This window comes from Pseudobdellovibrionaceae bacterium, assembly GCA_023898385.1.
In the GTDB taxonomy this organism is placed as follows: domain Bacteria; phylum Bdellovibrionota; class Bdellovibrionia; order Bdellovibrionales; family UBA1609.
Map to the genome: position 1 here is coordinate 2,536,865 of CP060220.1, position 230,686 is coordinate 2,767,550.

General features: G+C 45.8%; 225 protein-coding genes, 2 tRNA genes and 1 other RNA gene. 130 read left to right on the plus strand and 98 right to left on the minus strand.

Features of this window, described 5'->3' with window-relative positions; translation table 11 throughout:
- Positions 1–163: 163 nt before the first annotated feature.
- From H6626_11555 to H6626_11565, 3 genes are read right to left on the minus strand one after another with little or no spacing between them, the layout of a single operon-like run.
- Entirely contained in the window at positions 164–913 is a 750-nt protein-coding gene (locus tag H6626_11555) for a succinate dehydrogenase/fumarate reductase iron-sulfur subunit (GenBank protein USN46830.1), read from the minus strand.
- Between the two features lie 11 nt (positions 914–924).
- On the minus strand, positions 925–2,853 hold the full coding sequence (locus H6626_11560; protein ID USN46831.1) for a fumarate reductase/succinate dehydrogenase flavoprotein subunit: 1,929 nt from the start codon (positions 2,851–2,853) through the stop codon (positions 925–927).
- Positions 2,854–2,865: 12 nt separating this feature from the next.
- Positions 2,866–3,531, minus strand: a complete 666-nt coding sequence (locus H6626_11565) for a succinate dehydrogenase cytochrome b subunit (protein USN46832.1) — start codon at positions 3,529–3,531, stop codon at positions 2,866–2,868.
- 245 nt (positions 3,532–3,776) lie between these two features.
- Here H6626_11565 and H6626_11570 point away from each other — a divergent pair, with 245 nt between their 5' ends.
- The 8 genes from H6626_11570 to H6626_11605 all read left to right on the plus strand — a co-directional run bounded on the left by H6626_11570 (position 3,777) and on the right by H6626_11605 (position 11,403).
- Entirely contained in the window at positions 3,777–4,553 is a 777-nt protein-coding gene (locus tag H6626_11570; GenBank protein USN46833.1) for an electron transfer flavoprotein subunit beta/FixA family protein, read from the plus strand.
- A gap of 11 nt (positions 4,554–4,564) precedes the next feature.
- Entirely contained in the window at positions 4,565–5,533 is a 969-nt protein-coding gene (locus tag H6626_11575; protein USN46834.1) for an electron transfer flavoprotein subunit alpha/FixB family protein, read from the plus strand.
- Positions 5,534–5,657: 124 nt separating this feature from the next.
- Positions 5,658–6,182, plus strand: coding sequence for a DUF374 domain-containing protein (locus tag H6626_11580; protein ID USN49016.1), 525 nt, complete (start codon positions 5,658–5,660; stop codon positions 6,180–6,182).
- Positions 6,183–6,237: 55 nt separating this feature from the next.
- On the plus strand, positions 6,238–7,140 hold the full coding sequence (locus tag H6626_11585) for a peptidylprolyl isomerase (protein USN46835.1): 903 nt from the start codon (positions 6,238–6,240) through the stop codon (positions 7,138–7,140).
- A 3-nt stretch (positions 7,141–7,143) separates the two neighbouring features.
- Entirely contained in the window at positions 7,144–8,103 is a 960-nt protein-coding gene (locus H6626_11590) for a peptidyl-prolyl cis-trans isomerase (protein USN46836.1), read from the plus strand.
- Positions 8,104–8,105: 2 nt separating this feature from the next.
- Positions 8,106–9,053: a peptidylprolyl isomerase gene (locus tag H6626_11595; GenBank protein ID USN46837.1), complete on the plus strand. Its 948-nt coding sequence runs from the start codon at positions 8,106–8,108 to the stop codon at positions 9,051–9,053.
- Positions 9,050–10,036 (plus strand): 4-hydroxythreonine-4-phosphate dehydrogenase PdxA, encoded by a 987-nt coding sequence (locus tag H6626_11600; GenBank protein ID USN46838.1) that lies wholly within the window; start codon positions 9,050–9,052, stop codon positions 10,034–10,036. Before H6626_11595 ends, H6626_11600 begins: the two co-directional genes overlap by 4 nt.
- 2 nt (positions 10,037–10,038) lie before the next feature.
- Positions 10,039–11,403, plus strand: coding sequence for a phosphomannomutase/phosphoglucomutase (locus H6626_11605; protein USN49017.1), 1,365 nt, complete (start codon positions 10,039–10,041; stop codon positions 11,401–11,403).
- Here H6626_11605 and H6626_11610 read toward each other — a convergent pair.
- From H6626_11610 to dnaA, 11 genes are all read right to left on the minus strand, one after another.
- Entirely contained in the window at positions 11,400–13,559 is a 2,160-nt protein-coding gene (locus H6626_11610) for a hypothetical protein (GenBank protein ID USN46839.1), read from the minus strand. The genes H6626_11605 and H6626_11610 overlap by 4 nt on opposite strands.
- A 203-nt stretch (positions 13,560–13,762) precedes the next feature.
- Positions 13,763–14,098, minus strand: a complete 336-nt coding sequence (locus H6626_11615) for an ATP synthase F0 subunit C (GenBank protein ID USN46840.1) — start codon at positions 14,096–14,098, stop codon at positions 13,763–13,765.
- Between the two features lie 18 nt (positions 14,099–14,116).
- Positions 14,117–14,803, minus strand: coding sequence for a F0F1 ATP synthase subunit A (atpB, locus tag H6626_11620; protein USN49018.1), 687 nt, complete (start codon positions 14,801–14,803; stop codon positions 14,117–14,119).
- An 11-nt stretch (positions 14,804–14,814) separates the two neighbouring features.
- On the minus strand, positions 14,815–15,018 hold the full coding sequence (locus tag H6626_11625; protein ID USN46841.1) for a hypothetical protein: 204 nt from the start codon (positions 15,016–15,018) through the stop codon (positions 14,815–14,817).
- 149 nt (positions 15,019–15,167) lie between these two features.
- Positions 15,168–15,407 carry a hypothetical protein gene (locus tag H6626_11630; protein USN46842.1) on the minus strand — a complete coding sequence of 80 codons (240 nt, stop codon included), beginning with the start codon at positions 15,405–15,407 and terminating at the stop codon, positions 15,168–15,170.
- Positions 15,408–15,419: 12 nt separating this feature from the next.
- On the minus strand, positions 15,420–16,244 hold the full coding sequence (locus H6626_11635; GenBank protein USN46843.1) for a tetratricopeptide repeat protein: 825 nt from the start codon (positions 16,242–16,244) through the stop codon (positions 15,420–15,422).
- The gene (gene gyrA / locus H6626_11640) at positions 16,225–18,663 is read right to left on the minus strand and encodes a DNA gyrase subunit A (GenBank protein USN49019.1); all 2,439 of its coding nucleotides are present in this window, start codon (positions 18,661–18,663) and stop codon (positions 16,225–16,227) included. Before gyrA ends, H6626_11635 begins: the two co-directional genes overlap by 20 nt.
- Before the next feature lie 26 nt (positions 18,664–18,689).
- Entirely contained in the window at positions 18,690–21,116 is a 2,427-nt protein-coding gene (gene gyrB, locus H6626_11645; GenBank protein ID USN49020.1) for a DNA topoisomerase (ATP-hydrolyzing) subunit B, read from the minus strand.
- A gap of 25 nt (positions 21,117–21,141) precedes the next feature.
- Positions 21,142–22,281 carry a DNA replication/repair protein RecF gene (locus H6626_11650; GenBank protein USN46844.1) on the minus strand — a complete coding sequence of 380 codons (1,140 nt, stop codon included), beginning with the start codon at positions 22,279–22,281 and terminating at the stop codon, positions 21,142–21,144.
- Complete coding sequence (gene dnaN / locus H6626_11655; GenBank protein ID USN46845.1) at positions 22,282–23,400, minus strand: DNA polymerase III subunit beta; 1,119 nt, start codon at positions 23,398–23,400, stop codon at positions 22,282–22,284.
- Positions 23,401–23,621: 221 nt separating this feature from the next.
- Positions 23,622–24,971 (minus strand): chromosomal replication initiator protein DnaA, encoded by a 1,350-nt coding sequence (dnaA, locus tag H6626_11660; GenBank protein USN49021.1) that lies wholly within the window; start codon positions 24,969–24,971, stop codon positions 23,622–23,624.
- A gap of 255 nt (positions 24,972–25,226) precedes the next feature.
- Here dnaA and rpmH point away from each other — a divergent pair, with 255 nt between their 5' ends.
- The 8 genes from rpmH to rsmG are packed head-to-tail and all read left to right on the plus strand — an operon-like array spanning position 25,227 to position 32,189.
- Positions 25,227–25,376: a 50S ribosomal protein L34 gene (rpmH, locus tag H6626_11665; protein ID USN46846.1), complete on the plus strand. Its 150-nt coding sequence runs from the start codon at positions 25,227–25,229 to the stop codon at positions 25,374–25,376.
- A complete protein-coding gene (gene rnpA / locus H6626_11670; GenBank protein ID USN46847.1) occupies positions 25,366–25,728 on the plus strand; it encodes a ribonuclease P protein component in 363 nt (120 codons plus the stop codon). Before rpmH ends, rnpA begins: the two co-directional genes overlap by 11 nt.
- Complete coding sequence (yidD, locus tag H6626_11675; protein USN49022.1) at positions 25,709–25,954, plus strand: membrane protein insertion efficiency factor YidD; 246 nt, start codon at positions 25,709–25,711, stop codon at positions 25,952–25,954. The genes rnpA and yidD overlap by 20 nt, the downstream gene beginning before the upstream one ends.
- Positions 25,951–27,582 carry a membrane protein insertase YidC gene (gene yidC, locus H6626_11680; protein ID USN46848.1) on the plus strand — a complete coding sequence of 544 codons (1,632 nt, stop codon included), beginning with the start codon at positions 25,951–25,953 and terminating at the stop codon, positions 27,580–27,582. Before yidD ends, yidC begins: the two co-directional genes overlap by 4 nt.
- A 23-nt stretch (positions 27,583–27,605) precedes the next feature.
- Positions 27,606–28,160: a hypothetical protein gene (locus H6626_11685; protein USN46849.1), complete on the plus strand. Its 555-nt coding sequence runs from the start codon at positions 27,606–27,608 to the stop codon at positions 28,158–28,160.
- Between the two features lie 12 nt (positions 28,161–28,172).
- Positions 28,173–29,609: a tRNA uridine-5-carboxymethylaminomethyl(34) synthesis GTPase MnmE gene (gene mnmE / locus H6626_11690; GenBank protein USN46850.1), complete on the plus strand. Its 1,437-nt coding sequence runs from the start codon at positions 28,173–28,175 to the stop codon at positions 29,607–29,609.
- A gap of 10 nt (positions 29,610–29,619) precedes the next feature.
- Positions 29,620–31,515 carry a tRNA uridine-5-carboxymethylaminomethyl(34) synthesis enzyme MnmG gene (gene mnmG / locus H6626_11695; protein USN46851.1) on the plus strand — a complete coding sequence of 632 codons (1,896 nt, stop codon included), beginning with the start codon at positions 29,620–29,622 and terminating at the stop codon, positions 31,513–31,515.
- Positions 31,512–32,189 (plus strand): 16S rRNA (guanine(527)-N(7))-methyltransferase RsmG, encoded by a 678-nt coding sequence (rsmG, locus tag H6626_11700; protein ID USN46852.1) that lies wholly within the window; start codon positions 31,512–31,514, stop codon positions 32,187–32,189. Before mnmG ends, rsmG begins: the two co-directional genes overlap by 4 nt.
- A 168-nt stretch (positions 32,190–32,357) precedes the next feature.
- On the opposite strand, the gene H6626_11705 is transcribed toward rsmG, so the two are convergent.
- Complete coding sequence (locus H6626_11705) at positions 32,358–32,894, minus strand: hypothetical protein (GenBank protein ID USN46853.1); 537 nt, start codon at positions 32,892–32,894, stop codon at positions 32,358–32,360.
- 393 nt (positions 32,895–33,287) lie between these two features.
- Here H6626_11705 and H6626_11710 point away from each other — a divergent pair, with 393 nt between their 5' ends.
- From H6626_11710 to atpC, 10 genes are all read left to right on the plus strand, one after another.
- Complete coding sequence (locus H6626_11710) at positions 33,288–34,145, plus strand: ParA family protein (protein USN46854.1); 858 nt, start codon at positions 33,288–33,290, stop codon at positions 34,143–34,145.
- Positions 34,138–35,151 carry a ParB/RepB/Spo0J family partition protein gene (locus H6626_11715; protein USN46855.1) on the plus strand — a complete coding sequence of 338 codons (1,014 nt, stop codon included), beginning with the start codon at positions 34,138–34,140 and terminating at the stop codon, positions 35,149–35,151. The genes H6626_11710 and H6626_11715 overlap by 8 nt, the downstream gene beginning before the upstream one ends.
- Positions 35,139–35,507: a polymer-forming cytoskeletal protein gene (locus H6626_11720; protein USN46856.1), complete on the plus strand. Its 369-nt coding sequence runs from the start codon at positions 35,139–35,141 to the stop codon at positions 35,505–35,507. Before H6626_11715 ends, H6626_11720 begins: the two co-directional genes overlap by 13 nt.
- 61 nt (positions 35,508–35,568) lie before the next feature.
- Complete coding sequence (locus tag H6626_11725) at positions 35,569–36,015, plus strand: ATP synthase F0 subunit B (protein USN46857.1); 447 nt, start codon at positions 35,569–35,571, stop codon at positions 36,013–36,015.
- 2 nt (positions 36,016–36,017) lie between these two features.
- On the plus strand, positions 36,018–36,581 hold the full coding sequence (locus H6626_11730; protein USN46858.1) for an ATP synthase F0 subunit B: 564 nt from the start codon (positions 36,018–36,020) through the stop codon (positions 36,579–36,581).
- Positions 36,578–37,126: an ATP synthase F1 subunit delta gene (gene atpH / locus H6626_11735; GenBank protein ID USN46859.1), complete on the plus strand. Its 549-nt coding sequence runs from the start codon at positions 36,578–36,580 to the stop codon at positions 37,124–37,126. Before H6626_11730 ends, atpH begins: the two co-directional genes overlap by 4 nt.
- A 2-nt stretch (positions 37,127–37,128) precedes the next feature.
- On the plus strand, positions 37,129–38,655 hold the full coding sequence (locus H6626_11740; GenBank protein ID USN46860.1) for a F0F1 ATP synthase subunit alpha: 1,527 nt from the start codon (positions 37,129–37,131) through the stop codon (positions 38,653–38,655).
- A gap of 9 nt (positions 38,656–38,664) precedes the next feature.
- Positions 38,665–39,537 carry an ATP synthase F1 subunit gamma gene (gene atpG, locus H6626_11745; GenBank protein USN46861.1) on the plus strand — a complete coding sequence of 291 codons (873 nt, stop codon included), beginning with the start codon at positions 38,665–38,667 and terminating at the stop codon, positions 39,535–39,537.
- 17 nt (positions 39,538–39,554) lie between these two features.
- Positions 39,555–40,955 (plus strand): F0F1 ATP synthase subunit beta, encoded by a 1,401-nt coding sequence (gene atpD, locus H6626_11750; protein USN46862.1) that lies wholly within the window; start codon positions 39,555–39,557, stop codon positions 40,953–40,955.
- Between the two features lie 13 nt (positions 40,956–40,968).
- Positions 40,969–41,370 (plus strand): ATP synthase F1 subunit epsilon, encoded by a 402-nt coding sequence (gene atpC / locus H6626_11755; GenBank protein USN46863.1) that lies wholly within the window; start codon positions 40,969–40,971, stop codon positions 41,368–41,370.
- Here atpC and nagZ read toward each other — a convergent pair.
- A complete protein-coding gene (gene nagZ, locus H6626_11760) occupies positions 41,367–42,932 on the minus strand; it encodes a beta-N-acetylhexosaminidase (protein ID USN46864.1) in 1,566 nt (521 codons plus the stop codon). The genes atpC and nagZ overlap by 4 nt on opposite strands.
- Positions 42,933–43,115: 183 nt before the next feature.
- Here nagZ and H6626_11765 point away from each other — a divergent pair, with 183 nt between their 5' ends.
- Positions 43,116–43,898: a hypothetical protein gene (locus tag H6626_11765; GenBank protein USN46865.1), complete on the plus strand. Its 783-nt coding sequence runs from the start codon at positions 43,116–43,118 to the stop codon at positions 43,896–43,898.
- A gap of 2 nt (positions 43,899–43,900) precedes the next feature.
- Here the strand turns inward: H6626_11765 and mfd are convergent, their stop codons facing one another.
- Positions 43,901–47,434, minus strand: a complete 3,534-nt coding sequence (gene mfd / locus H6626_11770) for a transcription-repair coupling factor (GenBank protein ID USN46866.1) — start codon at positions 47,432–47,434, stop codon at positions 43,901–43,903.
- Between the two features lie 444 nt (positions 47,435–47,878).
- On the opposite strand from mfd, the gene ndhC reads away from it, so the two are divergent.
- From ndhC to H6626_11805, 7 genes are read left to right on the plus strand one after another with little or no spacing between them, the layout of a single operon-like run.
- Positions 47,879–48,250, plus strand: a complete 372-nt coding sequence (gene ndhC, locus H6626_11775) for an NADH-quinone oxidoreductase subunit A (GenBank protein USN46867.1) — start codon at positions 47,879–47,881, stop codon at positions 48,248–48,250.
- Positions 48,251–48,253: 3 nt separating this feature from the next.
- Complete coding sequence (locus H6626_11780; protein ID USN46868.1) at positions 48,254–49,378, plus strand: NADH-quinone oxidoreductase subunit H; 1,125 nt, start codon at positions 48,254–48,256, stop codon at positions 49,376–49,378.
- Positions 49,379–49,388: 10 nt separating this feature from the next.
- Positions 49,389–49,925 (plus strand): NADH-quinone oxidoreductase subunit J, encoded by a 537-nt coding sequence (locus H6626_11785; protein USN46869.1) that lies wholly within the window; start codon positions 49,389–49,391, stop codon positions 49,923–49,925.
- The gene (gene nuoK / locus H6626_11790) at positions 49,912–50,238 is read left to right on the plus strand and encodes an NADH-quinone oxidoreductase subunit NuoK (protein ID USN46870.1); all 327 of its coding nucleotides are present in this window, start codon (positions 49,912–49,914) and stop codon (positions 50,236–50,238) included. Before H6626_11785 ends, nuoK begins: the two co-directional genes overlap by 14 nt.
- Before the next feature lie 26 nt (positions 50,239–50,264).
- The gene (nuoL, locus tag H6626_11795; protein USN49023.1) at positions 50,265–52,184 is read left to right on the plus strand and encodes an NADH-quinone oxidoreductase subunit L; all 1,920 of its coding nucleotides are present in this window, start codon (positions 50,265–50,267) and stop codon (positions 52,182–52,184) included.
- A 3-nt stretch (positions 52,185–52,187) separates the two neighbouring features.
- Positions 52,188–53,714 (plus strand): NADH-quinone oxidoreductase subunit M, encoded by a 1,527-nt coding sequence (locus H6626_11800; GenBank protein USN46871.1) that lies wholly within the window; start codon positions 52,188–52,190, stop codon positions 53,712–53,714.
- Complete coding sequence (locus H6626_11805) at positions 53,715–55,202, plus strand: NADH-quinone oxidoreductase subunit N (GenBank protein USN46872.1); 1,488 nt, start codon at positions 53,715–53,717, stop codon at positions 55,200–55,202. It abuts the gene before it with no gap.
- A gap of 2 nt (positions 55,203–55,204) precedes the next feature.
- Here H6626_11805 and H6626_11810 read toward each other — a convergent pair whose 3' ends face one another.
- Positions 55,205–56,413: a patatin-like phospholipase family protein gene (locus H6626_11810; protein USN46873.1), complete on the minus strand. Its 1,209-nt coding sequence runs from the start codon at positions 56,411–56,413 to the stop codon at positions 55,205–55,207.
- Positions 56,414–56,609: 196 nt separating this feature from the next.
- Between H6626_11810 and H6626_11815 the strand changes: the two genes are divergently transcribed.
- Positions 56,610–57,185: a hypothetical protein gene (locus H6626_11815; GenBank protein ID USN46874.1), complete on the plus strand. Its 576-nt coding sequence runs from the start codon at positions 56,610–56,612 to the stop codon at positions 57,183–57,185.
- Positions 57,186–57,201: 16 nt separating this feature from the next.
- Here H6626_11815 and lon (H6626_11820) read toward each other — a convergent pair whose 3' ends face one another.
- The 6 genes from lon (H6626_11820) to hemW form a co-directional block, all read right to left on the minus strand.
- Entirely contained in the window at positions 57,202–59,619 is a 2,418-nt protein-coding gene (gene lon, locus H6626_11820; GenBank protein USN46875.1) for an endopeptidase La, read from the minus strand.
- Positions 59,620–59,797: 178 nt separating this feature from the next.
- Positions 59,798–60,172, minus strand: coding sequence for a TraR/DksA C4-type zinc finger protein (locus H6626_11825; GenBank protein USN46876.1), 375 nt, complete (start codon positions 60,170–60,172; stop codon positions 59,798–59,800).
- A gap of 150 nt (positions 60,173–60,322) precedes the next feature.
- Positions 60,323–62,338 (minus strand): penicillin-binding protein activator, encoded by a 2,016-nt coding sequence (locus tag H6626_11830; GenBank protein USN46877.1) that lies wholly within the window; start codon positions 62,336–62,338, stop codon positions 60,323–60,325.
- Positions 62,335–63,315 (minus strand): DnaJ domain-containing protein, encoded by a 981-nt coding sequence (locus H6626_11835; protein USN46878.1) that lies wholly within the window; start codon positions 63,313–63,315, stop codon positions 62,335–62,337. The genes H6626_11830 and H6626_11835 overlap by 4 nt, the downstream gene beginning before the upstream one ends.
- Positions 63,316–63,327: 12 nt before the next feature.
- On the minus strand, positions 63,328–63,978 hold the full coding sequence (grpE, locus tag H6626_11840) for a nucleotide exchange factor GrpE (GenBank protein ID USN46879.1): 651 nt from the start codon (positions 63,976–63,978) through the stop codon (positions 63,328–63,330).
- 65 nt (positions 63,979–64,043) lie between these two features.
- The gene (hemW, locus tag H6626_11845; protein USN46880.1) at positions 64,044–65,204 is read right to left on the minus strand and encodes a radical SAM family heme chaperone HemW; all 1,161 of its coding nucleotides are present in this window, start codon (positions 65,202–65,204) and stop codon (positions 64,044–64,046) included.
- Between the two features lie 17 nt (positions 65,205–65,221).
- On the opposite strand from hemW, the gene H6626_11850 reads away from it, so the two are divergent.
- From H6626_11850 to tatC, 4 genes are all read left to right on the plus strand, one after another.
- Entirely contained in the window at positions 65,222–67,825 is a 2,604-nt protein-coding gene (locus tag H6626_11850; protein USN46881.1) for an insulinase family protein, read from the plus strand.
- 203 nt (positions 67,826–68,028) lie between these two features.
- The gene (locus H6626_11855; GenBank protein ID USN46882.1) at positions 68,029–68,655 is read left to right on the plus strand and encodes a hypothetical protein; all 627 of its coding nucleotides are present in this window, start codon (positions 68,029–68,031) and stop codon (positions 68,653–68,655) included.
- 11 nt (positions 68,656–68,666) lie between these two features.
- Complete coding sequence (locus tag H6626_11860) at positions 68,667–68,948, plus strand: twin-arginine translocase TatA/TatE family subunit (protein USN46883.1); 282 nt, start codon at positions 68,667–68,669, stop codon at positions 68,946–68,948.
- On the plus strand, positions 68,938–69,684 hold the full coding sequence (gene tatC, locus H6626_11865; GenBank protein ID USN46884.1) for a twin-arginine translocase subunit TatC: 747 nt from the start codon (positions 68,938–68,940) through the stop codon (positions 69,682–69,684). Before H6626_11860 ends, tatC begins: the two co-directional genes overlap by 11 nt.
- Here the strand turns inward: tatC and H6626_11870 are convergent.
- The 10 genes from H6626_11870 to deoC form a co-directional block, all read right to left on the minus strand.
- Positions 69,640–70,356, minus strand: coding sequence for a transglycosylase SLT domain-containing protein (locus H6626_11870; GenBank protein ID USN46885.1), 717 nt, complete (start codon positions 70,354–70,356; stop codon positions 69,640–69,642). The genes tatC and H6626_11870 overlap by 45 nt on opposite strands.
- A 288-nt stretch (positions 70,357–70,644) precedes the next feature.
- Positions 70,645–72,267: a methylmalonyl-CoA mutase gene (locus tag H6626_11875; GenBank protein USN46886.1), complete on the minus strand. Its 1,623-nt coding sequence runs from the start codon at positions 72,265–72,267 to the stop codon at positions 70,645–70,647.
- 4 nt (positions 72,268–72,271) lie between these two features.
- Positions 72,272–72,793 (minus strand): acetyl-CoA carboxylase biotin carboxyl carrier protein subunit, encoded by a 522-nt coding sequence (locus tag H6626_11880; GenBank protein USN46887.1) that lies wholly within the window; start codon positions 72,791–72,793, stop codon positions 72,272–72,274.
- A gap of 4 nt (positions 72,794–72,797) precedes the next feature.
- The gene (gene accC, locus H6626_11885; protein ID USN46888.1) at positions 72,798–74,294 is read right to left on the minus strand and encodes an acetyl-CoA carboxylase biotin carboxylase subunit; all 1,497 of its coding nucleotides are present in this window, start codon (positions 74,292–74,294) and stop codon (positions 72,798–72,800) included.
- A gap of 10 nt (positions 74,295–74,304) precedes the next feature.
- A complete protein-coding gene (locus H6626_11890; protein ID USN46889.1) occupies positions 74,305–75,876 on the minus strand; it encodes an acyl-CoA carboxylase subunit beta in 1,572 nt (523 codons plus the stop codon).
- Between the two features lie 21 nt (positions 75,877–75,897).
- Complete coding sequence (gene asnS / locus H6626_11895; protein USN46890.1) at positions 75,898–77,187, minus strand: asparagine--tRNA ligase; 1,290 nt, start codon at positions 77,185–77,187, stop codon at positions 75,898–75,900.
- Between the two features lie 158 nt (positions 77,188–77,345).
- Positions 77,346–78,620 carry a S8 family serine peptidase gene (locus H6626_11900; GenBank protein ID USN46891.1) on the minus strand — a complete coding sequence of 425 codons (1,275 nt, stop codon included), beginning with the start codon at positions 78,618–78,620 and terminating at the stop codon, positions 77,346–77,348.
- An 89-nt stretch (positions 78,621–78,709) separates the two neighbouring features.
- A complete protein-coding gene (locus H6626_11905) occupies positions 78,710–79,528 on the minus strand; it encodes a purine-nucleoside phosphorylase (protein ID USN46892.1) in 819 nt (272 codons plus the stop codon).
- 15 nt (positions 79,529–79,543) lie between these two features.
- On the minus strand, positions 79,544–80,866 hold the full coding sequence (locus tag H6626_11910; protein ID USN46893.1) for a thymidine phosphorylase: 1,323 nt from the start codon (positions 80,864–80,866) through the stop codon (positions 79,544–79,546).
- The gene (gene deoC, locus H6626_11915; protein USN46894.1) at positions 80,866–81,561 is read right to left on the minus strand and encodes a deoxyribose-phosphate aldolase; all 696 of its coding nucleotides are present in this window, start codon (positions 81,559–81,561) and stop codon (positions 80,866–80,868) included. Before deoC ends, H6626_11910 begins: the two co-directional genes overlap by 1 nt.
- 90 nt (positions 81,562–81,651) lie before the next feature.
- Here deoC and H6626_11920 point away from each other — a divergent pair, with 90 nt between their 5' ends.
- Positions 81,652–82,071, plus strand: coding sequence for a hypothetical protein (locus tag H6626_11920; GenBank protein USN46895.1), 420 nt, complete (start codon positions 81,652–81,654; stop codon positions 82,069–82,071).
- 48 nt (positions 82,072–82,119) lie between these two features.
- Here the strand turns inward: H6626_11920 and H6626_11925 are convergent, their stop codons facing one another.
- On the minus strand, positions 82,120–83,376 hold the full coding sequence (locus H6626_11925; GenBank protein USN46896.1) for a type IV pilus twitching motility protein PilT: 1,257 nt from the start codon (positions 83,374–83,376) through the stop codon (positions 82,120–82,122).
- 213 nt (positions 83,377–83,589) lie between these two features.
- Here H6626_11925 and H6626_11930 point away from each other — a divergent pair, with 213 nt between their 5' ends.
- The 12 genes from H6626_11930 (at position 83,590) to H6626_11985 (ending at position 94,906) form a co-directional block, all read left to right on the plus strand.
- Positions 83,590–85,140, plus strand: coding sequence for an Rne/Rng family ribonuclease (locus H6626_11930; protein USN46897.1), 1,551 nt, complete (start codon positions 83,590–83,592; stop codon positions 85,138–85,140).
- 152 nt (positions 85,141–85,292) lie between these two features.
- The gene (gene rplU, locus H6626_11935) at positions 85,293–85,862 is read left to right on the plus strand and encodes a 50S ribosomal protein L21 (GenBank protein USN46898.1); all 570 of its coding nucleotides are present in this window, start codon (positions 85,293–85,295) and stop codon (positions 85,860–85,862) included.
- A 22-nt stretch (positions 85,863–85,884) separates the two neighbouring features.
- Complete coding sequence (gene rpmA / locus H6626_11940) at positions 85,885–86,151, plus strand: 50S ribosomal protein L27 (GenBank protein USN46899.1); 267 nt, start codon at positions 85,885–85,887, stop codon at positions 86,149–86,151.
- A 45-nt stretch (positions 86,152–86,196) separates the two neighbouring features.
- Positions 86,197–87,228, plus strand: a complete 1,032-nt coding sequence (gene obgE / locus H6626_11945; protein USN46900.1) for a GTPase ObgE — start codon at positions 86,197–86,199, stop codon at positions 87,226–87,228.
- Positions 87,218–88,258, plus strand: a complete 1,041-nt coding sequence (gene nadD, locus H6626_11950) for a nicotinate (nicotinamide) nucleotide adenylyltransferase (GenBank protein USN46901.1) — start codon at positions 87,218–87,220, stop codon at positions 88,256–88,258. Before obgE ends, nadD begins: the two co-directional genes overlap by 11 nt.
- Positions 88,255–88,728: a 23S rRNA (pseudouridine(1915)-N(3))-methyltransferase RlmH gene (locus tag H6626_11955; protein ID USN46902.1), complete on the plus strand. Its 474-nt coding sequence runs from the start codon at positions 88,255–88,257 to the stop codon at positions 88,726–88,728. The genes nadD and H6626_11955 overlap by 4 nt, the downstream gene beginning before the upstream one ends.
- Before the next feature lie 392 nt (positions 88,729–89,120).
- Positions 89,121–89,588, plus strand: a complete 468-nt coding sequence (locus H6626_11960) for a hypothetical protein (protein USN46903.1) — start codon at positions 89,121–89,123, stop codon at positions 89,586–89,588.
- A 24-nt stretch (positions 89,589–89,612) separates the two neighbouring features.
- Positions 89,613–90,386, plus strand: a complete 774-nt coding sequence (locus tag H6626_11965; protein ID USN46904.1) for an outer membrane lipoprotein carrier protein LolA — start codon at positions 89,613–89,615, stop codon at positions 90,384–90,386.
- Between the two features lie 3 nt (positions 90,387–90,389).
- Complete coding sequence (gene rimO, locus H6626_11970) at positions 90,390–91,748, plus strand: 30S ribosomal protein S12 methylthiotransferase RimO (GenBank protein USN46905.1); 1,359 nt, start codon at positions 90,390–90,392, stop codon at positions 91,746–91,748.
- Between the two features lie 185 nt (positions 91,749–91,933).
- Positions 91,934–93,085, plus strand: coding sequence for a hypothetical protein (locus tag H6626_11975; protein USN46906.1), 1,152 nt, complete (start codon positions 91,934–91,936; stop codon positions 93,083–93,085).
- On the plus strand, positions 93,060–94,133 hold the full coding sequence (locus H6626_11980) for a hypothetical protein (GenBank protein USN46907.1): 1,074 nt from the start codon (positions 93,060–93,062) through the stop codon (positions 94,131–94,133). The genes H6626_11975 and H6626_11980 overlap by 26 nt, the downstream gene beginning before the upstream one ends.
- Positions 94,130–94,906 carry a hypothetical protein gene (locus H6626_11985; protein ID USN46908.1) on the plus strand — a complete coding sequence of 259 codons (777 nt, stop codon included), beginning with the start codon at positions 94,130–94,132 and terminating at the stop codon, positions 94,904–94,906. Before H6626_11980 ends, H6626_11985 begins: the two co-directional genes overlap by 4 nt.
- Positions 94,907–94,930: 24 nt before the next feature.
- Here H6626_11985 and H6626_11990 read toward each other — a convergent pair whose 3' ends face one another.
- On the minus strand, positions 94,931–96,547 hold the full coding sequence (locus H6626_11990) for a DUF839 domain-containing protein (GenBank protein USN49024.1): 1,617 nt from the start codon (positions 96,545–96,547) through the stop codon (positions 94,931–94,933).
- Positions 96,548–96,753: 206 nt separating this feature from the next.
- Here H6626_11990 and H6626_11995 point away from each other — a divergent pair, with 206 nt between their 5' ends.
- Both H6626_11995 and H6626_12000 read left to right on the plus strand, forming a co-directional pair.
- Positions 96,754–97,581 (plus strand): endonuclease/exonuclease/phosphatase family protein, encoded by an 828-nt coding sequence (locus H6626_11995; GenBank protein USN46909.1) that lies wholly within the window; start codon positions 96,754–96,756, stop codon positions 97,579–97,581.
- On the plus strand, positions 97,568–99,004 hold the full coding sequence (locus H6626_12000; protein ID USN46910.1) for a glycosyltransferase family 39 protein: 1,437 nt from the start codon (positions 97,568–97,570) through the stop codon (positions 99,002–99,004). The genes H6626_11995 and H6626_12000 overlap by 14 nt, the downstream gene beginning before the upstream one ends.
- Before the next feature lie 209 nt (positions 99,005–99,213).
- Here H6626_12000 and hpt read toward each other — a convergent pair whose 3' ends face one another.
- The 6 genes from hpt to H6626_12030 form a co-directional block, all read right to left on the minus strand.
- A complete protein-coding gene (gene hpt / locus H6626_12005; GenBank protein ID USN46911.1) occupies positions 99,214–99,729 on the minus strand; it encodes a hypoxanthine phosphoribosyltransferase in 516 nt (171 codons plus the stop codon).
- A 10-nt stretch (positions 99,730–99,739) separates the two neighbouring features.
- Positions 99,740–100,483, minus strand: coding sequence for a tetratricopeptide repeat protein (locus tag H6626_12010; protein ID USN46912.1), 744 nt, complete (start codon positions 100,481–100,483; stop codon positions 99,740–99,742).
- The gene (gene bamD / locus H6626_12015; GenBank protein USN46913.1) at positions 100,473–101,234 is read right to left on the minus strand and encodes an outer membrane protein assembly factor BamD; all 762 of its coding nucleotides are present in this window, start codon (positions 101,232–101,234) and stop codon (positions 100,473–100,475) included. The genes H6626_12010 and bamD overlap by 11 nt, the downstream gene beginning before the upstream one ends.
- Positions 101,235–101,302: 68 nt before the next feature.
- Positions 101,303–102,355, minus strand: coding sequence for an AI-2E family transporter (locus tag H6626_12020; GenBank protein USN46914.1), 1,053 nt, complete (start codon positions 102,353–102,355; stop codon positions 101,303–101,305).
- Positions 102,356–102,361: 6 nt separating this feature from the next.
- Positions 102,362–102,898 (minus strand): cyclic nucleotide-binding domain-containing protein, encoded by a 537-nt coding sequence (locus tag H6626_12025; GenBank protein USN46915.1) that lies wholly within the window; start codon positions 102,896–102,898, stop codon positions 102,362–102,364.
- On the minus strand, positions 102,892–103,671 hold the full coding sequence (locus tag H6626_12030) for an SH3 domain-containing protein (protein ID USN46916.1): 780 nt from the start codon (positions 103,669–103,671) through the stop codon (positions 102,892–102,894). The genes H6626_12025 and H6626_12030 overlap by 7 nt, the downstream gene beginning before the upstream one ends.
- 182 nt (positions 103,672–103,853) lie before the next feature.
- Here H6626_12030 and H6626_12035 point away from each other — a divergent pair, with 182 nt between their 5' ends.
- The 11 genes from H6626_12035 (at position 103,854) to H6626_12085 (ending at position 115,743) form a co-directional block, all read left to right on the plus strand.
- Positions 103,854–105,233 (plus strand): aminotransferase class III-fold pyridoxal phosphate-dependent enzyme, encoded by a 1,380-nt coding sequence (locus tag H6626_12035; protein ID USN46917.1) that lies wholly within the window; start codon positions 103,854–103,856, stop codon positions 105,231–105,233.
- On the plus strand, positions 105,230–106,573 hold the full coding sequence (locus tag H6626_12040; GenBank protein USN46918.1) for a M20/M25/M40 family metallo-hydrolase: 1,344 nt from the start codon (positions 105,230–105,232) through the stop codon (positions 106,571–106,573). Before H6626_12035 ends, H6626_12040 begins: the two co-directional genes overlap by 4 nt.
- On the plus strand, positions 106,570–107,592 hold the full coding sequence (locus H6626_12045; protein ID USN46919.1) for an arginine N-succinyltransferase: 1,023 nt from the start codon (positions 106,570–106,572) through the stop codon (positions 107,590–107,592). The genes H6626_12040 and H6626_12045 overlap by 4 nt, the downstream gene beginning before the upstream one ends.
- Positions 107,593–107,596: 4 nt before the next feature.
- A complete protein-coding gene (locus H6626_12050) occupies positions 107,597–109,114 on the plus strand; it encodes a succinylglutamate-semialdehyde dehydrogenase (GenBank protein USN46920.1) in 1,518 nt (505 codons plus the stop codon).
- 8 nt (positions 109,115–109,122) lie between these two features.
- Entirely contained in the window at positions 109,123–110,166 is a 1,044-nt protein-coding gene (gene mltG, locus H6626_12055; protein ID USN46921.1) for an endolytic transglycosylase MltG, read from the plus strand.
- A 45-nt stretch (positions 110,167–110,211) separates the two neighbouring features.
- The gene (locus tag H6626_12060) at positions 110,212–111,240 is read left to right on the plus strand and encodes a 6-phosphofructokinase (protein USN46922.1); all 1,029 of its coding nucleotides are present in this window, start codon (positions 110,212–110,214) and stop codon (positions 111,238–111,240) included.
- A gap of 10 nt (positions 111,241–111,250) precedes the next feature.
- Positions 111,251–111,604 carry a hypothetical protein gene (locus H6626_12065; protein USN46923.1) on the plus strand — a complete coding sequence of 118 codons (354 nt, stop codon included), beginning with the start codon at positions 111,251–111,253 and terminating at the stop codon, positions 111,602–111,604.
- A 16-nt stretch (positions 111,605–111,620) separates the two neighbouring features.
- Positions 111,621–112,373 (plus strand): alpha/beta fold hydrolase, encoded by a 753-nt coding sequence (locus H6626_12070; GenBank protein USN46924.1) that lies wholly within the window; start codon positions 111,621–111,623, stop codon positions 112,371–112,373.
- A 72-nt stretch (positions 112,374–112,445) separates the two neighbouring features.
- Positions 112,446–113,786, plus strand: a complete 1,341-nt coding sequence (locus H6626_12075) for a deoxyribodipyrimidine photo-lyase (GenBank protein USN46925.1) — start codon at positions 112,446–112,448, stop codon at positions 113,784–113,786.
- A gap of 76 nt (positions 113,787–113,862) precedes the next feature.
- Entirely contained in the window at positions 113,863–114,717 is an 855-nt protein-coding gene (locus H6626_12080; protein ID USN46926.1) for a class I SAM-dependent methyltransferase, read from the plus strand.
- A gap of 66 nt (positions 114,718–114,783) precedes the next feature.
- The gene (locus tag H6626_12085) at positions 114,784–115,743 is read left to right on the plus strand and encodes a hypothetical protein (GenBank protein USN46927.1); all 960 of its coding nucleotides are present in this window, start codon (positions 114,784–114,786) and stop codon (positions 115,741–115,743) included.
- Here the strand turns inward: H6626_12085 and H6626_12090 are convergent.
- From H6626_12090 to H6626_12105, 4 genes are all read right to left on the minus strand, one after another.
- Positions 115,727–116,953, minus strand: coding sequence for a hypothetical protein (locus H6626_12090; GenBank protein USN46928.1), 1,227 nt, complete (start codon positions 116,951–116,953; stop codon positions 115,727–115,729). The genes H6626_12085 and H6626_12090 overlap by 17 nt on opposite strands.
- The gene (locus H6626_12095; GenBank protein USN46929.1) at positions 116,950–117,744 is read right to left on the minus strand and encodes a DUF4423 domain-containing protein; all 795 of its coding nucleotides are present in this window, start codon (positions 117,742–117,744) and stop codon (positions 116,950–116,952) included. Before H6626_12095 ends, H6626_12090 begins: the two co-directional genes overlap by 4 nt.
- 73 nt (positions 117,745–117,817) lie before the next feature.
- Entirely contained in the window at positions 117,818–118,705 is an 888-nt protein-coding gene (locus tag H6626_12100) for a ThiF family adenylyltransferase (GenBank protein USN46930.1), read from the minus strand.
- 106 nt (positions 118,706–118,811) lie between these two features.
- Positions 118,812–119,813 carry a DUF4423 domain-containing protein gene (locus H6626_12105; GenBank protein USN46931.1) on the minus strand — a complete coding sequence of 334 codons (1,002 nt, stop codon included), beginning with the start codon at positions 119,811–119,813 and terminating at the stop codon, positions 118,812–118,814.
- A 70-nt stretch (positions 119,814–119,883) separates the two neighbouring features.
- Here H6626_12105 and H6626_12110 point away from each other — a divergent pair, with 70 nt between their 5' ends.
- On the plus strand, positions 119,884–120,801 hold the full coding sequence (locus tag H6626_12110) for a hypothetical protein (GenBank protein USN46932.1): 918 nt from the start codon (positions 119,884–119,886) through the stop codon (positions 120,799–120,801).
- On the opposite strand, the gene H6626_12115 is transcribed toward H6626_12110, so the two are convergent.
- The gene (locus H6626_12115; protein USN46933.1) at positions 120,794–121,189 is read right to left on the minus strand and encodes a PspC domain-containing protein; all 396 of its coding nucleotides are present in this window, start codon (positions 121,187–121,189) and stop codon (positions 120,794–120,796) included. The two genes, H6626_12110 and H6626_12115, sit on opposite strands and share 8 nt — an antisense overlap.
- Positions 121,190–121,191: 2 nt before the next feature.
- Positions 121,192–122,685, minus strand: a complete 1,494-nt coding sequence (rmuC, locus tag H6626_12120; protein ID USN46934.1) for a DNA recombination protein RmuC — start codon at positions 122,683–122,685, stop codon at positions 121,192–121,194.
- A gap of 181 nt (positions 122,686–122,866) precedes the next feature.
- Between rmuC and H6626_12125 the strand changes: the two genes are divergently transcribed.
- From H6626_12125 to groL, 3 genes are all read left to right on the plus strand, one after another.
- Positions 122,867–123,337: a hypothetical protein gene (locus tag H6626_12125; GenBank protein ID USN46935.1), complete on the plus strand. Its 471-nt coding sequence runs from the start codon at positions 122,867–122,869 to the stop codon at positions 123,335–123,337.
- Between the two features lie 177 nt (positions 123,338–123,514).
- A complete protein-coding gene (locus tag H6626_12130) occupies positions 123,515–123,802 on the plus strand; it encodes a co-chaperone GroES (GenBank protein ID USN49025.1) in 288 nt (95 codons plus the stop codon).
- 34 nt (positions 123,803–123,836) lie between these two features.
- Positions 123,837–125,489 (plus strand): chaperonin GroEL, encoded by a 1,653-nt coding sequence (gene groL, locus H6626_12135; protein ID USN46936.1) that lies wholly within the window; start codon positions 123,837–123,839, stop codon positions 125,487–125,489.
- 74 nt (positions 125,490–125,563) lie between these two features.
- On the opposite strand, the gene H6626_12140 is transcribed toward groL, so the two are convergent.
- Entirely contained in the window at positions 125,564–127,180 is a 1,617-nt protein-coding gene (locus H6626_12140; protein ID USN46937.1) for a hypothetical protein, read from the minus strand.
- 75 nt (positions 127,181–127,255) lie between these two features.
- Between H6626_12140 and H6626_12145 the strand changes: the two genes are divergently transcribed.
- Positions 127,256–128,302, plus strand: coding sequence for a hypothetical protein (locus H6626_12145; protein USN46938.1), 1,047 nt, complete (start codon positions 127,256–127,258; stop codon positions 128,300–128,302).
- Here H6626_12145 and H6626_12150 read toward each other — a convergent pair.
- The gene (locus H6626_12150) at positions 128,249–128,992 is read right to left on the minus strand and encodes a DedA family protein (protein ID USN46939.1); all 744 of its coding nucleotides are present in this window, start codon (positions 128,990–128,992) and stop codon (positions 128,249–128,251) included. The two genes, H6626_12145 and H6626_12150, sit on opposite strands and share 54 nt — an antisense overlap.
- 52 nt (positions 128,993–129,044) lie before the next feature.
- Between H6626_12150 and H6626_12155 the strand changes: the two genes are divergently transcribed.
- A complete protein-coding gene (locus tag H6626_12155) occupies positions 129,045–129,425 on the plus strand; it encodes a response regulator (GenBank protein USN46940.1) in 381 nt (126 codons plus the stop codon).
- Between the two features lie 3 nt (positions 129,426–129,428).
- The gene (locus H6626_12160) at positions 129,429–129,791 is read left to right on the plus strand and encodes a hypothetical protein (GenBank protein USN46941.1); all 363 of its coding nucleotides are present in this window, start codon (positions 129,429–129,431) and stop codon (positions 129,789–129,791) included.
- An 11-nt stretch (positions 129,792–129,802) separates the two neighbouring features.
- Here H6626_12160 and H6626_12165 read toward each other — a convergent pair whose 3' ends face one another.
- The 13 genes from H6626_12165 to H6626_12225 form a co-directional block, all read right to left on the minus strand.
- Positions 129,803–130,012, minus strand: coding sequence for a hypothetical protein (locus tag H6626_12165; GenBank protein USN46942.1), 210 nt, complete (start codon positions 130,010–130,012; stop codon positions 129,803–129,805).
- Positions 130,013–130,219: 207 nt separating this feature from the next.
- Positions 130,220–130,510 (minus strand): hypothetical protein, encoded by a 291-nt coding sequence (locus tag H6626_12170; GenBank protein USN46943.1) that lies wholly within the window; start codon positions 130,508–130,510, stop codon positions 130,220–130,222.
- A 12-nt stretch (positions 130,511–130,522) separates the two neighbouring features.
- Positions 130,523–132,235 carry an RHS repeat protein gene (locus H6626_12175; GenBank protein ID USN46944.1) on the minus strand — a complete coding sequence of 571 codons (1,713 nt, stop codon included), beginning with the start codon at positions 132,233–132,235 and terminating at the stop codon, positions 130,523–130,525.
- A 214-nt stretch (positions 132,236–132,449) separates the two neighbouring features.
- A complete protein-coding gene (locus H6626_12180; protein USN46945.1) occupies positions 132,450–133,328 on the minus strand; it encodes a type II secretion system F family protein in 879 nt (292 codons plus the stop codon).
- Positions 133,325–135,649 carry a Flp pilus assembly complex ATPase component TadA gene (tadA, locus tag H6626_12185; GenBank protein USN46946.1) on the minus strand — a complete coding sequence of 775 codons (2,325 nt, stop codon included), beginning with the start codon at positions 135,647–135,649 and terminating at the stop codon, positions 133,325–133,327. Before tadA ends, H6626_12180 begins: the two co-directional genes overlap by 4 nt.
- Before the next feature lie 46 nt (positions 135,650–135,695).
- Positions 135,696–137,216 (minus strand): BON domain-containing protein, encoded by a 1,521-nt coding sequence (locus tag H6626_12190; GenBank protein ID USN46947.1) that lies wholly within the window; start codon positions 137,214–137,216, stop codon positions 135,696–135,698.
- A 16-nt stretch (positions 137,217–137,232) separates the two neighbouring features.
- Complete coding sequence (gene cpaB, locus H6626_12195; GenBank protein ID USN46948.1) at positions 137,233–138,108, minus strand: Flp pilus assembly protein CpaB; 876 nt, start codon at positions 138,106–138,108, stop codon at positions 137,233–137,235.
- A 14-nt stretch (positions 138,109–138,122) separates the two neighbouring features.
- On the minus strand, positions 138,123–138,626 hold the full coding sequence (locus H6626_12200) for a hypothetical protein (GenBank protein USN46949.1): 504 nt from the start codon (positions 138,624–138,626) through the stop codon (positions 138,123–138,125).
- Between the two features lie 2 nt (positions 138,627–138,628).
- Positions 138,629–139,270, minus strand: coding sequence for a hypothetical protein (locus tag H6626_12205; GenBank protein ID USN46950.1), 642 nt, complete (start codon positions 139,268–139,270; stop codon positions 138,629–138,631).
- Complete coding sequence (locus H6626_12210; protein ID USN46951.1) at positions 139,270–139,518, minus strand: hypothetical protein; 249 nt, start codon at positions 139,516–139,518, stop codon at positions 139,270–139,272. Before H6626_12210 ends, H6626_12205 begins: the two co-directional genes overlap by 1 nt.
- Positions 139,515–140,024, minus strand: a complete 510-nt coding sequence (locus tag H6626_12215) for a prepilin peptidase (protein ID USN46952.1) — start codon at positions 140,022–140,024, stop codon at positions 139,515–139,517. Before H6626_12215 ends, H6626_12210 begins: the two co-directional genes overlap by 4 nt.
- Positions 140,021–140,218: a hypothetical protein gene (locus tag H6626_12220; protein USN46953.1), complete on the minus strand. Its 198-nt coding sequence runs from the start codon at positions 140,216–140,218 to the stop codon at positions 140,021–140,023. Before H6626_12220 ends, H6626_12215 begins: the two co-directional genes overlap by 4 nt.
- A gap of 28 nt (positions 140,219–140,246) precedes the next feature.
- The gene (locus tag H6626_12225) at positions 140,247–140,438 is read right to left on the minus strand and encodes a hypothetical protein (protein ID USN46954.1); all 192 of its coding nucleotides are present in this window, start codon (positions 140,436–140,438) and stop codon (positions 140,247–140,249) included.
- A 691-nt stretch (positions 140,439–141,129) separates the two neighbouring features.
- On the opposite strand from H6626_12225, the gene H6626_12230 reads away from it, so the two are divergent.
- From H6626_12230 to H6626_12240, 3 genes are all read left to right on the plus strand, one after another.
- Positions 141,130–141,921, plus strand: a complete 792-nt coding sequence (locus H6626_12230) for a hypothetical protein (protein ID USN46955.1) — start codon at positions 141,130–141,132, stop codon at positions 141,919–141,921.
- Positions 141,922–142,096: 175 nt separating this feature from the next.
- Positions 142,097–142,522, plus strand: a complete 426-nt coding sequence (locus H6626_12235) for a DUF2203 family protein (protein ID USN46956.1) — start codon at positions 142,097–142,099, stop codon at positions 142,520–142,522.
- Between the two features lie 57 nt (positions 142,523–142,579).
- The gene (locus tag H6626_12240; GenBank protein ID USN46957.1) at positions 142,580–144,205 is read left to right on the plus strand and encodes an NAD+ synthase; all 1,626 of its coding nucleotides are present in this window, start codon (positions 142,580–142,582) and stop codon (positions 144,203–144,205) included.
- A 5-nt stretch (positions 144,206–144,210) separates the two neighbouring features.
- On the opposite strand, the gene H6626_12245 is transcribed toward H6626_12240, so the two are convergent.
- Positions 144,211–144,819 carry a 3'-5' exonuclease gene (locus tag H6626_12245; GenBank protein USN46958.1) on the minus strand — a complete coding sequence of 203 codons (609 nt, stop codon included), beginning with the start codon at positions 144,817–144,819 and terminating at the stop codon, positions 144,211–144,213.
- Between the two features lie 56 nt (positions 144,820–144,875).
- Between H6626_12245 and H6626_12250 the strand changes: the two genes are divergently transcribed.
- Positions 144,876–145,148, plus strand: coding sequence for a (2Fe-2S)-binding protein (locus H6626_12250; GenBank protein ID USN49026.1), 273 nt, complete (start codon positions 144,876–144,878; stop codon positions 145,146–145,148).
- A gap of 41 nt (positions 145,149–145,189) precedes the next feature.
- Here H6626_12250 and H6626_12255 read toward each other — a convergent pair whose 3' ends face one another.
- The 8 genes from H6626_12255 to mdh all read right to left on the minus strand — a co-directional run bounded on the left by H6626_12255 (position 145,190) and on the right by mdh (position 152,909).
- Complete coding sequence (locus tag H6626_12255) at positions 145,190–146,407, minus strand: hypothetical protein (GenBank protein USN46959.1); 1,218 nt, start codon at positions 146,405–146,407, stop codon at positions 145,190–145,192.
- Positions 146,408–146,415: 8 nt separating this feature from the next.
- The gene (locus tag H6626_12260) at positions 146,416–147,444 is read right to left on the minus strand and encodes a helix-turn-helix domain-containing protein (protein ID USN46960.1); all 1,029 of its coding nucleotides are present in this window, start codon (positions 147,442–147,444) and stop codon (positions 146,416–146,418) included.
- 11 nt (positions 147,445–147,455) lie between these two features.
- Positions 147,456–148,211 (minus strand): tetratricopeptide repeat protein, encoded by a 756-nt coding sequence (locus H6626_12265; GenBank protein USN46961.1) that lies wholly within the window; start codon positions 148,209–148,211, stop codon positions 147,456–147,458.
- Between the two features lie 117 nt (positions 148,212–148,328).
- Positions 148,329–149,459 (minus strand): class I SAM-dependent RNA methyltransferase, encoded by a 1,131-nt coding sequence (locus H6626_12270; GenBank protein ID USN46962.1) that lies wholly within the window; start codon positions 149,457–149,459, stop codon positions 148,329–148,331.
- Entirely contained in the window at positions 149,460–149,885 is a 426-nt protein-coding gene (gene ndk / locus H6626_12275; GenBank protein ID USN46963.1) for a nucleoside-diphosphate kinase, read from the minus strand. It lies immediately after the preceding gene.
- Positions 149,886–149,914: 29 nt separating this feature from the next.
- The gene (gene sucD, locus H6626_12280) at positions 149,915–150,784 is read right to left on the minus strand and encodes a succinate--CoA ligase subunit alpha (protein USN46964.1); all 870 of its coding nucleotides are present in this window, start codon (positions 150,782–150,784) and stop codon (positions 149,915–149,917) included.
- Entirely contained in the window at positions 150,784–151,953 is a 1,170-nt protein-coding gene (gene sucC / locus H6626_12285; protein USN46965.1) for an ADP-forming succinate--CoA ligase subunit beta, read from the minus strand. The genes sucD and sucC overlap by 1 nt, the downstream gene beginning before the upstream one ends.
- Positions 151,954–151,964: 11 nt before the next feature.
- Complete coding sequence (gene mdh, locus H6626_12290; GenBank protein ID USN46966.1) at positions 151,965–152,909, minus strand: malate dehydrogenase; 945 nt, start codon at positions 152,907–152,909, stop codon at positions 151,965–151,967.
- A 169-nt stretch (positions 152,910–153,078) separates the two neighbouring features.
- Between mdh and H6626_12295 the strand changes: the two genes are divergently transcribed.
- The 6 genes from H6626_12295 to H6626_12320 are packed head-to-tail and all read left to right on the plus strand — an operon-like array spanning position 153,079 to position 157,538.
- Positions 153,079–153,828, plus strand: a complete 750-nt coding sequence (locus H6626_12295; GenBank protein ID USN49027.1) for an ATP-binding cassette domain-containing protein — start codon at positions 153,079–153,081, stop codon at positions 153,826–153,828.
- Positions 153,825–154,559: an ABC transporter ATP-binding protein gene (locus tag H6626_12300; GenBank protein ID USN46967.1), complete on the plus strand. Its 735-nt coding sequence runs from the start codon at positions 153,825–153,827 to the stop codon at positions 154,557–154,559. The genes H6626_12295 and H6626_12300 overlap by 4 nt, the downstream gene beginning before the upstream one ends.
- A 25-nt stretch (positions 154,560–154,584) precedes the next feature.
- Positions 154,585–155,328, plus strand: a complete 744-nt coding sequence (locus H6626_12305; protein ID USN49028.1) for an ABC transporter permease — start codon at positions 154,585–154,587, stop codon at positions 155,326–155,328.
- Positions 155,329–155,384: 56 nt separating this feature from the next.
- Positions 155,385–156,104, plus strand: a complete 720-nt coding sequence (locus H6626_12310; GenBank protein USN49029.1) for an ABC transporter permease — start codon at positions 155,385–155,387, stop codon at positions 156,102–156,104.
- A gap of 12 nt (positions 156,105–156,116) precedes the next feature.
- Entirely contained in the window at positions 156,117–156,890 is a 774-nt protein-coding gene (locus H6626_12315; GenBank protein USN46968.1) for an MCE family protein, read from the plus strand.
- A 33-nt stretch (positions 156,891–156,923) separates the two neighbouring features.
- The gene (locus tag H6626_12320) at positions 156,924–157,538 is read left to right on the plus strand and encodes a hypothetical protein (protein ID USN46969.1); all 615 of its coding nucleotides are present in this window, start codon (positions 156,924–156,926) and stop codon (positions 157,536–157,538) included.
- Between the two features lie 81 nt (positions 157,539–157,619).
- Here H6626_12320 and H6626_12325 read toward each other — a convergent pair whose 3' ends face one another.
- Entirely contained in the window at positions 157,620–157,829 is a 210-nt protein-coding gene (locus H6626_12325) for a hypothetical protein (protein USN46970.1), read from the minus strand.
- Positions 157,830–158,416: 587 nt separating this feature from the next.
- On the opposite strand from H6626_12325, the gene H6626_12330 reads away from it, so the two are divergent.
- From H6626_12330 to H6626_12380, 11 genes are all read left to right on the plus strand, one after another.
- The gene (locus tag H6626_12330; GenBank protein ID USN46971.1) at positions 158,417–158,716 is read left to right on the plus strand and encodes a hypothetical protein; all 300 of its coding nucleotides are present in this window, start codon (positions 158,417–158,419) and stop codon (positions 158,714–158,716) included.
- Entirely contained in the window at positions 158,704–159,135 is a 432-nt protein-coding gene (locus H6626_12335; protein USN46972.1) for a hypothetical protein, read from the plus strand. The genes H6626_12330 and H6626_12335 overlap by 13 nt, the downstream gene beginning before the upstream one ends.
- The gene (locus tag H6626_12340) at positions 159,135–159,530 is read left to right on the plus strand and encodes a hypothetical protein (GenBank protein USN46973.1); all 396 of its coding nucleotides are present in this window, start codon (positions 159,135–159,137) and stop codon (positions 159,528–159,530) included. Before H6626_12335 ends, H6626_12340 begins: the two co-directional genes overlap by 1 nt.
- 32 nt (positions 159,531–159,562) lie before the next feature.
- Entirely contained in the window at positions 159,563–160,636 is a 1,074-nt protein-coding gene (locus H6626_12345) for a serine/threonine protein kinase (protein ID USN46974.1), read from the plus strand.
- 251 nt (positions 160,637–160,887) lie between these two features.
- On the plus strand, positions 160,888–161,706 hold the full coding sequence (locus H6626_12350) for an undecaprenyl-diphosphate phosphatase (protein USN46975.1): 819 nt from the start codon (positions 160,888–160,890) through the stop codon (positions 161,704–161,706).
- 188 nt (positions 161,707–161,894) lie between these two features.
- Positions 161,895–162,104, plus strand: a complete 210-nt coding sequence (locus tag H6626_12355) for a hypothetical protein (GenBank protein USN46976.1) — start codon at positions 161,895–161,897, stop codon at positions 162,102–162,104.
- A gap of 2 nt (positions 162,105–162,106) precedes the next feature.
- Positions 162,107–163,264 (plus strand): cystathionine gamma-synthase, encoded by a 1,158-nt coding sequence (locus H6626_12360; protein USN46977.1) that lies wholly within the window; start codon positions 162,107–162,109, stop codon positions 163,262–163,264.
- Between the two features lie 74 nt (positions 163,265–163,338).
- Positions 163,339–163,414 (plus strand) — tRNA-Phe (locus H6626_12365).
- A gap of 346 nt (positions 163,415–163,760) precedes the next feature.
- Positions 163,761–164,771, plus strand: a complete 1,011-nt coding sequence (gene dusB, locus H6626_12370; protein USN46978.1) for a tRNA dihydrouridine synthase DusB — start codon at positions 163,761–163,763, stop codon at positions 164,769–164,771.
- 23 nt (positions 164,772–164,794) lie between these two features.
- Positions 164,795–165,709 (plus strand): ABC transporter ATP-binding protein, encoded by a 915-nt coding sequence (locus H6626_12375; GenBank protein USN46979.1) that lies wholly within the window; start codon positions 164,795–164,797, stop codon positions 165,707–165,709.
- Positions 165,710–165,718: 9 nt separating this feature from the next.
- Positions 165,719–166,528: an ABC transporter permease gene (locus H6626_12380; protein ID USN46980.1), complete on the plus strand. Its 810-nt coding sequence runs from the start codon at positions 165,719–165,721 to the stop codon at positions 166,526–166,528.
- A 4-nt stretch (positions 166,529–166,532) separates the two neighbouring features.
- On the opposite strand, the gene H6626_12385 is transcribed toward H6626_12380, so the two are convergent.
- Positions 166,533–167,531: an NAD-dependent epimerase/dehydratase family protein gene (locus H6626_12385; protein USN46981.1), complete on the minus strand. Its 999-nt coding sequence runs from the start codon at positions 167,529–167,531 to the stop codon at positions 166,533–166,535.
- Positions 167,532–167,638: 107 nt separating this feature from the next.
- On the opposite strand from H6626_12385, the gene H6626_12390 reads away from it, so the two are divergent.
- The 3 genes from H6626_12390 to H6626_12400 are packed head-to-tail and all read left to right on the plus strand — an operon-like array spanning position 167,639 to position 169,645.
- Positions 167,639–168,106, plus strand: a complete 468-nt coding sequence (locus H6626_12390; GenBank protein USN46982.1) for a cyclic nucleotide-binding domain-containing protein — start codon at positions 167,639–167,641, stop codon at positions 168,104–168,106.
- Positions 168,107–168,120: 14 nt separating this feature from the next.
- Positions 168,121–168,891 (plus strand): flagellar motor protein, encoded by a 771-nt coding sequence (locus H6626_12395; GenBank protein USN46983.1) that lies wholly within the window; start codon positions 168,121–168,123, stop codon positions 168,889–168,891.
- A 4-nt stretch (positions 168,892–168,895) separates the two neighbouring features.
- The gene (locus H6626_12400) at positions 168,896–169,645 is read left to right on the plus strand and encodes an OmpA family protein (GenBank protein ID USN46984.1); all 750 of its coding nucleotides are present in this window, start codon (positions 168,896–168,898) and stop codon (positions 169,643–169,645) included.
- Positions 169,646–169,652: 7 nt separating this feature from the next.
- Here H6626_12400 and H6626_12405 read toward each other — a convergent pair whose 3' ends face one another.
- From H6626_12405 to H6626_12435, 7 genes are all read right to left on the minus strand, one after another.
- The gene (locus tag H6626_12405) at positions 169,653–170,174 is read right to left on the minus strand and encodes a peptidylprolyl isomerase (protein USN49030.1); all 522 of its coding nucleotides are present in this window, start codon (positions 170,172–170,174) and stop codon (positions 169,653–169,655) included.
- Positions 170,175–170,591: 417 nt separating this feature from the next.
- Positions 170,592–173,069 carry a glutamine-synthetase adenylyltransferase gene (locus tag H6626_12410; protein USN46985.1) on the minus strand — a complete coding sequence of 826 codons (2,478 nt, stop codon included), beginning with the start codon at positions 173,067–173,069 and terminating at the stop codon, positions 170,592–170,594.
- Positions 173,048–174,433, minus strand: coding sequence for a PD40 domain-containing protein (locus tag H6626_12415; protein ID USN46986.1), 1,386 nt, complete (start codon positions 174,431–174,433; stop codon positions 173,048–173,050). The genes H6626_12410 and H6626_12415 overlap by 22 nt, the downstream gene beginning before the upstream one ends.
- 15 nt (positions 174,434–174,448) lie before the next feature.
- Positions 174,449–175,186 (minus strand): TonB family protein, encoded by a 738-nt coding sequence (locus H6626_12420; protein USN46987.1) that lies wholly within the window; start codon positions 175,184–175,186, stop codon positions 174,449–174,451.
- Positions 175,183–175,602 (minus strand): protein TolR, encoded by a 420-nt coding sequence (gene tolR, locus H6626_12425; GenBank protein USN46988.1) that lies wholly within the window; start codon positions 175,600–175,602, stop codon positions 175,183–175,185. Before tolR ends, H6626_12420 begins: the two co-directional genes overlap by 4 nt.
- A 39-nt stretch (positions 175,603–175,641) precedes the next feature.
- The gene (gene tolQ / locus H6626_12430) at positions 175,642–176,388 is read right to left on the minus strand and encodes a protein TolQ (protein ID USN49031.1); all 747 of its coding nucleotides are present in this window, start codon (positions 176,386–176,388) and stop codon (positions 175,642–175,644) included.
- Between the two features lie 66 nt (positions 176,389–176,454).
- Positions 176,455–177,357, minus strand: coding sequence for a hypothetical protein (locus H6626_12435; GenBank protein USN46989.1), 903 nt, complete (start codon positions 177,355–177,357; stop codon positions 176,455–176,457).
- A 212-nt stretch (positions 177,358–177,569) separates the two neighbouring features.
- On the opposite strand from H6626_12435, the gene H6626_12440 reads away from it, so the two are divergent.
- From H6626_12440 to H6626_12465, 6 genes are read left to right on the plus strand one after another with little or no spacing between them, the layout of a single operon-like run.
- Entirely contained in the window at positions 177,570–178,043 is a 474-nt protein-coding gene (locus H6626_12440; GenBank protein USN46990.1) for an Rrf2 family transcriptional regulator, read from the plus strand.
- A complete protein-coding gene (gene sufB, locus H6626_12445; GenBank protein ID USN46991.1) occupies positions 178,040–179,488 on the plus strand; it encodes a Fe-S cluster assembly protein SufB in 1,449 nt (482 codons plus the stop codon). The genes H6626_12440 and sufB overlap by 4 nt, the downstream gene beginning before the upstream one ends.
- Before the next feature lie 15 nt (positions 179,489–179,503).
- Positions 179,504–180,274, plus strand: coding sequence for a Fe-S cluster assembly ATPase SufC (gene sufC, locus H6626_12450; protein USN46992.1), 771 nt, complete (start codon positions 179,504–179,506; stop codon positions 180,272–180,274).
- Positions 180,275–180,288: 14 nt separating this feature from the next.
- Complete coding sequence (gene sufD / locus H6626_12455) at positions 180,289–181,584, plus strand: Fe-S cluster assembly protein SufD (protein ID USN46993.1); 1,296 nt, start codon at positions 180,289–180,291, stop codon at positions 181,582–181,584.
- Positions 181,584–182,807: a cysteine desulfurase gene (locus H6626_12460; protein USN46994.1), complete on the plus strand. Its 1,224-nt coding sequence runs from the start codon at positions 181,584–181,586 to the stop codon at positions 182,805–182,807. Before sufD ends, H6626_12460 begins: the two co-directional genes overlap by 1 nt.
- Positions 182,808–183,401, plus strand: a complete 594-nt coding sequence (locus H6626_12465; GenBank protein USN46995.1) for a NifU family protein — start codon at positions 182,808–182,810, stop codon at positions 183,399–183,401.
- Positions 183,402–183,412: 11 nt separating this feature from the next.
- Here the strand turns inward: H6626_12465 and H6626_12470 are convergent, their stop codons facing one another.
- Positions 183,413–183,985, minus strand: a complete 573-nt coding sequence (locus tag H6626_12470; GenBank protein USN46996.1) for a hypothetical protein — start codon at positions 183,983–183,985, stop codon at positions 183,413–183,415.
- Positions 183,964–185,826: a hypothetical protein gene (locus H6626_12475; protein ID USN46997.1), complete on the minus strand. Its 1,863-nt coding sequence runs from the start codon at positions 185,824–185,826 to the stop codon at positions 183,964–183,966. Before H6626_12475 ends, H6626_12470 begins: the two co-directional genes overlap by 22 nt.
- Before the next feature lie 167 nt (positions 185,827–185,993).
- On the opposite strand from H6626_12475, the gene H6626_12480 reads away from it, so the two are divergent.
- The 5 genes from H6626_12480 to H6626_12500 are packed head-to-tail and all read left to right on the plus strand — an operon-like array spanning position 185,994 to position 190,435.
- On the plus strand, positions 185,994–186,257 hold the full coding sequence (locus H6626_12480; protein USN46998.1) for a hypothetical protein: 264 nt from the start codon (positions 185,994–185,996) through the stop codon (positions 186,255–186,257).
- A gap of 13 nt (positions 186,258–186,270) precedes the next feature.
- Positions 186,271–186,930 carry a cell division ATP-binding protein FtsE gene (gene ftsE, locus H6626_12485; protein USN46999.1) on the plus strand — a complete coding sequence of 220 codons (660 nt, stop codon included), beginning with the start codon at positions 186,271–186,273 and terminating at the stop codon, positions 186,928–186,930.
- Positions 186,931–187,872, plus strand: coding sequence for an ABC transporter permease (locus H6626_12490; GenBank protein ID USN47000.1), 942 nt, complete (start codon positions 186,931–186,933; stop codon positions 187,870–187,872).
- Positions 187,806–189,065: a peptidoglycan DD-metalloendopeptidase family protein gene (locus H6626_12495; GenBank protein USN47001.1), complete on the plus strand. Its 1,260-nt coding sequence runs from the start codon at positions 187,806–187,808 to the stop codon at positions 189,063–189,065. Before H6626_12490 ends, H6626_12495 begins: the two co-directional genes overlap by 67 nt.
- An 11-nt stretch (positions 189,066–189,076) precedes the next feature.
- Positions 189,077–190,435, plus strand: coding sequence for a S41 family peptidase (locus H6626_12500; protein USN49032.1), 1,359 nt, complete (start codon positions 189,077–189,079; stop codon positions 190,433–190,435).
- 7 nt (positions 190,436–190,442) lie between these two features.
- Here H6626_12500 and H6626_12505 read toward each other — a convergent pair whose 3' ends face one another.
- Together H6626_12505 and tig are read right to left on the minus strand one after the other, a co-directional pair.
- Entirely contained in the window at positions 190,443–190,898 is a 456-nt protein-coding gene (locus tag H6626_12505) for a hypothetical protein (GenBank protein ID USN47002.1), read from the minus strand.
- Positions 190,899–190,932: 34 nt separating this feature from the next.
- The gene (gene tig / locus H6626_12510) at positions 190,933–192,240 is read right to left on the minus strand and encodes a trigger factor (protein ID USN47003.1); all 1,308 of its coding nucleotides are present in this window, start codon (positions 192,238–192,240) and stop codon (positions 190,933–190,935) included.
- A 96-nt stretch (positions 192,241–192,336) separates the two neighbouring features.
- Between tig and H6626_12515 the strand changes: the two genes are divergently transcribed.
- The 5 genes from H6626_12515 to gshA are packed head-to-tail and all read left to right on the plus strand — an operon-like array spanning position 192,337 to position 197,493.
- A complete protein-coding gene (locus H6626_12515; GenBank protein USN47004.1) occupies positions 192,337–193,254 on the plus strand; it encodes an arsenical pump-driving ATPase in 918 nt (305 codons plus the stop codon).
- Positions 193,247–194,341 (plus strand): ArsA family ATPase, encoded by a 1,095-nt coding sequence (locus H6626_12520; protein USN47005.1) that lies wholly within the window; start codon positions 193,247–193,249, stop codon positions 194,339–194,341. The genes H6626_12515 and H6626_12520 overlap by 8 nt, the downstream gene beginning before the upstream one ends.
- Positions 194,325–195,491: a hypothetical protein gene (locus H6626_12525; GenBank protein ID USN47006.1), complete on the plus strand. Its 1,167-nt coding sequence runs from the start codon at positions 194,325–194,327 to the stop codon at positions 195,489–195,491. Before H6626_12520 ends, H6626_12525 begins: the two co-directional genes overlap by 17 nt.
- Positions 195,488–196,234, plus strand: a complete 747-nt coding sequence (locus tag H6626_12530; protein ID USN47007.1) for an EI24 domain-containing protein — start codon at positions 195,488–195,490, stop codon at positions 196,232–196,234. The genes H6626_12525 and H6626_12530 overlap by 4 nt, the downstream gene beginning before the upstream one ends.
- Positions 196,235–196,245: 11 nt before the next feature.
- Positions 196,246–197,493, plus strand: coding sequence for a glutamate--cysteine ligase (gene gshA, locus H6626_12535; protein USN47008.1), 1,248 nt, complete (start codon positions 196,246–196,248; stop codon positions 197,491–197,493).
- Between the two features lie 8 nt (positions 197,494–197,501).
- On the opposite strand, the gene H6626_12540 is transcribed toward gshA, so the two are convergent.
- Together H6626_12540 and H6626_12545 are read right to left on the minus strand one after the other, a co-directional pair.
- Positions 197,502–198,164, minus strand: coding sequence for a hypothetical protein (locus H6626_12540; protein USN47009.1), 663 nt, complete (start codon positions 198,162–198,164; stop codon positions 197,502–197,504).
- Positions 198,165–198,271: 107 nt separating this feature from the next.
- Positions 198,272–199,810 (minus strand): leucyl aminopeptidase, encoded by a 1,539-nt coding sequence (locus tag H6626_12545; protein ID USN47010.1) that lies wholly within the window; start codon positions 199,808–199,810, stop codon positions 198,272–198,274.
- Between the two features lie 297 nt (positions 199,811–200,107).
- Between H6626_12545 and H6626_12550 the strand changes: the two genes are divergently transcribed.
- From H6626_12550 to H6626_12590, 9 genes are all read left to right on the plus strand, one after another.
- Positions 200,108–200,710 carry an ATP-dependent Clp protease proteolytic subunit gene (locus H6626_12550; GenBank protein USN49033.1) on the plus strand — a complete coding sequence of 201 codons (603 nt, stop codon included), beginning with the start codon at positions 200,108–200,110 and terminating at the stop codon, positions 200,708–200,710.
- 4 nt (positions 200,711–200,714) lie between these two features.
- Positions 200,715–202,007 carry an ATP-dependent Clp protease ATP-binding subunit ClpX gene (gene clpX, locus H6626_12555; protein ID USN47011.1) on the plus strand — a complete coding sequence of 431 codons (1,293 nt, stop codon included), beginning with the start codon at positions 200,715–200,717 and terminating at the stop codon, positions 202,005–202,007.
- A gap of 89 nt (positions 202,008–202,096) precedes the next feature.
- Positions 202,097–204,583 (plus strand): endopeptidase La, encoded by a 2,487-nt coding sequence (lon, locus tag H6626_12560; protein USN47012.1) that lies wholly within the window; start codon positions 202,097–202,099, stop codon positions 204,581–204,583.
- A gap of 535 nt (positions 204,584–205,118) precedes the next feature.
- A complete protein-coding gene (locus H6626_12565; GenBank protein ID USN49034.1) occupies positions 205,119–206,147 on the plus strand; it encodes a tetratricopeptide repeat protein in 1,029 nt (342 codons plus the stop codon).
- Between the two features lie 30 nt (positions 206,148–206,177).
- Positions 206,178–206,699, plus strand: a complete 522-nt coding sequence (locus H6626_12570) for a hypothetical protein (protein ID USN47013.1) — start codon at positions 206,178–206,180, stop codon at positions 206,697–206,699.
- Positions 206,700–206,762: 63 nt separating this feature from the next.
- Positions 206,763–206,838: transfer RNA gene (locus H6626_12575), tRNA-Val, on the plus strand.
- A gap of 486 nt (positions 206,839–207,324) precedes the next feature.
- Positions 207,325–207,750, plus strand: a complete 426-nt coding sequence (locus tag H6626_12580) for a hypothetical protein (GenBank protein ID USN47014.1) — start codon at positions 207,325–207,327, stop codon at positions 207,748–207,750.
- A 237-nt stretch (positions 207,751–207,987) separates the two neighbouring features.
- Positions 207,988–208,845 carry a ThiF family adenylyltransferase gene (locus tag H6626_12585; GenBank protein USN47015.1) on the plus strand — a complete coding sequence of 286 codons (858 nt, stop codon included), beginning with the start codon at positions 207,988–207,990 and terminating at the stop codon, positions 208,843–208,845.
- 28 nt (positions 208,846–208,873) lie between these two features.
- Positions 208,874–209,503: a hypothetical protein gene (locus tag H6626_12590; protein USN49035.1), complete on the plus strand. Its 630-nt coding sequence runs from the start codon at positions 208,874–208,876 to the stop codon at positions 209,501–209,503.
- Between the two features lie 27 nt (positions 209,504–209,530).
- Here H6626_12590 and H6626_12595 read toward each other — a convergent pair whose 3' ends face one another.
- On the minus strand, positions 209,531–209,914 hold the full coding sequence (locus H6626_12595) for a hypothetical protein (protein USN47016.1): 384 nt from the start codon (positions 209,912–209,914) through the stop codon (positions 209,531–209,533).
- Between the two features lie 604 nt (positions 209,915–210,518).
- Between H6626_12595 and H6626_12600 the strand changes: the two genes are divergently transcribed.
- Complete coding sequence (locus tag H6626_12600; GenBank protein ID USN47017.1) at positions 210,519–210,701, plus strand: hypothetical protein; 183 nt, start codon at positions 210,519–210,521, stop codon at positions 210,699–210,701.
- A 91-nt stretch (positions 210,702–210,792) separates the two neighbouring features.
- Here H6626_12600 and H6626_12605 read toward each other — a convergent pair whose 3' ends face one another.
- Together H6626_12605 and H6626_12610 are read right to left on the minus strand one after the other, a co-directional pair.
- Positions 210,793–211,200 carry a type II toxin-antitoxin system VapC family toxin gene (locus tag H6626_12605; GenBank protein USN47018.1) on the minus strand — a complete coding sequence of 136 codons (408 nt, stop codon included), beginning with the start codon at positions 211,198–211,200 and terminating at the stop codon, positions 210,793–210,795.
- Positions 211,197–211,439 (minus strand): type II toxin-antitoxin system prevent-host-death family antitoxin, encoded by a 243-nt coding sequence (locus H6626_12610; protein ID USN47019.1) that lies wholly within the window; start codon positions 211,437–211,439, stop codon positions 211,197–211,199. The genes H6626_12605 and H6626_12610 overlap by 4 nt, the downstream gene beginning before the upstream one ends.
- A gap of 276 nt (positions 211,440–211,715) precedes the next feature.
- On the opposite strand from H6626_12610, the gene H6626_12615 reads away from it, so the two are divergent.
- The 7 genes from H6626_12615 to H6626_12645 all read left to right on the plus strand — a co-directional run bounded on the left by H6626_12615 (position 211,716) and on the right by H6626_12645 (position 218,113).
- Entirely contained in the window at positions 211,716–212,006 is a 291-nt protein-coding gene (locus H6626_12615; protein USN47020.1) for a hypothetical protein, read from the plus strand.
- A complete protein-coding gene (locus tag H6626_12620) occupies positions 212,007–212,318 on the plus strand; it encodes a transcriptional regulator (protein USN47021.1) in 312 nt (103 codons plus the stop codon).
- Positions 212,319–212,613: 295 nt separating this feature from the next.
- Positions 212,614–213,747: an ATP-binding protein gene (locus H6626_12625; GenBank protein USN47022.1), complete on the plus strand. Its 1,134-nt coding sequence runs from the start codon at positions 212,614–212,616 to the stop codon at positions 213,745–213,747.
- Positions 213,748–214,083: 336 nt separating this feature from the next.
- Positions 214,084–215,592: a hypothetical protein gene (locus H6626_12630; protein USN47023.1), complete on the plus strand. Its 1,509-nt coding sequence runs from the start codon at positions 214,084–214,086 to the stop codon at positions 215,590–215,592.
- Positions 215,593–216,078: 486 nt separating this feature from the next.
- Positions 216,079–216,543, plus strand: a complete 465-nt coding sequence (locus H6626_12635; GenBank protein ID USN47024.1) for a helix-turn-helix domain-containing protein — start codon at positions 216,079–216,081, stop codon at positions 216,541–216,543.
- A 222-nt stretch (positions 216,544–216,765) separates the two neighbouring features.
- A complete protein-coding gene (locus H6626_12640) occupies positions 216,766–217,155 on the plus strand; it encodes a four helix bundle protein (GenBank protein USN47025.1) in 390 nt (129 codons plus the stop codon).
- Positions 217,115–218,113, plus strand: a complete 999-nt coding sequence (locus tag H6626_12645) for a hypothetical protein (GenBank protein ID USN47026.1) — start codon at positions 217,115–217,117, stop codon at positions 218,111–218,113. Before H6626_12640 ends, H6626_12645 begins: the two co-directional genes overlap by 41 nt.
- A gap of 432 nt (positions 218,114–218,545) precedes the next feature.
- On the opposite strand, the gene H6626_12650 is transcribed toward H6626_12645, so the two are convergent.
- From H6626_12650 to ffs, 5 genes are all read right to left on the minus strand, one after another.
- A complete protein-coding gene (locus H6626_12650; GenBank protein ID USN47027.1) occupies positions 218,546–219,136 on the minus strand; it encodes a gliding-motility protein MglA in 591 nt (196 codons plus the stop codon).
- Positions 219,136–219,753 carry a recombination protein RecR gene (gene recR / locus H6626_12655; protein USN49036.1) on the minus strand — a complete coding sequence of 206 codons (618 nt, stop codon included), beginning with the start codon at positions 219,751–219,753 and terminating at the stop codon, positions 219,136–219,138. Before recR ends, H6626_12650 begins: the two co-directional genes overlap by 1 nt.
- A 6-nt stretch (positions 219,754–219,759) precedes the next feature.
- Positions 219,760–220,083: a YbaB/EbfC family nucleoid-associated protein gene (locus H6626_12660; protein USN47028.1), complete on the minus strand. Its 324-nt coding sequence runs from the start codon at positions 220,081–220,083 to the stop codon at positions 219,760–219,762.
- A complete protein-coding gene (gene dnaX, locus H6626_12665) occupies positions 220,080–221,792 on the minus strand; it encodes a DNA polymerase III subunit gamma/tau (GenBank protein ID USN47029.1) in 1,713 nt (570 codons plus the stop codon). The genes H6626_12660 and dnaX overlap by 4 nt, the downstream gene beginning before the upstream one ends.
- Positions 221,793–221,812: 20 nt before the next feature.
- An RNA gene (ffs, locus tag H6626_12670) (signal recognition particle sRNA small type) lies at positions 221,813–221,911 on the minus strand.
- Positions 221,912–222,132: 221 nt separating this feature from the next.
- Here ffs and H6626_12675 point away from each other — a divergent pair.
- Entirely contained in the window at positions 222,133–223,155 is a 1,023-nt protein-coding gene (locus H6626_12675) for a tryptophan tryptophylquinone biosynthesis enzyme MauG (protein ID USN47030.1), read from the plus strand.
- 98 nt (positions 223,156–223,253) lie between these two features.
- Here the strand turns inward: H6626_12675 and H6626_12680 are convergent, their stop codons facing one another.
- The 3 genes from H6626_12680 to H6626_12690 all read right to left on the minus strand — a co-directional run bounded on the left by H6626_12680 (position 223,254) and on the right by H6626_12690 (position 230,534).
- Positions 223,254–225,626, minus strand: coding sequence for a fibronectin type III domain-containing protein (locus H6626_12680; GenBank protein ID USN47031.1), 2,373 nt, complete (start codon positions 225,624–225,626; stop codon positions 223,254–223,256).
- Positions 225,627–225,700: 74 nt separating this feature from the next.
- Positions 225,701–228,199, minus strand: coding sequence for a fibronectin type III domain-containing protein (locus H6626_12685; protein USN47032.1), 2,499 nt, complete (start codon positions 228,197–228,199; stop codon positions 225,701–225,703).
- Between the two features lie 133 nt (positions 228,200–228,332).
- Entirely contained in the window at positions 228,333–230,534 is a 2,202-nt protein-coding gene (locus H6626_12690; GenBank protein USN47033.1) for an Ig-like domain-containing protein, read from the minus strand.
- Positions 230,535–230,686 lie beyond the last annotated feature (152 nt).

Consider the following 230,686-nt stretch of genomic DNA (forward strand, 5'->3'; position numbering starts at 1 on the left):
CCAAAGGGGTTAGCCTGTTTTTTAAAATTTGTTTGGCTCGCCGGGCCAGAGACTTAGCAAATCCGGCAACGTTTTGTGGATATCCCTGTGGACAATGTACACAACTCACTAAATTTAGAGTTTTGCATGGCATTGGACACTAAATATAGGTTTAGTTACTCAACTAATCCCGGGCCTTCAACATGGCTGAGCGGAAATCTTTGTTCATCATGGCTATGTTTTCTAGGCTAATTTCCTTAGGACATGCTGCTGAACAAGCTCCTGTGTTAGTACAAGCTCCAAAACCCTCTTCATCCATTTGCAGAACCATGCTTCTGGCTCTAGCGTCTCGTTCAGCCTGACCTTGAGGAAGAAGACCTAAGTGAGCTAACTTTGCTGAAACAAACAGGCTGGCTGAAGCATTTTTACAAGCTGCAACACAAGCTCCACACCCGATACACGCCGCCGCTGCAAAAGAAAGATCAGCGTCTGATTTCGGCACAGGGATACAATTGGCATCTTGCGCATTTCCTGTATTTACCGAAATAAATCCACCAGCTTGAATGATTCGGTCAAAAGCTGATCGGTCCACCACCAAATCTCGTACCACTGGAAATGCTTTGGCTCGAAATGGCTCTACAGTTACAGAGTCCCCGTCTTTAAATCTCCGCATATGCAACTGACAAACCGTTGTTCCTCTATCCGGACCATGAGCACAACCATTTATCACGAGGCTACACGCCCCACAGATTCCTTCGCGACAGTCATGATCAAACTCAACTGGATCTTTACCTTGCTTGATCAGGTCTTCGTTCATCACGTCAAGCATTTCGAGGAAAGACATCTCTGGCGAAATATCTTTAGCCTCATAGTCCATAAACTCACCCTTTTTATCAGGACCTGTTTGCCGCCATACTTTGAGTTTAAGGTTCATAACTGTATTCCTTACTTGTAACTTCTTGTTGAAAGTTTCACGTATTCAAACTGCAATGATTCAACGTGTTTTCTCCAATCAATGGAGTTCCCGTTACTAGTCGCCTCCCAAGCCGATACATGACAAAATTTTTCGTCATCACGTTTTGCTTCATTTTCTGGCGTCTGATGCTCTTCTCTGAAATGTCCACCACAGGATTCTTCTCTATCTAGGCCGTCTTTGGCCATGAGCTCACCCAGCTCCAGAAAGTCGGCCACCCGTCCCGCCTTCTCCACTTCACTATTTTTGTAATTTTTGTCTCCAGCCACCTTAACGTCAGCCCAGAACTCTTCTCTTAAGTTATGAATATGGTTTGCGGCTTCTTTCAGACCCTGCGAACTACGAGACATTCCTACATGCTCCCACATGAGGCGACCCAAGCGCCGATGAAAATCATCCACTGATTGCTTTCCATCTACGGACAAAAGCTTGTCCAACCGTTCTTTCACTTGCGCACGACTGTCTTGAAAGGCTTTGTCTTCCGCAGTCACTTCGGGCAACTTGTGAGTCGCCAGGAAATTTCCTAATGTATAGGGAATAATAAAATAGCCATCGGCTAACCCTTGCATCAATGCCGATGCTCCTAGGCGGTTAGCACCATGATCGGAAAAGTTCGCCTCGCCCAAGGCGTGCAAACCAGGAATGGTCGTTTGCAAATTGTAATCCACCCATAAACCACCCATCGTGTAATGAACCGCTGGAAAAATACGCATGGGCACTTCATAGGGATTTTCACCGGCTATCTTTTCATACATTTGAAAAAGGTTGCCGTACTTTTCGCTAACGGCTTGTTTACCCAATCGCTGAATGGCATCTCTAAAATCAAGATACACCGCCATACCAGTTGGCCCTACTCCACGTCCCTCATCAGATCGAAACTTTGCCTGGCGGGAGGCGACGTCTCGTGGAACCAAATTTCCGAAACTGGGATAGATTCGCTCCAAGTAGTAATCGCGGTCTTCGTCAGGTATATCTTTGGGTGAACGTTTATCGTCTTTATTTTTGGGCACCCACACTCTGCCATCATTCCGCAAAGATTCAGACATCAAAGTGAGTTTTGACTGGTAATCTCCCGAGACGGGGATGCATGTGGGATGTATTTGAGTAAAACAGGGGTTGGCAAATAAGGCGCCCTTCTTATGACATCTCCATGCCGCCGTAGCATTACTATTCATTGCATTCGTAGATAGGAAAAAGACGTTGCCGTATCCACCTGTCGCTAATACAACGGCATCCGCTGGATAAGATTCAATTTCGCCATTAATCAAGTTTCTTACCGTAATACCACGGGCGACGCCGTCAACGAGAACCAAATCCAACATCTCTCGGCGAGGAAAAAGTTGCACTTTTCCTTTATTTACCTGGCGCATCAATGCCGAGTATGCCCCAATTAATAACTGTTGTCCTGTTTGCCCTCTTGCATAGAACGTTCGAGAAACCTGAGCCCCTCCAAAGGATCGATTATCAAGCATTCCACCATAGTCACGAGCAAATGGCACACCTTGCGCTACACACTGGTCGATAATGTGGTTAGATATTTGCGCCAATCGATAGACATTGGCTTCTCTGGCCCTAAAGTCGCCTCCTTTTACAGTATCGTAAAATAGTCGATAGATGGAATCGCCATCATTAGGATAATTTTTTGCAGCATTTATCCCGCCCTGAGCCGCAATTGAGTGAGCTCTTCTTGGTGAGTCGTGAATGCAAAAGCTTTGAACATTATATCCTAATTCGGCCAACGATGCCGCGGCCGATGCTCCGGCCAGCCCCGTTCCAACCACAGCTATGGTGTACTTCCGTTTGTTTGCCGGGTTTACAAGCTTTAAGTTAAAACGATGTTGGTCCCATTTTTCTTGAATAGGTCCATTTGGTATCCCTGCATCTAAACTGATATCTGCCATATCCCATTCACCTTATAAAAATAAAAACACATAAACTGGTTGCGAAACAAAAACACCCGCTACGACCACACCATACGCCCGACCAAATAACTCGATTTTGGGCGTATACTTAGGGTGATTAAACCCTAAAGTTTGAATGGCTGAACTCACGCCATGACTTAAATGAAAACCCAAAACAGCTACTGCCACCACGTAGCCAGCGACGTACAAGGGGCTTTGAAAAACTTCAATGACAAGGCGATATAGATCTCTAACAACTACACCCCCATATTCAGCCATGTAGTCCGGTCCTGACTTGCCAAACTTAAAGGTCAGCAAATGCCAAATCACGAAGACCAAGATAACCATTCCTTGGTGCCGCATCGTTTTTGTCACTTGACTAGTCGCCTTGTAGCCCGAGGCCTCTACCGCATAGCGTTGGTCGCGAGCTTTTACGTTCAAAAAACTTAAAGCCAATGCGAGCGCCAGGTGAACCAAAAATATGGCCAACAGCCCCGCTTCGATAACATAAATAAAGGGATTGGAGATGAGTTTATAACTATAGAGATTATATGCCTCTGGCCCAATGAAAATCAGCACGTTTCCTAAGGCATGGGCCAGTACAAACAAACTCAATCCAAGACCAGTTATGCCAACGACTTGTTTTCGACCAATCGTAGAACAGAAAAATCCTGACATTTTTTATATTCCTTGTTGCCGGCTAAAAGAGCATCACAATTGTTCGTACATTCAATGAGTTAAGGCAACTTTATTTTCAGTGAAGCGGCGTTGCAATCTCATCTGATCATGGCCCAAACTGCTGCTCGTGAATTTGCCTTTTAGTGAAGGTTTGTCTATAGTTCCGAAGGCCCATCGAGGCTTATGCGTCTTAGGCTGATGCTATTTTCGTAAATACAGCTGAGGAATCATTAAGGAGTCTACCCATGAAAATCATAGTGTGCGTAAAACAGGTGCCTGACACGGAAACCAAAATAAATTTGAGCAGCGACAGTCAATCCATCGACTCCTCGGGAATTAAGTGGATTATGAACCCTTACGACAAAAACGGTGTGGAAGAAGCCCTCACGCTTAAGGCGGCCCAGCCGGACAGCACGGTAGTGGCTGTTAGCGTTGGCCCGAAAGCCAGAGTCACTTCCACACTTCGCGAAGCGTTGGCCATGGGCGCTGATGAGGCCATTTTAATAGATGCGCCTGACACGATTGATGCGCACCAAACGGCTGAGATCCTGGCAAAAGTGATTTCGAGCGAAGGCAGTTGGGATCTGTGTTTTACCGGCCATCTGGCTATCGATGATAATGCTGCAAGTGTCAGCCAAATGGTGGCCGAGATTCTCAACGTCCCCCATACAACTGTGGTTTCAAAGTTCAACTTTGCTTCAGGATCCTGCACCGTCGAACGAGAGATCGAAGGTGGCGCCCGAGAAGTTGTGGAAATGCGTGGCCCATCAGTTGTCGCGGCCACTAAAAGTTTAAATAAACCTCGCTACACCAACCCCATGGGTATCATGAAAGCAAAGAAAAAGCCCTTGAAGGAAGTAACGCTCGGAGACCTGGGCCTTGAGGGCTCTGCGGCACGAGTGTTACATGAAAATTTTCAATTACCGGCAGACAAGCCGCCAGTAAAAATGATCGATGGTGATCCCTCTCAACAAGCTAAAATGTTGGTTCAACTGCTTCGCGAAGAAGCCAAAGTAATTTAAAGGAGTGTCCCGTGGCTAATGTCTTAGTATTTTGTGAAGTAGCAAATGGCCAACTTAAAAAAGGCTCTTTGGAGCTTTTGAGTGCCGCAAAAAATTGTGGTGGCCAAATTTCAGCTGCCGCCATTGGGCTGGCTGCAAATCAAGTTACAGCTGAAATGGGTAAATACGGCGCTAGCGCCGCCTTTGTCTGTACCGACGAAAAACTATCCCAATATAATCCTGAAGCCTATTCTCAAGTGTTGTCGAAAATTTTTGAACAATCCGGGGCCGACATGATGTTCGCATCGTCCACTGCAATGGCTCGAGATCTATTTCCGAGGGTAGCTGAAAAAGTGGCCGCTGGCATAGCTAGTGACTGTACAGAACTTTCATTTACGAACGGTCAAGTAAAAGTGCGCCGTCCCTTGTATGCCGGTAAATGCAGCGCCGAGGTGAAGTTCCAAAATTGTGACAAGCAAATTATTTTGATGCGCCCAAACCAACTGCCAGTAGGTGAAGGCAATGGCTCTGGTGAAATTAATGTCCAGTCTGTACCCTTTGAACCCAATGACTTAAAAACTTTGATTAAGGATATTGTTAAAGGCACTTCTGAAAAACTGGATCTCACGGAGGCCAATATTATCGTCTCTGGCGGCCGTGGCATGCAAAACTCTGGAAACTTCAAACTGTTGGAAGAGTTAGCCGACACCCTCGGGGCTACCGTGGGAGCCACTCGAGCTGTTTGTGATGAAGGATGGGTCCCCCACTCCATGCAAGTGGGTCAAACGGGAAAAACCGTAGCCCCCACTCTCTATATAGCTTGTGGTATTTATGGAGCCATTCAACATTTAGCTGGAATGAGCGGCAGCAAAGTCATTGTAGCCGTTAATACAGATCCTGATGCCCCCATATTTAAAAAAGCCACGTATGGTATTGTTGGTGATGCGCTCGAGGTTGTTCCGCAATTGACGGAAGAATTTAAAAACCTACTAAGCCAATAACGTGTTTAGAAAATACATTCTTCCAACAATCGTTTGGATTTTCTATTTTCTACTAAGCATCTCGTGGCGAAAGAAAGTGCATATGCATGAGGAGACTCTGCTGGCCTACCGGGATGGCAAACCGATTATACTTGCCCATTGGCACGGCGATGAATTGGCTTTACTTCACCTTGTTAAACCCTATCGTCTCGCCACCATGACTTCTACAAGCTCCGATGGCCACCTTATTGATTATGTCATTCGAAGACTCGGAGGAGCGACATCACGTGGATCTTCAACTCGAGGCGGAATATCTGCACTCAAGGGATTGGTTCGACTAGTGAAGAGTGGCCATATGGCTTCTATGGCAGTAGATGGACCGAAAGGACCCTACCATTTGGTTAAGCCCGGTGTTTTTGAACTGTCTCGACTAACGGGTGCTCATATTGTGTCGGTGGGCGTGGCCGTTTCCTCGGCCTTCAAGTTTGAAAAATCTTGGAACAAAACCTACTTGCCCCTTCCTTTTTCAAAAGTAAAAATCTACTTCGGCAAACCGTGGAGTGTTGTGTTGCGAAGTGATGATCCCAAAGCAGAAAAATGGGCTGGCATGTTGGCCCGTGATCTGGATGATGCAAACCAGCAAGCATCTAAAATCATTGCTGGACTATGAGGCCAATGCTAGCGTTTTTAAGGTAGCGTCATTTCATCATTTAAGAGGGTAAATCATGTTGCGAAAATTTGTTTCCTCAGTCCAACTATTTGTGCCGACAAAAAAATCTCAGCATTTTTTAACTGAATATTTTGGAAGAACCACCCCGATTACGGTTTTGGCCCTAGTCACAATCTTTTTCGCCAATACTAGCGTTCAAGCTCAAGTTGTGGCCAAGGTAAATGACAAAAACATCACTTTAAAAGAATTCAACGATAAGTACGAAGACATTCGAAATAAAGTGATAAATCCGCCCACCCCAAAAGAGTTTCTAGAAGATTTGGTGCGTTTTGAAGTGGGCGTTCAAGAAGCAGAGAAAAAAGGTATTCAAAATGACCCTCTCTTCAAACAGAAGATGAAAGAAGAGATGTACAAGCTACTCATTGAGAAAGCTATTGGCAAAGAGGTAGAAAAAATCAAAGTTTCCGAAAAGGAGATGCGCGAATACTACAAAGACAATCCGGAAGTTCGTACAAGCCACATCCTAATAGAAGTTGCTCCAGGCGCGACAAAGCAACAAAGAGAAACGGCAAAAAAGCGTGCTGAAGAAATTTATGCTGAAGTGAAGAAGAGCAAACGTCCCTTTGAAGAACTAGTGAAGCTTTACACGGATGATAGCTTAACAAAAGACTTTGGCGGAGACATTGGATTTCAGTCTCGAGTCACTCTTGTACCGACCTATTACGATGCTGCAATAGGAATGAAAAAAGATCAAATTAAGGGGCTCATCGAATCAAGATATGGGTTTCATATTATAAAACTCACAGATCGACGAAGCTATTCAAGTGCCAATAAACGGCAAATTCGTGCAGCTGTCTTTGATCAAAAACGAAAAAAGCTATTTGATCAGTATTTTTCACAATTAAAAAAGCAATACAAAATTAGTAAAAGCACTCAAAATTTGAAAAGTACAAACTAAACAATGATCCCCAAAAAAATGGCAGCACTCTGCTTGCTGCCCCTTTTTTTTCTGGTCGCGTGTAAACCTGGCGAGAAAAAGGCCACCGAGCGCATTGTAGTAAAAGTTAATGACACCACCTTAAATGCAAAAGATTTCGCCAATCGTTTGGCTAAAAAGCTAAGCGCCTATGATGCTCTTACAGCAAAGGATGCTGATACTATTTTGGCCACAAAAGAAAGCGTGGTTGACGAGTTTCTGCTCGAAGTGATCACTCGACGATACGCCCGGGAAAATGATATTTTTGTAAAAAAAGAAGATCTCGACGCAAAAATCAATTCCATTCGCCAAATTTATCCCGATGATTTGGCTTTTCGAAGGTCTTTGGCCGAAGAGGGTCTTGAGTTTAAAGACTGGAAGAATCAAATTGAATACTCCATTTTGGAGTCAAAGGTTGCAAACGCTATTAATCAATCCATAACTCCTCCGGCTGACGAGGAAATCAAGGCGTACTACGATAGGAATAAAGAGAACTACAGGCGCCCTGCGCAAGTTTACCTTCGCCAAGTAGTGACGGCCTCCGAGATTAACGCAAAGCGCATTGTGGAGGCACTTAAAAAAGGTAGAAGCATGACAGATCTGGCAAAAGAGTTTTCCATCACTCCCGAAGGTAAGTCGGGGGGAGAAATTGGTTGGATTGAGAAGGGCGCTTTTGAGTATTTTGATACCGCCTTTACTATGCGTGTGGGACAGAAAAGTGGCCCCATTAAGTCGCCTTTTGGGTATCACGTCTTTGTTGTTGAGAAGAGTAGGCACGAGCGCCTACTGGCATTGAGTGACGTAAAAGATCAAATAAGGGGCATTTTAATTGAACGTCGACAGCAAGCCGCTTACACCTCGTGGTTAGAGATGGAAATTCGGAAGACGAGAGTGTACAAAGATCAGGAGTTTTTGAATCATCTTCAGGTCGAAACACGGAGTTAACATTGAAGTTTTTTGTTTTTTTTATTTGTATTAATTTTTTACTCGTTCAACTGAGCTATGCAAAAATCGTCGAGCGAATCGTTGCAATAGTGAATCAAGAGATTATCACCTTATCGGACATTGAAGATTTTCAAAGCCGTCTCAAAAAAGGAGGGCTCGTTGACCAAGCACTATTGAAATCGGTTGATAAAAACAAGATATTGGCCAACAAAGAAGCCCTTGTTGAACAACTTATTAATGAACGCATAGTAGATTCTGAAATCAAAAGACTCGAGTTGACCGTACCCATCGAACGGGTGGAACAAGAAATTCGTAGCATTACGCGACGAAATGGAATCTCCCGAGACCAGCTAAAAACCAAACTTGAGCAAGAGGGGCTAAAATTCTCCGAGTATCAGGACTTTGTAAAATCAAGTCTAGAGCGAAGATCCCTCATTGAACGTGAAGTCTCGTCAAAAATAAAAATCTCTGACGAAGATGTGGCCAATTTTTATGTGCAAAACTCTACAAACAAAGACACATTGACTTTTAAATATACAATTTCACACATTCTCTTTAAACCTGATTCTCAAGGCGCAGAGCGAGCTGAAAAAGTCTCAAAAAAAATTCAATCCGGTGCGACTTTTGAATCTATGGCTTCTCAATTTAGTGAGGATCCAAATTTTTCACAAGGCGGCCTACTTGGGACCTTTGCGCTCAACGAACTGAGTAGTGAGTTTCAACAAGCCATTAAGCTTTTAGCTGAAAACGACGTCACTTCCGTGGTGAAATCTCCTATGGGTTTTCACATCATTAAAGTTAACAAAAAGGTCTTAGCGCCAGATCCTCATTTTGAATCGAATAAAGAGCAGTTACGGGAATCTCTCTTTGCCCAAGAGTTTGATAAGCAGTTCGCAAATTGGCTTGAACAGAAACGACAAGAATCCTTTATCCGTATCAATGAGCCATGACCTCTGCATCGTTAATTCGTTTATGTCTCACAACCGGAGATAAAGACGGGATCGGCCTAGAGGTCACAGCCAAAGCACTACAATCGATAGGACCTCAAAGTGGAGTTCAATTTTTTCTTTGGCGATCACCCGAATCAAACGTTCATGATTTAGATTTGATTGATTCTCGATTTGACCGTCTTACCGTAAACAGCTGGCCAGAAGCACTTTCAATTGATATGCCCTATGGCAACGGATTGGTGGATATCTGCTCAGACCTATCGCCTCCTGAATGGGTCGAAATCTCCGCCAAATCGGCTATGTTCGGACAAATCCACGGTATTGTCACCGCCCCCATGTCAAAAGTGACCATACAAGAATCTGGGTTCAAACAGATTGGCCACACCGAAATATTAGCAAAGGTCACCAAGTCAAAATTTCTATTTATGGCGTTTGTGGGCGACCAATTTAATGTGTTACTGGCCACCTCACATATTCCAATAAAAGACGTGGCTAAGGCATTAACATTCGAACAGCTGGAGGCTGCCCTAACCGCATCTAACACGTTGCGGAGCTGGTTACCGTCACCCAACAACCGTAAACCTCTGGCTGTGCTGGGCCTAAACCCTCATGCTGGGGAAAATGGAATTATCGGCGATGAAGAAAGTGTTATAAATTCTGTGATCAATGAATTCTTAAAGCGAAATATTCCTGTCGTTGGCCCTTTGGTGCCTGATGCCGCGTTTTTCAAACAGAATTGGACAAAGTATGCTGTTTTTGTTTGTCCCTATCACGATCAGGGCCTGATCCCATTCAAAATGATCCATGGACAAGAGTCTGGCGTGCATATTACCATGGGCTTACCTTTCGTGCGGACCAGTGTGGATCATGGTACAGCTAAAGATATTTTTGGTCTAAACAAAGCTGATTCTAGGTCTATGGCGTTAGCCATTCAATGGGCCATTGATTTGATTCATCGGCGAAAAACAGGAGCGACCCCATGAAAATGAATTCAGTAATTTTTCGCGAATACGACATTAGAGGCGTTGTAGACCAAGATTTTGATGTTGAATTTGCTACCTTGTTAGGACGCGCTCTGGTCACCCTAATCCACCAAGAGCTTGAAATATCGAAACCAACCCTAACTATAGGACATGATGCAAGAGTCTCGAGTCCCAGCATAGTCGATGCATTGGTTAAGGGCATTACTTCGAGCGGTGGTAATGTTTTAAGGCTGGGACTTGTCACTACTCCTATCTGTTATTTTTCCACTTTTACGTGGCCCAATGTCAACGGTGCCTTCATGGTCACCGGCAGTCACAATCCGCCTGAATATAATGGTTTTAAGATTTCAGTTGGGCCTTCAACGATCTTTGGAGAAAAAATTAAACGTCTCGAAACTATAATTAACAACGGTGAGTTCTTTGAAGGGCACGGTTCTGATGAGACCATCGATATTTTTCCGAGTTATTTGGCTAGATATCGACAGGAGTTTGGAGCCCTACCAAACACCAAGGTGGTGCTCGACTGTGGGAATGGAACTGCAGGCTGTGTGGCCCGAGACTTATTTGCTGCTGTAGGGCTCGATCCTATTATATTGTTTGAAGACCCAGATGGAACTTTTCCCAATCATCATCCCGACCCCACCGTCGAAGAGAATTTAGAAGACCTAAAAATGGCAGTAAAAGAGCACTCAGCAGTGGTCGGTATTGGATTTGATGGCGACACCGATCGAATTGGTGTTGTTGACGAAAATGGCAAAATGATTCTAGGCGATGAACTCATTGCTATTTGGAGCCGATATGTTTTAAAAGAAAATCCTGGTGCCAAAATTATTGGTGACGTCAAATGTTCAGACCGCCTATTTGCTGATATTGAACGCCATGGCGGAATACCCATTATGTGGAAAACTGGCCACAGTCTTGTAAAACAAAAAATAAAAGACGAAAAATCTCCGTTTGGTGGCGAGATGAGTGGACATGTGTTTTTTGCCGACCGAAACTACGGCTACGATGATGCTCTGTATGCGGGACTTCGACTTGTGGAGATCTTAGCAAAAACAGGCAAAAAAATGAGTGAACTTTTGTCTGATTTTCCACCAGCATTTAACACTCCTGAGCTTCGAATAGATACTACAGAAGAAAAAAAGCACCAAATCGTCGATAAGCTAATAGAAGTTTTTGGGGATAAGGGTGACGACTATACGGTTAACCGAATAGATGGCCTTAGAATTAGTTTTGAAAATGGTTGGGCGTTGGCTCGTCCGTCAAACACCCAGCCCGTGCTTGTTTTAAGGTTTGAATCTAATTCTGAAGACGGCCTAAACGATATAAAAAAGCGAATTTATGATATCGTAGACCCTATGCTCTAGGCTGCCGGGTCTTCCGTCTTTGATGACACCGTCTTTGCGAACAATATCCGCTTAATGAAAGCGGCCGTCATTTTATCTTTTTCAGTTTGAGAAAAGAGGAGTTCTTTTTCTGCGGTTTTTAGTTTTTCAACCTGCCGCTCATTTAAACTGTGCCCTTTGGTCACGTAGTGCAAAAGTTTGTTATTTGCTGACATGTATAAGAACAAATCACAAGGCACTTCTAAATTTGCATGCATATCCCTGTAAGAAAGTTCAGAGCGATCAACAAATATTGTGCTCGACTTGAAGCGCGGAAGTTCTTCGGAGCTTTTAAAGAAGGTGGCTAACACCTCTCCACGTTTATGCTTTTGTTTACAATGAAAATCTGTATTTAGTTTTGCCCATTCTTCAATTGGAAGATTTCCACAGCTTATCTCTACACCTTTAGACATTTTTCCTTGTGACAAAAATTTGTCTAACTCTTGTTTGATATTAACATCAAATTTTTTGAAAAGTTCGGTTTGGCTGTCCCCCTCTTCTGAGGTGGAGACCACGATAAACCCACTCAACTCTTCAGACAAAACGGAGATCACATAGACATCTGTGGCCACAACTAAGTGCTTTGTTTGCGAACTTGGTCGGTCAACGGCATTTTTTAATGCTGCCTCTATGGCCCCTTCTATCCCCGTTTTTTGTTGAGCCTCTGTCACCTTGAGGTCAGCAGCAGCCCTGGGGCTGGCCCCTTCCTGTTCACTATCTGACTCTAAATCCATTTGCATTGATCTTCCAGCCGAAGCCTCTTCGACAGAAGTTGTTTCTGTCGTGTCATCCATAATTTCAGACATCAGGCTTCTAAGATCCTCATCGGAATCTTTTTCGAGGCGAGGCGCCTGCAATGAGGCCACATCATGTTTCTGATTTTTGCCTGGCAGTGGATTAGACTTGCTGGATAGGATTGACGGTTCATTTCTCCCTTCGTCTATTTGTGTTCCCACTTTGTCGCCTGACGATTTAGATCTCGCTGATTCAATATTTGATATGACTCCAGGTTGAATGACGTCACTGCCTTTGTTATCTGCCTCTGGCAATCCAGTTGCCGGCGTGCCGGCTGTGCCTTGAGGCCCTTTTTGTACATAGGCTCCTTTGGTGACCGGGTCAGCTCCCTTCTGAACTATGGCTCCTTCTGTGTTTGACTCGGTGGGATTAGTCGTTAAATTGCCTTTTTGTTTTTTTGCACCTCGATTTAAAAGCAAATCGTTTGATTCGGTTTCGGATTCAACGATATTCAACCCAGACTTTTTTCGCTTTTTACCTTTTTGAACGATAGTGGCTGAACGATTACCGTAGCCTTTTGCTAAGCTGGAGCCCGCTTCGGGCATTGCAGAGCCTGGTTGCGTCAAGTGTGTTGCGTTTTTCTTGTCGTCCCCTTCTTCCGCAACTGATAGGGCCGTCATGTTTTGTTTTGAGGTGGGATTACCTGTGATAATCGTCGTTTTAGATTTTTTCTTTTTCTCCACCCCGACTACATTAGTGGGTGTTTTAATGGTTTCTGGATCATCATTGACCTGTTTAAGCACTTGATCGATTCGTTCTAAAATTCTTCGCTCCTTTTCCCGCTCGGCGGCCGATTTCTTTTTCGAAGCTCCAAGCCGCCGTTGACGTAGCGTGGGAATTGTCTCGTCACCCGAGGATGCATTTTGATGAGCCTCTGTCACCGGCACATCTGCCGGTGCAGCCTCTGTAACCTGTGGCGTTTCGAATCGTTCTTTGAGAATTTGAAGGATTTTTCGGTGAAGCGTTGGACCACTTATGGGGTTTAGAATTTTGTGGTCAGCCCGAGTTTTGTTGATTTTATCGACGGTTTGAATATCTAGAACCTCCCCAAAGGCCACGGTTTCTAGATTAAACGTTTGGGCCAAAAAGACTGGCAAAACGGCTAATTTAGGATTCGGATGATTGGCGCTGACCAACACATAATCATATTTGTCTTTTGCCAAATGTTTGATGGCTTGATCGATTCGATCAACAACATGAGTTGGCCACCCTCGTCGATTAAGAAAGTTTGAAACCACAGCCATACGACTCTTGTCTTTACAAATAATGAGCACCTTAACGATCATGTCGTCAACATTGACCGTTTCTTGGTTGGAAAATGAGTTGTTCGATGAATCTGTCATCTAACCCCTGTGACTGGCCCGTTCTTCAAAAGTTATTTTAGTCGTTCCAAAAAGTCTCTTTTGCACAAACATATATCGGCACTATTTTGAAAAAATATTAGGATTTATAGGGTGTTATCTGGAATTTGTGGTTTTTTTTGGGCAAAAAAAAGCCCATGAACCTCTTCGGCTCACAGGCTATTTTCTCGACTTTGGTCAATTTCTCAGATTTTACCAACAATCATAAATGCAATTACAAGCACATAAATGACCAGTGATTCAATAAGCGCTAGACCAACGATCATAGGCACAAACATAGATTTTTGAGCCTGTGGGTTACGGGCAATGCCGTCCATTGCAGCAGCACCGATTTTACCTTGACCCAATGCTCCGCCGATGGCTGCCATACCTAGGCCTATGCCGGCTGCGATGGCAAAAAGAGCTGAGTTACCCATAGTTTCCGCCAACAACTGGGCACTCTGAGATAGCTCCCCTTCAGCAGCAAATGCTGGCACTGATGCTAATAATGTTAAGAGGCTAAGTAGTTTGGCCTTTTTCATCTATTTCTCCCTTAGTGTTTAATGATCATGTGATATTGCTAAAGATACGTAAATCATCGTAAGCAACGTGAAAACAAATGCCTGCATAAAACAGACAAAAAGACCTAGGCAATAAAAAATGACCGGTAGACCATAGGGCACTAAATCAAGAAAGATCCCTAATACGGTATGGTCACCCATCATGTTACCCTGTAAGCGGAGTCCCAAGCTGGCGGGTCGCACAAAGTGAGAGATTAACTCGATGATCAACATTAATGGAGCCAACGGCAACAAGGGCCCCAAAAACTGCTTCAAATAGCCAATGCCATGTTCTTTAAAGCCATAATAGTTGTAGGCTAAAAATGCAAATAACCCCAACCCCAGAGTCGTATTGAGATTGTCTGTGGCCGGTGTCATTCCCGGAATTAGTCCCACGATATTGTTAAAGAGGAGAAAGAAAAACAAGGCGCCAAAGAGAGGTACAAACTTACGACCCTCTTCACCGATCACCATGTCTGTAAGGCCCACAATAAATTCAGTAAGAACCTCGAAAAAACCCTTCAGTGAAAATCGGTCTGCAGGCAGCACAGCCGTTTCGCCACCGCCTAGTGCCATTTTACCTAAAACACTCAAGCCCACCAAAACAGTGCCCGCACCCGCGGCCGTGGCCACGTGTATGTAGTCGTGGCCTACTTCTGGAATTAACTGGGTCCAATTAAAATGAATCATTCGCTAAACTACCAATTGAGTTGATTGTTTTGCCCGTTTTGCCAAATGGCAAACAACAGAACTGTCGGCAAAAGAGTCGAAACTCCCACAACAAACCACACACCATCAACCCAAGCTTTTGTGATGACAATGTAAATGATTGTACCGAAAATCGCGTACTTAAATACAATGACACTTACAGCTAAGGCAATTAGTTTTTTGGATAATATCAAGTGCCAAGCCCATGTTAAAAGGACAAGGCTCACTGTCACCAAAACTGCTCCCACTGCGGCAGACATTGATTGATGCGCCGCCTTAACGAATCCGATTCCTGTCACAACCAAAGCAGAAACCGCTATTTGGAGGAGAAACAGCTTCCCTATCAATTTGATCCCTTTGGTGAAGTGTCACTAGTCTGGTCATCATCGTCGTCCATAAACCGCTTTAGTAGTATTATAAGGTGGTAAAACCAACCTATCATACACGTAATCACCATTCCGCTTACGCCGTAACCAGGCCACCCAAAATGGCGATCAAGCACCTGTCCCACGTGCAAGCCTCCAATTATAACGGCTCCCAACTCAAAACCCATTCCGACGAAAACCAGTCCCTTGCTCTTCATTTTCCTCTCTTACTACTTGCGAAGACCTCGTGATCCAGGTTGATTGGATTTCCTCTCCCGCAGTCTTTTAATTTTAAAATCCAAAAGATCAGCTTCATTGGCAAACGGCTTAAACCCTTCTAAAAGGGCTATCGCCTTATCAAACTGACTTTTCTCCTCATAGCACACCACTAGATTCATTGGCACATTTTGCGCCCGAGCCTGCTCTGGATAATCTGCCATTAACTCTTCATATTTCACAATGGCCTTGTCCAATTCCTTGTTTGTGAAATGAATTGTTGCGAGCAATAATTTGCCAGTAAATTTTTGATCTTCTGACAGATTTTGTTTTAGTAAATTGAGCACTTCTACTTCTGCTTGATAGAACTTGCTCATGTAGAAATACGCTTTTGCTATGTTCATGCGGTAACCCACTTTGTTGCCAGGGTCTTCGCGAACAGCCAGTAACTTATTATATTCTATTATTGCTTGTTGATAGTCTGAGAGTTTTTCAAAATACAATGCCGCCAGATCTCTTTGAGCTTTTAATCTATCATCCTGATCAGTTGCGTTTAAAATCAAAAACTTCAGGTAACCAATTGATTTCTGGTAATCTTTTATTTCGTGCATGGACAAATGGGCCGCCAGTCGCCCGGCCTCTATCCCTAAAGAACTTTCTGGCGCCCGCTGAATTATGCGGTCGTAGTGTGACAACGCCTTTTCAAAGTCTTGTTCCTTCCTGGCTTTCTCGCCCCGTTCAAACTCATTTTTTAAAAATGAACCCTGACAGCCAACAATAAACAACAGACTGATTATGGCAAAGACGCTGTTCGTAAGACTACTCCTCTGCGCCTTCATCGTCCTCTTCATTAAACACAGCTACACCAGTGACATGCTCGCCTGGCTTCAAGTTAATGAGGCGAACACCTTGTGTGTTTCGTCCTACCGTAGAGATGTCTGAAGCCTTCATTCGGATGGCCTGTCCCTCATTGGTCGTCACTAAAACGTCGTCGGTCTCTTTCACCATTTTAGCACCAACTACTTCACCAACTTTGCTTGTGATTTTTTGGGTAATAATACCGACTCCACCTCGACTTTGCGTGCGATACTCAGACAACGGCGTTCTCTTTCCATAACCACCTTGAGTCACTATCAGAATCGTATCATCACATCCCTTGGGAACAGCCTCCATGCCAACTACTCGATCATCTTTACCTAAAGTGATTGCTTTAACACCACGAGCTGCTCGGCCCATAGATCTAACATCGCCTTGGTTGAATCGAATAGACATACCCTGACGGGTAGCAATAAAAATATCGCCCTGGTCTCCGCCTATTTTCGCATCCATTAGATTGTCATCAAGATCTATCGTTAAAGCTATCAAACCTGATGGGCGAGGTCGATTGAACGCGTCTAACCGAGTTCGCTTTATAATACCTTGTTCCGTTATCATGATTACATGAGAAGTATTGTCGAATTTTTCTACCGGCAAAAATGCCCGTATTTTCTCACCACTCGACGTATTTACCACATTGGCTATCGCTCGACCCTTGGAGATTCTACTTGCCAACGGAATTCGATGTACTTTCAGCCAGTATAATTTACCTCGATCAGAAATAGACAAAATCGTAGTCAACGTATCGGCCGCAAAAATTCGCCACACATAGTCTTCTTCTCGAGCGCCAGATCCTTTTACTCCTTTGCCTCCTCGTTTTTGCACACGATACTGGTCACGCGGAGTTCTTTTGATATATCCATTATTTGTAATGGAAACGATCACTTCTTCTCGAGAAATCAGGTCCTCGTCGTCCATCTCTTCGCTGTCTGATTCTATTTTCGTTCGTCTCGCATCAGAGTAGTTGGCCCGGATCTCCGTCAACTCCTGAGTAATGATTTTGTAAACCTCACGCACATCGGCCAAGACCATTTTGAGCCATTCAATCCGCTCAAGAATATCTTTAAGCTCGTTTAAAACCTTTTCTCGCTCAAGGCCCGTCAAGCGTTGCAACCGCATTTCCAAAATTGCCTGAGCTTGACGATCAGAAAAATCAAATTCCGTCATTAAGTTCTGTTTGGCAATCGGTGCTTCTTTTGATCCCTTGATAGTTTTAATGATAGCATCTATTTGATCGAGGGCCTTTTTTAACCCCTCCAAAATGTGAGCTCTAGCTTCTGCCTTTTTCAAATCAAAAATACATCGTCGAGTGACCACATCTTTACGATGTTCAATAAAGGCCTCTAGCATGGATTTTAAATCCCATGTTCGTGGCTGATTTCGAGAATCTAGTGCCAGCATAATAATACCAAAACTAGTTTGCATTTGAGTGTATTTATACAGGCGATTTAAAATGACCTGGGCATTCTCTCCCTTTTTCAAGAGAACTACTATTCTCATGCCTTCACGAGAAGATTCGTCTCTGATATCTGAGATTCCCTCAACTCGCTTGTCTTTCACAAGATTGGCCATACTCTCGATAAGCCGGGCTTTATTTACTTGGTAGGGAATTTCTGAGATGACAATCATCTCTCGATCTTTAACAGGCACGACTTCGCTGACGGCCCTCAATGTGATGACGCCTCTGCCCTTCTTGTATGCAGAGATAATTCCTTTTGTACCCGTGACTACGCCTGCCGTTGGAAAATCTGGGCCCGGTATAATTTCTATTAATTTATCGAGTTTAATGTCGGGATCTTCAATGATCGCCAAACACCCATCAATGACTTCACCTAGATTATGTGGCGGTATATTTGTAGCCATTCCCACCGCAATACCTGAGCTACCATTCACCAAAAGATTTGGAAATTTTGCCGGCAACATCAATGGTATCATCAACGAGTCGTCGTAGTTAGGTCCCCAAGCGACTGTCTCTTTTTCAATATCTTCCAAGAGTTCTTCAGCCATCTTAGTCATCCGAACTTCGGTATAACGTTGCGCCGCCGGCGAGTCGCCGTCTATAGAACCGAAGTTACCTTGACCATCTACCAAAGGATATCTCAACGAAAAATCTTGGGCCATTCGAACGATGGTATCGTAAACGGCCACATCTCCGTGGGGGTGATATTTACCAATCACATCCCCCACCACACGTGCTGATTTTTTATATGGTTTGTTGTGTACGTTATTTAAATCGTACATCGCATAGAGAACACGCCGATGAACTGGCTTTAAACCATCACGAACATCCGGTAGAGCTCGACCAACTATAACGCTCATCGAATACTGGAGATACGCTTCCCGCATCTCCTTGTTAATATCGACGTTCGTTATTCCACTCATTTCACCTGTTTCCATATTCAAACCTTTTATACATCCAGTTCGCCAGCCAACAAGGCGTTGTCTTCAATAAATTTCCTTCGTGGCTCTACCAAATCGCCCATCAACACACTAAAAGTTTCATCTGCTGACATAGCATCTTCAACCGTTACACGAAGCAGGCTTCGGTTTTCTGGATTTAGCGTTGTCTCCCACAACTGCTCAGGGTTCATCTCACCCAACCCCTTATATCGCTGTACGTAGATGCCTTTTTTACTCGATTCCATAATGTAATTGTAAAAATCCATGTAGGATGAATATTCCGTAGGATCTTCGCCCTCCATCGTCATTTTTATGGGCAGGGCAGCAACTTCATTTAGCGATGTCCATAATTTTTTTAATTCTTTCCACTCCGATGACTCAGAAAACGATTGAGTCACTACTGTTAAAAACTTGTGACCAAATTTGGTCGTAGTGATGTGGAGTTGAAAAGAGTCGTATTCTTCATCTTTTTTTACCTCATACTGAACACCTGATACGCCACACAAGGGATAGCGTTTGACCCATTCAGAAAAAGCTTTGGCAGATTTTTCAGCTTGGTCCTTGTTTTTCAGTAGGATGGATAAAGATTCTTCATAGCCCAGGTAGAACGTGAGCACTTCACTCTCAAATCGATTTGCCAGTGCCTTTCGAAGATCCTCCAGATACAGTATGTTACTTATAAATTTCTTTAGGTCTTCTTCTTTTGTACCTGGCTGCAAATTTTCTATTTGGATTTTTGATAAACTGAGATCTAGTAAGTAGCTCAACAAATTCTTTTCATCTTTAAGATAAACCTCATCTTTACCTCTTTTGGCCCTATACAGCGGTGGTTGAGCCACATACACATAGCCTCTTTCGATAATCTGTGGCATTTGCCGATAAAAAAATGTCAACAAAAGCGTTCGGATGTGTGATCCATCCACGTCCGCATCCGTCATGATAATAATCTTGTGATAACGAATCTTATCAGGATTAATATTGTCTTTTCCTATGCCCGTTCCTAGTGCGCTAATGATCGTTTTGATTTCTTCATTAGATAACATCTTGTCAAATCGCGCTTTTTCCACGTTTAGTATTTTACCTCTAAGTGGAAGAACAGCTTGTGTCCGACGATCTCGAGCCTGCTTTGCTGAACCACCAGCAGAATCTCCCTCGACCAAATACAATTCAGAAAGTGATGGGTCTCTTTCTTGGCAATCGGCCATTTTACCTGGAAGACTGCCACTATCTAAAGCCGTTTTTCTTCGAGTCATGTCTCGAGCTTTACGGGCTGCGATTCTCGCTCTCGCTGCATCCACACACTTGCCAATAATCTGTTTGGCTGGGCCTGGGTTTCTATCAAACCAATCTGCCAACTTTTCGTTTACTAGTGTTTCAACTACACTCTTAACCTCTGTATTCCCGAGTTTGGTCTTAGTTTGGCCTTCAAATTGAGGCTCTATGACTTTGACACTTACCACTGCGGCTAAACCCTCTCGTATATCATCGCCATCTAAATTGCTTTTTAGATCTTTAAGAAGGTTGTTATTCTGAGCGTATGAATTTGTCGTGCGAGTCAAAGCGGCACGAAACCCTACTAGATGAGTGCCGCCTTCTACTGTATTAATGTTGTTACAGTAGCTATAAACTGATTCAGAGAATGAGTCGTTCCACTGCATAGCGACCTCTGCCTCTACGCCGTCTTTTTCACCTTTGAAAAATACTACATCAGTATGCACCGTCTTTTTTGATTCATTCATGTGAGAGACGAATTCCACTATGCCTTTTGCATATTGAAAATCCTCTTTTTTCTCTGTTCTTTCATCAGTGAGAGATATGTGCAAACCCGCATTCAGAAAAGCTAACTCTCTAAACCTCTTCGACAGTGTGCTAAATTCAAATTTACAATTGGGATCTTTGAATATTTCTGTATCTGGTTTAAAAGTTGTTTTTGTTCCTGTTTTATCGGTGTCGCCTACTTTCTCTAAGGGCCCCATAGGAACACCCTGTTCATAAGATTGGCGATAAATGTGGCCGGCTCTTTTAACTTCCACGGTACAGCTACTAGATAGAGCATTGACCACAGAGGCTCCTACACCGTGTAAACCACCTGATACTTTGTATGTCTCACTGTCAAATTTGCCACCAGCATGCAATACAGTCATAACCACTTCTAGCGCTGACTTGCCATTGGCATGAGCATCGACCGGTATTCCCCGCCCATCGTCTTCAACTGTGATTGAACCATTTGCATGTATATTTACTTTTATGTGTTTACAGAATCCTGCTAAGGCTTCATCGATAGAGTTGTCCACCACCTCTGTTACTAGGTGGTGATATCCTCGCATTCCTGTGTCGCCTATATACATACCTGGACGCTTACGTACAGCTTCTAGGCCTTCTAGAACTTGAATTGATCCAGCATCATAACTTCTCTCTTGGCTTTTTTCAGTCACTACATTCTCCGACACTTTAAAACCCCTAAGATACTTGTTGAACTCTGCCGCTGTTCACTGAAAAGAGGGCGAGGTCGGTATCTTTAAAGTCTTCAGGCAAAGATAAATCTGTTGTAGTTAGAAATATTTGGGCCTTTATGCCTTGAAGAAACTTCACCAAATTGCCTCTCTTGTCCTGATCAAGCTCCGACAACACATCGTCTAACAGAAGCAATGGATAATCTTTGTAATGTCGGTAGTGATACATAACCTGCGCCATTTTGAAAGATAATACCAACGCCCTTTGCTGTCCTTGTGAGCAGAAAAATCGGGAATCTTCTTTGTCATACAAAAAGCTAATGTCGTGTTTGTGTGGGCCGACTAAGCTTAATCCAGCCTCTGCCTCTGCACGACTCAGTTGTTGTAAACGACTAATCAAAGCATCATAGACCTGATTTTCGTCCCAATCAATGGCGCTCTGTCCTGAAATCACATAATCCACAGACACATCCACTTCATTCAATCCAGAGATTGTTCTCATGGCGTTTTGCAAATCCGGCTGTATCGCACGCAAGGCCGATATTCGAGACCATGTGAGTTGACTCGCTAGAGGAAAATAAGTGCAGTTGATGCTGTCCAGCAAGGCGAGGCCTTCTCTTTGTTCTATAGAGCCTTGCTTAAGGTCTCTCAATAATCGATTTCGCTGGCGCAATATCCTTCGAAAATCAGAGAGCAGTTGGCTATTTTCGGGACTGTGCGTAATAAGCACTTCATCTATGAGTGTTCTTCGTTCGTCGGGACCTGACTTAATCGCTGCCAAGCTCTCCGGACAAAACAAGATCACCGGATTTTTTCGAATAAGAACGGCTGTTGAAACTTTCTTGCCATTGAGACTGATGGTTTTTGATGTGGGCGATATGTTTACTTCTGCCACTGATGACAGTTCACCCTGTTGCAAAGAAGCCTTTAATACAGCATGTACCGGGCCTATACAATCGCGGTCGACGAGTTTATCATTACGCCCAGGCCGAAAGGTCCCGCCCCGCCCCAAAAGGTATATAGCTTCTAATAAATTGGTTTTACCCTGTCCATTCGCGCCTATTAAAATATTTACGCGCTGATGAAAATCAACTGTTTGATCGCTATAATTGCGAAAATGACTGAGCCGTAAACGTTTTAACCACATCTAAATACGCATTGGCATAATCACACAAGTGTACTTGTTATCAGCAAGTGGCCTCATTACACCTGGGGATAGTTGGTCCTTCAGGTCTATAGTGACTTTATCGTCACTAATACTACCTAAAACCTCTAAAATATATTTGGCATTAAAACCAATTTTTAAGCCTCTACCATTGTAGGCTATTTCAATCTCTTCCTTGGCATCCCCAAGCTCCGGGTTATTAGAAGAAATCTCCATTTTTCCATTAGATAGGCTTAACGTTACGCCTTTTGATTTTTGATTAGACAATAAAGAAACTCTTCTCAATGAAGACATCAAAGCCTCTCTATCGACTTCCACATGTTCACTTAGATTATGTGGAATAAGCTGTTTATAATTGGGATATTTACCTTCAATAAGGCGAATCATTAAAACCGTCGAATCATGGCGGACGATGAGTTGTGCCCCTTCAATGGCCATCTCAAAAGTGCCGTCTACTGATTCCAGTAGTTTTCGAATTTCGGTTAGTCCTTTGCGGGGTATAATAACACCCTCAGCCGCCGAATCTGATGAGAGTACTGTTGATGATCTATCAACCAGACTTAATCGATGTCCATCCGTGGCCACCATCCGATAAACGGGACTGGTTTGATCTACACCTTTTTCAAAGTAAACGCCGTTTAAATGATATCGTGTTTCATCATTTGAGACGCTGTAAATGGTCTTTTCAATCATATCGCGAAGAACATTCGCTTCAATCTTCATAAACTCAGTCGTGCTATAAGTAGGGAAGACGGGGTATTCTTCAGGGCTAATGCCTACTATGTTGAACACTGATTTATGTTGCGTAATTTTAAGCCAGTTATTTTCTTGCTTCACCAACTGGACAGGACCGTCAGATAACTCCTTTACGATATCAAAAAGGCTTTTGGCGTTAACAGCGACTTTGCCCGGAGTCTGAACGATGGCATTGGCTTGGTCTGTCATACTCACTTCAAGATTTGTTGCAAAGACAGTGAGTTGGCCACTATGAGCATCTAAAAGCACGTTCACCAAAATAGGCATGGTGTTGCGTTTTTCAACAATATTTTGTGCCTTACCAATGAGGTTAAGGAGATCTTTTTTATCAATCTGTAATTTCATACTTTATGGCCCCCAATACACTATTACTTTCTTAATTAAATATAAGAAGTAGTAGTAGCAGTGTTGATTGTCGGTTTTTTCTCCTAAACGACTGAAAACATTAAAGTATCCCAGTGGATAACTCTCTGTAAAAAAATAAGCAAAAAAAATCTGATCTGTGGATTATTCCGTTTCCTCATGGGATTCACAAGCTTTTCCACAGAAATCTCCACAACAGTTATCTACACCCCTGTGATATTGTGGATTCTGGCCTCTATATCATTGAAATCCCTCTTTAAATCACTATTCGCAGCCAGTTGATCTTCAATCCGACGCAAAGCATTTATAACCGTAGTATGATCTTTACCACCAAAGGCTCGGCCAATATCGACGAGGGATTTATCGAGATATTTTTTTATCATATACATCGCCATTTGCCGTGCCGTAACAATAGGTTTAGTGCGGCTGCGCGCCTTTAAATCAGGCACTCTCACTTTAAAATGTTCTGCGGTGATCTTTTGAATTTCATCCACAGTGATAGTGTTCGTGTCATCATGGGTCGCCAATACGCGCTTTGCCAAATCCATATTGATGTTGAGTCCCTGCAACTCGGAGAACATTTTGACTTTGTTGAGGTTGCCTTCGAGCTCCCGAATGGAGCGTTTTGAAATTCGAGCGATATAACTGACCACATCAGGAGGAATGTTAATCCCTTTTCGTTCCGCCTTATATTTCAAAATAGCCACACGGGTTTCGATGTCAGGCATTTGAATATCTGCAATCAAGCCCCACTCCAGCCGAGTACGTATGCGATCTTCGAGTCCCACGATATCTTTAGGCATACGGTCGCTTGCCACCACCACCTGTTGACCCTTTTCAAAAAAATCGTTCAGGGTGTGAAAAAACTCCTCCTGCACGGCCTCACCGCGATTTAAGATCTGAATGTCATCCATTAGCAAGACATGGCACTTTTCTCGGTAGCGGAGGCGAAATTTATGCATCTCGCCACGCCGTATACTGCTGATGCACTCATTGAGGAATCGCTCGGCCGAACAATAGCAGATAGTAAGATCAGGGAACTTTTGTTTAACGTGGTTGCCCACAGCATTGAGAAGATGGGTTTTACCCATACCCGTCGGCCCACAAATAAACAGAGGATTGTAGCTGTCGGCCCCCGGGTTTTCGGCAATATTGAAGCAGGCAGCATGGGCGAATTCGTTGTTTCTTCCCACCACAAAAGTAGAAAAAGTGTAATCAATATTAAGGGCATCTCGTTGGGCAGAGCTGTTGGTCGGACAGCCCAACATTTGCCTGGACGCCTCATTAGAGGGCTCCAACGATAGTTGTTCTGGCTCTTCAGATTCTTGTTGGGGCAAAGCCGTATCGTCTCCGGTGACCACCAAATCAATTTGAAAGGGCTGTTTGACGAGGGCTGAGACCTCCGAGCTGATCAATGCTAAAAGGTTCTGCGAAATCCAGTACTTATGCAGTTCGGTGGGGACACCCAATCGAAAAACCAGTGAATCGTTGTTCGATTTCAATTCCAGTATGGAGGTGGGCTCAAACCAATATTGCAGTGGCTTGTTGTTCATGTTCTTTGAGCGGATGGTTTGTTTTACTTGAGACCAGGTAGATTTGCCGTCCAAAGGGCCCCCCAAAAGCGCCAGATGTAAATTTTATAGGAATAGAACTTAATGTGGATAAGTTCCAAGGTATCTAGCACGGGAAGATCCTGGTTGCAACGCCTTGACCGGTGGCCCCAAATGGGTTTAAGGTGCGGCCCTCGAATAGGCCTTACCGATAAAGACGTAACTACTTGTTTTTAGTCGTAAACTGGAGAATTTCTAATGAAAAGAACATATCAGCCAAGCAATAAAAGCCGAAAACGAACTCACGGTTTCCGCTCACGTATGCAAACAAAAGATGGACGTGATGTTTTAGCGCGGCGTCGCGCTAAAGGCCGAAAGCGAATAGCTGTTTCAATTAGTGGAAAATAAAAAGCCGATATCAATTAAAAGCCGTTCCGAGTTTTTAGAACTCAAAAAGAACGGCAAACACTTTTGCCCGACACCATGGCTACTTATTAACTACAGATCAAGGGATAACGGACATCTGAAGTTTGGGATGACTGTACCGAAGTATGTAGGAAATGCGGTGGTTAGAAATCGAATCAAGAGATGGTGCCGCGAGAGTGTAAAAAGGCAAGGCCCCTGTTATAGCCTGGATGTGAATTTTGTATTTCGAAAACGAGAAAAAGAGTTCTATCGAAGTCTCACTTCAAAGCAGATCTTTGAAGCCTGCGATAGGGCCTTTTCAAAATTGGAACGATATCATACGGAATCTAATTAGGCGCTCAGCGCTTGCTTTGATTCAATTTTATCGAGTGTATTTGTCCCCGATATTTGGTGGCAACTGCCGGTTTTATCCAAGCTGTTCTGAATATGCTGAAACAGCATTTAAATGCCAAAAGCCAAGTAAAGCATTCTACCTGGTCGCCCGTCGGCTGTCGAAATGTCATCCATTTGGTCCATATGGGTATGATCCTGTCCCAGAGAAGAAGGAAGCATTGAAATGAATCAACCGCAGAGTGGACAAAATTTTTTAGATAAAAATACAGTACTTGCTATAGCCATAGTGACAATGATCTGGGTGGGTTGGACCTACTATCAACAAAAAAAGTACCCTGATTATCACGCGCAAAAGGAAGCCACGAGCCAAAAAACCACAGAACAACAGGCAGAAAATGCGTCGGCTCCTAAGTCTGAATCGACAAAATCTGCAGCAGAATCGGGTTCTGTTGTGACGATGAATACAGGTGGTGGCGAATCTTTGGCGGCGGCTTCCGAAAAGACATTGAAATTTGATGACGAAAAATGGTCCTTTGTAGTCTCCTCTAAAGGAATGGGTCTCCGGGATATAGTATTAAAGCAGTATTCAGATCGCCACGGAAACCCAGTGAATGTGGGTGTTAATGACACCGAAAATTTGCCGTTTTCTACAAACATAATCGGACGAAATACCCCCATTGATTTTTCGATTGAACGAACAGAAAGCAACCAGTTTTCAGGTCGAGCCCTAGTGGGTGGAATGACCATAGTTAAGACGATGATAGTTCATTCTGATACCTTTACGTTGGAAAGTAAGGTGTCAGTGGAGTCGGCTCCTGAAACATTTTCGGGCGTCACGTTAGCTTTAAATAAACAACTTGAAGAACCGACAGAGTCTTCGTCACTGTTGCCGTCTTTTGAACGACAAGATTGGTATGTGGAATATGACGGCAGTCATGATCGGCAACATTTAGATTTTAAAAACGAAACAAATGAAAACTACTCCCGAGTTAATTTGGCATCAATGTCTTCTCAGTATTTTGCGCTGGCCGTTCTTGATAAGTCACAAATCTTGCCAGATTTAAAGGCGAAGGTCGACTTAGGGAGCAAAACGGTTAAGGGAACGTTGTTTTATAACAGGATCAACAAGACAGCGGCATTTGATCACGAGTATTTAGCTTTTGCCGGGCCAAAATCATTGAGGCTTCTAGAATCCATCGATGGGTCGATGGCCAACATGATAGATTTGGGTTGGTTTAGTTCAATTGGTATTTACATTTTGAAACTAATGAAATGGTTTTACTCTTTCATTGGTAATTGGGGACTTTCTATTATTTTACTTACAGTGGTTGTTCGTCTCTTAGTATTACCGGCGAACTTGATGTCCTATAAATCTATGAAAGGCATGCAAAAGATACAGCCCGAAATGAAAATGATCCGGGAAAAGTACAAGGACGACAAGCAAAAGTTGAATGAAGAAATGGTCAGGCTGATGAGAGAGGCCAAGGCCAATCCCTTAGGCGGTTGTTTGCCCATGTTGATCCAGTTTCCGGTGTTCATAGCTCTTTATCAGGTGTTAGGGCAAAGCATAGAGTTGTATCAAGCACCATTTGGTTTGTGGATTCATGATTTAAGTTTGAAGGACCCTTATTTTATTTTGCCCGTGATGATGGGCGTGACCATGTTTGTTCAACAGAAGATTACCCCAAGTACCATGGATCCCGCTCAGGCGAAAGTGATGTTGGTGTTGCCAGTGGTGTTTGCCTTTTTCATGGCAGGGTTACCTGCCGGGTTAACTTTGTATATTTTTGTAAGCGCTTTGTTTGGAGTATTTCAGCAAATGGTATTTATGCGGCCTGATAAGGTGAAGGCATAAAAAATAACAATAGGAGAAAATTGATGACAGGATTTTTCGGCAAGTTGTTCGGCGGAAAAAAAGAAGAGAAGTTGGAAAATAGCCCTGAAGGTGTGGTAGAAAACACCTTGGTGAGCATTTTGAATCTTTCTGGGTTAGAGCTATCCGTAGAAGTGGAAAAAGATGTGGACACTGGTGATATTTTTGTGGAGCTGTTCGGAGAGGATGAAGGTTTAGCCAAGGATCGAGAGGGCCAGTTGTTAGATGCCTTTCAACTTTATTTGCGTAGAGCCGTTCAACATCAGTTCCCAGATGATATTTTAAACATCAACGTGGATTGTGGTGGTTTTCGAGAAGAAGCGCGGCAGTCTCTACTTGAGTTGGCTGAAAAACTTAAAGACGTGGCCGTGGATAAGGGTAAGCCTGTGTACTTTCGTGCGTTGCCGCCTCGTGACCGAAAAGTGGTTCACCAATATTTAGCAGAAGATGGCCGAGTGAAGAGCCGTTCCGTGGGCGATGGTTTGTATAAAAAGATTAAGATTTATCCTATCAAAGGTCAAAGCAGCTTGGATGGAGCAACGGAGTCGGCTCATGCCTAAATGTCTTCGTAAATGTTTAATGTAGATAGAGATGCCGATACTGTTTGTGCGCTTTCTACTGCTCCAGGAATAGGTGGCATCGCCGTATTGCGAGTTTCTGGGGCAGGGGCATGGGATATGGTTCGTCCTTTGGCGTCGTCTTTGCCCTCATTGCCTGAGTCACACCGTGCTTATTATTGCGTAATCAGAGATCCAGAAAATAACGAACCTATTGATGAGGTTTTGGTCACCTATTTTGAAAAGGGTCGGTCTTTTACCGGTGAGCAAACAGTAGAGGTGTCATGTCATGGTGGGCAACAGGTCAGTCAAGATGTATTGACGCTAATACAGCGGCAAGGGGCTCGTTTGGCGGATCGAGGTGAATTCACTTACCGTGCTTTTATGAACGGGCGTATTGATCTCATGCAAGCGGAGGCGGTGCTGTCTTTGATTGAGAGCCAGAATCCGAAAGTGGCTCGTCTTTCTCTTCGACAGTTGCAAGGGGACCTGTCTCGCTCCATTGAGGAAGTAATAGAAAGCCTAACATGGGTGATGGCCCACCTAGAGGCAAATATAGATTTTGCCTCGGAAGATATTGAAGTCGCAGACGTAAGTGCATTGTTGTCTGGGGTGTGCCAAAGCCAATTAAAAGTGAGTGCCTTAGTAGAGTCTTATCGAGCCGGCCAGATAGTGAGAGATGGTTTGGTTGTCGCTCTTGTCGGGCCTCCTAATGTGGGAAAATCCAGTTTGCTAAATACACTTGTTGGATATGAAAGGGCTATTGTCACGCATTTGCCAGGTACCACTCGGGATACTGTCAGTGAAAGAGTTTCGATTGAGGGTGTGCCGATTCAGTTTGTAGACACTGCAGGCCTTCGAGAAACCGAAGACTTGGTTGAAAAAATAGGAATAGAAAAAACTCGCCAGGCGGTTGTTGATAGCGATGTGCTTTTGGCTGTTGTTGATTTGTCTGAACCTAACATCGTTGAATTACTGGGGGCGTTGGAATTAGCCATCGGTAAAGAGGTGGGTTTGATTTTCAATAAGTCAGATTTGCGTTCTGCTAAAGGGGGCCTGACGGCCAAGGCGGCTGTTGACAAAGTTTTTGGCAAGGAAATGAATTCGGCATTGAAGGCATGGTTAGATGAGATACCGGAAGATAGAATTTTTTTGGCGAGTGCAAAAAGTGGTGAGGGCATTAATGAAATAAAACAATTTTTGCATGGAATGTCTCACGCTGAACAAAGTGATGGTTCGGCTATAGTGTTACAAGCGCGACATCAAGAACAGCTCGTGATAGTGAACCAAGCCTTGGAGCGGGCAATAGATCTGTTGGAAAAAAACGCAAGCCCTGAGTTCGTGCTGGAAGAGTTAATGTTAGCATTGAGAAGTTTGAATGAGTTATTGGGCCGTCGCTTTGACGACGAAGTGATGGATCGTGTGTTTAACGAATTTTGTTTGGGAAAATAATAGAGTTATCATGAATATAAATGATGATAAAAATTTTGATGTGATCGTAGTAGGAGCTGGGCATGCCGGGATTGAGGCGGCATTGGCAGCGAGCCGCTTGGGTTGCCGTACACTGATGGTGACCAGTAATTTGGATCGTATCGGATACATGAGCTGTAATCCGTCCATTGGTGGCCTGGGAAAAGGGCATATGGTTCGGGAAATTGATGCCCTGGGTGGTGAGATGGCTCTTGCTGCCGATGCGACCTGCATCCAATTTAAAAGACTCAATGGGCGAAAGGGGCCGGCAGTACGAGGGTCTCGAGCACAATGTGATAAGGATTTATATAGTCAGCATATGAAAGATGTGCTGATTCAGGCTGATAATTTGAGAATATTCTCTGGTGAAGTTTCCTCCTTAATTTTGAAAAACAATCGGTGCGTTGGTGTTCGCACCAGAGACGGTTCTGAAATAATTGGGCGAGCTGTGGTGTTGGCCACGGGGACATTTATGCGAGCCGTGATGCATTTTGGTCTTCGAAAAGTAGATGGAGGTCGAATTGGTGACAAATCTACGATTGGCATATCTGACCAGTTAAGGGATTTTGGATTTAAGGTAACGAGATTAAAAACCGGGACCCCTCCCCGCCTGGCTGCAGATTCAATCAATTGGGGAAAATTAGAGCCGCAGTATGGGGATGCTCGATTTATCCCCTTTAGTTTTTTAAGCTCGAAGCATTTGAAGCTGCCACAGATTGCTTGTCACCTGACCTATACTAATGAGCAAACCCATGAAATCATTAGGAATAATTTAGACAAGTCACCCATGTTCTCTGGTGCTATTGAAGGAATTGGACCGCGATACTGTCCTAGTATTGAGGATAAGATCACCCGGTTTTCGGATCGAGATCGTCATCAAAGTTTTTTAGAGCCTGAGGGTTTAAATACGAACTCCATTTACTTGCAGGGGATTTCGACAAGTCTTCCCGAGGAAGTACAGCAACAGTTCCTAAAAACCATACCGGGCTTGGAAAACGTAAGGATGTTGAAACCTGGATATGCAGTGGAATATGATTTTATCGAACCCACTCAGATATGGCACAGTTTGGAGACGCGATTGATTGGTGGGTTATATTTAGCGGGTCAAATTAATGGGACCAGTGGATATGAAGAAGCCGCGGCTCAGGGTTTAATAGCTGGCGCCAATGCGGCTTTGGGTGTGAAAGATATGGGAGAGTTTGTACTGTCCCGAGACCAAGCCTATATTGGCGTTTTGATTGATGATTTAGTGACAAAGGGAACGAAAGAGCCCTATCGTATGATGACATCTCGGGCGGAGCATCGGTTGGTGTTGCGTGAGGATAATACGTTGGAGCGATTGGCCGAATTGGGACATAAGTCGGGATTATTGAGCCAAAACAGGTTTGTTGAAGCCGAAGAATTGATGAGTCGGCGGAGAAATTTATTGAGTGAGTTGCGGCAGCATCGGCTGGTTCCCAATCAGGAAATCCAGAGAAAATTAGCAGAAATCCCGACTGCCGTTTTGCAAAAACCTATTACTGCCGAGGAGTTGCTGCGACGCAACGAGATTTCGAGTTTTGACCTGGAAAAGTTCGGTATCGCAGTAGATTCTGATGATCGGGTTTATGAGGCCGTTGAGATAGAGGTGAAGTACTCTGGTTATATCAGCCGGCAAAATGAAATGGTGCAGCAGGCACGGAAATTAGAGTCTATGAGACTTCCACGAAGTTTGAATTATCGTCTGGTGCGAGGGCTATCTAGTGAAGAGGTGGAGAAGTTGGAATTGGTACGGCCAGAAACATTGGGACAGGCCCAGCGGATTAGTGGCGTGAACCCGTCGGCAGTACAGGCGTTGATGGTTTATATGAGAGGCGTACAGATTCAGCAAAAGCAGGTGGTTCAATGAGCGATAAAGAAGATGATGATTTGGATGTCCGCCCTGATGGCGTCGAATGGAGAATAGCCAGTTGGTTTCCTGATTTGCCAGATGAATTAGTTGGGCGGCTAAGGGTTTTTCAGGCCGAGTTGCTTCGGTTTAATGGAAGAATTAACTTGGTGTCCCCTCGGACAGAGGCTCAGTCAGACTTGATTCACTTTGCGGATAGCATTTTGGGTGGAAGAATAGTGTTAGAACACACTAAAAATGAAAGAATCTATGATATTGGGTCAGGAAATGGGTTTCCGGGGTTGGTAATGGCCCTTTTGGCACGGGAACGTCAGTTTGTATTGGTTGAGAAAGATGGTCGGAAGTCGGAGTTTCTGAGGCATATTGCTGGCCGAATGGAACTCAAAAATGTAGATATCCAAACAGTTCGGTTTGAAGAGCTTGCCCCGCAGTCCATTTCTTGTGCTGTTTCTAGGGGATTTGCCTCAGTTTCGAGGGCCGTGATGACGGCTCGCAGTTGTTGTTCCAAAGGTTGCGAGTATTTTCACTTCAAAAGCGAGAATTGGTCCACAGAAATAGCAGAAATGCCCAGTCAGCTTTGTGCATTTTGGGAGCCAAGTTTAGTAGGCACCTACACCCTACCCACCCGCACCACGCAAATGGCCATTGTTTTAACTAAAAAGTTAGTTGAATAGGCAGCGTTGGATAGTCAGAGTAGTCAAAAAAAGGTTGTTCCACGTGGAACAACTTTTTTTTCGGGGTGCAGACGACTCTGAGTAGTCAAATAGTAGCCGGATACTAGTCAAAACGAGGAAATTCAATGTAGACAAGGGTTGTGCTGCTTCAGTGACTACCCAGTAGCTCTAGTGGCTGGCGTTTTCTGTGGCAGTTTCCGACGGCGTTATCACTTTTGAGTAGTTGGGATTGTTTTGATGGAGCTTTGGGACACGCGTATTCCAGTTCCGTGAGGCATTTCGCAAAGCCATATTCGTCTTGTAGGCTTCATATTCTTTGGGATCTGGCCAAGCCTCTCCCTTTTTGAATGCAATTTTATAATTCCGTCGCCCCTCTACCCGCCTCCTATTTGTCCGGATGTCCAAATACCTATATTGTTGCTCCAGTTCTTGAATTTTAAGCTGGGACCGACGCACATCCTTTTGCAAGGTGATGCGATCGAGGCTACTCACCCCTTCTTTTTTAATTTCGGCCTCTAGAGTATCTAGGGTTTTGCGTTCAGCCTTGAGCGTAGATTCGACAGTTCGGAGGTCTTTCGTGAGGTCACGGTAGATGGGGTCCAGCTGTTCTGGATTAGAGTGTTCCCTTTTGCATCCGAGAAGACTTATGGCGAAAAGCAACATCATACTGACGCATAGGTTTTTAAAAGTTGATAGGTTCATCATTTCTCTGGACTCCCAAAGTTCCACGTGGAACAATCGGCATGTTTGGGGGAAAGCTTGAGTAAATTCATGAACTCATTGAGCAGTTACCAATTAAAACTAGACAATAATGCATCGAGTCTATTGTTGCGGTGCGCTACTAGCTTTTTCTGGATGACCCCAATTTGGCGTATTGGAGGGCATTGCGATAGAGGGTTTATTGGGTGCCAAGGCCTCAAGCCTCTATGGCAGAGCTGCAAATCAAAGGGTTGGTGAAATCGACCATTTCCAGCTTCAATTGGGGCGAGTGGAAATGGCCATTAAAAAAGAGAGACTATTAATAGACAAGACGAGGTCAAACTTGGAAAACCAAGTTGATAACAAACGGCGAAAGTAGGCATCAAGGAGAAGGGCATTATGGCTAGGACAATTTGTATCGCCAATCAAAAAGGCGGGGTGGGAAAAACAACCACATCGGTCAATTTGGCAGCAGCCTTGGCCACGGTTGGACGCAGAGTGCTAATTGTAGACATGGATCCGCAGGGCAATGCGTCAAGTGGTATTGGTATCAAGAGATATGATAATCAAGAGAACAATATTTACCATGTTTTAATAGGTGAAAAAAACTTAGGGGACGTTGTTCAGTCTACGGGCGTGGAGAACTTATATATAGCTCCCGCTAACCCCGACTTGGTGGGTGCAGAAATTGAACTGGTGGATATGCCACAAAGAGAATTTCGCCTACGCAGCGCCATTGCTTCTGTGAGTAGTCAGTTTGACTACGTACTCATCGATTGCCCACCTTCGCTCGGACTACTCACGGTCAATGCACTAAGTGCTGCAAACTCTTTCCTGGTACCGCTTCAGTGTGAATACTATGCTTTGGAGGGGCTTAGTCAGCTACTCAATACAGCGGGTTTGATTAAGCAAAATCTCAACCCTGAATTGAAGATTGAGGGCATAGTTTTGACTATGTTTGACAAGCGAAACAACCTTAGTCACCAGGTTGTCACGGAGATTCAAAACCATTTTGGAGACAAGGTATTTCACGCAATCATTCCCCGAAACGTGAGGTTGAGTGAGGCGCCGAGTCATGGACAATCTATTTTCTCCTATGATCCTAAAAGCATAGGGGCAAAGAAGTACATTGAGCTAGCCAAAGAGCTGGATATGCGAGTGAGAGGTGAGGCTGCAGAGGGTTTTCAGCAACAAGATGAGGAAAACTTCGTAGAAATTCCTGAAAAACCAGCCGGTGAGGGAGAGATCCATGTCTAACAATCAAGAGTCAGTTAAGAAGGCCCCCAAAAAGGCTGCACTTGGTCGGGGATTAGGAAGTTTACTTGGAGCACCCAGTGTTGAAGATGCTCCAAAGGCAAGCCCAGCAATGGATAAGGTGTCTTTTTCTGAGGCGAGGGAGCCTGCGTTGAGGCAGGGGATTTTAGAAAAACCCGTTTCGCCAGGGCCCAACGTGCCGGATCACCTTCGCATTTGGCATGTGCCCATTGAGAATATTTGCGGAAACAAAGATCAGCCGCGTAAACAATTTGTGGAAGAACACCTTGATGAGCTTGTGGCTTCCATTAAGGAAAAAGGAATTCTCCAACCCATTGTGGCTCGAAAAATCGAAAATGGTATGTTCGAGATCATTGCTGGAGAGCGTCGCTGGCGAGCAGCCCAGCGCAGCGGCTTAAAGGAAGTCCCTGTAATTATTAAGGATAGTGGAAACCAAGAGGCCTTAGAGCTGGCTCTGATAGAAAACATCCAGCGCCAAGATTTAAATCCCATTGAAGAAGCCGAAGCCTATTCCATGTTGATGACAGAGTATGATCTCACGCAACAGCAAGTGGCAGACAAGGTGGGCAAGGATCGTGCGACGGTAGCCAATCTTTTAAGATTGTTGAATCTGACACCGGAGGTGCGAGATTATATATCTGAGGGGCGGCTGTCCCTCGGCCTGGGAAAAGTCTTGCTGGCACTGACTGATCCTAAGAAGCAAAAAAAGGTGGCAAAAAAAGTCATAAAAAGTCAGTTAAGCGTTCGAGCCACTGAGAAATTGATTCAGCGTCTTAGGCAACAAACAGATTTTGAATCGGCCCTTAGCACTCAACCTCCGGCCCATGAAAAACTAGTGGAAAATCTCAAGGCTGAGTTGCAAAAAATCATGGGAACCAAAGTCACCATCGACTACAATGCAGGTAAGGGCAAGGTGGGTGTATATTTTTACTCCGATGATGAGTTAAACAACATTATAGATAAAATACGTGACGCATGGAAACATTGAAGTTGAATGGCGAGGCCGCCCGAGAAATTGAAGCCGGGCAGGTGACAGCACTTTTGGACCACGGAGCGTCTTTTGAGGGTCGATTGACCTTTGAAGGAACAGTCCGTATAGGCGGTAAGTTTAAGGGCGAGATCTTTACAAATGACACCCTTGTTATCAATCCTGGGGCCCGCATAGATGCCCAGATTGAAGCCGACACTGTTATTATCAGTGGAGTAGTGAAGGGAAACATTTTTGCACGACGTCGTGTTATCATGCATCCCCCGGCTGCATTCAAAGGCACGGTCACTTCGCCAAGTCTTCGAATTGACGAGGGCGTGGTGTTCGAAGGCGCCTCTTATATGCCTAAAAACTGATTGACCCTTTGCGCGGATAAGGGTACCCCCTTACCAAATTTTTGCGCAAGGAATCCTATCTATGCTTGCAAATTTGTTAGCATCTCTCGGCATTAATGCGACCACGGGAATACAATTTTTGATATTTGTCGTGGTGTACGTGTTTCTGAGCCAACTGCTGTTTAAGCCGTATTTTCAAGCCTATTTGGAAAGAAAAAGCCGAACAGTGGGAAGCCAAGACCAGGCTGAGCGTATCGTGGCCGCCACTGAAGAACTTGAAACTGTATATCAAGAAAAGGCCCGAAAATTTAGTGACAGCTACAAGCGAATCTATGATCAATCCCGTTCAGAGGCCTTGCATGAACACGACCGACTAGTAGCGGAGGCCAGGCTTCGTGCTAAAGCCATAGTAGAAGACACGCGCACAAAAGTAGCTCAAGAGGTGGAAAAAGCCCGGGTCGCAATGGCGGCCGAAGCTCCACAGGTGAGTCAGGCTATCGTAGCAAAACTCACAGGCAAGGAAATGTAGGCATGTTAGGCAAATCAATAAGCACGTATTTGGTGGTATTCTTATCCATAGTGGCGACGCCTGCCTGGGCTGCTTCAGCTCATATCCCTTTTTCTGAACTCATATTGCCACAGTTAGTTAACGTGGTACTGGTTATACTGGGCCTTACGTTTTTAACTAAAAAATTCATAGGCGAACATTTTAAAGCAAGACGAGAGCAGTTCACGACTCTTGTTAGAAGAGCGTCATCGGCTCTTGATGAAGCCAATTCTAAACAAAGAAAAGTGAAAGACCGATTGGCAAAGCTCGAGGAAAACGCAGGTCTTGATTTACAGCGAGTCCAAAGTGAAGCGGAAGAGCTAAAACGGCAAATTATAAATGATGCTAAAGATCTTGGGCTGCGATTAGAAACGGAAGCCCACCGGTCTGCACAATATGAAGTGGATAGGGCCATAGCCCATTTGAGAGAGGATCTTCTTGACCTTTCAGTATCTGAAGCAGAAGCCCAGTTAAAAAAAACCGTGGATGGCCCAGCACAAAAGCGTTTTCAAAGTGAATTTGTTGAAAAAATTCAGGTGGTTCAATGAGATATTCGGAAGTAGCGGCTCGTTACGCCACAGCATTGTTTGATCTGGCAACAGAAGACAACAAACAGGACCAATATTATTCAGATTTATTAGCTCTTAATAAGGTGTTTGTGGAAGATCAGCCAGTATATCAATTTATTACAAACCCACTGACTAAATCCACAGATAAGGAATCCGCTATTGCCAAGGCCCTGGAAAGTCAGACCTTGTCGCTGGCAGTGAAGTCATTTGTACTTTTGCTCGCTCGCAAAAATAGATTGGGTGCTTACTCCGAAATTATGGCTGCATTCCAGGCGAAAAATGATGAAGCCCATGGAGTCACTCGTGGCAGTGTAGAGAGCGCAGCGGTTCTAAATCCTGACGAGCGGGCCGAGGTTGAGCGGTTTGTATCTAAAGCAACGGGAAAAAGAGTGATTTTAACCTATAAAGAGAACTCCGATTTAATTGGGGGACTCATTGCTCGAGTGGGAAGTTATACTTTTGATGACACGTTAACGTCGCACTTGCACAGACTTAAAGACGAATTAAAGAGGAGAGCTCACTAGCTATGGAAATGTCTATTCGCGCCGATGAGATCAGTCGAGTATTAAAAGATCAAATCAAAAATTACACAAAATCTTTAGAAGTCAGTGAAACTGGTACAGTTCTTAGCGTTGGTGACGGTGTGGCTCGTATATACGGTCTAGAAAACGTCATGGCGGGTGAACTCGTAGAGTTTCCTAACGACGTCTTCGGAATGGTATTAAACCTAGAGCAGGACTCAGTGGGAGTAGTTATTCTTGGTGAAGACCGAGAAATCGTAGAGGGTGATACTGTCAAGCGCACCAAAAAAATTGTGCAGGTTCCTGTTGGCGAAGCACTTTTGGGCCGGGTGGTAAATCCATTGGGGCAACCCATCGACGGCAAAGGACCAATTGATGCAGAAGCCATTCGTGAGGTGGAGTTAAAGGCCCCGGGTATTATTGCTCGTCAGCCTGTGCATGAGCCACTTCAAACCGGCATTAAGGCGATTGACTCGATGATTCCCATAGGAAGAGGTCAGCGGGAACTTATCATTGGCGACCGTCAAACTGGAAAGACCGCGATTGCAATTGATACGATTATTAATCAAGCCGACCAAAATGTTCACTGTTTCTATGTGGCTATTGGTCAAAAGAAATCTACAGTGGCACAAGTTGTGGAAAGATTGAGACAAACGGGCGCACTGGAATATACCACGGTTATAGCAGCAACAGCCTCTGACTCCGCACCGCTTCAGTTTTTGGCCCCATTTGCCGGATGTGCCATGGCTGAATATTTTCGGGATTCAGGTCGACATGCATTAATAGTTTACGATGACTTAACAAAACAAGCTCAGGCCTACCGACAGATATCATTGTTGCTCCGTCGACCGCCAGGTCGAGAGGCTTATCCTGGAGACGTTTTTTATCTTCACTCGCGTTTGCTGGAGCGTGCAGCTAAGATGAGTGACGAGCAAGGGGCGGGTTCACTCACGGCTTTGCCAATCATCGAAACGCAAGCGGGTGATATTTCTGCCTACATTCCTACGAATGTGATTTCAATCACCGACGGACAGATCTTTCTAGAATCAGAATTGTTTTATAAAGGCATTCGTCCAGCGGTGAGTATGGGTAAGTCGGTATCACGGGTGGGTGGTGCTGCCCAAATTAAGGCCATGAAACAAGTAGCTGGTTCTCTTAAATTGGAGCTAGCCCAGTTTCGTGAACTAGAGGCCTTTGCTGCATTTGCATCCGATCTAGATGCGGCCACTCAAGCTCAATTGGCCAGAGGTCAGCGGCTAGTAGAGATTTTAAAGCAGCCTCAATACACACCTTACCGTGTGGAAAAGCAGATCGTACTAATTTTTGCGGCCACCCATGGGTACCTTGACGGAATATCAGTGTTTGATTCTAAGCGGTATGAAAGCGAGCTCCTTGATTTCATGGGTCAAAAATACAAGGGCGTTCTAGAATCTGTGGCAAAAGAAAAAAAGATCACCGAAGAAATAAGAAACTCCGTGCGAGAGGCATTGGATGAATTTAAGGCGATCTTTAAGTCCACAACAGCCCAATAAGGTTTAGGCATGGCGAATTTAAAAGATATTCGGCAACGCATCTCGAGTGTAAAAAACACCCAGCAAATCACTCGGGCTATGAAGATGGTATCGGCTGCTAAATTGAGACGGGCGCAGGAAAATATCCAACACATGCGGCCCTATGCTCAAAGCATATTGTCAGTTATTGCTGACGTGGCAGCCACCCATCGAATCAGCCATCCATTGCTCAGTCAAAGTAGCGAAAGTAAAAGAATACTTTTGGTGGTCATTAATAGCGATAGAGGCTTGTGTGGTGCCTTTAACAACTCAGTGAACCGCTATGTAGAAAACTGGCACAATAAGAATAAGGGTAAATACGACCAACTCGATTACATCTTTATCGGCAAAAGAGTGGCCGATTATTTTAAGAGGGAAGACCTCAACGCTGTGGATGTGATGCTGAATCTTGCAAAAGACATTTCGTATGTGAAAGCGGCACAGGTGGCTGAAAAATTGATGAAAGCCTACACCGGTGGTCAATACGATGAAATTCGATTTATTTACAACGAGTTTAAGTCGGCCATATCGCAGAATTTAGTCACAGAAACGCTTCTGCCTGTAGATGTGAGTCAGTCGACTTTTGCTGAAGCTGAGCATCAGTTTGCCACGGATTTGATTTTTGAACCGCAACCTGAAGCTATCATTGACGAACTGTTGCACAAGCATTTTGCTGTCCAGGTTTATCGGTGCATGAGTGAAAGTGTCGCCGCAGAACATGCCGCTCGAATGACGGCCATGGAGAACGCAACGAATAATGCTAAAGATATGATTTCAAAATTAACTCTGACTTATAACAAATTACGCCAGGCCGCGATCACTACAGAACTAATAGAGATCACGAGTGGTGCAGAGGCACTATAAAAAACGCAGGAGCAATAATGGCACAAGGTATAGTAAAACAAGTAATGGGTCCCGTAGTCGACGTGGAATTTACAGGTGGAGATGTTCCGCGAATTTTTAATGCGTTAAAGGTAACAAATCCATCTATTTCTAAGGAAGAAGGCAACTTGGTCTTAGAGGTGGCGCAACACTTAGGTGATCGAGTTGTACGCACGATCGCAATGGACTCCACAGATGGTTTAGTCAGAGGCTTGAAAGTGGAAGACACAGGAAACATGATCACAACTCCTGTGGGAAATGAAGTGCTTGGTCGGATTATGAACGTCACTGGACAGCCAGTGGATCAAGCGGGTGATATTACAGCTAAAGAATATTGGCCCATTCATAGATTGGCCCCCAAATTCGAAGATCAATCCACCGCTGCTGAAATGTTGATGACTGGAATTAAAGTGGTAGACCTTCTCGCCCCTTACGCTAAGGGTGGTAAAATTGGTTTATTCGGTGGTGCGGGTGTTGGTAAGACGGTTTTAATTCAAGAATTAATTCGGAACATTGCTACAGAACACGGTGGTTATTCCGTTTTTGCGGGTGTTGGAGAAAGAACCCGTGAAGGAAATGACCTGTTTCGCGAAATGACCGAATCGGGAGTTATTGAGAAAACAGCACTTGTGTTCGGACAAATGAACGAGCCACCTGGAGCCCGGGCGCGAGTGGCATTGACGGCCTTGACTCAAGCAGAATACTTCCGCGACCGAGAAGGACAAGACGTTCTTTTGTTCGTTGATAATATTTTCCGATTTACGCAAGCCGGTGCCGAGGTATCGGCTCTCTTGGGTCGGATTCCATCTGCCGTGGGATATCAGCCTACGCTTTCGACAGAAATGGGTACTTTGCAGGAGAGAATTACTTCCACAAACAAAGGGTCTATTACGTCAGTTCAGGCTGTTTACGTTCCTGCGGATGACTATACAGATCCAGCGCCGGCTACCACATTCACTCACTTGGATGCGACGACAAACCTCGACCGGGACATCGCTGCCTTAGGTATTTATCCAGCGGTGCATCCATTGACTTCAACATCACGTCTTCTTGATCCCCAGATTGTGGGTGAGGAGCATTACCAAACGGCTCGAGAACTTCAGTCTCTTCTTCAAAGATATCGAGAACTTCAAGATATTATTGCGATCTTGGGTATGGACGAGTTGAGTGAAGACGACAAACTAGTAGTTGCACGAGCCAGAAAAGCTCAGAAGTTCTTGTCGCAGCCGTTCTTTGTGGCGGAGCAATTTACCGGACTACCAGGTCGATATGTGGACATCAAAGATACGGTAAGAGGCTTCAGAGAAATTATTGATGGTAAACATGATAGCGTTCCTGAACAAGCCTTCTACTTGGTAGGTACGATTGAAGAAGCGTTAGAAAAGGCGAATAACCTATAAAGGTCGATTATTTATGTTTACATTGACGTTGGTCACGCCAGAAAAAAAATTGATCACGAATTTGGAAGTGGATGAGGTACTTGTTCCAGGCTTTCGAGGCGAACTCAATATTTTGCCTGGGCATGCCCCATTGATGACAACGCTCCATGCGGGAATTTTGCGATACCGAAAAAAGGGTGCTACGGACTTTGGGAAAGCTTCAATAAGTTGGGGCTATTGCGAAGTGAACCCGACGGGAATTAAAGTGTTGGCCGATACGGCTGAGCTGCCATCTGAAATTGATAAGCATCGAGCAGAAAAAGCGTTCAAAGAGGCGCAAGATCGATTGATGATGGCCAATATACCTGTGGAAGAGATGACGCGTCTCCAGCGAAAAATACAACGGGCGCAAGCTCGTTTGGAATTAATGGATTAGTCGGCAGCTAATGGTTTTTTATAGCTGATCTTTCGGACTTTTTTTTTCTGTTCCGCCGGCAATCGGTCGTTTTCGATCAGATAATTGGCAATCCATTGGCCCGTGCTATAATTTCGAGTATTTATATTTATCACGGCACGATAGTGCCGGGTGTTTTCCACCACCGCTGGATGGTATGAGTTGATCACGAAAATGCGGTTTTTAATTTCAGGATCAAGATTTTTTAGGATCCGAGCTGTTCCCACTCCCGTCACGTAAAAAATGCCAAGACTTTGTGGTTTTTTGTTTAAAAGAGATTCTAATCGGTTTTTTTGCCCTCTTTTTAAGGCTACGAATTCTACTGGGTTTGGAATTGATTTTTTAATAGACGTGTAAAATTGGTAATCCGCAGACATCACAACAAGTGGCACCAACGAATCGATACTATTTTCGTAGAAGGAATAACCTCGTAGAGACTTCTCCATATTTGCCACAGAGATTTCGTTGGTAACTAACTTTAAATCAGAGAGGTAGCGATTCATTTCGATTTTCAGCTGCTTAGGATTGATGCGGTCGGGAAGCTTTTTGTCGGACAGGCCCATTTTTAAGGCCACTATTCGCCGAACACTCTGATCAATTCGGGCCATGGGTAGGCGCCCAGCCTTTACGGCATCTACCACAGCAGACACAGCCGCCTTTTGATGCCGTGGCTGCCATGCCACCATAATCATGTCGCATCCGGCTTCAATGGCAGCAATAGCGCGCTCGCCAACACTCTGAATTTTTTCTGCCCCGGTCATTTCAATATCGTCAGTGATGATCAGGCCTTCATAGCCCATCTTTCCCCTTAGCGTTTGTTCTACTAGCACTTTGGAATAGGTGGCTGGCAGACCAGAAGGGTCAATGTTAGGAAAAGCCACGTGAGCAACCATTATTGCTGAAGGCAATTTTGTATTGGCTAAGTGAGCAAAGGGTACGAGGTCCGATTTTTCTAGCTCTTCCAGTCCAATGAGTTTTTTAGGCATAGTATGGTGACTGTCCTGAACGATGCCCCCGTGACCAGGAAAATGTTTAAGGGTGGGTATAATACCTGAGGCCTGCAGCCCGCGAGCAAAATTTTCGCCCATGACCTTCACCGCCTGTGGGTCGGGACCAAATGCACGGTTGCCAATGAAATTGTTGATAAAAGGATCTGATAGATCAACAACAGGGGCTAGATTCATATTAAAGCCCAAAGTGTCGAGGATTTTGCCGGTGAGCAGGCCCACTTTCTGCGTTAGTTCAGGGTTGTCAGCTTCACCCATAGCCAGCGCGCTGGGCGGAGCTGGACGTGATTTAATGCGAGTGACTGTGCCACCTTCTTGATCGACCATAATAAAAGCGGGAAGGCCAGTGGTGTCTATGGAGAGCTTCTGCAAGTCAAAATTTAGAGATGCGATTTGTTCAGGAGTCTTAATGTTCCGCTTAAAAGCTATAATTCCGCCTGGTTTATAGGATCTGAATTTGTTGCTGAACGTTCGGGACATTGTGGACCCGGCATAACCAAAAATAAAGAGTTGTCCCACTTTTTGTTCTAAGGACATTTTATTTATGGTGGAGTCAATGGACTGGACATTTGTCGAAGGGACAATCGGGGATCGTGAATAGGAAAACTCCGGGACGAAAAGCCCTAAACCGAGCAAGACTAAGGAAAGTTTTTTTAGCTCTAACCGCATTTTTATAAATTTACCACACAGGTTTTTAAAAATATTCAGTATAATTAAACTATGCACCTTTGTCCGGACACAAAACTGTTGATCAAAAGTCTCATAGTACTCGGAATTTTTTCTGTATCACTTGAGGTTTATTCGAAGGAATTTTCAGATAAAGAATTAATCGAACGTGGCCTCGTGGAATTAGAGCAAAAGCCGGTATCCATCAATTCAGAGACCAGAAAAATTGAGCTTTTTAAATACAGAGAAAGAAGAAAAAAGACAGGCGTAAGTTACGCTTTTGGTCTTAGCCAGTTTCAGCCCATCAACTACGAACCTGACTTTCTAACTCTAAGTTTTCAAGATCTCTATGGTGTGGGCACATCGAACATGGCCGAGTTTCAGATGTTCTTTAGAAGAAATTATAGTTTTGCCACAGCGGGTATAGAGTTGGGTTTTGGATTTTACCAACGAAAGTCGCAAGACCCTGATCCAGGTTATACCATAACCCTACAGCCAATGAGAGTTGGCGGCAGATTGGCCTTCGATACAGTGTGGCCCGAGCCCTACTTTGTGCCATATGTTGCGGCAGGGGGATATTTCGTGTTTTTCGGAGAAGAAGACGCCACGCGCGCGTTCAAAGGGGTTACACAAATGGCTCCTTATGCCACTTTGGGAATGGCGTTTCAGTTGGACTGGATGGACCCTATAGGTGGATTTAATTCTCATATAGAACACGGCATACAAAATACATTTTTGTATGTGGAGGGTCGGACTTTCATAGCTTCATCTGTGGCTCGCGATCCAGACTTCAGCACAGATATTCATCTAAATATGGGTCTAGATTTAGAGTACTAAGATCAACACAGTTTTGTGAGGTACTGCAGTTCTTCTAATACTCTTGGCCAAGTGATTTCGTTCATTCGAATTTTAAAACGACTATCGGGAGCTATTGAGTATTTTTTATTCTCGCGACTAGCAAGACGCACAACTTCATCTGTAGGCAATGGGGTAGCTTCTGTGAAGCTCAGTGCTATAGAATTTCTTCCAGCACTTAAATCTTTTATTCCTAAATCTCGGCACATTTTTCGAATCAACATGACACCAAACAGATTAATCACTGACTCCGGCGGTTTGCCAAATTGATCTCGCAACTCGTCTTCAATTCCATCCACGTCGTGGTCATCGTTAATTTCCGCCAATGCTTTGTAATAGGAGAGTCGAATTCTAATATCTGGAATGTAGCCATCTGGAATAAGGGCCGCAATTGGCAAATTAATCTCGGGTTCAACGGTATCCACAGTTGGCGCAAGGCCTTTTTTCTCTTGCACGGCCTCTTCGAGAAGCTCCAAATACAACTCATATCCTACGGCATTAATGTGCCCACTTTGCTGTCCGCCCAGTATGTCCCCTGCGCCTCTTAGTTCCAGATCGTATTGGGCAACTCTGATTCCGCTTCCCAACGCTGTATTTTCTTGAATTATTTTAAGGCGTTCTTGTGCCACAGGGTCCAAGCGTTTTTGAGGAGGGACTAAAAGATAACAATAGGCTCGATCTTTGCTGCGGCCAACACGTCCGCGAAGCTGGTACAATTGGCTTAACCCAAATTGTTGAGCGTCGTTGATAAACATAGTGTTGGCTCGGGGAATATCCATCCCCGATTCAATAATGGTTGTGCATACGAGTATATCGAGGTCATGATTGAAAAATTTTATCATTGTTTTTTCAAGTTGCCCCTCATTCATTTGGCCATGGGCAATAGCCATACGCACAGATGGGAGTATCTCACGCAATTCCGAAGCGATGGCATCAATGCTTTGCACTTTATTGTGCAAGAAAAATACTTGCCCACCTCGATCAAGCTCACTTTCTACGGCACGCTTAATTGTTTCTTTGTCGAATTTTGTAACAAATGTTCGAGTGGGTAACCGATCAACAGGAGGAGTGTTGATAATACTCAAGTCGCGAATACCGACAAGACTGAGATTGAGCGTGCGAGGTATGGGTGTTGCTGACAGTGCCAAAGTATCCACTTCCGTCTTGATCTGACGGATTCGTTCTTTGTGTTTAACACCAAACTTTTGTTCTTCATCTATAATGAGTAAGCCAAGGTCTTTAAACCCGATGTCTTTACTCAACAATCTATGAGTTCCAATAACAATATCAACTTTGCCAAGTTTCATATTGTCGATGGTCTTTTTTATGTCCACTCGATCGACAAACCGATTAAGAGCTTCAATGGTAACCGGCCAACCCCGGAAGCGGCGCTTAAAAGTTTCAAGGTGCTGAAAGGTTAAAATAGTGGTCGGCGCAATAACGGCCACTTGTCGTCCATCTTGTACCGCTTTGAAAGCCGCTCGCATCGCAATTTCAGTTTTGCCAAAACCCACGTCCCCGCAAACAAGTCTGTCCATGGGGGTGTCTTGAGTCATATCACCGAGGATGTCATCGATGACCTTAAGTTGGTCTTCGGTTTCTTCATAGGGAAACTGATTTTCAAACATCAAATAATCTTCATCGGGTACCGAAAATGAAGGGCGCTTTACTTGTGCACGCTTGGCGTAAAAATCCAATAGCTCTGCTGCCATATCACGAAGCTTGGCCTTCACCTTGGTTTTGGCTTTGGCCCAGCCAGTACCACCCAGTTTATCTACGAGCCGAGCAGATCCTGGGCCGGAGTACTTTTGAATTTGTCCCACACGGTAAACAGGCAAGTAGAGCTTATCGTTGTCTTTGTAGCTAAGGTGAATAAACTCAGCGTCGACGCCATTAATGGGCATTACGGTGAGGCCTTCGTAAATTCCGACCCCGTGCAGTTTATGTACGATCAGGTCTCCCACCTTTAAATCGCCAAAACTGAGAGCGTGTGTTCGTTGTGTGAGCGTGCCTTGTGATTTATATTGGCGACGATGACTTTTGTGTCCAAAAAAATCATCGTCTCGCAAAAATATAAGGTGGTCTTCAATAAACCGCTGACTGGCGGCGACTCCGCGAGGGATGATGTGAATCAGTTTTTCCTGTTGAAGTTGTTGTTGCTGCCATTCTTGCCAGAGATGCTCGTCGTCTTTCAAGATCTCCGGTTCAAAGCCGGCAGTTTCCAAGAGATGCTTAAGTCTCTGGCATTGATTAAGAGTATGAGATGTGACAAATACAGTTTGGGATTCTTGTTTCCAGCCCCGGATTTTTTCGCCAACAAACTCAGCAAGAGCACTTGAATTATGAGAGAAGCCCAAGCAGGCCTTTCGAAATTCGTCCATGCCCGCAGTTCGAAAATCAATCAGAGAAAGATCGGCATCCTGGGTGGGGCCATCCTGAATGTGAATTTTCATTAGGGAAATTTTCCGAGAATCGATAGGCATATCGATGGAATCAAAGGGAGCGAAGATTTTTTGATAGTCTACACAAATCGGAATAGAGTGAGGCTTATTGAACTCAGACTTGAGAGAGCCTAAAAGACTATCACTTTGGTGCTGCACTTCAATAGAGTCTAATAACCAAACATTAACGGGTTCTGAAAAATGATCTGTAGGGCTTTGTAGATTCGAATAAAAATAAGGAAGCAAAAAATCTACACCGTGAAAATATTGCTGTTGCAAGATTGACCGCTGTAGGTCTTTTATTTCATGTGGGTCAACATCGCGCCCCACGACACTGGCAGCAAACCCTTGGGCGACAGCTTGGACGTTTTCATCGGAAAAGATAGCTTCGCGAGGAGGAATGATAGTCAACGTCGGAGTCTCTTCAAGGCTTCTTTGTGTATCAGGATCAAAATATCTAAGAGAATCTACGTCATCGGCAAACAGTTCTATTCGAACGGGGTAGCGATGAGCGGGTGAAAAAACATCAATGATACCACCGCGAATACTAAACGTGCCAAGATCTTCGACCAACGGCACAGATCGATAGCCCAATTTCGACAAATGCAGAGAAAAATCATTAGGCAGGGTTTGGTTCTTCTTTAAAAAAATCCGATGATTGGCCAAGATTTTAAAGGGCAACGTTTTTTGCATGATTGACGATGCGGACGCCAAAAAGATTTGGCCTGGCCGGGCCGTTTGGGCGGCGTTGAGCCAACCCATTCGTTCGCCAATAATTTGAGCACTGGGATACAGACCCGAATACAGGTCCATATCAAATCCCGGCAAAATGTGAACTTGCAGGGTAGGGTCAAAAAACTCCAGAGCTTCCTGCAGTTTCAATAAGTCTTCGTCCAAGGAAACAACGGCAAGATTGGGGCGGGAGCGGACAACCTCGGATTGTTGGTCAGAAAGCAGGGCGGCCAAGGCGAACCAAGACTGTGTGCCCACCAATAGTGCATGTGCAACATCCCGCTTCGCAAATTCGCGGTCTAACTTTGAATGTGCCGTCAGCCTCAAGCCATTGACGTCGACCATGATCAAAAATCTCCGTGATTTCGGTAAAAGAAGGCCACAACAGAAGTCCCGGCCAAGGGGGGCGTGCATCCCCCAGCAGCACGGCCCGAGTGGCCGCATGTCGTCTTCGGATTGCGTCACTGCGTGCCGCAACCCGGATACGCCAAGCACATCGGGATGTGCTGCTGGGGGATGCACGCCCCCCTTGGCCGGGACTTCTGTTGTGGACCCCGTTGGGGACTAGACTTATGTTTTTAACTCGATGCATGCAAATTAATAACGCGGACCGCGCCGCATAATTTCAGGTGGGTGGCGGAAACATATCTCGTTGATTCCATTCTATTTTCTTGGTTTCTCTGAATCCCATTTGTATAAGAAGACTTACGTGTATTTTTGCCCATAAGTGCAGATCGGGGTGGTTTGCGCTTTTCATGTTTGTTTAGCAACGAGTTGGGAGCGTCTTCGATGATTTCATTGGTCCCCATAATAGTATTAACGGTCATAGTTACGGCATTTGGAATTTTGCTCGTCACTGTAGCAGCTAAGCTCGGCCCGAAATTGAAGCAATCAAAAGTTCAACTTTCATCCTATGAGTGTGGCATTGAAGAGCAACTTAGTGGCCATTCGAAAATGCCAGTGAAATTTTATCTAACAGCCATTTTATTTATTCTTTTCGATATCGAGATTATTTTTATGTATCCGTGGGCCGTAACCTATGGCGATTTTATTGCTGAGGGGCACGGCGTTTATGTTTTTGGGGCGATGGCGGTGTTTTTATTGATATTTATTTTTGGTCTCTTTTGGGAGATCAAGTCTAAAGCCTTAGAGTGGGAATAAGCTATGGGTGGCGATTTATTTGAGATTTCAGTGAATGTGATCAAGCTCGTGGCCATCTTTTTGTTGATGGTTCAGTTGGTGCCGTTGCTAGTGTGGGTGGAGCGCCGTGGATCGGCGTTTATTCAAAACCGGTTGGGGCCGAACCGCGTTGGGCCTTTGGGTTTAATGCAGTTGTTGGCAGATGCCGTTAAGTTTTTATTTAAAGAAGAGTTTGTTCCCGGAAAGGGCAGACAACTCATTTTTTACGCCGCACCCGTTATTGCCTTGGTACCGGGGGCATTGGCATTTTCGGCAATCCCTTTAGCTCCAGCTGTTGAGTGGGGGGAATACCGATTTCCCATTCAAGGATTTGAAATCGGCATTGGAATTGTTTTTGTTTTAGGGGCGTCGTCCTTGGCGGCTTATGGACTGCTCATGGCGGGTTGGGGATCTACCAACAAATATTCTTTGCTCGGAGCATTGCGAGCTTCTGCTCAAGTTATCAGCTATGAGTTGGCCTTGGGACTTTCTTTGGTGGGTGTGCTCCTTATTTATAACACATTTGATTTTTCAGAAATGATTGCGTTGCAGGCGGGTCCTCTCGCGTTTGAATTTATGTCAAAGCAAATCGTGATTAGTTGGTTGCCCAACTGGGGGATTTTCTATCAACCCTTGGGTGCCATATTATTTTTTGCCGCCACATTTGCAGAGACCAATCGTTTGCCATTTGATTTACCGGAGGCTGAAGCGGAGCTAGTGGCCGGCTACCATACCGAGTACGGCGGCCTTAAAATGTTGATGTTTTATATAGGCGAGTATGGACATATGCTTGTCTCGGCCGCATTGATGGCCACCCTTTATTTTGGTGGTTACCAAATTCCTGGTGTGGCGCCACAGCAAGTTGTGGACTATTTGGCAATGAATGGCTGGAGCCCAGATGCCGCTTCAGCCCTCAGCGCTTTGTTCCATCATTTGGTGTTATTGGTGAAGGTGCTGTTTTTTCTTTGGGTGTTTATTTGGGTGCGTTGGACACTGCCACGGTTTAGATATGACCAATTGATGGATCTTGGCTGGAAGAGCATGTTGCCGTGGGCACTTTTTAATACGGTGCTGACGGCCGTGGTCGTTCTTGTGGCGCGTTCTTTCTAACGGAGTAATTATGGATATTGGTAATTTAGTTTTCTATGGTCTGGCAGCACTCATTACATTGTTTTCTGTAATGGTATTGCTCGAATCAAATCCAATTATGTCGGCCTTATACTTAGCGCTGTCGATGGTTGGGTTGTCATTTTTGTTTTTCCAACTGCAGGCCTATTTTATTGCCGGCGTCCAGTTGGTTGTCTACGCAGGAGCAGTGATGGTCCTGTTTGTCATGGTGCTGATGTTATTTGATTTAAAAAATGAGGACAGCGCTTTCACCAAGGGCAAACTATCTGGCTTTTTGAAAATTTCTGCAGCGGGGTTGTTTGCAGGAATGGTTTTGGGAGCGGCCGTTCAAAGCGTTGAGCTATTTGACTTAGAGCCGATTCCTGCATCTACGGTGGCTCATCAGGTCGCCAGCACAAAGCAGCTCGGGATTTTGTTGTTTACAAAATATCTGCTAGCCTTTGAGGTTTTGGGCTTGCTGTTGCTGCTTATTGCAATTGGAGCGGTGGCATTGGCTCGAATGAAGGGAGGCACCCATGCCAAATCTTGAACTTGCAACGCAGGTCGGTCTGGTTCAGTACCTTTTGTTGTCGGCTGTGTTGTTTACTGTGGGAATGTTGACCGTTTTACTTCGACGAAATGTGATTGTGATGTTGATGGGGATAGAGTTGATGTTAAATGGCGTCAATTTGTCTTTCGTGGCCTTTAGTCACTTTTTGGGGGACATCAATGGCCAGGTGATGGTGTTTTTTGTGATGACTGTCGCAGCAGCTGAAGCCGGCGTGGGTTTGGCTTTGGCGGTAGCTATCTTTAAACAATTTAAAAAAATTGACATTAGAGATTTTGAACACCTGAAGGGCTAGAGGAAATTTTCATGCAAGAAAAACTGATGTTTGGCATTTTGATCTTGTCGCCCCTGGTGGGATTTTTAATCAACGGACTGCGATATAGGAGTGCGAATTATAAGTTGGCAGGGTCGGTGGCCACCGTAGCAGCGCTGATCTCTTTTGTCACAGCGGCATCGTTGGTATTAAAGCTTGTGGGTCTGCCAGGTGGCGAGCGCGTCCTTAAGGCAGACTATTTTAGCTGGATGGCTGTGGGACAGTTTGAAGCGCGGGCAGCGTTTTTATTGGATCAAATTAGCGCCATTATGGTTTTGGTCATTACTGGGGTAGGAGCTCTTATCCATCTTTTTAGCATTGGATATATGTCCCATGACGAAAGGCCCACTAAGTATTTCGCTTACCTCAACTTATTTTTGTTTAACATGTTGCTACTTGTGTTGGGCGACAACCTATTGGTGATGTTTGTAGGATGGGAGGGCGTTGGCCTTTGTTCCTACTTGCTTATTGGCTTCTGGTTCACAGACAAAGAGAAGGCCGCAGCGGGTATGAAGGCATTTATCACCAATAGAATAGGTGATGCTGGGTTTTTGCTAGGTATATTCTTGCTATTTATGACCTTTGGTACGGTTAATTTTGCAGAGCTTGCCGGTAGGATGCCGAGCGTAGCTGAGGCCCTGTGGACGGGGCCAATTACCATAGCCTGTTTGTTTTTATTTGTGGGTGCTGCCGGAAAGTCTGCTCAAATCCCTCTTTATGTGTGGCTGCCCGATGCGATGGCTGGCCCAACCCCGGTTTCTGCTTTAATTCATGCAGCTACAATGGTGACCGCGGGGGTGTACATGATTGTTCGAATGAACGGCGTGTTTATTATGGCCCCGAATGCGATGCTGGTAATTGCCATCATTGGAGCACTAACGGCGTTTTTTGCGGCGACCATAGGTATGACCCAATGGGATATTAAAAAAGTGTTGGCCTATTCGACGGTTTCTCAGTTGGGGTACATGTTTTTGGCTGTAGGTGTAGGTGCCTTTATGCCCGCGATGTTTCACCTTATGACCCATGCATTTTTTAAAGCTCTAATGTTTTTAGGGTCAGGTAGTGTGATTCATGCCATGCATGAAGAACAGGATATGCGAAAGATGGGTGGTTTACGTAAGAAAATGCCCATTACCTACTGGACGTTTATGGCGGGATGGGTGGCGATTATTGGTTTGCCGCCCTTTGCTGGTTTTTTTAGTAAAGATGAAATCCTTTGGTTTACCTACAGTAGCCAATACGGCAGCAAGATTTTATGGTTTGTTGGATTAGTCACTGCAGCCCTAACCGCGTTCTATATGACTCGTCTGATGGCGCTCGTGTTCTGGGGTAAAAGTCGAGTGCCTGAGGGAACAAAGCCGCACGAGTCGCCGCTTGTGATGACATTGCCACTAATTGTGCTGGCGATCTTATCTGTAGTTGGTGGATGGGTGGGAATTCCCCACGCGATTCTCCACTACTTGCCAGGACATATGCCGCATGTATTAGAAGAATGGCTCAAAACCAGTGTGGCACCCATTAGTCTTTTACACTCATCAGAGGCATTAGAATTTATTCTAATGGGAATCTCGGTATCCTTAGCGGCAGTATCAGCACTTTCGGCCTATTATCTTTATGTTTTATATCCTGAAAAACCAAAAGAACTCGTATCGCATTTTGGAAAGGTCCATCAGTGGGTTTCTAACAAATATTGGGTGGATGAATTTTACTTTGCTAGAATCATTAACCCAATAGTCGATTTGGGTAAAAACTTGTGGCTCTATATAGACGTGAATTTTGTAGACAAGCTCACTTACAGTGCGAGTGAATTGGTTAAGAGTTCGGCAACAGGATTGAAGTCGTTGCAAACTGGAAATATGCAGCAGTACGCCATGTTGGTTGCACTCGGCGTCGTGGCAACAATCATGTTTGTGTTTTTTGCGGGGTAATCCATGTTAACAAGTTTGATTTTTTTACCGGCAATATTGGCATTGATAGTATTAGTTTTGCCCAATGAAAAGCTGGTGCGTTGGGTGAGCCTTGTCGGTTCAGCAGGTGTTTTTGTCGCCAGTTTGGTCTTGTTAGGAACGTATGATCCGTCGACGGCGGCCATACAATTGGCTGAACGATATGAATGGATACCCTCAGTTGGAATCTCGTACTTTGTCGGGCTCGATGGAATCTCCATATGGCTGGTGCTTTTAACAACCTTTTTAACGCCATTGGTGGTGTTGGGTAGCTGGACGGGCATAACTAAACAAATCAGCGGTTTTCATGCGGCATTGTTGTTTCTTGAAACCACTATGATTGGAACATTTCTCGCGTTGGACGCGGTGGTGTTTTATGTGTTTTTCGAGGCAGCGTTGATTCCCATGTATTTTATGATTGGAATTTGGGGCGGCCCTCGGCGAATTTATGCCACAGTTAAGTTTTTCATCTATACTATGCTTGGCTCCCTCTTTATGTTGGTGTCCATTATCGCCATGATGTTTATGGTTGCTGAGCAGATGCCTGAAGTGGGGCTAAGTGCAGATCTGCTGCACTTTTATCAGCTTAAAATTCCCTTTGTTGGTGGGGAATTTTTTAGCACTCAAACACTACTATTTTTTGGATTCGCCTTGGCTTTCGCCATTAAAGTTCCGGTCTTTCCGTTTCATACGTGGCTGCCGGATGCCCACGTGGAGGCACCAACGCCAGGTTCAGTTATTCTAGCTGGAGTGATGCTGAAAATGGGTACCTATGGATTTTTACGGTTTGCTATACCGTTATTTCCGCAAGCCGTAGAGCATTGGTCATGGTTATTTCTTTTGATCGGTGCATTTGGCATTATTTATGGTGCGTTGGTGGCAATGGTTCAGCCAGACATGAAAAAGCTGGTGGCCTATTCATCGGTATCTCACATGGGTTACGTGATATTGGGAATGTTTGCGCTCAATGCTTATGGAATAACAGGTGGTTTATATCAAATGTTAAACCACGGCATCAGTACGGGTGCTCTGTTTCTGCTTGTCGGTATGATCTATGACAGAACCCATTCAAGGGAAATCAGTCGATACGGAGGATTAGCCGTAGCCGCTCCGATTTTTACCATACTGTTTATCATCGTCACTTTGTCGAGTATTGCGGTTCCCCTGACAAATGGGTTTGTCGGAGAGTATTTAATTTTGATGGGGACATTTATGGCCAGCAAACCCTACGCCATTTTAGCTGTTCTTGGGGTGGTGCTAGGTGCGGCGTACATGCTCTGGATGGTGAAGAGAGTCTTTTTTGGAGAAGCTGGTGAGTTGGTGAAGAAGTCAGGGGCTTCTTTAGATGTGAATTTGAGAGAGATCTTAGTGATGGCGCCATTGGTTTTAATGATTTTCTGGATGGGAGTCTATCCGAATCACTTTTTAGATATCACTAAATCGAGCGTGGATAATCTCGTTAAAAATCGTCACAATTATTCACTAGAGCTTAAAGTGGCGGAGGACAAGTAGATGGAATTTAGTTTTGGGCTTTCTGATTTGGTCTTGGTTTCTCCCTTAGTGGTTTTGTTTTTGCTGAGTATAGTGCCGCTGACGATAAAAGTGTTGGGTGGAAATCGTGAGCCAAACCCCAATATGACTTTGGTGTACGGGCTGGCGGGCGTTATAGGCGCGGCTATTTTTGTAGTTGCCAGTGCGCCACGGGTTTTATCTGAGTCTGTTACGGCTTTTAGTGGTTCGCTCGTCTTTGACGGGGTGGGAACTGTAGGATCTCTGGTGGTGCTGGCCTCTTTATTTTTGACGCTTCTGTACTCTCGAGAGAGCTATGCAATGTGTGACCATCAGTTTTCAGAAAAAGTTTTTCTGATGATGAATGCTGCTATTGGAATGTTGTTGTTGGCTTGGGCCAGCGACTTAATCATGGTGTTTATTAGTATAGAGCTGATGTCGCTCTGCCTTTACATCTTGATTGCTTTAAGCCAAGAAGAAAAGCTATCGAAAGAAGCTGCATTTAAATATTTTATTTTAGGTAGTTTTGCTTCAGCAATTTTCTTGTACGGTGTGGCCTTTATTTATGGAACGGTGGGCAGTGTGCAGCTGCCAGTGATCAGAACACAGGCTGTAGAGCTAATTTCATACAGTCGATTGTTTTTGATGGGGATGGTTCTGACCATTTTAGGTTTTTGTTTTAAGGTCGCTATTGCGCCCTTTCACTCATGGGCGCCAGATGTGTATGAAGGAGCGCCGACCACGTTGACGGGGTTTATGGCTACGTCAGTGAAGGTGGTAAGTTTTGTGGCGTTCCTCCGGCTAATTACTACAAATCCTTTGCAAGGTGTGAGGGCAGAAACTTTGGTTGATGCACTACAGTGGTTGGCGGCGATTACGATGATGGTGGGCAATATAGCTGCAGTGGTTCAGACCTCATTCAAAAGAATGTTGGCTTACTCGAGTGTGGCTCATTCTGGTTACATAATGGTGGCAATGATTGCAGCTGGAATTGGTGGATCAAGTGTGTTGGGCGCCACGGGAGTTATTTACTATGCAGTGGCATACACAATAATGACATTGGGTGCGTTTGGTGCCATTTCATTGTTTGAAACGAAATACGACAAAAGAGTAGTGATAGATGACATCAAAGGGTTGGCCTACCAGCGACCATGGACAGCTATTTTTATTACGATCTTTATGTTGAGTCTGGCGGGCATTCCTCCAACGATAGGGTTTTTCGGAAAGTTCTATATTTTTTCAGCCGCCGTGAAGCAGGGTCTTTATTGGTTAGCCTTCTGGGGAGTTTTAAGCTCAGTAATCAGTGTTTATTACTACCTGCGCCCAGTGGTGGTGATGTACATGAAAGAATCGGATGAAGTGAGCCTCAGACCGCAAAACGGACTCACTCAATTTTCTATCGCCTTTTCCGCAGCCCTTGTCTTAGTGGGAGGGTTGATCGTTGAGCCCGTATTTCAATACATCTACCGATCAGTTCAACAGTTGTTTTGAATCTAGTATCTTCGCAAAACCGTCATAGCGGATTTAAATCCTGTACGAACAATCTTCTGCAGGATTTTAGCATTTAAACTAAAGTGATCGGCGAAAAACATCTCGTAGTCTTGCGGGCTGGGATGAATGTATATGTAATCCACGTTGGGTTTAAATTTCGTTCGCGTGATTAATATATCCAGAAGTTTTTCGCGGTGCTTGTCTTCGATATCAATCTGTTTCAAATAGCCATCGACGGCATTAATCAGTTTACCCACTTCTTTTTTATACTTGATATGAGAATCGATTTTTTGCTGCACAAGCTGGTACAAGGCTTGGTTAAAGATAATGGGCATTCCATATTCATGCAAAGAACCCACCTCTTTGTTGTAGTGGTAGGGCTGAATGGAGTAGGAGGCGATGACCAAATCACACCCATGATCCGACGCAACGTGAGTAGAGAGAGTGTCACGTATTTCGCCATCAAAAAAGTGAATCTCTTTGCCCTTTTGATTTTCAATCCCCAGGGGCGCAAAAAAAGGTGGAAGACTCGCTGAGGCCGCAGCGGCCTGACTAATGCTGGCATAATTGGCGTACTTCACTTCGTCATTTCGGACCGTTTCGGGGAAACTTCCGAAGATTACCTTCCTAGAATGATTTAACTGTGTGGCGATGATGAACAGGTCTACCCCTAGAGAATCAAAGGAGTTTTCCCGAACAACATTCTCACGGAGGTATTTTTCAAGATTGCGAGCTGAAAACAGGCCATTGACCTTAAATGCTTGTTTTAACAAGGCTTCAAGCCCACCGCTGACAAAGGGTCTTTTTCTCACGAGGTTTTTTAAAAGTTTGCTTGGTTGCGCTGCATCTAGATTGAGTGCAAAAATATCGCGGTAGCTGATGGGCCGAAGATGACCCGGCGAGGACTCATGATTTCTGTTTTTAAATGGCCCACCCAGTCCTGCGCCCTGGGTGAACGCATCAACGATGGCATCAACGTTGTAGCCTGAGGCTAAGAAAGAAACAATAACCGAGCCGGCACTGGACCCGACGTAGGTCTTAAAAGTCATCGAATCGTAGGGGAAATTTTTCTCCACATTTTCCTTAGATCCCCCTGCGAATTCAAAACCCTTCTCTCGAAGGGCCATGCATACGCCAATGTGAAATGCAGCGGCTTTTACCCCTCCACCACTTAACACTAACCCCAGTCGCTTTTTATCCGCAATTCGCATAGGCAGGATATTAGAATAAGTTGACTACTGTGGCTAGGCAAAACCTGACTGGATATGAAGGGTTATCAGTGAATAGTCAGCTCCATTGACCATGAGTAGGCAGAGTTTGACCACCCAGTTCTAGACTAGCATCTCGTCTAGTCCCAACAAAAACTGGCTTTACAGCAAAGGTTCCTGTGGTAGAGTTGAGTAGTCAATGAAGGAGGCCTTAGACGTGGCAGAGGAGAAGTGGTTAAGTCTTACTGAGTATTCAAGTAGATACAAAGTGAGCGTATCCACATTGCGTAGGCGAATTAAGTCAGAAAAAATTGACTACGATTTGCGTGATGGAAAGTACTACCTGCAATCCAAGCCGCTGAAGTCCCTAAAGTTGACACGTGAGGCTAAGAGTGCTGCCCCGACAAGTAGCCATAGAGTATCCGCCGAAGCATTGACCCAATCAGTCAATGATATGGGCCCCTCCCGACCAATGACAGCAGACTTTGCTGCATCATTTGTTGAGGAGAGGGGCCAAGAACAAGCTCGGCCCGATACGACAATGTCAGCAACAGCAAGTGAGTTGTTGGCAGAGTTGAAGCGGGCCTACGCTTTGATTCTCCAAGAAAAAGAAGAGCAGATTTTGCAGCTCAAAGAAGAAGTGGCGGATCTAAAAACTCTGGTCCGCGTTCTTGAGGCCGAAAATGATCGGTTAAAAACGAATGTCACTGAAGCTGCACCCATTGATAGCTGGTTGGGGCAGCTGGGTGACCTAGATATTGAATCCAATACCTAGGTCGAAGATCATTTGATTAAGCAGCACCTTGAGCGACTCTTGGGAACTTGCCTTTTTTGCCACCTTTGGCGCCAGTAGACGGCTTTTTGATGGTTTTCTTGTCAAAGGCCACCGCAAAAACCTCATCTACATTTTCAACGTAAACAAAGTTTAATTCCTTTTTGAATTGTTCCGGTATTTCGTTCACATCTTTTTGATTGGCCAAAGGAACAATCACATTTTTAACACCGTGATTTAGGGCCGCCAGTGCCTTTTCTTTAATTCCGCCCACGGGTAAAACTCGGCCAGTCAGCGTCACTTCACCAGTCATTGCAAAATCCCGCTTTACTGGTGAATCAGTCATTAAGCTAATCAATGCTGTTGCCATGGTGATTCCCGCAGATGGACCATCTTTTGGAATGGCACCGGCAGGTAGGTGAATATGAACTTCCCAGTTTTCAAACCAATCTTCAGGAATATCAAGTTCAGAAGAATGGGCTCTAGCATAAGACATTGCCGCCTGAGCGGATTCTTTCATCACTTCGCCGAGCTGTCCTGTCAGCTTTAAACCACCCTTGCCTTTCATTTTCAGGGCTTCCACGTAAAGGATTTCTCCACCAGCTTGAGTCCATGCCAAGCCCGTTGTGATTCCCACACGATCGTCTTTCAGTTTTTCATCACGAAGAAATCGGGGGGCACCCAAAAATTCGACCACGCGGTCTTTATCTATGGTCACTTTTTCAGTGCGACCATCTACTACTCTTTTGGCAATTTTTCTGCAAATGGACCCTATTTCACGCTCAAGGTTTCGTAATCCCGCTTCTCGAGTATAGTGAGAAATTAGATAATGAAGGCCTTCATCTGTGAATTCAGCGTGTTCAGGCAAAATACCATTATTCTCAAGCTGTCGCTCTATAACATGCTTTTTTGAAATCAACAGTTTGTCGTTTTCCGTATAGCCAGAGATATTGATGAGCTCCATACGATCTCTGAGGGCGGCCGGAATATTATCAATAACGTTCGCAGTGGCGATAAAAAGTACATTACTTAGATCGAAATCAACATTTAGGTAGTTATCTCTAAATTTAGAGTTTTGCTCAGGATCAAGAACCTCGAGCATAGCAGCGCTTGGGTCACCGCGAAAATCTGAGCCCAATTTGTCGATCTCGTCGAGAACGATGACAGGGTTGTTTGACTTTGCTGCCTTTATTGACTGAATAACTTTACCTGGCATGGCACCAACGTAAGTTCTTCTGTGCCCTCGAATCTCAGCTTCGTCTTTCACGCCGCCTAGGGATAATCTTTGATAGGATCGACCCATGGCTTTGGCAATGCTTTTTCCTAAAGAGGTTTTACCAACGCCTGGAGGTCCAGCAAAACATAAAATCGGCCCGCGGAGGTTTTTCTTCTTTAGCTTGCGTACTGCTAAAAACTCAAGAATTCTGTCTTTTACTTTGTGAAGGTCATAGTGGTCTTCATTGAGAATATCTATGGCTCGACCGAGATCTAAATTGTCTTCACTTTTCACATTCCAGGGTAGGTCAACTAGCCAGTCAAGGTATGTGCGTACCATAGATGCTTCACTTGCATCAGGGTGCATTTTTTCTAAGCGGCTGAGCTGCTTGACGGCTTCTTTTTGAACTTCCTCGGGCATGCCCGCTTTCAAAATCTTATCACGCACTTCATCTATATCTTCGGTTTTTGAGTCATTATCTCCGAGCTCATTTTTTATGGCTCGCATTTGTTCGCGCAAGAAATATTCGCGTTGGCTTTTCGACATCTCGTCTTTTGCGGTATTTCTAATGCGTGCCTGCATTTGAAGAACTTCAAGCTCGTTAGCCAAGATATCATTGACTAGTGCCAGTCGTTGTTTCGGATCAAGCGTTTCAAGGACACGTTGGGCGTCAGGAACTTTTAACCCGAGATTGCTAGCGATAAGGTCTGCAAGCCGGCCTGGGTCCGATACGTCGTCTAATACTAAAAGGATATCTGGAGAAAGCATGCGACCAAGAGCAATTATTTTTTCAAGATGTTCTTTGGCATTTCGAATCATAGCCTCAACTTCAATCATAGAGGGCTGATTGGCAGAATCATCTATTTTGTCTATCGCTACTTCAAAGTTGGGTTCGGTTTTAGAAAAGTTTTTGATTTCACCTTTTGCAATGCCTTGAATAAATATTTTCACGCGCCCATCGTTGAGTTTTCGCATGCGCATGATCATTGCGATGGTGCCGACATTATAAATTGATTCAGGGGAAGGATTCTCTTCGGTGATTTCTCGTTGAGAAGCTAAAAAGATGAGCCGTTTTTTTGAAAGCGCTTCTTCTACAGCTCTTATGGACGATTCGCGTCCTACATAAAGTGAAAGAACCATATAGGGAAAAACCACGGTGTCACGAACGGGAAGTAGGGGTAGTGTTTCCGGTATATCAATGATCTTGTCGTCGAAACTCATATTGCCTCCGCTGCTACAGAAATCCAACACCAGCTGGTACTGATTTCTTAACAACTCTTCGGCAAAGAGACTGCGAGCTTTAATAAAAACTTCGTTTTAAAGGTCCTGAATTGTCCTTGATTATTGTTTTTCAGGTCCTAAGGCACCTAAGTGCGCTGAGTCAGGTGCTCCTGTCCGCCTAGCCAATGGTCGAAGCAAAACGTTTTTGCAACTGCTCACGAATTTCAGCCCCCTCTATACTTAGCCGAGTGGCTGGCAGGGCAAGAAGCCGTTCTACCTCTATGGGTTCTTCGGTTTCTTCGCAAATGCCGTAGGTTCCGGCAGCAATGCGGGCCAAGGCCGTTTCGATTTCGAGCAATTGGTGGCGCAGTCTTCGCTGGGCTGCAAGAAACTGATGCTCCTCTAACACCTGTACTGACAAATCGGCTTCATCTTTTCCGACATCGCGACCTTGAAAATTATGGCGATCAGCCTGGTATTGATTGAGTAATGTCTCTTTTTCGGTAATTAGCTTTTCTTTACACATTTCAATTACCCCAGATGTGAGTGTCATGTATCCCCCCTAACACGTCTAATTTGAATCTGGACTGGACCATTGATTGATGGCCCCCCATACGCCCAGGTGAGAATAGGACTTTTTAGCATTAAGAAATGGTTAAATTATTATTTACACCATTTCTAAGCGGCTGATTTAAATGGGGTTTTACTTGCTTTGCGCGGGATCGGTAGAGCGAGTGATTTGTCCCTCTTTCACTGTAAGGGCGAACAGAGGTCGGTCGAGCTCTCGGTTTGATTGAGCATTGATAGAACCCAGGGAGCCAGAAAACTTCTGCAAATTCATCAAATTCTCCCTCAAGTCAGACCGGGTAGTGACCCCGCCTGCGATAAGCTGTCTAAGGATAAGCCCGGCATCATACGCCTGTACTTCAAAAATTCCTGGGGCTGAGCCAAAATTCGCCTGAAAACTTGTGAAAAACCGAGATTGGCGAAACTCCTTATCCGAGTCCAGTAACCCATCCACAAACAGTGCGCCTTCAACCAGAGACTGGCCACGCTTTACCAGAGAGGGAGAATTCCACAAGTTTGTGCCCAAGAGTTTCACATTATTGACCTCTAATACTTTCAACATAGCCGCAATTTGGCCTACCGCCTTAGTGCCATCAGGTACAAACAAGGCATCGAAGTCTATTATTGGAGCTAGAAGTTCCTCAGGGGGCTCCATGCGTTGACTCATTCGTCCCGATTTTTGAAAACGGCTCAAATAACCAGGGCCGAGTTTTTCAACCCAATCAGAATAAAGAAGTCGATACTCATCAGCACGCTCTTCAATATAAAAGGTGCCCACCATCCGTTCAATGTATGTTCGAAAGTCTGTCTCTTTGGGTGGATAAGACTGGGCTGCTGTTATTTGTCCCCCTCTTGACAAGACTTCTTGCCAAAAAAGATTCGTGTACTCTACGCCATAGCTGTCATTTGGATAAAGTACCGCAAACTTTTTAATGTTATGTTGGTTCATGGCTGAACTCACCAACTCTCGAACCTGGGCCTGTGATGTTAATGCATTTCTAAAAATGTATTCACCCACATCAGTGAGGCCAGATTTTTGTGACAAAGCAATGTTGGGAACGCCCAGTTCATCGCATTTTGCGGCAACAGCAACAGATGTCTTAGTCAAGAGGCTACCTACAATAGCGATCACGTGATCCTCAGTCACTAGACGTTCAACCGCTCGTCTGGCTATGTCAGGGTTACTTTCGCTGTCAATCACTGCCAGTTTGAAGTCCGAGCGCTCTCTGCCGTAAACTCCGAGTCCTAACTGCAGGCCCTTAAGAGTTCGGTATCCCACATTGGCATGTCGTCCAGAAAGAGGTAGAATGGCACCAATAGTTCGAGGTTCCACTTTTCTACGAGCCTCGATTTGTGCAATCAATTCACCAGCCCGTCGACCGAGGTCTGATTCTGGACTGATCTCTACAAGAGTTTCGAAATAATTTCTGGCTCCCCGATAATCACGTTGCTCAAAGAGGGTCAATCCCACTTTATATATAGCGTAGGGTTGTACGGTCTTGAAATAGGAGTCATTGGCTACCACTTTCAATTCGTCATCATTGAGTTGTGACGATACAAAATCAGAAGCCCTGATTCGAAACGACTGCCTCGTTTTTTCAGCAGGCGCATTTTCAGCGATAAAAACCATTGATTTCAATGAATCAATGCGATCTCCCAATTGATTGGTTATTGTGTATTGCAGGAGGTGTAAGTCCAGGCGGAGGTCGAGGCCAATGTTCTTAAAGTCCAGTCCCTGATGGGTCACACTGAGGGCTTCATCATAGCGGCCCAATTTTGTCAGGCTTTTTGCGGCTCCAAGCAGCGCGTCGACTTCACGTGGGCTGAAAAATTGTGAGTTAACTACAGACATATAGGAGTTATAGGCCTGCGAGTAGTTGCCAGATTCGTAGTAGATATCCGCCATCTTGATGTGGGCATCATCGGCCAGGTCAGTTTCGGGATATTTTTCTACCAAGGTTTGCAGTCGATTCAATGCTTTTGTCTTTGCGCCTGCAGCGATATCGATTTCGATTTGCGAAAATTCCTTTTTTAAATTGGGAGGTGCGGCTTTGGGCTCGGATTTTCGTTGGAGGCTCGAACATGAAGTGGCCGAGAGGGCCACCAATACAACACTTGTGAAATAAAAAAATAGCCGATGCGGTCTTGTCATTTTCGAGCCTTTAATACTTTGTCCATTTTTTCTGAAAACTCTTGTACTAGTGGTGAATTTTTCGAAACACTGGACAGTTTTTTAATTAAATCCATCTGCTCGGGCGTTAAATCCTGAGGGACGTCGACTATGATTTTCACAAGCATATCACCTTGCGGAGACTTGCCCAGTGCAGGAAAGCCTTTGTTTTTTAGTCGGAAAGTCTGACCGGGCTGAGTGCGAGCAGGTATTTTCAATTTGGCTTTCCCGATCAATGTGGGGATCTCCACCTCTGTTCCCAAAATGGCATCAACAAATGAAATGGGAAGTTCCATAATTAAATCGTTGTCACGTCTTCTAAATATGGGGTGTTCAACAAGGTTTACGATAACAAAAAGATCACCATCGTCTCCGCCTTGAACGCCACTTTCGCCTTCTCCGCGCAGTTTCAGCCGTTGGCCGTGCCGGACGCCCGCGGGCACCGAAATTGAGAGAGAGGCCACGTCACTTTTATTATTTTTGTTTCGAACAAATCGGATCGGCTTTTCACAACCTGTAGCAGCTTCTTCATATGTAATTGTCAAAGTATAGCGAAGGTCTGCTCCTTTTTCTTTAATGGGTTCTCGGCGACGCCGGGAGGAAGAAAAAATGTCACCAAAAAATTCATTGAAAATATCCTGGGCCGATTCGGTCGTGGTGCCCCGCGCACCAAATCCACCAAAACCAAATGGACTAGCGCCACCAAAAGGGTCTTGTCCGCGGGCACCGGGTGCCTGTTGTCCGGCAAAGCCAAATTGGTCATACATTTGGCGTTTTTTTTCATTACTGAGCACGTCATAAGCTTCACTGACTTTTTTAAATTGGTCCTCAGCCGCCTTGTCGCCAGGGTTTTTATCAGGGTGATATAGAAGGGCCAATTTGCGATAGGCCTTTTTAATTTCGTCCTGCTTGGCCGTGCGAGTAAGTCCTAAAACTGAATAATAGTCCTGTTTAGACAAGCCAATATCCCCTTATTCGGATTCGTCCTCGGTGGGGTGACTACCTGCTGAAACTTCGGTGGCAACCACGACTTGAGCGGGGCGAATTAATTTGTTGTGCAACTGGTAGGCCTTTTTAATTTCTTGCGTGACGTGACCAGGTGGAAAAGATTTTGTGGGCTCGCTGCTCAATGCTTCATGCACGTTGGGGTCAAAAGGCTGTCCCTTGCTAGAAATAGCTTCCACGCCATGACGATCCAAAACGGAGCTCAGTTCAGAGGCGATCATTTCCATCCCCTGTTTAAAGCTTTCATAGTTTTCAGAATTCACTTCTGTAGTGAGGGCCCGATCAAAATTGTCCACCACTTCTAATAGGTCGACGACAAATCTTTCGGCACCATACTTAACGAGGTCGGAGCGCTCCTTAATGGCCTGCTTTCTGTAGTTATCAAAGTCAGCTCGCAAATAAAGGTATTCACCCTTTATTTTATTGAGCTGCTCGTTAAGTGCTTCTAAGTCGGAATTTTGGGAGCCGGCACGGTGTTTCTGCGCAGAGGCCTCTTGGGGCGCAGATTCGTCGCCGTTGTCATCTCCAACGATTTCAATGTCGTCTGGGGAGGCATCAAACAATTCATGACTTTTCGCATCATTTCGTTTGTTGCCGTTATTATTATTTCCGGTCACATGAATCTCCTAAAGACGCAATTGTACGTAGAAACATCCTAAATATGAAGCGAAAGAGCGCAAAGTCAAATAGCCATAACAATTTGAGAGAGCACTTGATTGTTAACCATCTCCCCCTGAGGTGTGAGCCGCCAATGGCCGCTGTCAGGCTTATAAATTACCAAACCCTCTTGTTGGAGCTGTTGAAGTTGTTGAAAAACAGGGTCGATAAGGGCTTGCGAAAATCGCCCGAGCAGAGTGGACTCCGCAATTCCGTGGCTGGTCCTTAGATGGGTATAACAGTAGTCGATGGCGGCCTCTCGCTCTGAAAGTTCCTCATATTGGTTTTCTGGCAAGCACATGTAACCCCATTCATCGATGTCACAGGAGATTTGAGCTTGGTAGCCGTGAAAGGTCGGAGGATTCCAAAAGCGGACACCATTGCCACTATGCGGCAAGTATGAGTGAGCACTTAGTCCAATGCCCCAGTAGGGCTGGTTAGTCCAATAGAGCCAATTGTGCCGTGACTGTTGTCCAGGTTTTGAAAAGTTTGAGATTTCATATTTATGCAAACCAATTTGGCCAAGGTGGGATTCGATCTCCGCAAACATCTGGATTTGGTGATCTTCTAGCGGCCGCCCTTTTGACATGGGATGTCCGCTGGGCACAGTCAGGCAATAGGTGCTTAGATGGGGTGGAGAAAACAAGGCCACTTCATTAAGATCAACTCGCAGATCTTCTAGACTTTGGCCCGGTAGCGCAAACAAAAGGTCAAAGGAAAAATTGAGATGGTTATCTGTCAATAATTGCAGGGTGTTGCGGGTGTCGTCAGCAGAATGAATGCGACCGCAGCTTTCTAACAAACGATCATTAAAGGATTGGGCGCCAACGCTGTATCGATTCACGCCTCCCTTTTTGTATATGTCCAGAGTTTCTTCGGTGATTGTCGCAGGGTTGATTTCAATAGTGATTTCAATTTCGTGGTCAAAACGAAAGCCCACATTGGCAAGTTCACTGACTATAGATAGAATGTATTCTGGCGGAAAAAGGCTGGGAGTTCCTCCGCCAAAATAAATGCTTGTCACAGTGGATTTGGGAATGCCCCCATGCCGGCTTCGAATCTCAGTGAGTATCCATTGGAGATATTGAGACATCGGGGGAGCTTGTTCCCTCGTGAAGGTGGCAAAGTCGCAATAGTGGCAGCGTTGCACACAGTATGGGATATGAACATAAATGCCAAAACTCATAGGGAGCTAATTAGACTATGGCGGTAAAATATCAATTAAAAAACGGTCTGACGGTGCTTCTTGTGGAGAGTCACAAATCCCCGGTGGTATCTGTACAAATGTGGGTGAAAACGGGTAGCGCTGACGAGCTCAAGGGCGAAGAGGGGATCAGTCACTTTATCGAACATCTGGTTTTTAAGGGCACGGAGAAGTATCAGGTGGGCCAAATCGCCCAGCAAGTGGAAGGGGCTGGAGGCGAACTCAATGCCTATACCTCTTTTGATCAAACCGTCTTTCACGTAACCATATCTAAACAATTTGTAGATACAGGATTAGATGTTATCAGCCAAATGATGGGTTTTCCGGCTTTTATAGAGTCTGAAATCGACAACGAGCGTGAGGTTGTGCTCGAGGAAATTAAGCGATCCAATGACAGTCCCCATCGTCAGGTGAGTCGAATGTTGTTTTCTACAATTTACAAAAAACACCCCTACGGTCTCCCAGTCATTGGTAAAGAATCAGTTATTAAAACGGTCAGCCGCAAGACCATGGTGAACTACTTTCACAGAAGGTACGTTCCAGAGAACATGACCTTGATCGTGGTGGGAGACTTCGACAACAAAGAAATGAAGCAGAAAGTAAAAGAAAATTTCGGTAGCTTCGTTTCTTATCCGCTCAAGAAAATAAAGAGAATAGCTGAGCCCAAACAGGATCGCCCAAGAATTCTAACTAAAAAAGGAGAATTCGAAGAGACTTTCTTACACATAGCTTGGCCCATCCCCAAGGGGACACATCAGGACATACCAGCACTTGATGTTTTAGCCATGATACTGGGGCAGGGGGACAGCTCAAGATTGATGCGTAAACTTCGTATTGAAAACCACCTCACAAACTACTGTACCTCAAGCACATACACCCCGATGGACCGTGGTTTTTTTGTAATTTCGTCTTCGCTCAATTTCGACAATCTCGCCGCCACTCTTGAAGAAATTGGCCAACAATTAAAACTAATATTAACGGACTCTGTAAATCAAGAAGAACTCCAAAAGGCGATCACCAATGTAGAGAGCGACCAATACTATGGAATGGAAACTGTAGATGGTATGGCCCAAATATTTGGAAGTTACGAGCACTTGTTTCAGGATTACAAGCAATTCAAAGATTTTATTCGTAATGTATCTTCTATTACCGAAAAAGATCTGCAAAAGGTGGCAAAAAAATACCTTCGCCCTGAAAGTCTCACTCTTATAGTCTCAACACCAAAAGACGAACTTAGAGCAAAAAAAGAGCTTACAGCTTTTTCGAAGAAATACATTGAAATATTTAATAGCGCCAAAAACTCAAAGCCACTTAAGCCTTTAAAGGTAAAAAAGCGACGAATTGCTTGGAAGATGGATCAATTTGAGCCCGTTGAGACTCGCAAGATAAAGTTGGATTCTGGTGGACAACTCGTGGTGAGGCGAGTGAAAGACACGCCAGTTGTAAGCCTTCGTTGTGGTTTCTTGGGCGGGATGCGTATAGAGAATGCTAGCGACAATGGTGTGAATGAGTTGCTTTCAAGAGTTTGGCCCGCAGGAGCAAATGGAATTAGTGAAACGGAGCTTCATCATAGGGTTGAAAGTTTAGCGGCACGTTTGAATGCCTTTTCGGGGCGGAACACAGCAGGCATGTATATGACTTCTCTCCGGCCAATGGCAGAGGAGGTGTTTGATCTGTTCTCCCAAACATTGTCGAGCCCACTGCTTTCTCCTGAAATTATAGAACGCGAAAAAATGTATATGTTGGAATACCTAAAAAACAGAAAAGATAATCCAGCCCAGCTGGCTATATTGGCCTTTTCTAAGGTTATGTTTGACGGGCATCCCTATAGCAGCGATCCCCATGGGCAAGAAGACACAATTCAAAATCTGAATGAAACAAGGCTGCGGCATCATCTAGAAAAAATGCGTTGTTCGAAAAACATGAACCTGGTGATCGTGGGAGATTTTGAGATTGATCCCTGGGTGGATCGACTTAACAAGTTAACTTCGAGCTTGCCCAAAGGATCTAGGCAGGAAAAGAGTTTCGTTTTTACCGGGCCGTCTAAGCCGATACATCTATTTGAATCCAGCAATAAAGAGCAGTCCCATATTATCATGGGCTATAAGGGCCTGACCTTTTCTGACCCTAACCGTTATATCTTAGAAGTATTGCAATCGATTTTGTCTGGGCAAGGAGGGCGCCTATTTATAGAACTTCGAGACAAGGCCTCATTGGCGTATAGTGTTTCGCCCTTGCGATTGGATGGCATAGATGCTGGTTATTTTGGAGCATACATCGGATGCTCTCCTGAAAAGGGAAAGAAGGCCCTTTCTATGATGCAAGCGGAGTTTGATAAACTTTGCCAACAGAAAGTTTCTGAGGAAGAAATTGATAGAGCAAAAAGGTATTTGATTGGTCGCCACGACATAGCGCTACAAAAGACCACTTCCGTGGGTTCATCTATTTTGTTCGATGATATCTATGGTTTGCCATACGATGAGACTTTCAGGTTCACAGAACGCATTGCCGATGTGACCGCATCTCAAATTCAGAAGTTGGCTCAGTCTATTTTTAGTCAACCGTCTGTTATAAGTGTAGTAGGCCCTGAAAATCCCATTTGATAGAAGGGCCGACTAATTTAAACGGTCACTTATGCCTCAAATAAGATAAAGGCATAGTTCTGTATCAAACCGAGACAATAAGGTCTGGATATTAGGTCCTTAGACGGGTCATAGTGACCATGGCCCAAGTTTTCCTGCTGTTTTTGTTAAAATAAAGTGGAGAAATGCCGTTGTTCTATTAGGACGCTGTTTGGGAGACTAAAATGACAAGCCGTGCAGGCCAACCGGGTGAATCTCAGCTGATGATTTCCACAAAAGAATTTTTTACGGAAATGGTGTCAGATGCCCTAGGCCACAGAAAAATTCAGACATATCCAATGGTCAAGCTGTACCTTGTGGATTTATTGGACTTTTATGTTCTCACTGAAAATCTTTATGATCGATCCGAAGCAGATAAAGATCGACAGCCTTCAACGTTGGCAGAGATGTATTTGACAGCAGCCAACTCGGAGTCCAACAAAAAACGTGAGCTTCTCAAGCGCTTGGGTGATACAGCACTATACGTCAGTGGGTTTTTCGGGGACTCTTTGCAGCGCAAATTAGTGGATATCGACTACTATGCCGAAATCGGTGGGTCGGCCTATGGGACCTTGGCCCACCACACACTAGAAGACAATTACGCCATGGTCTTTAAAGAATTTTCAAAGCGTTTTATGGATTACGTGGATGTTTTAACCTACATCAGCCAAAAAGCACTGGTCCAAAACAACAAAGACCTTTTAAGGCTGTACGATAGGTATCTCTTGACGGGATCTAAGCTCGCAGAAGAGCAGTTGCTGGAAAAAGGCCTGTTGCCCAGTGTGGACTTGAAAAAAACCTCGGACCAATAAATAATGAGACCATGTTTAACTTTGGTTTTGGGGAGCTATTAGTTCTCGCCGTTCTAGCATTGTTCGTTATTGGACCTGACCGTTTGCCTGAGGCGGCTCGCAAGCTCGCCAGCATTTTAAATGAATTCAAAAGGGCCACGGGTGATTTTTCAAAGCCCTTTGATGATTTCAAGAAAAACACCAATCAGTTAATTTCGAAGAGTCAGGCGGAAGTGCAGAACCAACTAGATCAGGTCACAAAGAACGAAACCTTAGACTCACCGTCAGATAGTGGAAGTGAAAATGAGTCGTGAGTCCCAGGATAAAGAACAAGGGTTGATAGAGCACCTGAGAGAACTCAAAGAATGTCTCAAGTGGGCCATGATTTTTATTTTGATTGGCTTTATCTTGTCATGGATTGTCAGCGATAAGCTCATTGATATTGTTCGAATGCCTATCGAACCCTACTTGCCCGAAGGGAAGGGGCTTAATTATTTAGGCGTGATAGATCCATTTATGGTGAGGATAAAATTATCGCTTTTATCGGGTATCATTATTAGTTCTCCTTTTTGGTTGCACCAGGTATGGAGATTTATAGCTCCCGCACTATACAAAGAAGAAAAACGGTACGCGTTGTTTTTTATATCATTTGGTACTCTGTTGTTTGTTTCGGGTGTGGCGTTTGTCTACTTTGTCGTTTACAGCCAGGCCTTTGGTTTTTTTATGAGCTTGATAGGCGCAAAAGATCAGGCGACCTTTGATATTATGAATTACATTTCTTTTGTGACCACTACCACATTGGTATTTGGGTTGGTGTTTGAGTTGCCATTGATTTTGACCATATTAGGGATAATGGGAGTGGTGGATCACAAATTTTTGTCAGAGAAGCGTCGCTACGCCATAGTGATATTGGCGGTGGCATCAGCAATGTTCACTCCGCCAGATGTAATAAGCATGGGCCTAATGATGATCCCCATGGTTTTTTTGTATGAAATGTCTGTGATACTAGTACGAATTTTTGGCCGCGATCCTGATAAACTGACGGTTTAAAGAGTGCAGCTGGTTAACATATGACCGAGCATTGTGAGCACCACAATATCCAACAGTATCAAGTGAAAATCCAGAGCGTACAAACTTTAGGCCCTTGCCTTTGCCACACAGATGAATAATGCCAACCACTTGTTGTTTCACTTGTTCGGGCAGCTCCATGTTAGAAAGTGGCAAAACTTCTCTAAGGCTTCGATTTAAGTAATTAGCCGCAAGCCGGATTGAGTGCTCAGGCCAAAGCCGACTATAAAACCAACTTGAGGGACACTGTGGAGATTGATCGCACCATTGTTTTGCCATTTCAAAAGTGCCATTAGTGAATTGAAAAAGACCAACAGCAGATGTGGCGGGCGCAAAGACCTGATCCCAATTAGAGCTCAATCGAAAAGTCCACCCGGGAGTAGCCAGTGGATTGCCATTACTTTCAATATGTGCCAACGAAGCCAAAAGCTCTGCAGAGATGGTTGGCGTTTCATAAGCGTGAAACTGATCTTTATAGGTGACCCAGGTTTGGTAGGGAGTCTTTGCCTGGCCAAGACCAACAAGGCTAAACACTTCCGCCGGTTTTTGCCAGACCTGATAAAAGCCGTTAGCAATAAATGCTAAGAATGAAGCCATCAGAAATATTCTGAACGTAGTGATTCGAAACCGGCGTTTAGATTTTTTAGAGTTCATTTTTTTCACAACTCCATATTACGGATCCAAAATTAGATTTCCTACTGGCCCCAAAAGAGAATCAGTCATTCGACCAGTGAATTGCCGAGAACCCTGCCAAAAGGCTAAGGCCAAGGGGGAGCGGTCCCGCGCGCAGGGCGTTCGCGTTGTGCATGGCGTATCCGGGTTGCGGCACCCGAAGGGTGACGCAATCCGAAGACGACATGCGGCCAAAAGCGCCAGCCCTGCGCGCGGGACCGCTCCCCCTTGGCCTTAGCCTTTTGGCAGGGACCCTGTTTAAAAGCAAGTCTAAATGGTGATTGTTTCTTTGAATCGCCCAAATACAGATCTGAGAGTGTCGCTCACTTCACCTAATGTCACATCAGCCTTTACTGCGTCTACAATGATTGGCATTAGGTTTTGGTCCGTTTGGGCCGATTTTTTTATCAGTTGTAAGTGTCGGTCAATTTCAGAGGGGTTTCTTTTGCCTTTGAAAACCCTTAACCGTTCAATTTGTTCGCGGACCACTTCTTCTGAAATTTTAAGAATTTCTGGCTCACTTTCAGACTGTTGAATAAAGCTATTCACTCCAACAATGATCTGATCTTTACTTTCTACGTCTTTTTGAAACTGATAAGCGGAATTTTGAATTTCATTTTGAATAAACCCACTTTCAATGCAAGAAACCACGCCCCCCATGGATTCAATTCGGTCGATATATTCTAGGGCTCTCTTTTCAAGTTCATTGGTCATATTTTCCACATAAAAAGATCCGGCAAGGGGATCAATAACATCGGCAACGCCCGACTCGAAGGCAATAATTTGTTGAGTTCTTAATGCAATGGTGGCGGCTTTCTCAGTGGGTAGCCCGAGAGCCTCGTCCATAGAGTTTGTGTGAAGACTTTGGGTTCCGCCCAATACGGCAGCGAGCGCTTGAGTTGTCACACGGGCAATATTGTTTTCTGGCTGCTGGGCAGTCAGGCTGACGCCGGCAGTCTGCGTGTGAAATCGCAGTGTCATGGCTTTTTCGTCAGTGGCACCGAAGCGGTCTTTCATAATGTGAGCCCACATTCTACGAGCGGCCCGAAACTTGGCGATTTCTTCGAAAAAATTATTGTGAACATTAAAAAAGAAACTCAAACGACGTCCGAACTTGTTCACGTCCAGACCCCGCTTCATAGCGGCTTCCACGTACGTGATTCCATTTGCCAAAGTAAAAGCTAATTCTTGAGCGGCGGTGGCCCCGGCTTCTCGAATATGGTAGCCAGAAATACTTATGGTGTTCCAACCCGGGACTTCTTTTGTGCAGTAGTCAAAAATATCAGTGATGATTCGCATGGATGGCTTTGGGGGATAAATGTACGTGCCGCGGGCGATATATTCCTTTAAAAGGTCATTTTGAATCGTCCCCCGTAGCTGGTCTTTGGATACGCCTTTTCTCTCAGCCACGGCAATATAGAAGGCAAGCAATATGGAAGCGGTGGAGTTGATTGTCATCGAGGTGGAGACCTGCTCGAGGGGAATATCCTTGAGCAGTATTTCCATGTCTTCAATGGAGCTGATGGCCACACCCACTTTGCCCACTTCGCCAGTGGCCATGATGTGATCCGAGTCATACCCCATCTGAGTGGGGAGATCGAAGGCCACACTGAGGCCTGTGGTCCCCTTTTTTAACAACATTCGATAGCGTTTATTACTTTCCGAGGCCGACCCAAAGCCAGCGTATTGTCGCATGGTCCATAGGCGACCCCGGTACATGGTTTCTTGAACTCCGCGGGTGTAGGGGAATAAACCAGGTTCACCAATTGACGTTACATAAGAAGAATCAGCGGTCCAATCTGCCGGCGTGTAGAAAGGCTTGAGATCAATGTGACTCGAGTTGGTAAATCTTTTCTTTCTGAGGCTTGATTTTTCTGCCGAATCTTTACTCATAAGATTACCTAAATGAAATTAGCAGAGCGCCGCCTTCAACGTTTTGGCCAGGCGATACATGAATTTTATCTATCACCAAGTCATGGCTTGCACGCATTTCGTTTTCCATTTTCATGGCTTCCATAATGAGTAAGGGCTCATCGGCTTTAACCTCTTGGCCTTCTTCAACAAAAACCTTCACGATTTTTCCAGGCATGCCAGAAGTGAGGTTATCTGACCCACCAAAATTAGCCCCGGCTTTTAAGCTTTCATGAAGAAGACGCTCTTCATTGTAAATCATAACAGTACGGAAAGAGCCCCGAGTGTAAACGGTATGGTCAAGCCCGTTATTAACCACATCTACAAGATAAGAACTGTTATTAAAAATAAAACTGATAGTTTGATCTAAGTATTGGTAATCCTGCTTAGAGATATCATAGTGAACCCAGTCATGGTTTTCAGGCTTAATGCCCACTTTCCAGGAGCTTTTGGTCTCATTAACAGTGATCTCGTACTTTTTATTATTGGTTTCGGCTTGAAAGTACATGTGTTCACACCCTTAGTTGTTGAAAGCGACTTAAGTTTTTCCAGCGGCTAGAGACTTTGTACTGGGAAACATCCTTGTGTCGGCTTTGATTGTAGGCCTCAATTGCAGCTGCAATGAGAAAGACATTTTCATCTACAAACATAAAAAGTTCTTTGTGTTTTTTGCCCTTCAGCTCATTGTCAATAAACTGAGTGGTGTAAGATCCATCTAAAAACATGGGATGAGCTAAAATGTTTTTGTGCAAGACGATGTTGCTTTTCACTCCGGTCAACATGAACTCAGCCAGGGCTTGTTGAAGTCGACGTATACATTCATTTCGATCGTGTCCCCAGGCAATCAACTTTGCAACCATCGGGTCATAATAAATTGGGACTTCATAGCCGGGATAGACGTAGCTATCCACTCGGACAAACGGACCCTGCGGCAAGCGGCAGCGGCGAATCTTTCCCGGACAAGGAGCAAAAGTTAATGGATCTTCTGTGCAGATTCGTAGTTCAATGGCGTGTCCATGTTTTTCGATGTCTTCTTGGGCGACAGACAGTGGCATTCCGGCGGCCACTCTCAACTGTTCGTGGACAAGATCAATGCCAGTAATAAGTTCGGTAATGGGATGCTCCACTTGCAGGCGAGTGTTCATCTCCATGAAAAAGTACTCCTTTGTGGCATTATCGAAAATAAACTCAATGGTTCCGGCGCCCACGTACTTCAGTGCTTTTGTGGCCTGCACAGCCACTTCGCCCATGGCCGCTCTGACCTCTTCGGGTACAGACACGCTGGGAGCTTCCTCAATGAGTTTTTGGTGGCGCCGCTGAACGGAGCATTCTCTTTCAAAAAGATGAACAGCGTTGCCGTGCTTATCGCCGAACACTTGAATTTCAATATGCTTAGGGTTGGTGATAAAGCGCTCTAAGAATACGCGATCGTCTTTAAAATAGTTGAGTCCTTCGCTTTGGCAGGCACGAAAGGCACTGGCAAGCTCTTTGGGCTCTTCAACCACTCGGATGCCTTTTCCGCCGCCGCCAGCGGAGGCCTTAAGAATAATCGGATATCCAATTCGTTCGGCCTCGGCTTTTGCCTCATCCACAGACTGGACAGCGTCGGATCCGGGCACAATTGGCACTCCAGCAGCACGCATAAATTCGCGCGCCCCCAACTTGTCGCCCATTTTTCTAATTTGTTCGGGCTCGGGACCAACAAATACGAGACCCTCGGCCTTCAAGCGCTTGGCGAAGTCTTCCACTTCACTGAGAAACCCATATCCCGGGTGAACCACTTCAGATCCGGAGGCCTTTGCCACCTCAATAATTTTATCAATGTTTAGATAGGATTCAGCTGAGGGTGCGGGCCCGATGTGGTAGGCCTCATCGGCCAACATCACATGCAAACTGTTTCGATCGGCGTCGCTATATACGGCTACGGTTTGAATACCAAGGGTTCGACAGGCCCGAATGACTCTTATGGCAATTTCGCCCCGGTTAGCTACCAATAATTTTTTAAACATCTCGCTCTCCCTATAACGGAATATTGCCGTGCTTTTTGGGCGGGTTAATGTCTTTTTTATTTTTTAACATCTCTAGAGAATCAATGATGCGTTTACGGGTCATTGCAGGCTCAATGACCTCGTCAATATAACCTAGTTCAGCAGCCACATAAGGGTTAGCAAACTGACTTTCATAGTTGTCAATGAGCCTTTTTCTTTCGGCCTCCACATCTTTAGCCGTGTTGATCTCGTTTCTAAAAATGATATTCACAGCGCCCTCCGCTCCCATCACGGCAATTTCGGCCGTGGGATAGGCGAGGTTGATATCGCCGCGGATATGCTTAGAAGACATCACATCATAGGCGCCGCCGTAGGCCTTGCGTGTGACGATTGTGATTTTTGGTACAGTGGCTTCAGCGTAGGCGTACAACAACTTAGCGCCATGGGTGATGATGCCGTTCCATTCCTGATCGGTGCCAGGTAAAAATCCTGGTACGTCTTCAAATGTAACTACAGGAATATTAAAAGCATCACAAAAGCGCACAAATCGAGCGCCCTTGATGCTGGCTTCAATGTTGAGGCAGCCAGCCAATACTTGCGGCTGGTTGGCGACAATGCCCACGCTTCGACCGTTAAAACGAGCAAAACCAATAATGATGTTTTGGGCATAGTGCTTTTGCACTTCCAAAAAGTAACCCTCATCAACCACTTTGCTAATCAGATCGTGCATGTCGTAAGGTTTTCTTGAGCTGTCAGGGATGAGGGAGTTAAGGGATTCCTCAATGCGGTCCGGTGGGTCCGAGCTCGGAATCACCGGAACATCATCCACATTGTTGCTGGGTAGGAAGCTCATTAGTTCTCGTATCATCAGCAGACAATGTCGGTCGTCTTCGGTGGCGAAGTGAGCCACTCCCGACTTAGCATTATGAGTGAGAGCACCGCCCAGCTCTTCTTTAGTCACTTCTTCATGGGTCACTGACTTAATTACATCGGGCCCAGTTACAAACATATAGCTGGTGTCTTTAACCATAAAAATAAAATCAGTAAGGCTTGGGCTGTAAACAGCGCCCCCTGCACATGGGCCCATGATAGCGCTGATTTGTGGCACCACACCCGACGAGGTGACATTGCGTAAAAAGATATCGGCATACCCCCCCAAAGATTCCACACCCTCTTGAATACGCGCTCCACCTGAGTCATTCAATCCGATAACCGGCGCGCCGTTTTTTAGGGCCATGTCCATAAGTTTACAAATTTTATTGGCTTGGGTGCGTGACATACTGCCGCCAAACACGGTGAAGTCTTGGCTATACACATAAACTAACTTGCCGTTAATTCTTCCATAGCCAGTGATAACGCCATCACCAGGAATTTTTTTATTGCCCATTCCAAAATTCTGACAGCGGTGGGTGACAAAACGATCTAGTTCCACAAAGCTGCCAGGATCTAGCAACACATCTAGTCGCTCACGAGCAGTGAGTCGGCCTCCCGCTTTTTGTTTTTCAACTCGATCTGCGCCACCACCTTCATAGACGGTCTCATTGCGTCGTTCAAAATCAATCAGTTTATCGGCGGTGGTTTTCAGAGTTTCAGTCTCACTCATTGCTTTTCTCCTAGAGGTGGGTCAGGGGTAGTTTCGTCCATAAAGTCTTGGAAATGGAATTGTCTCTCGAACATGGGACAAGCCACATATCCACGAAACCGTTCGCTCCAAACCAAGGCCAAAACCCGAGTGGGGGAAACTCCCATATCGTCTTAAATCCAAGAACCATTCAAAATCTTTTTGATTCAAACCATGCTCGGCAATTTTCTTTTCGAGCACATCAATGCGCTCTTCACGTTGGCCGCCGCCGATGATCTCGCCATAGCCTTCGGTGGCTAGAAGGTCACAACTTAAACTTAAGCTTGAATCTTCGGGATCCTCTTTCATGTAAAAGGCTTTGATCGCCGTTGGAAAGTGGTGCACAAAAACGGGCCGGTCGAACTTTGAACTAATGATGGTCTCATCTGTTCCGCCAAAGTCATCGCCAATGACGAAATCAGGATTTTCTTTTTTAATGATTTGAGCCGCTTCGTTATAGTGGACGCGCGGAAAGGGCGCCTTGATTTTTTCTAATGGCCCGAGGTCGCGTTCAAGTACCGCCAGTTCATCTTTTTTGTTTTTAATGGTCCGCTGGACGATATATTCTACAAATTGTTCAGCCAATTCCATGTTGTCATAAAGGTCGGCAAAAGCCACTTCTGGCTCCACCATCCAAAATTCAATGAGGTGTCGTCTGGTTTTAGATTTTTCTGCGCGAAAAGTGGGGCCAAAGCAATAAACCTTACCAAAGGCCGCAGAAGTGGCTTCCATATAAAGTTGTCCGCTTTGAGATAAAAAAGCCTTTTCGTCAAAATATTGGGTTTCAAATAAGGTGGAAGTGCCCTCACAAGAGCTGGGGGTAAAAATCGGCGCATCGGTCAGTGTGAAGCCGCGACCATCAAAAAAATCTCTAATAGCTGCCGATATTTCAGCGCGGACCCGCAAGATAGCGTGTTGTCGTTTTGATCTTAGCCATAAATGCCGATGGCTCATCAGAAAATCAACGCCATGTTCTTTTGGGCTAATGGGATACTCAGGTGAGGGGCCAATGATTTCAAGGCTCTCAGCGCCGAGTTCATATCCGCCGGGACTGCGCTTTTCTTCCCGAACAGTCCCAGTGACCCGCACGCTACATTCTTGAGAAAGCTCGGCAAATTTTTCGAAGGCTTCAGGGTCACATTCGCCACGAAAATAAACGCACTGACATAGTCCAGTACCGTCTCGTAACAATAAAAATTTAATCTTGCCCGAAGATCGGCTGTTGTAGACCCAACCCTTGAGTTCAACTTTTTGACCCACGTGTTTGCTTAAATCAGCTATATATTGATGCATTTTATTTTACCCATTCTTAATAAATCATTTTTCTAACATGCCCATATATAGATAATCACTTCAAAAAAGCCGTAATGGAGGGAAAAAACAGCGTTTTTGGGTATTCGCCGTTCAAAGAATTGTGCGCTGAAATAAAGCGCCGCATCAAAGCGGGGCTGTTAAGGCAAAAAGGATTCGGCGAGGGCTAAAGCTTCAGAAATATTGAGCGTGCCATGGGTTTGGTTGTGGTAATCGGGATCCATTTTGACAGAGGTCATCAAGATTTGTTTTACCTCTTTGGCCGAAAGGGAGGGTTTGAAGCTCCACAATAATGCTGCAGCGCCAGATACAAAAGGAGTAGCCATGCTCGTGCCGGTCAATGCCCGCACTCCTTGCTCGGGTACGGTGCTATAGATGGCAAAGCCAGGTGCAAAAAGGTGCACATTTCGGTCGCCATAATTGGAGTGGCGGGCCATGCCTCCGTATGAAGTGATGGATCCCACTGTGATTTGAGGCGCGAGATTGAACGAAGCGGGGTATTCTATATACTCGTCAATGTTTCTGCCCGGCTGGCCATTGCCCGCGGCGTTTATAAAAAGCACATCGTCGTTTTCAAGCTGACGAATTCTTTGCCCTAAAGTTGTTGAGCACGGTCCTCCGCCCCAACTGGCATTGATCACCTTGGCCCCCATTTTAACGGCATAATCGATAGCCAAGACCGCGTCAGCGGTGGTTCCGCCGGCAGGGCCAATAAAGTCGATGGGTAATAATGTGGCCTCTGGCGCCACACCCTGCACATGTTCAGTGGAAATTTCTGTATCGTTGTGGTGGGCCGCAATGATTCCCGCTACGTGAGTTCCGTGTGAGCTGGTGTCTTCGACTTCGCCGCTATCGCTGGTGAAATCATATCCAGCATAATCATCGATATATCCATTGTTATCGTCGTCAATCCCATTTTGCCTTTTATCAATCCCGTTGTCGTCTAAACCTGTTTCACCAGGATTAGAATAAATTTGGCCGGCCAGTTGATTGTGGGTTCTGTCGACTCCAGAATCTACGACAGCCACAATGACGCCTTCACCTTTGAAGCCACGTTTCCAAGCTTCACTGGCACCGGTGGTACGGGCTCCCCAGTTATCGATTTCTCCAGCGGTGAACGAATAGTCTTGTGTGTCTCCGGTTTCAATTTGTATCCGTTTGTGACTTTCAATATGCTCTATTCGATCTAGATTTGGACTTACAAAGTTATTAATAAACGACTGGCGATCTTCACCTTGCTCTACGGTAAGTTCTCCAGTTTTCCAAGAGACCAGATACTCATGTGGAATTGACTGTTCAAGGCAAGACTGAGATTCGAGGGGAAAGACTTCCTCGGTTTGGGTTTGTCCGCAGGCAGACAGAAAAATAATAACCGTAGCTATGAGAAAAAATTGAGATGTACGAGTGACTTCCATGCACCGACCGTCCTTTTAGAGAAGATCGGCAAATTGGGGGTTTGAGGTTAGAAAAACTAGACCATGATCGCGCGGGAATAGTCCTAGGCCTAGAGTTCAACAATGAGGCCCTTTAGAATGGTATTAAAGTCATTTTCTACGCGGCGGGCGACTTCTTTGACTTCATCATGGGTGATTTGTTGCTGACTTATTCCCGAGGCAAGATTTGTAATGCAACTTAAACCACAAATGCGCAATCCCGCATGGCGAGCCGCAATGGCTTCGGCCACAGTGCTCATTCCCACAGCTTGACCACCGATTTTTTGCAAATAACTCACCTCAGCGGGCGTTTCATAGGAGGGGCCCAAAACGCCACAGTACGTTCCTTCAAAGTATCGCAGACCATTGTTGCGCATAATTGTTGTCAGTTTTTCTGAAAGTTGTTTGTCGTAGACAGTGGACATGTCTGGAAAGCGTGGGCCAATGGCTTCAATGTTTGGGCCAAGAAGTGGGTTGGTTCCGGTGAGATTGATGTGATCCCTTATGATCATAAAATCGCCAGGCTGCATTTTAGGGTCGAGACCACCGGCGGCGTTAGTCAGAACTAGAATTTCAGCGCCCAGTTGTTTTAAAAGCCGGGTAGGGTACACCACTTGCCCGACGTCGTGTCCTTCATAGAGGTGAATTCGCCCCTGAAGAAGGGCAACAGGCACGCCGTTTAAGTGACCCAACACCATCTGTCCAGGGTGACCTTCCACGGTGGTCGGAAGCAGGTGAGGAATTTGAGAATAGGGAATTGCCGCTTCCACTTCAATGGTTTCTGCAAAAGCCGAAAGGCCCGATCCTAGTGTTACGGCCACTCTTGGACGAAAATTCACTTGTTCAAAGATGTACTCCGCAGATTTAGTTAACTGCTCAATTACGGTCATTGTTATACCCCCTGTTTATTGCAAAATATCAGATACAATTGGTGGAGCTGGCTCAGGCTTATCGCTCCAAATAATGCAGTCTTGCAGCTTTTTCATGGCCCCATTTATGTCGTCATTTTGGTTGGAGTGGACAAAAAATAAGGGAGTTCCTTTCTCTACTCTTTGGCCAATTCGGCTATTCACTTCGATACCTACTGCGGGGTCAATTTCGTCAGACGATTTGAGGCGGCCGGCCCCCAGTTGCACAGAAATATATCCAATGGATTCACAATCCATAGCTTTAATATACCCTTGCCGGGGGGCTTGAACTGGCCACTGGTGTTTGGCTTGTGGAAGTTGAATGGGCAAAGTAGCCCCTTGTCGTTGGCAAAGGGCTTCAAAAGCTTTAACTGCAAGGCCCGATTCTAATAATTCTGTACTTAAATTGTATCCCTCGACGGGTGAATCGCTGCGACCACCAAGGTAGAGGAGATGTCCCGACAATCTTAAACTAAGCTCCCGTGTGGTTTCGTAATAGTCTACACCATCGTGAACACATTGTTTGTTGGATAAAATATCCAGACACTCTTGGACTTCAAGAGAATTGCCAACAAATCGGCCAAGTGGCTGACTCATGTCACTCAGTACGGCTGTAACTCGAAGACCGTTTTTTTCGCCAGTCATTTTTAGAAGCTCGGCTAAGCTTCGAGCCTCATTTTTTGTTTTCATAAATGCGCCAGAGCCAAACTTAACGTCAAGTACCAAGCCGTTTAAGTCTTCCGCTAATTTTTTTGACATAATACTGGCACAGATTAATGGTAAGCTTTCCACCGTGGCCGTGACATCGCGAAGGGCATACAATTTTCGGTCAGCCGGGCAAAGTTCTTTTGTTTGTCCCATAATAGCTACGCGAAATTTATTTATATTTTTTTGAAACTGTTCAAGACTCATGTCTACTGAAAAACCGGGTATGCTGACCAGTTTATCAAGAGTTCCACCTGTGTGGCCAAGGCCTCGGCCGGCGACCATAGGCATGGCTAAGCCTTCAGCAGCCTCAATGATTCCAGCAATGATGAGTGAAGTTTTATCTCCGACCCCGCCGGTGCTGTGCTTATCGACTGTGGGCATTCCAAGTTGGGAAAAATCCATGGTCTTTCCAGAGTCTCGCATGATCCTGGTCAACCATGCGGTCTCAGAAAGATCCATGCCCTGAAAGCAAATGGCCATGGTTAACGCCGACATTTGATAGTCAGGAATGCTACCGGATGTGAAGCCATCAATCATGAAGCTAAGTTCATCATTTGAAAGAGACTGCCCTAAACGTTTTTTTTTGATGATTTGTGCAGGAATAAAGCTCATCAATAGTCTCCAGTAATTAGGGTTGTCGCTCCAACAATGGCGACGCTGTTGCTGGTGCCAAGTCGCGTGGCCCCAGCAGCAATCATAGCCGTAGCGGTGGCCAAGTCGCGAATTCCGCCACTGGCCTTGACCCCCATTTCAGGCCCAACGATAGTTCGCAAAAGGCGAATATCCTCCACGGTTGCGCCAGCGGGGCCATGAGCCGGGCGTGCAAATCCAGTTGATGTTTTGACGTACTGGGCACCAGCTTCTTTTGCCAGTTCACAGGCAAGGATCTTTTCTTGCTCGTTGAGTAGGGCTGTTTCTAAAATAACCTTCACCGGGCAACCTCTGGCTGCTGTGACGACGCCCTTTATATCCTCAAGAATAACGGAATCACGCTTATCTTTTAGAGCAGAAATATTGATCACCATATCCACTTCATTGGCGCCAGCGGCAAGGGCCTGCTCACATTCGGTGGCCTTTGTGGAGGTCAAATTTGCGCCCAGCGGAAAGCCGATGACGGTGCAAATCTTCACAGCACTTCCGCTAAGTTCAATCTTTGCCTGATCTATAAAAAAAGGATGAATGCACACAGAAAAAAAACCGTACTCCTTGGCTTCCGCGCACAACTTCTGGATTTCTTGGCTGGTGCAGTCAGCCCGTAGCAAAGTGTGATCAATTAATTGAGCCACCGAGCTTTGGTTTTGCAACATGTCATTAATCCTTGTTGGCCATGGGCTAATATCATTAGGTAATATATGATAATTTTAATCGCCCATGATCTTTGCAGCGAGGATTGCACTATGGCAAGGAATATAAAATCTCGGACATTAATATCAACAATACTTATAGCTATGTTGATATTTTCTGAAACCGCTTTAGCTCAGGCCAATCGGTCTGATGTTAAACCCTCTGGACCGCGCCAACAATTGGCAGTCATTATATTTTCTGGTCTTGGTGGGGCGGTTTTGGGATTAAGCACTTTGAGTTTCTACGGTCGGCCACAAGATCATCTTAACAACATTGCTATAGGTTTCGCTGTGGGCGTGATTGGTGGCACCATCTTTACCACCTACAGAACTGCGACACGGCCTTACTATGATTCTTATCGCACACCAAGTAGCTATGGATTTTGGCGAGACCTGCCCTCAAACAAAGAGGACTTGTCAAAAAGCCTGAGCCAAACTCTGCCGATGACGTTGTCTTATAACTGGACGTTTTAGCGAATAACATGTTTTGCCCGTAAAAAATCAATTGGGCACTGGCGCCAATCAACCGGCTTTTTTCTTGCCGAAACCCAGGTTTTTTAGCATGGAATTTCGATCAGCCGATGCGGAAACCGCACCAGGCAATGCAGACGTAGACGTGATCTTAAGTCCGCTTTCCTCATTGGGTTTTGGGCGTTGACTTGGACCTTGGGGCTTGGGTCCAGCTTTGTGTGCAGGCTTCTCAGCCCCCGTTCCATGGCCACCTTCGGCGTCTTCTTGTTTTGTTGTCAGTGAAGTTCCCAAAAAGTTATCCATGGCCTCTTTGGTGAGCTTACCTTCATCAACTAATCTTTTGAGTGCCGTCTGGAAGGTCTGCATGCCAGAAGCCGCACTGGTCTGCATAACCGACGGAATTTGAAAGGTTTTACCCTCACGAATCAGGTTGGCCACCGCAAAAGTATTTATCAAGATCTCAAGGGCAGCCACCCGACCGGGTTTGTCGGCTCGGGGGAACAGCGTTTGTGCGACCACGCCACGTAAACTTTCTGCCAGCATCACTCGCACCTGTGCCTGTTGGGCTTGCGGAAATGCATCGATAATACGATCGACAGTTTTAGCTGCACTATTTGTGTGAAGTGTTCCGAACACAAGGTGTCCTGTTTCTGCGGCCGTCATAGCTAAATGAATGGTTTCAAGGTCTCGAAGCTCACCCACAAGAATAATATCGGGATCTTCCCGCAGGGCCGCTTTCAGGGCGTTTGCAAAAGATTTTGTGTGACTGCTCACTTCCCGTTGATTCACCAAACTTTGGATGTTGGGGTGCACAAATTCAATGGGATCTTCAATGGTCATAATGTGTTCTTTGCGGGTGAGATTAATTTCATTGATGAGAGCCGCTAGCGTAGTTGATTTACCAGAGCCTGTGGGGCCAGTGACTAAGATGAGGCCCCGCGGAACATCAATTAGACGCAATAGCGTTTCAGGAAGACCAAGATCGGTGGCCGATTTGATATCTTCAGGAATCACACGAAAAACAGCGCCAAGTCCACGTCGTTGCATAAACACATTCACCCGAAAACGGCCAAGACCATTGATCGCATAGCTGCAATCTAACTCCCATTTTTCAATGAAGTTCTTTTTTTGTTTGTCGGTGAGAATTTCAAAGACCAGCTTTTGTACCTGTTCATTCGAGAGCTGAGGGTGATCAAGTTGCATCATCGAACCATGGATTCGCAAATAGGGTCGGGCTCCAGAGCTTAGGTGCATATCCGAAGCATTTTGCGCAACCATGATTTTAAACAGTTCATCAATTTCAGCCATGTCTTTGTCCTACCGGTTAGGGTCAAAAGCGCTAAGAACCACAGGCTTAGCTTGCTACTCTATCGGTGATTGAGCCCCTAAAGTTGAGTCCGGACGGAGAAAAAGTGCGGCTAAATTTCACAAGGACACATTGCGTAATTAAAGACAGTGTCTGGCCCTATGTAGGGCCATCGGGTACTTTAGGCTTCCACTTTTTGGAACGGGAGAACACTGTTGTCTACTGAAATCTTGATAAACGTACGTCCCAATCAGACGCGGGTGGCTTATGTCGAGGAGCGCACCTTAGTAGACTTCAAAGTGGAGAGAAAAACTCAACCCACCTTAGTGGGCTCCATCTACAAAGGCCGAGTCGTAAGGGTGTTACCGGGCATGCAGGCGGCCTTTGTGGACATAGGTCTGGATCGGGCCGCATTTTTGTATGTGGGAGACGTCAGAAGTGACAATGAGGCGCAAAAACATCTGGTCATGATGGAAGAAGAAGACCAGGAAAAAACCGAAGAGCCAATAGTTCTCGATCCCAGTGCTACGCAAGCCCCAGAGGCCGTCGCTGAAACACACATGCCGTTGATTCAAGACCTCCTTAAAGAGGGGCAAACTTTGATGGTTCAGGTGGCCAAGGATCCATTGGGAACAAAAGGCGCTAGAATAACCACTCATGTATCCTTGCCCGGCCGGCACCTCGTATATATGCCGACCCTATTGCATCTTGGAATTTCCCGGAGAATTGAAGACGAACAAGAACGTGAGCGACTAAGAAAACTGATTGAAAAAGCTAAGCCCAAAGGTGGTGTTATTGTCCGCACGGCAGGTGAAGGAGCCACTGCAGAATCATTGCAGTCCGATTTGGATTTTCTCCACTTGGTATGGAAGGGAATTCAACAGTCCTACAATAAGAGAAAAACTTTGGGACTCATTCATAGCGAGCTCGACGTTGAGTTAAGAGCTCTTCGGGATATGCTCAACGAATCCGTGGATCACGTGATTGTGGATGATCCTAAGGTGTATCGGAGCGTTCAAGGGTTTGTATCGCAGTTTATGCCGAATTTTAAAAAGAAAGTGCGTCTCTATAGGGATCCCGCGCCGCTCTTTGATATGTATGATATCGATCTCGAAGTTTCTCGCTCGATAGGGCGTCGAATTTGGTTAAAAAGCGGAGGATATTTAGTCATCGATGAGGCTGAGGCCCTGGTGGTGATTGATGTCAATACGGGCCGATATGTGGGTAAAAAAGATTTAGAAGACACTATTGTTACGACCAACGTAGAAGCCGCAAAAGAAGTGTGCCACCAGTTGAGAATTCGAAACTGCGGGGGAATTATCATTATTGATTTTATCGATATGCAAAAAGAAGTTCACCGGGAAAAGGTGTTAAGCGTATTGCGAGAAGAACTTGTAAATGACCGAGCCCGCACAGAAGTGGTGAACATGTCGGCATTGGGCCTTGTGGAAATGACCCGAAAGCGCATTCGTCCCAGCCTAGTCTCTCTTTTGTGTGATCCATGCCCTTATTGTGAAGGTAAGGGCTACATTAAGAAAAAGCCGACCATAGCCGATGAAATATTCAGAACTCTCGAGCGCGAAGAAGCCGTGCAAGCGGCCACGGGACCTTTAGTTGTAGGCTGTCATGCAGAAGTGGCCGACTGGGTGTATGAGGAGGAGCCGGCGAGCCTCGAGGAATTGGAGAAAAAGTTGGGACGGCCAGTGGCTTTTAAGGTTGAGCCGGGATTCCATCTGGAGCAATTTGAGCTAAAGTCATCAGAATGACGAAACATTGGCAAATTAAGGCCAGAAAAGGCCTGTGAGGCCATGAAATTAATGCAGTCACGGTATTCTATGCGCTGCGTTTGCATTGACAGGAGCTATTGCAGCGTGGCAGATATGACGGCCTTAGACGTGTGATCTTGGAGGTTTTTAGAATGTACGCCATTATTCGTACCGGCGGAAAGCAGTATCGGGTTAAAGCGGGCGATGTAGTTCGTGTTGAAAAGTTGCCGAAAGAGCTGGGTTCAGAGTTCGATCTAGATGAAATTTTAGTGGTTGGTGGGGACAAAACTTATGTTGGTCAACCCACGGTAACAGATGCCAAGGTGCGAGTGGTTGTAACCCAACAAGCCAAGGCTCCAAAAATCATCATTTTCAAAAAGAAGCGTCGACAAGGGTATCGCAAGATGCAGGGACATCGACAGCTTTATACAGAGCTTTTCATTAAGTCGATCACAAGCCCCGAAGGTCAAGTGAGCGAGGCGGGTTCCACAGCCAAAGTATATGATCCAGCGGCAAAACAGGCCCGTGACAACATGAAAGCAGAATCTAAGAAGGCAGAAAAAGCAGCGAGCCCCAAAAAGGTAGCAACGAAAAAAACAGCTACTAAAAAGAAAACGGCTAAGAAAGCAGCTAGCAAGACGAAAAAGAAAACTGCCGCAAAGAAAAAGGTAGCGAAGAAGAAGACGGCCAAAAAAGTGGCTAAGAAGAAGACAAGCAAATAATCGATTGAATTGAGAGGTTGTCATGGCATCGAAAAAAGCAGCGGGTAGTACGAAAAACGGTCGCGATAGTAAGAGTAAGCGCCTAGGCGTGAAGCGATTTGGTGGACAAGCTGTGCGCTCAGGAACCATCATCGTACGACAACGAGGCACGAAATTTCACCTTGGAAACAATGTAAAAATAGGTCGCGACCATACTATTTATTCAGTGATTGATGGTCGAGTGAAGTTTGAACGGGTAGACAAACGTAAGTTTCGCGTAAGTGTTTATCCGGAACAAGCTGTCGCTTAACGCCTAGTAGAGATCTCAGGGCGCCCTTTCGGGCGACCCTTCAAAATGAAATTTATAGACGAAGTAAAAATATTAGTGGCTTCTGGAAAAGGTGGGCCGGGTTGTGTGTCGTTCCGCAAGGAAGCCCTTGCGCCTCGTGGCGGTCCGGATGGGGGAGATGGGGGGCGCGGAGGTGATGTGATCTTCCGGGTGGACTCTCGACTGCACTCATTGTTGGACCTGCGTATTAAGCGAAAATATCAAGCCGGTAATGGTCGTCCCGGAATGGGGAGAAATTGCGATGGTCCTGACGGGGAAGACCTTATTATTAAGGTGCCGCCAGGCACAGTGGTTAAAGGTCCCGATGGAGACATACTTGTCGACCTCAGCGAGGAAGGTGACAGTATTTTTTTAAAAGGCGGCCTCGGCGGGCGTGGAAATACCTTTTATAAATCCAGTGTGAATCAAGCTCCCGGAGTTGCGCAAAAAGGTTTGCCCGGCGAAGAACGAGAGCTGCATCTAGAGTTGAAACTGTTGGCCGATGTGGGAATTATTGGATATCCCAACGCCGGAAAGTCCACACTCATTTCAAGAATCTCGGCAGCAAAACCCAAGGTGGCAGATTATCCGTTTACCACTCTGGTACCCAACCTCGGCGTGGTTAAGGTCGCTGAAGGCCGCAGTTTTGTTGTAGCTGATATACCGGGACTGATTCCAGGGGCTCACGAGGGCGTTGGCCTGGGTATTCAGTTTTTGCGGCACATTGAACGAACTCGTTTATTCTTGCACGTCATTGATGCCAGCGGATTTTCAGGTCGCGATCCTTATCAAGATTATTTCGATATCAATGCAGAATTGAAAGCCTACGATGAGATTCACGAGAGTGATCCGGCTTATAAGCCTCTTTATAAGAGAGAGCAGATCGTGGTGCTAAATAAGATTGATGCTGTTGATGCTAGCGTGTTGGCTGAGGTAGAGGGAAAATTTGCAACATATGGCGTACGGGTTCGGCCCATTTCGGCGGTGGCAGGAACTAACATAGAAGGTCTAGTCTATCAGTTGGGAGAAAAAGTGTTTGAGGGATCAGATGACAAATAAGGTTTTGCAACGAATAGGCCTTTTTGGTGGCACTTTTAACCCTCTACACAATGGACACGTTAACAGTATTGAAACGGTTTATGAAAAACTGAACCTCGATCACCTCTACGTCATTCCCGCGAGCCAAAGCCCATTGGGCGACAAAGTCGAGGGGCCGTCCCCGCTTCAGCGATTTGAGATGGTCAAGGTGGCATTTGAGAATAGCCCCATAAATCTCAGAGTTGAAGGTATTGAGATTGAACGCGGCGGGATCAGCTACACTATTGATACTGTAAAGTATTTTAAGGAAAAGCTTCCTGGAGCTGAGCTATATTTGATAGTGGGGTTAGATCAGTTTGAACACTTCGACCAGTGGTTTCAGTATGAGGAGCTTCTGGAAGAGGTGAACTTAGTTGTAGCCAGTCGGCCAGGGGCGGAGTTTCCCCAAGAGATCTCTGAGTATCCCAAGGGGCTTCAGGGCTTGGTGATGAGTCAAGAGGGATTAGAAGTCCCTTTGGCCACAGACAGGAGGATTATTTTTGTGCAGCTAGAAGATTTGGATGTTTCCGCCACTGAAATTCGTAAAAGCCTTCGATCGGGAGCGCGACAGGATCTGCCGATTCCTGAGCCTGTTCAACAATATATTGAGTCCAATCATCTTTATGAACCACTATCAAAAAAAATTGATGACTTTGAGCGCTTCACTAAAGTGTGCGCAGAGATTCTCTTTGAGAAAAACGCTAGAGGTGTTCTAGCTTTTGACGTGAGAAATCTGGTACAACCTTCCGAATTTACCATCGTGGCATCCGGGGCCAGCACCAGAAATACGTCGGCACTTGCGGAACACGTGGTCAGACAGGTGAAGACTCGATATGGTATCTTTCCACAGTCAATAGAGGGCCTAAAAGAAGGGCGATGGGTGGTTCTCGATTATGGGTCTTTGATAGTTCATTTGTTTTACGATTATGTAAGACAAGAGTATCGTCTTGAAGATTTGTGGCGAGAAGGCCGAGATATGAAGGTCAGCCAACCTGAGAATCGGGTTTTGTGAAGTTTCAATTTGTGACTCTCAAGAGCAGCCGAAATAAGTGGGCCGAAACGGCTGTTGCAGAATATGTTGATAAAATAGGCCACTTCGTTCCCATTGAATTGCATGAAATTAAATCCAAAAGTCTTTCGCGAGACAGCCAAGAAATAAAAAAGTCTCTGGAGGGTGAGGCTTTGCTGAGCCATCTCTTGGCCTCGGACTACGTGGTGATTTTCACTGAAGATGGCCACCTTGCCAAAGACTCAATTAAATTCTCTGAACGCGTGGTTCAAATTGTTGAAAGCGGCAAGTCACGGGCCGTCTTTATAGTAGGTGGCCCGTATGGGTTTTCTAAAGAGGTAAGGGCTAGGGCCAATTTGATGTTGAGCCTATCTTCCCTCACTATGAATCATTTTGTGGCTCAAATAGTGGCTCTCGAACAAATTTATCGCGCGCTGACTATTTGGAAAAATCGATCCTATCACAATGTTTAAGGCCATATTATTGAGGTGACCTACAGCTGGGATGAAGATGTTGCCTCATTTATGGCCGCCTTTATAACATAGCCCCGTTAGCGCCAACGGGAACTCATGGCGTGAGGCCTCTGGTATCGTTATTGCTCTCTAAATGGAGCATGTGCAGTGATCAAATTAATACCTCTCCATGTCCGAGCGTGTCCGGATACCAGAGAGCTATTCGGATCTTTGATGAGTGGATGCGCTCGTGTGCTCAATGTGGTCGGTTCTGGGGTGCTACGGATTTATTTTGCTGTGACTGTTGGGTCAAATTAGAAGGTCGATTGACCCGGGAAACTCAGGCCCTCTTCGCACCACCGGATTTAAATTGTCACAGACTACTTCTGTGGGTGCCCGGGGAGCTAGGGGTAGTGGGAAATCTAATTTATGCGCTTAAGGGTGGAGGGTTGGAGAGGGCGAATGCTCGTCTTGCCGAGCTTTTAAGTTGGCGCCTCAGTCAAGAAAACCCGGACCTACACAGGAAACAATTGGTCTTCGTCCCGTCACCCCCTCAAAAACGAGGAGAAAAAGATCACGCCTACAGCTTGGCTCGGGAACTCTCCCGGATTTGGGGGCAGCCCCTTTGGCCCGGTCTCATGCGGGTTTCGTCCTCTGGTCCTCAAAAAAAAGCTTCTCGTGTTCACAGGCAGAGAACGAAAATCGCCAGTGGCCTAGAAAGTGGCCAATCAGAGCTCTACAGGCTCAATCCGGATCAAATAATCTTTGTGGATGATGTATTGACCACGGGGAGCACCGCCCTGGCGGCTCAAAAGGTGCTGCCACCGGAAATTCCTTTTAGTGCCTGGGTCCTGGCAGAGCGTTCTCGCTTGCGGGTGTAGGCGCATTTTGCTACAACGCAACATATGATTTTAAGCCCACAGATTTGCCTATTTTTGACAGTTATTTCATTGAGTTCGTGTGCCTCGGCCACATTAAAAGAGGTCGAGGAAATACCACCCCCACTTGGTGCGAAAAAAGAGATCGTACCGACCAACGAGAAAGCTCCCGCGGAGGATGCTGCCGTCATGCCAGAAAGTGGGTTGCTACAGATCAAATCGGTTTTGGCCAAATACCACCAATCCAAATCTGTACAGATGGAGTTAAAAAAGCGGGTGTTTATGGCTCTCCTTGAGCGAGAAAATATTAGCGAGGGCCAGCTATCGTTTTCAAAGGGGCAGTTGCGTTTGAGAATTGATAAACCCCATCCATCAGAAGTTATCGTTGATAACAATAATATTTGGCTGGTTGACCAATTGCCAGAGGGTTCAAAGCCACCTATTCAAGTGGCCCGAGTGCGGGTGGATAAATTAAGTCCCCAGTCGCGAGCTAAATCACCACTAGCATTTATTTTTAGAGACTTAAAAGTATGGGATGAATTTAAGTTGGTGGGTGAAAAAGTGGCCGATGAAAAGATCACCTATTCGCTGAAGCCAATCCATCCAAAAGAATGGAGAAATGTGGCAAAACTGGCCATTCGATTGGATCAAAAGGGCAAGCAGGTATTAGCAGTGAGCTATTGGGATGATTTAGAAAATGAAACAAGTTGGGTGTTTCGAAAGGTGGATTTCGATGTGCCAGTGTCAAAAGATTTTTTTAAATACAGTCCACCAAAAGACATAACAATTATGGAGTATTAGTTCGTGGCTAAAACAGTTCACTTTGTAAGCTTAGGGTGTCCAAAAAATCTCGTTGATACTGAAATCATGCTAGGATCGTTGGCCAACGATGGATATCGGGTGGTGGAAAATCCCGAAGAAGCAGAAACGGTTATTGTAAATACCTGCGGGTTTATTGAAGACTCTAAAAGGGAATCCATTTCAAAAGTATTAGAGTTGAGTGAACTAAAAGGTGAAGGTCATCTAAAGAACCTCATTGTGGCGGGCTGTTTGGCTCAGCGATATCAAAAAGACCTGGTAGAGGGTCTACCTGAGGCCGACATATTTATTGGCTCTGGTGAATTTCAAAATATCAGTGCGATTTTGAAAGATAGGTCAAAAGGTGTAGAGTCTAAACAGTATTTTAACCGCCCCACATATCTCCAAGAAGATTCAACGCCTCGAATGAACTCCCAACCTCGTCACCGAGCTTATTTAAAGATCTCCGAGGGCTGCAAAAAGCGATGTGCATTTTGCGCCATTCCTCTGATACGAGGGAATTTGCAGTCGAGAACCGTAAAAAATAATCTAAGCGAAGCGAAGCTTTTGGTTGCAGGAGGCGTTAAAGAGCTCATAGTGATATCTCACGATTTTACTGATTATGGATGGGATCTTAGAAAAAAATCACAAACCGCCGAAAAAGAGTCCCCCCTTCAACTTTTGCGGGAATTGTCAGATGAGTCGGGTGCCCAATGGATTCGCGTGTTGTATCTTTACCCCGATGGAATCAACGAGGAATTGGTTAATCTTGTGCAAGCTCGAGATAATCTCTGCAATTATTTTGATATGCCTTTGCAGCATATCAATAATGAAATGTTGAAAAGCATGAACAGGCGAATGACGCGCGAGCAAGTGGAAGAAGCTATTTCGCTAATTCGCAAGAAAATACCGGATGCTGTTATTCGAACGCAGTTTATTGTGGGGTTTCCAGGTGAAACAGAAGAGCAGTTTCAGGAGCTTCTGGAGTTTGTGAAAGAGGCGGAATTTGATCGAGTAGGGTGTTTTAAGTTTTCACCTGAAGAAAATACGAAAGCCGCTGATATGGCTGACCAGGTTGACGAAGCGACTAAGCAACGGCGCCACGATGAACTGATGGCTTTGCAGCAACAGATTAGCCGTCAGAAACATCAAGATTTGGTGGGCAAAATTCTGCCGGTGATGGTTGAGGGATACAGCGACGAGACAGATCTGTTGCTGCAAGGACGAACTTCGCAACAGGCTCCAGATATCGACGGCGTCACCTATATCAATGACGGCACGGCGGATGTGGGAGATATAGTGATGGTTGAGATCACCGAGGCCCACGACTACGATCTTGTGGGGCGAATTGTTACCCCCAATTAGGTGTAAGCGTCTGCCCTATCTCGTGGCTGGTGGCCCAGATGGCCCTCAGGTTCGTTGGATCTGAGGCACAATCACACGGCAATTTCTACACGGCGAGCCCGGGCCCCTTTTCCTGTGGATGGCCCTGTGGTACGCCCAGACTGTTAACTCGAAATCTTTTCTGTGACTTCAAATTGGGGAGGGGCATGGGACACCTAAATCCGGCGATCTGGATCGCATTGTTTGTTTTTATTTTTTCATTTCAAGGACACGCCAAGCAAGACCTTGTTTCGCTTGAAGAGGCCGAAGATCTGGTCACCTGCATAGGCCAGAGGTGTGTTTACAGATTGATAAACCCAGCCAAGTTTTCCGCTAATGACCTAAGAGAGGCGGCCAACCAGGCGCTCACGGGTTTTCAACATCAGCGACTGGGCAGTGATGAAGGATGGGTGGGGCACGGAGCTGGAGTCGGAAAAGCAGAAGAGGTGGCTTTTTGGGTGCGAGACGCTGACCAGCGAAATTTGCTTAAACAAGTCATTGTGTCTTTGGATAAAACCTACAACTTGATAGAGCCCAAGCAGGTTCGCCTGACCACACAGGTGTATGTGGTTTCTGAAGAGGTTTTAAATGAGTTCGGCCTTGGCATTTCAGGTTACATTGGAGGGGCTGAGAAATTGGCCGATGGCTTTTTGCCCGTGGGTGATAAGGTAACAAGTTACCTCGGCGATGTGACCAGTAATTTGTTGCGATTAGTGTTTTCAGCCGCCTTTGAAAAAGATCGCGCCATGCGACTCGTGGATCGGCCAAAGATTTTTTACAGTGGAAAGTCTTTTACTATTGAAGATAAGACCACTTGGTATCGCGATGGAACAATTTCTACCGAGGTGGCTGAAGCCGGCTTTGAGTTATCGGGAGTGGTGTATGTGGACACTGCTGAGCCAGATAGAGTGGCCATTGATGGATTAAATATATCGGTGGGGTTACTTCCAACGACCGAAGAGACTGAGGGCAGTAAAACCGGAACAGGTGTTCGGCAACTTCGCATACCGAATGAGTATGAGGTGCTATGGAATAACCGACCACGCATACTTTACGATGCCATTGTCTACGCCAACTTTAATGATAGAAGTTTTGGCCTCTATACAGGATCGCGTAAAGGGGGCGAGCAGGCGCGAATACTCGTGATTATGACGGCTGAGGTTGACCCTGAGGATAAGGGTGAAATTCCTCATGAAACTAAACAGACCCCCGATGACGTTCGTCAGGACCTGGACCGAGACAACAGTGTTCATAAAAACAAAAACCAACAAGAAAAAGAAGAGGAACAAGGCTTTGATTTCTTTAAATACACTGGCTAAGCCTCTAAAAAGTGTATTGTTGTTGGGGTTTGTGTTGCTTGCTGGCCAACCTGGAGTGGCCAGTAGCCCTTCATCTAAGGTTGTGGAACGTGACTACCAAAAACTCGTCACACAGGTGGCGCGGCAGTTTTGGGGTGAGTTTGAAGGGGCTCTTTCGTTGCTCCCAAATAACTATGTTCCACGCATTCACGATGGCCAAATAGACTATCAATATCTTGGTAGTGAACAAGTGTGTCCAGAAATATCAGTGAAACAACCTGATGTGGTGGCTGCCGTTGAGTACAACGTATCCCAAGATAATGGCAAAAAGCGCATTAAGTTGTCGTACATTGGGTGCGATGGATCACCGTTTCTCTACGAAATCATTCAATTCAAAGAACCTTTGGCTCCGGAATTGTCATTGCCCAGTTTCGTTTTAGGGCAGCGGGATTTTGTAGCAACAAAAGAGCGGCCATGGGTGAGCGTACAATATATGGACGCAGCTGATCAGCTCGTGGGATCTGTAGAAAGTGCATTCCTTTCTAGAGAAATGAAAACCACATTTTATATTGTAGATCGTCCCATTGCCGAGTTGACCGCAAAGCCTCGACAGAACCTAATTGAGATTACTGCCTACAGCTATGATTTGGATTTCAAATTGGCTCGGCCCAAAGTGGCACTCCGCTCAAAATCGTCATTGTCTGCCAGTCCGGCTAACCTCGATGTGATTTTTGAAGGCGAAAATTTAAAACGTTTTGAATACCGGGGCACGGTCAGTCACGATCTGCCAGAGAAGTCTTTCAATCTGTATTTTGATTCTATGGTTTTGAAAGCAACAAGAAATACTTTGGGGGGATTGTTTGGTTTTATCGCTCAAAATCTACCGAAGACAGCGGTTTCGGTATCCGGTGGAGCCAATGAGCGATTCCTAAAAGAGTTAGTGGTCTTAGATCAACGGTTAAAGGTGGCCGGACCCGCAGATATAGACTTCGTGCAAACTCAGATCAAGAGCATGATTAACTCCATCAACACGGGCGAAATTGTTATTATCGATAAGAGAAAAAAATGAAGTGGCTCATTGGGTTTTTAGCAGCGCTGTTCACCTCATCGGCGTTATGCATAGAAAATCGGTTTTCTGATGTGGCGCCCAGCGCTCAGGAATTGTATGAGAAGACCATTGAGCCACTGGAAGAAGATTTTCGCGAATTTCGAGAAACATTTAAAATAGAAGAGCTATCTGATCGTTTTGCCGCGGGGACATTTGGCACAGGCTGTGGCGAAGAATACGGAATTGTGCAGGCGCACGGATATTGGGATCAAAATCGGGCTGTGGATGAACTGCTCATTTCTTGTGGGGTACATGATATTCAAGTTCGTCAACAGCGAGAAGGACAAGATCTTACATTGTGGACTCTCGATGAATGGCTGAATTTTTCTCACCTTCGTCTGGGTAAGTATTCTCATTACGAGTTAGCCATTAATGACGACGCCTTTGTTATAACTTACTCCCAGGTCGGTCAAAGTCAGGAATTGACAGTGGAAGCCACAGATCAAGAAATATTGGGTCATATGATCGTTGAGTTTAAACAAGTCGAGGCCAATTCGAGCAATCGCTTTTATAAAGTATCAGTGGATGGCGATGGAATGTATCTTGAACACCAAAGTACCAGTCGGGATTTTGGTTTTTTTGAGCATATGTTTTTTGCGAGCCATTTTACCTCGCCTATAGATCCAAAGATTTTTGGCTTATACGTTGAAGGCGGAGTGCTAAGCTACCTAGATTCTCGCGCCCAAAACTTGTTGGCTCCTTTTGTTGGGGCGAAGTCTTTGAACGAGCTTTGATTGCCTATGATCTTTTTAAATGATTTATGAGGTCATTAGCGCTTTCATCGCTGGCCCTGAAATAGTCACTACAGCCGGGCGTGGCAGAGAGGACTTTCCATGCGGCCAATGGCTAGATAACTTTTCTAGGCTAACACTTGATTTACCGGGGTGTTGCACGGAGAGAAACAGGGTTTCTCCATCACTGGAAAATGTAGGGCCTGTGAGCTCCGCATCTGTTGGCGCCGAAGCCAACTGAAACACATTGCCCGCATGGGGGCCAGACATTGGGATGTAAAACAAACCATTATTTTTAAAGGCTGCATAGGGCGACTTGCCCATCGCTTTTTCAGAAATGTCTGAAGTCATCCAGAGATTGCCCTTTTGATCAAAGGCCATGTTGTCGGGGCATGAAAACCCATTTTTTTCTCCACCCGCCAAAAAGGTTTCGGCCTTGAAAGTTAGCGAAAGTGGGTCGTTGTTGGATTCAACAATTTTTAATATGGAACCGTGATAATTAGATCTGCTCTTGTTGTTCGTTTGGGCGACGAAAATGTGTCCCGAGATGGGGTCAATCTCAACATCTTCTGGCCGATCTAGTGGTGTGCCGCCAAGCAAGTGGGCTGCTTCTCTACAGCGGACGAGAACTTCGGTTTGATCCTTGAATTTTTCTTGCAATAGACTTTGCTTTTTATAGTCCAAGGAAATCCATTTCCCGAGGTCAGTGTTTGCCACAAACAGTTCACCCTTTTCAAGGTTGTCGGGCTTTTCGGAAATGAATTTGTACAGGCACTGATCCATAGAATCGTCGGCAAGGTAAACAACACAACGACCGTCTTTAGCCAACTGGGTTGTGGCACACTCGTGGGCATAGCGGCCCATGCTAGTGAGTTTTTTAGCTTTGCCAGTTTTTGGATTGAATTCTACCACCCAGCCATAATGCTCTGGTGAGTGGTCGAAAAATTCAGACCAACCCAGACGAGAATCTTTGTTATGGGTTTTATTGCCCTTTTCGTCGTAGGTGTATTCACCATAAAAATCATGATAGTTCTCCTCACACGTGAGAACTGTCCCCCAGGGTGTCACTCCGCCAGCGCAGTTGGCCAACGTACCTATGGCTGTTTTTGATCCGCCGATGATTCGTTCGGAAACAATGTCAATGGGTGTTTGCCCCGACAGTCTTCGGTTTAGGGCATCACCATCGTCCACTGTCCACGGATGTTCAGAATCTTTTCGCCACACTCTGAAAATGCTTCCGCCAACAGCTTGTTGTTCTTTCTCTACTTGTTGTTTTGTGCGTGGCCCGCCTTTCACAAAACCACTTACAAACATTGGATCTACACTTTCATGGTTGGACCACAAATAGCCCTCATTGGGGTTGCCGCTAGCAGAGGGAAGAAAGGCTAAGTAATCGTTGTCATATCCAAAGGCATCGCCCGAAGTGTTTATCTTCTGTCCATATTCGATCAAGAGATTGTAGGTGAAGCCATCAGCTAAAACCAAGTCATCTTTGTCAGTGGGCGAAATAGGAGAAAATGGACCGTTCACTTTTGAGCTTGTCGGTGTGGTTAAACAACCAGTCAATGTGGATAGAGCGCTGGCACTTGAAACCACAGCTGCGCTGCGCCCCATAAAGTGTAAAAACTCTCTACGAGTGGCCATTGGCAAATGGTTCATAGGTGTACCCCCAAATTCATCGCGAGAATCAAAATTTTGCTGAGTAAATCATCTTAACGTGACCTAAAGCAGGGATGAAGATGCTGCCTGACTTATAGCCACTTTAATGAATACCCCCGCTAGGGCGCCAAGACAATTCCTGTCTGGCAAGCCACTTGCCGTCAGCAATTTTTACAGGTAACCATTTGCCAATGAGAAGTCCTTATTTTCGAATACGTTGGTTCATACTGCTTCTGATCTTTTGGCTGAGCTCGGCGGCATTTGGTCAGGCTCACAAGATCCTCACTTGGAATATTCTGTTAGATGGCGCCATCGACAAGTGGGTGAATCTGGATATACCGTTTTGGTATTTTCGAAAAGATGAGGCCCTAGATCTCATCCGAGCGCAAGACCCTGACTTGATGGGAGTTTTTGAACCATTGCCCTATCAACGAACATTTCTCGTTGAGAATTTGCCAGCCTACAAAAACGTGGACTTTGATTCGTTTACCGATGCGGTGCTTTTTTATAGAAGAGATCGTTACGAAGAACTTGAAAAAGGCCGCTTTTTTCTTTCTTCAAATCCGGAGCGGTCTTATAGCCTTGGTCTTGGTAACCACTTTCCGAGAATAGCCGTTTGGGTCAGGCTCAAAGATAAACAAACCGGTGAAAAGGTATTTTTGGCGGGCACCCATTTTGACGCAAAGACATCAGCTCGCAGAAAAATGGCACCTTTATTTTATCAAACAGTGAATCGGCTGGCCAAAGGAGATCCAATTATGGCCATTGGTGATTTTAATATTGCTCCAGATGACCAAGCATATGCTGTTTTGGCAAAGCAAGATTGGGTAGATACCTACAATATGTATTTCAAAGAGAAGTTAAATCGGTCTCACCCCACAAAAAAAGACCGACGCATTGATCACGTGCTATTGGGTGGCAAAAAGCTGTATAAGGTAAACTCGTGGAAGACAGTAGTGGCCGATAAGTTGTCGGATCATAATCCAGTCGTTGTGGTGCTTGAGCATGCAGGCCCCTAAGTGGTGCGTGCCCCTTTTTATAGTGGCGCTATTTGTTTTTTTCGTTGTTCGATTGGTGGTGGGGGCGAATGTTGGCCTATCCACGGATGAGGCCCACTATTACCTTTACGGCCAGCATTTAAGCTGGAGTTATTTTGATCACCCCCCTTTGGTGGGATGGATTCACTATTTATTTTCCTTTTTGCCTCATGCCGAATGGGCGGTGCGGCTGCCGGCGACATTGCTGTCGATAATGACAAGCTTATTTGTTTGGTACTATTTGAAACAAGAAAAGGTGCCTTGCGTGGGGAGGCTTTGGGGCCTTTTAGCGGTGAACGCTTCCTTTTTAATCAATATTTTAGGAGTAGCGTTGTTGCCTGATTCTTTGCTTGTGGCATTGATGTTTCCATTGATTTTTGCGCTGAGAAAAATTGAAAAATCTCCGCAGAACATCAGCGGCTGGTTTTCGACGGGATTCGTTCTCGGATTAATGGGCCTTAGTAAATACACGGCGATCTTGTTTGTCCCTGGTCTATTGGCTTACGTTCTGTTGCTGCGAAAAAAAGAACTTTTATTTAATTGGCGTTTATTTATAGCTCTGGCTCTAGCTCTGGGATTGGTCACTCCAGTGATTTATTGGAATGCCTCTAATGGGTGGGCCAGTTTTCTCTATCAATTGGAACATGTGGTGGGACGGGCTGGCGGCTGGAAGGCGGCATTGGCTTCTGTTGGGTTGCAGTTTGTTGGTTTTAGTCCGCCGCTATTTGTGTTTTCGATTTGGGGAATGAGTAAATCTATTGTTGCCAAGAATAGAAGCGAGCGGCTGATTGCCCTATTAGTGGCACCAGTGCTGCTGTTTTTCTTTTATTCGTCATTTACCGAGGTGGTTTTGCCCCATTGGCTTGCGCCAGCGTATCTATTGTTAATTTCCGGTTCTGTGGTTTATCTTTGGAAACCGGGACGTTTTAAAATGGCGGCTGTTTTCAAAGTGAGCGTAGTTATATCGCTAATTGTGAACGCCGCTATATTTTCGGAGCTCTATTGGAAGTGGAATCCCGGCAAAGAATACGCCTCTATTCATAGAGATATTTATGGATGGGATCAAATCATGGAGAAAGCCGCTGCGCTTGCGGGCTCGTCGGCGGTGGCCGTGGTCAACTGGTCGCAGGGAAGTCGGGCGCGCTTTTATTACTCAGGTGGAAGGGTATTTGTGCTGGACCAAAGGAAGGATCAGTTTGATTTTTGGGAGGGGGATAAGCCGGAAGGCGAGGACATTCTTGTGATTAGCAGTAAATTCTATCCCGCCAATTTTTCAAACGAGATTACCTGTGAGTCAGTCATGAAAGCGGGATGGCTGGACATTGAGCTAAGGGGCAAAAAAGTAAATCATGTGGATTACTTTTGGTGTTATCAGTTCTCGTCACAGCGATCGGCGTCGCCATAGACCTTTGATGGGGGCCAAGCGGTGTCACCTAACTCCTTGAAAATAAACATTAATTAATTGACAGCACTCGTCAATGGTCGCAGACTAAAAGTAGGGATCAGCATCGGGGGGAAATTCTATGTTTTCAGGTCAAATTGCAATGCTATTTGTATTTTCGGTGGTTATTTTTTTTATAGTTAACGTTATTGCCAACTGAGTGTTTCTGCAAATCACTGGGCGAAGTTAAAAATATCCTTGTAATTTCGCCCTACTTCTTCAGAGTCCATTCCATATCCTATGACGAATCGGTCATCGATGGTCCGGCCCGTGTAGTCTGGTTTCACAGGAAGTTCCCGCCGTGCAGGTTTATCGAGCAAAGTCACAATTTTTAAACTAGCAGGATCAGACAACAACAATCGATCAAACAAAAACTTCAGAGTACGACCCGCATCAATAATCTCTTCGATGATGAGAACATGTTGGCCTTTGATATTGGTGTTGATGTCTTTCAGAATGCGAACGCTCTCGCCCTTTGGAGAGGTTACGTGTACAAAGTCCACTTTGACGGGAAGGCTGATTTTTCGCATAAGGTCCGAAACAAACAAAAAAGAACCTTTCAGCGGGCAGATGAGGACCAGTTCTTTACCCTCATAGTCACGCTCAATATCCATGGCAAGTTCAGTAACCATTTCCTGAATTTCTTCAGCGGTAATAAAAGGGACCATTGAATCTTTGAATTGCGACATAGAAATTCCTTTAGATGAAGTTTTCGTTTTCAACGGCTAAGGAGGTGGTTTGCACCGAGTTGGCTAGCTGCAAGAAATCCTTAGCAGATGTATTATGAGGCTCTTTCTGAAGCACTTGTTCCCACTCTGATACAGCCTCTGGTACGCGATTTGAATCGTAGTAGACTTTTCCCAATTTTATGCGAATGGGCATAAACAAAGGGTGGTCTTTCTGCAATGCTTTTAGCAATTGGATGGCCTGGTCAGCGCATTCAGTTTTTAACAAAACTTCAACCACGTGTAGACCTATTTCTGGACGACCGTTTGAAAGGCGAAAAGCGGTTTGATATTGCTCAAGGGATTCATCAAACCGGTTGTAGCGAAAATACAGCTCTCCGAGTTCGTCATGTTTTAAGGCCAACTTATCATTTACATAGGGATCATCACTGCCTGATTGGCGCTCCAACATGATCTTAGCTTCATTAAAAACCTTTTGGCCCTCGTCGTAGCGACCAAGATCATTTAAAACAATACTCAATCCAACACTGGCATCGGTGAACGACGGGTCAATTTCTATAGCTCTTCGAAATGTTCGGATGGCCTTATTGAATTTGCCCTGATCGTAATAAATGGTTGCCAGCATGTGAAAAACTTCAGGACTCTTGTTGCTGCGAAGAATTAGTTGATTAAAAAGTGGTTCCGCTTTTTGGTAGTGGCCGTCGATGAACAAAGCCTTGGCTTCTTCAAACACTTCGTCGTCTGAACTAAAGGCCACGGGTCACCTCCTTCTTTGCGCGGGCGTATTCTGGAGAGTCGGGATATCGCTTTTTGAGCTCATCAAGGTATTTTTCAGTTTTGTCTTTTTGCTCAGTTTTAAATGCGCTAACCGTGGCTCCATAAAGAGCTTTAGCATCAAGCCCCAGGCCAGAGTACAACGTGAGCAATTGCTCGTATCGACTCAAGGCACTGTCATACTGGTCTCGAATGAAGTAAAAATCGGCAATGTATTTTTCTTTTTCAGCGAGCATCACGAGAGTTTTTTGCTTGTAGTCCTGTGCTTCTTTGGCCCACTGGGATTGGGCGTAAGACGACACCACTTCGTCAAAATACAGCATGGCACGACCAGCCAATGAGAGGTCGCGATCAATGGTGCTGGGGAGTTGTTTGAAAATACTAAGCCCTAATCGAAAAGTGACAAAATCTATTTGCTCGTGTTCAGGGTGAAATTCTTTAAATAAACGATAGGCACTTTCAGATTCAATAAAGGCCTCACGCTTAAAATGGATATCAGCCGTGGCTAATTCAGAAAGTGTGGCGAATCGGCTATACGGGTGTTTGTTCTTAACTTCAGCATATTGTATAAGCGCTTCTTCGTAGCGTTCGTCGCCTTCATATTTTTTTGCCAACTGGTAGGCGCCTTCGGCCGAGGCAACATCGATTTTTTCAGTGGACGAACAGCTGGGCAAAGCAACGATGCCTAAGAGTAAGAAAGCGATCGGGAATATTGCTAAGTTTAAGAATTTCATATGGGAGAGTCTACTTTCTGCCGCTGCAGGAAGTCAACTGTAGGCAAACGAGAGAAGGCATTTCGGAGCTAAGCGCGAAACTGAGTCAGATGGTTGTGAAGGGCTGTAAATGTCACTTTTAGGGCACTTGTTACCGGAATAGAAATCAACATACCTAGAACTCCGAGAAGCTGTGCTCCAATGATGATCACGACCACCACGGTAACGGGGTGAAGATCCACAATTTTTGCGACAACTAGGGGTATGATGAAAAAGATGTCGAGGAGTTGAGCAAAGGAGTAGACGGAAATCACAATAAGAAGGCCATATTCCATGTTCGAGTTAATTAAGGCCATGATCACAGCTGGAGCGGCTCCAATAAATGGGCCTAGATAGGGCACCAGATTGAGCAGCGCCGCAAAAGAGGCCAACAAAAACGCATAGGGAAAAGAAAAGGCGGCCAAACCGGCCCACACAGCCAATCCGACGATGCCTGCCTCAAGCAGCCTGGCCCTCACAAATTGCGCCATTTGGTCGTTGATCTGGTGGTGGAGATCTAAAACCAGTTCAAAAATGCTATTAGGAACCAGCGCCAAAACCTTTTTGGTAATGTTGCGCCCATCCTTTAAAAGAAAAAAGGCGAAAAATGGAGCCAACAAAATTGTTGTCAGCGAACGTGACAAAAAAGTAGGGAGATCATCAAAAAGCGATTTGGTCCAATCGATGATGAGGTTATTGGCTTTGTCACTGAGGCTGATCGTGGATCCGGTGATTTCAGTAAGTTTAGACTCCCAGTCAACCAAAAGTTCAATGGTGCCCTGTCTGTAGTTAGGAATTTCATGGCGAAAGGAACTCACTTGTTGCACCACAAATGGTGATACTCTTCCTACGCCAAGCCCCAAAACTGCACCTAAAACGCAATAGGTGATGGTCACTGCGTAAATTCTATGGATGCCTGCGCGCTCAAAGGCGTTCACTGCAGGAGAGAGCAAGTAGCTCAAAACAAAGGCAAGCACCGTTGAGAGTAAGATGTTCTCAACCACAAGCAATACGATCCCGAGCATCGCCAAGAAACCAAAAAACACAGTGAAACGAATAATTTTCGCTCGGCGCAATTGAGTTTTTTGAAAGTTTGAGCCCATAGCTTCCTAATTGTTTTTTAAGTTTTTTAACTCTCGTTTCAGCTCCGAAAAGCTTTCGGCGGTTTCGCGAAGCCGTCGCCCGAGCACTTCAGCTAGTCGGGTCACAATTTTTACGCCTGTGCGCGGATTTCGATCGATGATTTCATAGAGGTCCGGCTTAAAAAAACCAAGAAGAGTCACCTCATCTACTGCAGTGGCGGTAGCCGTTCGTCGGCTGTTTTTTTCAACCAGTGCGATTTCGCCAAAAAAATCACTCTGTGAGAGGCGAGTCACAAACACGCGATTGTTGGCATCACTTGAGTGGAGGTCTTCAACGGTCATGTTTACTGAGCCTTTTACGATGATGTACATTCCTACACCGGCCTCACCTTGAGAAAAGATCACTTCGCCAGGTCGGTAATTTCTGGCGTGAATGATTTCTTGAACGAACATGATTTCGCGAGGCGAGAGCGTCTCAAATAAGTAATTCGAAGATAAAACAGAGGCGATATCTTTTTTGCCCTGATCTTTTTTAAATATGTTGTCCCAAAGGAAATTTACCATGGATTCCGCCCTGAGGTGAGGAACAGTGTATCTCTCGGTACCCAACCTGTCATACCCCCAGGATAGGTCACTTGTGCCCAATCTCCTTGCGCGTGGCGAACGATCACCTCATAGCCAGAAGACAAATCAAAAAGCGCATTGCTATCGGCACTGGGATATGTACGAAGGGCGACAGAATCGGCAACCACGGTGGCTCGAGTCACATAAAAGTCATAAGTTTTTAAACCAATAAGACCCACGAACAAAACAAAGAAAATGGCTAGTAAAAAGCCAAGTGTGGGGAAGGGGGGCGAGGGTGCCTCGGCTAATACTGCTGTGCGCCGCCGGCCCCAATACTTAATGAGCAAAAATCCAGTAAGACCAAGAAATATTGCAGTGAGCGCAAATAAAACGTCAAAACTCAATCGCGATAGTATCTCGGATCGAAAGCGACTCAAGGGGCCACCGGCGTCGAAAGAGCCAGTTTTGCCTTGCTCGCGAAGAAACTGAAGTCCGCTTACTGTAGCACTGTGATAAGGATCAATATGAACGGCTTTACGCCACGCAGCAAGAGTTCTGCCGATATGTTCGAGCTTAAGTTCAGAAAGGCCTAAGTTATACAACACTTCAACGTTGTCTGGTGAAGATTCGTAGGCCTGCCAAAAAAGGTCCCGCGCTTTATCGAATTGATTTTCTTGAAACGCTCGAATGCCTTGTTGATAGACCTGTTGGGCCGATTCTTCGGCAAAGGCAAAAGCGCCCCCGAGCCCCATGCCAATCAAACATAAAGACAAAATCATCCTCATACAAAACAGTGTAGATATCCTGGTGGCATTTGTCTATGCGGATCAACGCTTTAACCGTTTCTAGGCGAGGGAGTTTAGTGCTCCTATGTCTATGGAAGCGAAGGGCTACAGAGTTGTCTTGTTAAAGGTGACGGAGTAAGCTCATGGGGTTTAACGAAGAGGTTTAAAATATGGCAAATCTATTGGGGCATCGTCTATCTCAATCAAAAGAAATTGAAATTCTCATTGATAAACTCGTCGGCGAAATTCAGGGGCTGAGTTCAGAGGTTCCTGCAACGCAGTCGCCTCGTGAGGATTGTGAAGAAAACAATAACTACTGGGTCGAAGAGGCCGGAAAAAACAGAGGGCGGGCGCTGTTCTACCCCTACATCGGAACCGGCATGGGACGGGGACCTTACGTAGAGTTGGAAGACGGGAGTGTAAAACTTGATTTGATCAATGGAATTGGAATTCATCTTTTGGGACATTCGCATCCTGAAGTGATTCGTGCCGCTTTGAGGGGTAGTTTGAGTGATATGTTGGTGCAGGGCAATCTCCAAGCGAATCGTGAATATGTGCTTTTGGCAAAAAAACTTGTGGAAATTGCCGGCAGAAAAAGTCGTTTAAAAAATGTCTGGCTTACGACCTCAGGCTCTATGGCCAATGAAAACGCACTGAAGGTTTGCCGACAAAAAACCAATGCGGCCCGTAAAATCATCGCAATGAAATCAGCTTTTGCCGGCCGAACGACGATGATGGCAGAGGTCACAGACAATCCAGGGTTTAAGCAAGGCCTGCCAGAGTATCACGAGGTTTTGCGAATACCTTTTTACGATAAGCACAATCCTAAGAGTTCAGAACAAGCACTCAATGAATTGAAAGATCACGTCTCGAAAAATGAAGGGGATGTGTGTTGTTTCACTTTTGAGCCAATGCAGGGTGAAGGTGGTTATAATGTAGCGCCACGACAGTATTTTATGCCGATGCTTGAATTTTGTCGGGCAAAGGGTATTCCGGTCTGGGTTGATGAAGTGCAAACCTTTTGTCGGACAGGCCAGTTCTTTGCCTTTGAAACCTTAGATTTTGGTGATTACGTGGATGTTTGCACGGTTGCCAAGACATTACAAAATGGAGCCACTTTGTGGACGGAAGAGTTTAACCCAAATCCAGGGTTGATCGCTGGAACGTTTGCCGGGTCGACCCCAACATTAAGTGTCGGTTTAAAAATATTAGAAATCTTGGACCAAGAGAATTATTTGGGGTCCACAGGAAAGATAGCCAAAATCCATAACGAATTTGTAGGTATGTTAAACCGTCTCAATGAGACCACCTGCGAGGGGCTTCTAAAAGATGCTGGTGGGTTGGGTTTAATGGTGGCGGTAACACCGCTTGACGGCTCTCGTGACAAAATGAATGAACTACTAAAAGTAATGTACAAGAATGGGTTGATGACTTTTGGCTGCGGACGAGGTCCTTTCCGTCTAAGATTTTTATTGCCGGCTGTGATGACCTCGGAAGATATTGCCTGCGCGGGTCGAATTATCGAGAAATCCATATTGGAGATGGCTTGAATCTGATAGAGTCTGCAAGGCAGCTAATAGCAACGGACAGTACGCCGTCACAGGGCACGGCCGATGTGGCGCGGCTGGCCGGTGAACTCTGCCGAGAAGTGGGCCTGGAAACAAGCTTTCACCCCGAACAAGTGGACGGCCGAGAAGAGGTCAACTTTTTGGCCTGGTCAAAGGCGTCGGGTTACAATGGTGGGCTGTTGTTGCAAACCCACCTGGACACTTCACCACCAGGTAACTTTGCCATGTGGGGAAAGACGGCGAATAATCCGTTTAATGCTAGCGTCCACGACGATACCATTTTTGGGCTCGGAGTAGCCGGCGCTAAGATGGATTTTTTGGCAAAGATCCTTGCTGTCAGTGAGTATGCCAATACAACGAAATTTTCCCGGCCCCTGGTGTTGTCGGGCACGTTTGGTCACTCTAATGGCATGATAGGAGTCAATCGATTGCTCCGTCGGAAGTTGGTTAATCCAGAAATGGCGCTAGTCGGGGAGCCCACAGAACTTCGACTGGTGGCAAAAGGATCCGGCACAGCGGTGTTAGAGCTTTCCATTCCCTTTTCAAAAGAAGAAAAAGATTACCATCGGCGGCATGACGTGATGGAAAGCAGTTCGACCCAAAGTAAAATTTTTGCCGGAAATGAAACGGCAAAGGGTTCGTCATCGCTTTCTGAGAATGCAATTTTAAAGATGTTGACCTATTTGGGGCATTTGCCATCGGGAATGGTGGTGATGGATCTGGACGGCGGCACCAGTGCTTTGGCGCAACCAGAATTTGCCGTACTCGAGCTGGATTTGGTGGATGGATTTAATGACACAATGATTGGAAAGCTAAACCGCATTCACAGAGCGCTCATGGAAATGGAACAAGATTTTAGTCGATATCAAAACGAAGGTGATCATGAGCGGCCCGTAATCAATGTGGGGCAAATCAAAACATATCCTGATGAAGTTCGAATTTCAGGTGCGTGTACGCTGCCGCCTACGGTGAGTGATGAGCAGTATCAAGTCTGGATGGAGCGGCTTCGACAATCTTGTGCTGAAGTGGGGTCGACATTAAGGGTGGTAGACTATTGTGCCGCGTTTTCTGCAGATGACAAAAGCCAGCTTGTTTCAGTGAGCCGACAAGTGATGCAAGACATGCAACTTGACCCCGGATTGAACATCACTTCGGCCCGGACCGAGGCTAGCTGGCTACAAAGGCGTGGAGTCAATTGTTTGGTTTTCGGTCCAGGTAAGGGAACGGGCAACGTGCATAGTCCCAATGAGAACGTGTCGATAGCTGAAGTGAAAAAAGCCTCTGAATTTTACAAGCGTGTGATAGAGCGGGTGTGTTTATGAGTTTTGTTGTTCGTCTAGCTAGAGAAAAAGATGCGCCAGCTTTGCTGGATTTAGCAAGGCAGTTTTCACTACTCAACTTGCCGGCCGACAAAAGATCTATTGCTGAAAAAATAGATAAGAGCCTGAAGTCCGAGCGGGGCCAATTGCCGAAAGAAAGATGCGAATACCTTTTTGTTGTTGAAGATAGTGACAGCCATCTTTTAGCGGGAAGCTCCCAGCTTAAGGCTAAAAACGGGTCGCCACAAATTCCTAACTACAGCTTTAGGGTCATCAAAAAAGAACTGTTTAGTAAGTCTCTTGGGGTGGGCTTTATCCACCAGATCTTAAGATTGAAAGCCGATGAAGACGGACCCACAGAGGTCGGGGGTCTCGTGGTGGATCGGGCATATCGAAGTCGCCCTGAAAAGGTGGGTAAGTTAGTCAGTTTAGCCCGCTTTAATTACATTGCTAGTTTTCGCGACCGATTTGAAAAACAGCTATTGGCACAAATGGCACCGCCGTTAACAGATGAGGGGCGCAGTGAATTTTGGGAAGCGCTTGGGAGAAGATTTACGGGGATGCCCTATAAGGAAGCGGACCGCTTAAGTCAGGCGGACAAAGAGTTTATCCGGTCGCTCTTTCCACAAGAAGATATTTACTTGTGTCTGCTGGATCCACGAGCGCGCCTAGTTATGGGACGGGTGGAGCCACAAACCCAGCCGGCTCTTCATCTGCTGGAGTCCATAGGGTTTCAGTATCTGAACGAAGTAGATCCATTTGATGGTGGACCGCAAATGGGCGTTGCAACCGAAGAGTGCACCTTAGTGGCATCGTCATTGCGCTGTCAGTATACAAAAGATTTAAGCGCAGACTTTTCTGGAAGTGCCATTGTCAGTATAGTTGATGAAGCGGGATATAGAGCCACGTCCACAGCCTACAAGGTTTTAGATAATCAGGTGGTATTGCCAGACCACGCCGTGAAGAGCCTTAAGATAGAAGCGAATATGAATGTGATGGTAACCCCAATTGAAAAAGGATAGTCCCATGGAAATCAGACCACCGATCGAATATCTCGGAGATTACATAGGCGGACAATTTATTAAGCCTGGTCGCCCTGATGGTGAGTGGACGAAAACGAGTCCCGCCAATTTGAAAGAAACAGTGATAGAACTTAGTTATGAATTTGATCATGTGGAAAAGGCGTGTGTTGCCGCTCGCGAAGCGTACAAGGATTGGTGCCATATCCCTGCAACCAAGCGCTTTGAATATTTACAGCGGCTAAAAGAAGTATACCTGTCTCACAAAGAGGAACTGGCAGAGGTGATTGCCCGTGAGACCGGCAAGCCCATGTGGGAAGCTCTCACAGAGGCCCAGGGAATGGCGGGCAAAATTGATATCACGATCAATCATTCAATGAAACTTGTGGCCGAAGAAAGAGTAGAGAATGCTTTACCGGGCGTAGATGGCTTTATTCGATTTAAACCCCGAGGCGTTATGGCTGTAGTTGGCCCGTTTAATTTTCCTGGGCACCTACCGAACGGTCATATCATTCCAGCTCTCGCAGCGGGCAACACGGTTGTTTTTAAACCTTCAGATAAAACGCCAGCCGTTGGGCAGCTGATGGCGGCTTATTTTGAAGAAGCGGGCTTCCCGCCTGGCGTGTTTAATTTGGTGCAAGGCCTTGGACCTTCGGGTAAGCGGCTTGTTGAGAGTGAAAATGTAGACGGGGTCTTGTTTACAGGGTCTTACGAAGTGGGTCTTAAAATTAAACAATCCACGATGACCCATTACTGGAAGATTTTAGCACTAGAAATGGGTGGCAAAAATTGCGCGGTGGTAATGGACGATGCGGATTTAGAAAAAGCCATCTACGAAAATATAGTGGGTGCCTATTTGACTTCGGGGCAGCGATGTTCATGTACGAGTAAAATAATATTGCACAAAAATATCTACGATAAATTTTTGGATGTATTTTACGCTACGGCTAAGAAGTTAACGATTGGTCACTGGTCAGAAAACCCTTTTATGGGCCCGTTGATAGACGCGGATTCCGTCGAAAAATACATACGGTTTCAAGAAATTGCAAAACGGGAAGGTGGTGAAAGCCTGATGCGCGGCAAGGCGCTTGAGCTGGACAGTCAGGGGCACTATGTCACACCGTCAATCACACTTGTGCCAAAGTGGGATAAAGCGTCTGTTTATCAAAAGAGTGAAATTTTTGGGCCAAATGTAGGAATTTACAAAGTAGACGACTTTGACCAGGCTCTTGAGATTAATAACGCCACCGGATTTGGTTTGGTATTGTCGGTTTTTTCAAAAAAACGCGCAGAATATGAACGAGCTCTCATTGATGCCCGCGTGGGGTTGGTGAATTGGAATCGAACTACAAACGGGGCAAGTTCTAGGTTACCGTTTGGAGGCATGGGTAAATCGGGCAATGATCGGCCGTCGGCTCATTTTGCAATCAACTACTGTACAGTTCCTGTGGCAAGCCTGGAGGACACCACAGAATTTGACGCTTCGAAAGTTTTTCCTGGAATTGATTACAGTTTTAGCGAATGATGAGTTTTATGCGTAAGGTATTTCTGGCCGTAGTACTTATATTGATTTTGTCGCTCGCCACTTTAACGTGGCAAGCATTCCAATTTTGGTACTCAAGTCCGAGCCAGGAATCTGAACGAGTCGTATTTGAAGTCCCACCGGGCGCAAGCTTTCGAAGAGTGGCAGAAGATCTTGAACACAAAGGGCTTGTCGGAAGTGCAAAAAAATTAACTATAATGGCTCGCTTGACTGGATTCACTACTAAAACTCGAATGGGTGAATATGCACTTGATCGCACCATGCGCCCGATCGAAATACTTGAAATCATCTCCTCTGGAAAAAGCATCGGATATTCTTTTACAGTGCCAGAGGGCACTAACATGTACGAAGTGGCTAGGTTATTAGCAGATCAGGGTCTTGGCGATGCCGACGAATTTCTTCGCCTTTGTCAGAGCAAGCCTCTGATTCGAGAATTGCTCAGGGAAGATTTGCCTAATCTCGAGGGCTACTTGTTTCCTGAAACCTATCAAATGACCAAGTTTACTGAAGAAGAAACTTTGGTGCGAACAATGGTACAGAATTTTTTAAAAGTTTATGAGGAGTTGCCCCACCGAGAAACGAGTTTGACCCGGCACCAAGTGGTCACCTTGGCCAGCGTTGTGGAAAAGGAAACGGGAGCTCCAGAGGAGCGGCCTTTGATAGCATCGGTGTTTCACAATCGATTAAAAAAATCCATGCGACTTCAAAGTGATCCGACCATTCTTTATGGGATATTGGCAGAAACGGGTGAAATGAAAAAAAATATCACGAAAAAAGATATTTTGACCTACAACAAATACAACACCTATCGGGTCAATGCGCTGCCCTTCGGACCGATTTCAAATCCTGGTCGAGCCGCCCTGGAGGCGACACTTCGACCGGCTACAAGTGAGTTTTTGTATTTTGTCAGCCGCAATGAAGGAACCCATGTGTTCACAAAAACTTATGAAGATCATCAGCGTATGGTGCGAAAGTTTCAATTAGACCCGTCAATGCGTGAAGGAAAATCCTGGCGTGATCGAACCGCCCAGTGAACTAAAATTGACATAGCAGTCGCAAGGCGGGGGAGGAGTATATTCATGCGAATTGGTTTAATGACCGGCGGTGGCGACGCTCCTGGACTCAATGGAATTATAGAGGCAGTAACAAAATCCGCAGTGGCAGATGGACATAGTGTGATTGGTATTTGTGACGGATTTGAAGGGGTGTTTGAGGGCCGAACTCGCGAGCTGACGCTAGATGATGTTGAAGGTCTCCACGCTATGGCAGGAACGTGGCTTGGCACTTCAAACAAGTGTGGCACAGAAGGACGTGAACAAGAGTTTCTCGAAAAATATCAGGCGCTGAAACTGGATGGCCTTATCGCGGCAGGAGGCGATGGAACGTTTAGGGGTCTTGATGCGTTTAAAAGTTCAATCCCTATTATTGGTGTACCAAAGACCATAGACAATGATCTGCCTGGAACTGAAGTTACGTTCGGGTACGACACGGCATGTTCGGTGGTGGCCGAAGCCGTCGATGCACTCAGAGCCACGGCCAATGCCCATCGGCGAATTATTTTTGTTGAGACTATGGGAAGAACAGCAGGATGGATTGCCTTGGGTGGGGGAATGGCTTCTTTCTCTGAAGTGGTTCTTATACCGGAGCGGCCATTTTCATACGGAAAGCTTGCGACACATATAACAGGCTATCTGCAAAGGGGGCGAAGGGGTTTGGTGTGTGTTGTTTCGGAGGGGGCCCATGCCGAAGGAGAATCTGTACACATTGCCCACCGAGTGGCCGGCAGCCCTGAACCTGAACGCCTTGGAGGAATAGCAGAATCATTGGCCCGATGGGTGGAAAAAGAAACCGGATATGAAGGTCGACACGTGGTTTTGGGGCATTTGCAGCGCAGCCATGCTCCGACCACCACCGATAGATTTTTAACACTGGCCATGGGAGTTGAGGTGGCCGCGATGATTGAGGAGAGAGCCTGGGGAAAAGCCGTGGTTTACCGCCAAGGACGGGTGATGCGAGCGCCGATTAGTGATGTTATCGGGCCGCCTCGCCTTATAGATCCGGAGCATCTATGGGTGAAGCGGTATTTAAAAACGGGTGGATTTATCTGAGGGAGGGTTTGTGAAAATATTTGTTTTATTGGTCTCATTGGCATTTTGCGGACATGAGGCTATGGCGAGTGCAGCACAGCTTTTTCGCTGCGAAGTGTACGGCGGAATTCCGACTCTGGTTACTGGTGAGATTGGGGGTCATGTTCGACTGCAAACCAATGCACTGGATATTGAATACTCTGGGGACGCTGTGCGGGCCAATTACCTCGACAAAACCGGCGAAAAAGGACGGTTTTTCGTTTCAATTGTCGATAATAGTGGATACGAGCTTCTTCAAATAGAAACAGATGGGCATTTTGGGTATTCCTCTGTGGCCATCGGCGATGTTTATATGAAAAATGCTATGAGTTATTGTTGGTATTAAAATTAGGATTGAAGCGATGGAATTGTTTTTTACAAAGCGTGGCCGGGGAGAACCCCTTGTCTTGTTGCATGGGCTTGGATCGAGTCACTTAGATTGGGAAGAGCAGCTCCCACTCCTCGAACAGCATTTTACTGTTTATGCTTTGGACTTCCGCGGCCATGGGCGATCGCCGCGGCCCGATGGCCCCTATTCAATACCCATGTTTGCTGAAGATGTAAAAGAACTGATGGGCCATGAAAAAATTGAATCCGCCATTTTTTTGGGGATATCAATGGGGGGCATGGTGGCCATGCAGTTGGCTGTGGACGAGCCCTCAAAGGTAAAAAAGTTGGTTTTAGTTAACACCACCCCCGAAGTGCTTATTCAATCAAAGAAACAAAAGTATTTGTTGTATAGTCGCTTGGCGATGATTCACTTGTTGGGTATTCGCGGGTTGGGTGAAATCGGAAGTCGAAAGTTGCTTCCTGGAAAACGTCTCCAATCGGCCCGAAAGAGACTTTGTCGTCGTTTTAAAAAAAATGACAAAGAGTCTTATCTTGCAGCCCTTAATGCCATCATAGGGTGGAGTGTTAAACATGATCTTTATAAAATTGTAGCGCCGACACTGGTCATTTCAGGAGATTTAGATTACACCACGCCTTCAGAAAAAAAAGAGTGGGTAGCTATGATACCTCAATCTGAGATGGTCATAATTGAAAACTCTCGCCATGTGAGTAACTATGACCAGCCAGAGGCCTTTAATAAGGCGTTGGCTCAATTTCTTTTTTGAATGTATTTAGACAATAGTTCGCCAGTGCCTGGGTAAAATAGACAACTATATCAATTGTGTTAGGTCATTAATATGAAAAAACGCTCTATTTGCTGGATACGCAGAGACTTAAGACTTGTTGATCATCGCGCCCTTCACGAAGCCTTATCGCAAAGCGAAGAGGTGGTGGTCCTTTTTGTATTCGATACACAAATTCTAAGTAAGCTTCACGATAAAAATGATCGCAGGGTGACGTTCATACATCAGTGCCTATCAGAATTAAACAGGGAGCTTGAGCAGAAGGGATCAAAATTGCTGGTGGCCCATGGCGATCCCGTGGAGGTTGTGCCACGGTTATCTAAACAACTCGGAGGAGTGGATGTATATACTAACCGGGACTATCAGTTCACGGCAAAAAGGCGTGATCACGAAGTAAAAGAAAGATTGCAGGCGCAAGGCAGTGATCTGCACCTTTTCAAGGATCAAGTGATCTTTGAAGGCCTTGAGGTGGCGACGGAAACGAAGACAGCCTATAAGGTCTTTACAGCATATAAAAATAAATGGCTTCGCAAACTTTCAAGAGAAGATTTTAAGGAATGGGTCGTTGAGCCTGGAAAGTTTGTGCCCGCTAAACTTTTGGATTCGCACATCAGGCCTTGGAGCCTCAAAGATATCGGGTTTGTCAGCAATCCGCCAATTATACCCGCTGGACGAGCTAGTGGATTAAAGCGGCTAGAAGCCTTCAAGCCAAATTTAAAACACTACAAAGAGACCAGAGATTTCCCGGCCTTAGCAGAAAACAGCACTTCGCGAATTTCGATGGACTTGCGTTTTGGCACACTTTCTGTGCGCGAGTTACTTCGATTTATAAATAGAAATCGATCTGGCGGGGCCGAGGTGTGGCTGTCAGAGCTAATCTGGCGTGATTTTTATTTTATGATTATCGATCAGTTTCCTCATGTGGAGCGAGGTTGTTTTAAATCCGAATACGACAAAATTAAATGGGTCGGCAAGGACGAACACTTTGTCGCCTGGTGTGAGGGAAAAACGGGGTTCCCGATCGTGGATGCAGCTATGCGTGAGTTCAATGCTACTGGGTGGATGCACAATCGGTTGCGGATGATTGTGGCGTCGTTCTTAGTAAAAGACTTGCTAGTGGACTGGCGTAAGGGTGAGAGATATTTTGCCCGGTATTTGCTTGATTATGACAAATCAGCGAACAATGGCAACTGGCAGTGGGCGGCATCAACGGGATGTGATGCTCAGCCCTATTTTAGAATTTTTAATCCATGGACACAGCAAAAGAAATTTGACCCTGACGGAGAATATGTCAGATCTGTACTTGGTGATATCACAGAATACATAGGTCCCATCGTTGATCATAAGGTTCAAAGAAACAGAGCCATTAAGATGTTTGAAGCTGTGAAGAAGTAGTAGCTCACCGAATTTCACCGAACGATATTTCGTATCTGGACTGTTAGAACCAAAAAATGTTTTCTAAAATCGACCTATGCCTAAGTTGAGTACAGTCCCAGTGATTTTGAGAGAGACATTTCAGTCAGAGTTTTTTGACCGGCAGCCTGAACCCGATCTCATTATGGACAACGTAGAAAATGTGAACGCCTTTGATGAGGCTGGCGAGGTGGGTGCTCTTCCCGCGATTTATGCCTATAATGCCGAAAAAGCCACAGCCACCATAAAACGAGCCAACACAGTTGTGGATTTGGGGTGTGGGTCGGGTGTTTTTCTGTCGCTGATGGCAGAGATCAATCCGAGCATTCAGTTTATAGGATTAGATCTGTCCAATCCCATGCTAGAAAAGGCCCGGGATAATTTAACTCGAAAGGGTCTTGAAAACGTACAGCTTAAAAAACAAGATTTTTCTGATTTATCTTGTTTCGAAGATCATTCTATTGACGCTGTAGTGAGCCTCCAGGCCTTTCACCACTTGCCTGATTTTGACCATTTAGAGAAGGTTTTTGCAGAGGTAAGTCGAGTGCTCAAGCCAGATGGAGCTGTGTATTTTCAAGATCTAATTCGTCTTAAACACAAATCCTCGGTTCTCCATTTTGCCTATTATGACAAGTCCACACCCGAAGCGACCAAGAAAGACGGAGAATATTCCATGTACGCCGCATTTCGGTTTGATGAGTATAAAGAACTTTCGAAAAAATACTTTGGTGAAAAGTTGGATGTATTTAAAACGGGTGGCGTGGGTCTCTATACAATTCTAAAGACGGCGGACCGCGGTTTTGGCGACCAGGAGAGGGGCCGGATCAAAAAATACATCAGCACGCTCTCACCGGAGACTAAGAAAATCTATCGGGATCTAAAGTTTTTTCATTGGCTAGGTGGCCTCAAATAGCCGATTCATTGAGAAAAAAATTCAGCGGCCTTGTTCTGGTGGCCGTGGACCCGTATGGTCATCGGCATGAGCTTTTCACGTTCATTTCTGTCTGCAATCATTATTCTTTTTAGTGCGATTGGGTTTGCTGTCCCATCCACAGGTGTGGTTCGCCCCACGTGGGGCGGGGCACAGTATGGATATGAGGCTACGTTAGAACAGCAATTGGATTATTTAGAACAATCCCTGCCTATTTGGCTTGTGGGCTGGGGCCTAAAAATGGTTAAGGGGTCGTTAAGTGTAGATTCAAGATTCGACATAAAAGGCGAGCCATTTCACCGGTATTACAATGACAGTGATGGGGCCGTTCATTTTTATCCCTTTGTGCTTCGTACGGCGTACTTTGTGGTGGCCAATACTAAGGGGCAAAAGCTGGGCGCGGCTATCTACTTTGTTGAGCAAGTGGGGTCACTCCGCCAGCCTCTGCGGTTGAATTCCACAGTTTTTGAATCAAAAATAAAAAAGTCTAATAGTCCAGTGCGCTGGGCCCTTGTGGGAGGGCTTTCAGAAAGTGACTTTGTCCTTGAGTTAGACCGAAGAAGCCTCCAGCTGATGCCTGCAGTTGATCTTCCCGTAAAGGGAGCGAGTTCAACCGCCAAAGTTCAGTATGTAAAAAAACAACTGCAGGATCTGTTGCCGCCTGAAGTGACGGTGGATTATCATTCACTTCATATAGACGACTATTATGATTTCAATATGGTGTTAGATTTCAAAACTCGCTTCGGACACAAGGTGATCTTTACAGCCAGAGATCTTGAAGGAAAATCATATGACGGGTGGGTAACCCTTTGGGAAAGCCATTCGAACCATCAATCGGGTTTAAGTCAATGTAACTCCACATTGCAGAGAGTTCCGTCAATAATAAATAATACTCAGGCCCAATTAGTTTTGAGTCGAGGATATCGAAATGGTGATCTTAGTCTAGAAGTTGAAGGGCGTGAAATTTTAAGCCCTAGCATGAATAACGGCCTTACCGGGGGTCAATAATTACCTTCCCGGCATCATTGAGTTGAATGATTTGTCCCCCCTTGAAAACCAAAAAGGATCCGGTCTCGGTGGGCAAACTCGTGTCGTCTACCAGTTGAAATGATTTTGGCTCACCATTTGGGTATAGCTGCAGATGATGGGTGATACGAATAAGACCGTAAGGCGAATGCCAGTGAGTCAGATTGATGCGGGCAAGATGAAGGTTGCCGCTTTCATAGAATTGAAGGTGCCCGGCGAGGTTGAGTTCCCATTGTTGCAGTTGAACTTGAATGGGAGAGTTGATCACTGCTAACTTTACGGATTGATTGGGGTGAAATTCAACTCTTTGAGGGGCAAGCTTAATAGAAAGCCCACTCCACCTGAACGTCGCGGGTTTTTCAAGAATCGTTATCGCCAAGTGGCCGTTGTCATGAAAGGTGACTTTATGTCGGAGCACAAGTGGATCAAAAAAGGACGGGTGATGATATAAACTGCCCTTCACAACGGGCCCGGTTTTTAAAAAATCGTCATTGTAGAACTCAATGGCCGCGTCTGGGCGAGGGTTAAGATCAACAAGGACATTTTGAATTTGTAGGGCAGTAAATTCAAGCTGCTGCATGAGGCCGACAAATTCCCGCAAAGGCATAGTCTCAAGGTTTTCAGAAGCCATTAGTGAAGACAACCAGCGCGCAGAAAGTGAGTTTTCTTGACCTTGACTTAAAGTATCCCGGTAAACCACCTCATGGAGGATCAGGCCCGCTTTTTGCGTGTTGTTAAGTTGCTGCCACCAATAGTTGTCAATAGTGTATCGTTTTTGTCGGGGAAGAAGCACCGAGGCCTGATTGATGATTTGTTGTATGCGACAGTTTTTTGGAAGTATGCTGTGTTGAGAATCGGGAATATCAACGAGATCCACATCATCTAAAAACTGAGCTTCAGTAAGAAAATCTTCAGCCCAATTTTCGTAACGTTGTGCATGCTCCGGCGCCAGGCGAGCCATCCGTTGGGTGGCAATGTCGATTTTTTCTCTGACCGAAACGTTTGAGTCACCCAAGTTCACGGTTTGTCCACGAAGTGTTTTTGCTTCATAGTGGTCGAGAACCTCAATGCGCTCCACTTCATTTTTGCTGTTTTCACACACCACAATATCGCCGCCATTGCCCACCAGTCGACCACCAGCCATAGTGGTGGTAGAAATTAGGCAAAAAGAGAGAACGACTGAAGCTCTCATATGTCCTCCTGAAGCCAGGGAAATAGCTGTAAAGAGAGAGTGTATACAGAATCTTTCTTTTCAGGTTGGGAAAACTTTTTGCAGAATTTCTTCATAAAATCGCTAACCATGGCTTTAGCTTCCGGGAGATCTTCACTGGCAAGAGCGAGAGTTAACGATTGGTTTTCGCGCCGATGCATAGGTTCATCCGCAAGGGACTGTTGTGCCATCATCAAAAGTTTATGATGAAAACTTCTAACGGCATCGTTAGGTTCAGGGTCTCCCACTTGCGAAAAATCTTCCGTGGCGCGCCATCTGTCGGGTGTGACTTCGAGTAGCCCCAGTCTTTGTAAACGCTGAACGATAATGAGGATGTCTTCTTCGGTGGCATGGAGCATCAGTGCGGCCGCTTTCACGGAAGGTTTAAAGTGTTCAATGTAGGTCAATTCAAGTAACGCAAAATGTATAGGGTCAGCAATAAGGGCAAATCGATCCCGTTCTAGGACACTAAAGGTAGCCCGTTTTCTGTAAGTGATCACGCGCTCAAGGGCTTGCTTTTTTGCCAGGTCGCTACGGGCATGTTCGGCTTCGACCAAATCACAAAAATAAGTTTTTAAGTCTTGGGATAATTTCAATTTGTCAGCGATTTGCTGGGCTCGTTGTCGAGACAGGCCATATCTCTTATTCAAGATGTCGTGAAGCTGCGAGGCGGGAACGCCAAGTTGTTTTGAAAACGCCCCCATGGTGTATCTGGCATTGCCCTGCCGGCGGCGTTTAAATTCAGCCTCGATAAAGTCTCTATAGGTTTCCACGAAATCCCCCAGTTCGCGGTACTATCATAGACACTCAATCTAAATGACGTCAAAGGGGCAGGTGGCTTCAGCCCTAGGCGAAACGTTTTTCTAGGGCGCGTAATTTTAACCGCTGCCGCCAACCCTTAGCACCAAAGGGCGCATGAATGATTTTTGAACGGTGCAGATAAAAATCAACATAGAAACCCTTGGGTGCCCACAAGATATTAGGGCGCTTAAGTAAGATCTTAAGGGCAAGGGATCCCAGGGCTGCGGCGGCCGCATCACATCCCACATTCAAAGAGGGGAGCCGCTTTTCATTAGAGTTTATGCCCTCATCGGCCACCAAGTAGGATTTTAGTAATATATCTACCGGTGTCAGAGTGGAGATAAAGCGCAGAATTTGTTGGTTTACCGTGAGGCCCTCACCTTTGAGGTCAAAAAAATCGCTAAAGATCGGCCCTGAGGGCGAGAAAGCCATAACAGAGGTCCCCATCCCAAAGGGTCCAGCCGTAATCATAGGAATACCAAGTTGGTGAGCTAAATCGTAAAGGTGAATTCGTATATCCATTGCGAACAGATCCAACGTATCAACGATCAGATCAACCCCCTCCAGAAACGCCTGTGAATTTTCAGGTGTGACTCCCTCAGGAAAGGTCTTGATTGTGCTGTTGGGGTTAATGCTTTTTGCCAGCTCTGTCATGGCCTCCACTTTTGATTGTCCAATAGTGTCACAACGAGCTCCCAGCTGCCTGTTAAAGTTGGAAAGTGAAAAGGTATCGAAATCTGCAATATGAAAGTGTTGAACTCCCAGTCTCAAAAAGTTGTGGAAATGGTGACCACCAACGCCTCCAAGCCCAGGCAAAGCAATTTTCACCCGAGAAAGGGTTTTTTGTTCTTCCGACGTGACCCAGCCGATATTGCGAGAGAAGGCCGTATCGTAATCAAAGTGTTGTGAGTTAGTTTGCGAAGTTGGATTCACGATGAACAATCTCCTTGCAGCGCTGTAGTCATCATTTTATCCCCTCTTTCATAACAGATACGTGATCATTTTCGAAATCTGAAAAACCATTTCAAAAACCAAAAATTCAGAGTTTCCACTCATCCAGATCAAAGTTGTGAATCAAAACAATTTGAACGTGTTCTTTTTTTTCGTCGTCGTCTTCGGCTATGATTTTGTGGAGTTCGCCGTAAAATTTAAAAATTTCTTGGCGAATTTTTTCTTGGGCGACTTTAGAAATGGGAAAAATTCGATAGGCCCAGCCCCGCCGTGAAGAGGGAACTCCGTCTGCGGTGTCAAACCGCTCAAGACATTTTTGGGTCCAATATCTAGCCAATTGAGCGGACTCTTCAATGGAATCTTCCATGTCCACGCGGCCGCGGCAGAGTTCGTACTTGCCATTTTTGAATTGAATAGATGCATTCGACTCTAGGAGTTGTAGTCCATCTATCACTTCGGTGGTTTCAACGTCGAGCGCATAAGCTAACCATTCATCGGAGTGGGTAGGTAATTTTTTATAGGCATCCAGGGTTAATAGGGCTTGCAGTGCCGAAAGCCACCCAATCGAGCCCTCTAGTTTTTTTTGTTTAAGGGTTGTGGCGCTCCAAGCTGAGTACTCTTCCGGGGTCCACTGTGGGCAAATAGATTTTAAAAAAAACGGCAGCTGTTGAGTATTACATCCAAGAAATTGCAGCACCTGGTAAAACTCAACAGTTTGATCTTCAAGAAGCAGTCGGCGCGCTTTGGCGGAGGACATATCCATGTAGCGCGCAAATTCATCAACACTCATGTTGGCAAACTTGGTTCGCAAACTATTGAGCACTTGTTGTCCGTCTAATGTTGAGTCCACTGAGAACGATAAGATTTTTTGCAATATGGCATCAATAGGTATGGTAAGGGCGCTGGCGATTTGAATAAATTCAGGCCATTTTAAGTTTTTGTATCCTGTTTCCCACTTGTGCCATCTCGGTGTGGTTGAATGGATAAGATTGTCCATTTGTTTTTGGGTACGTTCAGCGCGCCAGTGCCGAACCAGTTGGCGGCTAAGGCGTACAAAGTCGTCTGAGGATTTGGGCGCTGTATGACTCACGATCAAAGACCATATTCTTATTTTCGAGGGAAAACAAGGGAACCTTAAGTTGACGAAAATCGCGTAATCCATGAATAATAATTCCATGAATCAAAAGGGATTTTCTCTCATCCAGGGTCTCGTGGCCGTAGGCATTATGTCGCTTGTGGCGATGAGTGTTGCCGGCCTGTTCACTCAGATGGCGGCGAATCAAAAACGCAACAACATCATTTTCATGCTTCAAAATAAAAAATTAAACTTAGAGCAATCTCTAAGAGATGATCGGACATGGCAAAAAATTCTGGCACACGATAACAATCAAGGGCAATTGCAGTGTCTTAGAAAAATGCAAGACTGCATGGAAACAGCAAAAGAATTACCAGACCCTCCTGGTGAACTTATCCCTATAATTGTGGATGGGAGCAATCGTGTGTTAGTGGATAGCACCATCACAGGTAACAATATTGGTGGCATGACTTATCAAGGTACACTTTGCCATGAGTTTGTAGATAGAGACGTGTATTTTTCTGAGAATGGAAATGATCAATGCCCCTTGCGTCTAGAAGTGCGCTGGCGACCCATTTGCGATAAAGAGACAGATACTTCCTGTTTGAACCCACAGATACAAATTACTGGTTCCTATAAGCATTCGCCCTATCAGATGGGCAAGTTGAATCTCAATTTTGTGCAATATCAAATAGAAGTGGTGCGGCCCGGGGTGACGGCAGAGATGATCCAACAAGCCATGCAAAAATATGTCGAAGAAAAGTCTTCCGTACAGCAAGCGAGCCCCGGACTTTCGAGTTCGCCGCAGTTGCCATCAGAGACGGCATCAAATCAAACTCCTTCCATGACGGTGGATGATGCAAAAAAAATGTTAGAGTCAGATGCACTTAAAAAACAAGATCTACCGAAAGAATTCACAGAAGGAATGAATCGATTGCTAGAGGCGCAAAAACAACTTGAGCAATTACAAAAAGAGTTGAAGTCTCAACAAGAGGCTAATTAACGATCTTTTCGCCATTTTCGGTACGTGGCTCTGGCGGTAGCACAAAGTGTAAAACCAGATAAAGCAATGCGGCTCCGCCAAAGGAGAGGATCGCTAGAGTCAGGGCGCCCACTCGAATTAGGCCTAACTCCACATTGTACTGTCGAGCCAATCGAAGGCAGACGCCGAGAACTTTGGGCTGCTGTGATTCAGCAATCAAGTCTTCTCGAGGAAGGGCCATGGCCAAAACAAAATAGACCAAAACACCAGTAAAGGCAAAGAAGATACTGGCAAACCAAGCAATTCTAACCAGCGTGACGTCCACATCTAAAGCGCGAGCCACTCCGGCACAGACGCCAGCGATTTTTCCATCTTTAGCTCGCAACCACACAGGTTGAACGATACCCATAGCTAGACTCCTTCCGCAGCAGAAACCGCTTCATCAATATCAGAGGGTGGTTGAGTCGACAATACGTCGGCGGGAGAGCCCACATCAGCTGGATCTTGTTTCTTGAGGCCTTTACGCTTTTTTCGTTTTCGTTTTTTCTTACCAGAAGCGTTGAGCTCAACGGGAGTCTCGTCCGCCGCCGAGGTGACGGTGTCGTCAAGATCATCTTCAACCAAATCTTCGGGTTCAGCATTTACCGTGGCTGCCTCAAGAGCCAGGGCCTCACCACTGCGAATATTTAAATTCGTTGGCAAACTTTTTTTACTTTTGGCGCCAAGCTTTTCAAGTCGTTGGGCTTGCACTAAAACGCGGCTTTCTAATCGCGAAAGTCCCTTTTCGTATTCGTCGCGTGCTTTTTCAAGATGTTTTCCTATTCCCACATAGGCATCCATAAAATCACAAATTCTTTTGTGCAGCTCTTTACCGGCGTCTGAAATGCGTTCGGCGTTCTCCGCCAGTCGCTCTTCATTCCATCCAAAACGAATAACTTTCAGCAAGCCGATCAGTGTGGGAGGAGTGGCAATAAGAATTTTCTTTTCAATGGCATATTCCATTAACTCTGGATCAGCTTCTAGAGCCGCGTAAAGAAATGATTCGTTAGGAAGAAACATCACGGTAAAGTCTGGGGATTCTTTAAGCAAATCTGAGTAGGCCCGTGAAGATAGTTTTTTAATATGGTCTTTTACGTGGCGCCCATGGCGAGAGAGTTCTAGGTTTCTCTGTTCGTCTGTGTTGGCATCGAGATAGGCCATAAAGGCATCAATGGGTGTTTTGGCATCAACCACCACGAATCGGCCGCCGGGCATTCTGACGGTCATGTCAGGGATTATGCGATCGCCGTCATCGGTGTTTTGAGTGTCTTGAAAGACGACGTCGGAATACTCAGACATGCCTGCTAGTTCCACACAGTTTTTCAACTGCACCTCACCCCAGCGGCCTCGAACGTGCGGTCGCTTAAGGGCGTCTTTAAGGGCTCTAGTTTCTTCACTCAATAACCCGTTGATTTCAGCCACGCGCTTTATTTCTTGTTCCACCGAAGTGAAGGCCCGAACACGATTGGTTTCAATGTGCGTGACCTGTTCATGATATTTCTTGAGGGCCTCATTAAGCGGCTGAACAAGGTGATTGATCGCGGTTTGGCGTTTTTCAAGATCGCCCTTTGCCACTTGCACTTCTTGTTGCAACATGGTTTTTGCGAGATCCATAAATTGGCGATTGTTACCCTCTAAAGCGGATGCGGCTAAACTTTTAAACGTGTCGCTCAGTTGGGCCTTTGCGCTTTCGAAGGTTTTTCTCTCCGCATCGAGGGTCGACTTGGCGGCTTCCAGTTCGGCTTGAGTGCGGGCGAGATCAATTTTTATCTCGGTAAGAAGACGTTGATGACGTCGGTTAATGTACACAGCGGCCGTCAGGGCGAACAAAAACAAGACTAAAAATACCACGGAAATAGGATCCATCGAGTTCCCTTTGCTAGAGGATATCCGGTCAAATATGCCATAAAATGGCCCGAAAAGGCCAAATAAGGCCGCCAGATCGCGTTAAAACCTCCTGAGAGTAAAACAGAAGGGGGTGGATATGGCATAAGCCTTGAATATTAAAGGGGATGTGAACCTGTTTTATGTGGGAAGGTGATTCACAGTGTCTAGGTTGAAATTGCGAGTTGTAGCTTTGGTATTGGTCGTATTGGCTCCAGCGTTGGAGTGTGCGGCGGTGGAATCGACCCCGGTGTTGCCTGAAGAATCCGTGTCCGTCCCCTTACTTTTTTCTCAGTGGAAGCGAGATCAAGTGACCGAGGCCCACAACTATGCGGTTCGCGTTAGAAACCGCCTGCTCATTGCTGGGTCCCATGAGACGCGGGGCAGCCAAAGCCAAACGCTGGCAAGTTTGGAGCAAGAACTTGAGGCCGCCCAACAACGGCTGGCCATAGCTCAAGAGCTATCTCTTGATGACTACTTCGAAATTTATTTAAAACAATTCAAGAATGAGCCTCGGTCCCTGCAATTACTTGCAGAGCGCCTGCCGCCGGAAGAGGTTTTAAAGTTGCTCGCTCGCCTGTTGGACACCCCCATTCCCCAGCCGGAGCCTGAAAAAGTAGCCAACCGTCCATAGATCCATAGAAAACCCTCGTTTAACCCTGTAAACGTTTGAAAAGCCTAATAATTTTACTAAATTTCGGTAATTTCTCTGGGTTACCTTGACAGCAAATTAATAGCTTACATATTGGAGCGGTTTTGAATCGCTATTTTTTATTTGATGTCATTAATAGGAGGAATACTCATGGCAGAAATCAATGTACGTCCCCTTCACGACCGAATTCTTGTGCGTCGTATGGAAGAAGACGAAGTGACACCGGGCGGAATCATTATCCCTGAATCGGCAAAAGAAAAGCCTCAGCGGGGAGAAGTGGTCGCTGCAGGAAATGGCCGCGTTACTGAAGATGGCAAGACATTGCCACTAGAACTTAAGGCCGGGGACAAGGTTTTGTTTGGCAAATATGCTGGCACAGAACTTAAATTGGGTGAGCAAGAATATCTAATGATGCGCGAAGAAGATGTTCTTGGGGTATTAAACTAATTTTTTAAAACTTAAAGATAGAGAGGTCTTTAGAATGAGCAAAGAAATCCGATTCAGTGAAGATGCTCGCAATTCCATTTTGCGAGGAGTTAACACTTTAGCAAACGCTGTTAAAGTGACCCTAGGTCCAAAAGGACGTAACGTAGTTATTGAAAAATCTTTTGGTGCTCCATTGATCACTAAAGATGGCGTAACTGTGGCCAAGGAAATCGAGCTTGAAAACAAGTTTGAAAATATGGGCGCTCAGATGGTCAAAGAAGTGGCTAGCAAAACTAACGAAGATGCTGGTGACGGTACAACCACTGCCACAGTTTTGGCTCAAGCGATTTTTCGCGAAGGATCAAAAATCGTTTCGGCAGGACACAACCCCATGGAAATCAAGCGCGGTATTGATAAAGCTGTAGAGGTTGTTCGCACCGAACTTAGCAAGTTGGCAAGTCCTGTAAAGGGCCAACAGGAAGTGGCACAAATTGGTACCATTTCAGCCAACAATGATAAAGAAATTGGTGAGATGATTTCTCAAGCCATGGAAAAAGTGGGCAAAGAAGGCGTTATCACTATTGAAGAGAGCAAGACCGCTCAAACTGAACTGGATGTGGTTGAAGGGATGCAGTTTGATCGTGGATACCTGTCTCCTTATTTCATAACAAACGCTGAGCGAATGGAAGCCGTCCTTGATGATCCCTATGTTTTGATCCATGACAAAAAGATCAGCAACATGAAAGATCTTCTTTCTGTACTTGAGGGCGTGGCCAAGCAAAATCGTCAACTACTTATTATTGCTGAAGACGTTGATGGTGAAGCGTTGGCAACATTGGTGGTTAACAAGATTCGTGGAACATTGCAGGTTGCTGCAGTGAAGGCTCCTGGCTTTGGCGATCGCAGAAAAGCGATGCTTCAAGATATTGCCACACTAACTGGTGGAACAGTTATCAGTGAAGAAACTGGTCAACGACTTGATCAAGCCACTGTTGCGGATTTGGGTCAGGCCAAGCGTATTCTTATCGATAAAGACAATACCACGATTATTGATGGTGCTGGCGAAAAGGCAGCCATTGATGATCGCGTGAACCAAATTCGTGCTCAAGTCGAAGAAACTTCAAGCGATTACGATAAAGAAAAACTAAAAGAGCGGCTGGCAAAACTGGCCGGTGGTGTGGCTGTGATTCATGTGGGCGCTCCTTCTGAAGTAGAAATGAAAGAGAAAAAGGCTCGCGTGGAAGACGCGCTTAATGCCACTCGTGCGGCCGTTGAAGAAGGTATTGTTCCTGGTGGCGGTACAGCCCTTCTGCGAGCATCTCAAGGTATAGAGAAGTTGAAGTTGACCGAAGGCGAACAGTTTGGTGCTCGAATTGTGAAGCGCGCTTGTGAAGAGCCTCTTCGTCAGATTGCTGGCAATGCAGGCCTTGATGGCGCCATCGTTATCGATCGCGTATTGAGCAAAGGTGGCACTCACGGATTTAATGCTTTAACTGAAACATACGGTGATCTTGTTGAAGACGGCGTTATTGATCCAGTTAAAGTGGTTCGTTGTGCACTAGAGAATGCGGCTTCGGTTTCATCACTAATGCTCACAACTGAAACAATGATTGCTGAAAAGCCAAAAGACGATGCAGCCGGTGGAGGCCCAGATATGGGTGGCATGGGCGGCATGGGTGGTATGGGAGGCATGGGCGGCATGATGTAATCAGGCCAGAAGCTCATCCATTAAGCTCTAAAAAACCCCAGCTCATTTTGGCTGGGGTTTTTTTATGGCAAAAATCAAAACAGATAGTAAAGGCCTGCAGAAAAGGTGGTGTGCTTGCGGCTTGAAGAATTAGCACTGCCGCTCGAGAATTTAGTGGAATACAGTTCCATATCCAATGAGCCAACGGCTCTGAGGTTAAGAGCCACCCGCCTTTGGACAAACACACTGAAATTGTTAATTGTGTTATCGCTTTTTCCGCTCGAGCTGGGGCTTTCGCTCAGTTGCGGATTTAGCAAAAAGAAAAGTTCAGAACCGAGGCTCCACGAGTGGTCTTCGGCGATGGGATAGGTGCCACGCACGCCCGCTTTAAATCCGGTGTATTTAAGTGTGGTTAGTCCTGGTGGTTGTGATTCATCTACAGCTAAACGGTAAGAGGCGAATCCAGCAAGTAGCTCCACATTAGGCCCCCATACGCTCGGGCCCATACGAATTCTGTAGCCCCCCAAGAGTTCATGGGAGCTGAGTGAGTAGGAAAGTTCTCCGGGGTCACCCCCACTTCTTGGGTTGTCAGTGGAGATAATTCCCTGTCGTAGCCGTGCGTGCATAGTCCACTTGGGGGTGATCCAAAGTTCAGCTTCAATATTGGCACTCATATAATAGGGATCTTTTGCATCGTAACTGTCACCAGGGACGGTCATGCTGCCAGCAAAGTATCCTAAGCCCAGTCGTGCCCCCACTTGCCCAAAGGTGGGTGGTTTTTGAGGTAACCACGGCGAGGGGTCTTTGCCAAAGCTGATAGGGCCATCGGGCCGCGACTCAAGGGAGTGCTCGTTTTGAACCGCATCTGACAGCATTCGATCGTCTGGGTAGGCAACAAAGTCAATGCCCGCAATCTTTGTGTCTTTCTGGATGGCCCCGCTTTCTTTTTCGGTGACGATTTTACCAAAACTCAAGCTATCTTCTATTTTTAAGAGGCGAATTTTCCCGATAATTTCTTTTTCAGAGTTTATTACAAAATCAAATTTTGGATGGCGGTTGAGTTTTATCACTTGAACGGCAGATACCATCTGCCCCTCAATTACACCATCTTGTTTGCCAATATTAAGCGTGACTCGATTGTTGTGGCGACTTAACACAAGGCCCGTGTAAGGCAGTTTAGAAAGAGCCTTTTGCAACAATAACTCGGCTTGTTCGTTGAGATGTTTCACTTCAAAGCGCGGAAAGTTTTTTAAGGTCTCTTGGGCATAGAGTTTCTTGTCGCTAGCAAGAAATAGATCCAGCTTCATATTGATCCCATTGGGTCCTTTTGTGACACGCATGACAACAAAGGCGTCTGTTCCCAATCGTTCGCTCAGTGCCGCTACTCGTTGCGGATCTCGCTCAAGGTCTTCAGGGGCAACAATCGGCCCAATCGTGTCTATTGATTTAAGGTCCCAATGGTGATTGCTTTGTAAAAGCTTCGATAGGTGGTTTTCAATAGGACGCGCATAAATGCCTTGTAAGTTATCTGTGAGCGGCAATAGTGCTATGCTGTGCACAGTTACAATTCGATCCAATTCACCCGAATACGGGGTGATGCTTTCATCTAAAGTTTTTGCGCCCACAGCGGAGGCCAAGAAAATACAGACCAATGTCGAGGGGATCGCTGCAAAATGTAAAAATAGTCGTCCACGTTTTACTTTTATTTTCATAATGCAATTTTCCTATTTTCAAAAGGGTAGGTCAATTTCCTTAAAGTGATCATAGCCTATTGCCGATATGAAACTGTGACATTTTCAAATTACATTATTCATTTTCTAGTTGTGTTGAGTTTTTGGTTTTACGCTCTCGACTTTAGTGTGGCTCAGATGGACCCAACTTCAACACTTTTGCTTCGGCAAACCACTCGTGGGTCGTCAGAAGACGCTTTTGATACCAGTCGATATGAAATCGCGGATCCACCAGCAAGAGTGCAGCAACCACAGGAGCCGGTGAGAAAGCTGCAAACTCCTGAAGCAAAGAAGGAACAACCGGCTTCCACACAGAACGATGCGGGAGTGCCAATGCAGGAGCCGGCCGAGTCATCGCCATCTGCAGAATTAACTCCGCTTAGCCCCGAGCCTGCAATGAACTTGCTCGATCTCGCGGTGGCACCAACCTATATGTATCACCACGCACAAAGTAGCTATTGGTACCGTGATCATTTTTCGTCAGGCGCAGGGCTTTCGGTGGATCTCAGTGTGTGGGTGGCACCAGAAATGGCTTTATCTACAGGTCTTCTCACAAGCCTCGGGCACTCCACATCGGGCTCGGTGACGGGTGATCGCAACGTGGCCTTTCAGCACGATTGGTTTACTGCGGGCTTAAAGTTTCGCAATCTATATGGGCCAACGGCGGCCCCGATTTATCTACTATACGGCATTGAATACGCTGAGTATCGAGTGAGCGTGGACAAGACAGAGACGCAGAGAATCAGTTCCCATTCAACAGGGCCGCGGGTATTTTTTGAACTCAATAGGCCTCAGTCGGCGGGCGTATACAGTTCGGTGGGGGTTGAATTTCTGCCAAGCCTCCTGCACAAAGAAGAGGCTACAGCGCTAGATCTGCAATCGGGCACCAGCGTAAAGGCCTTTGCCGTGGGTTTGTGGTTGGGGCGAACCTACCAGCTGAACAGCGACCACCAGGTGTTTTGGAAGCTATCTCATAAAGCTGAAAATATCGTTTTTTCAGGAACCGCCAATACGGTAGACCCTATAAGTGGAGTGGCTCCAGAAAATGTGTCAGTCACCAATAGTTTCACTATGTTTCAGTTTGGCTTTGTTTGGGGAGACTGATCGCGACAGGGGCGCGGCAGCCTCGTCGCTCTCGCTTTCGGGTACATTCTTTGATTTTTTGACTCGCTTGTAAACTACGTACACTAAAATGAGGGCCACCACGACGCTAAAGATCACAATATTGAACTCTTTCGCCACATCTAATAAAGAATCAAGTGTGGTGGGGTCTGTTTTCAATTGATTGCCAAACCACCATCCCAGCATGATCCACACCGGCACACTGATGAGTGCGGCAAAGCCATCCAACATAAAAAATACGACGGGTCGCACTCCCAAAATACCAGACGTTAAAAAAAGCGGTGAACGCAATCCCGGTAAAAACCGAGCTGTAAAGCAAATGAAATGGGAGTTTCCCAAAACTTTTTCGCGAGCGAGTGCGATTCTTTTTTCGTTAAAGATAGATCGAAAAATCGGGAGCTTAAAAACTCGGTAACCCATTTTTCGACCCATATAAAAAAGGGTGGCATCACCAATCATGACTCCCACAAAGCACGACAAAAACGCACCGGTGAGGGAAATATTACCTAGCCCAGCCAAAAGGCCAGCTGTAATGAGGGTGATGTCTTCCGGGATCGGGATGCCAAAACCACAAATCAAAAGAACGCCAATAATGATGCTGTAGGCTGTGAACCCGCTAAAGCCCTGCATGAAAAGGATCAGTTTTAATGATAGGGTGGGCGTGGGTTCCATATGGTCCTATATCCAGTTGGGTCCGATGCGGAAAAACAGTATAATATCTTTCATGGGAATAAAACTTGTTATAGTCGATGACGCCCCGTTTATCCGAGAAGTGGTGCGAGGGGTGATAGCTGGCAGTGAAATAGAGTGTATAGGGGAAGCTGCGGATGGTGAAGCGGCGGTTCGAATCGTGTTAGAGAGAAAGCCCGATGTTGTTTTGATGGATCTCGTGTTACCGGTAAAAAGTGGAATAGAAGCGGTTGAAGAAATATTGTCGGTGGCTTCTGGAGTTCGCATCGTGGCGTGTAGTACGATGAATCAAGAAGCGATGGTTTTAAAGGCTCTGAGCGTGGGCTGTTGTGACTATATAAGTAAACCATTTGAGGCAAAACGACTGCTTCAAGTTATAAGGGGCTGCGCGGGCAAGCGCCCAGCGCAGAAATAGAATATGTTTGGGTTAATATCATTTTCAAAGAGTCTTGCCATAACACTGATCATTGTTTTTTTGCTGCAAATTCGGGTGGGGAATAGCACGCTCGAAGAAAAGGCAATGTTCTGGATTCATGATTCATACATTATGGCCCCGGTACAGAAGGCGGCAGAAGGCGCGGTATTGATGATTCGAGATTCGTGGAATGCGCTGACGAAAAACATCAACACCAAATATGCCGATTCGGTCAAGCGAGAAAACCAACCTGGATTTCGTGATGTGAAAATCCATTTCGACCGCAGCAAGGCCTATCTTGAGGAACAGGCCCGCAAGGCCGCTGAACAGCTTCAGGAAAACTCTGAAGGATCAGAAGAACTATAACTATAGGGCCACTATTTTCGGCCGCTGCCCTGATAGCTTTTTCTAACAGGCCTTTCTTCCTGAGAAGACTTGTTTACCAAAGCCGCCACCCGCCGTTGTTGCTTGTCTTTGTTTTGGCTGATCTTGCCTTTATCTAATGGGCAATAGGCATTCGCGCTAGCAAAAGCCGACGAAACAGAAAAAACAAAGGAGGCTGCCAATATCCATTTAATTGCTTTCATCTCGCCCTCCTTATAGGGAGATCTAAAGTTAATAGCATCTTTCAATTCATTATATAGCGAGATGTGTGCCAGGTTGGCGGCCTTGAAGCTCAAAAAAAACCAGTTAATTTAGCTAGTTACGATGCTGCCCCAGAATAGATCGTCTAATCTTTTGACAGCTGGGTGCCATATTTGCGAATTCAAGCAACTTGGCGGGGGGCTTTGGTGCTACTTGCCCGCGCCTTTTTCAGATTGGGCACCAGACTCTGGAGAAGCGCCATTCCCGCCATTCACTAATGCCGCAACATATGAATTTACATTTCTGGCACTTCGATTGATCGGTGGCGCACTGGTGCTATTAGATTGCTTAGATCCACACTCATAACAGTCAGCTGTGGCAGCAGTCTCTGAATCTGAATATTTAGTATCATTGGGGTCACTATTTACGTCTGAACCTGCCGAAAAAGCGGGTAAACCAAAAAGGCTTAAAGTGAGAAAAAAACATATTAAACGCATCATATTGTTCATCCTTTAAATTTGTAGGTCACCAGTGGCGGGAGCAATAACCTCAAGCAGGTTGTTAAATACGTTGGCCACCTGTGTGGCCACGGTTATGCCCTGTTCACTCTTGACGTTTTGAATCTTACCATTTTTATCATATTCAATACTGATACTGCCCAGGCCGGGGCGATCTACTAAGGCGGGCTTGCCAAAGCGCTCCTCATACATAATTGTTACTAGCTTACGAGCTTGGTCTTCAATTAGATTGATGCGACCTTTGCGATCATAGCCAATCTTAATTTTTTGTCCGCTCGAGTTGCTTGCAACCACAAGATTGCATTTTTTTGAATCATAAGCGAACTGAGTAGAAATTTCTTTCTGAAGCTTGCGCACAGGTGCCGAGGCTGTTTTTGATTTGCCACCGGCCTTGGCTTTGGATTCATAGACAAAGTACTTCGTTGAAACCTGTGACACTTTCGTGCATTTTGTTTCATATTTAAAGAACATCTCTCTCGAGGGTTCAGTCCGCACTTTAAGTAGACCGTTGTCGTAATATTGGTAGCGGGTTCGTTGGGCGTTCTTCAGCACAGAAGTAGGTTTGCCAAAAACATCGTGATAGTAGGTGTCAGTGACTTCACCATTATTGTCTGACTTGGCTCTGTGTAGATATCGACCGGTCCCGTCTGGCTTTTCGCGATACCAAAATTCATATGAACTTTTGTTGGTTACCTTTTTGCCGCAAGTTTTCACAACCAAAGATTTGTAGTAGTCTAAAGGCTCTTTTTCAGTATCTTTATATTCGTATTTTTCAACGCACTGGCTGCGATCCGTAAAACTCACCACCCAGTCTTTGTCCTTGTTGTATTTGATGTCTTTGAATGTTTTGTCGGGGAACGAAATTTTAGTTAAATTGTGGTGGTCGTCGTACTGATAAGAGTAGGTAGATCCCCAAGCATTAGTCATTCCGACCAGATCTTCCCCGTCATGCACATAGCTCACCTTAATGCCGTTGGGACCAACAATTGACTGAACCTTTTTTGCAGCACCAGCAAGTTTAAACGAAAGTTTATTTCCATTGTTGTCTACAACACTATCGATTAAACCCGATTTTGGGTCGCGGTTAATGTTTAGAAAATTTCCGTTGCGATCTTTCATTTGAATAAGTAGGCCGGCAGTATTGAATACTTCGAGAGTCCCGTCTGGCAAGTAGCGGTAGTATTTGCCTTTGCTAAATTTGATTTTCTCGTTTTCTCTTCCAAGGGCAATATACATGGTGCCAGGTTTCAGTTTCGAGCCGAGATTCAATTGGCGAACAAACTCTTCTCGAAGGAAAGTGTCAGTTTGAAGATCCTTTTCCAGTTTAGTAAAAAAAGAAGGCGTCATTTTGGGATTTCTTTTTTTCACTTCTTTAACAACTTCAGAAATGGTTTTTTTAACCTTATCTGGGTCAAAATCACGGGCCAAATAATCCACTTCCTGGCCACCACCACATTGGGTGACTTTAACGTTCCCTTCAGCTGTGGTTTCGAGCTTGGTCTCGAAATCAGAACACCACCCAAAACCAAACATGCCATTAAAAAGGGTACGGCTGTTGTAAGTTCGTTGAATTCGAAGATCATAACCTGAGTTAGGTACAATCAGATCCAACCAAGTATCAGAAAAATTCGCATTGCGCATATCCACAATGCCAAAAGCCACAGATGGCATCCATGCCAAAACCAAAAGCCCAAAAAGCTTCCTCATCAAACGCTCCTTGTGATGAAAATGCTACCCGCCTTCGAGAGTGAACAGAGGCCAGCGGGGAAAGTGTGGGGCGCCAGCACCTCACGATGTGCATGGCGTATCCGGGTTGCGGCACGCAAGCGACGCAATCCGAAGACGACATGCGGCCACTCGTGCCGTGCTGGCGCCCCACACTTTCCCCGCTGGCCTCTGTTCACTCTCGAAGGCGGGCGAACTACACTTTTATTGTAACAATTTTTTTCATTGCAACTCCACCAATAACTTGGAGAGCTAACATAATAAAGAGAGCAACCCATCCTAAAGGCTTAGTGAACAAGGGCATCACGTAAGCAGGATCAATTGCAAGAAATACAACTAACAATAGAAACGGGACTAAAGTAATAATAATTCCTTGTGTGACACCTTGAGCTGTCATGGCTTCGATTTTCTTTTCAACTTTTTGTCGCTCACGAACCGTGGTGTTAATGGTTTGAAAAGTTTCGGCGAGATTTCCGCCTGTTTCTTTAAGAATAATTACAGAAGTCACAAACATTTGCACATCTTGCCGGGGGATCCGGTCAGCCATTTCTACCAATGCTTCTTCAAGGGACATCCCCAGGCGAATTTTGTTCAGAACAAGTTTGAATTCTTGAGACAGGGGCCCTGAGAGATTGCCAACCACTCGCTCCATAGACTGAGTGATGCTTAAACCTGCACTCACACCGTTGGCCATAATGGTCATGCCATCCACCATTTGGTCGACCAGTCGATTGCATCGTTTTTGCCAAAGGTTATTGAGGTATGTTTTTGGAAGCTGGAGGCCCAGTAAAGTAATGGCGACAGCAAATATTAAGCCGGGCACAACATTGGGCCAAAGCAGTAGAAAAACCACCAGTCCCAGGCCAAACGAAAGCAGCAAAACTGTGATGGTGATTTTCTTTTTATCCACGTCGAGCATCATTCGATCCATAAGCTCCGTGATTTCTTCTCGCGTGCCGATGGTTCTCTTGTAGAAGAATCCTATAATCCGATCCGAGTAAAGATAGGATAAGATAAATACAACTATGGCAAAAGCCGGAATGACAAAAAACTCTTCGCTGAATAATGCGGTCACTTTTCGCCTCCGCTAGTGCCGTCGCCGGAGGCTTTTTTAAGAGGCTGAGGGCGAGGGCTAGAAGTGGTTGCGGTTTGTGTTCGTGGCCGCACAGGTGTGGGGCCAGCTTTTGAGCCCGCCGCTGGAGAATTAGGGTCACTGGCCCCGCCGTTTGATGTGAATAAGTCTCGAGGGACCATTATGCCTCGTTGCTCAAATTTTTCAATAAAGGTGGGAATACGTCCCATGGCCTGAAACTGCCCAACCACTTTTCGATTTTTATCAAAACCGGTTTCTTTAAATCGGAAGATCTCTTGCATGGTGACGGCCTCACCCTGCATGCCAACGATTTCCGTGATGCTGCTGATTTTACGGGAGCCGTCACTGAAACGCGTGATTTGTACGATAAGATTGACGGCACTAGCAATTTGCTCTCGAATGGCTCGAGCCGGGAGGTCCATTCCAGCCATTAAACAAAGTGTTTCAAGGCGCGAAATCGCTTCACGAGGGTTGTTAGAGTGAACTGTGGTCATTGATCCATCGTGGCCTGTATTCATCGCAGCTAGCATATCAAGGGCCGCACCATCGCGAGTTTCTCCCACCACGATGCGATCGGGACGCATTCGGAGAGAGTTTCTAATAAGGTCGCGAATTGAAATTTCTCCGGCCCCTTCCATGTTGGCTGGTCGGGTTTCTAGGCGAACCACGTGTTCTTGTTTCAACTGTAGTTCTGCGGCGTCTTCGACAGTGATGATTCGTTCATTGGTAGGTATAAATCCAGAAAGCACATTCAATAGGGTTGTTTTACCAGTACCTGTGCCGCCTGATATAATAATGTTCAAGCCTTGTTCCACGCAAATTCTCAAAAAATCAGCCATTCCTCGCGTCATTGATTTGAAACGATCTGTATAGTCCAAAATAGTTACCCGTTCAGATGGAAATTTTCGAATGGTAACGGCAGGTCCATCGATGGCCAGAGGTTCAATCACCGCATTCACTCGGCTTCCATCGGCCAGGCGAGCATCGACATAAGGAGTTTTCTCATCGATACGCCGACCTAAAGGAGTAACAATTCTCTCGATGACATTTTTAAGCTGCTGATTGGAAGTGAATGTCACGGGGCTTAATTGAATCTTACCACTTTTTTCAATGTAAATTTGTTTCGCGCCATTCACCATGATTTCTGTAACTCGAGCATCTTCCAGCAACTCTTCGAGCGGGCCAAGGCCCAAGGCTTCATCCAAAACTTGTTTGATCACCTGACCTCGCTCCTCGCGTGACAAGTGAGAGGCCATTCGGTCTGTGAGTTGCGACACCACACGTGTGGTTTTGTCACGCAGCTCTTTTTCTTTACTGGGGTCACCCTTGGAACTTGTAAGGTCTTTTTTTAGGTCCATTTCGCGAATGAGTTGATGGTGAATTTGCGCCTTTAATAGACTTGGGGCGTCCATTTCATTTTTTTGCCCTTTAGCCTGTGATCCCGATGGGGCGGTGCTGTCGAGAGCGGGCAGGTCTGAGGTGGATTGTGTGCCTCGAAGATTTTTTGGCCTAGAAGTGGTTTTTAATTTTTGTAACAAGCCGCCTGTCAGCCGGCGGGCGACATCGCGATACCCCTGCGCCATGGGGCTATTGGGGGTGGTTAACATAAAAGGAGCCGATCTTTGCAGCGAAGAGTACGCAGTGGCCTCATCGTTGGCAATGAGACCGATAATAGGGCGATTTAGACTTTGTGCAATTGAGTTGGGATTCAATGCATTTCTACCCATCTTATTGATCACCACTTGAACCATTTCGGCCGGCACGGTGGCGGTCACTAGGTCGTGTAGCATTTTTTTGGTTTGATTGACCACGAGAACTTCTGGAGTTGATACCAAGAGAATGACACTGGCATTTTCAATCGCGGCCATCTGCAAGTCCTGTAGGTCATTTCCGATATCGGCAATGATAAACTTAAAATGTTGGCTCACTGAATATAATTGTTTTTTAAACAACTCCGGGGATGCGGCAAGAGTTTGATCGGGAGTTTGCACGGCGCCCAGGTAAGACAATCCTGAGGAATGACCTGTTAGGAGCGAGCTGAGAGTTTGCGCCGTGAGGGAGGCCTTAAATTGAGTGAGGTCGTTCACGGTTTTGTTCGGTCTCACACCAAGAATGACGTTTTGGTCTCCACAGCTTCTTGCGTCGAGATCAATAAGTAACGTTTTCGACCGCATTTCTTGCATCAGAGTAATAGCAAGGTTAGCCGCAAAAACGCTTTTACCGACGCCACCTTTGCCGCCGGCCACTACAATGAGATGTGAGTTTTCGTGAATCGCCAAAACACCACTCCTTTGGTTACTCATCGGAATAGTGGAAAAAAATAATGAGTCTAAATTTTAGGCCGAGCCTTTAGTCGCGAATTCGAAACTTGCGCTTAATGCGGTCCGCACCGGCACTGGCCGAGCTCTTGATGATGGGAGTGACAAAGACCACAAACTGACTCTGGTTGCGGCGAAACGACTTAGAAGCATACAGTGAAAACAGCGGGTTGGCGCTGGTATTTTCAGGTAATCGGTTAAAGTCAGTGCCGCTTTCATTAGAAATCAATCCACCCACGGCTGCGCTCATACCACTTCGCACGACCACAGAGGTCTGAATTTCTCGACTATTAGTGAGGGGCCCCTTATTTGTAATACCAACTAAGCTTTTCACAGAAAAATTGAGGGCAAGGCTGACGCTGTCGGACCGAGATCCAATAATTGAAGGGGTCACTGTGGTGCGAATACCTGCATCTTCAAAACTTGTGGAGTTTTGTCCCTCAGAGGTCACTGTTTGGTACGGGATGCGTTGAACTGATTCGAGCTTTCCTTGTTTACCATCTTCTACAATTAGGCTTGAGCTTTGTAAAACGCGGGCGTGTCCGTGTTCTTTAGCCCAATTTAGCTTCGGAAGTAGATTTGAGATTGTACCAGTAATGCTAGAAACCACGCCGCCGGGTCCACGGTCTGTGAACTCAAGTTGGGTGTTATCGCCTATATCAGGAGTCCATTGAAAGCGAAAACCTTTGGTGTAGTCTTTTTTGAGCTCAACGTAATGCACGACAATTTGAATGATCTTATTGGGTGTCTGCTCGGGAGCCGGTTTTACCTGGATGAGATTTACAATGAGTTCACCACTTACTTGTTTAATCAGTTTATCCATTTCAGCCTGACGTACGACAACGTCAGGCATATACGTACGAGCAATCTTAAAGGCTCGCTCCACTTCTTCAGGGCTATTGGCCATACCTTCTAATAAAAATCGTCCGTTCACAGCCGAAACAGTGATCTCAGGATTACCAATTTTTCGTTCAATAAATTGTGCGATTTTATTTTGGGCAATCACGCTTAGAGTCACAAGAGACGCGGCCAGGTCACCATATTGTTTTACCACGCTATGGATGCGATCCATGTCTTTTGGCAATAAGACTTCGCCGTCAACGATGACCCGGTTATTGGCAATTTTAATTTTTACACCTTCAATTTCTGCAAGGAGCGCTCGAACTTCTCTGGCCACTTTTTGCAGATCCACCTTTTTCACATCCACCCGAATATCATAGATAACGGCGCCGGTGGTGGGATCTTTAATCAAGATGGTACCTACGCCGATCTTTTGGGGCACTAGCCGGAGGATTTTTCGGTTTGAATCAAACTGAAGTTTCAAAAGGTTTTTGTATGATCCGCCCTTGTTAAAACCGGCAGGGGCTAGGGGCACTCGAATATCACGATCAATGCCTACAAATAGAGAGACATACATCTTTTTTCGTTGGGCAGCTTCAGAAATAGTGGCCGGGCCGAACAAAAAGACCAAGCTCAACACGGCGAGGAGGGCCAATAGTGGTCCCCTGCGGGCATCGAGTGTGAAATAGTTTTTGCTCATCCAATTCGTCATTTCTTATCCAGTTATCCTATATATCTTTAAAAGGGCCCGATCGCCGAGTTTTCTTTTGTTGCGGCACAGGCTGCGGTGCCACTCGCGCCGGCTCTCGCACAGTTTCACGAACTTTTTGTGGGGCCACTTGTCCAAGTACAGTTTGCAAATCTGATGAAGGAATAGGGCGATCTGCGTGATCGCTGGGATGCCTAAGAGTTAAAAACAATGAACCTGGAGAGGTTGATAGTATGTAAATCAAATTCTGAGCTTGTACAGGTGAGGCTTCCACAGTGACCGAGTTAAACGAAAGATCATCTCGAATATTTCGAATATACTCATCTCGTCCTTGCTTTTCAAAAAGTCGGGGCAGTTCGTTGACCACGCGAACACCTGTGGCAAGAATAACCACATCTTGTAAAATAGTCTTTATTTCTCGGCGTTGGTTGGCACCCTTGCCGATATCAACGGCGGCCACCACGTCAACTCGGTCACCGGGCTTGATCAGTTTTGCGACGCCACGCATGTCATCAATTGGAATAGTGACGGCCCGTTTGGATGGGGCCACTTGCATGGCGAGTCCAGTAACGGGGCCTGGTTCCATAATTTTACTGCGCAAGATTTGTTCTCCAGCTTTAATGGGAGCCAATGCAACTAAACCAACAGCATCTTCGGGGTCGGCTAGATGTTCCGGCTCCAAGTAGCTCACGGGTTTACTCACAAGCTCCAACATGGAAACATCAATTGTTTGCATTTCATTGATATCAGCTTTTGCCACAACGACTTTTTTCTGAGCTCCAAATTTCTTTGTAAGTTCAGCACTTTTTTCTTGAGTGTAACTATAAAGAAGAAACACGGCAAAAATGGCGGAAAAAACCGATATCCATAATGTCCTCGTTTCGTTCTGATTCATACACTTACCCTTTTTTATTCACCACAATTTGCGGTGACACAAATGCCGTATCCCACCATCACCCACCCCGGGCTGACCTCGACAGCATTACCGCCATCTTTTCGGTAGGTTTCTTCAATTTCATAAATTCTTTCTGAATGATCTTTTGAAGTGCCCTTAATTTCTTTCTGAGAGCCTGGACCACGACCAAAGGCTAAGGGCCTCTCAGAGGCAAAAAAGTTTTGGTCATTACTTAGGTCGGCCTCCGACACCACAGCATGAAAGCGGTAACCTGTGGGTGCGTAGTTGAGCAGGTCACCCTGTCCTTGATCTCGAAAAAAGCTTACGTTGGTTCGATTTCGAAAGGTTTCAAAGGCGTAGGTTCGCGCCCCGATGGAATGCAAAATTGCGGTGTGAACAAAACCAAACAGACCAAGTCCATAGGTAATGAGAACAACGAAGACGACCACAAGAGGCAGGGCTTCAATAGTGGCAAGACCTTTTTGATTGTTGTGAACATGACAAGGGCGTTTAATCATTGTCAGCACCCGTTATCCGAAACAGGTTGATAACCCCGTCGGCTATATCGCCCGGCCTCTTTATAAGAGCCGCTGCCGATTTGTTGGATATGCTGCCAGCGCTGAGAATTAAAATAGTCACACTGTTTTTGCGTAACCTCCCGAGAAAGAAAGCTACCCACCTTAGTGGTAAAGCCGTCAGAATCATTGCTGTCGCCGGAGGTGGAGCCAAAAAACGGAATTTGAAAATCCAGGATGTGCGAGGTTAAAGTGATTTGGACGCCGTGAAACGCCTGTCTATCTGGCGGGCTGTGGTCTGTGTACTGCGAGGCTTCTTTTGCCGGTTCATCAATAATTTTTGCTTCTTTGCTAAGTGTGAACCACCCATTGTCTAGAACGCCGGAAAAAACACCATTGTTTCTGAGTTGGGCATACTTTCTTTGAGCATAGTCAAATTGGGACTCGTGATCCTTGTGAGAGCCCAAATAGCTTCGAGCTGTAGCAAAAGTCATATATTGAGCTATTTCTACTGTGGTGAGCGTGATTGCCAGTGAAAAAAGAATCACGGTTAAACCCAGTATCAGCGTCATGGCAAACAGGTAGTCAAGGGTGATAAAGCCCCGTTGTTTTTTGAGTTTAGAGGGTTTAAGAGTGGACCACTTCATTATGGTTTCACCGTTAAGTGTCTTGCATGTTGATTGGGGTGTTTATTGTAGCTGCGCGAGGGCGGCTCCCATACGCCATTTTCAATCATTCCAGAAAGAGCCAACCATGGGCCATTGACGAGTTGGGCAATCAATTGATTTTGGCGAAATGTTTGAGCAATAAAAAGCGTTAATCCAATGACTAAAACCATCATAAGTATAAGTTCAGTGGTCATTTGGCCCAGTTGATTTTTTTTGAGGGTCTTCATAGGCTGCCCCCGAACGGCCCAACTGCCAAATGCGTGAGCCACCCAAAAACCAAAGCCACGGTGAAGGGTATTTTGTGTAATGAAAGCTGTTTTCGGCTTTTATCAAAAGTGGCAATCTTGGCCGTGTTTTTTAAAAGTTGAATTAGGTCTTTTTGTAGAGTCACTCGAATTAAACCGAGAAGGGCGCCCCAAATAAAAGCATACATCAGTACCCACAAAACGGCTGTGGCATCCGTAGCGAGGGCAAAGGCGAAGATTAATTTTACATCACCGCCGCCGATCATGCGGGCTAGAAAAAGAGGTATGGTTAACCCGATAGCCACAGTCAGTGAAAGCAGGGCGGTTTGCAGGCCAGCCATCCCATTGAATAAACCGGCAGAGCCAATAGCAATAACAGCGGCCGACAGTGTCAGCCAGTTATGAACTTTTTTTGATCTGAGGTCATCCACCAGGCCCGCAATTAGAATCAGGCTCGGCAAAAGGTAAGACAAGACAGCGAGGCTCATCGTTGAACCTTCTCCCACCTGAGGCGCTGGCCATTGCGCAAAAAGCCGTGCCCCACGGAAATATTGCGTTCCATGCGCGCAGCTAAGCGGGGCGTGGCATTGCGAAAGGTTTCAATGGGTCCACTGTCACCAAAGAAAACCCCCAACATGATAAACGCATAAATAGATAATAAGAGTATAAACTCGGTACTCATAATAAGTGATTCCTGTAGGTATCAATACTTATTCGCCGAGTGAGACGCCGCCGATACCACCACTGAGTTCATCCACCTTCCCTTTGATGACGGTTTTAAGTTGCGGACCAAAAAAGATAACGATGCCAACAACTACAACTAAAAGCAGGATGTATTCCACCGCACCTTGGCCGGACTCATCATTCCAAAGTTGTTTTGCAAATTTTTTGAGATTCTTCATGACAATTCCCCTTTATTGTTTCCTTCTTTTCGGCCAGGTGCCGAAAAAAATTAATATTTACCCCTGAAAAATCACGCGCTGTGGGAATATGAAATCACGTTACAGATATTCGTTTTAACAACTTCAGTTTAACATAACTCATTGAAATAGAAGCACTATAAATTAATACCGTAAAAAACTTCGACAGTGATGGCTTTCTCCTTAAAGGACTTACGGCCTGGGTCCTGTAAAAATATTGGGCGCTTCGTTCTTCTCTTCTCATGAGGCTTTAAATTGGTTTTTCCACTGGGCAGGACCCATAAGGGGGGCATTGGTTTGCTGGCCAATATGTTAAGATAATTATTGAGAGCTCCGATGAGTGGTTTGTTCGGCTGCTGGCTCATAGATGGGAACATGGACGGGACACAGACTGGGCACAGACGAAGGCACAGAGACCAAGACGATTGGATGCGGATGCCTGCGTCTGCCTGGCGCTTTCGGCCGCATGTCGTCTTCGGATTGCGTCACTGGCGTGCCGCAACCCGGATACGCCATGCACGACGCGAACGGCAGACGCAGGCATCCGCATCCAATCGTCTTGGTCTCTGTGCCTTCGTCTGTGATCTGGGTTTTTCTTCTTTTTAGGAGATGGTGATTGGGTTTTCATAGGCGACATTTTAGACCATTGTCCTGCCAGGCTGGGCAGGGGGCGGTGGAGTACATTTTAATGTTGGTCATAGTGGTTTCCATCGTTATTGGTTTGATCTATCAATTTAATAAAGATTTTGAACGATATGCGAACGCCTTTTTCGGGGATTATCTCACTTGTTTGATTGCTATGGGAGAGTTGCCTTCCTTGGGTGGTGGAGGTGGCAGCGAATCGGCTTGCCTTGCTGAATTGCAGGCCTTTAATCAGGCGGGTCAGCAAATGGCTTCGCGTGGAGCGGGTGCTGGAAATAAATCTGGTGAAAACGCAGAGGGTGAAGAGGGTGACGGCGAGGGTGAAGAGGGTTCGGGTGGTGACTCTAAGGCCAACAAGCGAAGTGGTGGTGGTGCCACAGCTGGTGGTGGTGTACGCAGCCGTCGTCGGGGTAATCGTTTTCGCGCTGGAAATAAATGGAAAGATCAAGAGGTGGCCTCGCAGAAATCAGGTAAAGAAGAAAGTGCCACGGCCGGGTATGTAAATGTTAATTCTCCCACTTCGGGTGGTAATGCGGAGCCTTTACGTCAAAATCGCATGTTGATTTCTCGTGGTGGCGCCAGTGAAAAAGAAGAAAAAGAAGCCAAAAGAGCTAAGCCTTTGGTGAAAACAGAAGAAGCCAGAGGGCGAGGTCAACGAATCAAAATCAATAGAACACTCGCCAGTGACCAGAAAGATCTCGACGTGGAGGCTGAATTCACTCTGGGAGGTCTTGTGCGATTTTTGATCATCGTGGGGATACTCATTGCCTTGTTGATGTTTTTGGGTGGTCAAGCCCTTCAACTTTCTAAATCCATGGAATAGCAGGGAAAATTTTTTTGATGCTCGCCGACAAATGGCGCCACGCATCTTCAAAAGTTTTCAGAAGGACGTTAGTCGTTTATTTTTTGGCACGGGAAATATACAACTAAAATCTAATAGAAGCGTACTGATTTGGGGAAATCAGTTGGGTAGTGACGTCGTCGGCATAGGGGGGATAATGCTGGGGCCGCAGGTCGTAGAAATTTGCCGGCAAGGCAAAGTCAGCATTGATACAGCCAATGAACGGGTGGCTGTGATTTGGCGTTTTACTAAAACTCAAAGTCAACTCGTGGACAGGCTTATTGCTCAATTGGAGGCGGTTAATCACGACCAGCTGGATCGGGTCAACGAACTTGAGACAGAGATCAATGATCTTATTAATCGTTGGCACTCAAAAATACGTAAGTTGGGTGGTTGTCCCAAGGGTTTGTGGATGGCCGACTTCGACTCCGGAGATGGGTATTTCAGTTGGAAATTTCCGGAGCGTGAAATCCTCTATTGGCGGCCCTATGAAGACGGTTTCGCCGATCGAATGCCGGTCGAAAAGTGGTTGCGTCGCCGGAATCTCCAAGCCACAGCGTATGCGGCTTCGATTTTGCCGTAAAGTTTGCGCCTCTCTCATTTATCGCTTATAAGTTGGCCCTCACAAGGAGGGGCGTAAATGAGAGTAGCCCTCGCTCAAATGAATTCGACGTTAGGTGATTTTGCAGGCAACAGGGATAAGATGTTGTCGCTTTGTCACAAAGCGATTTTAGACGAATGCGATCTCATAGTATTTCCAGAAGCCAGTTTGTTTGGGTATCACCCGGTGGATCTTTTGGAGCGCCCGAGTATCGTTAAAGAACAGCTCAAAGAGCTGAAAGCCTTCCAGCAGAAAATGCCAAAAGGATTAGTGGCCCTCGTGGGGGCCATAACGATAAATCCGAAACAAGATGGTAAACCCTATTTCAACTCGGCTGTGCTAATGGAAAGAGGCAAGAAGCCGAAAGTTTTTGCCAAACAACTGTTGCCCACATACGACGTATTTGATGAAGGTCGGCACATTGAGCCGGGAGCACTAAAAAACAACATTTTTCGCTTTAAGGGTCACAAAGTTTTGGTGACTGTTTGTGAAGACATCTGGGCCTGGCCGCTCAAAAAGCATCACGGATCAAATTACGCAAAAAATCCAATTAAAGAAATGAGATCGCGGGACGTAGATCTTGTCATTAACCTTAGTGCCTCGCCGTTTACGGATAAGAAGCTAAAATCAAGACGATTTGTGACAAAGAAAACGGCAGAGCACCTGAAAGCACCGCTGATTTATGTAAATTTGGTGGGCGCACAGGATGAAATTATTTTTGATGGAGGCAGTTTTGTTACCGAGCCCAAGGGCGGGGTATCGTTGCAATTGCCCCGTTTTGAAGAAAGCTATGCTGTATACGATACAAAATTGAAGACTCAATCACACCTGCACAAGGTAGACTCCAATGTGAATGAACTTAGGCGCAAGGCCATCGTATTGGGAATCAAAGACTTTGCAGCAAAGGTGGGCCTACAAAAAGCACACCTCGGCCTTAGCGGTGGGATTGACTCGGCGGTAGTGGCCTGTTTAGCCGCCGAGGCTTTGGGCCCAGAAAATGTCACAGCAGTGGCAATGCCAGGCCCATATAGCACCGGTGAAAGCTTGCGTTTGGCAAAGGAGCTTGCCGACAATCTAAAGATGAAAATCTTTGAAGTGGGAATCGATCATTCATACAAGAACATTCTAGGAGATCTCAAGAATTGGATGCCCACAGATTCAATCACTGTGGCTCACGAGAACCTTCAGGCTCGACTTCGAATGGTGGTGTTGATGTCTTTTAGCAATGTGCACGGTAGCTTGTTGCTAAATACCAGTAACAAAAGTGAAATGGCTACGGGCTACTCGACGTTGTATGGGGATATGTCTGGTGGCTTATCGCCCATTGGTGATTTGCTAAAAACAGAAGTTTACGAGTTGGCACGGTATTACAATCAGTTGGGTTCTTTTATACCTGAATCGATCATATCGAGACCGCCATCAGCAGAGTTGCGACCCAACCAAACAGATCAGGATTCGCTTCCGCCTTATAGTGAACTAGACCCCGCAGTTGAAAAACTGGTGGAAAACTACCGATCACCGAAGTCGACTTTGGATCATCGCGTGTTGCAACTAATGATGAAAAGTGAATTCAAACGGTGGCAAGCACCGCCAATATTAAAAGTGTCCGATCATGCCTTTGGTCGGGGCCGACGTCTGCCGTTGGCCCATAAAGCCTGGTATTGATTCAATTACAAAAGGGCTAGTTGTTTAGGCTGAGGCTCTATTTGCGGAAATTTTAGCTCGGCCTTTCCGGTTAGCGCGATAAGATTTTCAAGGGGTGGCATGGCCCCGGGGCCACTTATTTTTTCTATGATTTTTAGGAAGAGTTGACCACAGTATGAGGCGTCTTCTTCGGCCCGGTGAAATTGGCCCGACGGAATCTTTAGATGCTGCACCAGTGTGCCTAACTTATAGTTCGGCAGCCCAGGAAACACCTTTTTGCTGATACTGTAGGTATCAATGATGGTCCCTTTGGGGGCTTTGGCTTCATACTTTTCAATGTCCGCAGTGAGAAACTGGTAATCAAACACAGCGTTGTGGGCAATGATTATTGAATTGTCACAAAATTCAGCAAACGGCTCAAGCAGGGTTTCTATTGTGGGTTTTCCCACAACCATGTCGTCAGTGATTCCGTTAACGGCAGAAGCGTCTTCTGGAATATGCATCTTTGGGTCTACCAACGTAGAAAACACAGCATCCACGCCACCCACATCAAAGCGGATAGCACCAATTTCTACAATTCGGTCGACGCCAGCCAAGGTGCCCGTAGTTTCCAAGTCAAAAGCTACAAATGTCATAGATTTTTTTTTACCGGACATCTATGCTTGGTTCAAGGATGAGTTTTTTGCCAACGATGACCTTTTTGCCCTGTGATAAGAGGGTATCTATAAAGCCTGGCCAAACCGTGCTCGATGTTGCGCTGAGTAATGGTGTGGAATTGGATCACTCCTGTGGTGGCATGGGAAGTTGTACCACCTGCCGTGTGTTTGTTGAATCACCACTGGAAAATTTGAGCGAAAGAACCGATTTGGAAAGGGAAAGAGCCGAAGAGCGTGGATTTCTAGAAAACGAACGGCTCGCCTGTCAACTTGAAGCCATGGATGAAATGGTGGTGCGCATCGATTAAAGGGTCTGCAAAAGGAGAACAGGCAACAAGAAGCCAGCGGTCTATTCTACATAAAATGGATTTGTGAATATCCACGGCACCCAGAGATTGTTATCTGGAAAAGGAAACAGAGGTCGAACCCTTACCTCCACCCTATAAGTGCCCGGGCTTTCTAGGGCATGTTCCCAAGTCGGATTTTTACTCGAAGCAATTCGTTCACCATTTCTAAAAAGTACTATCTCAAATGGCACAACAGGTTTGTCGGGCAGGCGAACAACCAACGCCATCGTTTTTTGAAAGTTAACTATGCTGCCAATGGGATACACATTTTCATTCTTGGCCTTGATCACAGCATTAAAACCTTTGGGATTGGCCAAAATATCCATGCTCATATAGAGCTGACCTTTTTCGATGGCCTGAACAATCTTCGCTCGATCATTTGCGGCATTTCCAGTGAGCTCAGATTTCAACAAAATGTGATTTTGAGCCATCCGAAAAATTGTTTCGTATTGAGGAAACTTAAGGTCATTGCCTAAAGATTGAATCCTCTGTTCAGCATCAGAACCCAAATATCCAGACATGTGCCGAGTTTTTGTAAGTCGATCCCAAATGGGAATTTCATTAAGTCCCGACCGTGAGAACAGTCGGGCAACAGCTAAATCAGAATGAAATGGATAGATCAATAGCGACCATAACAGAGAGCCTCTGGCGTGTTTCCACGTGTCTTGCCACACGCTTTTAAGATTCACAATTTCCATACCATCAAGACCGGGCGGATACGGGCCGGACCAAGCAAAACCGTCGATAGTTGGATGAGCTAACACAAAAAATCCCCGTTGAGCGCTTCTACTTTTTTGGCTCAACATATCAGCAAATAGAGCTTGAGATTGCCCAGGTCCAAGCAGGTGGTCGCGAGTGGTGGCATTAAGATTAAGCAGTCGCGAGTCTAAGTAGCTGTACTCACCATCTATAAAGACAAACAGTTTGTTGTGATACCCTTCAGCAGAGGTGTCGCGTTCAAACGCGTTAAAATCGGTAAGAAACAAAAAATCCAAGTCGGCTTCTTGGGCTGATTTAATAATATCGTCAACGCTTCCCGTGCCAGTGCTGGCATCGGAGTGCACATTAATGACTCCGCGGTAATCATAAAATCCAGGAGGGTCTGCGACCTCAAGCGAAGGTGCTATTATTCTAAAATCAGACTGACTGATAAAAAGCCCATAGACAACATAAGCCACGATGGCAAAAAAGAATGTGAAAATGATTTTTCTTCTGATCATCGTTTAATTTACATCGGCGTCTTGCTGTAGCCAGGAAATACCACTTTCAGTTGTTGTCCGAGCTTTCCAGGTACGCCTCGATCTTTCCCGTTATGGATAAGGTTCACGGCACCGCCATCACTAAAATCGATGGCGATTTTTTTATTGCCCTTAATGGCATGAACTTCCTCTGGCTTCAACTTGATGCGCTCAAGCGGTCCTCCATCCACACGGAACAAAATATTCACGTGATCAAGGGCTTGGATAATGACCTCTTGGGGGTTGATGGGGAGCTTCGTAATTTCTTCGGCCATAGCGGATTGACGTTCAGCTGCTGGTAGCGAGTCTGTTTTTTGTTCTACAATTTTTTCTTGGTTATTCAGATCAGAAGCCGCTGGTTTCTCTTCTGGAGTTTTTTCTGCAACCGGGGGTGGTTCCGGTGGGGGTGCCGGACTCGTTTCGTTTGAGACTTCTTTGGGCACTGTGACGTCAGTTTCTTTTTCTATGGGCAGATCTTGTTTAACCGGTTCCTTGGGTGTTTCGGCTTCAAGAGTTTGCTCTGAAAATTCTGCGGGGGCAGTGTCTTCTGGAGGAGCATTTTCTGTAATAGGATTCACGGAGGTTGGGGCGACTTGCCTTTCATTTTCGTACTTTTCTATGGTGTTTTTTATTCCGGCAATAATGAATATGAGTAAAATTACAGCTGCTGCGGCCAGGGCATTAGAAGCTTTGAGGCGACCCTGCAAAAAGGGAAGGCGCTCTAGCCAGGAAGGTTGGGGCGGAGGGGTCTCTTCGATTTGATGAGACGTCAAATGGTCATCCACGATACCCATTTCTTGGTTGAATTCGCTCATGATTTTGTCGGCATCGAGCTTGAGGTAAGTGGCATAGGTTCGAACAAACCCACGCAAAAAAGTAAGAGGTGGCATATCATCGGTAGCCCCCTCTTCCATGCGTTCAATGACTCGGGCACTGATTTTCGTTGCCATGGACACTTCACTAATAGAGATGCCCTGCTTTTTTCGTGTGCTTTTTAGGACTTGGCCCGTTTGCTTCATACGTTTGAAACCTATTTCATAAGCTCGATGATTCCTCGGGCTTGTTTTGAATAAATACCATCGGGTTGAGATTTCAGCAGTTCATTAAGGCGTGTGAGAGCTTCTTCTCGATTCCCAGATTGATAATAGCTAAGAGCACCATAGTACCGTGGCTCATCAAAGCGTGGATCTTTACATAAACTGACGCTGCGATCAAATGCCTGGGCCGCGGCCATGTATTGTTTTTCTTCATAAAGAGTGCGCCCGTAATAATTATAGCTGATACAATTTTGATCATTAATAGAAATGGCCTGTCGGATGGCTTCTTTGGCTTTTTCGAAATCTTGATTTTTAAAGTAGGCCATACCTAAATTGGACCAAGACCGATCAGGGAAAGCGTAGGTGAGGTCATTCACGCAGGTTTTTAACTCTTGTATGGCTTGTGGGTAGTCGCCTTGTTCAATCAGAATTCGGGCTAAATTGTTTCTTGCTTCAGTGTAGGCCGGATCGAGTTGTAAGGCTCGACGGGCATGGCGTTCGGCATCAACGAGTTTGTTTCGTACATAATAAGCCAGCGCCAAATTGTTTTGCACAAGCTTGTTGTCGGGATCTTGTTCGTGGGCGTTGAGCAGTTCTTTTAGAGCCAGAGGGTAATTGCCGTTGGCGAGATGAGCCGTTCCGATTTTTAGGTGAAGGTGGGCTCGCTCTTGGCGCTCCAACACCTGCTGTGAACCGCAACCGACCAAGTAACTAAATATGACTGATATCGCTCCGATTCTTGTCAACATACTAAAAAAACTAACAAATTTTTAATTGATGCGCAAAATCACTGACTGATGCGTTGAGTTAGTTTCGCGAAGGTGACCTCAAAACTCAGCGGCCATCAATCCCTTACTTAGGGCTGTCTAAATATGTTTGAGCAACACGATAGACTCAATGTGGTCGGACTGAGGAAACATATCTATGGGCTGAAGACGAACCACATTGTATAGAGATTTCAACTTACCTAAATCCCTCATAAGGGTGGACGGATTGCAGCTAACATAAATGATGATGGGCGGCTGCAATCGAAGCAACTCGTCCATCACTTGATTCTCGCAGCCCTGTCGGGGTGGGTCGAGCACCATCAACGCAGGACGGGGGTCTAGTGAGCCCAGAAAATCAGCTACATCGGCACATTCTAGGGTGGCCCGAGCCCCCAAAGAAGGGTCCATCCACTTACGTCCCATACTACAGCTAGTGTCGCTGAGCTCTACCCCGGTTACAGATATGTTGGGAAACGCCTTTGCCAGTGGCCAGGTGATGTTTCCAGCTCCGGCGTACAAATCAAAAATTTGTGAAAACTGATCAGAAGATTCCTGGGCCCACATCACTACGGTCTCGATGAGCTTTTCGTTCTGAGCTGCATTCACCTGGGCAAACAACAAGGTGCCTGGGTCTTTTTGTGTTTTTCGAATGTGGATTTTATTATCAAGCCCTCGGGCCACTTCAAAGCGTGTCATTTTGTCTTGGTTTTGAGTTTGAGATCGCACCTCGGGAAGGGCCTCAATAAGTGACTCTTCAGAAATCAAACAATCTTCTATGGGGATAAAGCTGTTGGTTCCGCGAGCATAGTAACCCACGAGGCCATTTACCGAGTGCAGTTGAATTCGGTTTCTGTACCTGAACTCGTTTGGCGACGGCAAAATGGGCAGTACAGTCAAGGTCTGGTCAGGTAAGTTTCTAGATACAAAATCGTTAATGATCTGCTGTTTTTGGAACAGTTGCTCAGAGTATTCAACGTGTTGAAGGGGACAGCCGCCACATTGATGGGCCACGGGACAAGGGGGTGTGCGTCGGTGCATCGAAGAAGAAATCACCTCAACAACCTTAGCTTCGGCAAAAGTTTTTTTGACAGTGGTGATGCGAGCTTTGACGGTTTCTTCAGGAGCTGCGCCCTCTACAAATACAACAAAGCCGCGGTGTTTGCTAACGCCGCGGCCCCCATTGTAGGATAGTTTTTCTACCCTCAACTCTAGTTCATCACCAACATTCATTTATTTGTTTACGAGTTCGCTTTTTTCAAAAAACAACGACAGTTCGCGCTCGGCACTGGCGGGGCTATCGCTACCGTGAACGGCATTTTCACCCACATTGTCGCCGTAGAGGGCTCGAATGGTTCCAGGCGCGGCATCTGCCGGATTCGTGGCGCCCATTATTTCGCGATTTTTACTAACGGCGTTTTCTCCATAAAGAGCCATCAGCATGACTGGTCCAGAAGTCATAAACTCAACAAGTTCGCCAAAAAATGGGCGTTCGCGATGTTCAGCATAGAACTCTTCACATTGACTTCGTTCTAGGCGAACGAGTTTAGCTGCCGCAATTTTAAGACCACTTTCTTCGAACTTATTGATAATGGCACCCATGGCGTTTTTCTTTACGGCATTGGGTTTAATAATACTAAAGGTCATTTCCGCAGACATGAATCTCTCCTAGTTATGCGCGTTTTTACTCAATTTAAACTGTCTTTCAGGGTTTTGCCGAGATCCGCCGGGCTGCGAGCAATTTTGCAACCAGCCGACTCCAGTGCCTCAAATTTTGCGGCGGCGGTTCCTTTGCCTCCGCTAATAATGGCCCCGGCATGACCCATTCGCTTTCCAGGAGGTGCCGTAGCACCGGCTATAAACGCTGTCACGGGTTTTTTAAATTCTCTTCTAATGTATTCAGCGGCATCCTCTTCGGCGGACCCACCAATTTCGCCAATCAGAATCACCGCTTCGGTGTCCGGGTCGGCATTATACAGTTCCAGTACATCAATGAAATTAGTTCCATTGACGGGATCTCCACCAATTCCCACGCAAGTGCTTTGTCCCAAGCCAAGCTGGCTCAATTGCCATACGGCTTCGTAAGTGAGTGTTCCAGAGCGCGAGAGAACACCTATCTTGCCGGGTTTATGAATATGGCCTGGCATAATACCGATTTTACATTGGCCGGGTGTAATCACGCCGGGGCAGTTAGGTCCTACCAGGCGAGATTTTTTGCCCTCCATAAACCGTTTTACTTTAACCATGTCGAGCACCGGGATTCCCTCAGTGATACAAACAATCAATCCAATTCCTGCATCAACAGCTTCCATGATGGCGTCAGCGGCAAATGGTGGCGGTACATAGATCACGCTAGCTGTGGCACCAGTTTTTTCTACACACTCTTCTACAGTGTTAAATACAGGCAAATTAATGTGTTGAGTGCCACCCTTGCCAGGAGTGACTCCACCCACCATATTGGTGCCGTAGGCCACAGCTTGTTCTGAGTGAAAAGTACCGTTGGCCCCAGTAAACCCTTGGCACATCACCTTTGTGTTTTTATCAATAAGAATAGACATTAGTGGCCTCCTTTAATGGCCGCGAGAACTTTTTCTGCAGCATCGGTGAGATCATCAGCGGGAGTTATATTCAAGCCACTCTCAGAGAGGAGCTTTTTGCCCAGTTCAACGTTGGTGCCCTCTAGGCGAACAACCAAGGGGAGCTCTAACCCGACTTCTTGGGTGGCCGCGATGACACCCTCGGCGATAATGTCGCATTTCATGATGCCGCCAAAAATGTTTACTAAGACGGCTTTCACGTTTGGATCTTTAAGAATGAGCTTAAAGGCCGCGGTGACTTTTTCTTTGTTGGCGCCTCCACCCACATCCAAAAAGTTGGCGGGCTCTCCGCCATGTAGCTTAATGATGTCCATGGTGGCCATGGCTAGTCCCGCTCCGTTCACCATGCAGCCCACATTGCCATCCAGTTTAATGAACGCCAAATCGTATTCGCTGGCTTCCACCTCGGCCGGATCCTCTTCAGTGAGATCACGATACTCCACAACTTTGGGTTGACGATAAAGTGCATTGGAGTCGAAATTCATTTTTGCATCGAGCGTGATTACATCGCCGTCTTTTGTTGTGACCAAGGGATTGATCTCAGCCAACGAGCAGTCGCTAGCGACAAAGGCATTGTAGAGAGAAATAAAACTATTCACTGCTTTATTCACAAGTTTGCCTTCCAGACCCACGGCAAAGGCAAGTTGTCGCGCTTGAAAGGGCATCAATCCGGTCACAGGATCCACTGTGACCCGATGGATTCGCTCAGGTGTCTTGGCAGCCACCTCTTCAATATCCATTCCGCCTTCGGAGCTTGCCATCATGGTGATCCTGCTGGTTTCACGGTCTAAAAGAGCGGCTACGTAGTATTCTTTTTCAATGGCACAGCCTTCTTCAATGAGTATTTTGTGAACCGTTTTACCCTCAGGCCCTGTTTGATGAGTGACCAAATTCATTCCCAAAATATTTTCAGCGTGTGTGCGAACCTCGTCCAATGATTTGGCCACTTTCACGCCACCACCTTTACCGCGACCACCGGCGTGGATTTGGGCTTTGACCACCCAAACGCTACCTCCGAGATTTTTTGCTGCTGATACGGCTTCATCTGCCGTCGTGGCTACTTGTCCTTTGAGGGTTGTCACCCCAAACTGGCGAAGAAGTTCTTTTGCTTGATACTCATGAATGTTCATTCTGTTGCCTCTTAATATTCAAGTTTACTTAGATCGGCCACTAAGCCTTTTACGGCCTCAATGGAGTTATTTAATCCAGCTTTTTCTTCTTCGTTGAGTTCGAGCTCTACAACCTCCTCAAGTCCGTTGCCTCCCAACTTACACAAGACGCCGACAAACAAGTCTTTGACGCCATATTCACCTTGTAAATAGGCCGCACAAGGCAGAATCCGCTTTTGGTCCTTTAGAATGGCTTCGGCCATTTGCACCGCGCTCGCTGAGGGAGCGTAATAAGCCGATCCCGTTTTTAATAGTCCAACAATTTCTGCTCCCCCTTTGCGGGTTCGGTCAACAATGGCATTGACCTTTTCTTCGCCCAACATTTCAAGCAGGGGAACGCCGCCCACAGAGCAATGTCTTGGCATAGGCACCATGGTATCGCCATGACCACCTAAAACAAAAGCCTGCACATCTTTAACACTGACATTTGCCGCTTCGGCCACAAACGAACGAAATCGAGCACCGTCGAGAACGCCGGCCATGCCGATGACTCGCTCTCTTGGAAACCCGAGAGTTTCTTTCGCAACAAAGGCCATCGCATCAAGGGGGTTGCTGACAATAATCACCACAGCGTTAGGCGAGAACTCGCGAATGCCCTCACATACAGTTTTCACAATTTTGGCGTTAGTGGCTAGCAGGTCATCACGACTCATACCCGGTTTTCTTGGTAGACCAGCTGTTACAATGACCACATCTGACCCTGCAGAGTCTGCATAACTAGCCGTGCCAGTCACTTTTGAGTCAAACCCCTCCACAGGTGAGGCTTCGAATAAATCAAGGGCCTTACCTTGCGCACTTCCCTCATTTATATCTAATAGAACCACATCACCCAATTCTTTAGCTGCTGCCCAGTGAGCGCATGTAGAGCCCACAAAACCAGCTCCCACAACCGTGATTTTCTTTCTTTTGTGAAGCATAAGCCCATCTACCTTTCTGTTAAACATTTGAAGAGGTGTCATTGTAGGTATGACAACCTTCAATGTCACCATTCAATGATTTGCTACATGCCACATTATTTGTCACAATATTCGCAGCGCATGTGATAGTAGTTCGTGAGTGAGTGGGGAATTGGGCGTGGCGTCAACGATGATTCAGCTTCAAGATGTGTCCATTAGTTTTTCTGGAGAGACCCTCCTGTCAGGGGTCAACCTGTCGGTGGCTCCAGGAGAAGTGTTGGTGCTTGTTGGCCCAAGCGGGCACGGCAAATCCGTGCTGTTAAAGTTGATGGCGGGGATTCTTAAACCTAGTTCGGGAAAGGTTTTTGTTGATGGTAAAGACATCAACGCCCTGCCGACCCGGGAGCACGAAGAGCTCGTCAAACGAATGGGCTTTCTATTTCAAAAAAATGCGCTGTTTGATTCCCTCACCTCGGGCGAAAATATTGCCTTCCCCATGCGTGAAACAACCAAGCGGACTGAAATTGAGATACAGGAAAAAATAGACTGGTTTTTACATAGAGTTGCAATACCTCACGCCAAAGATCTTTACCCGGATGAAATTAGTGGAGGAATGCAAAAGCGGTTGGGCATTGCGCGGGCCTTGGTATTGAATCCAGAGATCATATTTTACGACGATCCCACCGCCGGGCTTGATCCCATCACCAGCCGGATGATTATTGATTTGATTTTGGAACTACAAAAAGACAACAATTCTACTGTGGTGGCAGTGACCAATGATATGAACCGGGCCTATCAGATGGCCGACAAGATAGCGATGGTTGTGGATCGTGAGGTGATTGTCACGGGTTCGGTCAAGGATACTCAAGCGCATCTGGATCCACGGGTGAAGCAATTTATTCGTGGTGACCTCAATGGACCGCTCACGGAGAGCCCGTGATTGAGTTCAAAAATTTAGTCAAAAATTTTGGCAGCAAAAAGGTTCTGAAGGATATCTCGTTTTCAGTGCCAAAGGGCGAGGTGCTCTTTATCTTGGGAACCTCTGGGACCGGAAAATCAGTGCTACTGAAAACCTTGGTGGGTTTATTGCGTCCCACCAGTGGTGAAGTGTGGGTAGATGGCGAAGAGATCAGTCATATATCTGAGGAAGCTTATTTAGAAATTCGAAAGAAGTGCGGGATGGTGTTTCAGCACCCGGCCTTATTTGATTCCCTCACTGTTTTTGAGAACGTGGCTTTTGGGTTAAGGCGTCATTATAATTGGACTGAGGAGAAAATCCAAAAAAGAGTGCGAGAGTGCCTGGCACTTGTGCACCTTAAGGACGTAGAACATAGACTCCCTCAAGATATTTCCTATGGAATGCAAAAGCGGGTGAGTCTGGCTCGAACTGTCGCCGTTGGTCCGCAAGTGCTTCTCTATGACGAGCCCACAACGGGCCTCGATCCAGTGACGACAAATGCTGTTAATCAGTTGATTCTCGAGTTGTCTAAACAGCTCCAAGTTACATCGATGGTCGTCAGTCATGATATGCACTGTGCATTGGATATAGCTGATCGCATTATTGTTTTGGATCAAGGTCAAATTGTAGAAGAAGGAACTCCCGCAGAACTCCAAAAAAGCAATCAACCATTGGTGAAGGAGTTCTTATCTGAGGTGGTGGCCGGTGGTTAAAGGTCTGACAAATGTGGTGACCGATATGGGTGGTGGCCTACTTTTTTTGGGTGATGTTTTTAGGGTCGCCGTAAAAAAGCCACCGAGTCTTCATATCGTTTCTGAACAAATTTGGCGCGTGACAACCCAAAGCGTATCAACCACGGCCATGGCTGGTTTTTTTGTGGGGGCGATCTCCACGGTGCAATTCACTTTGCAGGTAAAGGAGTTTGGGGCGCTTGGATATTTGGGTGGTCTCTCAACAAGCGGCACCATCCGAGAGGTGGGGCCACTCTTGATTGCCTTTATGTTGAGTGGAAAGGTGGGTGCCTTTACTTCAGCGGAGTTGGGGACGATGCGGGTGACCGAACAGATTGATGCCATTCGGTGTCTGGGCGCCAATCCCCTTCAAGAAATCATCTTGCCACGTTTTTTGGGTATTATAGTTTCCAGCTTCTTTTTGCTCGCAGCTGGGTTGATGATGTCCATATTAGGTGGGCTATTGATGGGAATGGTTTTTTCAGGAATCAATCCCGATGAGTATTTGCGCCATATTCCGACCATTGTCACTTGGTCATCTATCGTGAGTGGGCTGTTTAAATGTTTTGTATTTGCTTTCGTTTTGGCTTCCATCTGTACTTATAAAGGATACACGACCACCGGCGGCGCCAAGGGTGTTGGGCGGTCGGTGGTGAACACGGCAGTGGCGACCATGGTCGGGATTGTTGTTGCAGATTGGCTGACTAGTTTTATGGGTGAAATTGCAATGAGGTTGTTTCTCGGGGAGTGACTTTGGTATCAGCGTTGGGAAATCACATCATCAATACTTTCTCTGCACTTGGAGAAATGGTGGACCTTGTCTCAAAGACAATAGCGTACACAGTCAGGCCCCCATATAGATTTAAAGATATAGTGCACCAATTGCATTTCGTCGCCGTTGAGAGCGCACCCATTGTGATACTCTGTGTGTGTTTTGCGGCAGTTGTGACTATTATTGAAGCCTCATTCCACATGAAAATGGTGGTTCAAAATGATGCCCTTGTGCCGGGTTTTGCAGCACTTTTAATCTTGCGTGAACTGGGTGCTGTTGTTGCCGCGTTACTTGTGACATCACGAGTCGGGGCTGGCTTGGCCGCAGAAGTGGGTTCGATGCAAATAACAGAACAAATTGATGCCTTGCGGATGTTGGGAATCAACCCCATTCGATTTTTGGTGGTGCCACGATTCGTAGCCTGTGTGCTTGGTGGCTTTGTTCTTTCCATATTGGCCAATCTTATTTGTCTCTATGCCGCCATGTTGGTGAGTCAATTTATGTTGGGTTACTCACCAGGTGGTTTTTTAATGGGAATGCGAGCCTTCGTTGATTTTAAAGATCTCGTTTTTGCCGTGATCAAGGGCACTGTATTTGGAGCGGTGATTCCATTGTTCAGCTGCTACTATGGGTTTCGATGTCAGTCTGGAGCTGAGGGTGTGGGCTTGGCCACCACCCGAAGTGTAGTCGCTACATCCGTGGCCATTATTGTTTTGGATTTTTTATTGGGTTGGTTGTTTTCATACTTTTACTAAGGAAGAGGAATAATGAAACCAGAAACGAAAGTAGGCTTACTTTTTATATTATCAATGATCTTGGTGGTGGTTTTTGGCTATTACCTGGGCGTGCTTAATCCCTTCTCTAATAGCAGAGACGTATATGTGGGTTTCAATTTTGCCGGCGGCATAGAGGTGGGCTCACCCGTTCGGGTCATGGGTGTTAAAGTGGGCAAGGTGAAGGCCGTGGATTTCATGCCGCAGATGAAGGTGGGCGGCGAGGAAGTTAAGCTTCGCGTCAAAATCTCTGTGGATCGCATGGCGTGGGAATCCGTACGGGAGGACAGTCAATTTTACATTAACTTGGCTGGCGTCATCGGCGAGAAATTCTTAGAAATTACACCAGGTTCCATTGAACAGCCGGCTCTTAAAGCGGGCGCTACGGTGCGCGGCGTCGATCCGCCAAGGATTGACCAATTGATTTCTCAAAGTTACGGATTGGCGGGCAAGATATTGGAGTTTGTTGAGACAAATGAAGGGTCAGTGATCGACACGATCAATACCCTTAATAAGTTGGTGGTCAATTTTGATCAACTGTTGAAGCAGTTGGAGTCTACCAGCAGTAAGGCAGATCTTATAAAGCTGCTACGCAATATGACGGTGCTTACCGATGACCTTGTGTATTTCACCGGTGAGCTTCGTGGTCCGGAGGGGCAGAAAACTTTGAAGCTCGTCAATCAGTTGATTTGGCGGCTAGATGAACTTGATGCGAAGGCCATCAAAAAGTTTCTGCAAGACGAGGGCATTAAAGCTAAATTATTTTAGCGCAAATGGGGCAATAGCGTAGGGGAGGTTAGTTTGATTAGGCGAGTTGTAGTTTCGATATCTATATGTATGGCGGTTTTTTCTTTAGCCAATGGGGCTAATGCGGCCATTTTAGTGGAAGAGGCGGGGCAATCGCTTTATTCAGCATCCGAAACAAAAATTTCTTCGGATGTCCTCGACTTTAGGTCCCATCGGCGGGTGGGATTTGGTTGGGCCGCAGCAGGAGCACTGGGGCTTTTGGGTTTGCAGTTGGAGTTGAACTTCACTCCAGATGTGAGTGTTGTTGGTGGATTCGGAATATCCCGCGGCTTTCAGGCGTTCTCATTTCAGGTAAAAAGAGTGTTAGCTGGAAAATGGTTTGCTCCTTATGTCGCTGGCGGATTTGCCCGCTGGTACAATGTGGGACACAACGGAGCCATGGTAGATTCTAGCCCCGACTTTCTTAGCCAAAGATTTTTATCTGAGACCGAGCGTCAGACGGGTCAGTTTGGTGAAAACATGATATTCCCATCGGCGGGTATTCAATATCTACAATTATCTGGTGATTGGGCCGGAGCTTCTTTGTATGCCGAGGTGATGATGATGATTGATATGGATGACTTTGTCGCCGCTCCCACAGCCGGTTTGGGAATGATGTACTACTTTTAACTGGATCGTATTCGTCGCAGTTTTGGGTAAAAAAAAACCCTCGGCAAAGCCGAGGGTTTTTTTGTCTTAAGTAGTAATAAATTACTTCTTACGACGAGCAGTTTTCTTAGCTGCTTTCTTGCGAGTGGCTTTTTTAGCAGCCTTCTTGCGAGTAGCTTTTTTAGCTGTTTTCTTTGCAGCTTTTTTGCGAGTAGCTTTTTTAGCTGTTTTCTTAGCTGCTTTTTTACGAGTAGCTTTCTTTGCAGTTGTAGTTGTCTTCTTAGCGGCTTTTTTTCTTTTCTTCGCTGCCATGTATATCCTCCTGGGATGTGTTCTTTGTTGTTTACCAAAGTTGGTTACATCTAAAAGTGTACCCACGTGACTCTATTCGTCAATCAAAAATATTTCTTTAGCTTTTTTTTTGCATGAAGGGTGTTTTGTGGAGGTGAACAGTGAGTTGGATAATTCTCATTCAAATTGTATCCGGATACTGTTTTTTTGTCCGAACATTAGACAATTTCGCACGAGAACTGGAAATTTCAGCAAGTATGCTGACAAAATTTGGCACTGCATATTCCGTATGGGTTATTTTAGGAGTCAAAATTTTGTCTTTATCATCTTCATCACTTGCATGTTGGATTCTGGTACCCACCCTCTTACCCTTTGTTATCAAGGCATTCCGAGTTTGGTGGTGGAAAAAAAACTTAGCTAAGCAGTTTTATTTATTCATCAATGAAATTGTTTTGAACATGCACTCGGGGATGTCTTTGCGGCAATCAATGCGGATGATTTTGCCACAAACGCACCCCAGATTTCGCAAAAGATTGGAAAAATTGACGGAATTTGTTGTTTTTTCGCCACACATTTCGCCAAAAACTTTTCTGCCCGAAGAGTGTGAATTGATCTCTGTACTAAAAAAAATAGATCAAGAGACTCATTCGGGACTTCAGCACATCGAAAATTACCGGAGAAAACTAAAAATCACTTTAGATTTTCGACATAGGTCCGGACAAATTTTGGGTCAAATTCGTCTTCAAGCCATCATCTTGAGTGTTTTGTATTCCATCTTGTTGGCCTATTCGATTCAGCAACGATCGTTTTTTGAATATTTGGAGCTCACTTTTCTATCCATTGGACTCTTCATGTTTGGTTTATTGTGGATATTTTGGGCAGGTCGGAGAATTAAATGGAAGATTTAGCGCCGCCACTGAAGTTCGTACTCGCTCTTCGCGTGGGCCTTGAGAGCGGAAACAGCGTGAGTTCCACGATTCAGAGATACACGAAGGCCCACCGAGATGACTTTTCTCAGGCGCTGGAGAGGATGTTGTTCGATAGGAACCGCGGTATTGAAAATCCGGATTGGATAAATTCAATGCCGAGTGTCTACCGGCGAGCGATTGTTCGATTGATCATCCGGGGACTGCACGGGCAGCCGATTCTCACTGAAGTTGCGGCCATTGAAGCGGAACTTGTTGCGGCCTGTGATATTGAAATTGAATCCACTTTGCAACGACTTCCCGTGATCACTTTGATTCCATTGTTGCTGATTCAGTTTCCAGCATTTTTGATCTTACTCATCGGCCCACTTCTGGGCCAACTCATTAAGGGGTTACAATAATGGATACATATAAAATTTCAATTTTCTTCGGTGCTGTGTTGTTGTTGGTTGGCTCGTTCACGCGGGCTGAAATCCCTGAAAAATCTGAAATTGATACCAATCAATTGGTTGCCATTCGTGCCCTACAGCAGGAGAAGCTCGCCAGCGAAGAGATTAAAATTTGGCAACGGGCCTGTAAAAATCAAAAAGACCTTGGGTTCCCCCCAACCTTTTGTTATGCGGCCCCAGAAGCCAATCATTACGAACTGGATCGACGGTGTATCGCTACAGCAAAAAAGCTGTCCTCTGAGAAACTGATCTATCGATTTTTGCAAGCACCCAAAGTCTCAGATTTGTGTCGGCGACATCTGGAGGCGCGGCGTAAGATTCTTGTGTACAAGAAATTATTGCCTTAATTTTTGGCAGTAATCTTGAAAGTAATAAGGTTATGAGAACGTCAATGGTTCCAGAGAAAATGCCTTATCAACTTGAAAAATGGCTCGGACAGGGCACGAGCGCTACTGTGTTTCTAGCTAGCCGAGTGGACGAGGTGTCCGGAGCGCGACAGCAGGTGGCCATCAAGTTTCTTAATTCCGAGAAGTTGGTCGAGGCATGGAGACAAGAGCTTCAAAGTTTGCAACAAGTGGATTCCCCCTATTGCCTCCGCTTGTTGGGATTTGAGCGCTTTTCCGGCAAGCCAGCAATCATCTTGGAATATGTAGAGGGATTAAGTCTTCGGCAATTGGCAGAATGGGGGCCCCTATCTGAGGATCTAATGGTAGAAATCATCGCTCAAGCTCAACAGGGGCTTAAAGACTTAAATCAAAGAGGACTTAATCACGGAGATTTGAGCCCCGCTAATATGATGATAAATACATCGGGGCAGGTGAAACTTTTAGATTTTGGATTGGCAAACAGTTCACCCCAAGGACGACAATTTACTCCACCCTTCGCGGCCCCTGAAGTTTTATATGGCGAACCTCACAACTTGTATGCCGACTATTTCAGCCTGGGCCTGGTTATGTCGTTTCTGGGTTTTTCTCAAAAAAAACTTACAGGATTGTTACACCCCGAGCCTCATCGGCGCACGGGTTTAGCCAGCGAATCTTGTCAGGAACTGCGTCAGGTCTTGGGAGAACTAGTAAAAAGTAGAATGCAGGAACTTGCAGACAGAGAAGCCAAAACCAAGGTCCAAGAACAGCAAAGATCTCATCCTTATTACGCCTTTGGAGTGCTTACATCTATTATATATATTTTTTTAGTTATGGTGCCGGGATCGCAGTCCTGGTCCATGGTCGTGCCTGGCGAAGGCCAGGCACGGCTTTCCGTATATACAAATGAATGGACCGAAGTCTATTTAGATGGCCAGCGTCTTGGTTACTCACCTATTAAAAACCTTGCCATCAAACCGGGTGCCCATCGTCTGAATTGGAATCGGAAAAATAACTCTGGCGAGTCTACGCTGACCATTTTGCCCGAAGAGAGTCTAGTTCTGGGCGATCAAGATTTTGTTGGTTTCTAGAATTATGTATTTAATCGAGGCGAAGTTTCACCTCTTTGACTAAGTCCTGGGGTCCACCTATTGTGAAGGCACGCTTCGAAGAAGCCAACCGCCGCGGGAGCCCACCTGCAAAAAGGCTCAGACATTCGTTCGGCAGCAGTGCTCGCTTTTAGCGAGCACTGCACCGATCCGAACTCGCTTTTTGCAGATGGGCTCCCGCGGCGGTTGGCTTCTTCGAAGCGTGCCTTTAGATTTTACTTTTGGAGTTGTTCTTGGATATTTTTCAGTCGATTTTTTTAGGGATCGTTCAGGGTCTTACTGAGTTTTTGCCCATTTCTAGTTCTGGGCACTTGGTAATTTTTCAAGAATTGCTAGGCGTGGAGCAGCACAGTATTGCTTTTGATGTAGCGGCTCATTTGGGGACCGTCTTGACGGTCATCACGCTCTATTTTGCAACTGTGCGCCAGATGCTTTGGGAGGTGATCACTTATCCTTCTCATCGACGGTTCACTCCTGGCATCAAGCTGATGTTATTGATCGTCGTGGGGAGTGTTCCAACAGCCATCATTGGTCTGAGTCTTAAGGATATGTTTGAGTCGTTGTTTTCTAATTTGTTGGCTGTGGGTATTTTTTTGACAATCACGGGTTTGATTTTGTTTTTAACTCGAAACAAGGCTCGCATTTCACGGCATATTGATGTGCATAGCCTCGAAGACGTAAAGGCCATGCACTACTGGCAGGCAGCACTTATTGGTGTGGCGCAAGGTATGGCTATCGCGCCTGGAATTAGTCGTTCGGGATCGACCATAGCAGCGGGCTTGGCACTGGGAATCGATCGAAAAACCACGGCGCTTTTTAGTTTTATGTTGTCATTGCCGGCAATTATGGGCGCTGGATTATTGCAGTTGCGTCATATTACCAGTTGGGATCACCAAGTGTTGTTGAGCTTAGGTGTGGGCTTTTTGACGGCCTATTTATCGGGTTTGATGGGCTTATGGGGAATTTTGTATTTTGTAAAAAAAGGCCGACTTGAATATTTTAGTTATTATCTTTGGGTTGTTGGGCCGGCAGTTATATTCTGGAGCCTATGAGCCACCAGCCGCCGCGCCGGAACCCATCTGAAAAAAGGCTCAGACATTCGTTCGGCAGCAGTGCTCGCTTTTAGCGAGCACTGCACCGATCCGAACTCGCTTTTTGCAGATGGATTCTGGCGCGGCGGCTGGCGGATCATGGGCATCCAAAGGGAATCCGATACCTTTTGGATGGGGAGGGGAAAGATATGGAAACTACAAAATCATGGAACTTGCAAAAAGAACAATTGGAAGTTCTCGAACAACTTGTTGAAGAGCTCATGAAAGACGAGCCCTGTGAGGATACGGTCAAGTCGTATATGGGTCAGACAGGGATTCCCTATACATCTGATCCCATTGAGCGTATTAACGTTGTGTTGAGAGCCTTGAATTTTTCAGAACCAGAGAGAGAAGTTTAGTTATGACTGATAGGGACAATCAAAGTTTAGGATTTGAGACCCGGGCCATTCATGCCGGTCAAAAACCAGATCCCACAACCGGCGCCATTATGACTCCCATTTATTTATCAAGCACATTTGTGCAGGAGTCACCCGGCCATCATACAGGATTTGAATACAGCCGCACCGGAAATCCCACTCGCACCGCTTATGAAGCATGTATTGCAAGCCTTGAAGGTGGACGATTTGGGTTTGCATTCGCTTCAGGTTGTGCCGCTTCAACAACAGTGATGCATATTCTTAAGGCCGGCGACCACGTGGTGGCCTGTGACGACATATATGGGGGAAGCTTTCGGCTTTTTGATAAAATCATTCGAAACAACGGCATCGATTTTAGTTTTGTGGACCTCACCGATGTAAACCAATTTGCCGCAGCCATTAAGCCTGAGACTCGTCTGGTTTGGATCGAGTCGCCGACAAATCCCATGTTAAAACTCATGGACATCAAAAAATTGTCGGAGATGGCGCACAAACACAATATTTTGGTGGCTGTTGATAATACATTTATGAGCCCCTATTTTCAAAAACCATTGAGCCTTGGGGCCGATATAGTGGTTCACTCGGCGACAAAGTTTATTAATGGACACAGCGATATAGTAGGCGGCGTGATTGTGACCGATCGTGATGATCTGGCCGAGAAAATCGCCTTTTTGAGTAATTCTATGGGACCGGTAGCGGCGACATTTGATTCTTATATGTGTTTGCGAAGTTTGAAAACTTTGGCTGTGCGGATGCGAGCGCATCAAGAAAATGCCATAGCCATAGCCCAATTTTTAGAGGGCCATCCCAAAATAGAAAAAGTCATTTACCCAGGACTGGCCAGTCATCCCCAACATGGTTTAGCTAAAGAGCAGATGTCAGGTTATGGGGGCATGATCAGTGCCTATTTAAAGGGAGGATTGTCAGAGGCACGAGCCTTTTTGGAAAAGGTAAAAATCTTCAGCTTGGCGGAGAGTTTAGGCGGAGTGGAGTCCCTTGTGGAGCACCCTGCGATTATGACCCACGCCAGTGTGCCCGCAGAAACTCGACGGGCCCTGGGCATTGCCGACAACTTTGTGCGATTGAGTGTGGGTATTGAGACCCAGGATGACCTGATAAAGGATCTTGAACAGGCACTATGACGCAGCTACTAAATGGCTATAAATTGACTTTTTAGCCAACGAGCGGGTAGAGATAGGCCTTTGCGAAAATTTATGGCTCGGTAGCTCAGTCGGTAGAGCAGAGGACTGAAAATCCTTGTGTCGGCGGTTCAATTCCGTCCCGAGCCACCAAAAATAAAAAAGCCCGAGTGGGCTTTTTTTATTTTTGATGGTTTGGCCGAAGCCAAACCATGATGGTCTCCGACCTTCTCCTCGCTTTGCTCGTCGTGCGGTCTCGACCACAAGCTGCATCAAAATGCTTTGCATTTTGCCGCAGTCTTGAAAGGTTCAATTCCGTCCCGAGCCACTCGTGATCTTTATACAGTACATTTTTTTGTTTGGGTCACTCAAAAAGCCCTTTGGGCTTTTTTTGTTTTTTTGGATTGAGTTTATTCCCTTTCATTTAACTTATGCCACTAGTGCGATGACGACCCCGGGGTTGAATTCTTGCGCAAAGTGTCGTAGTTGTTTCAGCCTTATGGATTTATTGGCTGAAGTTCGACGTAATCCTTTCTTGTTGGCTCCTATGGCTGGAATTACCGACTGTGCCTTTCGCAGTTTTATGCGGGAGATGGGCTGTGGTGCGGTGGTGACGGAGTTGGTGTCGGCAACGGGGTTGCAGTTTAACTCTGAGAAAACTCGAAAGCTGATGGCGTTTGCTGAAGACCAGCACCCCGTGGGGGTTCAGATTTTTGGTGATGATCCTTCTCACTTGGCAGAAGCCGCCATTCAGGTGGAGGCCGCCGGTGCTGATTTTGTGGATCTTAATTTTGGTTGCCCGGTTCCGAAAGTGGTGAAGAAGGGGGCTGGGGCTGCCACGTTAAAAGATCTCGTTCATATGCGAGAAATTCTTCGCGCTATTAAAAAGTCAGTATCCATTCCTGTCACCATTAAGATTCGCACTGGTTGGGATGAAAAAAGCAAAAATGCAATCGATGTGGCTCAGCTGGCTTTTGATGAAGGTATAACCTGGGTGGCAATTCATGGGCGGACGCGAGCAGCCGGTTACTCTGGGTTAGCTGATTGGGATTATATTTCAGAGGTAAAGGCAAAAAGCCCCCTTCCCATTATAGGAAACGGCGATATTCGGTCTGCCGAGCAGGCCTTAGAAAGATTAAATCAATCGGGGTGTGATGGCGTGATGATCGGGCGGGGTTGTCTAAAAAATCCGTGGGTCTTTAGAGAGGCTATGGACCTTTATCAAGAACGACCCAGTCAGTACGAGCGAGACTTTACTTGGCTTTTCGGCACTCTTCACCAGCAATTGTTGAAATACGCTGATGACCGCATTGTGCCACTGCAAATTAAAAAGTTAGCGGCTTGGTATTCTGCTGGCTATCCTGCATCTGCGCAGTTCCGAAAAGAGATTTTTCAGCAGAAGGATCAAAGTTCAGTTTTTTCTATGGTGACTGACTATTTTTCCACAATTGCACATCTTCCCGCACCCGACACAAGTGGTGAAGCGTTTTTAATGGGTGGACACGGCTGATTCTACAGGCGTAACCTATCATCATGAAAAATGTGATTGAGGCAAAGAATCTCACCAAATCTTTTGGACCCCATCGAGCCGTAAATGGTCTCAATTTAGAAATCCGAGAAGGTGAATGCTTTGGGTTGCTGGGGCCAAATGGTGCAGGAAAATCCTCAGCTATGCGGATGTTCTATTGCGTGTCGCCGATTACATCGGGAGAGCTTTACGTTCTGGGTTTGGACGTAAAAAGAACTCCAAAAAAAATCAAATCGTCTATCGGAGTAGTGCCACAAGAAGATGGGCTCGATCCCGATTTTAGCGTTTTAGATAATCTCCTCGTATTTTCTAGATATTTGGGGCTCGATCCGAAAAAAGCAAGAGTCAGAGCCAACGAACTACTGAGGCTCATGCACCTAGAAGACTATGCAGATCATCCTGTGGATCACCTCAGTGGAGGAATGCGCCGCAGGCTAACCATCGCAAGGGCGCTTCTGAATGAACCAAAGATGTTGTTTTTGGATGAGCCCACAACAGGGCTCGATCCTCAGGCACGCTACTGGATCTGGGAGTTTTTAAAGGATCTTCGTTCAAAGGGCACAAGCGTCCTCTTGACGACCCACTATATGGAAGAGGCAGAAACTCTTTGCGACCGCCTGGTGATTATGGACAAAGGCCGAGTGTTAGCGCAGGGGACGCCCCGGGATCTCATATTGGAACTTGTTGGCCACGAAGTGATTGAGTTTGAAATTCCCATAGTAGATCAAAATTACTATTTAAGTCAGCTCAAGGATAAATTCGCCTATCAGATATTAAATCAACGAGTGCGACTCTTTGTAAAAGGGGCAAAAGACAAACAAATGGCCCTTACAATTATCAATAGTGATAAGATTATTATTCGAAAATCTACTTTAGATGATGTGTTTTTAAAGCTAGCTGGACATGAACTCCGCAACTAGGAAAACGAAATGGTCTTAAAGAAAACTTTTCCTATCGTGTTTGATTTATTCACCTTTCCCGACTGGGGACGGGGAGTATTAAGCGTTTGGTGGAGAAATTTTCTCTATTTTCGGTATACTCTTTTAGTTTCTTTCTTTTGGATCATTATAGAACCTGTTCTTTATTTGGGCGCAATCGGCTACGGCATTGGCGTAATGGTGGAACGAGTAGACGGAATGCCTTATCTGCAGTTTTATGCACCAGCATTGATGGCTATTACGGGAATGTTTGTGGCTTATTTTGAAGGGACCTATGGAAGCTTTACTAAGCTAACGAGACAAAATACCTATGGTACGATTCTGCTTACGCCCATATCAGCACAAGAAATCGCATTGGGTGAAATACTGTGGGCCGCAAGTAAAGGATTTTTCAGCGTGATAGGAGTGACGCTTGTGATGGCTGCCATTGGACTTATAAAAACCTGGATGGTGATTCCGGCTCTGGCGATCAATGCCCTCGTCTGCTGGCTGTTTGGTGCATTTGGGGTACTAATGGCAGCGTACGCGAAAACCTATGATAGCTTTATTTATTCTCAGTCGGCAGCGATTGTACCCATGGCCTTATTCAGTGGCACCTACTTTCCACTCACTCAATTGCCCGTGGTGGCACAAAAAGCGGCCCTACTGTTGCCTCTCACACATGGGGTGGCGGCAAGTCGAGCCTTGATGTCAGGGGTGCCCACTCCATCGGTGGCGTTGAACGCGGCTGTGCTGATTACACTTACAGTTCTTGTTACAAATTGGGCTGTGGCACAAATGCAGCGGCGAATTGTATCGTAACAAATTAGCCATTCGATGAATTGAGAAGGCCGTTATTTTTCATCCAATCCACACTTTGTTTGATTGCATAGGCTGCCGGCTTGGGGTTAAATCCCAACTCGGCTTTAGCTTTACTGGCGTCAAACCAATGATACAGTGTGGAGGCCCAGGCATTTTCAGAGTTGATTGGCCCCTTTTTGTCCTTTTTTTCTAAATAGTCCCCATAGCGTCCTATGGCATGCACCAGCCAACCAGGTAGTTTAATTCGCGGCGGAGCCACCCCGGCTTCATGAGCTATGAGTCGAAAGACATCTTTAATAAGTAGGTTTTCGCCAGCCAAGATGTACCGTTCACCACTTCTGCCGAGATCTATTGAAGCTACAATGGCGTCAACAACATCTTCAACAGAGATGACGTTGACACCTCCAGGAGGATAAAATGGGAATTTCCCCTGAGCGACTTTGACTTGCACCTTGCGGCTGCCCTTTTTGGCATCTCCGGGTCCATAAATTGTTGAGGGGTTTAGGGCCACAGCCTGAATTCGATTTTTTCTCGCGGCCTCAAGAACAATCTCTTCAGCCTTTCTTTTTGTTTCAAAATAACCAAGATCAAGATGGCTTAAGTTATAATCAGAATTTTCATCGAGGGGAGCCTTTCCATCAAAGCTTGCACCCACAGCCACAACTGAACTTAAGTAAACAAGTTTTTTGACTCCATGTTTAGCACATGATTCCACAATATTATTTGTTCCCACTACATTTGCCAAAATCATGGCGGGCCTCATTGCGCGGGAGTAACCAACCAATCCTGCTAAATGGAAAACAAGATCTTGATTGGTCACAGCTTGGTCGACAGCTCCAGAATCAGATACGTCTCCAAGGGTGTGTTCAACCCGGAGGTTTTTTATTTCATCAAGATCACTGCGCTCTCGACGTAAGACTCGAACTTCATGACCTTCGTCCAGAAGTCTGCGAGTCAGCCACGATCCAACAAAACCCGTCGCTCCAGTGACTAACACTTTCATGGTCTAATTCCTTGGTTATTTGCGAAATCACTTCACATCTGCAGTTCAGTTGATAACATTTATTAATAGAAGTCGGAACGAAATTCATTCAGACCAAGAGGACCAATATGAGCACCAAAAAGATGCTACAAAACTTGTATCTATTCAAGGGGTTAGGCGAAGACCAGATGCAAAAGATTGATTCGATCGCCAACCTTGAAACTTTTGTTCCTGGTGACGATATTTTTGGACAAGGTGATCCCGCCACGGCTCTATATATGATTCAATTTGGAAGTGTTCGAATTCTTCAAAAAACTGCAGGTGGTGACAGTATCGAAGTGGCCTCGCTAGGTACCGGGTCTCATTTTGGCGAAATGGCGTTTCTTGACGGTGAGCCGCGATCAGCTTCGGCCACGCCCATTGAAAAATCAGATATCGTGGTTTTAGACTATGCCAAGCTTGATGAAGTATTGAGCGACGACTTTTCTATTGCTGTTCATTTTTATAAACAACTAGCCCACTTCTTGGCTGGTCGTTTAAGGATCACAACTAACGATTTGAGTTTTGCTAGAAGTCAAAACCTAAGTCACTTCTAGTCAACGGGTAGCCCATGGATATTTCAAGCTTCCTTGGTATCGCAGTCGCCCTTTTCGGAATAGTGGTGGGTAATGCCATAGAGGGGGGTCACTTTGGTTCCCTTATTCAATTTACTGCGTTTATTATTGTATTTGGTGGCACTCTAGGTGCCACTATGTTGGCCAACAGGGCGAGTGACCTAAAGCTAGGTTTGAAGCTCCTTGGCTGGGGATTTCGCGCTGATAACGATGAACTTCGCACAAGGGTGGCTGGTGAAATCGTTGATGTGGCAAACTTCGTTCGAAAAGAATCAATGCTGGCAGCCGAAGGGCGTGTGGGGAGCCTCACACATCCCTTCATGAGAAAAGTATTTAAACTGATGGTTGATGGGACAGAAGCGAATACCTTGCGTGATATTTTTGAAAAAGAAATGGAAACAGAAGAAGATCAGTGGATAGCTGGTGCAAAAGTTTGGATGGATGCCGGTGGGTATGCGCCAACCATAGGTATTCTTGGAGCCGTTTTAGGGTTGATTCATGTCATGGGTAATCTGACAAATACGTCAGAACTTGGTAAAGGAATTGCAGTTGCATTTGTAGCGACAATTTATGGGGTTGGATCTGCGAATTTACTATTTTTACCCATTGCCAATAAAATACAAAGAAAAGCCAAGGCTGAAACTCGCACCAAAGAAATGATCTTAGAAGGAGCTATCTCCATAGTTTCCGGTATGCACCCTCGCTTGATTCAAGAAAAAATGGATGGATTTCTTGAGACAGCAAGTCGATTGCCTTTGGTGAGATAAAAAAATGGCACGTCGTCGAAAAAAAACCGAAGACCACGAGAATCATGAGCGTTGGCTCGTATCATATGCCGATTTCATAACCTTGTTATTTGCGTTTTTCGTCGTGATGTATGCCATTTCTAGTCACGACTTGAAAAAGGCCGAGAGTTTTGAGCAATCTATTCGTGAACATCTGACAAAGTTTGGTGGTGGCCAGGGCAAAGCCGGAGGGTTAAATCGTTCCACAAAAGAAAGTTCTCCAGTTGAGCCACCCATTCCCCAACATCAAACACCGGGTGATATGCAGAAGGTGCAATTCAAAGTGGAGACCTACCTTGAAGAAAATATGTCGCCTGATGAGCTAGAGCGTGTCGTTAAGGACATTCGCTCAGACAACCTGGGTGTGCGCATATCCGTAGCAGCGGATGAAATTTTTCCTCAGGGCTCATACCGATTCAAATCGGATGCTGTTTCTACTTTGAACAAAATTGGCCGTCTGCTACACGATGCCGGCAAAAAAGTCATTGTTGAGGGTCACACAGACCTTATTGGTAAAAACAAAGATCTTATTCCAACGCCTTGGGAGTTATCGTCAATGCAGGCCACAACCGTTGCAAGATTTCTAATTAAGTTCCATGATATCAGTGGAAAAATGGTTTCTGCTGTGGCGTACGGCGATGAGCGGCCCCTTTTTCCGGATTCTGAAAATGAGGCCTATAGAGCTCGAAATCGGCGAATAGACTTTCTCGTGGTGACGGAGAGCTCACCACTCTAAGTCATATCTATTCGCGGATTATAGTGACTGATTTAATGACAACGTCTTCAGCGGGCTTGTCATTAATTCCTGTTTTCACAGAACCAATCTTTTTAACCACATCCATTCCCTCAACAATTTCGCCAAAAATGGAATAACCGGCTTTTGGCCTTTGTGCATCCAAGTGGGGGACGGCGCCTAAAGTAATAAAGAACTGGCTGCCATTCGTATTTGGTCCTCGATTGGCCATCGACAAAATGCCTTCTTTGTCATGCCGAAGGTTTGGGTGAAACTCGTCTTCAAAAGTATATCCCGGTCCGCCACGTCCTGTACCCATTGGGCATCCACCTTGGATCATAAAGCCATCAATAATTCGGTGGAACGTGAGGCCGTCATAGAATCGACGCTTTGTTGGTTTGTTGGTTTCAGGATCAGTAAACTCTTTTGTTCCTTCAGCTAATCCGACAAAGTTATCAACGGTTTTTGGGGCGCGTTTAAAATGAAGGCGGGCTTTAAATTGGCCCATACTGGTATCAAACAATGCAAACATACGCTTGGTCCTTTGTGTTTTCTGAGTTTTTTGTACAATTTTTGGAGAAGTTTTCTTGCTAGAATCTGTTTCGCCGGCGGCTTCTGATTTGGTGGAGGGCTCTGCAACCACGGGCGAAGTCTCTGGTTGAGTGAGCTTGCCTTCTTGTGCTCTTGCAAAACTAAACATCAAAAAAGCACTTAAATAAATAATCAGGGCCAGTCCCCATGGGTTCTTGCGGGAAAACATAGTTTTATCTCCTTAGAAGTCGTGCTGAGATAGCAAAAGTATCGAGGTCTCCACCTGGGGTCAAGAAAGGGACGGAGGGGATCAAAAAAAGTGGTATGACAGTCTTGAGGGAGACCCAGCCATTATACCGCCTTGCATCGAATGATTGGCCAAAACGGCTGCAAAATCAGTGGGGTTCCTGAGCTGTGATCAGCGCAGTGGAATCAGGATTTCTGCTGAGTGGACCAAGACGTCCCGCAGCTGATGAGAAATTTGATCCTGTGCGCCGTTAAGGTATTTGCATAAACGGATGTAACTCTCCGATGTCCAATTGATACGGCTGCCACTGGCCTGGGAGAAAATTTGATAAAGCTGTTCAATCAACCGCAAATAAGAATAGTGCTCGGCCAACTGTCGACCCTGCTTCTCGTCAAGACAATGACCCCCAACGAGAGCGTCAATCAGGGCGGTGACACTTCCCGATTTTAGTTTCTGCCCTGTTTTTAAGCAGGCAATCTGCACTGCAAACTCAATATCCACAATGCCGCCGGCTTCATATTTGAGATCAATGGAGTTTTCAGAGGAAGGTTTTAAGATTTTTTTTCTAATATCAGTAAGTTCCTCAAGTTCAGACTGATCGAGCCCGCGCTCCACACATAGGGTTCGAAGAGCGTTGTCTCGGCCAGATCCATCGAGCCGGCGGGCTCGCAAGTACGACTGTCGTTCCCAGGCGGCCGCCTTCTCCTTGATGTACTCTTCGAGATCTTTTTCCGGAACAAGCAGTGGTCCAGCGCTTCCGGATGGGCGCAACCGTAGGTCAATGGGATAGAGTTGGCCGCCCCGGTGAGGGTCAGTTAGGCGAGATATAAAACGTCTGGCAACTTTATTGTCGTCGTCGTTGGGGGCAGTTGGAGTGACAAAAACAAAATCAAGATCTGATTTTAATCCTAGTTCTCGACTGCCCCATTTTCCCAAACACAATATATCAACGCGAGCATCGGGAAAGTCTTCCTTTAGGCGTCCCAACAACAGGGAGCAGATCTCATCAGCGGCGGCCGTCATTTGCATAGAAAAAGAATTCAAATCTTTAGATTTTAACAGCTGGTTGGCGGCGATAATTTCGGTCAGCTTTTTTCTATCCGTTAATTCTTCAAGCAACTGTTCGAAATCAGAAGATAAAACATCCTGACGTCGGAGGATAAAACCATCTAAAATCTCGGGTCGAGAGGCCACCAGATGACCCAGGTAGGGCGAAGTACTAAACAATACACATAAATCACTCATGAGTGCGCGTTCTCGTAGCAAGAGAGTAAAAAATGAAGCCTTGGCCCGAGTGTTTTTAATAAAATCAATGAGGAGCTTAAGCCCCAAATTCAAGTCGACCCCGACATTCGCCAACTCTCCTATAAAATGATATAGAAGTTGCCGACGGATCTTCTCATCTCGTTGGCCAGAAGTGGACTTTGCAGTGAGTTGAATAAGCTTTGGCCAATCATTTTCGACCACAGTTTGATCAAAGCCCAATGACTTAAGCCATTGTTGTTGTGATTCGAGTGTAGTCGGTAGGGCCTCCCTGTCGATCTCGATTTTACCCAGTAACTCGCTCACCGTTGAGTCAACAAACTGCATTTTGTTGGCAACCTGTGTGGGAGTATTTTCTTCAATGATTTTGGGGTAGGGCACCTTAAGCGAGTGAGTTTGTCGGTCATTGATGCTCTGAATACCATTTTCAAGTTCACGCAGGTCCCAGTAATACTTAAGAAGTTTCCGCAATGTGTCCTCTGGCATAAGCTGATTTTCAATCAAACGGGCCACAGCCAAATCTGTTGACTGTAGTCGAAGCGTGGCGATTTTACCTCCGTGAATCACTTGTAAGGCGTGAATGAACAGCTCAATATCGCGGATACCGCCGACTCCCAGTTTGAGATTGAGTTGTCCTTGATTCTTGTTCTGCTGGTAATCTTGAATAAACCCGCGCAGGTGCTTAAGGTCATCAAACAAGGTGTAGTCTAGAAACCGACGATAGCAAAAGTCATCGGCCATGCTGCGAACCTCATCAAGCAACGGCTGTGGTCCGCATAAGGGACGGAGTCGAACAAGGGCCAGTCTTTCCCAAGTCGCACCTTGAGTCCAATAGTAATCTTCAAACTGGGACCGGGAAGACACAAGCGGGCCTAATTTTCCTCCGGGCCGGAGGTCTGCATCCACGCGCAAACAGAAGCCATAATTGTTGGTGTGGCTTAGCGATTGAATAATTTTTTGAACCAATGCGAGATCTTCACCAGAGGCTGGTTTGGCGCTAACAAACATCAGATCCACGTCCGAGGATAAATTCAGCTCGCACGCCCCAAGCTTTCCAACGGCAAAAATCCCAAGGTTTGTATTCTCCAAGCCGCCATTCTTTGTCCAGACTTGGTTGATTAAAGTGTCTGCAGCATGGCTCCAATATTGGCATACATCAGAAGCCGTTGCCGTTTTAAGTAAGGTGGCCATTGCGGCTCTCAGCCAATGATGATGCCGCTGCCATCTCAGTGAATACTCCCAACCCTCGTTGCACGGGTTATTCACGATGTTCAAATACCGATCTACGGCGGGGGAATACTGTCGAACCAGTAGGATCTGTTCCGCGGAGTATTCTTCAAGCGCTGGAATTTTCTCGCCAGACATTACTGTAAAAACGGCGACCACTTCGGCCGAAAGTACTCATTTTTGTCAAATGTAATGCGACGTTCGTTTGTACCATCTACGTTCACGATATAGATCTGGTATTTTCCTGTGCGATCGCTTGAAAACATAATATGGCGTCCATCAGGAGAAAAACTGGGGTCTTCGTTGTTGGCCCAACTTCCATTTGTCCTTCTGGCAGAGGTGAGGCGAGACAAACCGGTACCATCTTTCTTCATTACAAAAATATCAAAATGCCCTTTGTCTTGTCCGGCGAATGCGATCATCTTGCCATCCGGCGACCAGGCGGGGCTTGAGTTGTAAACACCAGCGAACGTGAGACGCTTCATCGTCGAGCCATCCGTATTCATGGTATAAATCATAGGCCGACCGCTTCGGGTCGATGAAAAGGCAATGCTACTGTTGTCCGCTGAAATAGCAGGCTCCATATTTAGCGCATTGTAAGGGCCGAAAGTGATCTGGGTGTAATTCTCACCGTCACCGGTCAAACGAAAGATATCGGGATTGCCCTTAAAGGTCATTGTCAGAAGCAAGTTGTTACCATCAGGTAAAAACGCAGCACCTGTATTGTTTCCTTTGCGAGTCGAAACCAGCCATCTTTTGCCGGTGGGGAGCTCGTAAGTCAGTAGGTCCCAGTTGCGGGTTTGGTTTCGACCGCGTTGTAATAGTGCGCTATAGGCGATCTTTTTTCCATCAGGTGACCAAGCGGGCGATGTGGCAATGGTGCGGTGGTCGGTGATTTTCCGCTCATTTTGGCCGTCCCAATCCATTACGTAGATTTCTTTGAAATGGCTGCCATCATTTCGTCGCGAGACCACCATTTGCGTGGTAAACATCCCCGGCTTATTGGTGAGTTTCTCTACTAGATCATTAGCAAAACTATGCGCCATCTTTCTGGCGGCAAAGATAGGTCCCTCGTAAGTCTTGCCGAACACCAATTTGGCTTGGGGGACGTAATAAACATAGATTTCGAGATTGAGCTTGTCTCCGATTACTTTGTATCCGCCTCGAATCAAAAACTCAGTGCCTATGGATTTCCAACTCTGAAAATCAAAACCGTTAGGCGCGCCCGGGGCAGGTCGCAAGCCGACTTTTGTGGTGTCTTCAAGATACGCATCTTGACTAATAAATGTGAAAAGCGATGAGACGCTCAAATCATTGCTAACCACATTGAACAAGGTCTGACCGGCACGAAGATGTTCGCTGTTTTTTTGACTGCCGTAGTACTGAAACGGCGGGAGTGCCACGAGGCTTTTTTTCACCTTGGCAGCGCCCACATCGATATAAATCTTATTTTGTGCAAGGCTCAAAGAGGATACAAAAACAAAAACCAATATGGCAGACACTTTAGATATTAAATTGAACATTAGGCTCTCCCTTTTTTATTCTGGAAAGTTTAAAACAAGCGCACCTTGTTGTAGGGCACCACGTAGTCGATCAGGCGGTGCCGGAAAAGGGGAGCTGGCTTCAATTGTACTTAAAACGATCTCATCAAATACTGAATTTCCTGACGAGATCAAAATTTGTTTGCCGGTGACATACCCTCGCTCATCCAAACTCACAGTGGCCTGGGCCTTTAGATCTGCATCGGCAAGCCATTGCGGGAGGTCCCAGTTTTCGCGGATTCGCACTTTTATCTGAGAATAGTAGTCATCAAACTGAATGCGAGTTAATCCGGTGAAGCTGTCGCCACTTGAAATAATATTACCGGCATAGGTCGGTGGGGGAGGCGAATTTTTAGGTTTCGATTCGAGGCTTTTGGCGATGTCATCAATGGCAGACTCGGTTTTCAGCTTTTTGATCGCCTCTTCGAGAGTTGATTGTTTAGATTTTTTATTATCAATTTTTTTCTTTGGTTTCGGGGTGTCTTTTGCTACGGGCTTAGCGAGGGGCTTTGGTTGGGGCTTGGCATTCACTTCTGGCTTCACATCGGGAGCCATTTTTTCAGGGAGTGCCACCATGTCCACACGAATAGCGTTTTGAATGATTAGATCTTTACTTGGAAACCAAAGTGTCTTTACCGTAAAAACTACAAAAAGCGCGAGGTGAAAACCGACGGACAGGACTATGAACTGCTGAAAGCGATCATCGAATGGAGAGTGTTGGCTGACAGCACTCAAAGTGACGACCCCTTCGGGAGCGTAACAAGTCCAATTTGTGAAATTCCAGCCGATTTGATTTCGCCCATGGCTTGGGCGACTATGCCGTAGCTGACACTTTTGTCGGCCTGGATGAATATTTCTTTGTTTTTTCTTGTCGCAAAAATGGCCTTCAACTTACTCGAGAGTTGAGGCATATCAATCTGGTTTTTCCCCACAAAGATTCGGCCATTTTTTTTAATTTCTAAAATAAAAGGCTCATCACTTGGCGATGTTCCTGTGGCCGCTGTTTCGGGGAGATCTACATCGATCCCCTGTTGCATCATGGGGGCAGTGACCATAAAAATAACAAGTAGAACTAACATCACATCAACAAATGGCGTGACGTTGATTTCACTCATTACCACTCGACTGCTTTTATTTGATGGTTGTGCCATGCCCATAGTGTAACTCTCCGCTCGGTTTTGCAGACTGGACTAGCGGTCTTTAAAGAAATTTCGCTTTGCCACGTTTAGAAAATCTGCGGCAAAATTATTTAGGTCCATTTCTTGTTTACGCAATTTACTGATGTAGTGATTGTATCCCACAGTGGCCGGAATCGCCGCAGCCAAGCCCACGGCTGTAGCGATAAGGGCTTCAGAAATCCCAGGTGCCACGACGGCAAGGCTTGCCATTTTCGTTGCACCAATTTTTTGAAAGGCCCCCATAATTCCCCAAACAGTGCCAAACAATCCAATAAAGGGCCCCGTGCTACCGGTGGTGGCTAAGATAGAAAGGCGAGACTCAAAGTTGGCAATCTCAAGGTCAATGGCTTTTCGCAAGGCCCGGTCCAAGTTGTCTATTCCAGAAAGCAAAGGAGCAGAAGACTCATCTCCATCGTCTTTTGATCGAGCCAATTTAGATCCGGCCATCTTTTGCAGTTCTTGATAGCCGGTTTTAAATACACTGGCCGCCGGACTCTGGGCATGATCCCCTACGGAACGATTGATGTCATCCAGAGAGGGCGCGCGCCAAAAAACATCAAAGAACGGTTCATTGGCATCTTCGGCGGCATCAAACTGCTTTTTCTTTAAAAAGATAATGGCCCAGCAGACCACTGACATGGTCACGAGGGTAATCAGCGTTAGCTGAACAATGGGGCTGGCAGACATAATAGCATGCCAAGCAGTTACGTTTACGGAAAGTGAAGCTTCATTTACGGTGTCGGCCCAGGCGTAGTTCATCATAGATTAAAAGGCTAATGCCAATTAAAGGATTATTCAATCCCTGTGGTTAATTGATGAATCTCATCATTTTACTGTATCTGCTTGACCGAGTTGTTCAGTGTGTTTTTGAACCTGGGCCAGGAGATCCTTAGTGGGGCGATCAGTCAAAATCCCTGACGCGTACTGAGCAAGGGGGCTAGATAGAAATTCTGGCCAAGAGGATGCCAAAAGCACAAGCTTAATCTGTCGTCTGTGGAGCTCCTTTGCCATATCCTCCGTAACAGCACCCACCGCGGTGACCTTTAGCGGTGAAATCACTAAATCTGGCCGCAACGACATAACTGATGTCATGTTCAACGCTGAAAACACACGGGCTTTCATCGTATTTGTTGGGTCAGAGGTGTACAGCCAACGAGGTTTTTTATCTTTAATGTAGGCAATGGGTTGGGGTCGGGGGCTGGTGATGACCACCCGGTCCTCAAGGCCGTGTTGATCAATCAAGGCCATCAACTGATCAAGAGCCACAGGAGAAAAGTCCTGAACATCAAGTACAAACACGGCTTGTGGTAACAGCAAAAACAGTTCTTCAGGAGTGGGATAGGCGCCTGTATCAGAATACAAAGGTGAGTTTCCAGGCACACCTGGACGTAGGTCGTGTAACTTCATTTGCCTCAAAGGTTGATTTTCATCAGTTCGTGCATCTGGATGGATGACCCAATGATTGTCGGCCGTCAGCCAAAGCCGGGCTTCTAGCCAGACCTTTGCCGAGACAGAATAGGCGTCCTGGAATGCGGCCAGTGTGTAAGGGGCATGTTTAGCACCGCTTCCGCCGGCAGCAATCACTAAGCTTTGTTGCTTAAGTAGGGGGTGGTCGAAGGCCGTGAACTCCTGCTGCAAACCCAGGTAGCGCAGGACAAATAGGGTCATGCCCCCCCAGAGAATGGCGATGGCACTAATCATCAAAAGGCGAACAACAGGACGAATCATGCTAGGCAACCTACTGATATCCTTGGCTTTTGTCTAGACAATAGGGTCGTCAATTTGATTTGATAAATAGGGTAAAAATTAACTTAATTAGGTTGAAATAAGGCCCATTTTCAGTTAATTTTCTTTTACGAATCTGGTATTCAAACCCAATTGTTTCAACCACTTGAAATGTAAAGTCAGGATTTAAGTATCAGATCACGGGTAGGTCGAAAATGAACCGGATTAATCGAAAAGTTGAATATGCACTAATGGCCCTCAAATTTATGAGTGGCAAATACGCGGGCCAGTTGACTACGGTCAAAGAAATCTGTGATGCCACCGGCAGTCCCTTTGATGCCACAGCGCGGGTCATGCAAGTCATGGTTCATCATAAATTGCTGCAATCAGAGCAGGGTGCCCACGGTGGATACTTATTGATTAAAGATCTCAACAAGGTCTCGTTTTTTGAGCTCGTAGAAATGATACTTGGACCGCTAGGAATCACAAAGTGTTTGCATTCGTCTGAGTGTGATCTCATTGAAACTTGTAATGTTTTGCCCACGGTATCAGTCCTTAATAATAGATTGGCTGAATTTTATAAAAGTCTGACTCTGGCGGAACTTTTACAACTTGACCAACGAGAGGTTAAATCTACACCTCAAGCAACAAATCAGGGGGAAGTGTTGGAGGAGGTTAAGCCTCAATGAGCGCCAAAACCCCGGGCGAAGCCGTAGACCGCGATTACAAATACGGATTTTATACTGATATTGAAGTGGATGAAGTTCCAAAGGGTCTGAGTGAAGAAATCATTCGAATGATTTCTGCAAAAAAACAAGAGCCCGAGTGGATGCTAAAGATCCGGCTCCGCGCCTTCGAGACGTGGAAAAAAATGACCGAACCCCAATGGGCACACGTGGATTATGAGCCCATAGATTATCAAGAGATTAGATACTACTCGGCACCCAAGAAAGAAAGCGATGACGGTGGTCCAAAGAGCTTAGATGATTTAGACCCTGAATTACTAAAAACATTTGAACGTTTGGGAATACCGCTGGCAGAACAAAAGAGAATCTCTGGCGTTGCGATAGATGTAGTATTTGATAGTGTATCTGTGGGCACCACACATCAAGAGGAGCTGGCAAAACACGGTGTGATTTTCTGCTCTATTTCGGAGGCCATTAAAGAGCATCCTGAGCTTGTGAAAAAATATCTAGGCTCAGTTGTACCCATGGCGGACAATTTCTTTTCAAGCTTAAACACGGCAGTATTTACTGACGGCTCGTTTTGCTACATTCCAAAAGGCGTTCGGTGCCCTATCGACCTATCTACATATTTTCGAATCAACGCTAAAGATACCGGGCAATTTGAGCGAACACTTGTCATTGCTGATGAGGGAAGTTTCGTAAATTACCTAGAGGGCTGTACGGCACCCATGCGCGATGAAAATCAGCTTCATGCGGCAGTGGTGGAGTTGGTCGCACTTGAGGGCGCTGAGATAAATTATTCTACTGTACAAAACTGGTATTCCGGAGACAAAGAGGGGCGCGGAGGCATTTATAATTTTGTTACCAAGCGGGGAAAATGCGCAGGCAAAAACTCTAAGATTTCTTGGACACAAGTGGAGTCTGGCTCAGCGATCACCTGGAAGTATCCCAGCGTTATCTTACAGGGCGACAACTCTGTGGGTGCCTTTTACTCAGTGGCGTTGACCCACGATAAAATGCAGGCAGACACTGGCACTAAGATGATTCATTTGGGGAAGAATACAAAAAGCACTATTATATCAAAGGGTATTTCAGCAGATCATTCTAGTAACGCCTACCGCGGACTCGTAAAAATAATGCCAAAGGCAGAAGGGGCTCGCAACTATTCCCAATGTGACTCCATGCTTGTAGGTGATCGTGCTAGCGCTCATACATATCCCTATCTTGAGGTGAAAAATAAATCGGCAATTATTGAACACGAGGCTTCGACTTCGCGGATCAGTGCGGATCAGTTGTTCTATCTGCAGTCAAGGGGTCTTGATACTGAACAATCGGTTGCCATGTTAGTTAATGGATTTTGCAAAGATGTATTTAAGCACTTACCACTCGAATTTTCAGTCGAGGCGGTGAAGCTTATTGAAATGAAACTAGAAAATAGTATTGGATAAAAGGTCACAGTTGTAATGTTAAAAATCAAAAATTTACACGCCGATATCGATGGATCTGAAGTGTTAAAGGGTTTGGGCTTAGAAATTAACCCGGGCGAAGTTCACGCCATTATGGGTCCTAATGGGTCTGGAAAAAGTACCCTGTCAAAAGTGCTGGCGGGTCATCCGGCCTATGAAGTAACTGCCGGAAGCGTGGAATATGAAATTAACTTTAAATACAAAAACTTGTTGGAAATGGCTCCAGACGAGAGAGCCAAAGAGGGCATTTTTTTGGCGTTTCAATATCCCGTAGAAGTTCCTGGAGTGAGCAATTTTTCATTTTTAAAATCGTCATTCAATGCGATTTGCAAACACCAAGGCGTTGCCGAAATGAGCGATTCTGAATTCAGGATGTTTGTTTATGAAAAGGCCAAGCTTGTTCAAATGGACCCTCACTTTTTAGATCGTTCAGTCAACGAAGGGTTTTCGGGGGGCGAGAAAAAACGAAATGAAATTCTGCAAATGGCGGTGCTAAATCCCCGATTATCGCTGCTCGACGAGATAGACTCTGGCTTAGATATTGATGCATTAAAAATTGTCGCTAATGGCGTAAATAAGCTTAGAACCAGCGACAACGCCGTATTGATGATCACTCATTATCAACGGCTTCTTAACTACATTGAACCCGATTTTGTTCATGTGTTGGCGGGTGGAAAAATAGTCGAATCGGGTGACAAATCGCTGGCTCTGAAGCTTGAAAAACAAGGGTATGATTGGATTGCAAGCCCTGCGGCCACAGTTCAATAAAGTTGGTGCCTGATATGCAATTGGTGAACTTTAGAGAAGCTAAATATCAACAAGCCGAACAGCAAGGGTGGCCTGGGCGAAAAGACGAGCAGTGGAAATACACTAATCTTAAGGGCCTACAGTCAGTGGATTTGAATTATCGTCTCAGTCCACCGGAAAAGTCAGACATAGAAGCTGTCCGAAAGCATGTTCAAGGCATGCGGCTCAAAGATGCCAACGCTGTGGTTTTTGTTAACGGAAAGTATGTGAGTGAGTTGAGTGCGCGATCGTCCAATGAACTTGAGATCTCAACATATCAGTCTTGGCTGGAAAATAAAAAAAATGAGCCGCGATTTATTCAGATTCAGTCCAAATTTGACAGAGTTAGCTTTAGAGAAAAACACCACAACATGTTTGTGGACTTAAACGCGGCGACTTTTCAAGACGGCGTAATGATTGAGGTGCGGCCCCATAAAGTAGTGAAAGGCCTCATCCAAGTGATGCATTTTTTCACGGGTTCATTGTCATCGGGAGTTGGCAGCCTGCGAACGATTGTTCCACGCCACACTTATCTTCTCGGCCGAGGCTCACAAGCGTGTGTAATGGAGCAATACTATTCTGTGGCCGAAGCCCCCTACTTTACCAATGCCGTGAGCGATATGGTGTTAGAAAGCGGATCTTCATTAGAATTTGTGAAGGCCCAACACAACAGTGTAAATAGTTACCATATTCATCAAGTCAGAGCCTTTTTGGGTCGGGACAGCCAGTTATATTCTTACGAATTGACTCTCCAAGGGGGAGTGACGCGAAATAATTTAAACGTGGCTTTAACAGAAGAAGGGGCCGGTGCCATGGTGAATGGTCTGTTTTTGGCCAAAGGCTCTGAACATGTAGACAACCATACGCTCTTGCATCACGACTGTGGCCACACTTCAAGTCACCAATTGTATAAGGGCGTTCTTTCTGGCACTTCTCGGGGCGTTTTCAATGGCAAAATTTTAATATCAGAAAATGCGCAAAAGGTGGATTCAAGTCAGTTGAGTAAAAATTTGTTGTTAAGTGGCGACGCCGAGATTGATGCAAAGCCAGAGTTAGAAGTATACGCCGATGACGTTAAAGCCAATCACGGCGCTACGGTGGGACAAATTGATGCCGAGCAATTGTTTTATTTAATGAGTCGCGGAATATCAAAACCAAATGCAATGACCATGTTAATGGAGGGGTTTGTCAAAGAATCAACGTCAAACCTGCAGACGACGTCTTTAAGAAAATTGGTAGACCAATTTGTCAAAAAAGGCTTTCAACAATTTACAGTGGGGACGACGGACTAATGGAAGACGCTACGACCATGTCGCAGATTAAAGAGATGTTCCCATTGGCTGTTCATGAGGTGAACGGGCAGCCGCTTGTTTACCTTGACAGTGCGGCAACCACCTTGAAGCCTGAAGTTGTCATAGATCGCATGGAGCAATTTTATCGTTACCAAACGGCCAATGTACATAGAGGCGCCCATTTTCTAAGTGATCGTGCCACAGAAATGTTTGAACAAGCTCGAAGTGCCATAGCGTCGTTTATTAATGCCAATTCATCGTCTGAGATCGTGTTCACTCGAGGAACAACAGAATCGATTAATTTGGTAGCCCAATCTTTTGGTCGGTCTCAGCTCAAGCCGGGTGACGAGATTATTCTCACCGAAATGGAGCACCATTCTAATATTGTGCCCTGGCAGTTAGTGGCAGAGGCTACTGGGGCGGTCATTAAAGTGATTCCTGTTGATGACAGCGGCGACTTGGTTTTGACGGAGTACGAAAAGCTTTTGTCGCGTCGGACGAAAATAGTATCAGTTGTGGTGTGTTCAAACAGCTTGGGCACTGTGAACCCAGTAAAGGCTATTATCGAGAAGGCCAAGACCGTGAACGCCACAGTCGTCTTAGATGCAGCCCAATCGATTTCTGCGTTGCCCACAGATGTGCAAGATCTAGATTGTGATTTTCTCGCCTTTTCAGGACACAAAATATTTGGTCCCTATGGCATTGGCGTGTTGTATGGCAAAGAGGAACTATTGAATCGCATGCCTCCCTATCAGGGTGGCGGTTCTATGATCGACACGGTGTCTTTTAAAAAGACGACATTTTTACAGGCGCCAACACGATTTGAGGCGGGAACTCCCAATATTTCAGGGGCCATCGGTTTGGGTACAGCCATTGAGTTTGTGAACTCAATAGGTCTTGGGCGAATTAAACAGCATGAAGAGGCCCTTCTCAGTTATGCTACAAAAAGAGTTTCAGAGATCCCAGGATTGTCTGTTATCGGGACGTCGCCATCAAAAGCAAATATACTGTCGTTTCTAATCGATGAAATACATCCTGCAGATGTGGCAAGTCTTCTGGACCAGCAGGGTGTGGCCGTTCGTTCTGGCCACCATTGCTGTCAGCCTTTGATGGAGAGGTTTAAAATTCGTGGGACCTTGCGGGCTTCATTTTCGGTGTATAACAACGCTTCTGATGTGGATGTTTTAGTGGCGGCACTGAAAAAGGCAAAGGAGTTTTTCTAGATGAAAGCAGTGAAGTTAACTCCAGATGAAGTTTTGATTCGTGCACAAGACACTCCAAATCCTTATGCCCTTAAGTTTGTGGTGAACTTTCCTCTAAAAACAGAGGGCAAGGCCACGTTTGTTTCTGTTTCTGAATGTGGCGATCTACCATTAGTGAGTTCGTTGTTCTCTATTCCAGGCGTGGTGCAGGTGTACCTGTTCGAAAACACATTGACGATCACGCATAGTGGAGAGCTTGACTCTGAATTAGTAAAAGATCACGTGGGCTCCGTATTGAGAAGTCGCGTGGGGGTTCACGATCCCGATTTTACGAGTCCCGATGAAAAGATTGCTGCTCCTATTCAACGCGATTACTCAGATCTTCCTGAGGAGAGGCGAATGATAGAAGAAATTCTTGATCGTACCATTCGCCCAGGTCTACAGGCCGACGGTGGAGATCTTGAAATTGTGAGTTTTGAAGATGACGAGCTGAAGATTCTTTATCAAGGTGCGTGCGGAGGGTGTCCTAGCGCGATGTCAGGCACTTTAGAAGCCATTCAAAATATACTACGTCATGAGATGGGAAATGACGCAATTAAGGTCGTCCCTATATAGAGAGCAAAACCTCACTTTGATTTTTCGAAAAGTTCAGCTTTTTGTTGGTTAATCTCTTCTTGGTCTCGAGTGTTAAACTGGGCAGATTGCCCCATGGTGATTTTGCCGATGTTGGCGGTCGCTTTGAGATGAATCTGAAAGTTTTCATCTTCATGGCTGACCACGGTAATTTCTAACTTTTCTGCTAAGCCTGACTTTAGATTTTTAAGGTCGACTTTGGAATCGCCAGCTGTGAGAGTGGCCCCCTTTGGCAACACCCACCGAACCTGAACATTCTGCAAATCTTGATGAGGTAGCACGGTGCCTGAAAGGTGAATCGCATCAGCCGTTTGGTCCATCTTTTCTATGGATAAGCTCAATGGCGCGTGAAGTTTGCTGGTGTGAGAAGTGCCTAAGTGCGAGGACTGAAGGATTTTGTCTTTTCCAGAAACATTTTTTGTAAATGAAAATTGCGGGAAGCCACCTTTAGTGGACAACCCGAATAGCAGTGCGCTTACGCCTAGGGCTCCCAACGACAACATGGTTTTTGAACGTAAACGGAGCTTCACATAGAGAATGTGCCTTAAGGGAGACTTGTTGGACATAAGGTCACTCCATTTAGTGTGAGATCATAGTTGGTGGTGTCACCAGCCGGGATGTATTGCCCTGTGCATATGCTGCCGAGGCAACCAGACTCGGTATTGGTTCCCGTGTAGACTTTTACATTGATCAAATAGTTGCCCGCGGTCAGGCCCTCAATGCTCACGGTTTCTGTCTCCGCGGTAGAGGTATTGTTGTCAAAGTACTCTTGGCTACTTGCCGCCATGGTGGCGCTGTCACCATAGGTGTAGTCTTCTTTGTAAATATACAGATCGAGATCAGACTCTTGCCCGCTAGGTGTTTGATAAGAGAGCACGAGATTTACGGCGCCGCCAGGGTGTTTGTAATGAAAAAAATCATTGTTTCTCAACAAATCTGATGTGGCATAGGTCCCGTTGTCGCCGGGATCTTCCATGGGGTTTATCGTAAAGTTTTGTGGTCCACAGGCCCCATTGCGTGTGACATAGTTGGCGTATTCCAATCGATCTGTGCCGTGATGGTGTGATGTCCGGGTGGCACTCCAATCGGTGTGGCTCGGTAGTCGATTTATTTGTGCATAATGAATAAGTCCAATGGATCGAAACGCGACATCAGGATCAAGTAGCCCTTCGTTCCATCTTAGTATCGCCCACAGTTCAGCAAAGGCCGCGTTTGTGGAATCGCCATCGGAGTCATTTCCCCTCACGCCGCCGTCATCGTCAAAGAGGTCCCAAAGAAAGCGGGTGATGGCAAACTCACGAAAATGGCCTTCGTAGGTCTCTGAAGGCACATCACAACCGGGCGTGTATGGCTCCGAGGCGCATTGGGGGTCAGCATCTTCAAGGGGAATTTTAAAAATATAGTTTGTATCACCATCAATATTGCCCTCTGTATCAATGTAGTAGGGTGAATTCAGTACAGCGGCTTGAAAGAAATTTCCCCAGCCCTCGCCCCAAGCCAAACGGGGATCAATTTGTTTGTTTCCTGAGTGGGGGCCACCAGGCGAGTCCGTGTCTGTCATCACGTCTTCTATAAAGTGACCGTATTCATGAATAATAACTGAGTTGTCAAAGTGGTCTGTATCGGCTTCGTTCACGTTGCCATTTAAGCCACCCAAAATAAACAGACAGGATTGGCCCGGCATATAGAAACTCACCGGACCTTGATTTACGTAGGACCCTGGATTGAAGCCTTTTTCCCAGTAAACATCCACATTCGGTGCCACTGTGAAATTCGGGCATGAAGCAAATCCACAATTGCCCACTTCGGTTCTTAAAAATTCGTTGGCAGCCACTATTTGATCAAAAATATTAAATGCGCCCCCCTCAAGGTTTTCAGTGGCAGGAGCCACTAGGGGATCCAAGGCCTGTGATTGATTGGGGGTAAACGATTTTGAAATAGAGTAAGCTTGCTTTTGTTCAGGTCGGTTAAATACTTGAGCATTTACCTTTTCGTTTTTTCCTCGGGACTTCACGCTGACCGTATAGGTGTGGGAGCCTTGGGGAACGATAACAGCAAAATTTCCGGCGCTATCCGTTTGACCACATTGAACGGTGTCACCAAGACCATCTACTACTGTCACCTCAGCAAATCGAATGGGCCGAGGAAGCCCGGGAGCCCCCAGTCCATTGGCATCCAATTCGCGAGCTTCATAAAGTGCAGATCCAGAAATAGTAACCCCACTGGCGTAAGATCTCACTGTGTCACAGTAGGCCACTGGCGTGGGGCCGGAATTGCAAAGCAGTCCACTGCGCCCCACAAGGGATGAGCCCGATCGGCGGGCACACCCGATGGATGTCAAAACGCTGAAAATAAAAATTAAAAAAAGAGGTGATTTTCCACACCGATTGATAACTCGAAGAGCCATACTAACGTATCGGAAAAATGGCTAAAAAATTGAGTGAATAGTGCAGGCCAAACAAAAAACTTTAGACCGTCTCAAAATGAGGCATTAATTCACGAGAATTTATTTGGAATTTCTTTAATTTCAGGTGTTTAATAGCTCAGAGGTTTCCAAATTTAGGAGAAATTTTCTTGGTCGAAAAGGGCTTCAATTCAGACATCACCGTTTACGGTACCAGTTTTCATGTCCAAACAGAGGATTGGGGTAGAGAAAATCCCTTTTTGGTGAGTCGAATTTTCAGAAATGGTGCAGTACTAAAAAGCATAAAAACTTCCTACACTGATGTGCTTCCAAGGGGAGTCACATCGCCCCCACAGGCTATTCGTCTAGCTATGAAGGTTCAGCATGAGTCAATTCTAGACCTTTTGGTTTCTGGTCAACTCATCACTGACTAGCTAGAATAAAATAATGATTGAATTTGCACATGCTTACAAGACATACCCAGGGCCCACGCATGCCCTAAGAGACGTTAATTTGACCATTGGAAAAGGCGAGTTCGCTTTCCTCATCGGCCCAAGTGGGGCAGGTAAAACCACCTTATTTAGGTTGATATCGGCGTTTGACCGAGTCACTTCAGGACAAATTAAAGTGGCGGGATATGATCTGCAAGCCATGACGGGCCAGCAGGTTCCGTTTTTTCGTCGGCGAATAGGCGTGGTTTATCAAGATTTCAGATTGTTAAAAGATAGAACCATACTCGAGAATGTGGCTCTGCCTTTAGAAATTCGTGGAGACAAGCGCAGTTACATCGAGCCACGCGCCACAGATATCATTGAACAAGTGGGATTGTATCACAAACGAAATTCTCTACCCGACCAACTCTCCGGTGGAGAGCAGCAGCGAGTGGCCATTGCGCGAGCACTGGTACACCAGCCCGGCGTGTTGATTGCGGATGAGCCAACAGGAAACTTAGACCCTGATTTGAGTCAAGATATCATCAACCTCCTAGACAAAGTGAATGCCCAGGGCACCACTGTTTTTGTGGCGACTCACGATCACAGCCTTGTAGAAAAATTAAAAAGGCGAACCATTGAAATTAGAGATGGTCGAATAGTGAGGGACAACTAAATGCGCGGGCCAATCACAAAAAGTTTTATTAGATCATGGAGCCAACATTTAGGGATGCAGCTAGCCACATTGACTGTGCTCGCAGCGACCTACACTGTTTTCACGTTGGCCTTGTTGGCCCACCAAAATGTATCAGGCATTCTCAATCAGTGGGGTGACTCGGTGAAAATGTCTGTCTATCTTGATGACGAGCTGGAGCTGGATCAGGTGGAGACCATTAAAAAAGCCATTGAAAACATTGGTAGCTTTAATGCCATTGACTTCATTTCAAAAGAAAAAGCTGCTGAAAGTTTTATGCAGCAGATGGCTTCTTATGCTCCGGGTTTTCTTTCTGATCTTGAGGGTGAGAATCCGTTGCCAATGAGTTTTGAACTCAGTCTAGGCAAAGACCTGGTGGGTCCTCTGGGTACATCAAAATTAGAAAAATCTGCTGAAGCGCTCCGAAAAATTGAGGGGGTCGAGGAAATCTCCTATGGCCAAGGATGGATAGAGAACTATTCAAGCCTGGTAAATAGCTTTAGTACGACAAGTTGGGTTTTGGTGGCGCTGTTGTTGGCGGGAAGTCTACTTGTCGTCGGTAATTCTATCCGTAACTCTATTAATCAACGTCGCCAAGAAATTGAAATTCTTGAGTTAATAGGCGCGACCTCCTCCTACATTCGTATCCCCTACTTATTTGAGGGCATGATGATGGGTTTGATTGCATCTGTATTTGCGATTGTGGTGAGCTATATGTTGTTTTCTTGGCAAAGCGAAATGTTTAATGCTCAGTTAGGATTTCTGCGGGTAGGCACTTCTCTTCACTTTTTGCAGCCGAGTCGCATACTGGCTATTTTGATTTTTGGATCAGGGTCTGGCCTCGTCGGAGCTCTGTTGTGTCTGAGAAAACTCAGCAGTGGATGGGCGGCCGCCGAGGCACTGTCAGATCGAAGGGATCGCTAGTGGATTTAAGAAAGGTCGCTAGTATAGCTAAAGAGACATTTAGGGTGAGCTTAGTGGCGCTGGCTATTTCTGTACCTACGCATTCCATGGCGATGCCTTCAAAGGCAGACGAACTGACCAGAGAATTTGAAAAAATTAAAGACAACACACTTGCCGCAGATCGAGCCACGCGAATGGCTATGGGGTCACTGTATCAGTTAAATAAAAATCTAAAAAAAATGTCGCAGCAACGATCAAAGCTAGTAAACAAAATGTTGGCCGCAGAGGCAGATGTTAAAGGAGTGGCGAAACAGGTTGTGGAGCTAGAAGATTCATTGAAGGCCCAAAAACGCCTTCTTAGAACTCGCATGCGAGCCCTGTACACATTAAGCGGAGATGCGACTTTAAGGGTTATTTTCTCGGCAGTGTCTCGCCATGATTTTGATAGAAATTTAAATTTTTTAAAGCGAGTGGCTGATAGAGATTATCAAATAATATTGCGATATCGCGAGACATTGGACTCTCTAGAAAACGAAAAGAAACGCTTACGATCTGAAGTTATAAAGTTGGCAAGTATTAGAAAGCGTTTCAAGAAACAAGAGCAATTGATTACGGTCAGGCAAGATGAAAAACTGCGTATCATTGAGAAGTTAAGGTCGCAAAAATCAGAAAACCTAGTGCGTTTAAAAACTCTGCGGAAACAGGCTAAAAATGTAAAATCAAAAGTCGACAGTCCCTTTGAAGATGGTGAACGACTTCAATTGGATGTGGCTTTTTTTGAAGAAAAAGGCAAACTTGCACCTCCGATTCAAGGTGGAATAGCTCAAGGTTTTGGTCTCATTTATCACAATACTTATAGATACCGGTTAAACTACAAAGGTGTGTTTATTAATGCACCTGAAGGTGCAAAAATACAGGCTGTATTTGAAGGCACGGTGGCTTTTGTGGGCGAGTTGCCGGGCTACGGATCTACGGTCGTGGTGGATCATGGCGATAACTACTACACCGTTTACACGCACCTAAAGGAAGCTGAAGTGCGGCCGGGGCAGCAGCTTGCTAATTTTGCTGTGATTGGCAAAGTAGGTTTGGGTGATTCTCGTTTTGGCGCAGGAATACATTTTGAAGTAAGACATTTCAGCGATGCACTAGACCCACAGCAATGGCTGCGGGGACCAACGAAGGTGACGCAGAATCAATATGGGAGTGTGCAATGATGCCTTTTCGAATGCGAGACAAAAAACGATGGGTAGTAGCTACGATCGGTGCACTTCTGTTAGCTGCAGGAATTTTGAATTTTCCAAAAATGCAGGCATGGGCTGAGGATCGATATCTTGATTTACAGCTGTTCACAAAAGTGCTGAATCTCGTGCAGCAGTATTACGTGGAAGAGGTTGATACGAAGAAACTGATTTACGGTGGCATCAAGGGAATGCTCTCGGAATTAGATCCCCACACTAATTTTCTACCACCAACAATGTATAAGGAATTTGAATCTGAAACAGCCGGAGAATTTGGTGGGCTTGGCATTGAGATCACCGTGAAAGACGATGTTCTTACTGTGATATCGCCCGTTGAAGATGCGCCAGCTTGGAAAGCTGGTATAAAGGCAGGCGACAGAGTTGTCGGTATTGATGGTGAGTCGACGAAAGGTTTGAGCCTTGTCGAGGCCGCGCAAAAGATGCGTGGAAAAAAAGGATCTACGGTGAAATTGTTGATTCTTCGGGAGGGCTTGAAAAAACCAAAAGAGATTGCCGTCACTCGTGGAACAGTGAAATTGCAATCTGTAAAATATGTGGATATGGACGAAGGCTACGCTTACGTACGCTTAACCGGTTTTATGGATAAAACATCAAAAGATTTGGTGAGTAAACTAAAAGATCATGAAAAAAAGCACAAGAACATCAAAGGGCTGATTATAGATTTGCGAAAAAATCCTGGTGGTTTGTTGGACCAAGCCATAAAGATTTCAGATCTGTTTTTAGACAGCGGAGTGATTGTGACTACTATGGGGCGAAATCAAAAACGAAAAGAGGCCGAATACGCAAAGAAATCGGGCACTCTCGGGGCGTTTCCTATGGTGGTGCTTGTGGATGAATATTCTGCAAGTGCTAGCGAAATCTTGGCCGGGGCCCTTCAAGATAACAATCGGGCTTTAATCATGGGTCAGCGCAGTTTTGGTAAGGGTTCAGTTCAATCCGTTGTGCGGTTGGGTGACGGTTCGGCCCTTAAATTGACAGTAGCTCGTTACTACACGCCAAACGGACGATCCATTCAAGCCGAGGGGATCGTGCCCGACATCATCGTGGATAATTTCTCCGCTGAAGAGTTAGAAAAAGCGCGTATCAAAAGAATGGTTCGACGGGAGGCCGATATCAAAGGGCACCTGCTGTCAGAAAAAGAAATAAATAACAATAAAAACGGGGATTCTGAGTCCCCTCTTGATTTTTGGTGGGCCAGCGAGACGGAATCAAAGGATAAAAAATTATCTATTCGTGACGAATTGATTAAAAACGACTTTCAAGTGCTCCAGGCATTTAATTATTTAAAAGCCTGGAAAACGCTTAAGCAGTTTAAAGAATTATAAGAGATTTCTAGCCCTTAGAGTTTCTCAACGATTCGGCTAGTTCATGAAGTGATTCCATGATCGGGTTCAGCTCATCGCTAGGACGCAGCTTTCGGGGCGAGTCATAAACACCCTTTTTTAGGTCGTTGATGTAAGCTTGAATGGCTACAACGGGGCCAGCCACTTTATGGCTAACAATGATGGCATACAACAGCACCACACCGGCGGCGACGACAAAAAACACCAACGAAATCCAAACAATACTCATCAATGTGGTATGTACAGACTGTTGAATGGCATAGGAGATTTCAGGTTCGGCCAGTACGGTTTCTCGGATGCGATTGACCTTCATAAAGATCATTGCCAGCAATCCTCCGAAAATGAGCACGGTGGCAACTAAAAAGTAGGCGCTAATTTTTAGCTGATATTTCGGATCAATTAAAAAATTCTTTATCTTGCGTCGAGACTTTGTAGTTTCACTCATCCGTGCAGTCCTTTCCCGGTGGTCGAAAAGGGATCTAGCCTTCCTGTAGCTTTTCCCTTGGCACCATTTTAATATCCGCTTGCGATAGTAAATAGTCCACCACTTTTTCTTCAGTGATCTTGTACATGAGGTCAGAACGGCGTTCAGAAGTTTGGTAAAACTCTTTGAGCCGCTCTACCGGGATACCAGTAGACTGTGATTGATTTTCAAATTTGGCATCGAGATCTTTTTGAGTGGCTTTTATATCGAGTTTTTCGGCCAAGGCGTCCACAAGGAAAGTGGATTGAATCATAACTGCTGCGGTTTGCGTGAAGTCACTATCCCATTTGTTTTGGTACTCTATGAACTCTTTTTCGGTCATGCCCTGTTGCTTCATGCGTCGAGCAAAATCTTCGATCATGGCTTGTTTTTGTCGGCCAAGAAGTGATTGAGGAACATCTACGGGATTAGCTGCAACCAGAGCCTTAAGCACTCTCTGGTGGAGTTCTTCTTTGATTCGCTCTTCTTCACGACCAGTGATGTCCTCTTTAATGGTTTCTTTAAGTTCAGCTAGAGTTTTGTATTCGCCCATTGATTGAGCAAATTCATCATTGAGTTCAGGCAGGTCTTTTCGGTAAAGCTTCTTGAGAGTTACTTTAAAGGTCACAGGCCGACCGGCAATTTCTTTAGCATGATACTCGGCAGGAAATGAAAGATTCAAATCTTTATTCGCTCCCACCTTCATGCCAACGATACCCTCTTCAAAGCCCTCGATAAATGACTGCGAGCCTAGTTCAAGTTTATGCCCCTGTCCGCTGCCATTAGGTAAGGGAGCGCCGTCCACAAAACCTTCAAAATCAATTTCGGCGACATCGCCTTCTTTAGCGGCTCGATCTTCAAAGACCGGCACCTGTTCCGCACGACTCTTGCGAATGTCCTCTAAAATCTGTTCGACTTGTTCGCCAGAAACGTTAAGCTCTTCTTGCTCGACTTTAAGTTTCTCAAATTGTTTTAAAGTGACATCAGGTCGAACTTCGAATTGAGCAGAAAATGAAAACGGCTGATCCTCTTCAAAAGTTTCAAAGGCCAACTGTGGCTGGCTGATAGGGTCTAGCGAATGCTCATTGAGTGCCGATTCATAACTGTCTGAGACAAGGTTTTGAAGCACGTCTGATTTGACCCGGTCCTTGTACAATTTTTTTATCGCCGAAATGGGGGCCTTGCCCTTGCGAAAGCCTTTGATATTGGCTTCTTTTTGAATTCCCTTGTACATTCTGTTAAAAGCGTCAGACACCATGTTTTCAGGAATTTCGATGTTTAACTTTCGATTTAAACCTTCTAATACGTCCAAAGATGACTTCATTTTCTCTCCTAGTGATCTTGAAAAGGCCTCTTATAGGCACTCTAACGGATTGTGGCAACAAAAATGCTGCGCCACATCTATAGTGAGGGCCAACAGATGGCTGTAGGGGGGGATAATCAGCGGTTGGTTCTTGTAACGGGTAAAGGGGGCGTGGGCAAGTCGTTGGTGGCGGCTGCCCGGGCGCACCACGAATTCCGACAGGGCCAGCGGGTGTTGTTGGTGGAGCTGGGGGAGACCAGCTCGTACCAGTTTATGCTCAATATGGCGGTTGATTTCACTCCTCGACCCAGCAAATGGGGTTTTGATGTGGCGCTTTGGAGCGGCGAGACCTGTTTAAGGGAATATATTCGACATTTTGTGAAGTTGGACCGAGTGGTGGACCTATTTTTTGATAATAAAGTGATGCGGACCTTTATAAAGGCGGCTCCAGCGCTTAAGGAGTTGGCCATTTTGGGTAAATTGACAAGTGGGATCAGGCACTGGGGGCCACCGCTTCACTATGATGTGATCATATTGGATGGTTATTCCACCGGTCATTTTTTAGCACTGCTTCAGGCGCCGCGGGGGATGGCTGATTTAGTGCAATTCGGCCCCATGGGGGAGCAAAGTCAACTTATTCATGACACAATTACAAACCCAGATTTCACTGAAATTGATATTGTGACCCTACCTGAAGAAATGCCAACCACTGAGACCATGGAACTGTTTTCGACCTTGATGAGCGATTTCAGCGTAACACCTAATATTATTGGCAATCGTTGGTTAGAACCGCACCTCACAGATGAAGAATTAACGCATTTAGAAGTGCATTTGAGTCACCAAGATGGTCCCGAATGGCAGCAGCCGCTCGATTTTGTTAATTATCTTCAAATTAAAATGAAGCGGCAAAAAGAAAGTGAGCAGGCACTCTCAGCCCTAGCTGGTCATTTAAAGTATTTGCCATTGGTATTTTCATCGGATTCGAATTTTATCATTGAAAGCCTGAGCTCCCAGTGGGGAGGCCAACATGGATGACCTTATAAAGAGAAATAAGATTATCGTTTGTGCGGGAAGTGGTGGAGTTGGCAAAACCACCGTCTCCGCGGCGTTAGGGGTGCGTGCGGCTGAGTTGGGTTTGCGTGTCCTCGTATTGACCATTGACCCTGCTAAAAGATTGGCCACCTCTTTGGGGTTGGTGCCGGGTCAGGCGGACGAAGTCAAAGTACAAAACTTCGATTGTGATGGAGCGCTTTTTGCGGCGGCCATTGATCCTGAGAAAATTTTCGGAGAGTTCATAAAAGCCAGCGCTAAGAATCCTGAGGCGGCAGAGCGTTTACTGAGAAATCGTCTTTACAAACAGTTGGCCACCACTTTTAGCGGATCCCAAGAATTTACTTCACTGGAGCGCTTGGCCGTTGCCGCAGAAAGTGCATCCTATGACTTAGTGATTTTGGACACTCCGCCAGCCCAACATGCCCTTGAGTTTTTGGAGGCACCGGCGAAAATTTACGCTTTATTTCAAGACTCTATTACCAAATGGTTTGTAGGTGGTGGACAGTCATCGGGCCTCTTTCAAAAATTTGTAGGGTCGAGCACGCGCACGGTTTTCAGGGCGCTAGAGAAAGTCACTGGATCGCAATTTATCGGTGAGCTCACTGACTTCTTTGCCAGCATCAGATCGGTTCAGGAGAGAGTCAGCGAACGAAGCCAGCAGGTGGATAAGTTGTTAAAAAGTGAGCAAACGGGCTTTGTGCTTATAACTGGATTTGATGAGGCCAAACTTAAGGAAACAGAAGGGTTTAACCGCGAACTGAAAAAGTCGGGCTATAACCTCCAAGCGGTCGTAGTCAATAGAGCCTTCCCCGTATGGATGTCGTCAGAACGTATTCAGTGGCGGCAAAGCCATGAGGCCGATCTCATGGCTCGCCTGGAGCAGTTCTATCAGAAGTTCTTGTCCTATCATCAAAATCGTCAGGCCGTTTACGACAGTTTTCAGAAAAACCTGTCAGACCAGTTGCCCTTAATTAGAATCCCTGACATGAATAAAGATATATATGGTATCGACGGGCTTAAGTTGCTCGCCGAAGAAATTAACAAGCGGTTTAATGATGTTGCAACTTAGATATATATTGCTAGTACAGGTAATGGTTTTGGCCGCTGTCGGCTGTATCACGGCACCAAAATCTCAACCATTAACGACCAATGACCAAGAAATCATTCGTGAGTTCAGTCGCGGCAATGATCTGATGACTAAAGGCGAATATGCCGCTGCCGCCCAGTTGTTTGATTCTCTAATGGTGGAGCGCCCCGCCACCGAGGTAGATTTAATTATTGTATACAATGCGGCCTCTTCTTATGAGGCTATGGGTCAATGTCGCCAAGCTGGGACAAGATACCGGCAAGTAGCTCGTGGCGCGGCAAAAAAGTTTCAGTATTTGGCAGCCCTCAGCTTGTATAGGGTGGGGCAAATGCACATGTGCCTGGGTCAGGCAGAAAAAGCGTTGGCAAGTTACTTAGACAGTTGGAGCCGTCGTCAACATTTGCCCCTAGCTTTGGCGTCCGCCGAGTTACCTGCTCGAGTCGCCACGGCGTACGCAATTTTGGGAAATACAGAGCAGGCGAAGAAGTACTTTGATATTTCTCAAAAGGGATTGCTTCAGCTTCAGTCACAAAAATTTTCAGGACAGCAAAAGGCCGAAATTTTGGCCAAAGCGTTGTATTTTATGGGGCAAATTGACGATTTGGATCCAGAGGTGAATTCGTACAAGGTGTACCTAAAAACATTGGGTGATCTTCAGGTTTATGCTTTAAAGGCAGTAGAGCTTACGAAGGAGCCTTGGTCCACACGATCTGCGGCACAAATTCGAATAGGATATGAGAACGTGTGGTCTATTATAGGAAGCCTCGAACAAACCAAAAGTGGCAAAGGTGAACTAGAAATACGAGAAGTACAAAAACAACAAAATTGGCTTGTTGAAGAAGCGCTAGCCAACATCGAAAAATTAAAGGCCGCCCAATATCCTGAGGATCAAAACCTTCCAGAAGTTAAGAAGTTGATGTTACAAATGGATGAAAATAAAAAGCGATTCAAAGCCTATTTGTCATCTGGGGTTCTTGGAAATTCGCTGACCGAGGCGGCAAAGCGAAAACAAGCTCTCAAGCGCGAAGGTCGAGTTTTTAATCCGGATCCCATTTTAGAAGAACATGCTCATCGCCGGTCTACTGTTTTGCCAGAGAAAAAGATGCCCGCCGTGGAGAATGCGAACCCATGAAAACAACGCTAGAACAGTTAACAATGGGTGTGGGTTTTCTAAATAGCGGGCTTACGACGTTGATGAGGGCAAAAGGGTTAAAGCGCTACGCCATAATTCCTTTTCTTATCGATGTGGCTATTTTGTTTTTTGGAATGGCGTGGGGGGCAAGCCAGGTGTTGAGCTTGGCAACCCTGGCTGCAGGCTATATAGTTTCGGTGGATTCGGGGTTTTTATATTATCTCGTCTATTATCCGCTTATTCTGTTGTTTGGGCTTGTCTTTGTAATTTTACTGGTGTTTGCGGTGTACCTCCTTGCCGGTGTCATTGCGGGTCCTTTTAACTCACTTCTTGCAGAGCGAGCGCTGATGCACTTTGGAGTCATCGAAGACAGGCCTTTTCAAGTTATGGCATGGTTAAAACTCAGCGTTCGCATGTTGATTGTCAGTTTGCTGAAGGCAGTACTGTTTTTAATAGTCGGTATAGTGCTCTTTATTTTGGCCTTTGTGCCGGGATTCAACTTGGCCTCGTCGTTGGGCGCCATGATGATTTTAGCTTTCGACTCTATGGACTATTCATTTGAAATAGATGGATTAGGTTTGAGGCAGCGTTTGGATTTTTTCAGGAAAAACCTGGCAAGCTTTGGTGGAATGGGTTTAATTTTTGCTCTTACAGTTTTAGTGCCCGGGTTAACACTTTTGATGATGCCGGTGGCTGTTGTGGGTTCAGCGTCTGCCTACGCTGAGTTAAAGTTAAAGTCCTAAGGGGTAACACAGTGGTGGATCAAACCATTCATAAAAGTATTGTGGCTCATCGCCAGCAGGTTTCCGATTGGTTTCGGGAAAAGAAAAAAGGATTAGCCATACCCTTTTATGCCAGTTTTGATATTCGAGATTCAGGTTACAAAGTGGCTCCTGTGGATGCGAATATTTTTCCGGCAGGTTTTAATAATATTTGTCAGATCGATAAAGACTCCTCAGTAGAGCACGCCAAACAGTATTTTCATGATCATTATCCGTCCTGCGGAAAACGCTTATTGCTGTTGGCTGAGGAGCACACTAAAAACCCCTTTTATTGGGAAAACATCAGAGCCCTTAGAAACCTACTCACAGAGGCCGGCTTTACGGTGTTCATGTCGTGGCCGAAAGATTTTGAAAATGCCGTGGAGGTCGAATCTATTTCAGGTCACAACCTCACCATATCGCCACACGAAATTAGAGATGGAATCCTATTTGTCGAAGGTGAGCCCATTGATCTCGTAATCAACAACAATGATTTTTCAGTGCCCTACGCAGAATGGGTGGAACGAGTTAAAACGCCAATCAATCCCCCTACGGCATTGGGTTGGCACCGGCGTCGAAAGGATGAGTTCTTTGATCAATACAATTTATTGGCGAAAGAGTTTGCGGAAATTATTGATGTCGATCCATGGCTTTTGTCAGTAGAAACCCAAGTTTTTTCTGATTTTGACATTAACAGTGAAAGCAGTCGAGAAACATTGGCAAATCGTGTGGATCAAATGATTGTGGACCTCGAAGTGGTTTACAAAAAGCACGACATTAGTCAAAAGCCTTACGTATTTGTAAAAAACTCTGCCGGGACCTATGGGTTAGCGGTGATTCATACGCTATCCGGGGATGATGTGAGAAACTGGACCTACAAAGCCAGAAAGAAAATGAAAGCCGCTAAGGGTGGTGGCGGTGTTGACCAACTGATTATTCAAGAGGGTATTCCCACAGCCGTAAGAGCCGATGACCAATCAGCAGAACCCGCGATTTATACATTGGGTTGTCGATTGGCGGGAGGGTTCTTGCGATCTCACAGTGAAAAGGGCCCTGGCGAGAGTCTAAATAGCCCTGGTGCGGTTTACAAGCGCCTTTGCGTGTCTGATCTAAACATAAATATAGAAGGTCATCCTATGGAAAATGTCTACGGCTGGGTGGCCAAGCTAGGTGTGTTGGCCATAGGTTACGAAGCAAAAAAGGCCGGAGTCTTCTTTCGCGACTACACCATGGAGCTCTAACGTTCTATTTATCTAGGAACCGTGAATTCGACATTTTTTGGTAAGAGCCGAATATCATCTTTAGAGATGGTGAGATCGTCCATTTCACCTTTGAGTTGAACAGAATTCAGCACCCATTTGTCAGGCCATTGACCGCCCAGGTTTTCCATTCGCAGTGTTACAGGTAAATTATTAAAGTACTGTTGTTCAAAATTGTCTGATGGGGCTGATGCATAGAGCTCGCCAAGTGGCAGCCAAATGGTCGCCATTCGATTGATATCTTGATCATTTTCATGACAAGGAGATTCTACGATCATTTTTGGCGGAAGGCCATTGACAGCTATTCCAGGCGCAATGAACTCGAGTTCCAATTTGCTGTACCTCTGACAGGCTAAAATTTTTCGGCCCTGGTCAGATTTTGTTACAAAATGTCCAAGTGCGATCCCAACTTGTCGATCGGACACTTCAACCTTAGCAGATTCAACCAAGCGCTCTTGGGCTGCCAATTTAAGGGCCGTGCCCTCTAAGTGCGAGTAATCGAAAATCTTATTTATGGCTGCCGGTTGTCGATGATCTGCACTTCCTGTGTAGACAAAAAATATACCATCCCAGGAATTATAACTGGTAGAGAGGCCAAACAGCAGGCCGGCCAAAAATATAAATAATGAGAGCCCTATATTACGATTTTCCATCACAATTCATATCGACTCTTTGTGGTAAAAACTTAAGCTTTCCAGCCATTGGTCGGGGCCACAGTACCTATGACCACAATGACCCATGGAGCTAGCGTTATTACCCGTTAGGTGAACTGCTTAGCAAGCTCTACAAAAGTCCGAACCAAAACTCCAGAGGCCGCTTTTTTCTGACAGTAATTAAGACGATTGCTCACATTCCACGCTGTGCCTGCAATATCAAAATGGGCCCAGGGGATATCCTTATCGACAAACTGTTCTAAAAAGGCGGCTGCCGTACTGCTTCCAGCCCCTTTAAATGAGGATATGTTAGATAAATCCGCATGCACGCCCTTCATATCGCTGAGGTGTTGATCAGCAATGGGCATCGGCCACATCAATTCTCCTGAAGCTTCAGCTGCTTTTTCAATTTTGGCAGCCAATTTTTTATCGCGGGTGAAATAAGCGGTGTGAAGATTACCAAGTGCGACCACAATGGCGCCAGTCAATGTTGCGGCGTCTACAATCATTTGGGGTTTTTGTTCGGTGGCGTAAGAAAGTGCATCCATTAAAATTAAACGACCTTCGGCGTCGGTATTTAAAACTTCAACGGACTTTCCATTTCTAGCGACCAAGATGTCGCCAGGTTTATTGGCATTTGGACCAGGCATGTTTTCTGATGCTGGAACGTAGCCCACAGCATTCACTTTTAACCCAAGCTTGGCAATGGCCAGCATGGCGCCGATCACGGCCCCACCGCCACACATGTCATAGCGCATTTCGTCCATGGAGCTTGAGGGCTTTATGCTAATTCCGCCAGAGTCAAAGGTGAGTCCTTTACCAACAAAGGCGATGGGTTTTTTGCTAGCTGCCGCCCCTTTGTATTCGAGAATAATAAACCTAGGCTCCTTGTCGCTGCCGGCGGACACGCCGTAAAGGCCACCCATTTTTTCTTTTTTAATGCGAGCTTTATTCCAGGATGTGACCTTGAGCTTTGTGCCTTTGGCGGCCTTTTCGGCTTCGTTCGCTAAGGCCTCTGGGGTGATGATATTTCCGGGAGAGTCTCCTAGCCGTCGAGTGAGGTTCACACACTCCACAAGCACATTGGCCGTGTTAAAGGCGCCTTTGTACGAGGCCGTAAATTGTTTTGCGCCGGCCAAGATTTGAACTTTCTGTAAGCTGTGGCAGCGATCTTTTTTAGTTTCAGCGGCTTTATAATCATCATAGTCGTAATCGCAGAGAAGTAGCCCTTCCGTGGCGGCTTGTAGGGCTGAGGGGCCATCACGAAAACCTTTTGTGATGTTTTCTAAAAACATGTGAGCCGATTTCGTTTTTTCAGAGTTGAGAGTGTGCCAGGCTTGGGCCGTGCCTTGACGAAGGATCTCGTGGTTGAGGTTTTTCGAGGTTCCTAGACCACAAAATAAAACATTTTTGTAACCACTGAGATTAGCATGTCGAAAAAACAGACACTCTTTAAAATCACCCCGAAAGGCACCCTCGTTAACCGCGTCCTGTAGCCAGTCGTTGGTTGCTTTGTCTGCACCAAAGGCAGCGACGGAGGGTTTTGCTCCACTTTTTGCTGATTTGGCCGGAGTTTGAATTGCAAACAAAACTAAAGTTTGGGCGGCTTTGGTCGAGGGGCTGGTCTTAATTAACTCTACTTGCATTTGCGAACCTTTTGTTTGTTGTTTTAAACACAATTTCAGCCCATTAATGCGGGGCACAATATAAAATTTGTTGTGTCAATCTAGGTAGCACAGTGGGTTATGTGAATAAAGCATTTTGTGATTAAGTTTAATGGCGCCTTGTCCGATGAGAGCCTTGTCAAACATATTGGGCGACCCATAATGGATAGGAGTTATGGCCTAGTATGTGGACTAGAAAACCGAGTTAGGCTCTAACACGGTGGATGAACTGCATTTAAGATGAATTAAAAGCCTTTTGCAAGGGAGTGGGACTTGGCACTGATACCTGTTGTGATTGAACAAACGCCTAAGGGTGAGCGCAGCTATGATATTTATTCACGACTGTTAAAGGACCGGATCATTTTATTGGGGTCACCGGTTACGGACGATGTAGCAAATAGTATCATCGCTCAGATGTTTTTCTTAGAGATGGACAACCCCGAAAAAGACATCTCGCTCTACATCAATTCACCGGGTGGAAGTGTAACAGCTGGCCTGGCTATTTACGACATTATGCAATTTGTAAAGTGTGAGGTGAGCACAGTTTGTATTGGAATGGGCGCAAGTATGGGATCGCTTTTATTGACTGCTGGAGCAAAGGGTAAACGTTATGTATTGCCTCACGCCCGCATTATGATACATCAGCCATTGATCATGGGTTCAGGCATTACCGGCCAGGCCAGTGACATTGAAATTGAAGCAAAAGAAATGCTTGATACGAAGCGAAAGTTGACGGCGATTTATGAACGTCACACAGGTTTAGATCACGATACCCTAACAAGGGCTATGGACCGCAATAATTACCTAAGTGCAGAGGCTGCGGTGGAAATGGGATTGGCAGACCAAGTGGTTGCCAGTAGAAAAGCCACAGAAAAGGACTGAGCGGATGAGTAAAAAAGATAACTATGGAAGTCTTTGCTGTAGTTTTTGCGGTAAAAGCCAAAAAGAGGTTAAGAAGTTAATTGCCGGTCCTGGCGTATACATCTGCGATGAATGTATTGATTTATGTAATGACATTATCACAGAAGAAAAAGAACGTGAGCAAACAACAAAATCGGTACTGAAAGTTCCTAAGCCGGTAGATATTAAAGCCCACCTAGATGACTATGTGATTGGCCAAGAACAGGCTAAAAAGTCGCTCGCGGTGGCTGTGCACAACCATTACAAGCGTATCAACTCTACAAAAGGCAAAAAAGACGACGTCGAAATTGCTAAGAGTAATATTTTATTGATCGGCCCGACCGGTTCGGGCAAGACCCTGCTTGCGCAAACAATTGCGAAAATATTAAACGTTCCCTTTGCTATGGCCGATGCCACGGCATTAACAGAAGCTGGATATGTGGGCGAAGACGTAGAAAACGTCGTGTTGAACCTACTACAGTCAGCTGACTACGATGTGGAAAAAGCGCAGCGTGGAGTCATTTACATCGATGAAATTGATAAAATCACTAGAAAGTCTGAAAACCCATCCATCACTCGCGATGTCAGCGGTGAAGGTGTGCAACAGGCTTTGTTAAAAATCCTCGAAGGCACGGTGGCCAATCTGCCGCCAAAAGGTGGGCGCAAACACCCTCAACAAGAATTTATTCAAGTGGACACCTCGAATATCTTGTTTATCGTGGGTGGAGCCTTTGTTGGTTTAGATAAGGTGATTGAAAACCGTACCACAAGCAAATCCATGGGGATTGCGGCAGAAATAAAAACAGCTAAAGAGCGTTCGAAACCCGAAGACTCAAACATTTTGCAAAAAATTGAACCCGATGATTTGGTGCGATATGGATTGATTCCAGAATTTATTGGACGCCTTCCGGTCGTGGCTGTGCTCGACCAGTTGAGCGAAGAGGCATTGATAGATATCTTGGTCAAGCCGAAAAATGCACTAACAAAGCAGTACAAGAAGCTGTTTAGCTATGAAGATGTGGACCTGCGGTTTACCGATGAGGCCTTGCGCTCTATTGCCAAGCAAGCCATTCGGCGCAACACTGGTGCACGTGGTTTGCGGGGTGTTATTGAGACAGCCATGCTGGACATCATGTATGAAATTCCTTCCAAGGAGAATATAAAAGAAGTTATAATCACAGATAAGGTTATCGATAAACTCGATAAACCTGAGGTGACTTATAGAACTTCTAAGGAAGGAAGATCTTCGACTGCAGCGGGATCAGCTGAAAGCGCCTAATTTAACAATTGGGACAGCTTCTCATCGTCGACAAAAATCCTTTCTTAGTTTCTAAATAACCTCTATAAACAAAGGTGTTGGAGGTCGTTATGTCCACAGAAACTACTAAGAAGAAAAATTTACCCTTGTTGCCACTGCGCGACTTAATCATTTTTCCTCATATGATGATGCCTTTGTTTGTGGGTCGCGAAAAAAGCATAAACGCTCTTGAAGAAGCCATGAGCAAACAAACTGACATTGTATTGGCGGCGCAAAAAGATCCGAAAACTAACACCCCGCAACCTGAAGAAATTTATAAAGTGGGGACGGTGGGCACGATCATTCAGTTGTTACGTTTGCCCGACGGTACGGTAAAAGTATTGGTCGAGGGTAAGCGTCGGGTTCGAATCGAAGAGTATGTAACTAACGACAATTATTTTGAAGTGCTGGTTTCAGAAATATCAGAAGACCTAAGTAGCGAAATCGAAGCTAAGGCTTTGATGCGTTCAGTGAAAACCACTTTTGAAACCTATGTGAAGCTGAATAAGCGAATTCCACCAGAAATTTTGATGAGAGTTTCAACTATAGACGAGCCTGGAGAATTGGCTGACATCATTGCGGCCCAGTTGAATTTGAAGCTTGAAGATAAACAGCGTATTTTGGAGATCAATGATCCGGGATTGCGGCTTGAAGAGCTGTTAAACTTAATGACTGGCGAAATAGAGATTCTTGAGGTGGAGCGAAAGATTCGCGGTCGTGTTAAAAAGCAAATGGAGAAGTCTCAAAAAGAATACTATTTGAATGAGCAAATGCAGGCCATTCAAAAAGAACTTGGCGAAAAGGACGATTACCAAGCCGAGCTGGAAGAATTGTCGCGCCGTCTTGAGAAGAAAGACATGAGCGATGAAGCTAAACAGAAAGTTCGCAAAGAAATAAAAAAGTTGAAAATGATGTCGCCAATGAGCGCCGAAGCAGCGGTTGTGCGCAACTACGTGGACTGGATGTTGGATCTGCCTTGGTTTGATTACTCGCAAGAAAAGCACGACATCGAATATGCTCGCGAGATTTTAGATGATGACCACTGGGGCCTTGAAAAAGTAAAAGAGCGAATTCTAGAGCACTTAGCGGTACAAGTACTTACCGACAAACTACGGGGACCAATCTTGTGTTTGGTGGGCCCTCCCGGGGTTGGTAAGACGTCTTTGGCAAGATCCATTGCTAAGTCGCTAAACAGACCCTTTGCGAGAATTTCTTTAGGCGGCGTCAGAGATGAAGCTGAAATACGTGGTCACCGAAAGACTTACGTTGGTGCAATGCCAGGTAAAATCATTCAGGCTATGCGCAAATGTTCAAAGGGTAATCCGCTATTGTTGTTAGATGAGATCGACAAGATGAGTACCGATTTTCGGGGAGATCCTTCGTCGGCTTTGCTTGAAGTGCTTGACCCGGAACAAAATAAGACTTTCCAGGATCATTACTTAGAAGTGGACTATGATTTGTCTAACGTATTGTTTTTTACTACGGCAAATTCGCTACATCCAATTCCAAGGCCGTTGCTTGATCGGATGGAAGTGATTCAGCTTGAGGGTTACATAGAAGACGAAAAATTTAATATTGCAAAAAAATACCTAATTCCTAAGCAGATCGAAATGCACGGATTGCATGATTACAATATTAAATTCACCGATCCGGCCGTGCGAGAGGTGATTCGCTCTTACACCAAAGAAGCCGGTGTGCGAAACCTTGAGCGAAAATTAGCCACTATATGCCGAAAGTTGGCGAAAGAGATTGTAGAGCAAGAGCTTTACAACAAAGAAAAAGCCAATATGACCGATGACAAAAAGTCTAAAGGAAAGACAAAAAAATCCACTGCGAAGGTGGCCAGAAAACCCATTACGGTGATTCCAAAGAAAGTGATTGAGCTTTTGGGGCCTGACAAATACCGGTTTGGAAAAATCGAAGGTCCAAATGAAATCGGGTTAACGAATGGTTTGGCATGGACAGAAGTGGGTGGGGACTTGCTTGTTGTGGAAGTTTCCGTTGTGCCAGGGCGAGGCAAATTCACAATCACGGGGCAACTCGGTGAGGTAATGAAAGAGTCTTGTGCGGCGGCCATGAGCTATGTGAGGTCTCGCGGCCCACTCTTTGGTTTTGATCGAGAATTCTACGCAAATCACGATATTCATATTCACGTTCCTGAAGGAGCTATTCCTAAAGACGGTCCTTCGGCGGGCATTGCTATAACTACGAGTATTGTATCGGCAATTACAAAACTGCCCGTACTTAAAGATGTGGCTATGACTGGTGAAGTTACGCTTCGAGGTCGAGTGCTTGCCATTGGTGGACTTAAAGAAAAGATCCTGGCCGCTCACCGCGGGGGAATCAAAACAGTGATTTGTCCAAAAGAAAACGAGAAAGACTTAAAAGATATACCAAAGCAGGTTTTAGAAGATCTAAAAGTCATCCTGGTTGATCACGTGGATCAGGTGCTCGTAAATGCGTTGGCGATTAAGTCACCCAAAGAGCTTTTCAAAGTCAGAGCAGAAAGAGCTCTAGGCTTAAGAGCTCAACACACAGGTCACCAACTACACCATTAAACCGCATCCTCATTCCCTCCCTTTTCGGTAATCGAAAAGGGGCCGGGCAAAGGAAGCTCCGTGGCAAGAGCCGCCTCGGCCCTAAGCGGGAGGGGCATCGACGGTGCACGGCACGAGTGGCCGCAGGTCGTCTTCGGATGGCGTCACTGCGTGCCGCCACCCGGATACGCCCAGCACATCGTGATGTGCACCGTCGATGCCCCTCCCGCTTAGGGCTGAGGCGGCTCTTGCCACGGAGCTTCCTTTGCCCGGGTTTTCACTTAATCAATCCTCCATATAAATATTTCATTAGTTTCAATTGACCGGCCTTCTTGTTTCTGTAAGAAATTGAGGGACAATTTTTCTGCTTCTAAAAGCAGCACATCATCAGTACAGTTTTGTCTGTCCATATGGGCGGGGGGTTTCAGTGTCAGACAAGGCCAAAGCAGTCCTTAGTAGTCATGCGGCAGCCAGCGAAATCAAGGAGATCGTAGCTCCTGATTCTCTATTTGAATTGGGCAAGCTCTACAGCGAGCGCTGTGATTTTGTGACCGGGATTAGTAAGCTTGAGCAGGCGGCTAAGGGATACTATCAGCAAAAGCAATTTACAGGTTATTTGAAAAGCCTGAATCTATTGCTTCGAATGTATGCCGAAATGGAAAACCACGAAGCTATAGACGATACTAAAGAGCGCCTGCAAGATTTGGTTTTAAAAGAGAAAGTTAAGTTAAACGCCAAAAGTTTTTATACGCTAGGTCTTTGTGCCTCTTATAAGCAGCAGTATAAAACGGCGCTTGAGTACCTAGAGAAGTCATTGGCCCAAGCTCTGGCCGACGACAATAAAGAAGACATTTGTTATGCGATAAATGGCTTGGCGCTGGTATATACTTTGTTGGGCCGTTATGATGATGCCCTCAAAGAGATTTATAATCTTCAAGTTTTCTTTCAAGTGTTGCCAGTACCTGATCTTGAGCTCTCCAGCCAGATGTTAAATGGCCATATTTTAAGAAAGATGGGCAAGTATGATCAGGCATTAGAGGTGTTTTGGCGCTGCTATGATCAGTTGAAATCTCAAAAGAATTTGTACATGTACATTCTATTGTTGGATGCGATGGGTACGACCTTTCATGAGATGGGCGACAATGATATGGCCCGTATGTATATGAATCTGGCCCGTCGCACGGCAGACCCTGAAAATCTCAGGTACTTCACTCGAAACTTAGAGGCGAAGATTGAAAAACTCGGCGGGGTTCATGATGAGTCGAAGTATGATTTGGTTTTTCATGCGTCGACAAATTCTGTTGTAGAAAAAAAGCGGGGACGCATTGATTTCAAAAATCAATTTATTTTGATGGACATGCTTCGCCTGTTTTTACAACACCCTGGTTCAGTTTATTCAAAAGAATCACTTGTTAAACAGGTCTGGCGCCAAGAGTATGATCCGCAGGTTCACGATAATAAAATCTATGTGACGATTAAGCGACTACGAAAAATGATTGAGCCGGACTTTGACAAGCCTAAGTATATTTTTAGGGCAAAAAACGGATATTATCTCAGCAAGGATACAAGAGTCCTCATTGACTGACATTCAGATCAATGAGGGGGAGGCATGGCCATGAAAATTCAAAACATCTTTGGTTTAGTCGTTATAGGGCTGACTTTGTTTTTTTTGGCCGGTCCCCCCAGCGTCGCCAGCCAAGATTCAGGTTTTGTGCCCTTAGAAGATACCTTGCCTTGGCCTTGGGGGACGGAATGCCCCTTTCCCTGGCAGGATATAGAAGGCATGTGGAAGATGCGATCCAATGTGGAAGGGTCTTACTTTGAATTCACGGTGATTTCAGAGCTCGAAGATGGCAGCCGTGTTTTTGAAGTGACTCACTACAATGAGGATTTCGAAATTATAGCCGCTGGCCGCGGCTTGGCTCCGAGCGGTAAGCGAATTGTTCGTGCCGCAATGCATTCACCAGAAGAATATAAAGGCCGACCCTACTCTTATTGGGCCATTGTACGCTCCTACGAGCGAACAAATGACTATGGCTGTGGGGGAGACCTTGTCACAGCGGTGACCTTCAGGCCGGTGGAGCAGGCTGAGGGCGTGGATCATCACTATATCCTTGAAAAAGTACAGTCCTATTGAGGTTTCGGGCTGGACAGCCTGCCGGAATTTCTTTATGTTAGGCAGCTCGAAAACGCTGAAGATAGGGAGTTAGCTCAGTTGGTAGAGCGCCACCCTTACAAGGTGGATGTCATCGGTTCGACCCCGGTACTCCCTACCAAACAAAACAACCACCCTCTGGGTGGTTTTTTTGTTTGGTACAAAGTGGCCGAGGCCACTTTGGCCTGCGGCCCATGCGCTCGCAAGTCTCGCTTATGGGCCTCGGCCACGAGCCGCATCAAAACGCCCCTGGCGTTTTGCCGCGTTCTCGAAACCCGGTACTCCCTTTTCCTTGTTTTATCTTTTTTTTTCTTGGTTCATTGTTCTGTTTTGGTTCTTTGTTTGGTGGATTGGATTGCCTTCGGCTTTTTCCATTTGGTGAGGTGTTCTCTTGTTTTGCGACCTTATTCATCGTTTTGGTTGTCGATTTTTGACTTGATTGCCTTCGGCTTTTTCTTTCTATTTGGTTCTTTTCTTGTTTTTTGATTTGTGGAGCTTGATTTGGGCGCCTTTGGCCTGTTGTTGCTGGAAAACCACAATTGTGCTGGACAGGGGCGTTGGGGTTTTTTAGGCTTCAATGTGATTCACATGTTCCTGGGGGGGGATTATGCGTCATCTTTTGGTTTTAGTGTTACTGCTGGGTTTTAATTTGGCTCATGGAGATCAGTGTCCTGATTTGTCGGGGGAATACCTTTGTAATTATGATCGTGGGACGGAGCTGATGACATTTACAATGGCCGAAGAAGAGGGTGCTGTTGTTTATCATTACAATGAAACTTTTCATCTTGTTGCTGATGGTGAGGTTAGGGACTTTCCGCAGGATCAATTTTATAATACGGTTCGTGTGGCTTGTCGTGAGGGCTCGTTGATTGTGGATTTGTTGGCCGCGGAGGGCGAGTATGCGGATCACTATCGTGTAAAGTGGACCCCCATCAGTGGCGGCATTAAGGAACATACCTATCTTTTTGATACGTTGCCCGCGGGTACAAAGAGGCTTTTGGGGCAGGATCGATTTTTTTGTCGAAAGCAGTGAATCACAAGAACAATACTGGACGGTACGTACGTGAAATATATTTCGAGTACCTGATTCCAGTTATAATTTTGTGAATGTTTGGCAATTGGTAGAGGACATTAACTATCCTGAGTTGAAAAGGTCAAAATAGTTCCAGGACTTTTGTCTCTCATATTCAATTTTTTAGTTCAAGAATCGACAATCGAGTTCAATAAACGCCGTCTGTACAAATCTTTGTTGAGACGTCATAATTAACTAATGGAATTTTCATACGCAGATGCGTTTTCTCGAAACCTTGGTTTTTTCTCTCATGCTGACCAAGAAAAAGTACGGCAAACCAAAATAGCTATTGTCGGCATGGGTGGCGTGGGTGGACACCATCTACACACTTTGTCGCGAATGGGTTTTTGCCGCTACCACATAGCTGACCTTGATATCTTTGATGTGGTAAATTTCAATCGGCAAATTGGGGCGACCATGAGTCATCTCGGTTGGGCAAAGACTGACGTGATGGCAAAAATAGCCTTGGATGTAAATCCAGAGTCAGAGATCACTCAATTCAATCAGGGTGTGACGCCAGAAAACATGGACGAATTCTTAAAGGGCGTTGACCTTTTAGTAGACGGCCTCGATGTGTTTGCCATTGATATCAGGATGTTACTTTTCGAGCGGGCTTATGATTTGGGAATACCGACAATTACGGCGGGCCCCTTTGGCATGGGCACGTCGATTGTGGCGTTTAAACCCGGTGGAGTTCGGCCGAAGCACTACTTTCAAATCACCGACGGGATGCCGCCTAAACATAAGCTTGTGCATTTTTTAACGGGCGTGTCGCCGATGCCCCTGCATGGCGGCTATGTGGTGGCTCCTGAGCTTGTCAATGTGGACGAGGGGCGTGTGCCATCGCTTCATGTGGGATGTTTGGCGGCAACGGCGGTTATTGGAGCCACTACTTTGAAGATCATTTTAAATCGGGGCCCCATGTTATGGGCTCCTCGTGGATATCATACTGATTTTTATTACAATCGTGTGTACCGTTTCTGGCGGCCAGGTGGTAATAAGAACCCTCTAAATCAATTTGTCATATGGTTGACGAAGAAAAAGTACAACGTCTAACGAGGGTTTCTTGGCTCGAAAACTAGATCTGTTTAACTTAACTCAACAGCCTTTTGTTGCTCGCGATAAAGAGTGGGAGAGTGCATTCTTTCAAGCCCTATATGAAGGGCGGCTATCCATTGAAGACGGCACCACCCAAGTGGGGCCCGATGGTTGGCCCTATTTATTTGCGCAAACTATCGTGGGTGCCAAAGAACCCGTGCGAAAAATTATTGATTGGCTTTCCGAAAAAGGCATCGGCCTTGTTGTTAATGCCCACAAACAAGCCCCTGACTATGTATTCACCTACGGTATGGTATGGAACTGCAAGGAGCGGGGAGAGTTTATTTCTGAAGCTCCTGAAATCAAATCGGGAAAGGTTGTTTTTGAAAAAGGTAAACACGTCGTGGCCGGCCCTCCTTCGCAAGAGTATTTGCCGGGTTACGTAAGGAAAGTGCTAAAACAGTTTTTTGCTGATCAGGGTATTAAAGACATGAAGACGGTGGTTGTGAGCACGGACAGTAAACACTATGATTTGATTTTTTCTCTAGAGTCTCTGGGGGAGCCTCCGCAATCAGAACATCGCGGCATAGCCGAAGCCATCGCTTGGTTTTTGCCATCACACTATTCAATAGTTATTGCCAGTGAAAAAGGCTTGCCGCCATTTACACATTTATAGTGTGATAAAAGAATAACCGGCGAGTGATTAAACAATCTCACCGGGTTCAGGTAACAGATCAATAAGACATTCGCGCCAATACTCGGGCACGTCTTTAGAAAATTCAACGGCCACATGGTACACGCCGCGACCAATGTGGATAGCTCTGGTAATTGTGCCGTCCAAATCCAAGTTCATTTGCGGCAAATACAGAACCACGTTTTGACCAACGATGGGTTCCAGTGTCAGGTTCTTTTTTAAAAGATCTGGAACCAACTCGCGTCGATCGATTTCCATCAGAAACCCAGTAATGGATGCATCAACAATAGAGGCTTGGCGAGCAATCACTCTAAAATCATTCAACGACGTTAAGTCGGTGACATTGATACAATCCACGGTCTTTCGATCTGCTATTCGTCTTTCAGCTCCCATAGCTATTTTCCCCCTAGCTATAGGTCTTATCGGCCAGCCTCAACAAAAGTTGAGGGCCACAGGAACGAATCTCAAAATGAGCCAGTATGGAAGGCCTCGAGAAGGCTGGGGGCGCAGCCCAAACCTATTGAAATCATTAAGAAAAAAGAAAGTGTTGCGAGCCTCAGATTTTTTTAAAGATCACAAGCATCAAAACAAAGCACTGCGATAGGCAGATTTAACGCTCTTTTGTACATTAAAATCCTCAATAGAGCTGCTGTTTTTCATGAAAATCAGCAGCTATGGTGTGGAATTTAATATTGCATGTCAAGTCCATGTTATTTGTTTTTCAGCTAGGCGACATGGAGAATTAATCTTTCACTGACAAAACGGTAAGAGGTCCCAGGCGGGCAGAGGCCATGAAAATTCGAACCCTGACTTAGAAATTTCACTAGACTGCCATGGGCTGCAGAGCGTTTTATTTAAGCACTCACTGGGGAAGAAGGAGGCCTGGCAGCCAGCCCTTGGGTGCTTGGCACTTGGCCCTTGGCGGCTTTGCGCGCCCGCGCAAAGCTCTTCATCTTAACTTTCTCGCTATTTCAGGTCCTTAGCAAAATCAACACTTGTGTATCTTAAGGCCAAAGAAAAAGCCATTGCCGCTTATGGCAGAAGTGTCGAACAAGACTTGAATAAAGCCATAGCTATCTTGAAAGATCGTAGAGGACGTTTAGGGGCATGTATGCGAGCACTTAAAATCACGGAGGTTCCTGAAGCTCTTTTGTGGTCGCAGATAAAAAAACTTGTATAAGTTTAGATTGAACTGGTCTTTTTTTAACTATCAAGCCACGATCACAAAATTACTCCGGCATCGTCATATATCAAGATGACAACTCATTTTCTCATATGTGGAGTGTGAGCCCCATCTTTTTGGCGGCCTTCTTTAAGTCTTTATCTAGGCTAGCGAGAGCACAGCCGTGTCTCGTAGCAAGCTCCAGGTAAGCCGCATCATAGCTAGATAGCTTGAAGTCTCGCCCTAAGCGGAGGAGTTCCGTTGCATTTGGTAATGAGTCATCCACCTCAATGGGTAGTTGAAACAACAGGTTTAGGTATCGAGTGGCATCAACAGCTGAGAGGCGTTTTTTTCTTTCAGCCACGAGTAGAACGTTGGTGACTTCATAGGTCCAAAGGGGCGGAACGATGGCCGTGTGATCTTGCATGGAGTCCAAAATTTTTTCTGCTGTTTTTCCTCCTTCATCGGCAAAGCACCAAGCCATTGCTACGGAGGTATCAAGAATAAATTTTTTCAATATTTTCTACCTTCATTGATGAGGTCCTTGATAGCAACACCCTCAAGGCTGTGTTTAGATCGAAACTCATGTATTTCGGCAATGACTGATTCAACATCGGGTCGAATCGCGCCGGGGGCAGGGACCAGCTGAGCCACGGGCAAGCCGTGCTTAGTGATGGTGAACGACTCACCATTGGCCACTTGATCGAGTAGGCTAGAAAGATGTGTCTTAGCTTCGTAAGAACCTACTTTTTTCATAAAGCTCTCCATAGTAAAATAAACTAGTCTAATACTAGTCTATTTATGGGGTTTTGTCCACAGGATAGCGCGTTCGAGTTTACTTGCTCGACTTTGTTTTCAAAAATGAGATCCATGGATGCCCTAATGCAGCTTTGTAGGCGCTCAGCCTATATCCTGACAAAAAGACTCCGTGGGGCGCTTACGCTTCAGCACCTCCGAGCTGGCAGTTAGTTGATTTAGAGATTGAAAATAAAACTTGTGTAATTAAACAAGATTTGATAGAGTGGTTTTCAGATGAGTCGTCGAGAATATCCACTAAGCTTGAGCATCAATGGTCGCAAAATTAAAAAAGTTGTGATTGACCCTCACTATGAGGAAAAGCACAGCGAATCTATAAATGATGAACTCATCCTTGAGCTTGTTAAATTACTTGATGGGTCCAGAGCCGAGCCCGAAAAACGTGTTGATGGGTTTGAATACTTTGCCTCGGATAATCTGCTTTTAGATGACAAGCTCTATAAGCTGGTTTGGCTTTTAGAAGATAATGCCATTTACATTGGAATTGTTAATGCGCATCGGAGGTAAATGATGGGATTTCCAAGTAAAAAACAATTAGAAAACATCCGCAAAGAATCTAAGAGCTGGGAAGGCACACTTCACATCAATAAAAATGCTACCCCTCTTGAGCATTTTAGGTGGGAAATCTGCCAAGCTCTTTTGGCCTATAAACAAGACAACAATTTGAAAAATACAGAGCTTGCAGTAGCCTTAAACGTGCCTGAAGCAGACCTTAGCCGCATCTTTCGACACCGCATTGAGGGTATCAGTACAGACCGCCTGCTTGGGTTGTTAAGCCAAGTAAAGCCCAAACACAAAATCGAACTCAAAGTGTCTTGAATTATTGGGGTTAGGTGGTCCTCCGGCTGGCCACAGCTGAGGCGGTTTGTGTGGCAACCCTAAGTGGGTTTAGTGGACCCCCGTTGTCTAGGCAGAATCTAGTATTTTAAATGTTGCAGTATTTCGGTTATCTCCCTCATGCTAGTGCTCCTTCATAAACAACTTTTGGTTTTTGGTTATTCAACGAGTAAATTTCAATTCAAGACGAGAAATAACCTCATCTGATATAGTTTGTGTCCTGTACGGCTAAAAAATATGGGTTGCAAAACTCCAAAATATAGGAAAAAATGGAGTTATGATTTCCAGATTGCTAAGTGTTCAACAAAGCAAGAGTTTTTTGTTATTCGGGCCGCGTGGGACGGGCAAATCCACCTGGGTAAAGGCGAATTTTCCAGAAAGCCCCTATATTGATTTGCTTGATGATGCCACTCTTAACAGGCTGTTGGCGCACCCCGAGGACCTTGAGTCCTTGTTGCCTAGGCAGTTTTCAGGGCCCGTGGTTATCGATGAGGTGCAAAAGGTCCCGGCCTTACTCAACGAGGTCCATCGGCTCATCGAAAATAAGAAGATGACATTTGCACTAACCGGTTCAAGTGCAAGAAAGTTGCGGCGTCAGGGCGTTAATCTTCTGGCTGGCCGGGCGCTTACGTACAACCTATTTCCCTTTACGGCCCTTGAGATCGGGGAGCAGTTTGTGTTGGGAGAAGCGCTGCAGTTTGGCATGCTACCATCTCGCTTCACAGAACCTGATCCGGAAAAGTATCTAGCCAGCTATGTGCAGACCTATTTGCGGGAAGAAATACAACAAGAGGGTTTAACCAGAAACCTAGGTGCTTTTAGCCGCTTTCTTGAAGCAGCTAGCTTCTCACAGGGATCGCAACTTAATATCTCAAGTGTAGCTCGAGACTGTTCGGTAGAGAGAAAAGTTGCAGAAAGCTATTTTTCAATTTTAGAGGACTTATTGATCGCTTTTCGCCTTCCCGTGTTTACAAAAAAAGCTAAGCGGGAGATGGCCGCGCATCCGAAATTTTATTTTTTTGATGTAGGTGTCTACCAGACACTTCGTCCTAAAGGCCCCCTGGATAGCCCAGAAACGGCGATTGGCTCAGCCCTTGAGACGCTTGTTCTGCAAGAGCTGCGAGCATTGAACCACTATTTTAATTTCGGTTATGATTTCTACTACTGGCGGACTCAAAAAAAGAAAGAAGTAGATATAATTCTTTACGGCAAAAAAGGCCTTGTCGCCATAGAAGTAAAGAGCTCCGCCAGATTGCGCCGCGATGACTTTTTGGCCTTGCGAGAATTCTCGACAGATTATCCGATGGCTAAGTGTTATGTGATCTACGGAGGCAAACGGGCGGGTCACGAAGGTGATATTCAACTGCTGCCAGCGGAGGATTTCTTTAGAAGCAGCAAAGCTTTGTTGTAGGTGTTCGAAGGTCGATCTTTGCATAGCTCCAAAAATGCTCATTTACACAGCTTTTAAAAGCCATAGGCGACGAATAGGCGCCATGCTATGAGGCGGTTTTTCACAGTATCAAAGTCCTGATAGTAACGCCTTAAAATAACTAGTAACTCTCATTTTGAGGCATTAAATTTCACCAAGAAGACCTGGAGTTTTTCAAGTAAAATCAACGTTTCCCGCCATTTCACTGACAAAATAAACCGAAGCCTAAAAAAGATCGAAAAAACGAGTCAAGTTTTAGGGCCAAACTGCCGATACTAAGTACATCCATATTAATGGAGTTCTTCTTATGGAGGCAAAATGTCGTCCTACAAAAATGGAACGTTACCCAAAAACAGAGCGTTATTGCCCATGATGGGCCAGCAAATTGTGGTCATTGCCTTAAGCGCCGCAGTTCTTTCTTGCCAGCTTGCCGATAATCGGATCAGCGGCAGAATTCATGATAGCGGCGTCTCGCAAAATCCGTCTCTGCCCACAGTGACCGTGGGTGCTCCGACGCCGGCCAGTGGCGATGCGACGACGACTTTTGATTTTCCGGTGACCTATTTAGATTCGACTAGCAACAACCTGACGGTGGCAAAAGTACAAGTGAACGCCACAGGCAGCGTGAGTTGCGCCACACCTTCTATTGCGGCCCCCACAACGCCCACACCGACAGTGAGTCTTACCTCCTGCACAGGAAGTGGCACCGTGGACATTACGATTCTTGCGGCTACCAGTGAAAACTCCAATCAAGAGCCTGACACAGGATCCAGTGCAAGCCCCACAGCCACAGTGACCAACGCGCCCACATGCCCCACAGGCTACATTCTTGTGCCGGCTCTGGCTGATTACACAACAGAAGATTTTTGCGTGATGAAGTATGAGGCAAAAGTGCAGATTGATGTCGGTGGTGTGATACACGATTGGGGTTGTGATACTGACACCACCCCGACAACGGGAAATGGTACTTGTACGGGTGTGAGTGATAACTGGGTGGAGGTTGTGCCACAAGCCTCAACCCCCGTGTCTGTGCCCGAAGGGCGTCCATGGCGCGAAATCGACCGCGATCATGCCATTGATGAGTGTCGAAGTTTAAACAGCGAAAGTGCCGAGCTAGACCGAGACAATGACGTCAATACCGACGGCACCTATGACTTAATCACCAACGACGAGTGGCAAACCATTGCGAGAAATATCGAGCAAGTGGCAAGCAACTGGGAAGAAAACAAAGTGGGTGGCGCATCCACAGGCTATACGGGTACAGACAACAACCAGTTAAACCACGGCCATGCTGATAGCACACCCAATGAGCCTCTAATGGCCGACGGCGATGACACCAATGCCTGTATAGGGACGGGCCAAGAAGTCAGTGCCACCATCGATGATTCCTGCCCCGGCACGGGCGCCGGCTGGAGTCCAGAAAAGCGCACGCACACGTTGTCCAATAGCGAAGTGATATGGGATTTAGCGGGTAACGTATGGGAGTGGGTGAAAGACAATAACTCCAATGCCTACGGCTCAGATAATTACTTTTCCCTGATCACCGACCTCACCCATCTCAACCTCTACTCGTTAAGTGGAGGCACCACCAATACAGCACGAACCGCAAAAAACCAGTTTGGCCCGCTTTATGACTACACCTCCCTGACTACGGGCAATCGGGGGGGCTTGGGCTATGGATATGTTAACAGCTCCGCGGGCGCCGTTCTTCGCGGTGGCTACTGGAACGTTATCACTTTCTCGGGCGTGTTCGCCGCGAGCTTGTACTATGGGCCGGCGAGCTCGTTCAACGGCATCGGGTTCCGCTGCCGGTTTTCGCCGCCCTAACGCAATTGCCGCAGAACATCTTATTTAAGCACCCACTTACGTAGAAGGAGGCCTGGCAGCCAGCCCTTGGACTCTTGGCACTTGGCCCTTGGTGGCTTTGCGCGTGAGCGCAAAGCTCTTCATCTTAGTGGGCCGTAAGGCCCACTGGCGCGACAACCTGGTAACGCACCATAGCCTATTGCGGAAGTCCCGGTAACGCGGCATAGTCCGTTGCGGAAATTTGCGGAAATCGGTCTAATGCGCAATAGCTCGTTGCGGAAATCAACGGAAATGAGAGGTTAAAAACCGGCGGTGCGGAACAGCGCACCCCCTCTTGTTGGGGAAATTTGCGGAAGTCTGCGGAAATTGAGTAATAACGCTCCATAGCCTGTTGCGGAAATCAGGGGAAATGACAATCAGCGCTCATTATTTGTACCTCGATTTTGTGGATTGACAGTAGTGCTGTCAAAGCCCTATCAAACATAAATTGTTTATTTAGGGGGGCTTGTGAGAAACAGACCAGATGCCATAGAAATTTCTGTCAGAGAAGCCAGTTATCGATTGGGTCTGACGCAGAGACAAGTGCGCAATTATATTCAGGCGCGGAAAATAGCGGCCATCAAAGTAGGAAAAGAGTGGTTCGTTGACGTGGCTTCTGTACAAGCCTTTGCCCAAAGTCATCGCCTTGATATTGAAAAAAAAGTTCTTGCAGATTCGCAAAGCGAGGCGGACCATTTTTTTGCCAACGAGCCAACGAGCCAACGAGCCAACGAGCCAACGAGCCAACGAGCCAACGAGCCAACGAGCCAACGAGCCAACGAGCCAACGAGCCAACGAGCCAACGAGCCAACGAGCCAACGAGCCAACGAGCCATTTATCTCAGCTTCGTTGTTATCAAATAGCCCAGTCAATTTTCGATTCGGGTCGTTGGATAAACTCTATAAACGAAGCTCCTCACCTAGAGAAACTTAAACATAAGGTCCTTGCTAGTCTTGGCGCCGGATTTTATTCTTTTCAATTTGAACATAAATACAAGCACTACAATGGGGCCCGCGAGACCGTTGGTGCTCTCGTGGCACTGCTTTTAGCAAATAAAAGGATATCTTCGACTTGGAAAGATGAGATTAGCCATCTGACTGACGATTTATTGCCAGCCCTAGCCTCGCTCATTCGAAAAATTGAAAAACGGTGCAAATGATGAAAGAGGCCAAGGTATTTGCTGACAGTTATCAGTTGGGGTTAATTGTGTTTGAGCGCACAAAGGCTTTTCCGAAGCACTTAAGACCAACGTTGGGCCGAAAACTCGAAGAAGGGGTCATAACACTTTTGGTGGCTGTTCGAGAGGCTTGTTTGTTAAAAGGTTCAACGCGGTTCAAAAAATTGCAACAGGCTTCCCACGCATTGGATGAAATCCGGATTTTATGTCAAATGAGCTGTGATCTTAGAGTATTTTCTGCGGGGATGTATCATGACATCAGTGTTCTCACTTCAGAAATTGGTCGGGAAATTGGCGGTTTTATTCGGCATGAAAGGGGGCAACGAAATGGTGAAAACAAGCCTAAAACTATTAGATCGGGTGTCTAATTTTGAGAATCTGCTTCTAGCATTCAATTCTTGTGCAAGAGGCAAGCGCCAGTCAAAGGGCTTCCATGAATCTCTTTATTGTATAGGTGAGCGTTTACATCAAATCAGAAAGAGCCTTCTAAAGAATGAATTTTCGTGGCAGGAATATCGATCGTTTTATGTGCATGACCCTAAGAAGCGTTTGATTATGTCGGCGCCATTTATGGATCGGGTGGTTCACCATGCTATTCATCAGATCGTCGAGCCGATTATTGACCCTTTGTTGTCAGATTGCGTGTTTGCCTGCCGGCGTGGCAAGGGCAATCGCCGAGCCGCCCAAGATCTCTTTGCCGCACTCAAAAAGTTTGGCCCAAAAAGGTTTGCCATAAAGCTGGACGTGAGTAGCTATTTTCATTCTATTGATCACCGGACTCTGTTGCGGCAGTTATACGAGGTTCTTCCAGATGATTCGCTGGCGGAGTTGTTGGCCACGCTACTGGCGTCACACAAGGAATTTTCAAAAGATCGCCGAGGGATTCCGATTGGCAATCTTACAAGCCAACTCTTTGCTAATTTTTATTTGATGCCTGCTGATAGATCCGCCATTGATAGTTTGGGTATCGATTATTGGCGAGGCAAAGACTACTTAAAACACGAGCAGACCTATTATGTTCGTTACATGGACGATGCTGTATTTTTGGGTTCGTGCAAAGCAAGAGTGTTAGATGCGGCTGAAAAATATATCGATGTCGCTGAGGGGATGCTAGGGTTAAAGATTCCAATAAGCAAAAGGATGCCTCTAGGAAGCGATTCCATACCCTTTCTTGGGTATTTACTCGGTCATGATGGAGCCTCACCTTTGCGGCGAAATGTGAAGCGGTTTAAGAAAAAGATCACAGGTTTGGAAAAAGGAGGATTGAGGCCAAGCTATCGAGCACAGGTTGAGATGTCATATGGCGCTTGGTCGAAGTTGAATTGAGGCTGAGGTCCCTGGGCATGTGGTTCAATGGTGCTCCGCGGGCGCCGTTCTTCGCGGTGGCAACTGGAACAATGGAACCAATTCGGGCGTGTTCAACGCGAACTTGAACAATGGGCCGGCGAACTCGAACAACAACATCGGGTTCCGCTGCCGGTTTTCGCCGCCCGGCCTGGCAGACTTGGGGAAAATGGGAATCAGCGTGCAAGAAGTCGATAGCAATTTTTGGTATTGGCCACGCCAAAGAGGTGTGATCTTGGCGGTCCACCTCACCCCAAGGCACTTCGGGGCCTTGGCCTGGGCTGACCCTGGGGGTTTGCGCCCCCAGGGGGTCCGAATCATGCGACAATTTGACAATATTTGACTCGTGCTTTGTTTGAAAACAAATCAACGTTTCCCGCCATTCCACTGACAAAATCAACCGAAGCCTAAATTTTAAAGATCGCCGCCCTTAAGAACAGTGATAATGGACTTTGCCGCCGTCTTAAACGACTCAAAAACTCCCTTTCCCTCACGGGCAGAGGCTTCAAAGTCGGGGGCGTTGTATTTATTTAAAGACTTTCTCAGCTCAGCAATGGGCAGAGCATTAGGCAAATCTCGTTTGTTGTACTGAATAACTAACGGGATTTCGTTGATGTCGTAACCTTGTTGTTCAAGATTCTTTTCAAGGTTCTTTAATGACTGGATGTTTTCTTCCATGCGCTCGGCTTGGGAATCAGCCACGAAGATGACGCCATCAAGGCCTTTTAATATGAGCTTTCGGCTGGCGTCGTAAACCACCTGACCCGGGACCGTATATAAGTGAAATCGAGTTTTGAATCCGCGAATATCGCCCACGTTCAGCGGCAGAAAATCAAAAAAGATAGTTCGCTCTACATCTGTGGGAAGTTCAACAAGGTCTGATTTATCTTGTTCAGTGGTTTTATGGTAAACCCACTGAAGATTGGTCGTTTTTCCACCAAGAGATGGTCCGTAGTACACCAGTTTGCAATGAATCTCTTTGGCATTGTAATTGATAAACGACATTAAATCTGAATCCTATTTTCTAGGGCCCGCCCCAAGGTTCTGTTGTCAATATAGTCTATATCACCGCCAATGGGAACACCATGGGCGATGCGGGTGACTTTAATCCCCATCTCTCTTAGTACTTTAGCAAGATATAGCACGGTGGTGTCACCCTCTAAATCAGCATCGAGAGCTAAAATCACTTCTCGAATGGCAGGGCGATCTCCAGCAAGCCCCTCTTTAATGCGATCAAGTAAAGGCACAATTTTAAGATCACTTGGTGTGATGCCATCAAGTGGAGAAAGCGCTCCATGCAAGACATGATAGCGGCCCCTAAAAGCGCCAGAAGCGTCTATGCGAGCGATATCCGATGGTTCTTCCACCACGCACAATAAATCATCGTTGCGATGAACATCGGTGCAGTAATGGCAAAGACCACTTTCTTCTGTATAAGAAAAACAACTGGGGCATTCGTGCACACGATCTCTAACTTGCTGCAGCGCTTCTGAAAGCTCGCCAATAAAGTCGTCTTTTTTTTGCAAAATAAAATACGACAGCCGCTGCGCTGTTTTTGGCCCAATACCTGGCAGTTTATTGAGCTCATGCACTAACTTTTCAAGAGAAGGCACATGTAAAATCATGGATTAAAACATTCCGGGCAAGCCCACGCCGCCGGTGATTTTACTCATTTCTTTGTCAGAGGTTTCTTTGGCCACAGAAAGGGCATCATTCGTGGCTGTCATAATAAGGTCTTGCAACATCTCCACATCGCCAGCTTCAAGAACATCCGGCTGAATCGTTACGGCGGTCAGTTTATTTTGGCCAGAAACCTTAATGGTTACGGCGCCACCGCCAGAGGTGCCTTCGAACTCACGTGTGGCCAGTTCTTCTTGCAACTTCTTCATTTTATTTTGCATCTGATTGGCCTGTCTCATCAACTGTTGCATGCCGCCGCCAAAACCCTTCATGATAGCTCCTTAATGGCTTGAATTTCTGATTTAAAAATACTTTGCACTGATTTTACAAAAGGGTGGCTTTCCACTTGTCGCCGCACCTCTTGTTGTCGTTCTTCTTCTTGTCGTTGCGCTATGGCATTTGGTGTGAATTGCTTTTCTTCTTCTCGCCCCAGTTGCACCTCCACACTGTGACCGGGCCCCCAAAAGGTAGATAGGTAGTTTCTAAGTTTCAACAGATTTTCTTTTTCATTGAGCTGTTCAAAGATGAACTTCATTTTTGGGGGAATGCCAATGGTGAGCTTTTGTTTTTCGTAACCGACAAAATAAGCATGCTCAAGTTTTGCGCCTATAATGCCATTGGTGTTTTTAATTTGCTTTACAAGATGGAGCCACTCCTCTTGAGGTTGTGCGGGCCCCTGCGGCGTGCTTGCAACATCACTGATAGCGGGAGGAGAGGCGTCTTCTGGCATTGCAGGCGGGGTCACCGCCTCACGAGGGGCCGTGGGCCCAGTGTTTGTTTTTACTGTCGAGGTGGTGGCCGATTTTGTCAATGTCACCGAAGCTGTTGACGGTGAACTTGTGTTCACTGGCGGAGCCGGGTTGACCACTAAATTTTTTAAACTCGCAATGCGGGGAGCTTCTGCCATACGCAAAAGAAGCATTTCTAAGACCACGCGCGGTTCTTGCGAGCGTGGGATGTCGTTGGCTCCCTTTAGGGCCATATCAAACAGCAAATGCACATCTTCATTTGATAACTCAGCACTAAGTTCTTTAAGCCGCTCAATTTCAGCCTCAGAGAGGTCAATCAGTTGGGCACTTTGTTCGGGTGCAATTTTGACCATCAAAAGATGGCGAAGCTCTTCAAGCAGATCTTGCATGTAAATTTTCGGATCATACCCAGCAGCAAAAATATCTTGAATCACCGCAACCACAGAGGTGACATCTCGATCAACGAGCCCTTGTATTGTTTTAATAAGAAGTTGTCTGTCTGTCAGGCCAAGAACATCTACAACTTTTTGTAAAGTGATGGCGCCTTCAGAAAAAGTAATTACTTGATCAAGCAGGCTTTGGCTGTCACGCATAGAGCCGTCGCCTTGTCGGGCCACCATCCAAAGGGCTTCTTCGTCGGCCGTGATATTTTCACTTTCACAAATTGTCTTTAAGTGCTCTGCAATGGAGCGAATAGATATGCGACGAAAATCAAAGCGCTGACAGCGAGACAAAATAGTGTTGGGTATTTTGTGCACTTCTGTGGTGGCCATGACAAAAATCACATGCTCCGGGGGTTCTTCTAATGTTTTAAGAAGAGCATTAAAGGCACTGGTCGAGAGCATATGCACTTCGTCGATAATATAAACTTTGTAGCGCCCGGATGAGGGCATATAGCTTACGGTATCGCGCAGTTCTCGAATGGCATCCACGCCATTGTTGCTGGCACCATCCACTTCAATCACGTCTATACTGCGGCCGTTAGAAATATCTAAACACTCACTGCACTGACCACAGGGCACAAAGTCTTTAGCCTCAGGGCACCGAAGCGACATGGCAAGAATACGAGCGGATGATGTTTTACCTGTACCCCGTGGGCCGGTAAAAAGCAGAGCATGGGGGAGGCGATTGTTGCGAAGGGCGTTGGTCAACGTTTGACTGATGTGAGATTGTCCCACAACATCAGCAAAAGATTTTGGGCGCCACTTACGGGCAATGACCTGGTACGACACCTTTTATACTCCCATAAAAAAGTGGCCAGGCACCCCGTATCACATAGAGCTCAAGTTACCGTTGCTTCCTTCCGGACCTGGCGGGATTGGCTCGGGCTGCTATTGTACGGGACCCGGCCCCAAGAGGCCAAAGTATAATAATGACCTCATGAGCGCCACCATAAGTTGTACAAAATTGTCCGTAAAGCCTTAAATGCGGCGCATAATGTCGCCATTATCCTAAGGGGTGGCCTCCAGATGGGCGCTTTCTGAGAATACGAGTTGCCTAAAAGGGGTGGTAAAAAGTAGCGTCTGTGTTTCTTAAGAACACATTCAAATTCAAAGCCGAGTGGGGGGATCCATGGGGTTATGTCGGTTTTTGCTATTTATTGCTTTGGGGTTTACAGGATTTTTTGCTCAGGCCAACGAGCCTCTTACCGACCTTCGATCTCTAGGTGAGCGGCTTTTTTTTGATACGCGACTCTCAGGTAACAACGCCATGGCCTGCGCCACTTGTCATCAGCAACGGTATTCATGGACAGAGCCTTTGCCTCTGGGGTTTGGTTCGGGCCGCAACCAACTTCCAAGGCGAACGCCCACTCTTTGGGGAGCCGCCTGGCAGCAGACATTTTTTTGGGATGGAAGAGCCAGCACACTGGAAGAACAGGCCAAGGGACCCATCACCAGTGCTGGTGAAATGAACCAAAATTTAGATGAACTTCTAGTGGAGCTCGATGAAGATCCCACTTATCAAGACGCTTTTGCACATCTTTTTAATGATCCCAATAAAGGTATTACAGCAAACAAAATTTTTAAGGCTCTAGCGGCTTTTCAGCGCACCCTTGTACCTGAAGAGACACCTTACGAGAGGTGGCTTGCCGGAGATGACGGTGCGATCAATCACATGGCGCAAATGGGCTTTCGGATGTTTCAAAGTCCGAACTTTAAATGTGCAAAATGTCATTCTATAGGCCAAAGATTTCCAGCAGGTAAAAACAGGTTTTTAACGTCTTTTTCAGACGGAGATTTTCACGACATTGGCTTGCCTCTCAGAGAGGGCAATCCCGATAGGGGCCGGTGGACTCAGCTCACAGAAAAAGAAAAAGCAGATCCTGTAAATATAACCTATCAGTTTGCATTTAAAACCCCCACTCTTTGGGATGTGGCCTGTCGGGCCCCATATATGCATGACGGCTCACTGGCCACCCTTGATGATGTAATGGATCATTACAGCCGGGGAGGCTCTGTTTTAGATGACGAAGGCCAAGTGGTCAGGCGCCCATCTCACGCAAGAGATGTGCGGCCACTTAATCTAAATCAACATCAAAAACAGGTGATGATTGAGTTTTTAAAGACCTTGTCGCCAAAACCTTGCGGTGAGTAGTCTGGGCGGCGTTATCGCTATGAGCCTTTACAAAACACTGAATCTAAAAATACTTTAGCGCTAGGGTCTTCAAGAGCCGGGCTAATGTATTGTGGAGTTTAGATGCCGTTAATGGGGTAGGCATACATTTGTACCCCGGTCACGGTGCCGTCTTGAAAAGTACAAGTGCCGTTGCTGAGATAGTCGCCATGTCCCTGATAAACCCCATAGTTAGGTGAGTAAATACAAGCTTCATTAGTTTCGCAAAGGCCGTTGTCATTGCCGAGACTGTCGTCAATGATCTCTGTGGCATTGATCAAAAATGTTCTCGTCGCGGGATCAGTAAAAGTTCGATTACCATCTACAGCCGGAGGGCAGGGGGCGCCTGCGACAAAGGCTGCATTTTGTGATGAACCATTGTTTGTTGTGTTACGAAGAACAAGATCAGATGCCTTAAGACTCCAGTCAAAAATAGCACACGTCTCGCCGGTGGTACATGGGCCAGAGTTTACAGAATCACCCCATGTCCGATACCAACTATCAAACTCAGGCGCGGCCGTTATGTTGTCTCTTGCGAGCTGTCCAGAGGTGGCCTGTGGGTAATGGCTGTCGTCGACATTCATTCCAATAAAAGAATCCATAAGAGGGCCCACAGAAACATGATTAGCGGTGCTGGTGCCTGAGTTGGCGCAAGTGGCATCAGCAAGTCCGGCATTAACGCCGGGAGCGGCACCGCCGGTGCCCCACAAACAGCTAGCACCAGATCCTAAGAGTAAGTTGTCAAAGAATGTGACGTCGCGAGCTCCGGCAAAGATGTAGTATTGTCCGTCAAATGCGATTTGGCCGAGGCGAGTGTTATTGTGATTGGTATGAAACAGTTCAATGCCCCCACTGTTAGGGAGTATCACATTAACCATTGAGTTTTGATACCCCTGATGCATCCTTATATTACTGACACTGGTGTTTGCGATCACCAAATTGATCCCAACAAAACCAAAAGCGCCTGCACCGAAATAAAAATCCAAGCAATTTGCAACGATGGCGTTGGTGATAGTCATGTACGCACCTAAATAATACATGCAATGGTTTCCGACATTTTGGATTTTCAAGTCATTAAACGATATCGGCGGTATTGACGACGAAGTAATATCGATGCCGGACCCAGCGCCGTAGGACAGGTCAACGTTTGAAAATTGGGTACCGTCACCGCCAGAAATGCTAATATGAGCGAGTGAGGCATTATAACTCTTAATGTTGTGAAATCGAGAATAGTCAGCAGTCCCCCAAAAAAAGTCTGATACGTATAGACCGTAGGCCGTGTTTGATATAGTGATATCCTCGGCCACTGAATATTCCGGCGTAAAGAATAAACCACGGTCAGCCACAGTATCAACTACAATACCCTTGGCAAAAATAGAGGCGGAGTTGGTAACTTGAATGCCATGATTAGTGGTAATATTAGTCACGGTGACATTTCTCAAGTTGGATAGTTTTATTGAGTCAAAATTTAAAGCCGTATCATCAGACGATCCATAATCACCTTCAATCCATAAAAAAGCTCGATTGTTGCCAGACAGTATGTTTGTAGCTCCTGCGCTGAGTTGGGCCTGATCTAAGGTCACCACAGCCACTTTGTCAGCGGTAATAGCATGACCCGTATCGGCTCGTGATGTCTCGAGTACATAAACTGTGCTGGCCTGGTCGAGATCGGCGTTGCCGGTCGGAAGAGCCGTCACCGTATTAGTCCACCAAGTTTCAAGGGAGGAAGAAAACACAGGCACTTGATTTTGAGTGACAATGACACGAAGGGGTCGAAATCCCGAGGCGGTCACAAGATCACGCAAGCCCTTACCTTCCTTCAGGCCCGAGGTATATAATGTGACCGGCGAAGTAGATTCATCACAAATCCAATTAAAGGCATTCGCAGAGTCCTCAATGGTATACCCAGAACAAGATGAACCCAGGTCACTGGACGTGAATTTACGAATTTCAGCTCCATGAATACAGAGCGCCGAAAGATAATCACCAGACTCCGTGCCATCACATGGAGTGTTGTCCGCATCATAGAGATCACTTCCGTTGTTTCGAACAAAATCATTCCAGTTGCTGTTGCCCACATAGACAATGTTGTTGTTGAGCGCCGGCAAAGTAGTTACTGACTGATTGCCACGGACGTCCATTCCTACAGGACAAACAGCAAAAGCATATTCAACTTTTGCTGAAAGTCCTCCGATGGTGGCACTATTTGAAGAAAATGGACTGCCAGCAGCCAATGTGCCTTGTCCACATTCCGGAGCAGTTGCCGACCCTGACGCATAATAAACATTGTACCCAGAAACATTTGTTTGAGCTGTCCAACTCATTTGCACTTCGTCATTGAGTGCGGATGAGATTTGCACATCAAGGGTCACACCAGGTCCAGAAGATCGAATGGCCCCTTTGATTCTGTTGTCACCGAGTTGGCACCCAGCAGTTGCTAGCAGACTCAGCACCACGCAGGTCCAGAGGGCCCTCGCTGACAAAAACTTAGGTCGGTTGCAGATGAGAATCAAATGCTTTACCCCTGTTACAGTTCTCTTTTGTTTCTTAACTCCGGTAATTCGCCCGGAACCTCTTTCCACACGGTATCAAAGTCCCATGAATCCAGAGGAGCGTTGGTTTTATCAAAAAAATATTGAGGCTGGGTGGGTCCATCAATGCCCGTGCCGTAAGTGTTACAAGAACCCGCGGTGTCCAGGCAGGTTCGAGAAGTGTCAAAAAAACTATTAACAGTATTTGTTGCTGGCGATACTCCCCCGCCAGCTATGGGCCCAACCCCCGACGTACCTTGAATTTGTACTAACGAAAAACTATCATGAACCGACCACCCGATAAGCCCGATACCAACTATTCCGCCGGACATTCCACTGGAAGTAATTGTGCCCGTCGAGTAGCTGCGATGGATCGGACTAGCCCCAAGTCCTCCAAAATCACCAGCTAAGCCGCCATGGTCAGAACCCGTGGCCTCAATTTGAACATTCGAATAGCAGTCATTTATAGAGCTGCCCGCCTGCCCCCTCCCGATTAGACCGCCAATAAAGTCTTGATTCGCGCCAGTGCCGCCCACGAATCCACTAACAGAAGACCGATTGATCGTAGAAGAAAAATTAGAGTAGGCCACGAGCCCCCCGACATTTTGACTGCCTTTTATATTTACGTTCTCCAAATGAAGATCATTAATCTCTGCATTGGATGTGATGTATCCAAAAAGCCCAACGTAAGTTGTAGCGCTCTCAATTGAGAGGTTCAAAATACTAAAACCTTGACCATGTAGCTTTGTAGCTGCTTGAACTGTACTATTTCCAACGGGCGTATAGTCGTTACCAGTCCAGTGAGAAAAGTTCATGTGATTTTGTAGTTTAATGTGAGTCGAGCTCCAGCCAGGCTGTTGCGTAAATAGGTACCACTGACCCACAGAACAAATAGAATAAGCTGTAGGTTCTGTTAACCCGTTAATGCCAGCCTCGCCGGAGTTGGCATATGGAGTATTTGTAGATCGAGCATTTTCCCAGCAGTAGGTCGAAGAGGTGGGGCCGCCGAGGGCTGAAAACACGGGGGGGCCGTTTGTGTACTCTTGCCATAAGTCATCAGTACCAAAAACGGATTCTCCCTCAAAGTCCCATGCATTCATGGGACTATTGGTTTTGTCAAAAAAGTACCCTGGTTGAACCGAAGTATCTATACCATAGGTCGTATTGCCTTGTGGCCCACTACCCACAAACGTGCATGACCCAGCTCCAGCGTTTGTACACGAGGACTGGGTATCAAAAAACACCAAATTTGTTAGGCCTCCATTTATAAGTCCTATGGTAGGGGTGACCGCAGAGCTGCTTGTTTCCACTAGAATGTTCATTATAGAAAAAGATTGATTCAGTCGTGCTCCGTCGAGTTCGCCCACAATTCCACCGACATCACCAGTACCGCTAGTTTCAGATTGGATGCTTCCTATGGCAAGGCAATTATCAATGTTGGCAGAGGCGTATCCCACAAGGCCACCCACGGGAAAGGTGGGTAATATTACAAAGACGTCTGCATGAGCTGAGCAGTCTTTAATTGTGCCGCCCCCGGTATGCCTTCCAACGAGCCCGCCAATGTTGCCTGAGCCACCGCGAACAACACCGTGAACAGACACTTGGCGGATTGTAGTTACGTTTCCGCTTTGTCCGACAAGAAGACCTACGTTGTTTGCCCCCTTTACAGAGGCGTTCACCAAATGCAACTTTTGTATATATGCGTTGTCAGTTCGCCCGAATAAGCCGGCATTGTCTCCACCAATAAACACAGAAAGGTTTTTGATTACATGGTTGCGTCCATTAAACTGGCCGGTAAACGGAGTGAACAAGTCACCAATAATATTAAAGTCAGCGCCACTGATCGTTTTCATGTTGATGTCGGCTCTTAACTCAAAAAATTTGTCGTAGTCTGTTGAGTTTGTGCCAACGGCATTGAGTTGAGTAGCTGTACATATGCCAAATGCTGTACTTGAGTCGAGTCCCGTACCTCCGGCCTCTCCTGAGTTGGCATATGGACTGTTGTTGGTGCGGGAAGGGCTACAGTAGGTTGGCGTCGCCTCTGCTGCTGTGCCGCCAGAGGAATCGAAAACACCATCGGCATTTACGGAGCAAACGAGAAATGAATAAGTACTGTCTTCAACAAGACCAGTCACCTGATAACTTGTTCCGGTTATTTGTGAACTCAATACCAAAGTGCCTGATTCACAATCGGCCGGTGGAGTATTTCCAATTTGATAAGCGATGATATAATCGTCGGCACCTTGTGCAGGGGCCCAACTTAGAGTAATTGCGGATTCATTGTCCACAGTAGCCGTGATCCAGGCGGGTGACGCAGGCAAAGGTAGGTCGGTGGTTGAGCCGATGCTTTTATAGCGGCCACTGATTCGATTATCGCCAAGCTGACAGGACGAAAGCAAGAAACTAACGGAAACTAGTGCCAGCGCCATGCCTACCAGGCGAGCACCAGTGGGTCTGTAGCGTAAAACTTTTTTTGATCGATTTCTTAAAACCAAAACGTCTCCCCTCAAAAAAACGCCCTACAAATAATATACTTTTGTCGCCGCGATATCGCTAGTGATTTTGACTTTCCAGTGTCAGCAGCAAACTAGCTAAACTCCAGGGTTTAGCACTACAGGGATTCTCCGACTAAGGGCAGCTACCGGCACCACAGCTCACATATGAAATGCTGCCCCCATTCAGGTTGACGCTGCTCGTACCATAGAGGCTAAGTGAATTGATATTTGAGGCACTAAAACCCATGAGGTCAAAAATACCAGACTGAAGGGTCAAACTAGAGCTATTGAAGCTAAGATGAGTGCCTGCCTGCACGGTGCCGGATGAGTTAATTGCAAAAGGTCCAGGCATAATGCCACCATTGAGGCGAAATACTTGATTCGAGCCGGTCAGATTGATCAACGTAGAGCCATTTCTGGCGGTGTCATAAATATCCACATCGCCTTCAACATTGATTGTAGAGCCATAAAGGTAAATTTTTGATGCTGATCCGGCAGAACCATAGGCGAAGTTACCAAGAACATTCAGTTCATCGCCAGACTGAAGGGTCCAAGAGCTGGAGTTTGCGTGATACCCATCAGCTGTAATAATTAAATTGTTGAGATCAAGGCTGCCGTCCACGTCTATGCTGCTACTTGAAGCACAATAGCTGGTGTACGAACGAATTCGTAGGGTGCCGTTATTATGCTGAAACTGCGCGGAAGGCGACACCGTAAAACTAGAGTTTCGACAAAATCCACCCACCGTAAGCGTACCAGTGGGCGCAACAAAAGTACCGCTTGAAACCACAAGCCCTTCGGCTTCAACGCTACTCGTGCCGGCAGCCGGACTAAGTGTGCCTGAGGGCTTATTGACGATCACAAAGGGGGCACGAGCCCCTAAAGCCGAATACTCTTGGTTGGCGGCCCCAATAAACTCAATTTGACCATTGCCGCCACTGCTATACTCCATATGAAAGTCTTTTTGAATTTTTATGCGACCGGTTTTTAAGCCGGCATTTGAACCAGCGTCTGACCCAAGTTGCTGATAGGAATTTACCACGTTTAACGGCTGCCCTAGAATGTCTAGATTAAGCGTGTACGAGTAGTGGCCGTTTGTTCGAAAGATAACGTTATAAAATGAAGTTTCTTGGCCTAGATTCACTTTAATCTCAGCGCCACAGTAGTTGGCATATACATAAAACTCGACAAGGCTGTTGTTGTGGTTAAAACTTGCGCCATTTTCCACATTGAAGTTCGAAGTTTTGCACGAAGAGTATTGAAATAAACGGTGAGTCGTGGATTGAAACTGGGCATCTCCTCCCAATATAAAGTTACCGTTAATTCGAATTTCCGAGTCGCCACCCACAAAACTTCCGCTCTTTTGAGAATACGAAGTGGCAGTGATGGTTCGGCCCGAATTTTGAGTGATTTGCCCTTCATAGTCAGCGAGCACTTGAATGCTTGTCACATCAACTGATTCATCAACTTGAATATCACAGTTATTTTCACAAATTGAAAAGATATAGACATCGCTGCTACTGTTTGGCTTCACCCCACCAGTACAGGCCCCTGCAACAACAGAGCCGCACCAGTTTTCAGTGTCAGACCAAACCCCTGAGCCCGCAGCGCCCGTCCATGTCAACGGGCTTGCCACATAAAATAGAATCTCTCCATTTGCTGTTTCACCTTTGCCATCGTTAACTACAAAAGTGATAGCGTCGGGGCCCACGTAACTGGCATCAGGAATGTATTTGTAGACATTGTTACCCTGATCCACAAATTGCCCGTGGCTCGGAGCGTTTACAGTTTCAACCACCACTGTGTCACCGTTGGGATCTGAGGCATTAACCAACAAGTTGATATCCTGCCCGAGAGAATTCACTTCCACGATGGCTTTTTGATTGCCGGCAGTAGGTGGCGAATTTACGTTCACAGTGACTTGAATGATCTGAGTGTGGCCTTGATAGCTCACAGATATTTGCCCTGATCCAGATTGGGAGGCTGTAAACACGGCGCTCTTGCCGCCACTTTGAATATTTAAGTTACCGATACTGCCATCAAGTATCCACGAGACGGGCACGTTTATTTTCTCATCAGGAGCGGATTGATAAAATGCGTAGATTTCTAAATTTTCAAATAAATCGAGGTCAAAGTTTGAAAGATTTGAGCCTGAGCCGTCGGATGATAAAGAAATGGTGAGGGGTTCGGCAGGCGCCTGTGGAGCATCAGGGACGTCACCCGGCAAGGAAGATGGATTTTTAGAAAAGTCTCCAGTGAGCTTGGTTTCAAGCTTGCAACCGACTAAAAATAAAAAAACTAACATTGCGATCGAAAAACGTACAGCAACTCGCATTTGTTAAACCCCTCTTAAATGGTGAATTCCCTATTCTCCATTCAGCTCCACTTAAAATGATAGCAGAGTTGGTCTGAAGGTCCTAATTAAACCAGTGCATTGTCTCAAGATGATTCAAAACATGTTTGAATAGCCAGTTGCTGTGCAAAAAT

Coding starts and splice junctions, on each gene's coding strand:
- H6626_11555 (USN46830.1), bottom strand. CDS start 913: ATGAACCTTAAACTCAAAGTATGGCGGCAAACAGGTCCTGATAAAAAG.
- H6626_11560 (USN46831.1), bottom strand. CDS start 2,853: ATGGCAGATATCAGTTTAGATGCAGGGATACCAAATGGACCTATTCAA.
- H6626_11565 (USN46832.1), bottom strand. CDS start 3,531: ATGTCAGGATTTTTCTGTTCTACGATTGGTCGAAAACAAGTCGTTGGC.
- H6626_11570 (USN46833.1), top strand. CDS start 3,777: ATGAAAATCATAGTGTGCGTAAAACAGGTGCCTGACACGGAAACCAAA.
- H6626_11585 (USN46835.1), top strand. CDS start 6,238: ATGTTGCGAAAATTTGTTTCCTCAGTCCAACTATTTGTGCCGACAAAA.
- H6626_11590 (USN46836.1), top strand. CDS start 7,144: ATGATCCCCAAAAAAATGGCAGCACTCTGCTTGCTGCCCCTTTTTTTT.
- H6626_11600 (USN46838.1), top strand. CDS start 9,050: ATGACCTCTGCATCGTTAATTCGTTTATGTCTCACAACCGGAGATAAA.
- H6626_11605 (USN49017.1), top strand. CDS start 10,039: ATGAATTCAGTAATTTTTCGCGAATACGACATTAGAGGCGTTGTAGAC.
- H6626_11610 (USN46839.1), bottom strand. CDS start 13,559: ATGACAGATTCATCGAACAACTCATTTTCCAACCAAGAAACGGTCAAT.
- H6626_11615 (USN46840.1), bottom strand. CDS start 14,098: ATGAAAAAGGCCAAACTACTTAGCCTCTTAACATTATTAGCATCAGTG.
- H6626_11630 (USN46842.1), bottom strand. CDS start 15,407: ATGAAGAGCAAGGGACTGGTTTTCGTCGGAATGGGTTTTGAGTTGGGA.
- H6626_11635 (USN46843.1), bottom strand. CDS start 16,244: ATGAAGGCGCAGAGGAGTAGTCTTACGAACAGCGTCTTTGCCATAATC.
- gyrA (USN49019.1), bottom strand. CDS start 18,663: ATGAGTGGAATAACGAACGTCGATATTAACAAGGAGATGCGGGAAGCG.
- H6626_11650 (USN46844.1), bottom strand. CDS start 22,281: ATGTGGTTAAAACGTTTACGGCTCAGTCATTTTCGCAATTATAGCGAT.
- dnaN (USN46845.1), bottom strand. CDS start 23,400: ATGAAATTACAGATTGATAAAAAAGATCTCCTTAACCTCATTGGTAAG.
- dnaA (USN49021.1), bottom strand. CDS start 24,971: ATGAACAACAAGCCACTGCAATATTGGTTTGAGCCCACCTCCATACTG.
- rpmH (USN46846.1), top strand. CDS start 25,227: ATGAAAAGAACATATCAGCCAAGCAATAAAAGCCGAAAACGAACTCAC.
- yidC (USN46848.1), top strand. CDS start 25,951: ATGAATCAACCGCAGAGTGGACAAAATTTTTTAGATAAAAATACAGTA.
- H6626_11685 (USN46849.1), top strand. CDS start 27,606: ATGACAGGATTTTTCGGCAAGTTGTTCGGCGGAAAAAAAGAAGAGAAG.
- mnmE (USN46850.1), top strand. CDS start 28,173: ATGTTTAATGTAGATAGAGATGCCGATACTGTTTGTGCGCTTTCTACT.
- mnmG (USN46851.1), top strand. CDS start 29,620: ATGAATATAAATGATGATAAAAATTTTGATGTGATCGTAGTAGGAGCT.
- rsmG (USN46852.1), top strand. CDS start 31,512: ATGAGCGATAAAGAAGATGATGATTTGGATGTCCGCCCTGATGGCGTC.
- H6626_11705 (USN46853.1), bottom strand. CDS start 32,894: ATGATGAACCTATCAACTTTTAAAAACCTATGCGTCAGTATGATGTTG.
- H6626_11710 (USN46854.1), top strand. CDS start 33,288: ATGGCTAGGACAATTTGTATCGCCAATCAAAAAGGCGGGGTGGGAAAA.
- H6626_11715 (USN46855.1), top strand. CDS start 34,138: ATGTCTAACAATCAAGAGTCAGTTAAGAAGGCCCCCAAAAAGGCTGCA.
- H6626_11720 (USN46856.1), top strand. CDS start 35,139: ATGGAAACATTGAAGTTGAATGGCGAGGCCGCCCGAGAAATTGAAGCC.
- H6626_11725 (USN46857.1), top strand. CDS start 35,569: ATGCTTGCAAATTTGTTAGCATCTCTCGGCATTAATGCGACCACGGGA.
- H6626_11730 (USN46858.1), top strand. CDS start 36,018: ATGTTAGGCAAATCAATAAGCACGTATTTGGTGGTATTCTTATCCATA.
- atpH (USN46859.1), top strand. CDS start 36,578: ATGAGATATTCGGAAGTAGCGGCTCGTTACGCCACAGCATTGTTTGAT.
- H6626_11740 (USN46860.1), top strand. CDS start 37,129: ATGGAAATGTCTATTCGCGCCGATGAGATCAGTCGAGTATTAAAAGAT.
- atpG (USN46861.1), top strand. CDS start 38,665: ATGGCGAATTTAAAAGATATTCGGCAACGCATCTCGAGTGTAAAAAAC.
- atpD (USN46862.1), top strand. CDS start 39,555: ATGGCACAAGGTATAGTAAAACAAGTAATGGGTCCCGTAGTCGACGTG.
- atpC (USN46863.1), top strand. CDS start 40,969: ATGTTTACATTGACGTTGGTCACGCCAGAAAAAAAATTGATCACGAAT.
- nagZ (USN46864.1), bottom strand. CDS start 42,932: ATGTCCTTAGAACAAAAAGTGGGACAACTCTTTATTTTTGGTTATGCC.
- H6626_11765 (USN46865.1), top strand. CDS start 43,116: ATGCACCTTTGTCCGGACACAAAACTGTTGATCAAAAGTCTCATAGTA.
- mfd (USN46866.1), bottom strand. CDS start 47,434: ATGGTCGACGTCAATGGCTTGAGGCTGACGGCACATTCAAAGTTAGAC.
- ndhC (USN46867.1), top strand. CDS start 47,879: ATGATTTCATTGGTCCCCATAATAGTATTAACGGTCATAGTTACGGCA.
- H6626_11780 (USN46868.1), top strand. CDS start 48,254: ATGGGTGGCGATTTATTTGAGATTTCAGTGAATGTGATCAAGCTCGTG.
- H6626_11785 (USN46869.1), top strand. CDS start 49,389: ATGGATATTGGTAATTTAGTTTTCTATGGTCTGGCAGCACTCATTACA.
- nuoK (USN46870.1), top strand. CDS start 49,912: ATGCCAAATCTTGAACTTGCAACGCAGGTCGGTCTGGTTCAGTACCTT.
- nuoL (USN49023.1), top strand. CDS start 50,265: ATGTTTGGCATTTTGATCTTGTCGCCCCTGGTGGGATTTTTAATCAAC.
- H6626_11800 (USN46871.1), top strand. CDS start 52,188: ATGTTAACAAGTTTGATTTTTTTACCGGCAATATTGGCATTGATAGTA.
- H6626_11805 (USN46872.1), top strand. CDS start 53,715: ATGGAATTTAGTTTTGGGCTTTCTGATTTGGTCTTGGTTTCTCCCTTA.
- H6626_11810 (USN46873.1), bottom strand. CDS start 56,413: ATGCGAATTGCGGATAAAAAGCGACTGGGGTTAGTGTTAAGTGGTGGA.
- H6626_11815 (USN46874.1), top strand. CDS start 56,610: ATGAAGGAGGCCTTAGACGTGGCAGAGGAGAAGTGGTTAAGTCTTACT.
- lon (USN46875.1), bottom strand. CDS start 59,619: ATGAGTTTCGACGACAAGATCATTGATATACCGGAAACACTACCCCTA.
- H6626_11825 (USN46876.1), bottom strand. CDS start 60,172: ATGACACTCACATCTGGGGTAATTGAAATGTGTAAAGAAAAGCTAATT.
- H6626_11830 (USN46877.1), bottom strand. CDS start 62,338: ATGACAAGACCGCATCGGCTATTTTTTTATTTCACAAGTGTTGTATTG.
- hemW (USN46880.1), bottom strand. CDS start 65,204: ATGAGTTTTGGCATTTATGTTCATATCCCATACTGTGTGCAACGCTGC.
- H6626_11850 (USN46881.1), top strand. CDS start 65,222: ATGGCGGTAAAATATCAATTAAAAAACGGTCTGACGGTGCTTCTTGTG.
- H6626_11855 (USN46882.1), top strand. CDS start 68,029: ATGACAAGCCGTGCAGGCCAACCGGGTGAATCTCAGCTGATGATTTCC.
- H6626_11860 (USN46883.1), top strand. CDS start 68,667: ATGTTTAACTTTGGTTTTGGGGAGCTATTAGTTCTCGCCGTTCTAGCA.
- tatC (USN46884.1), top strand. CDS start 68,938: ATGAGTCGTGAGTCCCAGGATAAAGAACAAGGGTTGATAGAGCACCTG.
- H6626_11870 (USN46885.1), bottom strand. CDS start 70,356: ATGAACTCTAAAAAATCTAAACGCCGGTTTCGAATCACTACGTTCAGA.
- H6626_11875 (USN46886.1), bottom strand. CDS start 72,267: ATGAGTAAAGATTCGGCAGAAAAATCAAGCCTCAGAAAGAAAAGATTT.
- H6626_11880 (USN46887.1), bottom strand. CDS start 72,793: ATGTACTTTCAAGCCGAAACCAATAATAAAAAGTACGAGATCACTGTT.
- accC (USN46888.1), bottom strand. CDS start 74,294: ATGTTTAAAAAATTATTGGTAGCTAACCGGGGCGAAATTGCCATAAGA.
- H6626_11890 (USN46889.1), bottom strand. CDS start 75,876: ATGAGTGAGACTGAAACTCTGAAAACCACCGCCGATAAACTGATTGAT.
- asnS (USN46890.1), bottom strand. CDS start 77,187: ATGCATCAATATATAGCTGATTTAAGCAAACACGTGGGTCAAAAAGTT.
- H6626_11900 (USN46891.1), bottom strand. CDS start 78,620: ATGGAAGTCACTCGTACATCTCAATTTTTTCTCATAGCTACGGTTATT.
- H6626_11905 (USN46892.1), bottom strand. CDS start 79,528: ATGACCGTAATTGAGCAGTTAACTAAATCTGCGGAGTACATCTTTGAA.
- H6626_11910 (USN46893.1), bottom strand. CDS start 80,866: ATGAGCTTTATTCCTGCACAAATCATCAAAAAAAAACGTTTAGGGCAG.
- deoC (USN46894.1), bottom strand. CDS start 81,561: ATGTTGCAAAACCAAAGCTCGGTGGCTCAATTAATTGATCACACTTTG.
- H6626_11920 (USN46895.1), top strand. CDS start 81,652: ATGGCAAGGAATATAAAATCTCGGACATTAATATCAACAATACTTATA.
- H6626_11925 (USN46896.1), bottom strand. CDS start 83,376: ATGGCTGAAATTGATGAACTGTTTAAAATCATGGTTGCGCAAAATGCT.
- rplU (USN46898.1), top strand. CDS start 85,293: ATGTACGCCATTATTCGTACCGGCGGAAAGCAGTATCGGGTTAAAGCG.
- rpmA (USN46899.1), top strand. CDS start 85,885: ATGGCATCGAAAAAAGCAGCGGGTAGTACGAAAAACGGTCGCGATAGT.
- obgE (USN46900.1), top strand. CDS start 86,197: ATGAAATTTATAGACGAAGTAAAAATATTAGTGGCTTCTGGAAAAGGT.
- nadD (USN46901.1), top strand. CDS start 87,218: ATGACAAATAAGGTTTTGCAACGAATAGGCCTTTTTGGTGGCACTTTT.
- H6626_11965 (USN46904.1), top strand. CDS start 89,613: ATGATTTTAAGCCCACAGATTTGCCTATTTTTGACAGTTATTTCATTG.
- H6626_11975 (USN46906.1), top strand. CDS start 91,934: ATGGGACACCTAAATCCGGCGATCTGGATCGCATTGTTTGTTTTTATT.
- H6626_11985 (USN46908.1), top strand. CDS start 94,130: ATGAAGTGGCTCATTGGGTTTTTAGCAGCGCTGTTCACCTCATCGGCG.
- H6626_11990 (USN49024.1), bottom strand. CDS start 96,547: ATGGCCACTCGTAGAGAGTTTTTACACTTTATGGGGCGCAGCGCAGCT.
- H6626_11995 (USN46909.1), top strand. CDS start 96,754: ATGAGAAGTCCTTATTTTCGAATACGTTGGTTCATACTGCTTCTGATC.
- H6626_12000 (USN46910.1), top strand. CDS start 97,568: ATGCAGGCCCCTAAGTGGTGCGTGCCCCTTTTTATAGTGGCGCTATTT.
- hpt (USN46911.1), bottom strand. CDS start 99,729: ATGTCGCAATTCAAAGATTCAATGGTCCCTTTTATTACCGCTGAAGAA.
- bamD (USN46913.1), bottom strand. CDS start 101,234: ATGAAATTCTTAAACTTAGCAATATTCCCGATCGCTTTCTTACTCTTA.
- H6626_12020 (USN46914.1), bottom strand. CDS start 102,355: ATGGGCTCAAACTTTCAAAAAACTCAATTGCGCCGAGCGAAAATTATT.
- H6626_12025 (USN46915.1), bottom strand. CDS start 102,898: ATGGTAAATTTCCTTTGGGACAACATATTTAAAAAAGATCAGGGCAAA.
- H6626_12035 (USN46917.1), top strand. CDS start 103,854: ATGGCAAATCTATTGGGGCATCGTCTATCTCAATCAAAAGAAATTGAA.
- H6626_12045 (USN46919.1), top strand. CDS start 106,570: ATGAGTTTTGTTGTTCGTCTAGCTAGAGAAAAAGATGCGCCAGCTTTG.
- H6626_12050 (USN46920.1), top strand. CDS start 107,597: ATGGAAATCAGACCACCGATCGAATATCTCGGAGATTACATAGGCGGA.
- mltG (USN46921.1), top strand. CDS start 109,123: ATGCGTAAGGTATTTCTGGCCGTAGTACTTATATTGATTTTGTCGCTC.
- H6626_12060 (USN46922.1), top strand. CDS start 110,212: ATGCGAATTGGTTTAATGACCGGCGGTGGCGACGCTCCTGGACTCAAT.
- H6626_12070 (USN46924.1), top strand. CDS start 111,621: ATGGAATTGTTTTTTACAAAGCGTGGCCGGGGAGAACCCCTTGTCTTG.
- H6626_12075 (USN46925.1), top strand. CDS start 112,446: ATGAAAAAACGCTCTATTTGCTGGATACGCAGAGACTTAAGACTTGTT.
- H6626_12080 (USN46926.1), top strand. CDS start 113,863: ATGCCTAAGTTGAGTACAGTCCCAGTGATTTTGAGAGAGACATTTCAG.
- H6626_12085 (USN46927.1), top strand. CDS start 114,784: ATGAGCTTTTCACGTTCATTTCTGTCTGCAATCATTATTCTTTTTAGT.
- H6626_12090 (USN46928.1), bottom strand. CDS start 116,953: ATGAGAGCTTCAGTCGTTCTCTCTTTTTGCCTAATTTCTACCACCACT.
- H6626_12110 (USN46932.1), top strand. CDS start 119,884: ATGAATAATAATTCCATGAATCAAAAGGGATTTTCTCTCATCCAGGGT.
- H6626_12115 (USN46933.1), bottom strand. CDS start 121,189: ATGGGTATCGTTCAACCTGTGTGGTTGCGAGCTAAAGATGGAAAAATC.
- rmuC (USN46934.1), bottom strand. CDS start 122,685: ATGGATCCTATTTCCGTGGTATTTTTAGTCTTGTTTTTGTTCGCCCTG.
- groL (USN46936.1), top strand. CDS start 123,837: ATGAGCAAAGAAATCCGATTCAGTGAAGATGCTCGCAATTCCATTTTG.
- H6626_12140 (USN46937.1), bottom strand. CDS start 127,180: ATGAAAATAAAAGTAAAACGTGGACGACTATTTTTACATTTTGCAGCG.
- H6626_12150 (USN46939.1), bottom strand. CDS start 128,992: ATGGAACCCACGCCCACCCTATCATTAAAACTGATCCTTTTCATGCAG.
- H6626_12155 (USN46940.1), top strand. CDS start 129,045: ATGGGAATAAAACTTGTTATAGTCGATGACGCCCCGTTTATCCGAGAA.
- H6626_12160 (USN46941.1), top strand. CDS start 129,429: ATGTTTGGGTTAATATCATTTTCAAAGAGTCTTGCCATAACACTGATC.
- H6626_12165 (USN46942.1), bottom strand. CDS start 130,012: ATGAAAGCAATTAAATGGATATTGGCAGCCTCCTTTGTTTTTTCTGTT.
- H6626_12170 (USN46943.1), bottom strand. CDS start 130,510: ATGATGCGTTTAATATGTTTTTTTCTCACTTTAAGCCTTTTTGGTTTA.
- H6626_12175 (USN46944.1), bottom strand. CDS start 132,235: ATGAGGAAGCTTTTTGGGCTTTTGGTTTTGGCATGGATGCCATCTGTG.
- tadA (USN46946.1), bottom strand. CDS start 135,649: ATGAGTAACCAAAGGAGTGGTGTTTTGGCGATTCACGAAAACTCACAT.
- H6626_12190 (USN46947.1), bottom strand. CDS start 137,216: ATGACGAATTGGATGAGCAAAAACTATTTCACACTCGATGCCCGCAGG.
- cpaB (USN46948.1), bottom strand. CDS start 138,108: ATGAATCAGAACGAAACGAGGACATTATGGATATCGGTTTTTTCCGCC.
- H6626_12200 (USN46949.1), bottom strand. CDS start 138,626: ATGATTAAACGCCCTTGTCATGTTCACAACAATCAAAAAGGTCTTGCC.
- H6626_12205 (USN46950.1), bottom strand. CDS start 139,270: ATGAAGTGGTCCACTCTTAAACCCTCTAAACTCAAAAAACAACGGGGC.
- H6626_12210 (USN46951.1), bottom strand. CDS start 139,518: ATGAAGACCCTCAAAAAAAATCAACTGGGCCAAATGACCACTGAACTT.
- H6626_12215 (USN46952.1), bottom strand. CDS start 140,024: ATGAGCCTCGCTGTCTTGTCTTACCTTTTGCCGAGCCTGATTCTAATT.
- H6626_12220 (USN46953.1), bottom strand. CDS start 140,218: ATGAGTACCGAGTTTATACTCTTATTATCTATTTATGCGTTTATCATG.
- H6626_12225 (USN46954.1), bottom strand. CDS start 140,438: ATGAAGAATCTCAAAAAATTTGCAAAACAACTTTGGAATGATGAGTCC.
- H6626_12235 (USN46956.1), top strand. CDS start 142,097: ATGCTGGGGCCGCAGGTCGTAGAAATTTGCCGGCAAGGCAAAGTCAGC.
- H6626_12240 (USN46957.1), top strand. CDS start 142,580: ATGAGAGTAGCCCTCGCTCAAATGAATTCGACGTTAGGTGATTTTGCA.
- H6626_12245 (USN46958.1), bottom strand. CDS start 144,819: ATGACATTTGTAGCTTTTGACTTGGAAACTACGGGCACCTTGGCTGGC.
- H6626_12250 (USN49026.1), top strand. CDS start 144,876: ATGACCTTTTTGCCCTGTGATAAGAGGGTATCTATAAAGCCTGGCCAA.
- H6626_12255 (USN46959.1), bottom strand. CDS start 146,407: ATGATCAGAAGAAAAATCATTTTCACATTCTTTTTTGCCATCGTGGCT.
- H6626_12260 (USN46960.1), bottom strand. CDS start 147,444: ATGAAGCAAACGGGCCAAGTCCTAAAAAGCACACGAAAAAAGCAGGGC.
- H6626_12265 (USN46961.1), bottom strand. CDS start 148,211: ATGTTGACAAGAATCGGAGCGATATCAGTCATATTTAGTTACTTGGTC.
- H6626_12270 (USN46962.1), bottom strand. CDS start 149,459: ATGAATGTTGGTGATGAACTAGAGTTGAGGGTAGAAAAACTATCCTAC.
- ndk (USN46963.1), bottom strand. CDS start 149,885: ATGTCTGCGGAAATGACCTTTAGTATTATTAAACCCAATGCCGTAAAG.
- sucD (USN46964.1), bottom strand. CDS start 150,784: ATGTCTATTCTTATTGATAAAAACACAAAGGTGATGTGCCAAGGGTTT.
- sucC (USN46965.1), bottom strand. CDS start 151,953: ATGAACATTCATGAGTATCAAGCAAAAGAACTTCTTCGCCAGTTTGGG.
- mdh (USN46966.1), bottom strand. CDS start 152,909: ATGCTTCACAAAAGAAAGAAAATCACGGTTGTGGGAGCTGGTTTTGTG.
- H6626_12295 (USN49027.1), top strand. CDS start 153,079: ATGATTCAGCTTCAAGATGTGTCCATTAGTTTTTCTGGAGAGACCCTC.
- H6626_12305 (USN49028.1), top strand. CDS start 154,585: ATGGGTGGTGGCCTACTTTTTTTGGGTGATGTTTTTAGGGTCGCCGTA.
- H6626_12310 (USN49029.1), top strand. CDS start 155,385: ATGGTGGACCTTGTCTCAAAGACAATAGCGTACACAGTCAGGCCCCCA.
- H6626_12315 (USN46968.1), top strand. CDS start 156,117: ATGAAACCAGAAACGAAAGTAGGCTTACTTTTTATATTATCAATGATC.
- H6626_12325 (USN46970.1), bottom strand. CDS start 157,829: ATGGCAGCGAAGAAAAGAAAAAAAGCCGCTAAGAAGACAACTACAACT.
- H6626_12335 (USN46972.1), top strand. CDS start 158,704: ATGGAAGATTTAGCGCCGCCACTGAAGTTCGTACTCGCTCTTCGCGTG.
- H6626_12340 (USN46973.1), top strand. CDS start 159,135: ATGGATACATATAAAATTTCAATTTTCTTCGGTGCTGTGTTGTTGTTG.
- H6626_12345 (USN46974.1), top strand. CDS start 159,563: ATGAGAACGTCAATGGTTCCAGAGAAAATGCCTTATCAACTTGAAAAA.
- H6626_12355 (USN46976.1), top strand. CDS start 161,895: ATGGAAACTACAAAATCATGGAACTTGCAAAAAGAACAATTGGAAGTT.
- H6626_12360 (USN46977.1), top strand. CDS start 162,107: ATGACTGATAGGGACAATCAAAGTTTAGGATTTGAGACCCGGGCCATT.
- dusB (USN46978.1), top strand. CDS start 163,761: ATGGATTTATTGGCTGAAGTTCGACGTAATCCTTTCTTGTTGGCTCCT.
- H6626_12375 (USN46979.1), top strand. CDS start 164,795: ATGAAAAATGTGATTGAGGCAAAGAATCTCACCAAATCTTTTGGACCC.
- H6626_12380 (USN46980.1), top strand. CDS start 165,719: ATGGTCTTAAAGAAAACTTTTCCTATCGTGTTTGATTTATTCACCTTT.
- H6626_12385 (USN46981.1), bottom strand. CDS start 167,531: ATGAAAGTGTTAGTCACTGGAGCGACGGGTTTTGTTGGATCGTGGCTG.
- H6626_12390 (USN46982.1), top strand. CDS start 167,639: ATGAGCACCAAAAAGATGCTACAAAACTTGTATCTATTCAAGGGGTTA.
- H6626_12395 (USN46983.1), top strand. CDS start 168,121: ATGGATATTTCAAGCTTCCTTGGTATCGCAGTCGCCCTTTTCGGAATA.
- H6626_12400 (USN46984.1), top strand. CDS start 168,896: ATGGCACGTCGTCGAAAAAAAACCGAAGACCACGAGAATCATGAGCGT.
- H6626_12405 (USN49030.1), bottom strand. CDS start 170,174: ATGTTTGCATTGTTTGATACCAGTATGGGCCAATTTAAAGCCCGCCTT.
- H6626_12415 (USN46986.1), bottom strand. CDS start 174,433: ATGTTCAATTTAATATCTAAAGTGTCTGCCATATTGGTTTTTGTTTTT.
- tolR (USN46988.1), bottom strand. CDS start 175,602: ATGGCACAACCATCAAATAAAAGCAGTCGAGTGGTAATGAGTGAAATC.
- tolQ (USN49031.1), bottom strand. CDS start 176,388: ATGAACTACGCCTGGGCCGACACCGTAAATGAAGCTTCACTTTCCGTA.
- H6626_12435 (USN46989.1), bottom strand. CDS start 177,357: ATGATTCGTCCTGTTGTTCGCCTTTTGATGATTAGTGCCATCGCCATT.
- H6626_12440 (USN46990.1), top strand. CDS start 177,570: ATGAACCGGATTAATCGAAAAGTTGAATATGCACTAATGGCCCTCAAA.
- sufB (USN46991.1), top strand. CDS start 178,040: ATGAGCGCCAAAACCCCGGGCGAAGCCGTAGACCGCGATTACAAATAC.
- sufC (USN46992.1), top strand. CDS start 179,504: ATGTTAAAAATCAAAAATTTACACGCCGATATCGATGGATCTGAAGTG.
- sufD (USN46993.1), top strand. CDS start 180,289: ATGCAATTGGTGAACTTTAGAGAAGCTAAATATCAACAAGCCGAACAG.
- H6626_12460 (USN46994.1), top strand. CDS start 181,584: ATGGAAGACGCTACGACCATGTCGCAGATTAAAGAGATGTTCCCATTG.
- H6626_12465 (USN46995.1), top strand. CDS start 182,808: ATGAAAGCAGTGAAGTTAACTCCAGATGAAGTTTTGATTCGTGCACAA.
- H6626_12470 (USN46996.1), bottom strand. CDS start 183,985: ATGTCCAACAAGTCTCCCTTAAGGCACATTCTCTATGTGAAGCTCCGT.
- H6626_12475 (USN46997.1), bottom strand. CDS start 185,826: ATGGCTCTTCGAGTTATCAATCGGTGTGGAAAATCACCTCTTTTTTTA.
- ftsE (USN46999.1), top strand. CDS start 186,271: ATGATTGAATTTGCACATGCTTACAAGACATACCCAGGGCCCACGCAT.
- H6626_12490 (USN47000.1), top strand. CDS start 186,931: ATGCGCGGGCCAATCACAAAAAGTTTTATTAGATCATGGAGCCAACAT.
- H6626_12500 (USN49032.1), top strand. CDS start 189,077: ATGCGAGACAAAAAACGATGGGTAGTAGCTACGATCGGTGCACTTCTG.
- H6626_12505 (USN47002.1), bottom strand. CDS start 190,898: ATGAGTGAAACTACAAAGTCTCGACGCAAGATAAAGAATTTTTTAATT.
- tig (USN47003.1), bottom strand. CDS start 192,240: ATGAAGTCATCTTTGGACGTATTAGAAGGTTTAAATCGAAAGTTAAAC.
- H6626_12515 (USN47004.1), top strand. CDS start 192,337: ATGGCTGTAGGGGGGGATAATCAGCGGTTGGTTCTTGTAACGGGTAAA.
- H6626_12520 (USN47005.1), top strand. CDS start 193,247: ATGGATGACCTTATAAAGAGAAATAAGATTATCGTTTGTGCGGGAAGT.
- H6626_12525 (USN47006.1), top strand. CDS start 194,325: ATGATGTTGCAACTTAGATATATATTGCTAGTACAGGTAATGGTTTTG.
- H6626_12530 (USN47007.1), top strand. CDS start 195,488: ATGAAAACAACGCTAGAACAGTTAACAATGGGTGTGGGTTTTCTAAAT.
- H6626_12540 (USN47009.1), bottom strand. CDS start 198,164: ATGGAAAATCGTAATATAGGGCTCTCATTATTTATATTTTTGGCCGGC.
- H6626_12545 (USN47010.1), bottom strand. CDS start 199,810: ATGCAAGTAGAGTTAATTAAGACCAGCCCCTCGACCAAAGCCGCCCAA.
- clpX (USN47011.1), top strand. CDS start 200,715: ATGAGTAAAAAAGATAACTATGGAAGTCTTTGCTGTAGTTTTTGCGGT.
- lon (USN47012.1), top strand. CDS start 202,097: ATGTCCACAGAAACTACTAAGAAGAAAAATTTACCCTTGTTGCCACTG.
- H6626_12570 (USN47013.1), top strand. CDS start 206,178: ATGAAAATTCAAAACATCTTTGGTTTAGTCGTTATAGGGCTGACTTTG.
- H6626_12580 (USN47014.1), top strand. CDS start 207,325: ATGCGTCATCTTTTGGTTTTAGTGTTACTGCTGGGTTTTAATTTGGCT.
- H6626_12585 (USN47015.1), top strand. CDS start 207,988: ATGGAATTTTCATACGCAGATGCGTTTTCTCGAAACCTTGGTTTTTTC.
- H6626_12595 (USN47016.1), bottom strand. CDS start 209,914: ATGGGAGCTGAAAGACGAATAGCAGATCGAAAGACCGTGGATTGTATC.
- H6626_12610 (USN47019.1), bottom strand. CDS start 211,439: ATGAAAAAAGTAGGTTCTTACGAAGCTAAGACACATCTTTCTAGCCTA.
- H6626_12615 (USN47020.1), top strand. CDS start 211,716: ATGAGTCGTCGAGAATATCCACTAAGCTTGAGCATCAATGGTCGCAAA.
- H6626_12620 (USN47021.1), top strand. CDS start 212,007: ATGATGGGATTTCCAAGTAAAAAACAATTAGAAAACATCCGCAAAGAA.
- H6626_12625 (USN47022.1), top strand. CDS start 212,614: ATGATTTCCAGATTGCTAAGTGTTCAACAAAGCAAGAGTTTTTTGTTA.
- H6626_12630 (USN47023.1), top strand. CDS start 214,084: ATGTCGTCCTACAAAAATGGAACGTTACCCAAAAACAGAGCGTTATTG.
- H6626_12640 (USN47025.1), top strand. CDS start 216,766: ATGATGAAAGAGGCCAAGGTATTTGCTGACAGTTATCAGTTGGGGTTA.
- H6626_12645 (USN47026.1), top strand. CDS start 217,115: ATGGTGAAAACAAGCCTAAAACTATTAGATCGGGTGTCTAATTTTGAG.
- H6626_12650 (USN47027.1), bottom strand. CDS start 219,136: ATGTCGTTTATCAATTACAATGCCAAAGAGATTCATTGCAAACTGGTG.
- H6626_12660 (USN47028.1), bottom strand. CDS start 220,083: ATGAAGGGTTTTGGCGGCGGCATGCAACAGTTGATGAGACAGGCCAAT.
- H6626_12675 (USN47030.1), top strand. CDS start 222,133: ATGGGGTTATGTCGGTTTTTGCTATTTATTGCTTTGGGGTTTACAGGA.
- H6626_12690 (USN47033.1), bottom strand. CDS start 230,534: ATGCGAGTTGCTGTACGTTTTTCGATCGCAATGTTAGTTTTTTTATTT.